Here is a 221,127-nt window from a genome sequence, read left to right on the forward strand (position 1 = left end):
CCCCGCCGCTCGCCTCGAACACCACCAGCCGGCCCTCCCGCCTCGCCATCCTCGCGAAGGAGCGAAGGACCTTGGGCTCGGTGGCCAGACGGGCCGGTCCGGTCTGCGGATGATGCACGTCGATCCACCGCTTCGAGACGTCGACGCCGATGCNCTCTTCTGTCATGATCTTCTCCTGTCCCTGTCGGTGCGGGGTCTGGTCACGCAGCCCCAAGCAACTGTTCAGGTTGACGATCCAAAGGCGGACGGCTCCCGCGCCGGCTCGCGGGCTCCAANCCCTGGGACCTCACGGGATGCCGTCCGCCACCAGCACATTGACATGATTTCGTTAGACAGGGACCTCCAACCATCGCGAGCGCGCGTTCCCGCGAGGCCCCGGGTCAGGCCCGGGGCGGGTGGCGCCAAGCGCAATGGAAAGGCGTCGGCTGCCCCGGGGGCGGCCAGACGCTGCCCAGCCGCCTGCGTGGCTCAGTCGGGCGGGTTTCGTCGCGGCCGGTCGCGCCCGCGACCCGCGTCCCGGGCTTGACCCGGGACCTCGCTCCACTAGGCGACCAAGCCCCTATCGAGCGAGGCCCCGGCTCAGGGCCGGGGCGACCCGATTCGATCCTTAGGCAACCGCTTCCGCCACCATCTCCCGCACCATCGGGATCACCTTCGTCCCGTACAGCTCGATGCAGCGCAGGTTCGCCTCGTGCGGCAGGGTGCCGTGGCTGTACTTCATGTCGAACCGCTGCGCCCCCAGAGTTGTCACCGTCGCCGCGATCTTCTTCGCGACCGTCTCGGGCGAGCCGACGTGCAGCGCACCGTGGGTCACCTCGCGCTCGAACTGCTCGCGGCTCATCGGCGACCAGCCGCGCTCGCGGCCGATGCGGTTCATCATGTCGCGGAAGTGCGGCCACACGACGTCCTTCGCCGCCTCGTCGGTATCGGCGACGAAGCCGGGGGAGTGCACGCCGAGCGGCTTCGCCGCCTGCCCGGTCTGCTCCCACGCCTCGCGGTACAGTTGCGCGAAGGGGCGGAACCGCGAGGGCGCGCCGCCGATGATCGCCAGCATCACCGGCAGGTCGTGCGCCACGGCGCGGACCACCGATTCGGGGCTGCCGCCGACGCCGATCCAGACCGGCAGGCCGGACTCCGGCAGGCGCGGGAAGACCGACTGGTTCTTGAGCGGCGCACGCGTGGTGCCCTGCCAGCTCACCTTCTTTTCCCGCAGGAGGCGGACGAAGAGGTCCAGCTTCTCCACGAACAGCTGCTCGTAGTCGGAGAGGTCGTAGCCGAACAACGGAAAGCTCTCGGTGAACGATCCGCGGCCCAGGATCACCTCGGCCCGCCCCTCGGAGAGCGCCGCGACCGTCGAGAACCGCTGGAACACGCGGACCGGGTCGTCGGAGGACAGCACCGTGACGGCGGAGCCGAGGCGGATGCGCGAGGTTCGCACCGCCAGCGCCGCCAGCATCGTCTCGGGCGTCGAGACGGCGAAGTCGGCGCGGTGATGCTCGCCCACGCCGAAGAAGTCGGCGCCGGTCTGGTCGGCGAGGATGCCCTCGGCCAGCACGTTGCGCAGCACCTGGTCGTCGGGCAGGGCGCGGCCGTCGGCGCCGTGGGTCACGTCGCCGAAGGTGTCGAGGCCGAGTTCGAGTCGGGTCGGGTGCAGGGTGTCGGGCATCGCGGGGTCTCCGTCTGGATGCCCCTAGCTAGGCGCGCCGGACGCCCCGGCCTAGCCCCCGCCGCGCACAGTCGCGGTGCGCGGCGGGACGGCAACGGTCAGGCGCTGGCCTGCTGCGAGGCCAGGAGGTCGTCCAGCGCCACGAACTGCTCGGGGAAGGCGCCGGTGCTGCCGTCCGTCAACGCGGCGTCGAGCGCCGCCTTCGACGGATAGAGGTCGTGCACGACGACCCGCGTCGCGCCGCCCGTCTCCTCGAAGGTCACCGTCGTGACCTGTCCGCCCTCGTCGCCCTCGGCGTTCGTCCAGACGAGACGCTGGCCCGGCACGACCTCGAGGTACTCGCCGAAGAACGCCATCGGCTGGTCGAAGTCGGGGTGGCCGAACTCGAACCGGTAGGTGCCGCCTTTCCGCACGTCCATCTCGCACGACAGGAACCGGATCCCGAACGAGGCGGGCGCCCACCAGCGCCGCATCAGCTCTGCCTTCGTCCAGGCCTCGTAGACGAGGCGGGCGGGGGCGTCGAAGGTGCGGGTCACGACCAGCTCTCGGTCGGAGGTGCGTTGGGTCGTCGTCTTGTCAGTCTCGGCCATCGGCCTTCTCCTGCTGCTTGAGATCCTCGATCACGTCGGCGAGTTCCTCGAACCGAGCCTCCCAGAGTCTCTGGTACCCGGCGAGCCACGCCGCCTCCTCCTCCAGCCCGCGCCCGCCGAGGCGGCAGGTCCGCACCCGTCCCACCTTCCGCGTCGACACAAGGCCCGCCTCCTCCAGCACCGCCACGTGCTTTTTGATGCCGGTCAGGGTCATGCCGAACCGGGCCGCAAGGTCGCTGACCGTGGCGTCGGCGCGGGAGAGCTGCTCCAGCACGCCGCGCCGGGTGGGGTCCGACAGGGCGGCGAAGGAGGCGTCGAGGCGGGAGGATGAATGCTGAACCATATGGTTCAGTGTCTAGCCTGCCGGAAGGTCATCCCGCAAGCACGATCTTCTCAGAGGGTCGCGGGGTCCCGCATGTCCGCCCGGGACAGCAGCTCCGGCATCCGGCACTCCGGCGTCACCGTCCCCGTCGTCGCCACGAGCGGCGTCGTGGGGTCGATGGAGCTGTCCGCGATCCACGCCCCGTCCAGGCAGACGTCCTGCGCGTAGTTGCCCGAGTTGAAGCCGAACCCCTCCGCGCCGCAATCGTCCACGTCGCCGTCGGCGTTCCAGCCCTGCGACGCGTCGCCCGGGAAGTTGCCGCCCGTCGGGAAGGTCAGCGTCGCCGGCACGAACCGCAGGTGCCACGTCGAGTCCGGCGCCCGCCCCTCGGCCGACCAGTGGCCGATGGGCGTGCCGTGCAGGTAGCCGGTGATCTCGAACGCGGTCACGTCCGCTTCCGTCACCATCGGCGCGACCATCAGCGCGTCGGGAAAGGCGATCCGCCCGGTCAGCGTGTAGCCCGACGCGCCCAGCCAGCAGAACTCGAACTCCGCCGCCCCGGCCGGCAGCGGCGCCAGCGCGAGGCAGAGGAGCGCGGCGCGGATCACCCCCGCGCTTTCGACATCAAGGGCGCGTTGTCGCAGGAGAGGGGATCGCGCGGCGCACCGTAGGTCAGCAGCGGCGTGTCCCAGGCGATGGTGCTGTCGGCGCGGAACACGCCATCGACGCAGACGTCCTGACCCGCGTTGCCGGCGTTGAAGCCGAAGCCGGGGTCGCCGCAATCGTCCACCATCCCGTTCGCGTTCCACGCCTGATACAGGCCGCTGTCGCCGCCGAGCAGGAAGCGCCCCTGCCGCGGCGCGTAGCTCAGCAGCCACGTCGTGTCGGCGGTGCGGTCCGACAGGTTCCAGGAGCCGAGGGGTTCGCCGTCGCGCCAGCCCTCGATCCGGAAGGCGGTCACGTCCGCCTCGGTCACGAGGTCGGCGGCGGCCAGCGAGTCGGGAAACGAGAACTCGCCCGTCATCGTGAACCCGCCCTCGCCACGCCAGCAGATGTACCGCGTCTCGGCGGCGGCGGGGGACGCCATCACCGCGAGGATGAGGAGAATCCGCGTCATCCGTTCACCCTCAGCACGTGGCCCGCGAGGTACAGCGAGCCGCAGATCAGGATGCGCGCCCGCGGATCCTCGGCCGTGAGCGTGTCGATCGCCGCCTCGACGCTGTCCGCGGTCTCGGCGCGGAAGCCGGCCTCCGTGGCGTGGCGGCAGGTTTCCTCCGCCGGGATCGTCGCCGCCTCGCCCGGGATCGACACCGCGATCAGGCGGTCCGCCACCTTCGCCATCGGCCGCAGGTAGCCGCCGATGTCCTTGGTGTTGAGCATCCCGCAGATGAGGTGCGTCGGCCGGTCCGACATCTGCGCCAGCGTCGCCGCCAGCACCTCGCCTGCCGCGGGGTTGTGGCCGCCGTCCAGCCACAGCTCGGCCGGGCGGGCGCGGTCGGCCAGCGCGCCTGCCCTGAGGTGCTGCATCCGCGCCGGCCACTCGGCCCGCGTCACCGCCGCCTCGCAGGCGGCGTCGTCCAGCCCGAGGTGCCGCAGCCCGGCCAGCGCGGCGCCGGCGTTGGTGATCTGGTGCGGCCCGGCGAGGACCGGCAGCGGCAGGTCCAGCAGGCCGCGTTCGTCCTGGAACACCAGCCGTCCGCGCTCCACGCCCACATGCCAGTGCTGCCCGTGGGCCAGCAGCGGCGCCCCCAGCCGCGCCGCCTTCGCCTCGATCACCTCCAGCGCCTCGTCGTGCTGCGGGCCGACGACGCAGGTCACGCCGCGCTTGAGGATGCCCGCCTTCTCGCCCGCGATCTCGCCCAGCGTCTCGCCCAGATACTGCTGGTGATCGAGGTCCACCGGCGTGATGACGGTCAGCGCCGGCCGGTCCACGACGTTGGTCGCATCCAGCCGCCCACCGAGGCCGACCTCCAAGAGGCACCAGTCGGCCGGCGTCTCGGCCATCGCCAGCAGCGCCGCGCAGGTGGTGATCTCGAAATAGGTGATCGGCTCGCCGCCGTTCGCCTCGTAGCAGCGGTCCAGCGCCTCGGTCAGCGCGGCCTCCGGGATCAGGTCGCCCGCGATCCGGATCCGCTCGTGGAACCGGGCGAGGTGGGGCGAGGTGTAGACGTGCACCCGTCCGCCCGCGGCCTCCAGCCCCGCCCGCATCATCGCGACGGTGGAGCCCTTGCCGTTGGTGCCTGCGACGTGGATCACCGGCGGCAGCCGCCGCTCGGGATGGTCCAGCCGCTCCAGCAGGCGCCACATCCGGTCGAGCGTCAGGTCGATGATCTTGGGGTGCAGCGTCATCATCCGCTGCAGGATCGCGTCCGAAGCCGTCCCGCTCATGCCGTCACCCGTGACCGGGCCAGCACCGCGGCCCCGAAGAGAAGATCCACCGACGCGCAGAAGGCCGGCCACCAGCCCGGCCCCGGCGGATCGGCCCGCAGCAGCGCGAGGTCGATCAGACCGTGCGCCACCAGCGCCCCGCCGAGGACGACGAGGCCGGCCCGCGACCCCCAGGCGGCGAGGGCCACGAAGATGACGAACAGGCCGAGATGCCGGCCGAGCGCGGCCCAGTCCCCCTCGGCGATGGCAAAGGCGGGATAGAACGCGGCGATGGCGACGACGGCCCAGGTCAGGCGGGTCCGCCGGCCGGGTCCGCGGGCGAGGGTCGAGAACAGCAGCGCCCCCACGACCAGCCCCGCGGCGACGGCGCCCGGCGACATGCCTCAGCCCTTGTCCGCGACCGCCTCGCCGTCCGCCGGCGTCCCCTGCGGCTCGGGCGTGGCGGGGGCCGGCAGGTCGGCGGCGACCGCGGGCGACTGCTTCAGCAGCATCCGCAGGATCGAGATCAGCTCGCCCCGCAGCTCCTTGCGGTGGGTCACCCGGTCCAGCATCCCGTGGTCCAGCAGGTACTCGGCGCGCTGGAACTCCTCGGGCAGCTTCTCGCGGATCGTCTGCTCGATCACCCGCGGGCCAGCGAAGCAGATCAGCGCCCCCGGCTCGGCGATCTGGACGTCGCCCAGCATCGCGTAGGACGCGGTGACGCCGCCGGTCGTGGGGTGCGTCAGGACCACGATGTAGGGCAGGCCCGCCTCCTTCACCATCTGCACGGCGACGGTGGTGCGCGGCATCTGCATCAGGCTGAGGATGCCCTCCTGCATCCGTGCGCCCCCGGCGGCGGAGAACAGGACCAGCGGCCGGCCCAGCGCCACCGCCCGCTCGGCCGCGGCGATGATCGCGTTGCCGACATACATCCCCATCGAGCCGGCCATGAACGAGAAGTCCTGCCCGGCCGCGACGATGGGCGTGCGCCCGATCTCGCCCTCGGCGACCAGCATCGCCTCGCGCTCGTCCGTGGTGCGGCGCGCCTCCTTGAGGCGGTCGGTGTACTTCTTGCTGTCGCGGAATTGCAGCGGATCGGCGATCGGCTCGGGCACCGCGACCTCGGTGAAGACGCCGCCGTCGAACAGCGCGGCGAAGCGCGCCCGGGGCGTGATCGCCATGTGGTGGCCGCAGTTGGTGCAGACGTTCAGGTTCTCCGCCAGCTCGCGGTGGAACAGCATGGTCTGGCACTTCTCGCACTTGGACCACAGGTTCTCGGGCACCTCGCGCCGGGCGAAGATCGACCCGATGCGGGGGCGGACGTAGTTGGTGATCCAGTTCATCGGGCGGGAGTCCCTCGGGCCGTGGCGTGGCCGTGGAGATAAGCCGCGGGACGCGCGAATGCAAACGGCGGCGCCCCTAGCGGCGCAGCGCGATCCGCCCCGACAGCCACAGGATCAGGACCGGCCATAGCGTGATCGCGAACGCGATCAGCAGGGCGAGCGGCGGCAGCCCGTACAGCAGGTCCGGCGGCCGCGCCGGCACCACGACGAGGGCGAGGCCCGACAGCGGCCCGCCCGTCTCGGCCACCAGTGACGCCATCAGCGCGTTGTTCAGGAAATGCAGCGCCCAAGCCGGCCCGATGGTCCCGGCCCGCGCGGTCAGGTCCGCGGCGGCGAGGCCGAAGACGAAGGTCCAGCCGACGTAGAACACCGCCGGCAGCCCCGGCTCGGCGTTGAACAGGTGAGAGGCCGCGAACAGGGCGCTCGGCGCGACCATCCAGACCAGCGGGCGGTCGGACAGGGCGCGCATCTGCTGCAGCAGGTAGCCGCGGTAGAACAGCTCCTCGACGCCGGTCTGCAGCACGAGGAGGGGCAGGGCGAGGCCCACGGCCCCCAGCCAGGGGAGGGGCGCCCGCAGCATCACCGCCTCGCCCATCGCGGCCGTTGTCGGCAGGACCAGCGCCAGCGCCATCGCCGGCAGCCCCACTGCCAGCGCCGCCCGCCCCTGCGCCAGCGCCAGCGGCGCCGGCCCGCACAGCGAGCCCAGCCCGCGCGCGTGCAGCCGCCGCAGCGCGACGGCCAGAACGCCGAGCGGGATCAGGAACAGCGCCAGCAGCCCCAGCGTGCCGCCGGCCCCGCCCGTCGCCCAGCCGGACGCGCCCAAGAGCACCCCGCCCGCGATATAGGTGCCCCAGACGGCGATCACGGTGACGGCGACCCGCCACGGATCGGTGCGCGGATGCGCGGGTTCGGAAAAGGCGCCCGCGGGGGCGTAGGGATCGGGGGACGTCATGGCGCACACAAAGCCTGCACGGCCTGCCGGGGCAAGGTGTGCGGCGCGCCACGGGCATGCCGGCCACGCCGCGCCGCCGGACCGTGTCCCCCGCGCCCCGCCGGACCTTGCCGCGACCGGGCCCGCTGGCTATCCCGAGGGGACTGACCTGACGGGAGGCGGGAGCATGAGCAGCAACCAGCGGTTCGACAAGGCGCGGCTGCCCAGCCGCCACGTGACCGAGGGGCCGGCCCGCGCGCCGCACCGGTCGTTCTTCTACGCGATGGGCCTCAGCGAGGACGAGATCAACGCCCCCTTCGTCGGCGTCGCCACCTGCTGGAACGAGGCCGCGCCCTGCAACATCTCGCTGAACCGGCAGGCGCAGGCGGCCAAGCTGGGGGTGAAGCGCGAGGGCGGCACCCCGCGCGAGTTCACGACGATCACCGTGACCGACGCGATCGCGATGGGCCACCACGGGATGCACGCCTCGCTCGCGTCGCGCGAGGCGATCGCCGACAGCGTCGAGCTGACGATGCGCGGCCATTGCTACGACGCGCTCGTCGGCCTCGCCGGCTGCGACAAGTCGCTGCCGGGGATGATGATGGCGATGGTGCGCCTCAACGTGCCGTCGGTGTTCCTGTACGGCGGCTCGATCCTGCCCGGCCGCGTCGCGCCGGGCGGCGGCGTGCCCGACGACTTCACCGACCGCGACCTCACCATCCAGGATCTGTTCGAGGCGGTCGGCCGGCACCAGGCCGGGACCATGCCCGACGCCGCCCTCGCCATCCTCGAGCGGCAGGCCTGCCCGTCGGCCGGCGCCTGCGGCGGCCAGTTCACCGCCAACACGATGGCCTGCGTGGCCGAGGCAATCGGCCTCGCCCTGCCGAATTCCTCCGGCGCGCCCGCGCCCTACCAGACCCGCGACCAGTATGCCGAGGAGTCGGGCGCCGCGGTCATGCGCCTGATCGAGAAGAACATCCGCGCCCGGGACATCGTCACCCGCAAGAGTCTGGAGAACGCCGCCCGCGTCGTCGCCTGCACCGGCGGCTCGACCAACGCCGGTCTGCACCTGCCGGCGATTGCCCACGAGGCGGGAATCGAGTTCGACCTGATGGACGTCTGCGACATCTTCCGCGACACGCCCTACTTCGTCAGCCTCAAGCCCGGCGGCGACTTCGTGGCGAAGGACCTGTACGACGTCGGCGGCGTGCCGGTGGTGATGAAGGAACTCCGCAAGGCCGGCCTCCTCCACGAGGACTGCGTCACCGCGACGGGCCGCTCCCTCGGCGAGGATCTCGACATGGTCACGCGCGAGGCGGACGGGCGGGTCATCCACCCCGTCGCGACCCCGCTGTCGCAGACCGGCGGCGTCGTCGGCCTGTCCGGCAACCTCGCCCCCGACGGCGCCATCGTGAAGGTCGCCGGGATGACTGAGGCAGAGCAGCGCTTCGTCGGCCCGGCACGGGTGTTCGAATGCGAGGAGGACGCGTTCGAGGCCGTGAAGGCCCGCGCCTACCGCGAGGGCGAGGTCATCGTGATCCGCAACGAGGGCCCCGCCGGCGGACCCGGCATGCGCGAGATGCTGGCGACGACCGCGGCCCTGTCGGGGCAGGGCGTCGGCAAGAAGGTCGCTCTCATCACCGACGGCCGGTTCTCGGGCGCGACCCGCGGCTTCTGTGTCGGCCATGTGGGCCCCGAGGCGGCCCACGGCGGGCCCATCGCGCTGATCCGCGACGGCGACGTCGTTACCATCGACGCCCGGACCGGCGAGCTGTCGGTCGACGTCGCGGACGAGGACATGGCGCAGCGGCGGGCCGACTGGGCCGGCCCGCGGCAGAACGAGTATGCGAGCGGGGCGCTTTGGAAATACGCCCGGCTCGTCGGCGGCGCACGGCAGGGCGCGGTCACCCATCCGGGCGCCGGGGCCGAGCGTCATGTCTACGTCGACCAGTAGGATCATCCTGGCGGCCGGCGCCGTCGCGGCGCTGGCGCTGTCGGGCTGCGGCGCCGTGCGGTCGCTGCCCTTCGCCGCCTCGGCCGGGCCGGGAGAGATCGCCCTCTACGGTGGTCGCCTTACAGTGGCGGGGGCGGAGGGCTACTGCCCGGACCGCGACGCGAGCCGTCCGGGCGAGGGCTTCGCCATCCTCGCGGCCTGCCCGCTGGTGGGCGGCGACGGGCCGATGCCGGCGACCGATGCCTTCGTCACCGTCCAGGCGGGCGCCCCCGGCAGCGCCGGCGTCGCCGGCAACGAGCCGGGCCTCGCGACGCTGCTGACCAGCCCCGAGGGGATCGCCCTCCTCTCCGCCAGCGGCAACCCGGACGCCGTGACGGTGACCGACGTGGAGCGGTCGGACGGCCTGGTCGCCGTGCGCTTCGCCGACGCGACGACGCGGCGGCCCGGCCTCGCGCCGACGGAGTGGCGCGCCTTCCTCGACCTGCAGGGCCGGCTCACCACCGTCAGCGTCAGGGGCTTCGACCGGGCGCCGCTGTCGCCCTCCGCCGGGGCCGCGCTGCTGCGCGAGACCGTCGCCGCGCTGCGCGCGGCCAACCCGGGTGCGGCCGGCGGGATGGACGCCGCCGCCGCGCCGCAGGTCGCCGTTTCCTTTTCGGATGCCGGCTGGCAGGAATAGGCGCAGGTGGCCGGACCGCCGGCCGGACCGCGATCAGGAGATTTGCAGCGAATGGCGCGCCGCGAACGGGGATATCTGGGGGCGTTCGTCGCGGCCGCCACGCTCCGCCGGTGGAGCCGCATCGCCCGGCGTGCCGAGACCGCGGACCTGTCGGATCTGCAGCGGCAGCGCGCCCGCGCCCGCGCCCTGAAGGCCCGCCTCGACGACGTGGTCGCGATCGCCGACTCGCGCCTCGCCCTGCCGCGCATCGGCTCCAGCGCCTTTCCGCGCCAGCCCGGCACCGACTGGTCCTGGCGACCCCGCCTCTGGCGCGGACCCTGGGGCCTGCGCGGAATGGCGGCGGCCGCAAGCGGCACCGCCATCGGCGACGGCGCGACCCTGTTCCACGATTGCAGCACGAGCGAACTGGCCCTGCGCCAGCTGCGCAACCGGCGCGAGGGGGATCTCGCCCCGTTCGCCCTGAAGATGGAGGTCTTCCGCTTCGACGGCTCGTTCCTGTCGCTGGTGCTGGAGCTGCCGCCCGCGGCCAGCGAGGGCCTGAAGCGCCGGCATCTCCTGCGAGTCGAGATGAGCGTCGAGGTCGAAAGATCGCTGAAGATCTTCCTGCGCCTGAACGTGAAGCACGGCCCCAACGTCGAGCAGCTGGTGCGCGAGCTGCCGCTGGGACAGGAGGAGACGTTCGTGGAATTCGACCTCGCCTACACCCGCCTCAACGAGAAGCGGACCGAGCGGATGTGGCTGGACCTGATCTTCGACGGGCCCGATATGAACCAGATCGTCCTGCGTGACGTGACCTTCGCCCGCTACCCGCGGGCCCAGCTGTGAGGGGCCGCCCATGTCCGCGACCACGCTGACAAGCACCCGCATCGTCGAAGGCGTCTGGGAAGGCGTCCTCACCCGCGTCGGCCAGGACGAGGGCGCCCCGGCCCTCGTCGTCAGCCACCTCGGCGAGGAGGTCGGCGGGCTCGAGGTGATCCCCGCCGGGCCGGGCGAATGGGCCCTGCGCCTGCCGATCCCGGCGCGCCTGATCTCGGACGGGGTGCAGACCTTCGTGATCCGCGAGGCGGACGGGGCGGGCGAGGTGCTGGAGAGTTTCGCCATCGTCGCCGGCGCGCCGCTGGCCGAGGATCTGCGGGCCGAGATCGACCTGCTGCGCGAAGAGCTCGACCTGCTGAAGCAGGCCTTCCGCCGGCACTGCGTCGAGACCGCCTGACGCCGTCCGGCGCTCGCGCTCCCGCGCATCGCCCCGCCCGCCGTCCCATCCGGGCGCTTTCGCCACCGGCCATTGGGGGCGGGTGCGACGGGTGCGCCTGTGCTGGGGAAGCGGTTCAGGGGCAGGTGTGCCCCTGAACGCGCCTCCTGTCAGCGTGATGCGATTCGGCGGAGCGGGCGCGGGCGGTCGCACCACCGCGCGCCGGTCAGGCCATGTACTGGCCGCCGTTCGCCGACAGGGTCGAGCCGGTGATGAACCCGGCCTGATCCGAGGCGAGGAACACTACCGCCCGCGCGATCTCGTCCGCCTCGCCGAGCCGGCCGACGGGAATCTGCGGCAGGATCACCTCGTTCATCACCTTCTCGGGGATGGTGCTCATCATCTCGGTGTTGATGTAGCCGGGGCAGATCGCGTTAACCGTGATCCCGGCACGCGCCCCCTCCTGCGCCAGCGCCTTGGTGAAGCCGATGTCGCCCGCCTTGGCCGCGGCGTAGTTGGCCTGCGCGAACTGGCCCTTCTGGCCGTTGATGGACGAGATGTTCACGACCCGGCCGAACTTGCGCTCGCGCATGCCGCCCCAGACGTTGTGGGTCATGTTGAACAGGCCCGAAAGATTGGTGTCGATCACCGCCGTCCAGTGGTCCGGCGTCATCTTGTGGAACGGCGCGTCCCGGGTGATGCCGGCGTTGTTCACCAGCACGTCGATCGGCCCGTTCTCGGCTTCGACCTGGCCCACGCCCTTGCGGCAATCGTCGTAGTTGGAGACGTCCCACTTGTACGTCTTGATCCCGGTCTCGGAGGTGAAGGCCTTCGCGGCCTCGTCGTTGCCGGCATAGGTCGCGGCGACGGCGTAGCCCTCTGCCTTCAGCGCCTTCGAGATGGCGGCGCCGATCCCGCGGCTCCCTCCGGTGACGAGTGCGACTCGGGGCATGATCTTCTCCTCCTACTGAAATCCGTTCTCTCTCAGGAACTGCCGGCCGTCCTCTTCCCCCGCCTCCCACGTCGCGCGGATCTTGCGCGGATCCGTGAAGTCGATCTTGTCGGCCGGCGTCTCCTCCCTCGGCTCAAGATAGAGCCGGCCGGGCTTTTCCTCCAAGCCATTGTAATGTCGGGTGAGAAGAATCAGCGTCCGGCCCTCGTCGGGGTCCGGCATCGGCGCCTGGTCGATCATCCCGCCGTCGATCACCGGGCGACCGTCCCAGGTCGGCGGGTCGAAGACCGGCGGAATGGCGGCTGCGGCGCAGATCAGGTCGACGAGCCGTCCCTCGCGCGCCGCCTGGTTGGCGTCGACGAGCGTGCGGCCGACGCCGAGGGTCTGGGCCCAGTCGAAATGCGGCCGGCCGCGGCGTGCAGTTCGGCTTCGTAGACGGCAGCGGCGAACGTGCCCGAGGCGCGGGGGTGGGTCTCCACCGGCGGACGACCGATCAGGATCTGCGCCGGCGGCCCGTCCGCCACCTGCCGCTGCGCCGCGGCGTCGAGGACCCGTGAGACCGCCTCGCGGTAGAGACGCTGGTGCGGCGTGATCCCGTCCGCCTCGGGCGTGTCCCAGGCGACGTTGCTGTCGGTGGTGTCGAAGAGGTCCGCCATCGCGTCCAGCATGTCCCGACCCCGCCGCGTGACAAACCCGGCGAGCGACATCGACCCGCCCGACACCCCGACGATGCGCGCGGGCCGCAGTCGATGACGTCCCGCACCACGTGCAGCCACCCGCCCTGCCAGAAGCAGCGGGTGCCGCCGCCCGACAGGACGAGCTGATCGAAGGACATCTCGTCGCGGTTCATCCCCACAGCGGCGGGACGCGCGGCCCCGCCCGCCCGGTCAGGGCCGCTCGAGGCACATGGCGACGCCCATGCCGCCGCCGATGCAGAGCGTCGCGAGGCCCTTCTTCGCGCCACGCCGCTTCATCTCGAACAACAGGGTGTTGAGGACGCGGGCGCCGGACGCGCCGATCGGGTGGCCGATGGCTATGGCGCCGCCGTTCACGTTCACGATCTCGGGGTCCCAGCCCATGTCCTTGTTCACCGCGCAGGCCTGCGCGGCGAAGGCCTCGTTCGCCTCGACGAGGTCGAGGTCGCCGACGCTCCAGCCCGCCTTCTCCAGCGCCTTGCGGCTGGCATGGATCGGGCCGACGCCCATGATCGCGGGGTCGAGGCCGGCGGTGGCGTAGCTGGCGATCCGCGCCAGCGGCTCGATCCCGCGGCGCTCGGCCTCCTCGGCCGACATCAGCAGCGCGCCGGCCGCGCCGTCGTTGATGCCGGAGGCGTTGCCGGCGGTGACGCTGCCGTCCCTGGCGAAGGCGGGGCGCAGTTTAGCCATGTTCTCGATCGTGGCGCCGTGGCGGATGTATTCGTCCTTGTCGACGACGGTGTCGCCCTTGCGGCCCTTGACCGTGAACGGGATCACCTCGTCGTCGAAGCGGCCGGCCTTCTGCGCCGCCTCGGCCTTGTTCTGGCTGGCGAGCGCGAACTCGTCCTGCTGATCGCGGGAGATCTGCCACTGCTCGGCCACGTTCTCGGCGGTCTGGCCCATGTGGTAGCCGTTGATGGCGTCCCACAGGCCGTCGCGGATCATCGTGTCGATGTAGGTGACGTCGCCCATCTTGTGCCCGGCGCGCAGGTGCGCGGCGTGTGGCGACAGGCTCATGCTCTCCTGCCCGCCGGCGGCGACGATGGCGGCGTCGCCCAGCATGATGTGCTGCGCGCCCAGCGCGACGGCGCGCAGGCCCGAGCCGCAGACCTGGTTGATGCCCCAGGCGGCGCTCTCCTTCGGCAGGCCGGCGTTGATGTGCGCCTGCCGGGCCGGGTTCTGGCCCTGGGCGGCGGTGAGGACCTGGCCGAGGATCGTTTCGGACACCTCGGACTTGTCGATGCCGGCGCGGGCGACGAGCGCCTCGAGCACGGCGGCGCCGAGGTCGTGGGCGGGCGTGCCGGCGAAGCTGCCGTTGAAGCTGCCCACGGCGGTGCGGGCGGCGGAGGCGATGACGACGTTGGTCATGGGGGTCCTCTCCGGGTCAGGGCGCGGGCCGGACATGGGCCCGCGGGCTCGGCCCCGGTTCTACGAAAGCCGCCGCGGGGGGGCAAACGGATTCCCCCGCGGCGGCGGTCAGGGGGAGAGGCGCGGCACGCCGACGTGGAAGCCCTGCAGGCAGTCGGCGGCTAGGTCCCTCGCGGCGTCGGCGGCGGCGACGCTCTCGATCCCCTGGACCACGGTGAACATCTCGAACTGGCGGGCGATCGACAGGAGCGCGGCGACGACGACCTGGTCGTCGGCCGAGGCGTCGAGGGTGCGGCCGAAGCGGCGGTCGACCTTCACCAGATCGAAGAGGAAGTCCTTCATGTGGGTGAGCGCGATCGCGCCCGCCCCGAAATCGTCGAGGGCGAAGGCCACGCCCTTCGGCTGCATCTCGGCCATGAAACGGACGGTGATCTCGGGCAGCAGCATCGCCGACGCCTCGGTCATCTCGAGGATGAGGCGGGGGGCGGCGTCGGCGTGGTCGGCGAGCCAGCGGTCCAGCACGCGCCGCCACGCGGCGTCTGCGAGCGAGCGGGCGGACATGTTGACCGACAGGCGCAGGCCGGGCCGGCGGGTCAGCAGGCGCAGCCCGGCGTCCAGGCTGGCGCAGTCGATCTCGCGCCCCAGCGCGCCGTCGGCGACGGTCGGCAGGAACTCCGCCGCGCGCAGGATGCGGCCGCCGTCGTCGAGCAGGCGGACCAGCCCCTCGTGAAAGGCGACGCGGCCGCCGTCCGCCGTGACGACCGGCTGCAGCGCGAGGCGCACGCGCCCCGCGGCGAGCGCGTCGCTGACGAGGGCCGGGACGTCCCGGTCGCGGCTGTCCATCGCGGCGGACAGCGGGTCGGGCGGGGGGTCGGGCGGCGGGTCCGCGAAGGTGGCGGGCAACTCGGTCGGCGTCATCGTCCCTCATCGGTCGCGCATCGGGCGGGACCATCGCGCGGGAGCCGCTAAGGTTGCGTCAACAGGGGGGATTTGCGACGAATCCGCATCGTTTGGCGAGGGAGGGGCGGATGGTCGGTCGGTGCGCCTGGGCGGGGGACGATCCGCTGTACGTTCAGTACCACGACACCGAATGGGGCGTGCCCGAGCGCGACGGCCGCGCGCTGTGGGAGAAGCTGATCCTCGACGGCTTCCAGGCCGGTCTCGCCTGGATCACCATCCTGCGCAAGCGCGACAACTTCCGCGCCGCCTTCGCCGGCTTCGACCCGGCGATCATCGCCGGCTGGGGCGAGGACGAGGTGACCCGCCTCCTCGCCGACCCCGGCATCGTCCGCCACCGCGGCAAGATCGAAGCGACGATCGGCAACGCGCGGGCATATCTCGACATCGAGGCGGCGGAGGGATTCGCGCCCTTCGTCTGGTCCTTCGTCGGCGGCGAGGTGTTGCAGACCGAGCGGGCGTCCCTTGCCGACGTGCCGGCGGAGACGTCGGAAAGCCGGGCCCTGTCGAAAGAGCTCAGGAAACGGGGGTTCCGGTTCTGCGGGCCGACGATCGTCTATGCGTGGATGCAGGCCTGCGGCCTCGTGAACGATCACGTCACGGGGTGCTTCCGCCACGACGAGGTGCGCCGGCTGGAGGTGTGAGGGCTCCGGCGGGAGGGCAGCGGATGGCCGCGGACAGCCGCGCCTGCCCTCTCGACGAGGCACTATCCATCTGCACCGCCGGGCGCTGATGTCGAGCGCCGTCGCTGGCGAAGCGGCTCGCCGGGGGGGGGCGGCCAGCCGCTGCCCGGGCGGCTTGCGCCGCTGTTCCGGGCGGAGCGGGGGGAATGTCGGGAGACGGCCTGAGCGCAGAATCGGACTGGCTTCTTAAGAGGAGTGGCCCCGGGTCGTGCCGGGGCGGCATGGGATCGGGGGCGGGCAAAGCGCCGGATAGCGAGCAGGAGGCTCGGCTACCAGCGGGTGAGGGCGTCCTCGTCGGCGTCCTTCGCCGCGACCCACTCCGCCCCGTCCGCCGTCACTTCCTTCTTCCAAAAGGGCGCGCGGCTCTTCAGCCAGTCCATCAGGAACTCCGCCGCAGCGAAGGCGTCGCCGCGGTGGGGCGCGGCGGTCAGGACCATCATGATCGTCTCGCCGGGCGCGAGCCGGCCGTGGCGGTGGATCACCCGCGCGGCGGTCAGGGAGAACCGCGCCATCGCGTCGTCGCGCATCGCGGCGATCGCCCGCTCGGTCATCCCGGGATAGTGCTCGATCTCCATGTGGGAGAGCCCGCCCGCCACGTCGCGCACCACGCCGGTGAAGCTGACGACGCCGCCCGCGCCCTCCGCCCCGGCGGTGAAGTCCTTGAGTTCCGCCCCCGCGTCGAAGGCCGCCTCGGTGACCAGGACGGACATCAGCCGCCCGTCATCGGCGGAAAGAACGCGACCTCGCGCACGCCGGCGAGGGGCGCGTCGAACGACGACAGCTCCTGGTCCAGCGCCACCCGCAGGGCGGAGGTGTCGGCGAAGGCGGCGGCGTAGCGATCCTCCCGCGCGCGCAGCTCGTCGACGAGGGCGGCGACGGTGGCGGCGGACGTCTCGACCCGCTCCTTCGGCAGGCCGATCCGCTCGCGCACCCAGGCGAAGTAGAGGACGTCGATCATTTCGGATCCTTCAGGTGCGGCAGCGACTTGCGGAAGTACTCCCATCCCGTGACCAGCGTCAGCCCGGCCGCGATCCACAGCAGCACGATGCCGACGAAGGTCGCCCAGCCGGCCGGCCCGTCCGACAGCCGCGCGAGGCCGCCGACGGTGGGTCCGCGCCCCCGCTCCAGGAAGTCGAGGCCGGTGCCGAGGAACAGGATGCCGATGGCGACCATCTGCGCCGTCGTCTTCCACTTCGCCAGCTTGGTCACCTTCAGCGTGCCGGCGGTGGCGCCCAGGAACTCGCGCAGGCCCGAGACGAACGTCTCGCGAAAGAAGATCAGCGTCGCGGGCAGCAGGATCCAGGGGTTCATCCCCGAGAGGCCCGTGATGACGAGCAGCGCGATCAGCACCATCGCCTTGTCGGCGATCGGGTCGAGCATCGCGCCGAACCGGCTCTCCTGCTTCCACAGGCGGGCGAGGTAGCCGTCGAACCAGTCGGTCGCGGCGGCGCCGATGAACAGCGCGAGCGCCAGCCAGTCGGCCCAGGGGCGGTTGAAGTACAGGAACATCACGGCCACGCCGGGCGCCGCGAGCAGGCGCAGGAGTGTCAGCGTGTTCGGGATGGTCCATGTCATGGCGACCGACATAAGGGGTTCGGCCGGCATGCGCCATATCGGGGGCGGACGCCGCCGGGCCGGCCGGAATCTCGCCCGCCGGGGTTGGCGGCGCCCGGCCGAGGGACTAACTGCTGCCGGACAATTTGCCGCAGGCCCCATTCTTCATGACAGACATCGTGACCGTCACCGACCTGGTGAAGCGCTACGACAACGGATTCGAGGCGCTCAAGGGCGTGAACCTCGGCATCCGCGAGGGCGAGATCCTCGCCCTTCTCGGCCCCAACGGCGCGGGCAAGACGACGCTGATCTCGGCCACCTGCGGCATCGTGCGGCCGACGTCGGGGACGATCACCGTCGGCGGGCACGACGTGGTCCGCGACGCGCGGGCGGCGCGCAAGCTGATCGGTCTGGTGCCGCAGGAGGTGGCGCTGGACGGATTCGAGACGGTAATGAACGTCTGCCGCTTCACCCGCGGCCTGTTCGGCAAGCCGCAGGACGACGCCTATATCGAGAGCGTGCTGACCCAGCTGTCGCTGTGGGACAAGCGCGACTCCAGGACGATGGCCCTCTCCGGCGGGATGAAGCGCCGGGTGCTGATCGCCAAGGCGCTGAGCCACCAGCCGCGCGTCCTGTTCCTCGACGAGCCGACCGCCGGCGTCGACGTCGAGCTGCGCAAGGGCATGTGGGAGACGGTGGCGCAGCTGAAGGCCGAGGGCGTCACGATCATCCTGACGACCCACTACATCGAGGAGGCCGAGGCGATCGCCGACCGCGTCGGCGTCATCGCGCGGGGCGAGATTCTTCTGGTCGAGGAGAAGGACCGCCTGATGAGCCAGATGGGCCGCAAGGAGCTGCGCATCACCCTGGCGCGTCCGGTGCAGACGGTGCCGGAGGCGCTGACGCGCTACGACCTCGAGATCGGGCCGGACGGCACGCTCGTCTACCGCTACGACGCGACCGGGCAGGCGACGGGGATCACGCAGCTCCTGTCGGAGCTCAAGGGCGTGGGCCTGACGATGACCGACCTGTCGACCCATCAGTCCAGTCTCGAGGAGATCTTCGTCGGCCTCGTCCACGACAAGGAGACCGAGGACCGGCAGGCGGAGGCCGCGCAATGAACCCGATCTCGATCTGGGCGATCTACGCGTTCGAGATGCGGCGCTTCTTCCGCACGTTCCTGCAGTCGATCGTCGCGCCGGTGATCTCGACCTCGCTCTATTTCGTGGTCTTCGGCTCCGCGATCGGCAGCCGGATCGACCAGGTCGAGGGGGTCGCCTACGGCGCCTTCATCGTGCCCGGGCTCATCATGCTGTCGGTGATGACGCAGGCCACGTCGAACGCCTCGTTTGCGATCTACTTCCCAAAGTTCGTCGGCACGATCTACGAGATCCTGTCTGCGCCGGTGAACTACCTGGAAATCGTCATCGGCTACGTCGGCGCGGCGGCGACGAAGTCGCTGTTCATCGGGACGGTGATCCTCGTCACCTCGTTCTTCTTCGTGGACATCACGATCCAGCACCCGGTCGCGATGGTGGCGTTCCTGATCCTGACCTGCCTGTCCTTCGCGCTGCTGGGCTTCATCATCGGCATCTGGGCCAAGAACTTCGAGCAGCTGAACCTGATTCCGCTGCTGATCATCACGCCGCTCGTGTTCCTCGGCGGGTCGTTCTACTCGGCCTCGATGCTGCCGCCGTTCTGGCAGGCGGTGACGCACTTCAACCCGGTCTTCTACCTGATCTCGGGCTTTCGCTGGGCGTTCTTCGGTCTGGCGGACGTGCCGGTGGGCGTGTCGCTGATGGCGATCGCGGTCTTTACCCTGATCTGCCTGACCGCGGTCTGGTGGATCTTCCGCACCGGCTGGCGGCTGAGGGAGTGAGCGCATGCTGAAGGGGATCGATCCGCTGCTGAACGCGGACGTGCTGTGGGCGCTGGGCGCGATGGGGCACGGCGATGCGATCGTGCTGGTGGACGCCAACTTCCCGGGCGAGTCGGTGGCGCGGGCGACGGTGTCCGGGCGGCTACTGAGGATCGACGCGGACGTGGACCGCGCGGTGCGGGCGGTGCTGTCGCTGATGCCGCTGGACGGGTTCGTGGAGGATTTCGCCGCGACGATGGCTCCGGTCGATGCCTCGATCGGCGTGCCGCCCGCGGTCGCCGCGATCCAGGCCGAGGTCGACCGCGCCGAAGGAGGCTCGCGCCCGGTCCCGACGGTGGAGCGGTTCGCGTTCTACGACCTCGCCAAGGGGGCCTTCGCGATCGTGCAGACGGCCGAGCGGCGGCTCTACGGCAACGTCATGCTCCGCAAGGGCGTGATCGGGCCGGAGGAGTAGGCGGCACCACTGGCGCGGCCTTTCCGGCAGCGGTGCCGGACCTCGGCCCGCCGGGCGCTCCATCTGCGCGAGGCCCCGGCTCGAGGCCGGGGCGGGTCTTCCCGACCACTGCATCACCCGTCCCGGCCCCGAGCCGGGACCCCGAGGGACCAGAGGGCTTCATCTGCGGGGGGCGACGAGCCTCCAGAGCGACTCGAGCCATTCGCCGCATCGCCCCCCGCCTTGTTCCCCCCGGCCCCGCCGCCTATGTCCGCTGTCATGACCTGGCGCCCCAACTTCCTGAAAAAGAAGCCCCTCGTCGCCGTGATCCGCCTGCAGGGGCAGATCGCGAACGCGTCGCGCGGGCTGGACGACCCCTCGATGGGGCCGATCATCGACAAGGCCTTCGCCAGGAAGCCGGTCGCGATCGCGCTGCAGATCAACTCGCCCGGCGGCTCGCCGGTGCAGTCCTCGCTGATCGCCGCCCGCATCCGCCGCCTCGCCGACGAGAAGCAGATCCCCGTCGTGGCGTTCTGCGAGGACGTGGCCGCCTCGGGCGGTTACTGGCTGGCCTGCGCGGCGGACGAGATCCTGATCGACCCCGGCTCCATCGTCGGCTCCATCGGCGTCATCAGCGCCGGATTCGGCCTGCAGGGCACGCTGGACAAGATCGGCGCCGAGCGGCGGGTCCACACCGCGGGCCGCTCCAAGAGCTTTCTCGACCCCTTCCGCCCCGAGAAGGAGGAGGACGTCGCCCGGCTGGAGCGCTGGCTGACGCGCCTGCACGCCGTCTTCATCGACTACGTGAAGGAGCGCCGCGGCGCGCGGCTGAAGGACGATCCCGACCTCTTCACTGGCGAGATCTGGATCGGGCAGGAGGCGGTGGACCAGGGCCTCGCCGACGGCATCGGCCACCTCGTGCCGGTGATGAAGGACCGGTACGGCACCGCCATCCGCTTCCGCCGCTTTGGCCCGCGCCGGTCGCTGTTCGCCCGCTTCGGCGCGCGGATCGTCGGCGACGCGCTGGGCGCGGTCGAGGATCGCGCCGCCTTCGCCCGGTTCGGCCTGTAACGTGATCGTCAAGGTCGTCCTCCTGTTCCTGGTCTTCATGGCGGTGCTCGCCATGTTCGGCCGGCTGCGCCTGCCGGGCCTGCCGCCGAAGCTCGGCGGCAAGTGCCCCGACTGCGGCCGCCCGCGCCTCGGCAAGGGGCCGTGCCCCTGCAAGGCGGGCCGCTGATGGCGTGGCTGTCGGTGGTCGCCGGCCTCGCGATCCTGGTGGTCGCGGGCGACACGCTGGTGAAGGGCGCGGTGAACCTCGCCCTGCGCCTCGGCATCCCCGCCCTGGTCGTCGGCCTGACCGTCGTCGCCTTCGGCACCTCGGCGCCGGAACTTCTGGTGTCGGTGCAGGCGGTGCTGGCCGACCAGCCGGGTATCGCGCTCGGCAACGTGGTCGGGTCCAACATCGCGAACGTTCTGCTGGTCCTCGGCCTGCCGGCGCTGATCCAGACGCTGCATGCCGGGCAGGGCGACACGCGGCGCAGCTACATCATCATGATGCTCGGCTCCGTGCTTTTCGCTGCCCTGCTGTTCACCGGGACGCTGACCATCTGGCACGGGCTCGTCCTCCTTGCCGGGCTCGCGGTGATGCTGTGGGACAGCTACCGCTCGGCGCGCGCGCACCGGAAGGGACGCGCGGCCGAGGCCGAGGCGGCGGAGGTCGAGGGGGCCGATCCGGGGATGCCCGGCTGGAGGATCGCCGCGTTCCTCGTGGTCGGCCTCGCCGGCCTGCCGTTCGGCGCCAATCTCCTCGTCGGCGGTGCGACCGAGATCGCGCGCACCTTCGGCCTGTCCGAGGCGGTGATCGGCCTGACGCTGGTGGCCATCGGCACCTCCCTGCCCGAGCTGGCCGCGACCACCGTCGCCGCCGTGCGGCGGCAGGCGGACGTGGCGATCGGGAACGTGATCGGGTCGAACGTGTTCAACCTTCTCGCCATCATCGGCATCTCGGCGCTGGTGCGCCCGATCGCCGTCCCGCGCGAGATGCTGGTCGTCGACATCTGGGTCATGCTGGGCGCGTCGGTCCTGCTCGCCCCGTTCGTGCTGTGGGGCCGCGACATCGGCCGCGGGGTCGGGATCGCGTTCTGCACGCTCTACGTCGCCTACGTGGCGGCGCTGGTGGCATTCAGCTGAGGAGGCGGCGATGACGGGACGGGCACTGGTGACCGGGGCGGGCGCGCGGCTGGGTCGGGCCATGGCCGAGTATCTCGGCGGCCGCGGCTACGACGTGGCGGTGCACTACGCGCATTCGGCGGACGGGGCGGAGGAGACGGCGGCGGCGATCCGCGCCGCGGGCGGCCGCGCCGCGACGCTGCAGGCGGACCTGCTGGACGAGACGCAGACCGAGGCGCTGGTCGGCCGTGCGGCCGAGGCGCTGGGCGGGCCGCTGACCCTGCTGATCAACAACGCCTCGATCTTCGAATACGACGAGATCGGCACCGCGACCCGGGACAGCTGGGACCGGCACATCGAATCGAACCTGCGCGCGCCCTTCGTCCTGATCCAGCGCTTCGCCGAGCAGGCGCCCGAGCCGGGCACCGACGGGAACGGCGAGACGGTGGCGAACGCGCTCGTCGTCAACATGCTGGACCAGCGGATCGAGAAGCTGACCCCGCTCTTCGCCAGCTACACGATCGCCAAGATGGGACTCTGGGCGCTGACGCGCACCGCGGCGATGGGCCTGGCGCCCAGGGTGCGGGTGAACGGCATCGGCCCCGGCCCCACGATCCGCGGCCACCGCCAGAGCGAGGAGCACTTCGCCAGACAGCGCGCCGCGACCGTCCTGCAGCGCGGCTCGAACCCCGAGGATATCGTGAGGGCGCTGGGATTCCTGATCGATTCTCCCGGCGTCAGCGGCGAGGCGCTGCTGGTGGACGGGGGACAACATCTTGGGTGGCGGACCCCGGACATCCAGGCGGCCACCTGACGCAACGGCAAAGTTGTGCACCGGACGGCCGGAGCGTCATGCGTCTGTCATAATTTGTTAAGAAATCCAGATGGTTGCCGGGGACGCAAAAATTTGTCCAGCCTTTACAGTGCGTTATGGGGATGACCAAAAAATGGGCAATCCGTTGAACCGTCACTGAATCAAGGGATTTTCGGCGCTGGCCGGATTTTCCCCCCGGACTTGTCCACAGGTTCGGTGGACAGCTTCAACCTTGAAGACCCCCAAGCCCTATTGCAGCCGACCGCCAGTATCGGGGATGCCTTTCCCATGTCCGACACCGCCACGCGCCAGACCGGCTATGCCCGGATCCGCTCGTATCTGAAGACGCTCGACGGCTCGCCCGGCGTCTACCGGATGCTCGATGCCGAGAGCCGGGTCCTCTATGTCGGCAAGGCCCGGAACCTCAAGGCGCGGGTGACCAGCTATTCCCGCCCGTCGCCGCAGCACAGCCCCCGGATCGCGCGGATGATCGCCGAGACGGCGTCGATGATGTTCCTCACGACGCGGACCGAGACCGAGGCCCTGCTGCTGGAGCAGAACCTCATCAAGCAGCTGAAGCCGCGGTTCAACGTGCTGCTGCGGGACGACAAGTCGTTCCCCAACATCCTGGTCAGCCGCGAGCACGCCTTCCCGCAGATCAAGCTGCATCGCGGGGCGAAGAAGGAGAAGGGCGACTATTACGGGCCGTTCGCCGGGGCGGGGTCGGTGCGGCGGACGCTGAACCAGCTGCAGAAGGCGTTCCTGCTGCGCAACTGCTCGGATTCGATGTTCGAGAGCCGGACCCGGCCGTGCCTGCTGTACCAGATCAAGCGCTGCAGCGCGCCCTGCGTCGGCTACGTGGACGAGGCGACCTACGACGCCGCCGTCGCGGACGCCGACCGCTTCCTGAAGGGCCAGTCGACGCAGGTTCAGGCGCAGCTGGCGACCGAGATGGAGCGGGCGGCCGAGGCGATGGAGTTCGAGCGCGCGGCGGCGCTGCGCGACCGGATCCGGGCGCTGACGCAGGTGCAGTCGGCGCAGGGGATCAATCCCAGGGGAGTGAGCGAGGCGGACGTGATCGCGCTCCACCTGGAGGGCGGGCAGGCCTGCGTGCAGGTCTTCTTCATCCGCGCCAACCAGAACTGGGGCAACCACGACTACTACCCCCGCCTCGGCGGCGAGGAGGACGCGGCCGAGATTATGGAGGCGTTCGTCGGCCAGTTCTATTCCGACCGCGAGCCGCCGCGCCTGCTGCTGCTGTCCCACGGCCTCGACGATGCCGACCTGATGGCGGCGGCGCTGGCCGAGAAGCGGGGCGGCAAGGTCGAGATCGCGGTGCCGCAGAAGGGCGAGAAGGCCGACCTGGTCGGCCATGCCGCCCGCAACGCCCGCGAGAGCCTCGCCCGCCGGATGAGCGAGAGCGCGGCGCAGGGCAAGCTGCTGGAGGGGCTGGCCGACGCCTTCGGGCTGGAGGCGCCGCCGCGGCGGATCGAGGTCTACGACAACAGCCACATCATGGGGACGAACGCCGTCGGCGCGATGATCGTCGCGGGGCCCGACGGGTTCGAGAAGGGCCAGTACCGCAAGTTCAACATCAAGGGCGAGGGCGTCGCGGGCGACGATTTCGGGATGATGACCGAGGTCCTGACCCGCCGCTTCGCGCGCCTCCTGAAGGAGGATCCCGACCGCGAGAGCCGGGCCTGGCCGGATCTGCTGCTGATCGACGGCGGCGCGCCGCAGGTGTCGGCGGTGCGGGCGGTGATGGAGGAGATGGGCGTCGAGGACATCGCCATGGTGGGCGTCGCCAAGGGAGTCGACCGCGACGCCGGCAAGGAGGAGTTCCACCGCCCCGGCCAGCGCCCCTTCGCGCTGCGCCACAACGACCCGGTCCTCTACTTCGTGCAGCGCCTGCGGGACGAGGCGCACCGCTTCGCCATCGGCACCCACCGCGCCAAGCGCGCCAAGGCGATCGGCGCGACGCCGCTGGACGACGTGCCGGGGGTGGGGGCGACGCGCAAGCGCGCGCTGCTGGCGCATTTCGGGTCGGCCAAGGCGGTGAGCCGCGCCAACCTCGCCGATCTCAAGGCGGTGGATGGCATCTCCGGCAGCCTCGCCGAGACGATCTACGCCTACTTCCACGAGAAGGGCTGACGCCGTCCGGCGCTCGCGCACGCCTGCGGCGGCGCATCGCCCCGCCCGCCGTCCCCGGCGGTGGGGCGCTCGTACCGATGACGCCGGGCTTGGGGAGACGGAGCCGCCTCTGCTTGGGAAGCGGTTCAGGGGCAGGTGTGCCCCTGAACGCGCCTCACCCAGCGTTCTGCGATTCGCCGGAGCGTCAAGGATACCCGGCTTCGCCGGCGCGCGTTCCGCGCGTCCTTGACCCTCCGCCGAATCGCGGCAGGGGCGCCTTTGCCTCAGTCGGCGGTCAGGGCGGCGATGACGGCGGCGGCCTCCGGAGCGGACCAGTCGGCCTCGCCCTGCAGGCGGGCGACCTCGTGTCCCTCCGCGTCGATCAGGATCGTCACCGGCAGGCCGAGGACGCCGAGGTCGCGGGCGAAGGCCTGGCGCGGGTCGGTGTGGAGCGGCAGGTTCTCCACCCCGATCTCGTCGAAGAAGGCGGCCATCCCCTCGGGGCTGTTGCGGCCCGTCGCCACGGTGAGAACCGTGAGGTCGTCGCCCGCCTCCTCGGCCAGCGCCTCGAGCGTCGGCATCTCCTCGCGGCAGGGGGCGCACCAGGTGGCCCAGAGGTTCAGGACCACCGGCGTGCCGGCGAAGTCGGCCAGCGTCGCCTCGCCGCCGTCCTGCAGCGTGAAGGGGGTGTCAGACGTCTCCATCGGCGCGTCATGGACCGTGAGCTTGCGCATGTCGCCTTCGAGCGGGACGTCCGCCAACTGCGCGGCCCCCGCGTTTGCAAGGGCCAGACCCCCCGTGTAGACAGCCGCGACCACGATCCTGCGCATGGGACCCCCTTCAATGACACGCTCTTCCGACGGCCCCTCCAACGCGATGTGGGGCGGGCGCTTCGCCGCCGGGCCCGACGCGATCATGGAGGCGATCAACGCCTCGATCGGGTTCGACCGGCGGCTGGCCCGGCAGGACATCGAGGGCAGCCGCGCCCATGCCGCGATGCTGGCGGCCACGGGCATCCTGACGGATAGCGACGCCGAGTCCATCCGGGAAGGGCTGCTCACCGTCTTGTCAGAGATCGAGGGCGGCGATTTCGCCTTCTCCACCGCGCTCGAGGACATCCACATGAACGTGGAGGCGCGCCTGACCGAGCTGATCGGAGAGCCGGCGCGGCGGCTGCATACGGGGCGGTCGCGGAACGACCAGGTGGCGCTGGATTTCCGGATGTGGGTGCGGGACCAGTGCGACGCGGCGGACGGGGCGCTGGCGGCGCTGCAGCGGGCGCTGCTGGCGCAGGCCGAGGCGGGGGCGGACTGGGTGATGCCCGGCTTCACCCACCTGCAGGTGGCGCAGCCGGTGACCTGGGGCCATCACATGCTGGCCTATGTCGAGATGCTGGCGCGGGACCGGGGGCGGTTCGCCGATGCCCGCCGGCGGATGAACGAGTGTCCCCTCGGCGCCGCGGCGCTGGCGGGGACGTCGTTCCCGATCGACCGGCACATGACGGCGCAGGCGCTGGGTTTCGACCGGCCGGCGGGCAACTCGCTGGATGCCGTGTCGGACCGGGACTTCGCGCTGGAGTTCCTGTCGGCGGCGGCGATCTGCGCGACGCACCTGTCGCGGCTGGCGGAGGAGCTGGTGATCTGGTCGACGGCGCAGTTCCGCTTCGTGCGGCTGTCGGACCGCTGGTCCACCGGCTCGTCCATCATGCCGCAGAAGCGCAACCCCGACGCGGCCGAGCTGTTGCGAGCCAAGATCGGGCGCATCCTCGGCTCGGCCATCGGGCTGTTCACGGTGATGAAGGGGCTGCCGCTGGCCTATTCCAAGGACATGCAGGAGGACAAGGAGCCGGTCTTCGACGCCGCCGACACGCTGATGCTGTCGCTGGCGGCGATGACCGGGATGGTCTCGGACATGGAGGCGCGGCCGGACGTCCTGCGCGCCGCGGCGGCGACCGGGTTCTCGACCGCGACGGATCTTGCCGACTGGCTGGTGCGGGAGCTCGGGCTGCCGTTCCGCGAGGCGCACCACGTGACGGGGGCGCTGGTGGCGATGGCGGAGGGGAAGGGCTGCGATCTGCCGGACCTCACCCTGCAGGACATGCAATCCGTCAATGGCGGGATCACGGAGGGCGTGTTCGACGTGCTGGGCGTGGACAATTCGGTCCGGTCGAGGACAAGCTTCGGTGGGACCGCGCCCGATCAGGTGCGCGCCCGCATCGCCCACTGGAAAGGGGTTCTCGGATGAGACCGCTCGTTCTTCTGTCGCTTCTCGCCCTCGCCGCCTGCGGCGCCGACGGCCCGCCGCAGGCGGCGCCGGACGTGCCGGCTGCGCCGCCGCAGTCCGGCGTGACCTTCAGCGGTCAGGTCACGATGGGCTACAGCAGCTGATGTCGCCGCTGCGGGCGGTCTATCTCGGCCTCGCCGTCTGGGGGGCGATCCATCCGATGTGGTGGTTCGTCGCCTACATGCGCGAAACGGGGACCGGCCTCGGCGGGCTGATCGACGCCTGGTACGCCAACGCCTCGACCACCGGTCTGACGTGGGACCTGACCATCGCGGCCATCGCGCTGACGGTGTGGGTTCTGGCCGAGACGTGGGTGCGCAGGAACTGGGAGGCGCTTCTGGCGATCCCGGCGACCTTCTGCATCGGCGTGTCCTGCGGTCTGCCGCTCTACCTGTTCCTGCGATCCCGGCCCGTCCGCTAGGGACCGTGCGCTAGCGCCTCCCGGTGAATCTGCTATGAGCGCGCCTCGGGGCCGGGACGCGAGGGAAACCGCCGTGGATCACTTTCTCTACCGGGACGGCGCCCTGCACGCCGAGGACGTGCCGCTGGCGGATATCGCCGCCACCGTCGGCACGCCGGTCTACGTCTATTCCACGGCCACCCTCCTGCGGCACTTCCGCCTATTCGACGAGGCGCTGGACGGGCTGCCGCACCTCGTCTGCTACGCGGTCAAGGCGGCGGGGAACGTCGCGATCCTGAAGACGCTCGCCGAGGCGGGGGCGGGGATGGATGTCGTGTCCGCCGGGGAATACCTGCGGGCGAAGGCGGCAGGCGTGCCGGGGGAGCGGATCGTCTTCTCCGGCGTCGGCAAGACGCGGGACGAGATGCGGATCGTGCTGGAGGGCGGGATCCGGCAGGTGAACGTCGAGAGCGAGCCCGAGATGCGGGCGCTGAGCGAGGTCGCCGCGGCGATGGGCGTCACGGTGCCGGTGACGGTGCGGGTGAACCCGGACGTGGACGCGAAGACGCATGCGAAGATCGCGACGGGCAAGAGCGAGAACAAGTTCGGCATCCCCATCGCCCGGGCCCGCGAGGTCTACGCCGAGGTCGCCCGCCTGCCGGGCCTTAAGGCCATCGGCATCGACGTGCATATCGGCAGCCAGCTGACAGACCTCGCGCCGTTCGAGCAGGCGTATCGCAAGGTCGCCGAGCTGACCGAGACGCTGCGCGCCGACGGCCACGGGATCGAGCGGCTGGACCTCGGCGGGGGGCTTGGGATCCCGTACGAGCGGTCGAACAGCGCGCCGCCGCTGCCGGTGGAATACGGGGCGCTCATCAAGCGTACCGTCGGCCACCTCGGCTGCGAGGTCGAGATCGAGCCGGGGCGACTGATCGCGGGCAACGCCGGCCTTCTGCTGGCGCGGGTGACGTACCTCAAGGAGGGCGAGGGGCGGCGCTTCGCGATCCTCGACGCGGCGATGAACGACCTGATCCGCCCGGCGATGTACGACGCCTGGCACGACATCGTGCCGGTGATCGAGCCGGAGGCGGGGGCCGAGACGACGCCCTGGGACGTGGTGGGGCCGGTCTGCGAGACCGGCGACACCTTCGCGCGCGGGCGCGATCTGCCGCCGCTGGCCGAGGGCGACCTCGTCGCCTTCCGCTCCGCCGGGGCCTACGGGGCGGCGATGGCGTCGGAGTACAACGGCCGGCCGCTGGTGCCCGAGGTCCTCGTGAAGGGGGATCACTTTGCGGTCATACGCGCGCGCCCGACCTATGAAGAGATGATCGCGCGGGATAGCATTCCGCAATGGCTCTGAGCCCCCGCGCGGGGAGGAGAGACGAGCAGGGAACTGGCCGCTGACCGACCGGACCGAGATTCCGACAGAGGCGCTGGCGCATCTGCGCTGGCCGATCCGCCTGACCCGTGTGGGTATGGCGGCCGAACGGGCGTTGCGCGCCTTCTGGCCCGCGCTGGCGATCCTGATGGCCGCCCTCTCGCCGCTGATGTTCGGCTGGCAGGACGAGCTGCCGATGGAGGCCGTCTGGACCTTCGCCGTGCTGACCGTGCTCGGCTTCGCCATCGCGGTCGGCTGGGGCGCCCGGCGGTTCCGCTGGCCGTCGTGGGACGCGGCGGTCGGGCGGGTGGACGCCAGCCTGCCGGGCCGCCCGATCTCGGCCATCGCGGACCAGCAGGCGTCGGGCGTCACGGACTCCGCCTCGGTCGCCGTCTGGCAGGCGCACCAGCGCCGCATGGCCGAGCGGACGCGCACCGCCCGGGCTGTGCAGCCCGACATGAACATCGCCTCGCGCGATCCCTACGGCCTGCGCTACATCGCGCTCATCTTCTTCGTGACCGGCCTTCTGTTCGGCTCGCTCTGGCGGGTCGGGACGGTGGGCGAGGTCGTGGCCGGCGGCGGCGGGCAGCAGCTCGCCACCGGGCCGGTGTGGGAGGGCTGGATCGAGCCGCCGGCCTATACCGGCAAGCCGTCGCTGTACCTCGCCGACATTCCGCCGGGGCCGCTGTCGGTGCCGGAGGGGTCGGCCGTGACGCTGCGCCTCTACGGCGACGTCGGCGCGCTGACGGTGGCCGAGACGGTGTCCGGCCGGACCGAGGATGTCGGCGCCGCGTCCGAGGCGCAGCAGAGCTTCGTCGTGACGCAGGACGGCAGGCTGGCGATCGAGGGCGAGGGCGGCGCCGAGTGGCAGATCCGCGTGCTCGCCGATCAGCCGCCGGAGGTGGAGCTGTCGGGCCCGGTCGAGGTCGAGGCGACGGGCGAGATGGCGCAGCCGTTCCGCGCGTCCGACGATTACGCCGTCGTCACCGGCCGCGCGGTGATCGCGCTGGACCCCGAACAGGCCGACCGCCGCCACGGCCTCGCCATCGACCCCGAGGCGCGTGAGCCGCTGGTGATCGACCTGCCGATGCCGTTCACCGGCGACGCGGCGGAGTTCGAGGAGCGGCTGATCGACGACTTCTCGCAGCATCCGTTCGCGAACCTGCCGGTCACGATGACGCTGACCGTCGCCGACGATGTCGGGCAGGAGGGCGCGACCGAGCCGGTGGAGATGATCCTGCCGGGCCGGCGCTTCTTCCAGCCGATCGCGCGGGCGGTGATCGAGCAGCGGCGCGACCTGCTCTGGAACCGCGAGAACGCGGAACGGGTGACGCAGATCCTGCGGGCCGTGGCTTACGAGCCCGAGGGCTTCTTCCCGAACGAGACGACGTACCTGCGGCTCAACTTCACCATCCGCCAGCTGGCGGCCGCGACCGAGGACGGCGCGACGCTGTCCGACGAGACCAGGGACGAGGTGGCGCAGGCGCTTTGGGATCTGGCGATCCAGCTGGAGGAAGGTACCCTCGCCGACGCGCGCGAGCGGCTGGCCCGGGCGCAGGAGCGGCTGGAAGAGGCGATGCGCAACGGCGCGTCGGACGAGGAGATCGCCGAGCTCATGCAGGAGCTGCGCGAGGCGATGAACGACTACATGCGGATGCTGGCCGAGAACGCCCCCGAGGGCGAGAACCAGACCGATCAGCCCGACATGTCCGAGAACTCGATGGAGATCACGCAGGACGAGCTGCAGGCCCTGATGGACCGTATCCAGGAGCTGATGGAAGAGGGCCGCATGGCCGAGGCCATGGAGCTGATGGAGCAGCTGAACCAGCTGATGGAGAACCTGCAGGTCACCCAGGGCGAGGGGCAGGGCGGCCCCGGCCAGCAGTCGATGGAGGACCTGTCCGAGACGCTGCGCGACCAGCAGGAGCTGTCGGACGAGGCGTTCCGCGACCTGCAGGACCAGTTCAACGGCCGCGACCCGCAGCAGGGGCAGGACGGCCAGCCCGGCCAGCCGCAGCCCGGCCAGTCCCCGGGCCAGGCCGAGCAGCAGGGCCAGCAGGGACAAGGCCAGTCGCCGGGCGACCAGCCGAACAGCCAGCAGGGCCAGCAGGACGGCCAAGGGGCCGGCGGCGAGGGCAGCCTCGCCGACCGCCAGCAGGCGCTGCGGGACGAGCTGAACCGCCAGCGCGGCAACCTGCCCTCGCTCGACGGCGAGGCGGCGGACCAGGCGGGCGACGCGCTCGACCGGGCCGAGGGCGCGATGGACGAGGCCGAGGAGGCGCTGCGGAGCGACGACCTCGCCGGCGCCATCGACCGCCAGGGCGAGGCGATGGACGCGCTCCGCGAGGGCATGCGCGCGCTGGGCGAGGCGCTGGCCGAGAACCGGATGCAGGAGCCGGGGCAGGGCATGCAGCAGGGCAACGCCGACGGCCGGCTGGAGCCGTCGCGCCGCGACCCGCTCGGCCGCGAGTTCGGCAACCAGGGCCAGATGGGCACCGAGGAGAACCTGCTGCAGGGGCAGGACGTCTACCGCCGCGCCGAGGAGCTGCTGCAGGAACTCCGCCGCCGCGCGGGCGAGCAGGAGCGCCCGGATCAGGAACTGCAGTACCTCAAGCGGCTGCTGGAGCGGTTCTAGGCGCCGGCGCCCGTGCCGCCTCGGCCGGCATGAGGCGGCGGCCCGCACCCCGGCCCGCGCCCGCGATCCGACCCGCCGCCATGATGGGCCGACGGCCGCGAAGTCAGAGCGCCGCCCCCGTCAGTAATCGTGCACATGCTCCAGCGTCAGGTCGCTGCCGTCCATCGCGCGCAGCCGGTCCAGCAGGTCGCCCACCGGTACGAGAAACAGGTGGCGGTAGTCGTCGCGGCCCTGCCGGGCAAAGCTGTAGAGGGCCCCGTCCTCGGCCGCGCGGGGCGAGATCGCGGTGAACAGGATCTCGTCGTTGCCGGCGATCTCGACCATGTCGGCACCCTCGGCGGCGAGGCGCTGGAGAAGCCGGGTGTAGGCGCGGTAGCGGTCGGTCTCGACCAGCACGCCGCCCTGCGGCACGGGGCCGATCACGTCGATCCCCTCGATCGCCGCCAGTTCGTCCTGCCTCAGCCCGTCCACGACCGACCGCAAGCGCAGCGCATCCGGCCCGACGCCGGCCGCGGCCCGCGCGATGACCTGCGCGTAGGCGCCCTTCGCGGCGTATTCGAGACCGAGGGCGAAGGCCCGCTCCTGGTCGCGGGCCTCGTCGGAGGCGAGGCGCCGCAGCTCCTCGCGGTCGGCGGCGAAGTCCCAGCGATACCACGGCACCTGCTGCAGGAACCCGGCATATGCCGCCGCCTGCTCGGCCGAGACCTCGTCGAGAAGGGCCCGCTCAGGCCCGCGGATCCAGGTGAAGAGGCGGCCCGCCGTCTCCTCGTAGGCGGCCTTGGCCAGCAGCTCGGCGGTGAAGCTGACACCGATCGTGTAGATCGTCAGCTTGGTGTCCGTCGTCACCGGCCCCATCCGCATCGCCTCGGCCTGGAGCGGGCAGAGCGCGGTCCAGAAGCCGGCGATGGCGCGCAGAAAGCCGAACTCGTGCGGGTCGCCATCGGCGATGACGGCGGCGTAGTCGTCGTAGGCGTGGACGATGTGCCATTCGGGATAGGTCAGCAGCGTCCGGCTCTCGGGGCGTTGCCACCCTTCGTCCGCGATGATCGGCTGGCGGTCGTCGGGGGCGATGTCGCCCCGGCAGGTCGCCTCCGTCCAGGCCACGGGGGCGAGCAGCAGCAGGACCAGGACGAGGAGCGCCCCGACGAGCCGCAGGAGGAGGCGCCCCAGCCGCCTCATCTTGGCCGCGCCAGCCCGATCAGCAGGGCCACGAGGCCCAGAAGGATGTGCGGCGTGTTGGCGTAGATCTTGAACATGAGATCGTAGTCCTGCACCCCCCAGCGCCAGATCCCGAGGTCGAGGAACCCGACGCCGGTCCAGAGGCCGAGCAACCCGTCGGCGAGGTAGAGCGCGCCGAAGACCGTGAGGAAGATGCGGGAGGCACGGACGGACGTCAGCGCCGCGACCAGCGCCCAGAGGGCGGAGCCGACGTGCAGCAGGTCGTCGAACGGATCCAGCGCGAAGATCCCGAAGCACAGGCCGTTCTCGTCGATGATGCCCGGAATCGGCAGGTAGTTCAGCGACGCGACGAGGCCGATGACGACGAAGTAGACGAAGGCCGTGACGCGGTGCAGGCCCCATCCCTGCCGGGCCGGAAAGGTCGTGCTCATAGCTTGCTCACGTAATTGTCCCAGAAGACGGACCGAAGGCGCAGGTCCGGGTCGATCCCGCGCTTGGCGGCCGCGAACTCCTCCGCCCGCGGATAGCCGCGGCGCATCTGGTCCAGCGTCGCGTGCGGACGGTACGGCAGGTAGTAGGTGCCGCCGAGGTCGAGGGTGCGGTCGATCAGCGCCTGCGTCATCCGCGCCATGTCGGCCTCGCCGCGGGCGGTCATCTCCTGGCTGAACAGCATCACCGCGGCGATCCGGGGTCCGGGCGCGTAGGCGAGGACCGAAACGGGGTCCGTGTCCACGTAGCGCAGCGTGATGTTCAGCAGTTCCTGGTAGGAGGCCGGGATCGCCTTTCGGCACGCCTGCACGAAGTCAGGGTAGGCCTCCAGCGGCACGAAATACTCGTGCAGGATGTCGGTGCGGGCGGGGTCGCGGTCGTCCAGCGTGAGGACGGGCTCGTTGATGAGCGAATTGCGCGTCACCTCGCCGCCGCCGATCATCGGCCCGATCCGCGTCTCGAAACCCCAGCGCGCGCCCTTCCAGCCCTCGTGGCCCAGCTGTGCGCGGAAGATGTCGCGCGCCCGGCGCGACAGCCAGCCGGAGCCGGAGGCGGGGGGGAGGTCGGCCTGGTCGGCAGCGGGGCGGTAGGCGATGAAGAAGCCGTCCTGAAAGAAGTCCTCGCGGCCGACGGACAGGCGGCCGTAGGCCATGCTCACCTCCGGGTCGGCGACCGCCTCGGAGAAGGCGGCCGCGATCTCGGTGCCGGGGAGGCGCACGTACTCGGGCGTGAGGCGGAGGTTCGGGACGATCTCGACCTCCATGTCGACGATCAGGCCGATCAGCCCGTAGCCGCCCATCGCGAGGGCGAAGAGATCCGGGTTCTCCTCCCGGCTCGCGGTGACGAGGTCGCCCGACGGCATCACCATGCGGACCGAACGGACGGTGGAGCCCATCGGCCCGTGCGGCACCGGCCAGCCGTGGGCGTTCACGCTGAAGGTCGCGGCGACGCCGAAATCGTTGTTCGACTGCATCACCTTGGGCGAGTGGCCGAGCGGGTCGAGCGCGGCGATCACCTCCGACCAGCGGGCGCCGGCATGGACGCGCATCGCGCTGCCGTCCTCCGCCACCGCGACCGTGCCGTTCGCCAGCGTCAGCGCCTGCCCCTCCGGCGGGATCGCATGGCCGCCCATGGAGTGCCGGGCCGCGCCGACATTCACCGGCGGGCCGTCAGCGAGGCGGGCGCGGAACGCCTCGGCCAGCTGCTCGCCGGCGGTATCGAGGGCCTCGTGGCTGGCGACAGGGGTGGGGGACAGCAGGCTGGCGTCGTTCAGCATCCCATCGGGCGTGCCGTCCGGCAGGAGCGGGTTGCCGGCGAGCGACGGCAGGCCGGGCGACAGCGCCCGGGCGGCGCCGTAGCCGAGCGCGGCCCCGCCGCCCAGCAGCAGCGCGCGTCGCGTGGTTCTCATCATGGCCGTCTCCTGCCCGTGCCTCTCCGCCGCGCCATTCTACGGTGCGCGTGCGGGGGTGTAGGTCGGGATTACCCCACTCCGACGTTACGGCATAGTGGCTTGCGGCGGGGGAGGGGCGCTGCCCCTCTTGGCCTGACGGCCAATTCACCCCGGAGGTATTTGGGGCAAGATAGGAGCCTGAAAGAAGGGTTCTGGTCCCGGCGTCGCGCCCGGGGCCGCCGCCGGACGACCGGACCTGCGCGGTCAGGACCGGGGGGCAGCGGCGCGGCGGAGACGGTCGTTGATGGCGCGGCCGAGGCCGCGGTCGGGGATGGGGGAGACGGCGATGCGCTCCGCGCCCATCGCGTCGAGGGCGTGGAGATGGGCGAAGAGGGTCGCCGCGGCCTCGCGTAGGTCGCCGGAGGGGGACAGGTTGAGCTCGGCGCCCGGAGCGTCGCCGAAGCCGAGGAGGGTCTCGCCGGGCTCCGCCTGCGCCGCGTTCAGTCGGACGGTGCCGGCGGGGGCGTAGTGCGAGGCGAGCTGGCCGGGGGCGACGGGCTGCGCCCGGCTGAGGTCGGGGGCGTCGAGCGGGTGGCCGAGGGCCTGCTCGATCGTCTCGGCGGGCAGGCCTCCGGCGCGCAGCAGGCGCGGGCGGTCGAGGCAGGCGACGATGGTCGATTCGACGCCGACGCCGCAGGGTCCGCCGTCGAGGACGGCGTCGATGCGGTCGCCGAGGCCGGCGAGGACGTGCTGTGCCGTGGTCGGGCTGACGCGGCCGGACGGGTTGGCGGAGGGCGCGGCGACGGGGACGCCGGAGCGGGAGAGGAGCGCGCGGGCGAGCGGGTGCTCGGGGGCGCGGACGGCGAGGCTGTCGAGGCCGGCGGTCACCAGCGGCGAGATGGCGGCGCCCGGCTTCAGCGGCAGGACGAGGGTGAGGGGGCCGGGCCAGAACGCCTCGGCCAGGCGGCGGGCGTCGGGGGGGAGGTCGCAGAGCGTTTCGGCCGCGGCGAGGTCGGGGAGGTGCACGATCAGCGGGTTGAAGCGCGGGCGGCCCTTCGCCTCGAAGATGCCGGCGACCGCCGCGCCGTCGTCTGCGCGGGCGCCGAGGCCGTAGACCGTCTCGGTCGGGAAGGCGACGAGGCGGCCCTGCCGCAGCAGGTCCGCCGCGCGGGTCAGGCCGGTCTCGTCGGCAGTCAGCAGGGCGGCGCGGGTCATGACGTGGCGTTCCGGTTGCCTCGGGTCGGGGGCGGGGGACAGGCTCTGGCGCGACGGCCGCGGCCCGTATTGCGGGGTCGTGGATAGCCTCACAGACGGAGCCCCGCCATGCCCTATGCCGCGCCCGTGTCCGAGATCCGCTTCCTCCTCGACCATGTCGCCGGATTCCCAACCGTGTCGGCGACCGACCGCTTCGCCGAGGCGAGCGGCGAGACGGTCGAGGCGATCCTGACGGAGGCGGGCAAGCTGTGCGACGAGGTGCTGGCGCCTTTGCAGCGCAAGGGCGATACCGACCCGGCCCGGCTGGAGAACGGCGTGGTGCGCACGCCTGAAGGCTTCGGCGACGGGTTCCGGGCGATCGCCGAGGGCGGCTGGATCGGCCTCGCGGCGCCGGAGCGGTATGGCGGGATGGCGCTGCCGCAGACGCTGGCCGTCGCGGTGAACGACATGATGTCGGGCGCGTGCCTCGCGCTGGAGCTGAACCCGCTGATGAGTCAGGGGCAGATCGAGGCGCTGGAACATCACGCCTCCGACGAGATGAAGGCGCTCTATATCCCGAAGCTGATCTCGGGCGAATGGTGCGGGACGATGAACCTGACCGAGCCGCAGGCGGGCTCGGACGTCGGCGCGCTCGCCACCCGGGCCGAGCCGAACGGCGACGGGACCTACGCGGTCACCGGGCAGAAGATCTACATCACCTGGGCGGACAACGACTTTTCCGCGAACGTCTGCCATCTGGTGCTGGCGCGGCTGCCGGACGCCGTGCCGGGGACCAAGGGGATCAGCCTCTTCATGGTGCCGAAGTTCCTCCCCGAGGCGGACGGCTCGCCGGGGGCGCGCAATGCGCTGCGCGTCGTCAGCCTGGAGCACAAGCTGGGCCTGCACGGCTCGCCCACTGCGGTCATGTCCTACGAGGGCGCGACCGGCTGGCTGGTGGGGGAACCCAACGGCGGCATGGCGGCAATGTTCACGATGATGAACAACGCCCGCCTCGGAGTCGGCGTGCAGGGCATCGGCGTGGCCGAGGCGGCGACGCAGGCGGCGCTGGCCTACGCGATGGAGCGGCGGCAGGGCCGCGTCGGCGGGTCCGGCACCATCGTGGAGCATGCCGACGTGCGGCGGATGCTGGCGACGATGCGGGCCGAGACGTTCGCGGCGCGGGCCATCGCGCTGATGTGCGGCGTCGCGATCGACCTGCACACCGCGACGGGCGAGGCGCAGCATGCGGCGCGGGCGGCGTTCCTGACGCCCATCGCCAAGGCCTTCGGCACCGAGACCGGGATCGACGTGGCGAATCTCGGCGTGCAGGTCCATGGCGGCATGGGCTTCATCGAGGAGACCGGGGCGGCGCAGTTCCTGCGGGACGTGCGGGTGACGGCGATCTACGAGGGGACGAACGGGATCCAGGCGCTCGACCTCGTGGGGCGCAAGCTGGCGGACGGCGGCGAGGCGGCGCTGCGGCTGCTGGACGAGGTGGAGGCCGGGGCCGAGGCGGCCAAGGCGGACGGCCTGACCGAGCTGGCCGAGGCGGTCTGGGACGCGGCCGAGACGCTGCGCGAGACCACCGAGTGGCTGGTGGCCCAGCCGCCGGCGGAGCGGGGCGCGGCCGCGGTCCCCTACCTCAAGGCGTTCGCGCGGGTGCTGGGCGGGCACGCCCACCTCGCCGCGGCGCGGGCCGGGGACGCGCGGCGCCAGCGGCTGGCGGCGTTCTACATCGCGCGTCTGCTGCCGGAGCATGCGGGCCTCCTGCGCCACGTCCGGGCCGGGGCCGAGGCGCTGATGGCGATCACCGCCGACGACCTGGCGGCATGACGGTCCTGTCCCGCAATGCCTGACGACGGGGCGAGCGCGATCCGGACCCCGTGGGCGGAGGGTCCCGAGGAGGGCCGCGCCATCGAGGTGGCCGACGGCGTCCTGTGGCTGCGCCTGCCGGTGTGGGCGCCGCTGAACCACGTCAACGTCTACGCGCTGGAGGACGGCGACGGCTGGGCGCTGGTCGACGCGGGCCTCGCGACCGAGGCGGGCCGCGCGGCGTGGGCGGCGCTGCTGGCCGGGCCGCTTCAGGGGCGCCCGGTGACGCGGATGCTGGTGACGCACAGCCACCCCGATCATGTGGGGATGGCGGGCGCGTTCGCGCGGGACGGGGCGGAGCTACTGACATCGCGCACAGCGTTCCTGATGTCGCGGATGCTGACCCTCGACGTGCAGGAGCGGCCGTCGGAGGCGGCGCTGGGCTTCTACCGCCGCTCGGGCATGGACCCCGAGCTGCTGGCGCGGCGGATGGGCGAGCGGCCGATGAACTTCGCCGACATGGTGGAGCTGCTGCCGCCGACCTACACGCGGCTGGCCGAGGGCGACGCGCTGAGCCTCGGCGGGCGGACGTGGGACGTGCGGATGGGCGACGGGCACGCGCCCGAGCACGTGACGCTGTGGGCGCGGGACGAGGCGCTGGTGATCGGCGGCGACCAGCTGCTGCCGACGATCAGCCCCAACCTCGGCGTGCACCCGACCGAGCCGGAGGCGGACCCGGTCGCCGACTTCCTGCAGGCGAACGCCCGGCTCGCGGTCCATGCGACGGACGAGCAGCTGATCCTGCCCGGCCACCGCCTGCCCTATCGCGGCCTGCCGATCCGGCTGGAGCAGCTGCGGCTCAACCACGAGGGCGCGCTGCGGCGGCTGGAGGCGCACCTCGCCGAACCGCGCCGGGGCGGCGAGTGCTTTCCTGCGCTGTTCCGGCGCGAGATCGGGGCCGGCGAATACGGCCTCGCGCTGGCCGAGACGATCGGGCATCTCAATCACCTGACGCAGACGGGCCGCGCCCGGCGCTGGCTGGGCGAGGACGGCGCCTATCGCTGGCGGGCGGCTGGACGCGGGGGCGGGGCAGGCTAGGCTCCGCGCCATGCAGGACCCGTCGCCCCACGACCAGATCGCGACCGCCGCCGAGGCGGAGGAGAACGACCGCCTGCCGCGGCTCCACGAGGTCCACGCCGACCCGAACCGGGCGCCGGCCGACGAGGCGACCCTGCCGGCCGCTCTGAAGAAACCGGGCCGCAAGAGCCCCGCCCGCTGGGCCTACGAGCGGCTGATCCTCTACATCCAGAACTTCGAGAAGCAGCTGGATGGCGATCAGGAGGCCGCGATGGGCTTTACCGGCGGCGATGCCGGCGTGATCCGGATCGAGGGCCTCGGCTACTTCGATCCCGACATCGTGACCTTCTACGGCAGCGATCCCGCGGGCGCCCGGACCCAGGTGATCCAGCACGTCAGCCAGCTGAACGTCCTGCTGCGCGCCATGCCGAAGGTGGTGGCCGACGAGGCGCCGCAGCGGATCGGCTTCCGCCTGGCCCGCGACCTGGAGTCGCCGGTCGAGGATGCCGACGAGGCGTGACACCGCCGGAGCGATGCGCTAATCGGACTGCCGATCGACAGGGCAAGGGCAGGGCCATGGCTGAGCAGCACCACGAACACGGCACGATGGACATCACCGTCCAGGAGAAGACGTTCAATGGCTTCATGACCGCGGTGACGCGGACCGCGATCGTCATCGTCGTGCTGCTGATCCTGCTCGCGCTGGTCAACGCCTGATCCGCCTGTGCTGATCTCGCGCCGCGCCTTCGCGCTGGGGCTGCCGGCGCTGCTGGGCGGCTGCGGCGGGGCCCAGTCCGTCTGGGCCCCGGACGACGCGATCCAGCGCGCCGCCTACCGCCATGACGGACCGCCGATGGTGACGCTGTTCACCATGAAGAACGCCGAGAGCGACAACGGCGCCCATACCGGCCTGATGATCAACGCCAGCCAGCGGGTGATCTTCGACCCCGCCGGCACCTTCGGCCACCCGACCATCCCCGAGCGGAACGACCTGCACTACGGCATCACGCCCGCGCTGGAGGAGTTCTACGTCACCTACCACGCGCGGGTCAGCTACTACGTCGTGCGCCAGGACGCGCCGGTGACGCTGGCCCAGGCCGAGGCGGCGTTCGCGCAGGCCCGGGTCGAGGGGCCGGTGCCCAAGGCCGCCTGCACGATGGCGACGGCGCGGGTGCTGCGGGCGATGCCGGGGTGGGAGGACATCTCGGTCACGCTGTTCCCCGACAACCTCGCCCGGCAGTTCGCCCGCAAGCCGGGCGTGACGGAGCGCGAGGTCCGCGAGGACGACAGCGCCGACAAGGACGAGGCGCAGGCGGCCTTCGAGGCGGCGCTGCAGGCGGGGGAATAGGGGCGGTCCCGTTCGACAGGACAACCCGCCCGGGCCTGACCCGGGTCCCCGATCGTTCCGGTAATGCGTCTGCTTCAGAATGGCATGACGGTTGCGCCGGCCTCAACGGAGGGCAGCGGATGGCCGCGGACAGCCGCTCCGACGGCGCTGATCCGCGCTTTATCCCTCCGCACCGCACGACCTGACCGTCGCGCACCAGCCTCACCGAAGCGGCTGGCCGGGGGGCGGCCATCCGCTGCCCGGGCCGCTTGCGCGGCTGAGTCCGGGCGGGGGAAGGAGCCGGACCTTTTAGCAGAAGGTTCCGCCCCGGCCCTGAGCCGGGGCCCCGATCGGCCAAAGGCGCGAGGTCCCGGGTCAGGCCCGGGACGGGTCGCGGCAGCCGCCTCCCTCACCCCAGCCAGTACTCCACCGCCAGCACGCCGTAGAGCGTGACCGCCCCCGCGACGATGGCGAGCAGCGCCTCGCGCCGCCACAGGCCGACGAGAAGCGCGACGAGGGCGGCGAGGATGCGGGCGGCGTCGGGCTGGCCGCCGGTGGCGGCGGGCCAGACGACGAGCGGCGCGACGAGGCCGGGCAGCACGCCGACGCCGGTGTAGCGCAGCAGCCGCAGCACCACCGGCGGCAGCGGCCGGTCGCCGATCAGGCCGAGGAACGACAGCCGGATCAGGTAGGTCCCGATCCCGAGCGCGACGATGACGGTCCAGATCGTCGCTTGGCTCATGCCGGAACCCTCCGCCGTTCGACCCACGTCTCGACCGCCGCGCCCACCGCCATGGCCGGCAGCGCCGCGACGAGCAGACCGAGGCTGTAGGGCAGCCCCGCCAGCAGGAGCGTCAGTGCGACCGACGTGACCGCCGCCGCGACGTGGGCGACGCTCCGCAGTATCGGGCCGATGATCGCGAGGAAGCAGATCGGAAGCGCGAAGTCGAGCGCCAGCCACTCGGGGATCTGCGCGCCGATCAGGGCGCCGACGATGGTGAGCGCGTACCAGGTGGGAAAGACCGGCGCGGCGGCCCCGAAGAAGTAGGCGACCCGCGCCGGCACGCTCCAGTCCGGGTCCCGCTCGAACCGTGCCATCGACAGGGCGTAGGTCTGATCCACGTTGCAGTAGGCGATCAGCGCCCTTTGCCAGAACGGCGCGCGGCCCAGCCAAGGCACCAGCGCCGCCGAGTACATCGCCATGCGCAGGTTCACGGCGAGCGCCGCGACGATGGCGATCAGCGTCGGCGCGTCGTCGGCCAGCAGCGACAGCGCGGTGAACTGCGCGGCGCCGGCGACGACGACGACGGACATGGCCAGCGTCTCGTAGACGCGCAGACCCGCCTCGGTGGCCACGACGCCGAACAGCAGGGCGAACGGGCCGACGACGGCGAGGAACGGGAGCGCGTCCCGCGCGCCCCGCCAGAAGGCGGTTTTCGTGTTGGTGGCTGACATCGCGTCGTCCTAGTCTCGCGCGGTCGGAGAGGCAATCGGACATCGGATGGCGCAGCAGCGGACAGGGAACGGACGGCGGCTGCCGGCGATGATCCTCGCCGGCGGCGGGGCGAGGCGCATGGGCGGCGGCGACAAGGGGCTGGTCCTCCTGGGGGAACGGCCGCTTCTGGCGCACGTGGTCGACCGGCTGGCGCCGCAGGCGGGACCGCTGGCCCTGAATGCGGGCGGCGATCCGGCGCGGTTCGCGGCGTTCGGCCTTCCCGTGGTGCCGGACCCGGTCGACGGGCAGCCCGGGCCGCTCGCCGGCATCCTCGCGGCGCTGGAGTGGGCCGCCGGGCTGGACGCGCCGGCAGTGGTGACGGTGCCGACGGACGCGCCGTTCCTGCCGGCGGACCTTGTGGATCGGTTGTCCGCCGGGCCGGGCCCGGCGGTGGCGGCGAGCGGGGGCCGAGTGCACGGCACGGTCGGGCTGTGGCCGGTCGCGCTGGCACCGGCGCTGCGGGCCGCGCTCGCCGGCGGGACACGCCGCGTGATGGACTGGGCGGAGCGGACCGGCGCGCGCGAGGTGGCGTTCGCGGGCACGGAGCCCGACCCGTTCGCGAACCTCAACACCCCCGAGGACGTCCGCGCCGCCGCGGCCTGGCTGGCCCAAGATGCAGATCGCTAGGGGCTTCGCCGACTCCGAGCGGTCGCAGGTCGCCGCGCTCTACTGGGACGCGTTCGGCGGCAAGCTCGGGCGGGCGCTGGGCCCGCGCGGCAAGGCGCTCGCCTTCCTGGGCCGGGCGCTCGACCCCGCCCACGCCTTCGTCGCGCGGTCGGCCGAGGGCGAGGTGCTGGGCGTCGCCGGCTTCCGCACCGCCGAAGGCGCGCTGGTGGCGGGGCAGACCTCCGACATGATGGCCGCCTACGGGGCGCTTGGCGCGCTGTGGCGGATGGCGGTCCTGGGCATGGTCGCGCGGGACGTGGACAACGCGCGCTTCCTGCTCGACGGGCTGGCGGTCCGGCAGGACGCGCGCGGCCGCGGCGTCGGCTCGCGCCTGCTGGAGGCGGTGGCGGCCGAGGCGGTGCGGCGCGGCTACCGCGAGGTGCGGCTCGACGTGATCGAGGGCAACCCGCGGGCGCGGGCGCTGTACGAGCGGCGGGGCTTCCACGCGGTCGAGGACCAGCCGATCGGGCCGGTGCGGCACCTGTTCGGCTTCTCGGCGGCGACGGTGATGGTCCGGCGGCTGGGGTAGGCGGGGCGACGGAGGGCCGCGACTGTCCCCCGCGAAGGCGCGAAGGACCTTCGGCCCGGTGGCCGGCGGGGCCGGTCTGCGGGTGATGCCCGTAGATCCACCGCTTCGAGACATCGACGCCGATGCCTCCTCTGCCATGAACTGTCCCTGTCGGTGCGGGGTCCGGCTACGCAGCCCCATGCAACTGTTCAGGCTGACGATCCGAAGGCGGACGGGCCTCGACGGCACTGGCGGAACGTAGTCAACGAGATCTCCGGAATGGGCGGGCCCGACGCCGTTGGCGCGACGGCCCGGGCCTACCTCCCCAGATAGGCCTTCAGCGCCGGCGGCGGATCCGCCATCACCTCCGCCGTGGCGAGCGGACCGCTCACCCGCCCGTCCGCCACGATCATCGTCCGCTCCGCCACCCGCAGCGCGTCCTGCGGATCGTGGCTCACCATCAGGATCAGCCGCCCGTCCGCGGCCAGCTCGCCCGCGACCAGATCCAGCATCTCGTCCTTCAGCGCGGGCCCCAGCGCGGCGAACGGTTCGTCCAGCAGGATCAGGGGGCGGCCCGACAGCAGCACGCGCGCCAGCGCGGCGCGGCTCTGCTGGCCGCCGGACAGCTGCCCGGGCCGGTCGTCGCCGCGACCGGCGAGGCCGACGAGGGAGAGGACGGTGTCCACTCGCCCGGCCTGCTCCGCCGACAGGCGCAGGCGGGGGCCGAGGGCGAGGCCGACATTCTGCGCGACGGTCAGGTGCGGGAAGAGGTTGCCGTCCTGGAACAGGATCGAGACCGGCCGCTCGCCCGGCGGCAGGCCGGCGAGATCGCGTCCGTCCCACCGCACGGTGCCGGCTTCGGGCGCGAGGAACCCGGCGATGGCGGAGAGAAGGGTCGACTTGCCGCCGCCCGACGGGCCGACGATCGCGACGATGCCCCCCGGGGGAACCTCGGCGTCGGCCGCCAGCGCGAACCCGCCCTGCCGCAGGCGCAGCGCCTCAAGCGTCAGCACCGACTCGGCCTCCCCTGTCGAAGATCCAGAACAGCGCCAGCGTCAGGGCCAGCAGCAGGAGGCCGGCGCCGGCCGCCGCCTCCATCCGGTAGGCGCCCATCAGGCGGTACATGGCGAGCGGCAGCGTCTCCTGCCGCTCGCCGGCGAACAGGGCGATGACGCCGAGGTCCCCCATCGACAAAGCCGCGGCGAGGCCGGCGGCGAAGCCGAGCGGGCGGCGCAGGCGCGGCAGGAGGACGAGGCGGAGGCGTGGCCAGCCGGTCAGGCCGAGGGAGGTGGCGAGCCGGCCGTGCGCCGCCTCGGCCGACGCGACGGCGGGGACGAGAGCTGCGGTGGCGAAGGGCACGGACATCAGCGCGTTGACGAGGACGGTCACCGGCAGCGCCACGTCGAGGGGCGAGACGACGGGCCGGACGATCAGGAACAGGCCAGTGCCGAGGACCAGCGCCGAGACCGCGAGCGGCAGCGTGCCCGCGACCGTCGCCAGCCGCCCGCCGCGCAGGGCGAGCGCAAGCGCCAGCGCCACGGTCAGCGCGGCGGAGACCAGTGCCACGGCCAGAGAGCGCAGCGCCGCGGCCCAGATCGACGGCGGCAGGTCCGCGAGGCCCGGAGCGCCGCGGGCGACGACCATCGCCAATGGCGCCAGCAGGAACAGCGCGGCCGCGCCGATGACGCCGGCGTCCACCGCCCGCCACAGCGGCCCGCGCGCGTCCCACCGCTGCACCCGCCGGTCGAGGCCGCCGCCGAAGGCCGACGGCAGCGCGATCTTCAGCGCCAGCAGCGTGCCGGCGAGGCAGAGCGCCACCTGCACCAGCGCCAGCGCCGCCGCCCGCCCGGGCGCGAAGTCGAAGCGCAGCGCCTGGTAGATCGCCAGCTCCACCGTCGTCGCCCGCGGCCCGCCGCCCAGGGTCAGGGCGACGGCGAAGGACGTCAGGCACAGGAGGAAGATCAGGAGCAGCGTGCCGGGGACGACGGCCCGCAGCATCGGCGCCTCCAGCAGCCGCCCGACGGGGGCGTTCAGGCTCGCGGCGAGGCGGAATCGTTCGGCCGGGATCGCCAGCCACCCCTGAAGAATCAGGCGCGTGGCGAGCGGCAGGTTGAAGAAGACGTGGGCGAGGACGACGCCCCGGAAGCCGTAGATCGAGACCGGATCGACGCCCGCCAGTCCGAGGGCGGAGTTGAGGATCCCGCCGCGGCCGAAGACGGCGAGGAGGCCGAGGACGGCGACGATCACCGGCAGCAGGAACGGCGCGCCGAGGAGCGTCACCAGCGCGGCGCGGCCGGGAAAGCGCCGCCGCGCGAGCGCGCGGGCGACGGGAACGGCGAGGAGGACCGACAGACCGGCCGAGACGGCGGCCTGCGTCACGGTGAAGCGCAGCGCCGCCCAGTCCGCCGGGCCGGGCGCGAACCCGCCCCCGGCCCGCAACGCCACCGCGGCGAGCGGGCCGAGGACGAGGCCCGCGACCAGCGCCGCGGCGACGGCGCCAGGGACGCGGGGCGGGCCCGGCAGCCTCAGCGGCTGAGCGCGGTGCGCCACGTCTCGAGCGCCGGATCGCGGACCGCCTGCGCCTCCTGCGGCGGCAGGAGGAGCGCGGCGTCCGCCGGCAGCGGTTCGGCGAAGCCCTCGGGCAGGCCGTCCGACGGGGTGGCGACCGGGAACATCCAGTTGGTCGTCGGGATCGCCGACTGCGCGGCGTCGGTGGTCATGAAGGCGAGGAAGTCGCGGGCGAGGTCGGGTTGATCGGTCCCGGCGACGATGCCGGCCACCTCGATCTGCATGTAATGGCCCTCGTCGAAGGTCCAGGCGACCTTGCCGTCGTCCTCCTCGGCGATGACGTGGTAGGACGGCGAGGTCGTGTAGGACAGGACCGCGTCGGCCTCGCCCTCGAGGAACAGGTTGTAGGCCTCGGTCCAGCCCGGCGTCACCGTGACGATGTTGTCCGCCAGCCCCTCCCAGATCGCGCCGGCCTCGTCGCCGTAGGCCGCCTCGACCCAGAGCAGCAGGCCCAGGCCGGGGGTGGAGGAGCGCGGGTCCTCGATCACGATGGACAGGTCGCTGTCCGCGAGCTCGCGGAAGGTGGCGGGCGCCTCGGTGCCGGCGTCCGCGACGAAGGCGAAGTAGCCCCAGTCGAACGGAACGAAGAGCGGGTCGTCCCAGGCGACGGGCAGCAGGTCCATCTCGGGCGACAGGCCGTGCGGCGCGAAGAGGCCGGTATCCGCGGCCGCCGCGGTCAGCGCGGTATCGAGGCCGAGGATCACGTCGGCCTCGGTCGACGGGCCTTCCAGCTGGAGCCGGGACAACAGCGCGGCGCCGTCGCCGGCGGCGACGAAGCGCAGGTCGCAGCCGCACTCCGCCTCGAAGGCGGCCTCCACGATCGGGCCGGGGCCCCATTCGGTGTCGAAGCTGTCGTAGGTGTAGACCACCAGCTCGGGCGTCTGCGCGAGGGCGGGCGCGGCGAGAAGGGCAAGCGGCAGGGCGAGAAATCGTCTCATGTGAGGTCCTTTCCTCATTCGGCCGCGCAGGCGGGCGGCATGAGAGGACCTCACGACCTTCCCTCCGCCGGTGCGAGCCGGTTCAGGTTCGACGGGTTCGCGCTGGCGCGCATCTCAGCCTCCCGCCGATCCGGAGGCACCCCGAGGTGGGGAGGAAGGTAATCGACGGGGCGGCGGGTGCAAGGGGGACGCGGTGCGGCGCTCGCGCGCGCCTTCGGCGCGGCATCGCCCCGCCCGCCGTCCCCGGCGGAGGGCGCGATCGCCGAGGACGTCTTGCGGCGGGGAGAGGTCGGGACCGCTGCTGGGGAAGCGGTTCAGGGGCAGGTGTGCCCTGAACGCGCCCCGTCCAGGGTGGTGCGATTCGCCGGAGCGTCAAGGATACCCGGCTGCGCCGGCGCGCTTCGCGCGTCCTTGACCCTCCGCCGAATCGCGGCAGGGGCGCTTACGCCGCCTGGCGCGCCGAGCCCTTGGACGGACGGCGCGGGCGCGACCGGCGGGGCGGGCGCGACGGGCGGGCCTTCGGCTCGGGCTTCGCCGGGGCGAAACGTGCGCCCGAGGCGACGGGGATCGAGGTGCCCATCGCCTTCTCGATGGCGACGAGTTCGCCCATCTCGTCCGGGGTGCAGAAGGCGATCGCGGCGCCGTCTGCGCCGGCGCGGGCGGTGCGGCCGATCCGGTGGACGTAGTTCTCGGGCACGTTCGGCAGGTCGTAGTTGTAGACGTGCTTCACGTCGGGGATGTCGATGCCCCGCGCCGCGACGTCGGTCGCGACCAGCACCCGCACCTGCCCGCCCTTGAAGCCCTCGATCGCGCGGTTGCGCTGGCCCTGGCTCTTGTTGCCGTGGATCGCGGCGACCGCGAAGCCGGCGTTCATCAGCTGCTTGGCCAGCTTCTCGGACCCGTGCTTGGTGCGGCCGAAGACGATGGCGCGCTCGGCCCGGTGGGCGTCGAGGAGGTCGATGAGGCGCTCGGTCTTGTCCGCGCGCTCCACGAAGTGGACCGATTGGCGGATCCGGTCGACGGCGGTGCCGGGGGGCGCCACCTCGACCCGGACCGGGTCGGTGAGGAAGTCCTTCGCCAGCTCGGCCATCTGCTTGGGCATCGTTGCCGAGAACAGCATCGTCTGGCGCTGGTCGGGAAGGCGCGCGGCGATCTTGCGCAGGGCGTGGATGAAGCCGAGGTCGAGCATCTGGTCGGCCTCGTCCAGCACCAGGAACCGGGTATCGGTCAGGTGCAGGGCGCGGCGGTCCATCAGGTCGATGAGGCGGCCGGGCGTCGCGACGAGGATGTCGGCGCCGCGGGCCAGCCGATGCGACTGGGCGTTGATCGAGGCGCCGCCGGTGACGACCTGGGTGCGCAGGCGCGCGCCCTCGCACAGCGGCTTCAGCGCGTCGGCGATCTGCGCGGCGAGCTCGCGCGTGGGCGCGAGGATGAGCGAGCGGGCGGCGCCGGCGGCGGGCCGCTCGGGCGCGGCGGTGAGGGCGGCGATCAGCGGCAGGCCGAAGGCGGCGGTCTTGCCGGTGCCGGTCTGGGCGAGGCCGATGACGTCGCGGCCCTTCATCGCCGGCGGGATCGCCTGGGCCTGGATCGGGGTCGGGTCGGTGATGCCGGCCGTCTTGAGGCGGGCGACGAGGTCGGCGTCGAGGCCGAGGTCGGTGAAGGAGGTCAAACGTGTCCTTTCGGGCGCCCGGGACGAGCGCCGTCGTGCAGTGTCCGCGCATCGGCGGACGGGTGAGGCGAAGCCGCACGGACCCTGTCCCGGCATTCGGGGAGGGGCGGCTTCAGAACCCTTGCGTGATCTTGGGAACCGATGGTCCCGTCGTCTCGTGTCGACCTCTGTTCGGGCCGGACTGCTCACGCGGCAGGAGACGCGGGGTTGAGGGGCAGCTATAGGCCCGGCCCCTCCGGGTCAAGGGGGGCGGGCGCCGGCCGGCCGGAGTGCGGCGCGATTGCCTCGCGTGGGCGGTTGGGATAGGCCGAACCCGCCTGCGCGAGAGGGGATCGCCCATGTCCTTCAACACTTTCGGCCACCTGTTTCGGGTCACCACCTGGGGCGAGAGCCACGGGCCGGCGCTGGGCGCGACGGTGGACGGGTGCCCGCCGGGCATCGCGCTGACGGAAGACGACATCCAGCCGTGGCTGGACCGGCGGCGGCCGGGGCAGAACAGGCACACGACCCAGCGGCAGGAGCCGGACGCGGTGCGCATCCTTTCGGGCACGTTCGAGGGACGGACGACCGGCACGCCGATCCAGCTGACGATCGAGAACACGGACCAGCGGTCGAAGGATTACGGCGAGATCGCGCGGACCTTCCGCCCCGGCCACGCCGACATCACCTACCACCAGAAGTACGGCCTGCGGGACTATCGCGGCGGCGGCCGGTCCTCGGCGCGCGAGACGGCGGCGCGGGTCGCGGCGGGCGGCGTGGCGCGGGCGGCGCTGGCCGCGCTGGCGCCGCAGGTCGAGATCCGCGCCTACATGATCCAGATGGGGCTGAAGACCATCGACCGGATGCGCTTCGATTGGAACGCGATCGCGCAGAACGACTTCTGGTGCCCCGACCCCGGCGTGGTGGCGGAGTGGGCGGACTACCTGCAGGCGGTGCGCAAGGACCAGAACTCGGTCGGCGCCACGGTCGAGGTGGTCGCGCGCGGCGTGCCCGCCGGGCTCGGCGCGCCGGTCTACGGCAAGCTCGATTCCGACCTGGCGGCGGCGATGATGTCGATCAACGCGGTGAAGGGGGTCGAGATCGGCGAGGGGATGGCGGCGGCGGCGCTGACGGGCCGGGACAATGCGGACGAGATCGTCATGGGCGCGGACGGGCCGGAATACCTGACGAACCACGCGGGCGGCGTCCTCGGCGGCATCTCCACCGGGCAGGACGTGGTGGTGCGGTTCGCGGTGAAGCCGACCTCGTCGATCCTGACGCCTCGGCGGTCGATCGACATCGCGGGCCAGCCGGTCGACGTGGTGACGAAGGGGCGGCACGATCCGTGCGTCGGGATCCGGGCCGTGCCGGTGGCCGAGGCGATGATGGCCTGCGTGATCCTCGATCATCTCCTGCTCGACCGGGGACAGACCGGCGGGGTGCGCGGCGCCATCGGCTGACGCCGCGCCCGGCGCTCAGATCGGCGCCATCGGCCCCGGCGCCATCTCCTCGTCCCCGTCCTCCTCGATCGGCACGCCGGTGACGTAGCCTCCGAGCGCGCCGTCCCAGCGCAAAAGCTCCCACGGCAGGGGATCGTGGCTCTCGCCGAGGCCCATGAAGCCGCCGTGGCCGATCACCGCGGCGGTGATGCGGTAGTTCACCAGCTCGAAGATCAGCTCGTCGATCTGGCCCAGGCGCTCGCCCTCGGCGCCGAAGACCGGGGCGCCGATCACGTCGGCGGTGGTGACGGGTTCGTCCATCATGACCTCTCGGCGGTGGCGTCGTCCGCGGAACGCGCCGGGGCGGGGCCGGAGTTCCCTCGGCCGGCGGAGAGTTGCGCGATGTAGTCGCGCAACAGGGGCACCCGCCGCGGGCGGAAGCTCTCGTCCGTCTCGCGCACCGCCGCGACGCGGGGCAGGCGGAACATGCGGAAATCCTGCCGCAGGCAGCACCAGGCGAGCAGCATCAGCGTGTAATCCAGATACACGATCTGCAGCGGCCAGATCCGCCGCGTCGTCGCCCGCCCCCCGGCGTCGCGGTAGTCGATGTCGAGAGCGCGCTCCTCCCAGCAGGCCTCGCGGAACGGGGCGAGGTCGAAGCGCGGCTGTTCGGGCCGGGAATGGCGGTAGACCATGAGCGCGGTCGTCGCGGCCTGCCGCCGCTGGCGGTCGGGCAGGCGGGCGATCAGCTTGGACATCGCCTGCTCGGCCGCCTCGGCCAGCTCGGCGTCGCCGGTCGCCCGCACCTCGCCGAGGCCGAGGAGCAGCGCCTCCAGCTCCAGCCGGTCGAAGCTCTGCGGCGGCAGCGCCGGATCCTCGGTGAGCGTGTAGCCATAGCCTGCCTCGCCGTCGATCAGCGCCCCCGAGGCGCGGAGCGTGGCGATGTCGCGGTAGATTGTCCGCTCGCTCACCCCCGTCGCCTCGGCGAGGCGCGAGGCGAGGACGGGCGGGCGCATCCGGCGCAGATGCTGCATCAGGGTCAGCAGGCGGTCGGCGCGGGACAAGGGGCGGCTCCTGACGGAAACTGGCAGCGCGGTCACGCTAGCAGAGCGGCGAAGCCATCCAAGGAGAAACCCGATGCTGACCTTCTACCACGCCCCCCGCTCGCGCTCGACGCGGATCCGCAACCTGATGATCGAGCTCGGGATCGTGGACGAGGTGACGACGCGCCTCGTGCAGATCCGGCGCAACGACGGCTCGGGCGGCGCGGACCCGGCGAACCCGCACCTCGACGGCAAGGTGCCGCTGCTGGACCACGACGGCGTGCAGATCTGGGAATCGACGGCGATCATGCTGTACCTGACCGACCTCTTTCCCGAGGCCGGCCTCGGCGTCCCGCAGGGGGACCGACTCCGCGGCCGCTACCTGTCGTGGCTCGCCTGGTACGGCGACGTGCTGGAGCCGGTGCTGGTCCATGCGATGACCGGCCTGTCCCACCCCGCGCTCGACGCCACCTTCCGCGGCAAGGCCGAGGCGCTGGCGCGCCTCGAGTGGGGTCTGTCGGACGGGCCCTGGCTGATGGGGGATCGCTACACCGCCGCCGACATCGTCTGCGCGTCGGCCTTCACCTGGGGGCCGGACATGATGCCGGACAGCCCCGTCCTGCGCGGCTGGATCGAGCGCTGCACCGCGCGGCCGGGCTACGTCCGCGCGGCCCAGATGGACGAGGCGGACGTCGCCCGCGCCTGACGCGGCCCGTCCGGGGGGGCCGAGCACCGCGGGCGCCCGGTGCCGGACGGCGCGCCGGCCCCCGCTCCCTGCGAGGTCGGCGACCCGGTTCCCGATCCTCGGCGCCGGGTTGCAAGGCCCCGAGGACGCTTCACGTGGCCGCCCCCAGCGCTCCCGCGCGCCATGCCTCCTTCGCAAGCCCGAAAAGACGCAGCTGCCCGGCCGCCACCAGGCGCTCCGGTCGGCCCCTGCCGCGCAACCTGCCTCCTTCGCATGTCTGCAAATACGCCTGCGACCGGCCGCCACGGGCGCGCGGGTCCGGCCCTTTCCGCAGCGGGGCGGCTCCGCTAGACCACGGGGGGCAGTCCGCCGAAGAGGGCCACGAAGATGTTCCGACAGTCCCACCTCCTCGGGATCGAGCCGCTCGCCCCGGCCGAGATCACCGCGCTCCTCGACCTCGCCGACACCTATGCCGAGAAGGCCCGCGCCGGCCGCGCGAGGGGCGACGACCTTGCCGGGCTCACCCAGATCAACATGTTCTTCGAGGCGTCCACCCGCACCCAGGCCAGCTTCGAGCTGGCGGGCAAGCGGCTGGGGGCGGACGTCATGTCGATGGCGATGGGCGCCTCCTCGGTGAAGAAGGGCGAGACGCTGATCGACACCGCGCTGACGCTGAACGCGATGCGGCCCGACCTTCTGGTCGTGCGGCATCCGCACTCCGGCGCCGTCGACCTGCTGGCGCAGAAGGTCCATGACTGCGCCGTCCTCAACGCCGGCGACGGGCGGCACGAGCATCCGACGCAGGCCCTGCTCGACGCGCTGACGATCCGCCGCCGCAAGGGCCGCCTGCACCGCCTGTCGGTCGCGATCTGCGGCGACATCGCCCACAGCCGCGTCGCCCGCTCCAACATCCTGCTCCTCGGCAAGATGGAGAACCGGGTCCGCCTCGTCGGCCCGCCGACCCTGATCCCGACCGGCGCCGCCGACCTCGGCGTCGAGGTGTACGAGGACATGGTCGAGGGGCTGCGGGACGTGGACGTGGTGATGATGCTGCGGCTCCAGAAGGAGCGGATGGACGGCGGCTTCATCCCGTCCGAGAGGGAATACTACCACCGCTACGGCCTCGACGCGGCCAAGCTCGCCCATGCGGCCGAGGACGCGATCGTCATGCATCCGGGGCCGATGAACCGGGGCGTCGAGATCGACGGCACCCTCGCCGACGACATCCATCGCAGCGTGATCCAGACCCAGGTCGAGATGGGCGTCGCCGTGCGGATGGCCGCGATGGACCTGCTCGCGCGGAACCTTCGGGCAGCCCGGGGCGTCAGGGCTGCGGAGGCCGTGCAATGACCGACATGACGATACCGGCGAACGAGCGCGGCGCGGTCCGCGTCTTCGCCGTCGATCTGCCGCCCGAGGCGGCGAAGGAGTTCGCGGGCGGCGCACCGGGGACGGTCGCGCAGGCGCTCGGCACCAGCGAACTGGGCGCGCGCCATGTCGAGGTGTTCGACGTCGCCGACCTCAAGGGGGTCGGGCTGGCGTCGTATCTGGAGCAGGGACTGGGCGTCGCGCCGGGCGAGCTGGACGGCGACCGGGCGCGGCTGGACGCCGTGACCGGGACGGTGGCGATCGTCCTGTCGGGCGCGTTCGACGGCGAGCGGCGCTCGCTCGCGGTCTCGTCGCCGCTGCGCTGGCTGGGGACGTGGCACGAGGCCGACGCCGAGACGCCCGAGATCGCGCTGTCGAGCGCGTCGGCCGAGGGGGCCGCCCCCATCGGCGAGGCGGGCGCGCCGGTCGGCGCGTCGCCGGGGTCGCGCGGGCTGATCCTGGTGGTCCTCGCGCTGGTCGTGCTGGCGATCCTCATCTGGATACTTGTGGCCTGATCCCCGCGGGTTGACCGGAGGGGGCCGACCGGGAACAGTGTTGGGCATTGCAGTGCCCGACATTGACACGGACCCTTTTCACATGACCGACAGCACGGGCGACCCGCCCCGTATGGAGGAGCCGCGCGAGGAGACGCCCGCCGGCTGGGAGGACATCCTCGCCCCCGGAGAGCGCATCCTGTGGCAGGGCCGCCCCGCCGGCGGCATCGTCTGGTCCGACCTCGTCTCGGTGCAGACGGTCTTCGGACTGTTCTTCACCGGGTTCGCGGTGTTCTGGACATCGATGGCGTCGGGAATGGGCGTCCCCCGCAACGCCCCGGGCATCTTCAACCTGTTTCCGCTGTTCGGCCTGCTGTTCGTCGGGATCGGCCTCTACCAGGTCGTCGGCCGGCTGTTCTGGGACGCCTTCGCGCGTAACCGCACCCACTACACCCTGACCGACCGGGCGGCCTATATCGCCACCGACCTGCCCGGCAAACGGTCGCTCGAGACGCACCGCCTGAGCGGCGACGTCCCGCCCCGGCTGGAGGACGGCGACTTCGGCACCGTCTGGTTCGGAGAGAAGACGCACCACCGCCCCGGAGGCTGGCGCGGCGGCAAGTATCGTCGCGCCCGCACCTGGAGCACGCCCGTCGGATTCCGCCGCATCCCGGACGCCCGCCGCGTGTTCGGCCTCGTCCGGCAGGCGTCCGCGGACGGCGATGACCCGCGCCGAGGCGCGCGCTGACGCTGCCGCGCGCCTTGCCTTCGGCCCGCCGCCCGCGCTAACCCGCGCTCGGGGCCTCCGAGGGGCAGGGCATGGCCGAGACCGTCTTCACCAACGCGCGCCTGATCGACCCCGAGGCTGGGGAGGAGCGGCGCGGCGCGCTGCTCGTCCGGGACGGCGCCATCGCCGCCGTCGGCGATGTGGCGATCCCCGAGGGCGCGACCGTGATCGACTGCCGCGGCGCCTGCCTGGCCCCCGGCATCGTCGATCTCGGCGTGCAGGTCGGCGAACCCGGCGCGCGCCACAAGGAAAGCTTCCGCTCCGCGGGCCGCGCCGCTGCCGCCGGGGGCGTGACCACCATCGTCACCCGCGCCGACACCGGCCCGCCCATCGACACCCCCGAGACGCTGGAGTTCATCCGCCGCCGCGCCGCCGAGGACGCGCCGGTGAACGTCCTGCCGATGGCCGCCCTGACCAAGGGCCGCGCCGGGGCCGAGATGACCGAGATCGGGTTCCTCAAGGATGCCGGCGCCGTCGCCTTCTCGGACGGCTTCCGCGTGGTCGAGAACACCCGCGTCCTGTCCCGCGCCCTGACCTACGCCCGCTCCTGCCGGGCGCTCGTGGTCAGCCACGTGCAGGATCCGGGCCTGTCCCACGGCGCCGTCACGACCGCGGGCAAGTTCGCCTCGCTCAAGGGCCTGCCGGCGGTCACGCCGATGGCCGAGCGGATGGCGCTGGACCGCGACATCGCGCTGATCGAGATGACGGGCGCCGCCTGCCACTTCGACCAGATCACCACCGCCCGCGCCCTGCCGGCGCTGGAGCGGGCCAAGCGGAACGGTCTCGACGTCTCCGCCGGCGTCAGCGTCCACCACCTGACGCTGAACGAGTTCGACGTCGGCGACTATCGCACCTTCTTCAAGCTGACCCCGCCGCTGCGGTCCGAGGACGACCGCATGGCGGTGGTGGAGGCCGTTGCCTCGGGGCTCATCGACGTCATCGGCTCGTTCCACACGCCTCAGGACGAGGAGAGCAAGCGCCTGCCGTTCGAGGCCGCCGCCTCCGGCGCGGTCGGCCTGCAGACGCTGCTGCCCGCCGCGCTCCGCCTCGTCCATTCCGGGGCGCTGGGCCTGCCGACGCTGTTCCGCGCCCTGTCGCTGAACCCCGCCCGCCGCCTCGGCCTGCCCTGCGGGCGGCTGGCCGAGGGGGCGCCGGCCGACCTCGTCCTGTTCGACCCGGACAAGCCCTTCGTCCTCGACCGCTTCACGCTGAAGTCGAAATCGCTGAACACGCCGTTCGACGGTGCCCGGATGCAGGGCGTCGTCCTCGGCACCTGGGTCGCGGGCCGCCGCGTGACGGAGGACTGAGATGCCCGAGATCGTCAGCCCGCCCTCCGTCCTCCTCCTCTGGCTGGTGCTCGGCTACGCCTTGGGCTCCATCCCCTTCGGCATCGTAGTCGCCCGCGCGATGGGCCTCGGCGACCTGCGCAAGGTCGGCTCGGGCAACATCGGCGCGACCAACGTCCTGCGGACGGGCAACAAGACGGCCGCGTTGCTGACGCTGCTGCTGGACGCCGGCAAGGGTGCGGCGATCGTCCTCGTCGCCCGCGCGCTCGCGGGCGAGGATGCGGGCCAGGTCGCGGGCGTCGCCGCGTTCCTCGGCCACTGCTTCCCGGTCTGGCTGCGGTTCAAGGGCGGCAAGGGGGTGGCGACGTTCCTCGGCATCCTCCTCGCCGCCGCCTGGCCGCTCGGCCTCGCCGCCTGCGCGACGTGGCTCGCCCTCGCGCTGGCGTTGCGGATCTCGTCGCTGTCGGCGCTGGCGGCGGCGGCGCTGTCGCCGCTCTGGGCCTGGCTCCTCGGCGTGCCGGAGGTGATCGCCCTGTGCCTCGCGCTGACCGTGCTGATCTTCGTCCGGCATGCGTCCAACATCCGCCGGCTGATGGACGGGACCGAGCCGCGGATCGGCAAGCGGTAGCACATTCGCCCGAATTTGCAGGATGATCGGCGAAGCTTCGCCGCTTCGCCTGCCTCCGGAGCCCCTTCGGGACGCCGCCGTTGCCCGATCCCCGCCCCTGCGGCAGATTCGGGGGGAGGCAGACCGGAGGGCAGAATGAACAAGATCGGCATCGGTGCCGCGGCCTTGGCCGTGGCCGCGGCAGGCGCCCGGGCGCAAGGGATCCCGGACGGGATCGAGGGCGTGGCGGCGGAGATCCTGCAGGAGGCGGCGGGCTACTGCGCGGCCGAGACGGACGGCGGCGCTCTCGACATCAGGGACCCGGGCGGCGTCACCTTCACCGACCTCGACGGGGACGGGGGGACCGGCGCGGACGGATCGCCCGACGACGTCGTGATCGATTTCAACAACATCTACTGCGACCGGGCCGGCAGCCTGTGGCACGGCACCGGCGGCGCGCCGATCCACCTGATCCTCGACGGCGAGACGTCGGAGAGCTGGACCGCCCATTCGTGGGAGGTGGAGCGGATGGGGCCGGACTATCCGGCCGTCGTCCTCCTCGCCCGGCACGGGTCGGCCTGCGACGGCGCGGGCGCCGCGCCCTGCGTGCAGGCCATCGTCGCCGAGGGCGGCCGGTTCTGGACCCCCGAGGCCCCGCAGGAGGTGGCCGAGCGGATCACGGCGCTGGAGGAGGCCGAGCGCCAGATGGGCGCGATCCTCGACTCGCTGCGCTCGGGCGGCGACCGGACGAGCGAGCTGATCGACCTGCGCGTGGCGCTGGACAGCGCCGAGACGGCGGCGGCCGAGGCCACCGATCGCCTCGCCGCGGCCGAGCGGGCGCAGGCGCGGGCCGAGGCGCGGGCGACCGCGCTGGGCGGCCAGGTGGCGGGGCTGCGCGAGCAGCTGCAGGCGCTGGAGGGCCTCGCCGACAGCGTCGCCGCGGAGGACGGCGACGTCTCCGGCGCGATGGATGACCTGCGGGAAGAGCTGCAGGCGGCGTTGGCGCGGGCCGAGGAGGCCGAGGCGCGGGCCGCATCGCTCGAGGCGGCGGCCGGCGGGGCGGCGGAAGAGGCCGATCTCGACGCCGCCCGGGCCGCCTTCGTCGCCGAGCTGTCGGACCGGCTGGCGGGCGAGGGCGTCGAGGCGGTCGGCGACCGTTTCGCCATCGCCTCCGGCCAGCTGTTCCAGGAGGGCGGCGCGACCCTGTCCGCCAGCGGCGAGGCGGCGCTGGACGAGGTGGCGACGGCCCTGCGCACCGCGACCGACGACGTCGGCGAGTGGACGCTGCGGGTGGACGGGCACACCGACGACGTGCCGGTCTCGGACGACAATCCCTTCGGCTCGAACTGGGCGCTCAGCCAAGCGCGGGCGCTGTCGGTGGTTCAGTACCTGTCCGACGAGGCCGGCATCCCGCCCGACCGTCTGGCCGCCAACGGCTACGGCCAGTACCGGCCGCTGGTCGTGCCGGAGAACGCGGACGCCCGGGCGCGCAACCGGCGGATCGAGCTGGTGCTGATGCGGCGGTAGGGGGCGCGCCGATACACAACCCGCCCCGGCCTCGAGCCGGGGCCCCGAGGGGCGGAGCGGATCGGCCTCCCGCGCGAGGTTCCCGGGTCAGGCCCGGGACGGGTCTTCCAGAGGGTGTGGCATCCCGGCATTCCGAACCCGCCCCGGCCTTGAGCCGGCGCAACCGGCGGATCGAGCTGGTGTTGATGCGGCGGTAGCGGGGCGCGCCGATAGACAGCCCGCTACGGCCTCGAGCCGGGGCCCCGAGGGGCGGAGCGGATCGGCCTCCCGCGCGAGGTCCCGGGTCAGGCCCGGGACGGGTCTTCCAGAGGGTGTGGCATCTCGGCATTCCGAACCCGCCCCGGCCTCGAGCCGGGGCGCAACCGGCGGATCGAGCTTGTGTCGATGCGGCGGTAGCGGGGCGCGCCGATAGACAGTCCGCCCCGGCCTCGAGCCGGGGCCCCGAGGGGCGGAGCGGATCGGCCTCCCGCGCGAGGTCCCGGATCAGGCCCGGGACTGGTTCTCCAGAGGGTGTGCCATCCCGGCTCTCCGAACCCGCCCCGGCCTTGAGCCGGGGCCTCGCCGTTCTAGGCCGGGCGCGTCTGCGTCGAGGTCCCGGGTCAAGCCCGGAACGGGTCTTCCCTCCCGAGCGGCCCGCCAGAAGCCGCACCCGTAAGATGGGCTGCAACCCATCAAGTCCTCAATACGCGAACTCGTCGTAGATCGGCGCGAGCGATCCGCCCCAGGCGCCGTGGTACCGCTCCAGCAGCTCGTCGGCCGGCACCCGCCCCGACTCCACGCTCTCCTTCAGCGCGTCGAGGAAGTGCGTCTCGTCCGGCACCATGCCGCCCGCCGACGGCCGCGCGCGCGCCTTCAGGCCGGCGTCGGCGATCGCGACCACCTCGCGCGAGAGGTCGTGCATCGAGACGCCGTTCACCACCGCGTCCAGCCCCTGCCGCGCCGCCGCGACCCGCAGCCCCTCGCGCGTCTCGGCGGTCCAGCCCTTCGCGAGATCCCACGCCGCGTCCAGCGCGGTCTGGTCGTAGAGCAGCCCGACCCAGAGGGCGGGCAGCGCGCAAAGCCGCCGCCACGGGCCGCCGTCGGCGCCGCGCATCTCGATGAAACGCTTGATCCGCGCCTCGGGGAAGACCGTCGTCAGGTGGTCGGCCCAGTCCGACAGCGTCGGCTTCTCGCCCGGCAGCGCCGGCAGTTCGCCCTTCAGGAAGTCGCGGAACGACTGGCCGAGGGCGTCGATGTACGTCCCGTCGCGGTAGACGAAATACATGGGTACATCCAGAACCCACTCCGCCCACCGCTCGAACCCCATCCCTTCGTCAAAAACCCACGGAAGCATCCCCGTCCTGTCGGCGTCGAGGTTCTGCCAGATGTGGCCGCGCCAGGACTTCATGCCGTTGGGCCGCCCCTCCCAGAAGGGGGAGTTCGCGAACAGGGCCGTCGCCACCGGCTGCAGCGCCAGCGCGACGCGCAGCTTCTGCACCATGTCGGCCTCGGAGCCGAAATCGAGGTTCACCTGAACCGTGCAGGTCCGTCGCATCATCGCGGTGCCGAGCGTGCCGACACTCTTCATGTAGCCGTCCATCAGGGCATAGCGGCCCTTCGGCATCAGCGGCATCTCGTCGTGGGACCAGTCCGGCGCGGCGCCGAGGCCGATGAAGCCGACGCCGATCTCGTCCGCGACCGACTTCACCTCCAGCAGGTGCTGGTTCACCTCGTCGCAGGTCTGGTGGATCGTCTCCAGCGGGGCGCCCGACAGTTCCAGCTGGCCGCCCGGCTCGAGGCTGACGTTGGCGCCGTCCTTCTGCAGGCCGATCAGCTTGCCGCCTTCCTCCACCGGCTGCCAGCCGAAGCGGTCGCGGAGGCCCGACAGGACGGCATGGATCGACCGTTCGCCGGCGTAGGGCAGGGGGCGGTGGCTGTCGGTGCAGAAGCCGAACTTCTCGTGCTCGGTCCCGATGCGCCACTGGTCCTTCGGCTTGCAGCCTTCGGCGAGGTATTCGGCCAGCTGCTCGTGCCGCTCGATCGGGCCGCCGCCGGACTGGGGGATGGACATCGGGTCGGGCCTCGTCTGGCGATCGGTCGGGCGCACAGGTGGCGCGGGCGGGCGCGGCTGTCAATGCCGCGGGGCGGGGAGGATCCGGGGGCGGCGCCAGACGGTCTCGCGCCCGCCGCCGGTCTTCTGCAGCGCCTCGACGAGCCGGCCGGAGGGCAGGCCGGGCAGGGCGGTGAAGGCTTCGAACAGGCCGTCGGCCCCCTCCGCGTCCACGGGGATCGCCAGCGGCGGGCCGCCCGGGCCGGTCAGCCACCAGTGCGCAGGACGCGAGTCGCGGTCGAGGTCGAGTCGCTCGAGGTCGCCGAGATCGGCCGATCCGCCGCCGAGCGGGCCGAAGTAGGTGACCCGCGCCTCGTCCACCTCCACCACGCCGAGGCCGCCGCCGCCGCGCCGGAAGCGGACGGCGCGCAGCGCCGCGAGCCCCGCGGCGACGGACAGCGCCGCGAGCGCCCACCCCAGCCAGCGGAGCGGGCCCAGCGCGGTCAGCCCCCACCACAGGCCGATCGCCGCGAACAGCGCCGCCACCAGCGGCTCGCGCCAGCGCCACATCGCGGCGCGGACCTCGGGGCGGAGGAAGTCAGACATGCTGCGGCCCGTCGAACAGCAGGAGGGTGAAGCTGCCGACGGGGCGGAAGCCGACCGCCTCGTAGGCGCGCACCGCCGCCGCGCCCGAGGCGAAGAGCGTCGCGCCGGTCACGCCCCTCTCGCGCGCCGCGAGAAGGTCCAGCGCCACCGCCCGCCGCGCATGGCCGCAGCCGCGCAGGTCGGGCGGGGTGTAGACGCCGCCCAGTTGCACCATCCGCGGCGCGCGCGCGTTCACGCCGGTCATGGCGAGCGGGGTGGTGCCGTCCATCAGGACGCGGTGGGTGTCCTCGCGCGTCGCCCTTGCCCACCAGGCGTCGACGTTGTCGTGCACCAGGTGTTCGGGCGTCTGCAGCGCAACGCGGTGGTAATCCGCCATCCAGCCCCGCAGCACCTCCTCCGGCGCCTCCGTCATCGGCCGCAGGACGCCCGGCCCGTCCGGCACGATCAGGTCGGCGAGGGCGAGCGAGAGGTGCACCTCGTCGTGGTCCAGCGTCCGCGGCGCGTCCGCGAGGGAGAATACCGACTCCAGCGCGCGGACCTGCGCGGTGGGGCCGAGGATGCCGGTCGGCGGGCGGATGTCGGCGGCGACGGCGGCACCCGGGTCGTCGAGGACCGGCAGCAGGACGCCGTGCGCGGTCTGGCCGAGGAGGCACGCGAGGGGCTCGCCCTCCAGCCAGAACGTCATCGCGAAGGGGTGGTCCTCGCCGAGGCCGTGATCGAGGAGGTTGCCGAGCGGGAACATCGCGCTGTCCATCCGCCCTTCGAGGTAGGCGACGATGGCCGGCACGTCCGCCGCCTCCGCCCGCCTCACCGCCAGTCCCCGAGCGCGGCCTGCCACAGCGTCAGCGCCGCCACCGCCGCCGTGTCGGCCCGCAGGATACGGGGGCCGAGGGCGACGGGATGCGCCCCCTCCATGCCCTGCAACCGGGTTCGCTCGGCGTCCGAGAAGCCGCCCTCCGGCCCGATCAGGATCGCCCAGGGGCCGGGCGCGTCCGGCAGGGCGGGGGGCGTGCCGGCGAGGCCCTCGTCGCAGAACATCAGGCGCCGGTCGGGCCAGCGGTCCAGGAGGGTGGAGAGCCTCGCCAGCTCCGCCACCTCGGGCACGACCGTCGCGCCGCACTGCTCGGCCGCCTCGATGGCGTGGATCTGCAGGCGGTCGGTGCGGACGCGTTCGGAATTGGTGAAGTCGGTCTGGACCGGGACGATCCGGGCCGCCCCCATCTCCACCGCCTTCTCGACGATGAAGTCGGTGCGCGCCTTCTTGATCGGCGCGAACATCAGCCACAGGTCCGGCGGCGGCCGCAGCGGCGCAGTCTGCTCCGACACGGCGAGCACCCCGCCCCGCTTGCCCGCCTCGGCCACCTCGGCGACCCACTCGCCGTCGCGGCCGTTGAACAGCCGCAGGCCCGCGCCGACGCCCAGGCGCATGACGCCGAACAGGTAGTGCGCCTGCTCCCGCGACAGCGGGACGGTTGAACCCGCCCCGAGCGGCTGGTCTACGTAGAGGCGGATATCGGAAGCCATGGGGCGGACCATATGGCCGGCAATCAGGGCACGCCAGAGGCCCACCGGGGAGCGGTGGCGGACGCGGTGAGCGGCAACTGGGTCGACCGCCTCGCCCCCGCGGCGACGCGGCCCTACCTGCGCCTGTCCCGCGCCGACCGGCCGATCGGGACGTGGCTGCTGCTGCTGCCCTGCTGGTGGGGGCTGCTGCTGGCAATCCTCGCCACCGGGACGGCGGGCTGGGGCGACGCGTGGATCGCGCTCGGCTGCGCGATCGGCGCGTTCCTGATGCGGGGCGCGGGCTGCACCTGGAACGACATCACCGACCGCGACATCGACGGCTCGGTCGCGCGGACCCGCTCGCGGCCGATCCCGTCGGGACAGGTCAGCGTGCGGGGCGCGCTGGTCTGGATGGTCGCGCAGAGCCTGATCGCCTTCGCGATCCTGCTGACCTTCTCGCCCGCGGCCATCGCGCTCGGCATTGCCGCGCTGCTGCCGGTCGCGGTCTATCCCTTCGCCAAGCGGTTCACCTGGTGGCCGCAGGTGTTCCTGGGGCTCGCCTTCAACTGGGGCGCGCTGCTGGCCTGGGCGGCGCATGCCGGCGGCCTGTCGGCGGCGCCGGTCGTCCTGTACCTGGCCGGGATCGCGTGGACGCTGTTCTACGACACGATCTACGCCCATCAGGACGCCGAGGACGACGCGCTTATCGGCGTGAAATCGACAGCCCGCCTGTTCGGATCGGACAGTCCGCGGTGGCTGCGGCGATTCCTCGTGGCGTCGGTCCTTTTGATGGGTCTGGCGGTGATCCTCGCCGGCGTCGGCGGATCGCCGCTGGCGCTGGCCATCGCGCTCGGCGCGCCCTGGGGGTTCGGGTGGCACATGACATGGCAGCTTGCCCGCTTCGACGCGGAGGATGGCCCGACCCTGCTGCGGCTGTTCCGGTCGAATCGCGATGCCGGTCTCCTCGCCGTGATGTTCCTCGGCGTCGCCTGCCTGCTCTGATTGCAAGTCCCGGCCCCGCACCTTAGAGAACCCGCGTTGCAAGAGAGACACGGGGACGAGCCGAAAGATGCGGATTTCCTCTCTGGCCATTGCCATCGGAGCGTTCGTCCTCGCCGCCATCCTCGCCGGCGTCGCCGCCCGCACCATCGCCATGACGGTGGAGGAGGCGTCGCTCCGCGGCGTGCAGGAGGCGCTGATCGACGGCGGCCACGAATGGGCCAGCGTGCAGGCGGACGGCCTGCAGGTCATCCTCGAGGGCGAGGCCCCGTCCGAGGCGGTGCGCTTCCGCGCCATGTCGATCGCCGGCGGCGTGGTGGATGCCAGCCGGGTCATCGACGCGATGCGCGTGAAGCCGAGCGAGCAGATCGCCGCGCCCGAGTTCAAGGTCGAGATCCTGCGCCACGAGGCCGGCCTGTCCCTCATCGGCCTGATCCCCGCCGACACCGACCGCGACCGGCTGACCGCGCGCCTGTCGGAAGTGGCTGACGACGCCGAGATCTCGGACTTTCTCGAGATGGCCGACTATCCGCCGCCGCCGACCTGGCGGGGCGCCATGGATTTCGCCGTGCGCGCGCTGGAGCTGCTGCCGCAGGCCAAGATCTCGGTCACGGCCGAGCGGGTCACGGTGCTGGCCCTCGCCGCCAGCGAGGCCGAGAAGCGGCGGCTGGAGACGACGCTCAGCCGCGCCGCGCCGGAGGGGGTGCGGATCACGCTCGACATCGCGGCGCCGCGGCAGGTGGTGACGCCGTTCACCGTGCGCTTCTCCCTCGACGCCGACGGGGCGCGGCTGGAGGCGTGCTCGGCCGACACCGACGTGGGGCAGCGGCAGATCCTGCAGGCCGCCGTGGCGGCGGGGGCCGAGGGGCCGCTCGCCTGCCCGCTGGCGCTGGGCACGCCGTCGCAGACCTGGGGCGAGGCCTCCGCGATGGCGATCTCCGCCGTGGCCGAGTTGGGCGGCGGCACCGTCACCCTGTCCGACGCCGACGTCCGTCTCGTCGCGGCCGAGGGGACCGATCGGGACCTCTTCGACCAGGTGGCCGGGCGGCTGGAGAACGCGCTGCCCGACCTCTTCGCGCTCGACGCGGTGCTGCCCGAGACGCTCGAGGCGCCGCCGGAGGGCGCCCCCGAGTTCACCGCCACCCTGTCGGACGAGGGGGCGGTCCAGGTCCGCGGGCGGGTGCCCGACGACCTCGTGAACGGCATGATCGACAATTTCGCCCGCGCCCGGTTCGGGGCCGAGAACGTGACGATGGCCACCCGCGTGACCGAGGGGCTTCCGCAGGGCTGGTCGGTGCGCGTCCTCTCGGCGCTCGAGGCGCTGTCGATGCTGTCGAACGGGTCCGTGCAGGTCGGGCCCGACAGCCTGGAGGTGCGCGGCAACACCGGCAACGCCCAGGCGTCCGCCGAGATCTCGCGCCTGCTGCTGGAGAAGCTGGGCGAGGACGCGGATTTCGACCTCGACATCTCCTACCAGGAATCGCTGGACCCGATCGTCGGCCTGCCGACGCCCGAGGAGTGCATCCGCCGCATCGGCATCGTCACCCAACAGCGGCGCGTCCTGTTCGATCCGGGCTCGGCCACGCTGACGCGCGAGTCCGAGCAGGTGATCGACGACATCGCCGAGATCCTGCGCCAGTGCATGGACCTGCCGCTCGAGATCGCCGGCTACACCGACAGCCAGGGCAGCGAGGGCGGCAACCTGCGGCTCAGCCAGAACCGGGCGGACGCGGTGCTGACCGCGCTGCGCACGCGCCGGGTGCCGGTGGGCACGTTCACCGCCCAGGGCTATGGCGAAGTCGACCCGATTGCCGATAATGCGACCGAGGAAGGCCGCGAGGCGAACCGGCGGATCGAGTTCCGGGTGCTGCCGGCGGCCGGCGAAGAGGTGGCCGCCGACGGGGCGGAGGACGCCGAGGCCGACGTCGAGGGCGAGAATGCGGAGCCGTCCGAAGAGACGGCGGACGACGCGGCCGAATAGGACGGCCGAGCAAGGGGCAGGCGGGCAACATGAACCGGATGGAATTTATCTTCGCGACGGCGGTCATCCTGTTCGTCGCCTTCTGCCTCGGCTGGTTCGCCGGCTGGCTCGTCAACCGCTTCACCCGCGTGACCAAGGCCGAGATCGGCGAGCTCGACCGCATGGCGCAGGCCCTGCACGAGGCCGAGGAGACCCGCGACCAGGCGATCACCTACCTGCAGCAGCGCGAGGCCGAGATGACCACCCAGCTCAGCCAGACCGAGGCCGAGCTGCGTGCCGCCATGGACGGTCTGCGCGACGCCCGGCGCGAGGCCGAGGAGCTGCGCGCCTACATCGAGCGGCAGAACGCCTGAGGGGCCGTCCCTTTCTCCGACTTCAGTATCGCCCCGCCCGGAACAGCCGCGCCAGCGGCCCGGGCAGCGTCTGGCCGCCCCCCGGCCAGACGCTTCCTCGCCACCTGGACGACGATCGAAGTCATGCGGGGGCGGCGGGATAAATCGCTCCCACCGCCGCGTCGGAGCGTCTGCCCGCGGCCAGACGCTGCCCTCCCGTCTTCCCTGCGCAGTTCGGAGCGTCGGGGTCCCGGGGTCGGGCCCGGGACGGGTGTGACTTCGGACCCGACCGTTTCGTACGTCCCCGCCCGGCAAGGGGCAGCGTCTGGCCGCCCCCCGACCAGACACTTCCACGCCGCCTGGAAGACGATAGATGTCGTGGGGGGGCGGCGGGATGAAGTGCATTCACCGCCGCGTTGGAGCGTCTGACCGCGCCCAGACGCTGCCCTTCCGTCTCAGGCAGTCGAACCGGATCCGTCTGCGGCCCCCGCTCATCGCCCGCAAGCAGACCCCTACACCTCGAACGTCGCCAGCACCGGCACGTGGTCGGAGGGTTGCTCCCACCCACGCACGTCCTTGAGCACGCGGCTGGAATGCGCCGCCCCCGCGATGTCCGGCGTCGCCCAGAGGTGGTCGAGGCGGCGGCCCTTGTCGGCGGCGCGCCAGTCGGGCGCGCGGTAGGACCACCAGGAATAGAGCCTGCCCTCGGGGATGTGCGCCCGTGTCACGTCGACCCAGGCCCCGGCCTCCTGCGCCTCGCCGAGATGAGCCACCTCGACCGGGGTGTGCGAGACGACGCGCAGCAGTTGCCTGTGGCTCCACACGTCGTCCTCGCGCGGGGCGACGTTCAGGTCGCCGACGAGGATCGACCGCCGCGGCGGTTCGGCGCGGAAGGCGTCGCGCATGTCGGTGAGGTAGTCGAGCTTCTGTCCGAACTTGAGGTTCACCTCGCGGTCCGGCACGTCGCCGCCGGCGGGGACGTAGAAGTTGTGGATCACCACCCCGTTCTCCAGCCGCCCCGCGATGTGCCTCGCATGGCCGAGGCCGGCATGATCCAGCGCGGAGACCTCCTCGATCGGCAGGCGGGACAGGATGGCGACGCCGTTGTAGCTCTTCTGCCCGCGGCCCAGCATCCAGCGATAGCCGAGCGCACGGAAGCGGTCGTGGGGGATCTTCTCGAACGGGGACTTGCACTCCTGCAGGCACAGGACGTCCGGCGCCGCCTCGCGCAGCAGCCGCTCGACGAGGGGCGCGCGCAGGCGGACCGAGTTGATGTTCCAGGTGGCGAGGGTGAAGGGCATCGGCGGGTCCGTTGGTGGCGTCCGGCCCTTCTGGTCGGACGGCGGCCGGCCCGCAACCCGGTCCCCGGAACGACGACGGCCCCGCCGGGGGCGGGGCCGCGACATCGGTGGCCGGACGATCAGGGCGTGATCGTATAGGTGTCGATGGCGCAGATGTTCACCACGTCGGTGACCACGTTGCCGTTCGAGAACTCCATCCGGAAGTCGTAGTTGCAGTCCACCACATTGCGGATGCGCATCGAGTAGTTCTGCCCGTTGCCGAGGACGCGGCTGCCCAGCAGTTCGTTCTCCCACGAATTGTTCGACTGGGCGGACGCCCAGAAGTTGACGAGCGTCATGCCCGACCGGTTGCGGACGGTGATGTCCTGGGTCGACTGCGCGACGGCGGTCGTCGCTGTCAGAGCGGCGAGCGCGAGGGCGGGGACGAATTTGCGAAACGAATACACGTCGGTTTCCTCCTAATGATCACCACAGGCCGCCAGCACGGCCTGCGTTCTGGCGGAACGGTAAGCCGACCGGCGAATATCCGCCAAGTGATTTGTTGACGCGAGGGGAGCCAAGAGGGGGAAAGGTCCGGAAATCCGGACCGTTCGGCCGTCCGACAGGCGGGCCGTATACGAGAAGACCCCGGGCCGGCGCCGGCCCGGGGTCCTACGAGGGAATGAATGACGTGACCCCGTCATCAAGGGCTTCGGCCATCAAACGCGTTCCCCATGCGCGGGTTCCACAGGGGTGGAGGAATCTTCGCAGGCCGTCCGCGACCACTCCGCCACCCGCGCCAGACCGGCCTGCAGCACGTCCCCGGCGCAGCCGCAGCCGATGCGGACCGTTCCCTCCACGCCGAAGGCCGACCCCGGCGTGAAGAGGACCGAGGCCTCGGTCGCGAGCCGTTCGCAGAGCCGCGCGGAGGACAGCGGAAGATCGTACCGCAGGAGCGCGGTCGTCCCCGCGGCGGGCGCCGTCCAGGACCAGCCCGGCGTCGCCGCGACCCACTCCGCGACCCGCGCCACGTTGGCGGCCAGCAGATCCCGCCCGTGTCCGAGGATCGCCGGCGCCGCCTCCAGCGCCACCGCCGCGAGCAGGTCGTCGATCCGGCCGACGCTGATCGTCGTGTAGTCCCGGTGGATCTCGACCCGTCGCAGCACCTCCTCCGGCGCGACGATCCAGCCGACCCGCAGGCCGGCGAGGGCGAACGCCTTGGACATCCCGCTGGTGGAGATACCCTTTTCATAGAGGTCGGCGACCGAGGGCGTGCTGTCCGGCGCGAGCCCCCGGTAGACCTCGTCGCACAGGAGCCAGGCGCCGGCTACTCGGGCGATCTCCACCACCGCGCGCAACTCCTCCGCCGGGAGAAGGGCGCCGGTGGGATTGTTGGGGTTGGTCAGCGCCACCAGCCGGGTGCCGGGCGTCACCGCCTCCGCCAGCCGCTCCATGTCGAGCCGCCAGCCTGACGCTTCGTCCAGCTCCACCCGTACGAGGTCGGCGCCGAGGCTCTCGGGGATCGACGTGTGCTGCTGGTAGCTCGGCACCACCGACACGACGCGATCCCCGACACCCACGAGCGCCTGGTAGACCAGGTGGTTCGCGCCGATGGTCCCGTGCGCGACCATGACGTTCGCCGGCGACTGCCGCGCATGCAGGGCCGCGATCGCTGTCCGCAGGCGCAGCGAGCCGGGGATCTCGCCGTAGCCGAGCCAGAGCTCCCGCACCTCGTCCATCGCGTCGGGGGCACCGGCCAGCGCCAGCATCTCGCCCACCGTCAGCGAGTGGATGCAGGTCTCGGCGAGGTTCAGCGACACCCGCGTCTCCCATTCGTTCATCCACTGCTCGACGGCGAAGGGGGCGATGTGCATGGGAACTCTCCGGCGGCGGGACTGTCCCGCCAGCGGACCCTGACCGGTCCGGCCGCGCATGTCACGCCGCCGGCAAAAGAAAACCCGGGCACGACGGCCCGGGCAAGTCCAACAGGGAGGATGGTGACGTGACCCGGTCACCGGCGGGCTTCGGAGGGCGGAACGCCGCTCGGGGCGATCCGGTTTCATCCGCGTCAGGCGACCAGCCGGTATCCGCCGGATTCGGTCACCAGCAGGCGCGCGTTCGAGGGATCGGGCTCGATCTTCTGGCGCAGCCGGTAGATGTGCGTCTCCAGCGTGTGGGTGGTGACGCCGGCATTGTAGCCCCAGACCTCGTGCAGCAGCACGTCCCGCGGCACCACGCCCTCGGCCGAGCGGTAGAGGAACTTCAGGATGTTCGTCTCCTTCTCGGTCAGGCGCACCTTCTTCTCGTCCTCGGTGACCAGCAGCTTCTGCGCCGGGCGGAAGGAATAGGGCCCGAGCTGGAAGATCGCGTCCTCGGACTGCTCGTGCGTCCGCAGCTGGGCGCGGATCCGGGCCAGCAGGACGGGAAACTTGAACGGCTTGGTCACGTAGTCGTTCGCGCCGGCGTCGAGGCCGAGGATGGTGTCGCTGTCGCTGTCGTGGCCGGTCAGGATGATGACCGGGCACTTCACGCCCTGCTTGCGCATCAGGCGGCACAGCTCGCGCCCGTCGGTGTCGGGCAGGCCGACGTCGAGGATGACGAGGTCGAACAGCCCCGCCTTCACCTTGGTCATCGCGTCCGCGCCGTCGGTGGCCTCGAACACGTCGAAATCCTCGGTCATCACGAGCTGCTCGGACAGCGCCTCGCGCAGGTCGTCGTCGTCGTCGACGAGCAGGATCTTCTTGAGTTGTGCCATCACCGCTCTCCAGGTTTTCCGGGTCCTCCGCCCCCTTTCCGGGGTCCGGGGTTCCGCTCATGTGTGTAACAGGTACGTGTAGGGGAAGTTCCCCGTCACACGGCTCACGCAGAGGTGTCGCTGCGTGCGGAAATGTTTCAATCGCGGTGCTTTGCGCCTACATGAGCGGACCGCCAGCGAGAGAGCCGCGATGAGCCTCGTTCCCAGCCTGCCAGAGCGCCTGTCCCGAGCGCGGTCCGACCTGCGGATGGGGCTGCCCGTCATCCTGGTGGGCGAGGGCGGCGCCGCGCTGGCCGCCGCGGCCGAGACGCTGGGCGCGGAGCGGCTGGCCGATCTGCGCGCGCTGGGGGCGCCGGTGCTCGCCATCACCCGCCGGCGGGCCGACACGCTGCGGGCGCGGGCGTACTCCGCCCACGTGGCGCGGGTGGTGCTGCCGGACGCGGCGGACGTGGGCTGGATCCGGGCGGTCGCCGATCCCGCCGACGACCTGAAGGTACCGCTGAAGGGCCCGCTGGAGACCGGGCGGGGCGGCGACGAGTCGCTGGCCCGCACCGCCGTCGCGCTGGCCAAGTCGGCGCGCCTCCTGCCGGCGATGGTGCTGGTACCGCTCGCCGACGGGACCGTGCTGTCGGAGCATACGGGACTCACGCGCCTGCCCGCCGCCGCGGTCGATGCGCTGATGGGCGACGTGCCGGACGTGGCCGAGGCGATCGCGGCGAGGCTGCCGGTCGAGGCGTCCGAGCGGGCGCGGCTGCGCGTCTTCCGTCCCGGCGACGGCGGGGAAGAGCATTACGCGGTCGAGATCGGCCGCCCCTCGCGCGACCGGCCGGTGCTGGCGCGGCTGCATTCGGCCTGCTTCACCGGCGACGTGCTCGGCTCGCTGAAATGCGATTGCGGCCCGCAGCTGCGTGCCGCGCTGGCGCAGATGGGGGCGGAGGGGGAGGGGGTGCTGCTCTACCTCAACCAGGAGGGGCGGGGGATCGGGCTGGCGAACAAGATGCGGGCCTACTCGCTGCAGGACCAGGGGTTCGACACGGTGGAGGCGAACCACCGCCTCGGCTTCGAGGACGACGAGCGCGACTTCCGCATCGGGGCCGAGATGCTGCGCGGCATGGGCTTTGCGCGCGTGCGCCTTTTGACCAACAACCCGGCGAAGGTGGAGCGGCTGTCCGCCTGCGGCATCGAGGTGGTGGAGCGGGTGCCGCTGAAGGTCGGCGAGACCCGGTTCAACCACCACTACCTCGCGACCAAGGCGAAGAAGTCGGGGCATCTGCTGTAGGGGGCCTGCGCGGAGGGCGAGCCGGGCAACGCGACGACGCGACGGAAATGGCGTCGCGCGGTCGCTCCGGCAGACCGATGAGGCGAGGGCGCGCCGTCGCCTCCATCCCCACCCGTCGCGGGCCTGAACCCGGGACCCCGATCCATCGGTCCCTCGGTCTCGTCGAGGCCCCGGGTCAGGCCCGGGGCGGGCATTCCCACCGGCTCCGCTGCGCTTCCCGCAAGCCGTCGACGGGACACCCGCCTACGGCACCACCACCGCCTTGCCCCGCACCTCGCCCCGCCCGACCCGGCCGAGCAGGTCGGCCACGCCGTCAAGTCCGACCGTCCCGGCGACGACCGGCTGCAGGATGCCCGCCACCGCCATCGCGGCGACGCCCTCCGTCACCTCGCGCCCCGCCCGCACCGCCAGGACGCGGACGCCGCGCCGCCACAGTCTGCCGACCGCGAGAGGCAGCAGCGTCCGCACCGGGCCGCCGACCGCGCGGTAGGTGCCGCCCGGAGCCAGCGCCCGCGCCACGACCGACCCCGGCCGCGTCGCCACCATGTCGAGGATCAGGTCCCAGCGCCGCCCCGTCGCGGCCCAGTCGACCGCGCGGTAGTCCAGCACCTCGTCCGCGCCGATCCCGCGCAGCCAGTCCAGCTTTGCCGCGCTGTCCACCGCCGTCACGTGCGCCCCGGCCGCCCGGGCGATCTGGACCGCCAGCGTCCCCGACCCGCCGCCCGCGCCGTTGATCAGCACCCGCGTACCTGGCCCCACGCCCGCCATGCCCTGCACCGCGATCGCGCCGGGCTGCGGCAGGGCCGCCGCCGTCACATCGTCCAGCGCGTCCGGCACCGGCGCGAAGGCGGCCGCCGGCCCGCAGGCGACCTCGGCGAAGCCGCCCTTCGTCGTCACCACGTCGCCCATCACCCGCTGGCCGAGCGCGAAGCCTTCGACCGCCTCGCCGAGGCCGATCACCTCGCCCACGACGTCCGAGCCGAGGATCTTGCGCCGCGGCCGCCGGAGGCCGCCGAGGCGGGCATAGGCCGGGCGGCCGGTCAGCCCCTCCCAGTCCGACAGGTTCGCGCCGCAGGCCAGGACGCGCAGCTGCACTTCCCCCCGGCGCGGCTCGGGCGTGGGGACGTCGGCCAGCCGCAGCATGTCGGGGCCGCCGTAGATGTCCTGCAGGATCGCCTTCATGGCTTGAACTCTGGCCGTCTCTCTGGACCTTGTCACCGGATGAAAACCTCACCCGCCGACCTCGTCCTGACGCCGACCGGCCTGCGCGCCGGAGAGCGGCGCCTGCCCTGCACGATCGGGCGGGGCGGGTTGCGCGATGCCTCCACCAAGCGCGAGGGCGACGGCGCGACGCCGCGGGGGGTGCACCGGATCGTGGGGATGCTCTACCGGTCCGACAGGATTCCCCGTCCCGCGCCGTGGGCCGTTCCGATCGGTCCCGCGGACCTGTGGTCCGACGACGTCGCCGATCCCGACTACAATCACCGCGTCCGGGCGCCGCACCCCTTCTCGCACGAAAGGCTGCGGCGGGCGGATCCGATGTACGACCTGGTGCTGGTGACGGACTGGAACTGGCCGGAGGCCGTGGCGGGCAAGGGCTCGGCGATCTTCGTCCACCAGTGGCGGCGGCCGGGGTGGCCGACGGCGGGTTGCGTCGCGCTCTCGCGGCCGGACCTGCAGTGGCTGGCGGCGCGGATCCGGCCCGGCGCCCGCCTGATCGTCCGCTGATCCGTGGGCGCCTAGCCCGTCACCCGCTCGCCGAAGATCGCCGACCCGACGCGGACATGGGTCGCGCCGTGGGCGATCGCCTCCTCGAAGTCGCCGCTCATCCCCATCGACAGGCCCTCGAGCCCGTGCTCCGCGGCCATCCGCGCCAGCAGCGCGAAGTGCGGCCCCGGCGGCTGGTCCACCGGAGGAATGCACATCAGCCCGACGAGGGGGAGGGACAGCCGCCGCGCCTCGCCGATCAGCGCGGGCGCGTCCGAAACCGAAACCCCGGCCTTCTGGGATTCGTCCCCGGTGTTCACCTGCACGAAGAGGTCGGGGCAGGCCCCCGTCTCGTCCGCGATCCGCGCCAGCGTCGCGGCCAGCTTCGACCGGTTCAGCGTGTGAATCGCGTCGAACAGCGCCATCGCCGTGCGCGCCTTGTTCGTCTGCAGGGGGCCGATCAGGTGGACCTCCACCGGTCCGAACCTGTCGCGGAAGGCGGCCCACTTGCCCTCGGCCTCTTGCACCCGGTTCTCGCCGAAAAGGCGATGCCCTTCCTCCAGCACGGCGGCCACCCGCGCCTCCGGCTGGACCTTGGACACGGCGATCAGGCGCACCGAGGCGGGGTCCCGCCCGGCCCGTTCGGCCGCCTGCGCCACGCGGTCCGCGATCTCCGTCAGCCCCATGCCAAGCCCCCGTCATGTCTCGCAAATCGAGACCTAGCCCGGCGCGGCGGCGGTGTCATCCCGGCCGTCGCTGCCGGATATGTGTCCCTCGTGCATCATTTCCGGGGCGCGGTCCCGCGCACGGGGCAAAGCTCTTGATGTGTGCCGGTCCGAGGGAGCATAGCCATCGTCAATGCTAGTTGGACTGGCATTCTCGGGAATGCAAAACACGAGGGAATATCCATGAAGAGCATCCTCCTCGCTTCTGCCTCGATCGTCGCCTTCGCCGGCGCCGCCGCGGCCGAAGTGACCTTCGAAGGCTCCGCCACCGTCGGCTACCAGGACACGGACAGCCCGGCGAAGGCCGACGACGACTACGGCTTCTACTGGGACGCGACCCTGTCGACCACGTTCTCGATGGAGCTGGACAACGGCGTCACCGCCGCCGCGACCTTCGACATCGACGTCGCCGATGACGACACTTCCATCGACCTCGAGTCGGCCGGCTACCTCTTCAGCCTGACCGCCGACATGGGCGCGATGTACTTCGGCGAGACCGCCTTCGCGGCCGAGACCTACTGGTCGCCGGTCGGCGATATGGAGCAGGACGGCTTCTCCGAGGCCGACGGCGAGACCGTGCTCCGCGGCGAAGTGATGTTCGGCGGCGTGACCGCCGGCGCGTCCTACGTCGTGGCCGATGCCGGCAACGACATGGTCGAGGACAGCTCGGACCAGATCGTGGACCAGCTCTCGGTCGGTGCGACCGGCGAGTTCGCCGGCTTCACCTTCGCGGTGGCCTACCAGGAAGAGTCGGACTTCGCTGACGACGCCGACGAGGACGCCGTTAGCGGCCTCTACGACCCGGTCGACGAGAACGGCGACTTCAACCCGGACGAAGTCTTCGGTGTTCGCGTCGGCGCGACCTTCGCCGGTGCCGACATCGCGCTGGGCTACGCCCAGAACATGACCGACGACGCCAGCTCGCTGGGCGTCCAGGCCTCGTACCCGATCGGCCCGATCACGGCGACCGCGTACTACGTCCTGGAAGAGATCGACGGTGTCGACGACGTCGAGGACAACTACGGTCTGACCGTCGCCTACGCGTCCGGCCCGATCGCCGCGACCGCCGACTACGACTACGACCAGGGGACCAACAAGTTCAACGTTGATGGCTCCTACGACATCGGCAACGGCGTGATGGTCGTCGCCGGTCTCGAGTACCAGACCGACCCCGACAAGGGCACCGACTACTACGCCGGTGTGGTTGTCGACCTCGGCTCGGGCGCCGAAGTCCTCGCCGCCTACGCTGAAGACGGCGATGACGACGATGCGGATCAGGAGATCGGCACGTACGAGCTGGAAGACGGCATCACCGTCGAGGCCTCGTTCACCTTCTGATCGACCCGATCGGAACGAACACGCGGGAGCGGCCCTTCGGGGCCGCTCTTTGCGTTTGCGGCCAAGGGGATGGCGCGCCTGCGGCGGCGGGCTTCCCGGCTTGTGACCGCGCCTCCCGTCCGCTAGCATCCGGCCACGACGACGCCAGGGCCCTGGGGAGGGGCGAGACGTGACCCGCACCAGCCGATCCCTGACCCGTACCGCGGCGATTGCCGCCCTCGCGCTGGGCCTGACCGCGTGCGGCTTCACCCCGTTCGGATCGCTCGCCCCCGACGTCCAGCCGGCCGTCCGCCAGCCGGCCCGCGCCGCCGGCGCCGAAAGCGTGGCGGTGAACCGCTACCTCTGGACCGCGGCGCTCGACACGCTGTCGTTCCTGCCGATCCAGTCGGTCGACCCGTTCACCGGCGTCATCGTCACCGGCTACGGCACGCCGCCCGGCGGCTCCACCGCCTACCGGGCGACCGTGCACATCAGCGACCCGGCGCTCGACGCCCGCGCGCTGAACGTGGCCCTCGCCACCCGGTCCGGCCCCGTCCCGGTCGAGACGCAGCGCGCGGTCGAGGACGCGATCCTGTCCCGGGCGCGCGAGTTGCGGATCCGCGACGGCGGTCTCTGACGCTTCTGGAATCCACTGCCCGAACGGGGTAGGTCCAGCCTCGACGCCCTGAGGGGCAAGCCGAAGGTATGCCGATGTCGCGCTATTCGCCGTCCGAGATCGAACCGAAATGGCAGGCCGCCTGGGACGCGGCCGGCACCTTCCGCGCGGAGCGGGACGAGAGCCGGCCGAAGTACTACGTCCTCGAGATGTTCCCCTACCCGTCGGGGCGCATCCACATCGGCCACGTCCGCAACTACACGATGGGCGACGTCATCGCGCGCTACAAGAAGGCGCGCGGCTTCAACGTCCTGCACCCGATGGGCTGGGACGCCTTCGGCATGCCGGCGGAGAACGCGGCGATGGCCTCGGGCGGGCATCCGCAGGACTGGACGTACAAAAACATCGCCGAGATGAAGGCGCAGATGAAGCCGCTCGGCTGGTCGCTGGACTGGTCGCGCGAGCTGGCGACCTGCGATCCGGAGTACTACGGCCAGCAGCAGGCGCTGTTCATCGACATGCTGGAGAAGGGCCTCGTCTACCGCAAGAACGCGGTGGTGAACTGGGATCCGGTCGACATGACCGTGCTCGCGAACGAGCAGGTCATCGACGGCAAGGGCTGGCGCTCGGGCGCCGAGGTGGAACGGCGCGAGCTGACCCAGTGGTTCTTCCGCATCTCCGACTACTCGGAGGAGCTGCTGGCCGCCCTCGACCGGCTCGACAACTGGCCCGCCAAGGTCAAGCTGATGCAGGCCAACTGGATCGGCCGGTCGCGCGGACTGCAGTTCGCGTTCGGGATGACCGAGGCGCACGGCAACTTCGACCGGATCGAGGTCTACACCACCCGCCCCGACACGCTGATGGGCGCGTCCTTCGTCGCCGTCTCGCCCGACCACCCGCTCGCCCGCCAGCTGGAGCGGGAGAGGGCGGACGTCGCCGCCTACTGCGCCGAGGCGCGCAAGGGCGGCACGACCGAGGAGGCGCTGGAGACGGCCGAGAAGACCGGCTTCGACACAGGCCTGACCGTCCGCCACCCGTTCGACACCGGATGGGAGCTGCCGGTCTGGATCGCCAACTTCATCCTGATGGATTACGGCACCGGCGCCATCTTCGGCTGCCCGGCGCACGACCAGCGCGACCTGGACTTCGCGCGGAAGTACGGCCTGCCCGTCGCCTCGACCTTCGAGCCGGCGGAGGTCACGGGCGACTACGCGGCGCCGGAAGAGGGGGCGGCCGCCTATGTTCCGCCGAAGGACCAGCCGGTGCGCTACGTCCGGCTGATCGCGGGCGATGAGGTCCAGACGGGCGCCGACGGGGTTGAGGCCGCCATCGCCTTCTGCGAGGCGAACGGCGTCGGCCGCGGCGTGACGAAGTACCGCCTGCGGGACTGGGGGCTGTCGCGCCAGCGCTTCTGGGGCTGCCCGATCCCGGTGATCCACTGCGAGGCATGCGGCGTCGTGCCGGAGGCGAAGGAGAACCTGCCGGTCGAGCTCCCCTATGACGTCTCCTTCGGTATTCCGGGCAACCCGCTGGACCGTCATCCGACCTGGCGGAACGTCAAATGCCCACGTTGCGGCGGCGACGCACAGCGCGAGACCGACACGATGGACACGTTCGTCGATTCGTCCTGGTACTTCGCCCGCTTCACCGCGCCGAATGCCGACACGCCGACGGTGGCCGAGGATGCCGGCTACTGGATGAACGTCGACCAGTATATCGGCGGGATCGAGCACGCGATCCTGCACCTGCTCTATTCCCGCTTCTTCGCCCGCGCGATGCACCAGACCGGCCACCTGCCGGAGAGCGCGATTGAACCGTTCGACGCGCTGTTCACGCAAGGCATGGTCACGCACGCGATCTTCCGGACCGAGGACGCGGCCGGCCGCGCCGTCTATCACTTCCCCGAGGACGTGGAGCTGCGGGACGGTGGGGCGTTCCTGAAGGACGGCACGGCGGTCGAGATCATCCCCTCGGCCAAGATGTCGAAGTCCAAGAAGAACGTCGTCGACCCCGACGACATCGTTCGCGACTACGGCGCCGACACCGCCCGCTGGTTCGTCCTGTCCGACAGCCCGCCGGAGCGGGACGTCGAATGGACCGCCGCAGGCGCCGACGCCGCGCAGAAGCACCTGGCGCGCGTCTGGCGCGTAGCGCTGGACGCGGCCGAGGCGGAGGAGGGGCAGGGGCCGGGCGACGCGGATCTGCGGCGGACGCTGCACCGGGCGATCCACGACGTGACGATGGGGCTGGAAAGCTTCGGCTTCAACGCCGCCATCGCCAAGCTGTACGCGCTGACGACCGCCCTGCAGAAGTCCGACGCCGGCGGCACGGCCCGCCGCGAGGCGGCCGGCGTGCTGGCGCAGCTCATGGCGCCCTTCACGCCGCACCTGGCGGAGGAGGTGTGGGCGGCGCTGGGCCGGGACGGCCTGATCGCCGACGCGCCCTGGCCCGAGGCCGATCCCGCGCTGCTGACCGACGACAGCGTCACCCTGCCGATCCAGGTGAACGGCAAGCGCCGGTCCGAGGTGACGGTGCCCAAGGACATGGGGAAGGGCGAGATCGAGGCGCTCGTCATGGCGGACGAGGCCGTGCAGAGGGCGCTCGCCGGCCAGCCGGTCAAGAAGCTGATCGTCGTCCCCGGGCGCATCGTCAATGTGGTGGCCTGAGGGCGCCACGCGGCGCGGCGCGGTGCTCGCGCTGCTGGCGCTGGGCGCCTGCGGCTTCACCCCCGTCTACGCCCCCGGCGGCCCGGGCGAGGTGCTGCGCGGCCAGGTGGCCTACGCCACGCCTGCCACGCCCGCCGGCTACCGCCTGCGGGCGCGGCTGGAGGATCGTCTGGGACGGAACGAGGGGGCGCCGCTGGGCCTGACGGTGACGCTGGAGATCGCGGACGAGGCGACGGCCATCGGCGCCGACGGGGCACAGACGCGGTTCACCCTGCTCGGCCGCGCGCCGTGGCGCCTCGAGTCGCGGCCCGATGGCGCGGTGATCGCCGAGGGCGTCGCCGACGCCTTCACCGCCTATTCCGCCACCGGCTCCACCGTCGCGACCGAGGCGGCGGCGCGGGACGCCCGCGACCGGCTGGCCGTCATCCTCGCCGACCAGATCGTCACCCGGCTGCTGGCCCTGTCGCCCGATCTGGCCGCGCGATGAAGCTGTCCGGCCGCGACGTCGCGGGGTTCTTCCGGGCGCCGCCGTCGCCCCTGCCGGCGGTGCTGATCCACGGCGAGGACGCGATGCGCGTCGCGCTGAAGCGGCAGGAGCTGATTCTCAAGCTGATCGGCCCGGAGGGCGAGGGCGAGATGCGCCTCGCCCGGATCCCTGCCGCCGACCTGCGCAAGGATGGCGCGGCCCTCGACGCCGCGATGCGGGCGCAGGGCTTCTTTCCGGGGGCGCGCGTCGTCTTCGTCGAGGAGGCGACCGATGGCCTGGCCGAGACGATCGGCGCCGCCCTGGCGGACTGGCGCGAGGGCGACGCGACCGTGGTCGTGACGGCGGGCCAGCTTTCGGCGAAGTCGGCCCTGCGCAAGATGTTCGAGAGCGACCGGCGCGCCGTGGCCATCGCGCTCTACGACGATCCGCCGTCGGAGGGCGAGGTGATGGACCTGTGCGCGTCCACGGGCCTCGCCCCGCCGGACGGCGACGGGCGCGCCGCGCTGATGGCGCTGTCCCGGGACCTGTCGCCGGGCGATTTCCGCCAGACGGTGGAGAAGCTGGGCCTGTACCTGCACGGCGAGGGGCGCGGTCCCACGGCGGCGGATGTGGCGGTGATGGCCCCGCAGTCCCACGAGGCCGACCTCGACGACCTGATCGCCGCCGTCGCCGACGGCGGCCGCGAGCGAATCGCCGAGGTGCTGCGCCGGCTCTATGCGCAGGGGGTGCAGCCCGTCGGCCTGTGCATCGCGGCGCAGCGCCATTTCAGGCGGCTGCACGCCGCGGCGTCGGACCCGGGCGGCCCTGCGCAGGGCGCCGGTCGCCTGCGTCCTCCGGTCTTCGGCCCGCGCCGCGATCGCCTGGTCCGGCAGGCGGAGGCCTGGGGCCGGCCCGCGCTGGAACGGGCGCTCGACGTGCTGGTGGAGACGGACCTCGCGCTGCGCTCGGCCGGCCAGACGGCCCCGGCGGCGGCGCTGACGGAACGGGCGCTGATCCGGCTCGCCATGATGGCGAAGGGGCGCGGCTGAAAGATCGGCCTCGTGCCGCCGAATCAAAATGCCGTCCCGCCGGATGGCAGGACGGCATCGGAGCGATCGAGGATCGCGGTAATCTTAGGACGCGTCGTCTTCGTCGTCGCTGTCGTCACCCGAAACGGCCAGCGCCACCAGACCGGCGACGAGGACGGCGGGAATCACCCAGCCGGGGAGCGAGCCGCGGGGGGCAGCGGGCTCGACGATCTGGACCGGCGCGACCGGAGTCTCGACGATCTCGTCGGCGAAGCCGCCGGCGAAGGACGCGGTGGCCATGGGGATCGCGACGAGCGCGGCGACGAGGGTCTTGGCGAGGGGCATGGAAACTCTCCTGTATGAGTGCCAGTCGGCACAATACCGGGCTATTGGGCCAGTTCAAACCCGTTGACCGGTGATGGCTGAAAATTGCCGAGGCGCTGCGGCCACGGCTCACTGAATCAGAATGCGGCGGAGTCTTCGTCATCGTCGCTGTCGTCGCCGGACACGGCGAGAGCGACGAGGCCGGCCACGAGGACGGCCGGGATCACCCAGCCCGGCAGGGAACCGCGGGGGGCGACGGGTTCGACGATCTGGACGGGGGCTTCGACGATCTCGTCGGCGAAACCGCCGGCGAGGGCAGCCCCGGCCGGCAGGGTGGCGAGGGCGGTGGCGATCGCCAGCTTTCTGAACGGCATGGGCTGTCTCCTTGGTTCATGCTGTGGGACGAGCCTATTGCGCTCACCCCACGTTTCAAGGCGTCAGTCGGGATTCGTTGCGAGTAAAGCGCCGCCGATGCCGCGGCCGCAGCGGGAAAGGGCAATTCCCGCACGACAAAAAAACCGGCGGCCATGGGCCGCCGGTTCCGGATCGACGCGAAGCGTCGATCGACGATCAGTCTTCTTCGTCGTCCGAGTCGTCGCCCGAGACGGCCAGGGCCACCAGGCCGGCCACCAGAACGGCGGGGATCACCCAGCCGGGGAGCGAGCCGCGGGGGGCGGTCGGCTCGACCACAACCACCGGAGCTTCGACGATCTCGTCGGCGAAGCCGCCGGCGAAGGCGGTGGAAGCGGCGAAGGTCGTGGCGACCGTGGCGGCGAGGAGGGTCTTGGTGAGGCGCATGTCTCTACTCCAGTTGATAACAAAGCGTTGAGTTCGCTATATCGCCAGTCCTAGGGTCCATCAAGCGTGTCCCCTAGTGGAAACAGCGGCCTACGCGATTCACAGTCGGTTGCTGCGCAAATATGCAACAGTCTGCGTAACGAACTGGCGGGAGGCCACGATGTCGCCCCGATCGTCCAGCCAGTAGAGATTTTCGAACTGGACGAAGGCGTTACGGCAGCTCTCGACGAATTTCCGAGCGACGACCGTGCGCACGCCCAGGTCGACCTCCTCGCGCCCGTCGGCGGAAACGGTGCAGTCGTAGCGCTGCTGCTCGATCTGATCGAGGCCGTCGAGCGTGTCGTGGATGCGGACCGCCGTGCCGCCGCCCGCCCGCAGGGCGCTGCGCACATCGGCGACGTAGGCGCCCATCAGGTCCTCGGTCAGGCCCCGCGTGCCGACCAGGAACCCGTCGCGAAAGGCCGCGTCGAAGCCGTACTGGCTTTCCAGCGTCAGGTCGCCGCCGTTGTTCTGGATGATTCGGGCGAGGCCGGGGCTGGTGAAGGTCGGCAGCCACATCAGCTGGAACGCGGCCGGTGCGGCGGCGAGATCGGTCGCGGCGAAGCCGGGCGGCTGCGCCGTCTGCTCGGCGCCGCCGCCGAGGCCGGGGATGATGCCCGACAGGCTGCCGAGCAGGCCGGTGGGGCCGCCGCCGGGCCCGCCGGACGACGAGTCGCCGGTGGCGCATCCCGACAGAAGACCGACGCCGAGCGCGGCCACGAGGGCGGTGAGCGTGCGTGCCATCGTCATCTCCAGAACCGGCCCCAGGTATCCTCCAGCCCCGACAGGCGCGCGTCGCGGACGGTGTCGTAGAGCCGCCCGTCCACGCCGAGTCGGGCGCCGCCGTCGCGGGTCAGCGACGCGAGGCTGTTCGAGGCGGTGGTCCGCGTCGGCGTGCCGAGGAACCAGTCGAAGGGGATCGTGACCCGGATCCCCTTGTCGAACGACCCTTCGCCGTAATCCTCGAACGAGACGTCGGTCAGGGTCGCGTAGGCCCCGACGCTCCACCCGTTCTCGAACTCGCGGTCCACCGCGACCGTCGCGCCCCAGTCCCCGGCAAGGTAGCGGCCCACGTCGAGCTGGCCGTGGAAGCCGTTCTGGAAGTCGTAGTAGGCCGAGACGTGGCCGGTGACGACGTCGTAGTCCTGGAACCCGAAGAGCTGATCGAAGTCGCGCTGCCGGACGTAGTTCACCTCGGCGCCGAGGGCGTAGTTCGCGTCGACCGGCGCCCAGAGGACCTCGGTCGAGATGCCGCCGTACATCGATTCGAGGTATCCGACGGTGACCCGGCTGTAGAGGTTCCGCGCCGGCCGGCCGTAATAGGCCAGCGTCAGGTGCTGGATCCCGGGGTTGCCCTCGCGGATGTAGTCCGCGGCGTCGGTGCGCACCGGGTACAGGACCGGCTCGTCCCGCTCGGGGTCGTTGTCGTCGGTCGGCGTGACCCGGTACCGGACCGCGCCGGACAGGACGAGGTTCGGCGTGATCTCGTAGCTCGCCCGCGCCTCGATGCCGGCCACCACCTCGGCCGGGCCGTCGAAGATCACGAAGTTCAGGTAGGGGCGCACGCCCCAGTCGAACCGGTCCTCGCGCGGCACCGGCGTCAGCGGCGGCAGGCCGCCGGCGTCTCCGATCCGCGCGCGGTCGAGGATCTCCTGCGCGCCGCCGGCGGTGTTCTCGAGCTGCTCGAGATCGGTCCGGCTGAACGTGTTGGACGAGATCGGGATGCCGCGCTGTGACGGCTCCAGCACGAATGTCCCGAAGTCCGCCGGCAGCAGCGTCGTCAGCACCCGCGCGGCGCGGCCCATCGCCTGCGCCTCGGACCGGTAGCGCGTGTTGGTATAGCGCACCCGCGCCGTGCCGCCGCTGAGGTCGATGCCGTCGAGGATCAGGCCCTCGGTGGCGAGTCCGCGGCGGATTCGGTCGGTCAGCGTGGCGACCGGAAGGGTCGCGCGGTCCCAGGACCGGGCGATGTCCGGATCGGCGCCGCGCACCGCGACCGGGACCGGCGCGGGGTCGAGCCCGCCGCCGAAGGGCCGCATCGCGGGGTCGAGAAGGACGGTGCCCCAGATCGCGATGTCGGAGCCGTGCATGTAGGCCGCGCCCAGCTGAACCCCATCGATCGGGCGGTACGCCAGCCCGATGTTGAAGGGAGAGTTCACCTCGACGATGCCGAGGTCGGTCTCCTGTTCGTAGGCGTCGGAGGAATACTCCGCCTTGATCGTCAGCGCGTCCGTGGCGGCGTACTCGATGCCGCCGAAGACGGCGACGTCGCCGCGGAAGAACTGGTCGAATTCCACCTCGCCGCCGCTGCCGAAGTCGCGCTCCGGCCGCTCGCCGAAGGGCATGCCGAGGGAGTCTGCGGTCGCGAGGCGCCCCCAGCCCAGGCCGGCCGTGACCCGGAACGAATCGCCCAGCGTCTTGGTCGCGACGATGTATTCGCCGCTGAACGTGCCGGTGCCGAGGAAGTCCTGCAGGCCGACCGCGACGGCGGGGACGTACTCGCCCTCGTCGAGGATCTGGTAGCGCAGGTCGAAGCTGCGGTCGTAGTAGAACTCGTCCTCGTCGATCAGCGGATTCCCCGGGAGCGAGTAGCCCTGCAGTCCCGAGTACCGGAACGTCCCCGACAGGCGCGGGGTGATCTGGAAGGTGAAGTTGCCGCGGATCTGACCGGAGAAGCCGCCGACGGTGGCGGTGATCTGCCCGTCCGGCGCACTCAGCGCCGTGGGCATGTCGATCAGGCCGACCTGGCCGTACATGTTGTAGCTGAGCCCGCGTTCCTGCGCCGTCGCCGGCAGGGCGGCGAGCAGCGCGAGGCAGCTGCCGCCAAGGGCGGAGCGGAGGCGGATCGGGGAAGGCGGGCGGCAGGCCATGCGCAAAGGTCTCCGTGTGTGTCCCGGGACCTTCCTAGCCGCTTGGCCGGACAGTGGAAAGCGCTGGTCGGGGGGGGCAGCGATCCATCGCCGGTGGCCGTGTGGCGTGGGACTCACCCACAAGGCGCAGCGCCGCCCGCGCGGGCGGCGGCCGCACGTCCTGCGGCGCGCCCGGTGGCGAGGCTCGCGGTGATGAGCCAGCCGCCGGTCGGCGCCTCCCAGTCCAGCATCTCGCCCGCGGCGAAGGTGCCCGGCCGGTCCTTCAGCTCCAGCCCGTGAAGAGCCTCGAACGAGAGGCCGCCGGCGGTCGAGATCGCCTCGTCCAGAGGCCGGGGACCGGCATGGCGGACCGGCAGCGCCTTGAGGAGAGGCGCGAGGTCGCCCGGCAGCGGCCGGCCGAACTCGTTCAGCAGCGAGATTCGCGCCGGATCGAGGCCGAGGTTGCGGCGCAGGCGGTTGGACAGGCTCTGCCGTGCCGGTGCGCTGGCGAGGCGGGCGCGGATCTCGCCGGAACTCAGGTCCGGCAGCAGATCGAGACGGAGCTCCGCCCCCTCCCGCACTGACCGGCCGATCGCGTAGATGCCGCCGCCCTCAAGTCCCCGCTCCGAGATCACGAACTCGCCGCGGCTGGTCGTGGCGCCCGCGTGCAGCGCCGCGCCCTTCACCGGCGTACCGAAGAGCGGCGACATGTGCGGCGACCAGTCCACCCGCAGGCCGACGTTCGCAGGCGCGAAGGGCGTCACGCCCGTCCCGATCCAGCCCGCCCACGCCCCGTCCGATCCCAGCCGCCGCCAGCTGGCGCCGCCGCAGGCGAGGACGGTCGCGTCCGGCCGTTCGGTCCGCGGCCCGTCGGGCGTGTCGAAGCGCAGGCCGCCCCCGTCCCACCCCGTCCACCGCCAGCGCGTCCGCAGCGCGACGCCGAGGCCGTCCAGCCGCCGCAGCCAGGCCCGCAGCAGCGGCGAGGCCTTCATCGCGACCGGGAAGACGCGCCCGGTGGAGCCGGTGAACACCTCCTGCCCCAGTCCCCGCGCCCACGCGGCCACCTCGGCGGGCCCGAATTCGGCGACGGCCGCGGCCACGGCCGGAGGCAGGCCGGGACCGAACCCGTCCAGGAAGTCCGGCAGCGGGCGGTCCATCGTCAGGTTCAGGCCCGACTTGCCCGCCATCAGCAGCTTGCGGGCGGGGGAGGGCATCGCCTCGGCGACCGTCACGGCCAGGCCGGCGCGGGCCATCTCCTCGGCGGCCATGAGGCCCGCCGGGCCGGCGCCGACGACCAGCGCGGTCCTTGCCGCGCCGGACGGGCGGCTCACATCCTGCCCCGATGGATCCATCCGACCCGATCTGCCCCCTGTGCCTGCGCCCGATCCCGCCTGGCGTGCCGCAGAGCGTCCACCACCTGGTGCCGCGCCTCAAGGGCGGCGCGAAGGGGCCGACGGTCCTGATGCACCAGATCTGCCACAAGGAGATCCACGCCACCCTGACCGAGGCGGAACTCGCCCGCGACTACAGCACGCCAGAGGCGCTGCGCGCCCATCCGCGCCTCGCGACCTTCGCCGCGTGGGTGGCCAAGCGGCCTCCCTCGTTCACGTCGAAGGTGCCGGGCGCGCGGCGACGGCGCTGAACGGCGGGCGGTCAGAGCCGCGCCTTGATCGCCTCGGCGAGGCCGGGGCGCGAATCGATGGCCGGGGCGATCCAGTTCCGCGCCGCCGCCACCACGTCGCCGTCGGCCCGGCGGTCGACGAGGCCCCAGGTGAGCGCGTCGTCCAGCTCCACCCGCTCTCCGAGGAGGAGCATCCGACGCGCCCGCGCCGGACCGACCAGCGCGGCCAGCCGCGGGGGATCGGCCGGCTGGGGCAGGTAGCCGGCGCCGATGACGGGGTAGAAGAGGCGGGTGCCGAGCACCGCGATCCGCAGGTCGCAGGCCAGCACCATGCCGAGAGCGCCGCCCGCCACCGTGCCGTTCAGCGCCGCCACCGAAACGCCGGAAAAGGCCGCCACCGCGTCCGACAGGGCGTCCCAGAGCGGGTCGGTCGGCAGCCCGGTGTCCGCCTCGGCGAGGTCCATCCCGGCGCTGAACACGCGCCCCGCGCCGGTCAGGATCAGGCCGCGTGCGCCGGCTTCCGCCGCCCCGGTCACGCCGACGCGCAGCTCTTCCAGCATCGCTTTCGTGAGCGCGTTGGCCTTGTCCGGCCGGTCGAGCGTCAGCGTCCAGACCGCGCCGTCGCGGTCCGTGCGGATCGTCACGCCACGCCCACGCGGCTGCGGATCGCCGGATCGCGGAGCGAGACCTCCTGGCCGACGAACTCGTCCGCGTCGGCACCGCACATCCAGACCAGCGCCTCGGCCGGCCATTCGGGGGGGATGTGGTCGTCCCAGTTCAGCTGGCTGACCGGGTTGATGCCGCTGCGCTTGATCTCGCGCTGCATCTCGGTCGCGACCGTGCCCGGCGACAGGCCCATCGCACGGATGCCGCGGCCGCGATATTCGAGGTCGAGGCACGAGGTCAGCATCGCCGCGCCGGCTTTGGACGCGCAATAGTGCGACCACGCCTCCACCGGGTTGTGCGCCGCCCCGGACGAGACGGTGAGGATCGTGCCGCCGCCCTGCGCCAGCATCGGCCGCAGCGCCGCGCGCATCCCGTGGAACACGCCCTTGAGGTTGACGTCGATGACCCGGCTCCACTCCTCGGGATCCACATCGGCCATGTGGGCGATCGGCTCGATCGCGCCGGCATTGCCCACGAGCACGTCAAGCCGCCCCCAGGTGCCGACGACGGCGTCGACCGCCGCCGCGACCTCCCAGTAGCGGGCGACGTCGCAGGGCACGGCCAGCGCCTGCTCGCCGATCTCGGCCGCCAGCTGTCCGAGGGAATCGGCGCTGCGGGCGGTCAGCGCGACCCGCGCTCCGCCGGCCGCGAAGGCCCGCGCCGCCGCCGCGCCGATGCCGCGGCTCGCTCCGGTGATCAGGACGACCTTGCCTTCGACGCTCATGGCTGCACCTCTCGTTCTTTCGTCGGCCCCGACATAGAACCGCCGCTCCGGACGGTCCAGTTTTCCCGACCTTGACCATGCCCTGCCGCCGTCCGAGAGTCGGAGCGGATTTCGACAGGGAAGGGTATTACCGTGAAAGCCAGCAGAATTCTTGGCACCACCGTGTCGGCCGCCGCTCTGGCCTGGGCCGGTGCCGCCGCCGCCGACGTCACCGCCGAGCAGGTGTGGGAGATGTGGCAGACCAACCTCGACATGTACGGCGAGGGGATGGTCACCTACGACGAGCCGACGATGTCGGGCGGGTCGCTGACCGTGCCCAATCTCGCCATCGCCATGAGCACGCCCGACAGCTCCATCGAGGCGCCGATGGGCGACCTCGTCTTCACCGAGAACGGCGACGGGACCGTCGACGTCGCGTTCCCCGAAGAGTTCACGATGACCTTCAGCCCGGGTCCGGCCATCACCGAGACCGACCGGGCCGTGGTCGCCGTGCGCGTCGGCGACAGCACCCTCACGGTCAGCGGCACGCCCGAGGAGATGACCTTCGACATCTCCGCCCCGCGCTACGAGATCGAGCTGGAGGAGGTGATCGTCGAGGGCCAGCCGATGCAGGCCGAGGCCCTGCTGGGGTTCACGAACACCACCGGCACCTACACCATGCGCGAGGGAGATCTGCGCGAGGTCGACTACGACCTGTCGATGGACAATGTCGACATCCTGATCGACGCCACCGCGCCCGAGGGCGAGGAAGGCGCGTTCTTCCTGTCCGGCCAGTTCTCCGACCTCGCGTTCGACGCCAGCGTGGCGATCCCGCCCGACATGGACATGAACGCCCCGCCGGAAGAGATGGCGATGGTGTTCCAGCAGGGTCTGGCGATGTCCGGCGGCTACAGCTTCGGCTCGGGCACCTACATGTTCAACTTCTCGGACGGCATGGAGAGCGGGGAAGGCACCGCCTCGGTCGGGTCGGGCGAGCTGACCGCCAGCTTCGACGCCAGCGCGCTGTCCTACAACACCCGCGTCACCGACCTGGCGCTGAACATCTCGTCCTCCGAGCTGCCGTTCCCGATCGAGCTGTCGGCGGCGGAGTACGGCCTCGGCCTGTCGATGCCCCTCGAGTCGACCGACGAGCCGGCGGACTTCTCGGCGTCGGTCAACCTGACGGACGTCACGGTCAACGACATGATCTGGTCGATGATCGACCCGTCGGGGCAGCTGCCGCATGACCCCGCGACGATCGTGATCGGCCTGTCGGGCACCGCCAGGCTGCTGTTCGACGTCCTCGACCCGGCGCAGGCCGAGCAGATGGCGACGGCGGACATGCCGGCCGAGCTGCACTCCCTCACGCTCGACGAGCTGAACGTCTCGCTCGTCGGGGCGCAGCTGACCGGCGGCGGGTCGTTCACGTTCGACAATTCGGATATGACGACCTTCCCGGGCATGCCGCGCCCGCAGGGCGAGCTGGGGATCAGCCTGACCGGCGGCAACGGCCTGCTGGACACGCTGGTCGAGATGGGCCTGGTGCCGCAGGACGCGGCGATGCAGGGCCGGATGATGATGGGCATGTTCGCCACCGTGACCGGCGACGACCAGCTCGAGACCACGGTCGAGGTGAACGACCAGGGCCACCTGATCGTCAACGGCCAGCGCCTGCAGTAAGGCGGCGCGGCCGACAGGCCGCCCGAGCGAGGGTTTGGGACGCCCCCCACCGGCAACGGCGGGGGCGTTCTTTTTCTTGAGGAGAGCCGCCCCATCTTTGCGGCGCGAAACGCCCCGGGGCCCCTGCCCGGAATCAGCCGCGCAAGCGGCCCGGGCAGCGTCTGGCCGCCCCCGGCCAGACGCTTCCGTGCCACCTGCGAGACGATAGAGGTCGTCCGGGGGTGGCGGGATCAACCGCCTCTACCGCGGCGTCGGAGCGTCTGACTGCGGCCGGACGCTGCCCTCCGTCACGACCTCGGGTTGCGAACGTCGTCCCCTGCCCCTGACGCCCCGCCCTCACTCCGCCTCGCGCATCTCCGCGAACGTCTTCTTCGCGATCGCGATGGCGTGGTTCGCTCGCGGCACGCCCGCATAGATCGCGACGTGCAGCAGCAGCTCCATCACGTCCTCCTCGCTCGCGCCGGTGCGCGCCGTCGCACGCACATGCATCGCGAACTCGCCGTCCAGCCCCAGCGCCGCGAGGATGGCGAGCGTCAGCATCGACCGCTCGCGCAGGGGCAGCGTGTCGCGCGCCCAGACCCGCGCCCAGGCGCTTTCCGTGATCAGCTCCTGGAACGGCACGTCGAAATCCGTCTTGTTCGCCTCGGCGCGGTCCACGTGCGCGTCGCCCAGAACCGTCCTGCGGATCGCCATGCCGCGGTCGTAGCTCTCGCCCATCTCTCGATCTCCCTGATGACCGACCCGCCCTAGCACCTCCCCCCGCCACGGGGAACGGCGGCGCCCTTGCGGGGCCGCGCGGGCCGGACTACCTGCGACGGACCCCCGCCGGACCGGAGTCCCGATGCCCCACGACCTGCCCGCCCTCGCCGACGCGCTCCTTTCCGCGGCCCGCCATGCCGGGGCCGACGCCGCCGACGCCCTCGCGGTCAAAAGCACCTCGCTGCAGATCGGCGTCCGCGCCGGGGCGCTGGAAGAGGCGGAACGGTCCGAAGGGGTCGAGCTGGGCCTGCGGGTCCTGATCGGCCGGCGGCAGGCCTGCGTCTCCTCGTCGGACGCCCGTCCCGACACGCTGTCGCGGATGGCCGAGCGCGCCGTCGCGATGGCCCGCGAGGCGCCCGAGGATCCCCATGCCGGCCTCGCCGATCCCGGCCAGCTCGCCACCGACCTCGACGCCTCGCGGCTGGAACTGGCGGACCCCGCGGCCGAGCCCGACCCCGCCGCTCTGGAGGACGCCGCGCGCGAGGCCGAGGCGGCCGCGCTGGCAACTCCCGGCGTGACGCAGGTCCAGTCCGCCGGCGCCGCCTACGGCCGCACCTCCGTCCATCTCGCCGCCAGCAACGGCTTCGCCGGCGGCTACGACCGCACCGACAACGCGCTGTCCTGCGTCGCCATCTCCGGCACCGGCACGAAGATGGAGCGGGACTACGACCACGATTCGCGCGTCTTCGCCGCCGACCTGCGCGGCGCAGCCGAGATCGGCCGCATCGCGGGCGAGCGGGCCGCCGAACGGCAGGGCGCCCGGCGCCCGAAGACCGGCCGCTACCCCGTCCTCTACGACGAGCGCATCGCCTCGTCCCTGATCGGCCACCTCGTGCAGGCGATCAACGGCACCGCCGTCGCCCGCGGCGCGTCCTTCCTGCGCGGCGCGCTGGGCGAGGCGGTGCTGCCGGACGGCCTGTCGCTGATCGAGGAGCCGCACCGCCCCCGCATCCGCGGCTCGCGCCTGTTCGACGCCGAGGGGCTGCCGACCGCCCGCCGCGCGCTGGTCGAGGACGGCATCCTGCAGGGCTGGACCCTCGACCTCGCCACCGCCCGAAAGCTGGGGATGGAGAGCACGGCCAACGCCGTCCGCGGCCCCGGCGGCCCCCCCTCGCCCTCCGCCGGCAACCTGACTCTGACGCAAGGGACCGCCAGCCGCGCCGACCTGATCGCGCAGATGGGCACCGGCCTCGTCGTCACCTCGATGATCGGCGCCACGATCAATCCCAATACCGGAGACTATTCCCGCGGCGCCTCCGGCTTCTGGATCGAGAACGGCGAGGTCGCCTACCCGGTGAGCGAGATCACCGTCGCCGGCAACCTGCGCGACATGCTGCGCCGGATCGTGCCCGCGAACGACGCCCGCGGCTGGCTCGGCCGCGTCGTGCCCTCGCTGCTGGTCGACGGGATGACCCTTGCCGGCGACTGACCTCGATCTTCTGGTCGAGGCGGCGACGGGCGCGGGCGAGATTGCTCTGGCGATCCGCGCGCGCGGCTACCGCACCTGGCACAAGGGCGACGAGGGGCCGGCGACCGACGCCGATCTTGCCTCCGACGCGCACCTCAGGGACCGGCTGATCGGGGCCCGTCCGGACTACGGCTGGCTCTCGGAAGAGACCGAGGACGGGCCGGAGCGCCTGTCGCGCGAGCGGGTGTTCATCGTCGACCCGATCGACGGCACCCGCGCATTCATGGAAGGCAGCCGCGACTGGGGGGTCTCCGTCGCCGTCGCCGAGGCCGGGCGGATCGTCGCCGCCGCCGTCGCGATGCCCGCCCGCGGGACGCTCTATGCCGCGGCCGCGGGGCAGGGCGCGACCCGCGACGGCGCGCCGATCCGCGCCAGCGGGGCGGCGGACATGGCCGAGGCCGAGGTCCTGTGCGCGAAGCCGACCCTCGCCGGACAACTGTGGCGCGGCGGAGCGCCGCCGCCGTTCCGCCGCGCCTTCCGCTCGTCGCTGGCGTTCCGCCTATGCCTCGTCGCCGAGGGCCGGTACGACGCGATGCTGACGCTGCGACCGACGTGGGAATGGGACGTGGCGGCCGGCGCGCTGATCGTGACCGAGGCGGGCGGATCGGCGACGGACCGCGCCGGACTGCCGCTGCGCTTCAACGGGGCGGTGCCGCGCCTGCCGGGCATCGTCGCCGGTGGCGGCGTGCAGGCCGCGCTGGTCGAAGCATTGATGTGAGAGGAGATGCCCCGGCGCCGCCCGCTGGGTGGGGGCTGATGTTCGGACGGCGCCGGGTGAAGCCTTGCAGCTACAGGGACCTTGATCCCCGACCGCCGCGGCGGGAGGATGATCCGAACGCGGCGCTTTCGCGACATTGTCCGCGAGACGCGGACGATCCGCCGGCGGCGGGCCGGGATAAGGAGCGAAAATGAGAACAGTCGTGATCTCCGGCGCCGCCCGCACGCCGATGGGCGGCTTCCAGGGCGCCCTGGCGCCGCTCTCCGCGCCCGAACTCGGCGGATCGGCGATTCGCGCCGCCCTCGACGGGGCGGGTGTCGGGACGGTTGACGAAGTCCTGATGGGCTGCGTCCTGCCCGCCGGGCAGGGGCAGGCCCCGGCGCGGCAGGCGGGCTTCCACGCCGGCCTCGGCGAGGAGGTCCCCGCCACCACGCTGAACAAGATGTGCGGCTCGGGCATGAAGGCGGCGATGATGGCCTTCGACCAGATCGCCCTCGGCCACGCCGGCACGATGGTCGCCGGCGGCATGGAGAGCATGACCAACGCCCCCTACCTGCTGCCCAAGATGCGAGGTGGCGCCCGGATCGGCCACGGCCAGGTGCAGGATTCGATGTTCCTCGACGGGCTGGAGGACGCCTACGAGCCCGGCCGCCTCATGGGTACCTTTGCCGAGGACTGCGCCGAGCGCTTCCAGTTCACCCGCGCCGCCCAGGACGAGTACGCGCTCGCCAGCCTCGAGAACGCCCGGCGCGCCCAGCGCGACGGCGGCTTCGCAACCGAGATCGCGCCGGTCACCGTCCCGGGACGCGGCGGAGACACCGAGGTCGCCGAGGACGAGCAGCCCGGCAAGGCGCGCCCGGAGAAGATCCCGCATCTGAAACCCGCGTTCCGGCAGGGCGGCACCGTCACCGCCGCCAACTCCTCCTCGATCTCCGACGGCGCCGCCGCCCTCGTCCTCGCGGCCGAGCAGGTGGCGAAGGCGACCGACATGCCGGTCCGCGCGCGCATCCTCGGCCACGCCTCCCACGCGCAGGCGCCCGGCTGGTTCACCACCGCCCCGGTCCCCGCCGCGCAGAAGCTGCTCAAGCGGCTCGGCTGGACGGTGGACGACGTCGACCTCTGGGAGGTGAACGAGGCCTTCGCCGTCGTTCCCATGGCCTTCATGCACGAGATGGGCCTCCCGAGGGACCGCCTCAACGTCAACGGCGGCGCCTGCGCCCTCGGCCACCCGATCGGCGCCAGCGGCGCCCGCATCCTCGTCACGCTGCTCCACACGCTCGAGGCCCGCGACCTCAGACGCGGCGTCGCCGCCATCTGCATCGGCGGCGGCGAGGGCACCGCCATCGCGATAGAGCGCCCCTGACCCTGCTCCTATCTTGCTCAAAATACCTCCACGGGGGTCCGGGGGTGTGAAACCCCCGGTCCGCCCTCACAGGCCGGAACCGACGATGCACGCAGACTACCCCGACCTCCACCAGCGCCTCACCGCCCTCGCGACGGACGAAACCGACGAGATCGCCCTCATGGCCACCGTCGCCTGCGAGCTCCATCACGCCGACGACCGCTTCGACTGGACCGGCTTCTACCGCGTCACCGCCCCCGGGCTCCTCAAGATCGGCCCCTACCAGGGCGGCCACGGCTGCCTGACGATTCCGTTCGACAAGGGCGTCTGCGGCGCCGCCGCCCGCACCGGCGACGTGCAGATCGTCCCCGACGTGGAGGCGTTCCCCGGCCACATCGCCTGCTCCTCCTCCACCCGGTCCGAGATCGTCCTCCCCGTCCGCGACGCCGCGGGCCGCCTCCTCGGCGTTCTCGACATCGACAGCGACCGCCCGGACGCCTTCACGCAAGAGGACGCCGACGGCCTGTCCGCAATCCTGACAGCTGTCTTCGCCCGATGATCCGCGGCTCGTGCCTCTGCGGCGGCGTCTCGTTCGAGGTCGCGGATCCGCGCCCCTCGGTCACCTTCTGCCACTGCTCGCTCTGCCGCGCGTGGAGCGGCCACTACTGGGCCTCCACCCGCGCCGAGGCCGCCGACGTCCGCTTCACCGCCGACGAGACCCTGCGCTGGTACGCCTCTTCCGACATCGCCGAGCGCGGCTTCTGCGACCGCTGCGGCGCCAGCCTGTTCTTCCGTCCCGACGGCGCCGGCCATATCGGCATCGCCGCCGGCGCGCTGGAGACGCCGACGGGCCTGACTCCGGGCAAGCACATCTTCACCGCGGACAAAGGCGATTACTACGACCTGCCCGCCGATGCGCCCCACATCCCCGATTGAGGCCACGGGCCCGGGCGGGGTCGCCGGCCGCTGCCTCTGCGGCGCCTTCGCTTTCACCCACGCCGCCCCGGTCGGGGCGATCACCGCCTGCCACTGCACCCAGTGCCGCCAGCTCTCCGGCCACTACGCCGCCAGCTCCGACGCCGACGAGGGCCGCCTCGCCTGGACCGCCACCGGCGGCCTCGGCACATGGGCCGGCCCCGCCGGCTCCACCCGCGGCTTCTGCCGCACCTGAGGCGCGTCGCTGTGGTTCCGCGACGCCGCCGGCACCCTCTCGATCGAGGCCGGTCAGCTCGTCGCACCGACGGGAGGCTGCCTGACGGAGCACATCTTCACCGGCGACGCGGGCGACTACTACGACCCGGCCTGACCTGCTAGACGCGGCCCCCATGCACGACGTCTACGCCCCGCCCGACACGCCGCTCGCGGTCCTGCACGAGGATCACGAGGTGCTGCTGGTGGACAAGCCTGCCGGCCTCCTCTCCGTCCCCGGCAAGGGCGAACATCTCGCCGACTGCCTGCTGACCCGCGTGCAGGCCGCGTTCCCCACCGCGCTCCTCGTCCACCGGCTGGACCGCGACACCTCCGGCGTCATGGTCTTCGCCCTGACCCCCCACGCCCAGCGCCACCTCGGCCTGCAGTTCGAGAAGCGCCAGACGAAGAAGACCTACGTCGCCCGCCTCTGGGGCGAGATGACGGACAAGACCGGCACCGTAAACCTGCCGCTGATCGTCGACTGGCCGAACCGCCCCCGCCAGAAGGTCGACCATCAGGAGGGCCGCGAGGCGGTCACCGACTGGCGCGTCCTGCGCACCGGCGACGGCGAGACGCGCGTCCGCCTGATGCCCCGCACCGGCCGCTCGCACCAGCTGCGCGTCCACATGGCCGAGATCGGCCACCCGATCCTCGGCGACCCGTTCTACAGCGCCGGCCCGGCCCGCGACTTCCCCCGTCTGATGCTCCATTCCGAGACGCTGCAGTTCCGCCATCCCGACGGCGGCAAGGGCGTCCGCTTCACGGCGAGGGCGCCGTTCTAGATGACCACGAACCTTGACCCGCCCCGCCCCCGCGCTCGATAGCGATACCGGACCACCAGGAGGAGCCCCCATGCCGACCGACCTGCCCACCCGCGATTTCGGCCGCACCGGCCTGAAGATCACCCCCGTCGGCTTCGGCGCCTGGGCCATCGGCGGCAACATGTGGGGCCCGCAGGACGACGGCGAGTCCGTCGCCGCGATCCGCCACGCGGTCGAGGCGGGCGTGAACTGGATCGACACCGCCGCCGTCTACGGCAACGGCCACTCCGAGGAGGTCGTCGCCAAGGCCCTCGACGGCATGGCGGACGCCGACCGGCCCTACGTCTTCACCAAGGGCGGCATCGTCCGCGACGCCGAGGGCAAGAACCCCCGCCGCGTCTCCGCCGACCTCGCGCAGCAATGCGAGGACTCCCTCCGCCGGCTGAAGGTCGACGTGATCGACCTCTACCAGGTGCACTGGCCCGCCGACGACATCCCGCTGGAGGAGTACTGGGCCACCGCCCTGCGGCTGAAGGAGCAGGGCAAGGTCGCCCATGTCGGCCTGTCGAACCACGACGCGGCGCAGCTGGAGACGGCCGAGGCGATGGGCCATGTCGAGACGCTTCAGCCGCCCTTCTCGATGATCCGCCGCGAGACGGCGGAGTCGATCCTGCCCTGGTGCGCCGCCCACGACACGGGCGTCATCTGCTATTCGCCGATGCAGTCGGGCCTCCTGTCCGGCCGGTTCAGCCGCGCGCGGGCCGAGGGGCTGGACGCGAACGACTGGCGCCGGGCCAACCCCGAATTCTCCGGCGACAAGCTGGAGGCGAACCTCGCGCTCGCCGACGCGCTGCGCCCTGTGGCCGAGCGGCACGGCGTCACGCCCGGCGCCGTCGCCATCGCCTGGACGCTGGACTGGCCGGGCCTGACCGCCGCCATCGTCGGCGCCCGCTCGCCGTCGCAGGTGGACGGATGGATGCCGGCGGCGACCCTTCAGCTGACGGACGAGGACCGCGACACCCTGTCCCGCGCGATCCAGTCGACCGGCGCGGGCAGCGGCCCGGTCCGGGCCTGACGCCCGCGCGCCCGCGCAGAAAAACCGGCCCTACGCCCCTTTGGCGGTTCACCCGGCCGCGCGGTCATGGTTGTCTCCACTCCGGGCCGGCGGTTCCGCCGGGAGGTTCAACGGGGAGTGGACGAATGAAGGGACTGTACGTGGCGGCCGCGCTGGCCGCTCTGGCCACCGGCGCGGCGGCCGAGGTGAAGGTCGGGATGATCACGACGCTGTCGGGCGGCGGCGCCGGCCTCGGCATCGACGTGCGCGACGGCTTCCTGCTGGCGCTGGAGCAGTCGGGCCGCGACGACATCGAGGTGATCGTCGAGGACGACGCGCAGGCGCCCGACACCGCGGTGCAGCTCGCCGACCGGATGATCCAGTCCGACCGCGTGCAGGTGCTGACCGGGATCGTCTGGTCGAACCTCGCGATGGCCGTGGTGCCGTCGGCGGTCAACCAGGGCATCTTCTACCTCTCGCCCAATGCCGGGCCGTCGCAGCTGGCCGGCGCCAACTGTCACGAGAACTACTTCAACGTCGCCTGGCAGAACGACAACCTGCACGAGGCGGCGGGCGCCTGGGCGAACCAGACCGGCTACGCCAACAGCTTCATCCTCGCGCCGAACTACCCGGCGGGGCAGGACGCGCTGACCGGCTACAAGCGCTTCTACGAGGGCGAGCTGGCGGGCGAGATCTACACCGAGCTCGGCCAGACCGACTACGCCGCCGAGATCGCGCAGATCCGCGCGAGCGGCGCCGACAGCGTGTTCTTCTTCCTGCCCGGCGGCATGGGAATCAGCTTCCTCAAGCAGTACGCCGATTCGGGCGTCGACATTCCGGTGATCGGCCCGGCCTTCTCGTTCGACCAGGGCATCCTGCAGGCGGTCGGCGACGCGGCGCTCGGCGTGGTCAACACCTCGCAATGGTCCAAGGATATCGACAACCCCACCAACGCCGCTTTCGTCGAAAGCTTCCAGGCCGAGTACGGGCGCCTGCCCTCGCTCTACGCCTCGCAGGGCTTCGACACCGCCAACCTGCTGATCTCGGCGCTCGAGGTCGCGGACCCGTCCGAGGACCCGGACGCCTTCCGCGCCGCGCTCGAGGCGGCGGACTTCGACAGCACGCGCGGTGACTTCGAGTTCGGCCCGAACCATCACCCGATCCAGGACATCTACGCCCGCGAGGTGGTGCAGGAAGGCGACGTCTTCACCAATCGCATCATCGGCGTGGCGCTGGAGGATCGCGGCGACGCCTACGCCGAAGAGTGCGCCATGTGAGACGGCCGGGCGGCGCGCCGGCACAAGCGCGCCGCCCCCCTCTCACCGAGCCATAAATATCCCGCGGGGGTCCGGGGGCGCGAAGCCCCCGGCGCTCTCCGCTCGGACGGACGGCCGGAACGATGTCCCTGATCCTCATCCTCGAACAGGTGCTCAACGGCCTGCAGGCCGGCGTGATGCTGTTCCTGATGGCGGCGGGCCTGACACTGATCTTCGGCGTCATGGGCCTGATCAACCTCGCCCACGGCTCGCTCTACATGGTCGGCGCCTTCGCGGCGGCCGGCGTCGCGGCGGCGACGGGGTCGTTCCTGCTGGCGCTGGTGGCGGCGCTGGTCGCGGCGGCGGCGGCGGGCGTGGTGGTCGAGACCGTCGTCATGCGCCGGCTTTACGCCCGCGACCACCTCGACCAGGTTCTCGCCACCTTCGCGCTGATCCTGATCTTTTCCGAACTCACCCGCTGGGCCTTCGGCTCGTTCCCGCTGTACCTCAATCCGCCGGACTGGCTGTCGGGGCCGGTGACGCTGCCCGGCGGCATCCGCTACCCCGTCTACCGGCTGGCGCTGATCGGCATCGGCCTCGCCGTCGGCCTCGGCCTCTGGGCGCTGACCCGGCGCACCCGGCTCGGCATCCGCATCCGTGCGGGCGAGAACGACCGCGAGATGATCGCCGCCCTCGGCGTCGATATCGGCCGGCTCTACACGCTGGTCTTCGCCCTCGGCGCCGCGCTCGCGGGCCTTGCCGGGGCGCTGGTCGGTGCGATCCAGTCGGTGCAGGTCGGGATGGGAGAGCCGGTGCTGATCCTCGCCTTCGTCGTCATCGTGATCGGCGGCATCGGCTCCATCCGCGGCGCGTTCGTCGGGGCGCTGCTGGTCGGCCTGACCGACACCCTCGGCGGCATCTTCCTGCCCGAGCTGTTCAAGCTGGTCACCGATCCCGCCACCGCCACCCAAGCGGGCGCGTCGCTGTCCTCGATGTCGATCTACATCCTGATGAGCCTCGTCCTGATCTGGCGTCCCACCGGCCTGTTCGGGGCGAAGGCGTGAGCGAGCGCTGGGTCACGCTGGCCGCCCTGGCGGCCCTGCTGGCGCTGCCGCTCTGGGCGCTGGCGGCGGACGAGCCCTTCACCATCACCCTCGCCACCCGCGCCGCGATCCTCGCGCTCGCCGCGACGGGGCTCAACATCGCGCTCGGCACCGGCGGCCTCGTCAGTCTCGGCCACGCGGCCTTCTTCGGGATCGGCGGCTACGCGATGGGCATCCTCGCCAGCCACGCGCAGACCTTCGCGCCGTTGTCCCTCGGCCCGTGGGAGGTGCCGGGCACGCAGTCCATGCCGGTGATCTGGCTGGTGGCGATCGCCGCCTCGGCCCTCGCCGCGCTCGCCATCGGAGCGCTGTCGCTGCGGACGGCGGGCGTCTACTTCATCATGATCACGCTCGCCTTCGGGCAGATGTTCTTCTACTTCGCCACCTCCTGGCGAGCCTATGGCGGCGAGGACGGGCTGTCGATCTGGGTGCGGAACGGCTTTCCCGGGCTCAATACGCTGGTGCCGATCCAGTTCTTCGGCCTGTGCTTCGCCGTCCTCCTCCTCGCCATGCTGCTGCACGGGCGGCTGATCCGCGCCCCCTTCGGCCTCGCCCTCGACGCCGCGCGGCAGGCGCCGGCGCGCGTGCTGGCGGTGGGCCTCAGCCCCTACCGCCTGCAGCTGGCGGCGTTCGTGCTGTCGGGGGCGATCACCGGCCTCGCCGGCGCGCTCTACGCCGACCTCAACCGTTTCGTCAGTCCCGCGATGCTGTCCTGGCAGATGTCGGGAGAGCTGATCGTTCTCGTCATCCTCGGCGGCGTCGGCCGTCTCGCCGGGCCGCTGATCGGCGCAGGCCTGTTCGTGGCGCTGGAGCACTGGCTGGGCGGCGCGACCGAATACTGGCACGCCTGGCTGGGGGCGATCCTGCTCGCCATCGTGCTGTTCGCGCGGGGCGGGATCGTCGGGCTGCTGACCGGGCAGGGGGATCGCCGTGGCTGAGCCGGTGCTGTCCGTCCGCGGCCTGACCAAGCGCTTCGGCGCGTTGGTGGCGAGCGAGGACGTCTCGCTGGACCTGGCGCCGGGAGAGATCCACGCGGTGATCGGCCCGAACGGCGCGGGCAAGTCGACGCTGATCGGACAGGTCTGCGGGACGATCCCGCCGGACGCCGGGACAGTGCGGCTGGCGGGGCGGGACGTGACCGCGGACGGGGCGGCGGCCCGCGCGCGCGCCGGGCTGGCGCGGACGTTCCAGGTTTCGGCGCTGGCGATGGAGCAGACGGTGCTGCAGAACGCCGTCCTCGGCGCCATCGGCGCCGCCGGCCGGCCGTGGCGCCTGTGGCGGCCGGCGCTGTCCGACCGTGACGCGGTGGCGACCGCCGAGGCGGCGTTGACGCGGGTCGGCCTGTCGGACCACGCCGCGTCGCGGGTCGCCGACCTCAGCCACGGCCAGCGGCGGCAGCTGGAGGTCGCGGTCGCGCTGACGCTGGCGCCGAAGGCCTTCGTGATGGACGAGCCGATGGCCGGCCTCGGCGCCGACGGCTCGCGGGGCATGACTGCGCTGCTCGCGGACTTGAAGCACGAGGCGCCGATCCTGCTGGTGGAGCACGACATGGACGCCGTCTTCGCCCTCGCCGACCGGATCAGCGTGCTGGTACAGGGCCGCGTCATCGCGACCGGGACGGTGGCCGAGATCCGGGCGAACGCGGAGGTCCGCGCGGCCTACCTGGGGGAAGACGCGTGAGCCTCCTGACGGTCGAGAACTTGACCGCTCACTATGGTCCCGCTCAGGCGCTGTTCGGCGTCGATCTCACCGTCGACGAAGGCGAGGCGGTCGCGCTGATGGGCCGCAACGGCATGGGCAAGTCCACGACGGTCAAGGCGATCTGCCGGATGATCGGCTCGGAGGGCCGGCTGACCTTCGACGGGCAGGATCTGCACCGCCTGCCCAGCCACCGCGCCGCCCGCGCCGGCATCGGCCTCGTCCCCGAGGGCCGGCGCTGCTTCCGCGACCTCACCGTTACCGAGAACCTCCTCGCCGCCGCCCGCCGCGGCCCGTGGGACCTGCCCCGGATCGAGGCGCTGTTCCCCCGCCTCGCCGAGCGGCGGCGGCAAAGGGCGGCGTCGCTTTCGGGGGGAGAGCAGCAGATGCTGGCGATCGGCCGGGCGCTCGCGACGAATCCCCGCCTGCTGATCCTCGACGAGGCGACCGAAGGGCTGGCGCCGCTGGTCCGGCAGGAGATCCGCGCCGCGATCCGGCAGGTGCGGGACGGCGGCATGGCCATCCTCATCATTGACAAGTCGCCGCGGGAGCTGGCGGAGGTGGCCACCCGCGCGGTGATCCTGGCGCGGGGCCGGACCGCCTGGTCCGGCCCCTTCGCCGAGCTGACGCCCGACCGCGCCGAGGCGCTGGTCGGGGTCTGAGGCCCTATTCCGGCAGGGCGTAGGCGATCACGGAATCGCCGACCGGCGTCTCCATGAAGTGGTGCCCCATCGCGGTGACGAGGACGTACTGCCGCCCGTTCACCTCGTAGGCGATGGGGTTCGCCTGACCGCCGGCGGGCAGGACGTCGCTCCACAGCGTCTCGCCGGTCTCGATGTCGATGGCGCGGAACAGGTTGTCCGTCGCCGCGGCGATGAAGATGAGGCCGCCGGCCGTGACCACAGACCCGCCGTTGTTCGGCGTGCCGATGTTCAGCGGCAGATAGGACGGGATGCCGAACGGGCCGTTGCGCCGCGCGGTGCCGAGGGGCCGGTCCCAGACCGTCTCGCCGGTCTCGAGGTCGATGGCCCGGATGCCGCCGTAGGGCGGGGCGACGCAGGGCATGCCCGTCACCGGGTTCCGCCAGCCGGCGTTGACGTTGATCCCGTAGGGCGCGCCCACCTGCGGATCGGCCGCGCCCTCGGGGCCGGTGCCACGCTCGTCCTGTTCGTAGATCGGCACGCCCTCGACCTCTTCCCGGGGGACGAGGCGGTTGTAGTTCGGGATGTCGTTGTAGTTCGCGACGATGATCCCGCGCTCGGTATCCACGGCGACGGAGCCCCAGTCCGAGCCGCCGTTGTAGCCGGGATACTGGATCCACGGCGCGTCCGACGAGGGCGGCGTGAAGTAGCCCTGGTAATTGGCGCGGTGGAACTGGATGCGGCACCACAGCTGGTCGAGCGGGGTGGCACCCCAGGCGTCCTTCGGCTCCAGCGGCTCCATCCGCAGCGTGTGCCACTCGGAGTAGGGCTGGGTCTCGGAGATGTAATCCGGCTCGATCTCGCCCTGCGGCAGGTCGGTCAGCTCGCCCACCGGGGTCAGCGGCTCGCCCGTCGCGCGGTCGAGGATGTAGATGTCGCCCTGCTTGGACGGCAGCAGGATCGCCGGCGTGCCCTGCCAGTCGAGTAGTGTCGCCTGGCTGCCGAGGTCGTAGTCCCAGACGTCGTTGATGACGGTCTGGAAGTGCCACACCTCCTCGCCCGTCGTCGCGTCGAGCGCGACGAGGGAGGTCGCGAACTCGTTCTCGGCCTCGGAGCGGTTGGAGCCGTAATAGTCCACCGCCGAGTTGCCCATCGGCAGGTAGACGTAGCCCAGCTCCTCGTCGGCCGTCGCGGTGGTCCACATGTTGGGCGTGCCGCGGGTGTAGACCTCGCCCTCGGGCGGGCCGTTTCGGTTCTCTTCCGGCGCGGCGAGGTCCCAGGCCCAGGCCAGTTCGCCGGTGCGGGCGTCGAAGCCGCGGATGACGCCGGAGGGCGAATCCTCGGCCTGGCCGTCCTTGACCTGCGCTCCGGTCACGACGACGCCGCGGACCACGACGGGCGGCGCGGTGACGGCGTACCAGCCGGGCACCCGCTCTCCGATGTCCTGCCACAGATCGACGGTGCCGTTCTCGCCGAAGGACTCGCACGGCGAGCCGTCGGCGATGTCGACCGCGACGATCTTGGCGTCGAGCGTCCCCTGGATCACCCGCGTCGCGCAGGGCTCGTCCTCGGCCGCCTCGGGATCGGTCCAGACCGCCACGCCGCGGCAGGTCGCGCCGTAGGGGATCGCCTCGTTCGGCACGCCGGGATCGAAGCGCCAGTTCTCGTCGCCGGTGGCGGCATCGACCGAGATGAGGATGTTCATCGCCGAGCACATCAGCAGGTCGTCGCCGATCTTCAGCGGCGTCACCTCGGGCGAGTAGGTGCCTTCGGCCGTGCCCTCGGGCAGGTCGCCGGTATGGTACTCGAATACCCGCTCGAGCTGGGACACGTTCTGGGGCGTGATCTGGTCGAGCGGGGTGTAGCGCGTGGCGTCGGTGTCGCCGCCCCAGAACGGCCAGTCGGCGCCGACCTCGGGCTGCGGCTGGGGCGCTCGGGCCGCGGCGACCTCGGCCGGGACCTCGTCGCCCTCGGCCGGGGCTCCGGCGTCCCCGGTGTCGGCTCCGATGTCGGTGTCGGTCTCCGTCGCCGGATCAGCCGCCTCGGCATCCGGGGCCGCGTCGGTGGCGGGCAGCGTGTCGGGGGCGGGCTCGTCCTGCGCGAGAAGCGGGCCGGCCGCCGTGAGCGCGGCGACGAGCGCGAGCGAGTAGGGAGTTCGGGGCATGGTGCGTCTCCGTGTCGTCACCGGCCGCGCCGGTACAGGGCGGGCAGGCAGAGAAGGACGAGAATCAGGATGAGCGTCGGCGCGAGGAGGCGCGGGACCTGCATCCACCAGTCGTCGCCGACCTCCCACCAGGCCCAAGCGACGGTGCCCAGCCAGGTCACGAGGTAGACCCAGACCGCGGCCATGTGCTGCCGCGTGAGCAGGAGGCCCGTGGCGATCAGGCCGATGCCGGCGAGGGCGTAGTACCACGACCCCCCCAGCACGATGAGCCAGACGCCGCCGGCGAGGAGAAGGAGGCCGAGCAGCACGCAGACCCAGCCGAGGATCGTCACCGCCCAGTTCCGATGGCGTGGAACGGTGGTGGTTGAATGGGCGACCATGAGGCGCCTCCGTCATGTCGTTGAAATTCGCGGAGGCGCGGCGCACCGGCCCCTCGCAGGCTAAACGAGGCTCGGGGGTGAGCCGTTCCTTGCCGGTTCCTTGCGCATCGACCAGCGCCGGTCACATCCGCGTATGCTGGTCGAACAGGATCCAGACCGTGCCGCCAACCATCAGCGCGACGATGAGGGCCGTGAACAGGATGAGCTGCAGGTCGTCGCGGTGCGAGCGGGCGAGGTCGATATGCAGGAAGAACCGGAAATGCGCGGCGATCTGGACGATCGCGAGCGTGCACAGGACGACCAGCGCCGTTCCGCCCGAGACGTAGCCGGACCCGACGAGCCCGAAAGCCGCCAGCGTCAGCGCCAGCGTGGCCACGGCGCCGCGGATGTACTGCCGCCGCTCCGCCGCCTCGCCGACATCCTCGCTGCGGGGAAGGTCGTGGTCGTCGCTCATGGCGCCAGTCCCGACAGGAAGACGAAGGAGAAGATCGCTACCCACACCACGTCGAGGAGGTGCCAGTAGATCGCCAGCCGCATCAGCCGCAGCTTCACCGCGCCGTCCAGCCCGAAGATCGCCAGCTGCGCCGCCATGACCAGCATCCAGAGCAGCCCCGCGGCGACGTGCACGAAATGTGTCCCGGTCAGCAGGTAGAAGATCGACAGGAAGCCCGAGACCTGCGGCGTCGCGCCATGCTCGGTCACCATGCGCGCCCAGTCCCGCGCCTCGAGGCCGAGGAACAGCGCACCGAGGACGAACGTCGCGCCGAGCCACAGCGACAGTGCGCGGCGGTCGTCGTCGTACTTCAGCGCCAGCGCCGCCATGCCGAAGGTGAAGCTCGACGCCAGCAGCGCGAGCGTCTGCCAGAGGGTGCTCTTGAGGTCGAAGATCTCCACCGGGGCGGGACCGCCCGCGATTCCGTGGACGGACATCGCCGCATAGGTGGCGAAAAGGACCGCGAACAGCGCGAGGTCGCTCATCATCAGGACCCAGAAGCCGAAGACCGTCTCCTCGGCGGCGTCGTGGACGGGCGAGTCGGTCGTGCCGAGATTCAGGCCGGGGTGACGGACGTCGCTCACAGCGGCTCCTCCGCGAGGCCGCGGTTCTCGGGGGTCAGTTCGTCCCGGCGGTGGACCGGCGTCGCGGCGGCGACATCGGCCAGCCAGGCGCGGTGGGCAGCCTCCACCTCGGCGGCGGGGATCGTCCGCTCGGTGTCCCGGACGAAGGACCGGCCGATGACGACGGCCCAGACTCCGGCGAAGGCGAGGGCGGCGGTGGCCCAGGCCTGCCAGACCATCGCGAACGCCGCCAGGCCGGCCAGCGCGCCGATCACCACGGGCACCGCGCTGTTCCGCGGCATCTCGATGTCCTCGTACGTTTCCTGCCGGCGGTACGCCTCGCCCTGCGCCTTCAGCGCCGTGAAGGCGTCCACGTCCTCGACCTTCGGCTCGCCCGCGAAGTTGAACTCGAACGCCGGCGCCGGCCCCAGCCATTCCAGCGAGCGGCCGTCCCACGGATCGCCCGCCGGTACGGCGAGCGCGTCGCGGCGGCGGACCGACACGACGATCTGCACCACCAGCGCGGCGAACCCGGCCAGGATCAGCACCGCCCCCGCCTCCGCCGCCCACAGCCACGGCCGGAACAACGGGTCCGAGAAGTAGGCCGTCCGGCGCATGCCCCCCATCATCCCCATCGCGTAGAGCGGCATGAAGGCCAGCAGGAACCCCGGCGCCATCAACCAGAACACCGCCCGGCCCCACCCCTCGTGGAGGCGGAAGCCGAACGCCTTGGGAAACCAGAGGTGGATCGCAGCCAGCATCGCGAACAGCGTCCCGGGGATCAGCATGTTGTGGAAGTGCGCCACGAGGAACAGCGAGTTGTGGACGCCGTAGTCGACCGTCGGGTTCGCCAGCAGGACCCCGGTCACGCCGCCCAGCAGGAACGTCACGAGGAAGTAGTTCGCGAACAGCATCGGCACCCGCAGCCGCACCCGCCCGAACATCATCGTCAGCAGCCAGTCATAGACCTTCACCCCCGTCGGCACGCCGATCAGCATCGTCGCGATGCCGAAGGCGGCGTTCACGTTCGCCGACTGGCCCATGGTGAAGAAGTGGTGCAGCCAGACCGTGAAGGACAGGACCGCGATCGCCATCGTGGCGTAGACGAGGCTGAGATAGCCGAACAGGCGCTTGCCGGAGAAAGTCGAGAACACCTCGGACCAGACGCCGAAGGCCGGCAGGATCAGGATGTAGACCTCCGGATGGCCGAACAGCCAGAACAGGTTGGCGAAGTTCATCATGTCGCCGCCCGATCCGACGGTGAAGAAGTGAAAGCCGGCATGCCGGTCCAGCCACAGCATCAGGGTCGCCAGCGTCAGCGGGGCCATCGCGAAGATCATCAGGATCGAGGTGCACAGCACCGTCCAGCAGAAGAGCGGCATCCGGAACAGGTGCATCCCCTGCACCCGCCGCTTGTAGAGGGTGACGGCGAAGTTCATCCCCGTCAGCGTCGAGCCGATCGACGACAGCGTCAGCGCCCAGATCCAGTAGTCCGGCCCCTCGCCCGGACTGATGTCGGCGCCGGTATAGGGGGGATACCCGCTCCACCCGCCGGTCGAGAAGTGGCCGAGGACGAGCGACACCATCACCAGGCCCGCCGCCGCCGCGGTCAGCATCAGCGAGATCGCATTCAGCAGCGGAAAGCTGACGTCCCGCGCGCCGATCTGCAGCGGCATGACGAAGTTCATGATCCCGGTCAGCAACGGCATCGCCACGAGGAAGATCATGATCGTGCCGTGCGTGCTGAACAGCTCGGCGAAGTGGTCCGGCGCCACGAGGCCGGCATCGAGGGCGGCCGTCGCCTGATGGGCGCGCATCACGTTCGCCTCGGCCACCGCGCGGGCGAACATGACCAGCGCGAGCGCGACGTACATGATCCCGATCTTCTTGTGGTCGAGGCTGGTCAGCCAGTCGCGCCACAGGGGCCGCCACCAGCCCCTGACGGTCAGGAGGATGAGGGTGGCGACGACGCCGAGGACAAGCAGTCCGGCCGCCGCGGCGGCGATGGCGTTGTTCAGGTCGGGCGTGCGCCAGAACTCGACGAAGGTGACGTCGTCCCAGCGCAGCGTCCCGAGGAACAGTCCGATCATCGGTGGGCCCCGTGGGACGACGGGGCGGCGATGCGGGCGAAAAGGTCCGCGTCTGCCGCGAGATAAGCTTCCGCGCCGTCTCCCATGGCGATGCGCTGCAGCACGTCCGGGGGCAGGGGCCCGGCACCGTCACGGGTCGCCTCGATGCGGGCGTGCCAGTTAGTCTCCGGCAGCGCCTCGGTCTCGAACCGCTCTTCGGGGAAGAGGGGACCGCTGTATTGCGTGTTCAGCCCGGCATAGGTGCCGGGGGCGAAGGCGGCGAGGTTCAGCTCGGTCGTCATGCCGGGCATCGCGTAGATCTGGCCTGCGAGGCGGGGGACCATGACGCTGCGCAGCACGTCGACGCTGGTCAGCTTCAGTCGCGCCGTCCGGTCCGCGTCGAGGAGGAGGCGGTCGACGGTGACGATGCCCTCGTCCGGATAGAGGAACAGGAAATGTCCTTCGGCGGCGATCGCCTGCACCTCCAGCGGGTCGGGACCGAGGGGGCGGTAGGGATCCAGCGACAGGGTCGCGTGCCAGAGGTTCCAGGCGAGGAAACCCACCACCACGACGGGGACCGACCAGATCGCCACCTCCGCCAGCGGGCTGGCGCCCCAGTCCCGGCGATAGCGTCCGCCGCCGCCGTTCAGCCGGTAGCGCCACAGGATGAGCGGCAGGCCGATCAGCAGCGGCACGGTGACGACCGCCATCCACCACAGGATGGAGACGAAATGCGCGCGCTGCGCCTCGGCCACCGGGCCGGCGGCCCAGAGGAACCCCTGCTCCTGCGCGGCGGCTGGAGCCCCGACGGCGAAGAAGAGGAGACAGGTCGGGAGGATTCGGTCCGGGGTCACTCGGGCATGCGCGGTCCTGAGGGGGCCGACCCCCGGGGCCGGCTTGCCCAGAGCCTACGAACCTGCGTGGTCACGGGTTCCGTCCGCCATGCCGCGCAGGACGTCCTCGACGCCCGCGATCCCGCGCGGCCGCCAGCCGAAGGCCCGGATCCGGTCCGTCGCCATGGCGCTCACGGTCGCGGGGTCGCCCGGTGGCGGAAGCAGGCCGTCGCGGTGAGCAATGCGGGCGTAGGCCGAGAGGAGGTCGCGGCGGTCGAGAACGATGTCCGAGACGTTCAGAAGCGGCGGTGGGTCGGGCAGCGTCAGCGCCAGCGCGACGGCTGCGGCGAGGTCGGCCTCGTGCACCTCGGTCGCGACGCGGGGGCCCACGGTCTCGCCCCGGCCGAAGGCGTCGAGGAGGGGCCGCCACTTGTGCGCCGTGCCCGGCCGCTCGGGTCCGTAGACGCCGGTCGCGCGGAGGGAGACGCCGCCGGGGCGCCGGGTCAGCGCGTCCTCGGCCGCCGCCTTTACTTGGCCGTACAGCGTGTCGGGGCGGGGCGTCATCTCCTCGGTCAGGAGGGTGCCGGGAGGATACGCGCCGTAGACCGCGCGGGTGGACAAGAGGACGATCCGGGGCACGTCGGCGGCGGCTTCGAACAGGTCCAGCGTTCCGCCGAGGTTTAGGCGCAGGAAGCCCTCCGGGTCGTCGCCCTCGCCCCCGCGATACCGGCCGGGCAGGTGCGCCAGCGCGAGGTGCACCAGCGCGTCGGCACGGGCGAGGGCGGACGCGGCGGGATGTCTGCCGGCAGCCTCTTCGCAGAACCGTCCCGCGAGGTCCCACTCCGCGAACGCCGCCCCCGCCACCGGCCTTCGCCCCAGCGCCGTCACCTCGTGCCCGTCCGCCAGCAGCCGCTCCAGCACCGCCGGCCCGACCGAGCCGGTCGCCCCGGTCAGTGCGACCCTCACGCGCGCCACGGCGACGGCAGGTCTGCGAGCGCGGGCACGTCGCCGTCCCCGGCATGGGCCCGCCACAGCGCGATCAGCGGCGCCAGCGCCCCGGCCTTCGCATGCTTCGCCTGCCAGGGCTTCTCGTACTGGAAGTGCAGGACGCGGATCGACGGCCAGTGCCAGAGGTCGGGGAGGTTCAGCCAGACGTACTGCAGCATGTTGCAGGTCACCGGCAGCCCGTGCCAGCCGGGGAAGTACTCCTGCAGGAACGTCTGGTCGGTCCGCCGCCAGAACGCGCCCGGCACGTCCAGCCGCGCCAGCATGTCGCGGAACGTCGCCGCGTCCGGCCGCGCGGTGAAGACGCCGGAATTCAGCCGGTGAAAGTCGGCGAGGCTCTCGTAGACGTTTGGCGCGGCGCAGAATTCGGGGTAGTCCAGCAGGCTGTCGATCGGCTGCAGCACCAGCGTGTCGGCGTCGAGGAAGACGACCCGCTCGTAGTCCAGCTGCCACAGCCGCAGCTTGACGAAATTGTCGAGCGGGGTGTGGAACGCCGGCTTCTCGCCCCTGGTGAAGGGCGCGGCGCCGTGGAGGCGGCCCTTGGCGTGGGCCGCCGCGAACTCCGCCGAGACGGGGAGGAGGTCGGTCTGCACCAGCCGCGCGCCCAGCGCGGCGAGCGGCGCCAGAGCGTCCGCCGACGTCCCGCCGGTATGCATCACCACGATGTCCGCCGCCGTGCCCGTCCGCCGCAGCGAGCGGACCAGCGCGCCCGCCCCAGTGGCGAAATCGTCGTTGGTGACCAGCGTGACGAAGGCGGCGCGCGACGCCGCCGGCCGGTCCGCCGCCAGCACCATCAGGACACCGACCGCAGGCCCTTGCGCTCGGGGTCGCGCTCCACCGCGCGGGCGAGGTCGCGGGTCCAGGCCGACACCGCCGGCACGCGGGAACGGTCGATCCGGTGGGCGTACTTCTTCGCCACCTCGACCACCTCGGACAGCAGGCCGTCCTCCAGCGTCGTCGGGTTCAGCCCCAGCGCCAGGAACTGGTCGTTCTTGACGATCAGGTCGTTCTCGGCCGCCTCCTTCCGCGGGTTCGGCAGCATCGCGACCTTTGCCCCGCTCAGCCGCGCCACCATCTCGGCGAGGTCGCGGACGCGGTGCGTCTCGGTCATCTGGTTGAAGATGCGCACCCGCTCGCCCGCCTTCGGCGCGTCGCCGAGCGCCAGCTCGATGCAGCGCACCGAATCCTGGATGTGGATGAAGGCCCGCGTCTGCCCGCCGGTGCCGTGCACGGTCAGCGGGTAGCCGATGGCCGCCTGGATGAGGAAGCGGTTGAGGACGGTGCCGTAGTCGCCGTCATAGTCGAAGCGGTTGATCAGCTGCTCGTGCCGGCGGGTCTGCTCGGTATGGGTGCCCCAGACGATGCCCTGGTGCAGGTCGGTGATCCGCAGGCCGTCGTTCTGGGCGTAGAACTGGAAGAGGATCTGATCGAGGCTCTTGGTCATGTGGTAGACCGAGCCGGGTCGCGTCGGATACAGGATCTCCTGCTCCTTCTTCCCGCTCGGGGTGTCGATCTCGACGTCGAGATACCCCTCCGGGATCGGCGCTCCGACCGACGAATAGCCGTAGACGCCCATCGTCCCGAGGTGGACGAGGTGCGCGTCGATCCCCGTCTCCACCAGCGCGGCGAGCAGGTTGTGCGTGGCGCGGACGTTGTTGTCGACGGTGTAGACCTTATGGCGGTCGGTCTTCATCGAATAGGGCGCCGCCCGCTGCTCGGCGAAGTGGACGATGGCGTCGGGCTTGTGCTCGGCCAGCCAGCCCTTCAGCCGCTCGTACTCGGTGGCGAGGTTCAGCAGGTGGAAGTGCAGCCGGCGGCCCGTCTCCTGGTGCCAGATGCGGCAGCGCTCCTGGATCGAATCCATCGGGGTCAGGGACTGCACCCCCAGCTCGGTGTCGATCCAGCGGCGGCTGAGATTGTCCACGATGTGGACCTCGTGGCCCTGGTCGCTGAGGTGCAGGGTGGTGGGCCAGCCGACGAAGCCGTCGCCGCCGAGGATCGCGATCTTCATGGGTCTTCCTTCGCTCCGTGCCGCCTACGGGACGGCCTTTGCCGCAGCCACGTATCACGAATGCGACGTCGGTCACTGCCCTTATCGCCCGCCGGGCCGGCGGGAAGCTGCCGTGATCGATGCAACGGAGGGCGGTCGGGCGCTGCCCTTTGGGTCCTGGCGGACCCTTGAGTCCGGGCGGGTCAGAAAAAAGTTTGCGCCGCCTGTCCGATCCCGCGACGCTCGTTCGTCGTGTGGGTATCGGGGCCGATGGTCGGTGCCCGCACCCAAGGTGGAGAGAGACGATGCGGATCATGGTGATCGTGAAGGCGGACGAAGAGAGCGAAGCCGGCAAGATGCCGAGCCAGGGCGTGCTGGAGAAGATGCTGGCCTACAATACCGAGCTGGTGGAGGCCGGGATCATGGTCGACGGTGACGGCCTCAAGGCGTCGTCCGCCGGCAAGCGGATCACCTTCGACGGCAAGGAGCGGACCGTCACCGACGGCCCCTTCGCCGAGATCCGCGAGCTGGTTTCGGGCTACTGGATCTGGGAGGTGCGGGACATGGACGAGGCGGTCGAGTGGGCCCGCCGCGCGCCCTTCGTCGACGGCCAGCTGGAGCTGCGGCCGTTCAACCGGCCCGAGGATTTCGGCGAGGCCTTCACGCCCGAGATGCAGGCGGCGGAGGAGGAGTTGCGCGCCCGCTCCAGGGGCTGACTTGGCGGCGGGCGGGCCGGGGGGCATGATCGGGCGATATGCCCGCATCGGCCCCTCACCTGCCCACCCACCGCGCCGTCGAGACCGTGTTCCGGATCGAGCGGACGCGGCTCATCGCCGGCCTCGCCGCGCGGACCCGCGACGTCGCGCTCGCCGAGGACCTGGCGCAGGAGGCGCTGATCGTCGCGCTGGACGACTGGCCCCGGCGGGGGATCCCCGACAATCCCGGCGCCTGGCTGATGGCAACGGCCAAGCGGCGGGCGGTGGACCTCTTCCGCCGTTGCCGGATGCAGGATCGCAAGCACGCCGAGATCGCGGCGGAGGGCGAGGAGGGCGCAGCGCCGGACATGGCGGCGTGGCTCGACGACGACATCGGCGACGAGGTGCTGGCGCTGGTCTTCACCGCCTGCCACCCGGTCCTGTCGCCCGAGGCGCGCGCGGCGCTGACCCTGCGCCTCGTTGCCGGCCTGACGGTGGCCGAGATTGCCCGCGCGTACCTGTCCGCCGAAGCCGCCATCGCCCGCCGCATCACGCGTGCCAAGGCCGCCATCGCAGAGGCGCGCGTGCCGTTCGAGGTGCCGCGCGGAGCCGAGCGGCGGGCGCGGCTCTCTTCGGTCCTAGAGGTGGTCTACCTCATCTTCAACGAGGGCTACGCCGCCACCGCCGGCGACGCCCCCGTCCGGCGCGAGCTCGCGGCCGAGGCGCAGCGGCTCGGTCGCCTGCTGGCGCAGCGCCTGCCGGACGAGGCGGAGGTCTGGGGGCTGCTCGCGCTGATGGAGCTGCAGGCCTCGCGCCTGCCGGCGCGGGTGGGCGCGGACGGCGTGCCGGTGCCGCTGCCCGATCAGTTGAGCGCGCGCTGGGACCGGCTGATGCTGCGCCGCGGGCTGGTCGCGCTGGAGCGGGCGGAGACCCTCGGCGGCGCTGGCGGCGACTATGCCCTGCAGGCGCGGATCGCGGCCTGCCATGCCGCCACGCTGACCGGCCGGCCGACCGACTGGCGGCGGATCGCGGCGCTCTACGACGACCTGATCGAGGTGCGGAAGACGCCGGTGGTCGCCCTCGCCCGTGCCATCGCCTGGTCGATGGCCGAGGGACCCGAGGAGGGGCTGGTCCACCTGACGGACATCGAGGAAGCCGGCGTCCTGCCCGGTTACGCTCCGCTGCACGCGGCCTTCGGCGACTGCCACTTCCGCGCCGGCCGCCCGGACGCGGCGCGTGCGGCCTTTACCCGCGCCGCCACGCTGTCCGCCAACGCGGCCGAGCGGGCGTTCCTGCTCCGCCGCGCCGCCGCCTGCGACGGGGCCTGAGCCGTCACTCCCCGCGCGGCACGATGCTGATCCCGCCGCTGACCTCCAGCACCGCGAAGTCGATCTGGTCGAGCCGGGCGAGGCCCTGGCCGACCCGCGCCGCCTCCAGCACGTCCTCCAGCGAAACGCGTGCGCGGTGCATCGCCTCCCAGTCCGGCTCGCCCTTCGCGATCAGCACCGTCGGCACGCCATCGATGAACCGGGCGAGCCAGTCGGCGCGCCGCTTGAGGAACGTCAGCAAGATGTCCATCGTGAACAGCGTCACGATCAGCACCGCCGCGTTGGTGACCGAGAAGTCGTCGCCGAGCAGCGCCTGCTGCGTCGTCTCGGCCACGATCAGCAGCAGCACGAAGTCGAACGGGGTCGTCTGCGCGAGCGTGCGCCGCCCCGACAGGCGCACCACGATCAGGAGCACCAGGTAGACGGCGACTCCGCGAAAGACACTTTCCATCGGGCCTTCCTTCTAGGGCAGGACCAGCGTCCAGACCTCGGCGTCCGCAGCGCCGACGCCGAGACGGTAACGCGGCAGCCCGGGACTGCGGGGGCGGATCGAGAAACTGATCTCCGCTCCGGCCCCGGCGTCGAATTCCAGCACCAGAAGGCCGCCGCGTGAGGTCTCGCGATTCGGTCGCGGCGTCACAGTCTCGATGCTGAAGGCGTCGAGGAACGCGGGCTCCAGCGTTACCACGTACGCGTCCGCCTCGGTGGTGAAGCGCACGTCCATCCGGTCCGCCGCCTGCCAGCGGGCCAGTCGGGGCATCTCCACCTCGGCGGCGCCGACGGTGAGCGTCCGGTCGGCGGCCCATCCGCCGGCCCCGGTGAAGCCGAGCAGCGCCGCCGCGACGAAAATGCCGAAGCCCACCCAAAGTCCCCGCTCCAGCCGCCAGTGCAGGCGCTGGACGTCGCGATGCTCGTCGAGCTGGAGGCCGTCGCCGCGGATCGGGATCGCGGTCGCGGGGTCCTTGTGGTCGCCTTGCAATTCTCTCGCCTCAGCGCCTGTCCAACGGCCCCAACGCCCGGCGCCCGACTGCGGTTCCCGCTGCCCGCTACAGGTACCCCGGCAGCCACAGCACCATCGCCGGGAATGCGATCATGATCGCCACGACCACCAGGTCCGAGACGAAGAACGGCACCACGCCCCGGAAGACCTGCAGCGTCGTCACGTATTTCGACGCCACGTTGCGTATGACGAACACGTTCATGCCCAGCGGCGGCGTGATCATCCCGATCTCCAGCAGCTTCACCACCAGCACGCCGAACCAGACCAGGCTGATCCCCTGGTCGCGCAACACCGGCAGGAAGACGGGAAGCGTCACGAGGAGCGCCCCGAACGGCTCCATGAAGGTGCCGAGGATCAGGTAGACGACCACCACAATCAGCATCAGCTGCACGTAGCCGAGGTCGGCGTCCGCGACCCAGGAGTTGATGTAGGCGGACAGGCCCGACAGCCCGAGGAAGCGGGTGAACATCGTCGCGCCGATGCCGATCAGGAACAGCGAGCCGGTCGTCACGACGGTCTCCAGCAGCGACTGCTGGATCACCAGGCGCCCCAGCCGCCCGGTCACCGCCGCGATGAGGATCGTCCCCAGCGCGCCCACCGCGCCGGCCTCGGTGGCCGAGAAGAACTCGGCGAACAGCCCGCCGAAGACCAGGACGATGAGGACGAGGATCGGCACCACGTTCAGCACCGCCCGCCGCGTGCCGCCGTCCATCGGCACCGGCGCGTGCGACGGGATCAGGTCGGGCCGCAGCTTGCAGATGGCGATCACGACCGCGCAGTAGGCGAGCGCGGTCAGCAGGCCCACGGTGATGCCGCCGGCGAAGACGGCGGTGATCGAGGTCTCGGCGAAGACGCCGTAGAGGATCATCAGGATCGACGGCGGGATCAGCGCGCCGATGGTGCCGCCCGCGGCGATGCAGCCCGCGGCGAGGGAGGGGCGGTAGCCGGCGTTCACCATCTCGGGGATGGCGATCCGGCCCATCGCGGCGGCGCAGGCGAGCGACGAGCCCGACACCGCGGCGAAGCCCGAGCAGGCGAAGATCGACGACACGGCGAGGCCGCCGGGCAGCTTGCGCAGCACCAGCTTGGCCGCCTCGAACAGGCCGCCGGTGAGGCCCGCATGGTAGGCGACGAAGCCCATCAGCAGGAACATCGGCACCGCCGACAGCGTCCAGGACGCGACGAAGTCGTAGGGCGTGCTGGCGATGATCCCGACGGCGGGCGAGACGCCGATCAGGCTGACCACGCCGCCGAAGCTGACGGCGATCAGAGCCATCGCGACCGGCACCCGCAGCACGAGGAGGAGCAGCAGGATCGCCACCCCGACCATTCCGGTGGCGATGCTCATGCCGTGCGGCCCTTATGTCCTGCGCCCCTGCGCATCGTGTCCGCCAGCCGCACCGCCACGGCGAGCGTGGCGAGGGCGAAGCCGACGGTCGGGAAGATGTAGCTGGGCCAGGTCGCGTACGGCGTCTGCCCCAGCTCGATCATCGTGCCGCGGCGCCAGTTCGACATCATCGAGCCCCAGGTGGCGTAGGTCAGCGCGGCGTAGATCACCGTCGTGACCGCGGCGACGATGAGGTCGGACACCCAGCGCACGCCGGGGGACAGGAAGCCGTCCACCAGCTCCACCGAGATCATCTCGCCGCGCAGCTCGATCCAGGCGAGCGGCAGGAAGGCGAGGGGGACCATGTAGTAGCGTGCGACGGTGGCGTTGGTGATGTCGAACGAGACGCGGAACAGGTTCCGCGACACCACGTCGACGCAGATGTGCACCATCATCACCACCACCGCGATCGCCCCGATCAGGGCGAGGATGCGCGAGATGTGCGAGGTGACCCGGACGGCGAGGTCCATGATCTGTCAGGCTCCAGTCGGCCGGGGAGGGGGGCCGGCCCGGCGTCGTGCCGGGCCGGCGGGTCTCAGGTCAGAGGCCGTACGTCGACAGGTCGACGTTGCTCCAGATCCGCTCCCAGGCGACGTCGGCCAGCGCCTCGGGGTCCTCGCCCGTCTCGGCGACGATGGCGGTCCACTCGTCCACCAGCGTCACGAAGTCGGCGAGATCCGGGCCGGCGGCGGCGATCTGCGCCTCGCGGTCCGCCTGCGCGAACTCCTCGACCGCGGCGAGAAGCTCGTCCGACGCCTCGGTCACGACGATGTCGCTGTCGGCCACAGCGGTCCGCGCCTCTTCCGGCAGCTGGAACGCCCAGCGGTCGGTGAAGGCGAGGTTGGCGCGGTTGGCGGCGCGCAGCACCTGCTCGCGCTGCTCGACGGTCAGGCCCTCCCACGTCGCGTTGGCGAAGGTGAAGTTCGACGTCGCGTGGTAGGTGCCGATCGGCATCGTGTTGAAGTGCGTCGCCACGTCGATCAGCCGGTAGGACAGCATGTCGACGATCGACGCCATGGAGCCGTCGATGGTGCCCTGGCTCATCGCCTCGAACTGGTCGCCGACGGCCATCGGCACGCCGGAGGCGCCGAAGTTCTCGGCCCAGCGCGAGTAGGGCGCGCCGCCCGAGCGCAGGCGCAGGCCCTGCAGGTCGTCCGCCGATTCCACCGGGACGGTGGTGATCAGGCCGTAGACGTCGGACGAGCCGGCGCCGAGGAACACGCCGCCGAACGCCGCGAACTCCTCCTGGCAGGGCTGGCAGTTCACCACCCATTCGGTGAAGGCGAGGCCCATCGCGTAGGGGTCGCGGCCGAGAAGGGCGAGGTCTCCGGCGCCGCCGGTGATCGGGAAGTCGGCCGCGAAGTAGAGCGGCAGCGAGTTGCCGACGTCGGCGAGGCCGGAGGTCAGCGCGTCGCCCATCTGCGGCAGCGCGACGACCTCGGGCCCGAGGATCGTGGTGCCGATGGAACCGCCGGACTCCTCGGCCAGGAACTCGGCGAAGTGCTCGTACATGTAGTAGGCCGGGTGCGCCGGCGGCGCGGCGGGCGCGAGGCGCAGGTCCTGCGCCGCGGCCGGGGCCGCCGCGAGAACGGCCAGCCCGAGGGCCAGCCCCTTGGTCGTCAGATAGGTCATGATCGCTCCTCCCTGGTTGTCATGACGTCTTCAGATCTTCAGCAGCCGCCTCGCATTCTCCTTCATGATCAGCGGCTTCACCTCGTCGCGGATGCCGATCTTGTCGAAATCGGCGATCCAGCGGTCGGGCGTGATGGCGGGCCAGTCCGAGCCGAACAGCATCTTCTTCTTCAGGATGGTGTTCGCGTACTGGACGAAGAGCGGCGGAAAGTACTTGGGCGACCAGCCGGACATGTCGACGTAGACGTTCGGCTTGTGCTGGGCGACGGCGAGGCCCTCCTCGGTCCACGGGAACGAGGGGTGGGCGAGGATGATCGGCATGTCCGGGAAGTCGACCGCCACGTCGTCGACGTGGATCGGGTTGCTGAACTTCAGCCGCATCCCCATCCCGCCGCGCATGCCCGAGCCGACGCCGGTCTGGCCGGTGTGGAACAGGGCGACGGCCCCCTCCTCGGAGATCGCCTCGTAGATCGGGTAGGCCATCCGGTCGTTCGGGTAGAAGCCCTGCATCGTGGGGTGGAACTTGAACCCCTTCACGCCGAACTCGCGCACCAGCCGCCGCGCCTCGCGCGCGCCGGCGCGGCCCTTGGCCGGGTCGATCGAGGCGAAGGGGATCAGGATGTCGTCGTTCTCGGCGGCGATCTGCGCGACTTCCTCGTTCGAGTAGCGGCGAAAGCCGGTCTCGCGCTCGGCGTCGACGGGGAAGATCACGGCGGCGATCCTGCGCTCGCGGTAGTATTCGGCGGTCTGCTGGACCGACGGCAGCATCCCCTCGCGGCCGGCGGGGTTCTTGAAGTAGGCGGCCATGCCGGCCTGGAACTCGTCGTAGCCGTCGTCGCGGTGGCCCTGGCAGGGCTCCTCGGCGTGGGTGTGGATGTCGATGGCGACGATGTCGTCGAGATTCATCTCGGACCCTCCGGGTCGGGCATGCCGAGATAGGCGCGCAGGAGGCGCCGCAGCTCGGCGTGGTCGGCGTCGCTCAGGCCCCGGCCCGCGACCGCCTCGTGGGCGAGGAACGGGCCGCGCAGAGTCTCCACATGGCAGGCGCCGGCCTCGGTCAGGCGCAGTTCGACCGCGCGGCGGTCGTCGGGGGGCACGCGGCGCTCGATCCAGCCCTTCTCCTCCAGCGCGCGGACCATCTTGGTCATGTGCGCGCGCTTGATGACGAGGGCGCGGGCGAGCGTGCCCTGCCGGATTCCCGGATTCTCGGCCAGCAGCATCAGCACCGACATCTCGCCGGGGCGGACGTCCATCTCGGCGAGGTCGTCGTAGAAATGGCCGAACGCCACCAGCTGCGACAGCCGCAGCAGCAGGCCCAGCGAATCGGCGAGCGGCCCGTAGCGGACCTCTCCGTCGTCGAGGCCGGGCGGCGGCGCGGTGTCGGCCGCGTCACGCATCCTTCGGCGCCTCGACCTTGCCGGCCCGTTTCTCGAGGAAGGCGCGCAGCCGCGCCTCGGCCTCGGGCGTCGCGGTGGTCAGCGCGGACATGATCGACTCGACGAACAGGCCGTCCTCGGACGACATGTCGCGGATGCGGGGCAGCGCGTTCAGCACCGCGTAGTTCGACATCTCGGCGTTCTCGGCCATCCGCTCGGCCAGCGCGACCGCCTTGTCCAGCGCCTCGCCCTCGCCGGTGACGTAGTTGACGCCGCCCCAGCGCTCCATCTCGGCGGCGCCGACCGTGCGGCCGGTCAGCATCATGTCCGCCATCCGGTGCGCGCCGATCAGCCGGGCGATGCGGACCGAGCCGCCGCCGCCGACGAAGATGCCGCGCTGGCCCTCGGGCAGGCCGAAGAAGGCGCCGCTCTCGGCCACGCGGATCTGCGCCGCGGCGGCGAGCTCGAACCCGCCGCCGACCACGGCGCCCTGCATCGCGGCGACGAAGGGGATGGCCCCGCGCTCGATCAGGTCGAACGAGCGGTGCCAGGTGCGGCTGCCCTTCACCGCCTCGATCAACGGCTTCTCCACATGCTCGGCGAGGTCGAGGCCGGCGCAGAAATGCGGGCCCCGGCCGGTCAGCACCGCGGCCTTCGCCTCGGAGCTCGCCCGCACCACGGCCTCGGTCAGCGCGGCGACGACGCGGTCGGAAATGGCGTTGCGTTTCTCGGGCCGATCGAGCCCAATGATCGCGACCTGTCCGCGCAGCTCGTAGGTGACGAGGCCGCTGCTGGCGGGCTGATCCATACGCTTCCCCTCCCGGCCGCGGGTGCGGCCGCCGTTTGTTTCCGAGTAGACAATTTTTTCGCGGCGAGTCAATCTCCCCGCGCCGCCGGCGGAGGAGGAGCCATGACCGAGCGCGACAGCGATCCCCTGTTCTGGACCCCCGACCTGCGCGTCGAGACCCGCCCCGACGGCGTGATGCTGGTGTCCACCGGCACCCCGCTCGCCGACTATCCGCGCAGCATGAACGTCCGCCTCATGGAATGGGCCGAGGCCGCGCCCGACCGCGTCTGGCTGGCCGAGCGCGACGGCGAGGACGGCTGGCGGCGCGTGACCTACGCCGAGGCGGCCCGCGCCGTGCGCGGAATCGGCGCGGCGCTGGTCGAGCGGGGCCTGTCCCCCGAGCGGCCGCTGCTGATCCTGTCCGGCAACTCCGTCGCGCACGCGCTGATGGCGATGGGGGCGCAGCATGTGGGCGTGCCCTCCGCCGCCATCGCGCCGGCCTACGCCCTGGCCGAAGACCTCGGCAAGCTGCGCTCGGTGGTGGAGCAGCTGACGCCGGGCATGGTCTTTGCCGAGGAGGCGGCGCCGTTCCTGCGCGCGGTGGACGCCGAGCTGCCGGGCATCCCGATGGTCACCGTCCGCGGCGACGCCCCGGGACGCGAGCGCATCGCGTTCGACGCCCTCGCCGCGACCGAGCCAACGGACGCGATGGAACAGGCTCACGCCGCGACCGGCCCCGACACGGTGGCGAAGTTCCTCTTCACCTCGGGCACCACGGGCCGGCCCAAGGCGGTGATCCAGACCCAGAAGATGATCTGCGCCAACCAGCAGACGATCCGCCAGTGCTGGCCCTTCCTGCGCGAGCCGCCGGTGGTGATCGACTGGGCGCCCTGGAACCACACGGCCAGCGGCAACAAGGTCTTCTACATGGTGCTGAACAACGGCGGCACCTACCACATCGACGACGGCCGCCCGACGCCCAGGGACATCGGGAAAACGGTCCGCAACCTGCGCGAGGTGGCGCCGACCTGGTACTTCAACGTGCCCATCGGCTACCAGATGCTGCTCGACACGATGGAGGCGGACGCCGAGCTGCGGCACACCTTCTTCTCGCGGCTGAAGATGCTGTTCTACGCCGGCGCGGGCATGAGCCAGCCGATCTGGGACCGCCTGACGAAGATGGCCGAGGACGAGGTGGAGGGCGGCGTGCTCCTCGCCACCGGCCTCGGCTCCACCGAGACGGCGCCGTTCGCGCTGATCTGCACGACGCGGCAGGAGCGGTCGGGCAACGTGGGCATCCCCGCCGACGGGGTGACGCTGAAACTGGTGCCGGCGGGCGACCGGTGGGAGGCGCGGCTCGCCGGCCCCGGTATCACGCCCGGCTACTGGCGCGACCCCGAGCTGACGGCCGAGGCGTTCGACGAGGAAGGCTTCTACAAGCTGGGCGACGCGCTGAGCTTCCACTCCGAGGGCCGGCCCGAGGACGGCTTCCACTTCGCCGGCCGGCTGGCCGAGAACTTCAAGCTGGCGACCGGCACTTGGGTCGCGGTGGGCGAGCTGCGGGCGAAGCTGTGCAACGAACTGGGCGGCCTCGCCTCGGACGCGGTGATCGCGGGCGAGGGGCGGGAGGCGCTGGGCGCGCTGGTGGTGCCGGACTGGTCCAAGGTCCGCGGGGCGGCGGAGGACACGTCGGCGGAGGGCGCCGCGCTGCTGACCGACCCCGGCGTGAAGGCGGCGGTGGCGGCCCGGCTGGCGGCGCACGCGAAGGCCGCCACCGGCTCCGCCAGCCGGGTCACGCGGGTGATGCTGCTGGCCGAGCCGCTGTCGTTCGAGGCGGGCGAGGTGACGGACAAGGGCTCGGTCAACCAGCGCGCGGTGCTGCGCAACCGGCAGGATCTGGTGGACGCGCTGTGGTCCGACGACGACCCGCGGGTGATCCGGGCGGAGGACGCGGCATGAGGCTGGACGGCGCGCACGTCGCCGTCACCGGCGGCGCCTCCGGCCTCGGCGCCGCGACGGCGCGGCTGCTGGCGGAGGAGGGGGCGAAGGTCTCGATCCTCGACCGGAACGGCGACGCGGCGGCCGAGGTGGCGGCGGAGCTGGGCGGACATTCCGCGGCGGTCGACGTCACCGACGAGGCTGCGGGTGCGGCGCTGGAGGCGGCGATCGACGCGCTCGGCCCCCTCCGCGGCCTGGTGAACTGCGCCGGAATCGGCACCGCCGCCCGGATCGCCGGCCGCGACGGGCCCATGCCGCTCGCCGACTTCGAGCGGGTGATACGCGTCAACCTGATCGGCACCTTCAACATGATGCGCCTCGCCGCCGACAGGATGACCCGGAACGAGCCGGTGGAGGGCGAGCGCGGGACCATCGTCAGCACCGCCTCGGTCGCCGCCTTCGACGGGCAGGTCGGGCAGGCCGCCTACGCCGCGGCCAAGGGCGGCATCGTCTCGCTCGCGCTGCCCGCGGCGCGCGAGCTGGCGCGCTTCGGCATCCGCGTGAACACCGTCGCGCCCGGCATCTTCGAGACGCCGCTCCTCGGCGAGCTGCCCGAGGCTGTGCGCGAGGGCATCGCCGCCTCGATCCCGTTCCCCGCCCGCCTCGGCGCGCCTGCCGAGTTCGCCGAGGCGGTGCGCTTCTGCCTGACGAACGCCTACCTCAACGCCGAGGTGATCCGCCTCGACGGGGGCGTGCGCCTGCCGCCGAAATGAGCGCCGACCTCGTCGCCGCGATCCTGGCCGGCACGCCGGGCTGGGGGGCGGCCTCCGGCGGGTTCGACGAGGCGGACGTCCGGCAGGTGCTCGACGAGGCCGGGCGGCTCGCGGACGAGGTGCTGGCGCCGCTCGCGGCGGTCGCGGACCGCGAGGGCTGCCGGCTGGTGGACGGACGGGTGCGCCTGCCGGAAGGGTCGGGAGATGCCTGGCGGGCGCTGGCGGAGGGCGGCTGGATAGCGCCGGACCTGCCGGAAGAGCTGGGCGGGATCGGCCTGCCGCTGCCGCTGACGGTGGCGGCAGGGCTGCTGCTGGAAGGCGCGGCGATGCCGTTCCTGATGGGCGTCGGCGCGACGCGGGCGGCGGCGCACATGCTGGCGGCCGAGGCGCCGGACCTCGCCGCCGACTGGGCGCCCGCGCTGGCGGCGGGAGAGCGGGCGGCGACGATCTGCATCTCCGAGCCGGACGCCGGGTCCGACGTCGGCCGCATCCGGACACGGGCGGTGTCCGAGGGAAACGGCTGGCGCGTCACCGGGACGAAATGCTGGATCAGCTTCGGCGACCACGACCTGACGCCCGTGATCGGCCACATGATGCTCGCCCGTACCGGCCCGGCCGAGGCGGGGACACGCGGGCTGTCGCTGTTCCTCGTGCCCTCCGCGGTGGACGGCGCGCCGAACGGCGTCACGGTCGAACGGATCGAGGAGAAGATGGGCCTCCACGGCTCGCCCACCTGCGTCCTGCGGTTCGAGGGCGCGGCGGCGACGCTGATCGGCGAGGAGGGACGCGGCCTGCCCGCCCTCTTCACGATGATCGAGCTGATGCGCCTGCAGACCGGCACGCAAGGGGCCGGTGTCGCGCTGCGCGCCGCCGCGCTGGCCCGCCGCTACGCCGCCGAGCGGCGGCAGGGCGGGCGGCCGGACGCCGCGCCGCCGCCGATCACGGAGCATCCTGACGTGGCCCGGCAATGCGCCGAGATCGGCGTCCGCGCCGTGCTCGCCACCGCGCTGACGCTGGAGGCCGCGGCGACGCTCGCCGCCGCCCGCGCGGGGGACGCGGCCGCGCAGGCCGAGGCGTCGGTCCTGCTGCCGCTCGCCAAGACCTTCGGCGGCGAGCTGGCGTCCGAGGCGGCGTCGGGCGCGGTGCAGGTGCTGGGCGGCGCCGGCTACACGCGCGAGTGGCCGGCGGAGCGGTGGCTGCGCGACGTGCGGATCCTGACGATCTACGAGGGGACGACGGGCATGCAGGCGCAGGACCTGCTGCTGCGCCGGCTGGTCCGCGAGGAGGGGCGGGGGATCGCGTCTCTCCTCGGGCGGCTCCGTGCGGAGGCGGCAGGGTGGGGGAGCGGATCGCCGCTCCTCGACCGCCTCGACGCGCTGTCGGACGATCTGCGGGCCCGCCCGCCGGCCGCGCTCGCCGCCGTCGCGGACGGCTACCTCCGGGCCTTCTGGGCGGCGCTGTCGGACCACCTCGCCGCCCGCCTCGCCGCCACCTGCCCGCCCGCCGCCGCGGCGGGACGCTGGTGGCGCGCGACCTCCGCCGCCCGGTTCGACCTCGCGCTGGCGGAGATCGCGCGCGGGGTCGGCTGACGGGCGGACGGCGGGCCGGCAACCTTCGCACCGGTTCGGCTTCCTCGGCAGGCCTCAGTGAACGCGGCCGCTGCGCGACCGCGCGTCAGTCGATCGTCCGCCCCGGATCTTAGGTGGGGGCACTCCGTGCCGAGTCGGTTCGACCAGACCCACCACGAGCCACCCGTCCTCGCCCGTCCGGGCGGCTGGACAGCGCCCGGACGATCTGACCCTATCGGCCCCCGTGGCGCAGCGCAGGAAGGGGCGATGTCGGACCGGCTGAAGATCGCGCTCCTCCTCGCGCCGGCGCTGCTGCTGGTGGGCGGGCTGTTCTTCGGCGGGCTGGCGGTCGGTGTCGTGCGCTCGCTCGGCGTCTCGCCGGCGCTCGGCGGCGCGGGACCGACCCTCGCAGCCTATCGCACCCTGCTCGCCGACCCGGAGTTCCTGCGCAGCCTCGCCCTCAGCCTCCACATCTCCGTCATCTCCACGGCGCTCGCGGCCATCATCGGCGTCGCCGCCGCCCTCCTCCTGCGGCGGACCTTCGTCGGGCGGGGCGTCGCGACGGTGCTGTTCCAGCTGAACCTGACCGTGCCGCACCTCGTCGGCGCGATCGGTATCCTGTACCTGCTGTCGCAGTCCGGCCTCGTCGCGCGGGCGGCGCACGGCGCGGGCCTAATCGGCGGGCCGGCCGACTTTCCGCCGCTGACCCACGACCGCTGGGCCATCGGCATCATCCTCGTCTACGTCTGGAAGGAGGTGCCGTTCATCGGCATCGTCGCGCTCGCCCAGATGCAGGCGCTGGGCGAGGACTGGGAGAGCGTCGCCCGCGGCCTCGGCGCCTCGCGCTGGCAGGCGCTGCGCCACGTCCTGCTGCCGCTGATCCTGCCCGGCGTGCTGGCGGCGAGCGTGATCGTCTTCGCCTTCACATTCGGCGCCTACGAGATCCCGGCGCTGCTGGGGCAGAGCTACCCGGCGGCGCTGCCGGTCCTGGCGTGGCGGCGCTTCACCGACCCCGACCTCGCCGCCCGGCCCGAGGCGATGGCGACGGCGCTGGTGATCGCGCTGCTGTCGGCGGCGATGATCTGGGCCTACGTGCGGCTCGTCCGCCGCGGCGTGCGGGCGTAGATGGAGCGCAGCCCGCCGCTCCTGCGCTCGGTCCGCGTGCTGTCGGGCATCCTGCTGATCGTCTGGCTGGTGCTGCCGCTGGTGCCGCTCGTCGTCTGGTCGCTCGCCCGGGGCTGGCGCTATCCCGACCTCCTGCCGGACGCGTGGACCCTGCGGGCCTGGGACTACGCCCTGTCGGCGCAGTCGGGCGTGCTGCCGGCGCTGTGGACGACGCTGGTCGTGGCCGTCTGCGCGACGGCGCTCGCGGTCCTCGTCGGCGTTCCGGCCGGGCGGGCGCTGGGCCTGCACGCCTTCCGCGGCAAGGCGCTGGTCGAGATCGCGATCCTGGCGCCGGTGATCGTGCCGGGCATCGCGGCTTCGTTCGGGTTGCACGCGGTGTTCCTGTCGCTCGGCCTCACGAACGGCATCGCGGGGGTGATCCTCGTCCACCTGATCCCGACGGTGCCCTACATGACCCTCGTCATGGCGGGCGGGTTCGCGAATTTCGATCCGGGCTTCGAGGCGCAGGCGCGCAGCCTCGGCGCCTCGCGCTGGCAGACGTTCCGGCACGTCACGCTGCCTGCGATCCGGCCCGGGCTGATCGTCGGCGCGTTGTTCGCCTTTCTGGTGTCGTGGAGCCAGTACCTCCTCACCCTCGTCATCGGCGGCGGGCGGGTCGTGACGCTGCCGATCCTCCTCTTCAACTTCGCCTCGGCGGGCCGGAACGACCTGACCGGGGCGATCGCGGTCCTGTACGTCCTGCCGGGCGTGGTCGTGCTGATCCTGACGGCGCGGCACCTGTCGGGCCGCTCGGCGGCGCTGGTGGCGGGGCTCGGCCGGTGACGCGGGTCACGCTGGACGCGCTGACGGCGGTCTATCCCGGCGCCGCCGCGCCGGCGGTCGACGGGCTGACGCTGGAGGTGGCGGAGGGAGAGCTGGTCGCCCTTCTCGGCCCGTCGGGCTGCGGCAAGACGACGGCGCTGAAGATGGTTGCGGGGCTGCTGGCGCCGACCTCGGGCGATGTCGCCTTCGGAGGGCGGTCGGTGCTGGAGGTGCCGCCGGAGCGCCGGGGCGCGGTGCTGGTGATGCAGGGCGGGCTGCTGTTTCCCTACATGTCGGTCGCGGACAATGTCGGCTTCGGCCTGCGGATGCGCGGCCGGCCGCGGGACGAGATCCGGCGCCGCGCGGCCGACATGCTGGAGCGGGTGCGCCTGCCGGGCCTCGCCGACCGCAGGCCGGCCGAGCTGTCGGGCGGCCAGCAGCAACGGGTCGCGCTGGCGCGGGCGCTGGTGGTGGGGCCGAAGGTGCTGCTGCTGGACGAGCCGCTGTCGTCGCTGGACGCCCACCTGCGCGGCGAGATGCGCGACCTGATCCGCGAGCTGCAACAGGAGCTGGGGATCACGACGATCATGGTCACCCACGACCAGGAGGAGGCGGCGATCCTTGCCGACCGGGTGGCGCTGATCCTGCAGGGGCGGCTGCAGCAGGTGGACGCGCCGCGGGCCATGTACGACCGGCCGGCGACCGAGGCGGCGGCGCGGTTCTTCGGCGGGCGCAACTTCGTGCCGGGCACGGCGGAGGGCGGGCGGTTCCTGTCGGCGCTCGGCCCGCTCGTCCTGCCGGAGGGCGCGCGCGACGGTCCCGGTCTCCTGACGATCCGGCCCGAAGCGATTCGCCCCGGGGCGGGGCCCGAGAACACGCTCGCCGTCCGCGTCACCGGCCGCGCCTTCCTCGGCACGGCGACGCGCCTGACGCTCGCCGCCGGAGACGTGACGCTCGAGGCGGTGCTGCCGCCGGACACCGCGGACGCTTTTGCGCCCGGCGGGGCGGCGGAGGTGCACCTGCCGCGCTGCGCCCTGTGGGTGCTGCCGCCGGCCTGACGCGACGCGACATGTCGCGAACGGACGCCGGTGTCGCCGCGGGCGCAGCGGCGGCGCGGGCGGCGCGGTAGGGGCGGGCACCGATCCTCCGGACGCCTTTCCCATGTTCGAACGCCGCATCCCCGAATGGCTGCGCCACGCGCCGGCGCCGTCGGTGCGCGGCTTCGCCACGCTCGCCGGGTTCGAGGCGGTGGCGCGCGGCATCCTGATCTCGGTCTTTCCGGTCGCGATGTACGACGCCTTCGGCGACGCCGGCACCGTCAGCCTGATCTACTTCCTCGTCGGCCTCGTCTCGCTGGCCGCCGGCCTGCTGGTCCCGTTCCTGAACCGCTTCGTGCCGCGGCGCATCCTCTATGCCGCCGGCGCCTCGTCCTTCGTCCTCGGCTCGCTGATCGCCATCAACGGCGCTCCGGCGGCGATCGTCCTCGGGCTGGCCCTGATCTCCACCGCGACGGTGGTCTGCTTCGTCTGCTTCAACGCCTACGTCCTCGACTACATCGCGCGGATCGAGCTCGGCCGGTCCGAGACGCTGCGCATGTTCTACTCGGCCCTCGGCTGGACGCTGGGGCCGGTCGTGGGCGTGTCGCTGTGGTCGTGGTGGCGGCCGGCGCCGTTCGCGATCGCGGCGATCGCCTCGGCCGCGATGCTGCTGGCGTTCCTCTGGATGCGGCTCGGCAACGGCAGGCTGATCACCCGCGCGCGGCGGCCGGTGACGAACCCGCTCGCCTATCTGGGGCGGTTCCTGCGGCAGCCGCGGCTGGTCGCCGGCTGGCTCTTCGCGGTGATCCGATCCTGCGGCTGGTGGGTCTACGTCGTCTACCTGCCGATCTTCGCGGTGGAGAGCGGCCTCGGCGACCAGCTGGGCGGGCGGCTGCTGTCGGTGACGAACGCGGGGCTCTTCCTGGCGCCGCTGATGATGCGGTGGATCCAGGCCCATTCGGTGCGCCACGGGGTGCGGACGGGGTTCCTGACCGCGGCGCTGCTGTTCCTCGGCGCGGGCCTCGCGGGCGGGCTGCCGTGGGTCGCGGTCGCGCTCCTCTTCGTGGCGAGCTTCTTCCTGATCCTTCTCGACATCTGCGGCGGGCTGCCGTTCCTGATGGCGGTCAAGCCGTCCGAGCGGACCGAGATGTCGGCGATCTACTCGTCCTACCGCGACGTGTCGGGCATCGCGACGCCGGGCGCGGCCTGGGCGATCCTGCTGCTCGTCCCCGTTCCGGGCGTGTTCGTGGCAGCGGGCGCGGCATGCCTGATCGCGTGGGGCATCGCCGAGCGTCTCCACCCGCGCCTGGGCGCGCGGCGGATCGCGCCGGCGGCGGTGCCGCCGGGACCGGCGGCCACCTAGCCCGATTCGCGCTCCACCAGCGTGCACTCGATCTTGATCTGGTCGAGGTCGGTCAGCCCGCCCGCCCGGTCCAGCAGCATCTGCACGGCCGTCGCCCCCATCTCGTAATGCGGCAGCAGGAACGTCGTCAGCGGCGGGCGCATGAACTGCGCGATCTCGCGGTCGTCGAAGCCGACCACCGCGATGTCCTGCGGGATCCGCAGGCCCAGCTCCTTGAGCGCGTCGTAGCAGCCGAGGGCCATCACGTCGTTGGCGCAGAAGATCCCGTCGGGCGGATCCTCCAGCGCCATCATCGCCATCGTGCCCTCGTAGCCCGCTGTCGGCTCCCAGTTGCCGGGCCAGACCAGGGCGGGGTCGAAGGCGATGTCCGCGCTCGACAGCGCCTGGCGGTAGCCGCGCAGGCGGTCGCGGCTGGCGTCGATGCCGGACTGGCCGTTGATGAGGCCGACCCGCCGGCGCCCGGCGGCGATCAGGCGCTGCGTCGCCGCCCGCCCGCCGAGGAGGTCGCCGGGCAGGACCGACGGCAGGCGCCGGCGGGTGTCGTAGCAGTTCACGAGGACCGAGGGCACGTCGAACAGCAGCTTCGGCGGATCGACCCGGCGGGTCAGCGTGGTGCCGAAGATCAGCCCGTGCAGCGGCAGCCGCGTCAGCGGCTCGTACACGCTGTCCTCTCGGTCGTCCTCGCCCTGGCGTGAGACCAGCGTCATCGTCACGCCGTACTCCAGGGCCTTCTCGCGCGCCCCGTCGAAGGCGAGCGGCATCCAGGGGTCGGTCGACAGCTCGTCCGCGATGAAGCCGATGAGCTTCTCGGCGACCGGCTGGCGGGCGGCGGGGCGGCGGGTCAGGCGGTAGCCCACCGCTTCGGCCGCGGCGCGCACCCGGCTCTTGGTCGCGTCGCTGAGACGCGCGCCGGGGCTGCCGTTCAGCACGAGGGAGACGGTGGCCTGCGACACCCCCGCCCTGGCGGCGACGTCCATCATCGTCGGTTTCGCTGGCTTCCCCGCGTCGTCCAGAGCCGCCTCCTGTGCCTTCACATGTCAGTTGCGCATGTGACGGACCCGATCGAACCCCACGGCGACAACGATGAAGGTGCCGATAAACATGCCCTGCCAGAAGGTCGAGATCCCCAAAAGGATCAGCGAGTTCCGAATCACCTCGATCAGCAGCGCGCCGACCACGGCGCCCGTCGCCGTGCCCTCGCCGCCGGCGAGGTTGGCGCCGCCGATCACGGCCGCCGCGATCACCGTCAGCTCCATCGCCTGGCCGAGGTTGGTGGTCACCGACCCCAGCCAGCCGGCCATCAGGATACCCGCGATCCCGGCGGTGAAGGCCGAGAACATGTAGATCGTCACCTTCAGCCGCTTCACCGGGATCCCGGTCAGCGTCGCCGCCTGCTCGTTCCCGCCGATCGCGAACAGGTACTGGCCCCAGCGCGTCCAGCGGAAGACGAAGCCGGTGACCAGCGTCAGCGCGATCAGGGCGTACAGGGGATGCGGCAGGCCGAGGGTGGATCCGCCGCCGATCCAGAGGAGCAGGTCGTGATCCGGCCCGAACTCCCAGATCATCTTGTTGTTTGACAGGACCATCGCGGCGGACCGTGCGGCCGACAGCATGCCCAGCGTCACCACGAAGGCGGGCATCCCGGCATAGGCGATGAGCGTTCCGTTGATCGCGCCCACCGCCAGCGCGACCAGAAGCGCGCAGATCGCCGACAGCCAGAACGAGTTGCCCGATTCCATCATCGTCGAGATCACCATCGCCGACAGGACGACGACCGATCCGACCGACAGGTCGATCCCGCCGCTCGCGATCACGGCCGTCATGCCGATGGCGATGATCGCGACGAACGCGAAGTTGCGGCTGACGTTGAAGAGGTTGCGCTCGGTCGCGAAGGTGTCGGTCATCAGCGTCAGCGCGAGGCAGGCGAGGACCGCCGCGGCGAACACCCAGAAGATCTGGTGGCTCATCATCCGCGAGAGGGTCCCGCGATGCTGGATCTGGTCGATGGCCTGGTCGAGTGTGCTGGTCATGCGTTCCTCCCTCAGGCCGCTTCGATGGCGCCGGTGATGAGGCCCGTGACCTCCTCCGGCGAAGAGTGCGCCGCCGGCTTGGCGGTCACGAGGCTGCCGCGGCGCAGGACGGCGATCTTGTCGGCGACGGCGAACACGTCCGGCATCCGGTGGCTGATGAGGACCACGCTGATCCCCTGGTCCCGGAGGCGCCGAATCAGGTCCAGCACCTCGGCCACCTGCCGGACCGAGATCGCGGCCGTCGGCTCGTCCATCAGGACGATCTTCGGCTTGGACAGCAGCGTCCGGGCGATGGCGACCGCCTGCCGCTGCCCGCCCGACATCTTGCGGACGAGGTCGCGGGGCCGCGTCTCGGACTTCAGCTGACGGAACAGGCCGGCCGAGGTGCGGTGCATCTCGGCGTAGTCGATCACCTTGATCGGCCCCACCCGCCGCGTCGCCTCGCGCCCGAGGAAGACGTTCGACGCCGCCGTCAGGTTGTCGCACAAGGCGAGGTCCTGGTAGACGACCTCGATCCCCGCGCGCTGGGCGTCGACGGGGCGGTGGAACTCCACCGGCCGGTCGTCCATCCGCATCTCGCCGCGGGTCGGTCTGAAGTTGCCGGCGATCACCTTCACCAGCGTCGACTTGCCGGCGCCGTTGTCTCCCATCAGCCCCAGAACCTCTCCCGCCGCGATGTCGAGCGAGACGTTCTCGAGCGCGTGGATCGCGCCGAAGCTCTTCGTGATGCCCTTCAGGCTCAGTCTGGACATGGTCCTCCCCCGTCGTGTCCTGCGACGCCGTCGCTGCCCGTCTCACCGTGGCGGCGACGCCTCCTCCGGGGCAATCATTACTTGACCGAGCAATATTAGCAAATATTATCACCACATCCCGAAGGAGGATCGGGACCGGCGGCGCCGAGACCATGGCGTGCGCCACCCGGAGGGGGAAACAGGCGGATCGGGGAGCAGGAGGGCGCACCGGGCGACAGACCCGGGCGCATGGACCGAAGGCGGGGACGGGCGGGCGACAGGCCGGCGCGCCCCGGACAGACAGACGACATGGGAGGAGTCTGACGTGAAATCCACTACCGTACTGATGGCCGCGACGGCCGGGGCCGCGCTCTGGGCCGGCGGCGCGATGGCGCAGGACGCCAACACGCTGGCGATCGTGGTCAAGGGCCTCGATAACCCGTTCTTCGAGCAGATCAACCTCGGCTGCCAGCAGTGGCTCGAGGAGAATGCCGACAGCGAATATACCTGCCTCTACACCGGCCCGGCCTCGTCGGCCGACGAGGCGGGCGAGGTGCAGATCGTCGACGACCTGCTGACCGCCGGCGTCGCCGCGATCGCGATCTCGCCGTCGAACGCGCCCGCGATGGCGAACCGGATCCGCGAGATCGCGCCCGACATCCCGGTGATGACCATCGACGCCGACTTCCTCGAGCAGGATCGCGACCTGCGCGCGACCTACCTCGGCACCGACAACTACCTGATGGGCGTCGAGATGGCCGAAGAGGCGATGGCGCTGAAGCCCGATGGCGGCACGGTCTGCCTGCAGCTCGGCAACGTGGCGGCGGACAACATCAACGCCCGCGCCCAGGGCTTCCGCGACACCGCGGGCGGCGAGGAGGGGATCGACCGCCTCACCGGCCAGGGCGGCTGGACCGAGATCGAGGGCTGCCCGGTCTTCACAAACGACCAGGCGGATCTTGCCAACCAGCAGATGTCGGACGTGTTCACCGCGAACCCGGACCTCGACGCATTCATCCTCGTCGGCGGCTGGGCGCAGTTCGCGCCGCAGGCCTACGCGCAGGTGACCGACCAGGTGATGGACAAGCTCGAATCGAACGAGCTCATCATCATCGCCGGCGACACGCTGCCGCCGCAGACCCAGGCGTTCCGCGAGGGCCGCAGCCACGCCCAGGTGGGTCAGCGCCCGTTCGAGATGGGCCTGCGCGCGCCGGACGTGATGATCCAGCTGATTAACGGCGAGACGGTCGAGGATCCGCTCTACACCGGCCTCGACGTCTGCAACGCCGACGATCCCGGCTTCTGCGCGGACAACTGACGAGCCAGCGGCGCGCCGGGGAGGAGCCGGCGCGCCGCGCATCGTGACAGGCCGCGGGGGCGGCCACGGGAGGACCGACATGAAACTCTGGATGACCGCGGCTTCGGCCGCGCTGATGGCGCTCGCCTCGACGGCCGGCGCGCAGGACAGGCCGCAGCTCGCCTTCGTGGTGAACGCCGCGTCCGACTTCTGGAAGCTGGCCGAGGCGGGCGTGAACGCCGCGCAGGCCGAGCTGCCGGACTACGAGGTGCAGTTCCGCTATCCCGCGCAGGGCACCGCGGCGCTGCAGAACGCGCTGATGGACGACCTCGTCGCCGCGGGGACCGACGCGATCATGATCAGCTCGGTCGATCCGGCCACCTCGACCGACGCGTTCAACCGCATCGCCGGGCAGATCCCGCTCTTCACCACCGACAGCGACGCGCCGGACAGCGACCGCATCGCCTATCTCGGCTCGTCCAACACCGACGCCGGCGTGCAGGCGGGCGAGATGGCGGCGGCCGCGATGCCGGACGGCGGCACCTGCATGGGCTTCGTCGGGTTCCTCGGCGCGGACAACGCCCGCGAGCGGATCGAAGGCTTCCGGCAGGCGGTCGAGGGGACGGGGGTCGAGCTGGTGGACGTCCGCGGCGACGACGTGGACTTCGCGCGCGCCCGGTCGAACGTGGACGACGTGCTGGCCGCGAACCCCGAGGTCGACTGCATGGTCGGCTTCTACTCCTACAACACGCCCAAGATCTACGAGGCGCTGCAGGCCGCCGGCCGGCTGGGCGAGATCACGGTCATCGGCTTCGACGAGGATCCGATCACGCTGGGCGGCGTCCGCGAGGGGACCATCGCCGGCACCGTGGTGCAGGACCCCTACCAGTGGGGCTACCAGGGGATGCACCTGATGGCCTCGTACATCGAGGGCGACAGCTCGGAGATTCCGGAGGACGGCCTCATCATCGTGCCGACGAAGGTCATCGACCAGGAGAACGTCGACGCGTTCGAGGCCGAACTTCGCGAGCGGATCGGCGGCTAGGCGGCGTCTCCCTCCGCCACCGGCGGGGACGGCACGGGCGCGACTGGCCGCGTCCGTGCCGTCTCGCCTGTGACGGGGACAGAGCGGGGAGGGCACATGCTGGACCATCCGGGCGGCGGCCGGATCGACCTTGCCCTGCGCGGCATCACCAAGGTCTATCCCGGCGTCGTGGCGCTGAAGGACGTCTCGCTGGACATCCACGGCGGCGAGGTCGTCGGCGTGATCGGCGAGAACGGCGCCGGCAAGTCGACGCTGATGAAGGTGCTGGGCGGCGCCATCGCCCCCGACGGCGGCCGGATCGAGATCGACGGCCACAGCCGCGCGGCGCTGACGCCCGCGGCGGCCGCGGCGCACGGCATCGCCTTCGTCCACCAGGAGCTCAACACCTTCGGCAACCTTGACGTGGCCGGCAACGTCCTGCTGGGACGCGAGCGGACGCGGGGGCCCTTCCGCACCCTCGACCGCCGGGCGATGGCCGACGAGGTGCGTCCGATCCTGACCCGCCTCGGCGCCCGCTTCGCGGCCGAGGACAGCGCCGGGCGGCTGACGCTCGCCGACCAGCAGCTGCTGGAGATCGCGCGGGCGCTGTCGATGCGCACCCGGCTGGTGATCTTCGACGAGCCGACCTCGTCGCTGACGCTGGGCGAGACGCGGCGCCTGCTGACGGTGATCCGGCAGCTGCGCGACGAGGGCGTCGCGATCCTGTTCATCAGCCACCGCCTCGCCGAGGTGGAGGAGATCGCCGACCGCGTGACCGTCCTGCGCGACGGGCGCAACGCGGGCGACCTGGCGCGGGACGAGATCGACAAGGACCGGATGGTCCGGATGATGATCGGCCGCGACCTGACGCGCGGTCGCGGACATGCGCCGCGGACCGCCGGCGCGCCGCTGCTGGAACTGCAGGGCGTGCGGACCGCCGCGTTTCCGGACGTGCCCGTCGACCTGACCGTGCGCGGCGGCGAGATCCTCGGCCTCGCCGGCCTCGTAGGCGCGGGCCGGACCGACCTCGCCCTCGCCTGTTTCGGGGTGGAGCCGCGGATCGGCGGCGAGGTGACGGTGGCCGGACGGCCGCTCGCCTCCGGGTCGGTCGCGGAGGCGATCGAGGCGGGGCTCTGCCTCGTCCCCGAGGACCGCAAGGCGCACGGCCTCGTCCTCGACTTCGCGATCACCCAGAACATCGCGCTGCCGAACCTCGCCCGCCTCGCCCGCCGCGGCGCCGTCGACCGCCGGGCCGAGACCGCGCTGGCCGAGGATGCGCGCACGCGCCTTTCGATCAAGACCGCCGCCCTCGGCCGGGCGGTGGCCGAGCTGTCGGGCGGCAACCAGCAGAAGGTCGTCCTCGCCAAATGGCTGGCGATGGACCCCAGGGTGGTCATCTTCGACGAACCGACGCGCGGCATCGACGTCGGCGCCAAGGCCGAGGTCTATGCCGCGATGCGCCGCCTCGCCGACGCGGGCGTCGCGATCCTGATGATCTCGAGCGACATGGAAGAGGTGATCGGCGTGTCCGACCGCGTGGCCGTGATGGCCCGGGGCCGGATCGCCGGGGTGCTGGAACGGGACGCGCTGGAGGAGGAGGCGATCCTCCGCCTCGCCGTGGCCTGAGGAGGGACGGATGCACAAGAAGGATCTCGGGCTGCTGGCGCTGGTCCTCGTCGTGGGGGCGGTGGTCGCGGCGATCAACCCGCGCTTCCTGTCGCCGATCAACCTCGCCAACACGGCGAACCTGATCGGCCTGTTCGGCCTGTTCTCCATCGCCGAGGCGTTCGTGATCGTCACCGGCGGGATCGAGCTGTCGGTCGGCTCGGTCATCGCGCTGCTGGGCGTGATCTTCGTCGACCTCATCGTGACCCACGACGTGCCGTGGCCGATCGCGCTGGCGATCTGCCTCGTCCTCGGGGCGGTGTTCGGGCTGATCCACGGCTGGCTCGTCACCCGGCTGAAGCTGCAGCCGTTCGTGGTCACGCTGTGCGGCCTGCTGATCTATCGCGGCGTCGCCCGGTTCTACACCGCCGACGGCACCGCCGGGTTCGGCTTCGGCGACAGCTTTCCGATGCTGGAATGGCTGGTCTCGGGGCGGACGGGGGGTGTGCCGCACTCCATCGTCGCGTTCGGAGTGATCGCGGTAATCTCCTGGTACGTGCTGCACCGGACGGTGTTCGGCCGCCACCTCTTCGCGGTCGGCAAGAACGAGGAGGCGGCCCGCTACGCCGGCATCGACACCCGCCGGGTGATCGTCGCGGCCTACGTGATCTGCCTCGTCCTCACCGCGCTGTCGGCGGTGTTCTTCGCCATGTACACGCGCTCGATCCAGCCCTCGAGCCACGGCAACTTCTACGAGCTCTACGGCATCGCCGCGGCGGTGCTGGGCGGGTTCTCCCTGCGGGGCGGCGAGGGGTCGATCGTCGGCGTCTGCCTCGGCGTGGTGCTGCTGCAGATGCTGCAGAACCTGGTGAACCTGCTCGGCATCCCGTCGTCGCTGAACTTCGCCGTGATGGGCAGCGTGATCCTGATCGGGGTCATCGCCGACAGCCAGTTCGCCCGCTACCGCGCCGCCAAGCGGCAGGCCCTCGCCCTCGCCGCGCTGGAGCGGGGCGGCGATGCGGCGGAGCCGGCGCCGCGCTAGCCCCGCTTGCCAGTCGCCCGGCGCCGCGTAGGATCGCCGCCCGGGAGGACACCTTCGATGACGATGCTGCGCCTGGCCCTCGCCGGCCTCACCCTCGCCGGGGCGGCGGCGGCCGAGATCGCCGGCCTGCCGGCGCCGGTCACCGACGCCGCCTACCGCCCGGTCCGCGAGGACGAGGCGCGGCTGGGGCAGCTCCTGTTCTACGATCCGATCCTGTCGGGCGGCCGCGAGGTCGCCTGCGCCACCTGCCACCACCCCGCCTTCGGCACGTCGGACGGCCTGTCGCTGGGGATCGGGGACGGCGGGATCGGGCTGGGACCCGAGCGGGTGGCCGACCCGGACAACCCGCCGGAGGAGCGGGTGCCGCGGAACGCGCAGAGCCTGTGGAACCTCGGTGCGCTGGAATACGTGGCGATGTTCCACGATGGCCGGATCGAGGCGGACGCCAGCCGCCCCGGCGGCCTGCGCACCCCGATCGGCGGCGACATGGCGACCGGCTTCGCCTCGATCCTGTCGGCGCAGAGCATGTTCCCGGTCGTCTCGCCGGACGAGATGGCGGGGCACTATTCCGAGAACGAGATCGCGCAGGCGGTGCGCCGCGGCGTCGTGACCGGGCCGGACGGCGCCTGGGCGCTGATCTCGGCCCGCGTGGCGGCGGTGCCGGAATACGCGCGGCTGTTCGCGGAGGTCTATCCCGACCGCGGCGGCGAGATCGCCTTCACCGACATCTCGAACGCGCTCGCGGCCTTCATCGAGTTCGAGTTCCGGTCGGACACGGCGCCCTTCGACGCGTACCTGCGCGGCGAGGCGGACCTGCCGGCGGAGGCGGTGGCGGGTCTGGAACTGTTCTACGGCGAGACCGGCTGCGCGTCCTGCCATGCGGGCCCATTCCAGACAGACCACGGCTTCCACGCGATGGGCGCGCCGCAGATCGGGCCGGGCAAGCACGCGCGGTTCGAGAGCGACCACCGCGACGAGGGCCGGGCCGAGGTGACGGGCGACCCGGCGGACCGCTACGCCTTCCGCACGCCGAGCTTGCGCAACGTGACGCTGACCGCGCCCTACGGGCACGCCGGGGCGCACCGGACGCTGGACGGGTTCCTCGCGTCCCATGGCCGGCCGGGCGCATGGGACCGGGCGGAGGCGGTGCTGCCGGCGCTGGCGGTGGAGGACTGGCTGGCGCTGGACGATCCGGCGGAAGGGGCGGCCATCGCCTCGGCCTCCGTCGCGGGGCCCGAACTGTCGGAGGCGGAGATCGCGGCGCTGGTGGCCTTCCTCGGGACGCTGACGGACCCGGTGGCGGAGGCGGGACGGCTCGGCATCCCGGCGGAGGTGCCCTCCGGCCTGACGGTGCCCATGCCCTGACCGGGGACCGCCCTGCGGGCGGGTTCGGGGGCGCTGCCCCCGTCCGCGCCTTCGCGCGGACTCCCCCGGGATATTTGTGGCTCGGTGTGAGGGGCAGGGGCGGTGCTTTTTGGTTCGGTCGCGCGGGCGGGTGCCGGGGACCTTGGCGCTCCGGGGGTCCAGCGCCTTTTCGGGTGCCGTCGCGCGGGCGGCGACCGGCGCTGGAGTATTTGTCTGCAAGATAGGAGCAGGGGTTGGCTCGCCCGCCGGACCCAGAAGCGCTCCGGCGATGCGGGGGCGGGCCTTTCGGCCCGAGGCGCGCGTCAGGGGTCGCGCGCGAGGTGGAGGACGGCGTCGCCGGCGGCCTCGGTCTCCGTCCGCGTACCGTCCGGCCAGTCGATGGTCACGCGCGCCTCCGTCGCGGGTCCGAGGCCGAAATGGAGAGGCAAGGCCTCGCCTCCCGCGTGACCGCCGCCGACGGTCACCTCCTGGACCTGGCGGCCGGCCTCCGTCTCCACCGTCACCACGGCGCCGACGGCGCGGGCGTTGCCGCCGGGCTGGGAGAGATCGACGGCGAGCCAGTGGCCGGTGCGCTCGGTGACGTTGCGGTACAGCTCCATAGGCGCGCGGCGGTTCACGACGACGAGGTCGAGGTCGCCGTCGCCGTCGAGGTCGGCGAGGGCGGCGCCGCGGCTGCGGGCGACGCTGGCGACGCCCGCCTCCAGCGCGGCCTGGACGAAGGTGCCGTCGGGGCGCTGCATCAGCAGGTCGTTCGGATCCTCCATCGCGTTCGTCGCCATCTGATCGACGTTGCCCTTGGCGATGAAGAGGTCGGGCCGGCCGTCGAGGTCGACGTCGCCGAACTCGGCGTGCCAGCCGGTGGAGGGGCGGCCGTCGTCGCCGAAATACGGGCGCTGGGCGGCGGTGCCCATCTCGTAGGACGCGTTCGCGTAGGTGCCGTCGGGCTGGGCGATCTGCAGCAGCTGGTCACCCATCGAGGTCAGCATCACCTCGGCCAGGCCGTCGCCGTCGAGGTCGCGGCTGGCGATGCCCATGCCCCACAGCATCGGGCCGTCCCAGCCGTCCGCCTGCGTCAGGAAACGCCGCTCGCCGATGTCCCACATCTGCTCGTGTCCCTCGCGCACGTAGTAGTGGCGGTCGTTCGACAGGCGCAGGGTCGGGCGGCCGCGGGCGTCGCGGGCGGCGAGGATGGAGAGGGCGCAGAAGCCGGGGGTCAGCGGCTCGGCCGCGTAGCCGTCGGCGGACGGGCGCAGGATGGCGTTGTCGTCGCAGGTGCCGAACGGGCCTTCGGGGTCGGCGCGGTCGACGTAGTTCCCGACGGCGAGGACGGGGCGGCCGTCCTCCTCCCACCAGGCGGTGAAGGCGGTGGACCAGGCGTCGTCGGTGGGCAGGCCGAAGGAAGCGGTCGCGTCCTCGAACGCGCAGCCGGGGCCGCCCTTCAGCACCACGTTCGCGCCGACGCGCAGGACGAACAGGTCGAGCCATCCGTCGGCGTCGAGGTCGAGGGGGTAGAGGCCGGTCGTCTCCGATATCTCGGGGAACGGCGCGGCCGAGAAGGCCATTTCGCCGTCGTTGTGCAGCAGGATCGCGGGCGCGGTGCCGCCGGCGGCGGCGATCTCGGGCTGGCCGTCGGCGTCGCAGTCGAAGACGGCCACCCCGCCGCCGACGAAATGCTCCCACCCGCCGGAATAGTCGTGCGGGGGCAGGGTTCCGGACAGGTCCTCGAACCGCGGCTGGGCGGTCGCGGGCAGGGCCGCGACAAGGGCGAGGGTGAGAAACGGACGCATCGGGCAACAGCCTTCCTGGGACGGCGCGGCGCACAGTGCCGCGGGCCGGGCGCGGCGCGCAAGAGGCCTTGGAGTCGGGCGTCGGGGTGCGATCAAGCCTCTTGGCGTTAGCGCTCACGATGCTAAGACTCCCCCGCGGGCGACAGCCCGACCCCGCCCGCAGAGGCGGGGGGAGGAAGACCCAGGGAGAACCACATGCTTCGCAGAACATTCCTGGCCGCCGCTCTCGCGACGGTCAGCACCACCACCCTCGTCGCGGCCCAGGACGGCCTGACCGTCGGCGTCAGCTGGTCCAACTTCCAGGAAGAGCGCTGGAAGACGGACGAGGCGGCGATCGTCGAGGCGCTCGAGGCGGCCGGCGCGACCTACGTGTCGACCGACGCGCAGTCCTCGGCCTCCAAGCAGCTGAGCGACATCGAGAGCCTGATCGCCCAGGGCGTCGACGCCCTCATCATCCTCGCCCAGGACAGCCAGGCCATCGGCCCGGCGATCGACGCCGCCGCCGCCGAGGGCATCCCGGTGGTCGGCTACGACCGCCTGATCGAGGACCCGCGCGCCTTCTACCTGACCTTCGACAACGTCGAGGTCGGCCGGATGCAGGCCCGCGCCGTGCTCGAGGCCGCGCCGGAAGGCAACTACGTGATGATCAAGGGCTCGCCCACCGACCCGAACGCGGACTTCCTCCGCGGCGGGCAACAGGAAGTGCTGCAGGAGGCGATCGACAGCGGCGCCATCACCATCGTGGGCGAGGCCTACACCGACGGCTGGCTGCCGGCGAACGCCCAGCGGAACATGGAGCAGATCCTGACCGCTCAGGACAACGCCGTGGACGCGGTCGTCGCCTCGAACGACGGCACCGCGGGCGGCGTCGTCGCCGCGCTGACCGCGCAGGGCATGGAAGGCATCCCGGTCTCGGGCCAGGACGGCGACCACGCCGCGCTGAACCGCGTCGCGATGGGCACCCAGACCGTCAGCGTCTGGAAGGACGCCCGCGAACTCGGCCGGCGCGCCGGCGAGATCGCGGTGGAGCTGGCCGGCGGCACCGAAATGTCCGCCATCGAAGGCGCAGAGGAGTGGACGTCGCCCGGCGGCACCACGCTGTGGGCGCAGTTCCTGGCGCCGATTCCGGTCACGGCCGAGAACCTGACCACCGTCACCGACGCCGGCTGGATCGACGTCGAGACGCTGTGCCAGGGCGTCACCGACGGCCCGGCGCCCTGCAATCAGTAAGGGCGGGCGCTCCGCGCGCTTGACAAGACGGGGCGGGGCAGCCGAAAGGCTGCCCCGTTCATCCACCGGGGGAGGGGCAGGGACATGACGGATACATCGACCGAAGACGCCGCGACCCGCCCGGCACCGCCGCCCGGCGCGCCGCGCCGCGGCTTCTTCCAGAGCCTCGAGATCGACGTCCGTCTCCTCGGCATGATCGCCGCGTTCGTCCTGATCGCGCTGGCCTTCAACTACTCGACCGGCGGGCGCTTCCTGACGCCGCGCAACGTGTTCAACCTGACGATCCAGACGGTCAGCGTCGCCATCATGGCGACCGGCATGGTCTTCGTGATCGTCACCCGCCACATCGACCTCGCCGTCGGCGCCCTTCTCGCCACCTGCTCCGCCGTGATGGCGATGATGCAGACGCGCTGGGCGCTGGAGCTGTTCGACCTGTCGCTGGGCGACCCGATGCTGGCCTGGATCGCGATCGCCGCGGGCGTCGTGGTCGGCGGCGTGATCGGCGCCTTCCAGGGCTGGCTGATCGGATACCTCACCATTCCCGCCTTCATCGTGACGCTGGGCGGCCTGCTGATCTGGCGCAACGTCGGCTGGTACCTGACGAACGGCCAGACCATCGGCCCGCTGAACGACACGTTCCAGCTGTTCGGCGGCATCAACGGCACCCTCGGCGTGACGTGGAGCTGGGTCGTCGGCCTGATCGCCGCCGCCCTGACGCTGCTGATCCTGTGGAACGCGCGCCGGACCAAGGTCGCCCACGGCTTTCCGGTGAAGCCGATGTGGGCCGAGGCCGTCGTCGCCGGCCTGATCGTCGTCGGCATCCTCGGTCTCGTGGCGATGCTGAACGCCTACGAGGTGCCCGAGCGGGTGCTGGAGCGGGATTTCGCGGCTCGCGGCCTCGAGGTGCCGGAGGGGTACACCGCCGGCTACGGGCTGCCCTACTCGGTCCTGCTGCTGATCGCGGTGGCCATCGTGATGACGGTGGTCGCGCAGCGCACGCGCCTCGGGCGCTACATCTTCGCCACCGGCGGCAACCCCGACGCGGCCGAGCTGTCGGGGATCAACACCCGCCTGCTGACCGTGAAGGTCTTCGCGATCATGGGTGTCCTCGTCGCGCTCGCCGCCGTGGTGGCGTCGGCCCGCCTGACCAACCACACCAACGACATCGGCACGCTGGACGAGCTGCGGGTGATCGCCGCGGCGGTCATCGGCGGCACCGCGCTGTCGGGCGGGATCGGCACCATCTACGGTGCCATCCTAGGCGCGCTCATCATGCAGTCGCTGCAATCGGGGATGGCGATGGTCGGCGTCGACGCGCCGTTCCAGAACATCGTCGTCGGCGCGGTCCTCGTGAACGCCGTGATGATCGACATCGCCTACCGGACCGAAGCGATCCGCTTCCTCGCCGGCCTCGTCATCGTGGCCGAGGTGACGCTGATCCTGTGGGCCTTCTACACGCCGATCTGGGCGCTGCTGTTCCTGGGGATCGCGGGCGGCGCGCTCGTCCTTGCCCGCATGCGGAGGATCGTCTGATGGCTACCCCCCTCGTCGACATGCGCAACATCTCGATCGCGTTCGGCGGCGTGCAGGCTGTGGACGACGTCTCGCTGGACCTGCACGCGGGCGAGGTGGTGGGCCTGCTGGGCCACAACGGCGCCGGCAAGTCGACGCTGATCAAGTGCCTGTCGGGCGCATACCGGCCGGATTCGGGCGAGATCTGGATCGACGGCAAGAAGGCCGACATCGCCAGCCCGCGGGACGCCCGGCACTACAACATCGAGACGATCTACCAGACGCTCGCGCTCGCCGATAACCTCGACGCGCCGTCGAACCTGTTCCTGGGGCGGGAGATCACCAACGCCTTCGGGCTGGTGGACGATGCCCGGATGGAGGCGGAGACGCGCAAGATCATGTCGCGCCTCAACCCCAACTTCAAGAAGATCAACGAGCCGGTCAGCGCCCTGTCGGGCGGCCAGCGCCAGTCCGTCGCCATCGCGCGGGCCGTCTATTTCAACGCCCGCATCCTCATCATGGACGAGCCCACGGCCGCCCTCGGCGTGCACGAGTCCAAGATGGTCGCCGACCTGATCCAGGAGCTGAAGGCGCAGGGCCTCGGCATCTTCCTCATCAGTCACGACACGCGCGAGATGATGGAGCTGTGCGACCGCGTGGCGGTGATGAAGAACGGCCAGCTGGTGGCCGCCGCGAAGGTCGAGGACGTGACCGAGGACGACATCCTGTCGATGATCATCCTCGGCAAGAAGCCGGACCACCTCGCGGCCTGAGGCCGGCCTTCTGCTTCCATACCTTGACAGGCGATATCTATCGCCTCTCATGGTGGCGAACGGGAGGAGGAGGAAACGATGGCCGAAATCGTCTTGGACCGGGTCAGCAAGAGCTTCGGCTCGGTCTCGGTGATCGACAACGTCTCGCTGGAGGTCGCGGAGCGGGAGTTCGTGGTCTTCCTCGGCCCCTCCGGCTCGGGCAAGTCGACGCTGCTGCGGATGATCGCCGGGCTCGAGAGCATCGATTCGGGCACGCTCACCATCGGCGGCAAGAGGTGCGAGCATCTGCCGCCCGGCCAGCGCGGCGTGGCGATGGTGTTCCAGAACTACGCCCTCTACCCGCACATGTCGGTGCGCGAGAACATGGCCTTCGGCCTGCGCAACGTCGGCATCGAGCGGGGCGAGATCGACCGCCGCGTCGCCGAGGCGGGCCGCGTGCTGGAGATGGAGGAGCTGCTGGACCGCAAGCCGGCGCAGCTGTCCGGGGGCCAGCGCCAGCGGGTCGCCATCGGCCGCGCCATCGTGAAGGAGCCGCAGGCGTTCCTGTTCGACGAGCCGCTGTCGAACCTCGACGCTGCGCTGCGGGTCCGGACGCGGGTGGAGCTGGCGCGGCTGCACCAGCGGATCGCCGCGACGATGATCTACGTCACCCACGACCAGACCGAGGCGATGACCCTCGCCGACCGGATCGTCGTGCTGAACGACCGCCGGATCGAGCAGGTCGGCCGGCCGATGGACGTCTACAACCGCCCCGCCTCGCGCTTCGTCGCCGGCTTCGTCGGCTCGCCGGGGATGAACATCCTGCCGGCGATGATCGAGGAGGGCGGGGTGAAGCTGGCGGACGGCGGCCGGCTGGCCGTGCCGCACGGGTCGGCGCCGCGCAGCATCTCGGAGTTCGGCATCCGGCCCGAGGCGGTGGAGGTCGTGTCGCCCGAAGGGGCGGATGTCGTCGCCGAGGCCGAGGTGGTGGAGCGTCTGGGAGAGCGGACGCTGGTCTACTGCCGGCTGGAGGGCGGCGGTCGGCTGATCGCGCAGACCGGCGGCGACACCGAGCTGCGGGCCGGCGACCGGGTCGGCCTGCGGTTCGACACGATCGGCGCGCACGTGTTCGACACGGAAGGGCGGGCGTTCCACTTGGGCGAGGCGGCGTAGGCGGCACGGGCGATGTAGGGTGGGTGAAACCCACCAAGCGGACGCCCGCGGTGGGTTTCACCCATCCTACAAGCCGCGGAGCCGCTGATTTCCCTTATCGAGACGGTGGGAGCTACTCCCGCCCGGAATCAGCCGCGCAAGCGGCCCGGGCAGCGTCTGGCCGCCCCCCGGCCAGACGCTTCCTCGCCACCTGCGCGACGAAAGAGGTCGTGCGGGAGCCGCACCATAAAGCGCTGACCATCGCCGTCGGAGCGTCTGCCCGCGGCCAGACGCCGCCCTCCGTCGCGTGGGTGATCCGGGAGCCGGGTCGGTCTGGGCCCCCGGCTTGCGCCGAGGGCGTTCGGCGCTGAGGACGCTCCACTGGAGCGTCCTCCGGGCGCGCCTCACCCCTTGATGCCCGCCGACAGCGTGATCGCCTGCGTCACCCGGCGCTGGAACAGCAGGTAGGCCAGCGCGACCGGCAGGCCGGCCAGCACCGCCGCCGACATCTGCCGGGCGTAGTAGACGCCGAACGCGTCGTTCACCTGCGTGATGCCGACGGTGATCGTCATCTCCTCGGTCCGGGTCACGGCGAGGAAGGGCCACAGGAACGCGTTCCAGGCCCAGATGAAGGTGACGATGCACAGCGCGGTCGTCACGCCCCAGTTCATCGGGATGTAGACCCGTGTCAGGATCTGCCACTCGCTGGCATTGTCCATCACCGCCGCCTCGCGGAAGTCCCGCGGCACCTGGTCGAAGAACTGCTTGTAGACGATGATCACGACGGGGTGGATCAGCTGGGGCAGGATGATCCCGGCCCAGGTGTTGAGAAGGCCCATCCCGGCGATCAGCGTGAAGTGGTTGATGATGAGGACCTGCGTCGGGACCATGAAGCTCGCCAGGATCAGCCACCACAGCGGCCGGCGTCCCGGAAACCGCAGCTGGCTGATCGCGTAGCCGCACAGCAGCGACGACGATACCGTCAGCACCATCACCCCGATCGCCGTGGCGATGGAATTGAGGTACCAGCGGCCGATCTGCGTCTCGAACAGCGCGAAGACGTAGTGCTGGAAGGTCAGCGTGTCGGGCCACAGCTCGACGTAGGGGCGCACCACCTCGTTCTCGGGCTTCAGGGACGAGATGATGCCCCAGTAGATCGGGAACGCCCAGATGATCGCGGCGACCACCGTGAGCACGGTGACGATCGCCCCCGCGACGTTGAGGCGGCGGACGGTGGTCGGGCTGGACAGCCTCTCGGCCACGGCGGTCATCGGCTTCTCCCCGACAGGCGCGTGAGCTGGAAGTTCAGCACCGACACGACGACGACGATGACGAACAGCACCACGGCGATGGCGGCGGCGCGGCCGCCCTGGTCGCTTTGAAAGGCGCGCTGGAAGATGTAGTAGACGAGGACGAGGTTGTCGTTCACGCGCCCGCCGGTCGAGAACAGGTAGACCTGGTCGAATATCTTCAGCTGCGAGATCAGCTGGATCGTCAGCACCAGCGCCGTCACCGGCCACAGCAGCGGCCAGGTGATCCGCGCGAAGGTCGTCCAGCGGCCCGAACTGTCCAGCTCCGCCGCCTCGTAGATCTCGTCCGGGATGGCGCGCAGGCCCGCGAGGAACAGCAGGACCGAGAAGCCGCAGGTCCACCAGATCGTCACGAAGGCGACGGCGGGCATGAACCATGTGGTGGTCTTGAAGACCGGGATGCGGTCGAGGCCGACGGCGTCGAAGAGGTACATCGCGATGCCGAACTGGAAGTTCAGCGTCCAGTCCCAGATCAGGTAGACGACCGAGACGGGCAGGATGTAGGGCAGGAAGAACAGCGCCAGGATCGCTGCCTGCAGCCTTCCCTTGAGCCGGTTGATCCCCAGCGCGATCGCCAGCGCGACCAGCGTGCCCGGGACGACGGTGAGCAGGACGAAGTAGGCGGTGTTCCAGAAGGCCGTGCCGAAGCGGCGGTCACCCGGAAGACGGGTGTAGTTCTCGAGCCCCACCCAGTCGCCCTCGCCGATCAGGCGGGCGTCGGTGAAGCTGAGCATGAACATGCGGATCGTCGGGTAGACGAAGATCAGTCCGTAGATGACGAGAAAGGGCAGGATCAGCGCGAACGCGATGAGCCATTCCCTGTGGCGGGCGTTCGACATGCGGCTCCTCCCTCGGGTCGGTGCAGGCCCCCGAAAGGGCCTGCACCAGGCGTATCACATGTCGTTCAGCTCGTAGACGATCTCGTCCACCGCTTCGGCCGGGTCCATCTCGCCGTTCAGCGTCGGGACGAAGTAGGTGGCCATGACGTCGAAGATCGGCCCGGCGACGCCGGCGAGCGGGGTCTTGGGGTCGAAGATCATGTTTTCGGTGAGCGACGAGTAGGTCGCGTTCGGCTCCATCGACTGGTAGTCGGCGCTCTCGGTCACCGGGCCGTAGGCCGGGATGTGGCCGGCGGTCGCCCAGAACAGCGAGTTCTGCGCCATCCAGCCCATCACCTCGAGGACGGCCGCCCGCTTCTCGGGGGTCATCTCGGAGCCCTGGTTCGCCGGGATCGCGAAGGCGTGGCTGTCGGCGTAGGTCGCCGCATGGTCGAAGATCACCGGCAGCTCGACGGCGCCCCACTCGAACAGGTTGCCCTGCTCCTGCAGGTCGGTCATCGTCGGGACCTCCCACACGCCGTTGATCATCATCGCCGCCTCGCCCGAGGTGAACAGCGCGACCGTCGCCGGGTAGTCGGTGTAGGTCGACTGCAGGCCCTCGTTCGTCCACTCCTGCAGGACGGACAGGGCGTTCGTCAGCTTCTCGGCGTTGTCGCCGGCGAGGAACTCGCCGTCGGTCATCAGCTCGCCGTCCTGCTGCGCCATCAGCGAATAGATGGTGCGGAACATGAAGTTGCCGTCGGCGGTGACCGAGGCGAGCGGGAACTGCACGCCCGCCTCCTTCAGCTGCATCAGCGTGTCGGTGAACGCCTCGCGGCTGTCGAGGCCGACAGGCAGTCCGTCCTCGGTCAGGAGGCCGTTCGCCTCGAGGATGTCCTTGTTGTAGTACAGGACGATCGGGTGGGTATCGAACGGCAGCGCATACTGCTGGCCGTCCACCGTCACCGCGTCCCAGGTCGCCGGCGCGTAGTCGGCCTCGGACACGCCCATCGCCTCGAAGTCCTCGGCGGTCAGCGGCTGCAGCACGCCCTGGTCCACGGCCAGCGGGATGCGGCTGGCGTGGTAGGTCATGATGTCGGGCGCCTCGCCGACGGCGACCGAGGTCTGGACCTTGGAATAGAACGGCACGCCCCATTCCAGGGTCGTGGCGTCGATCGTGATCTCGCCCTCGTGCGCCGCGTTGAAGTCGTCGATCAGCTGCTTCATCCGCACGCCGTCGCCGCCGCTCAGGAAATCCCACCAGATCACGGTTTCCTGCGCCTGGACGGAGCCTGCCATGATCGACAGGGCCGCCAGCGCGGCGGCGCCGTAGGTCAGTTGCTTGGTCATTCTCTTCCTCCCTCGAGCCTTCGGCGGCGGGGTCGCCGCCCGTGCTCCTGCCAAAATCGTATCGCGATGGCTGATTCGCGCAACGTGGTTTTCGATACGTACCCGAACCCGTGATATGCTCGTCAGAGCTGCACCCGGATCATCGAGTAGGAATGGGGCGGCAGGGTCAGCGCCAGCTTGCCGCCGTCGAGCGTCGCGCCATCGCCCTTCCGCGGCGCGACGTTGTCCGGATTGTCCTCGGTGTTCGTCGCCTGCAGGTCGTCGTGCTTGATCAGCGTGTGCTCCACCGACTTGGCCGCGCCGAACCCGTCGAGGGCGAGGTCGACCTCCATCGCCTCCGCCCCGCTCTTGTTCACGGCGAAGAAGGTGAGCGTGCCGCCATCCGCGTCGTGCACCCCGGCGATGTCGAGGCAGGGCACGCCAGAGGCGGCGTCCGCGTCGTAGGTCGGCCCGTCCACCGACAGTCGCAGCGCGGTGCCGCGGCCGTGGTGCGAGGCGAACTTGAACGGCCAGAAGATCGTCTGCCGCCAGGCGCCGCCGCCGGTCCGCGTCATGATCGGCGCGATCACGTTCACCAGCTGCGCGATGCAGGCGATGCGGACCCGATCGGCCCGCCGGATGAAGGTGTTGAGGATGGAGCCCACCATCAGCACGTCCTCGAAGTTGTAGACGTCCTCGAGGATCGGCGGGGCGAAGCGCCATTCGGTCCCGTGCAGGTAGCTGAGATCCTGCTTGCGGGTGTGGTACCAGACGTTCCACTCGTCGAAGCTGATCGTGACGTCCTTCTTCGACCGCTTCTTCGCCTTCACGAAGTCGATCGTGCCCGACACGGTGTCGATGTAGCGGCCGAGCTTCTCCGAGAGCGCGAGGAAGTTGTTCGCGTTCTTCTCGTAGTTCTCGAAGTACATGTGCAGCGAGATGTGGTCGACGTTGTCGTACGTCGCCTCCAGCACCGTACGCTCCCACTCGGGGTAGGTGGGCATGTCGCTGTGGGACGAGCCGCAGACGATCAGCTCGAGCGAGCGGTCGAAGGCGCGCAGCGCCTTGGCGGTCTCGTTGGCGAGGTGGCCGTATTCGGTGGCGGACTTGTGGCCGACCTGCCAGGGGCCGTCCATCTCGTTGCCCAGGCACCACATCTTGACGTTCCACGGGTCGGCACGGCCGTTCTTCTTGCGGAGATCCGACCAGTACGATCCGCCGGGATGGTTCACGTACTCGACGAAGGCCCGCGCCTCGTCCAGCCCGCGGGAGCCGAGGTTCAGCGCCAGCATCATGTCGATGCCGGCCTTGTCGGCCCAGTCGGCATATTCGTGGATGCCGACATGGTTCGGCTCCACCGTGTGCCAGGCGAGGTCGAGGCGGGACGGACGCTCGTCCTTCGGCCCGATCCCGTCCTCCCAGTTGTAGGCCGATACGAAGTTGCCGCCCGGGTAGCGGCAGACCGGGGTGTCCAGCTCCTTGACCAGCTCCAGCACGTCGCCGCGCATGCCGTTGTCGTCGGCGGTGGGATGGTCCGGCTCGTAGATGCCGCCGTAGACCGCGCGGCCCAGATGTTCGAGGAAGGAGCCGTAGAGCCGGGGGTCGATATCGGCGACGGCATAGCGTTCGTGCGCGGTGACGCGGGCTTTCATTCTGATCCTCCCTCGCCGGATCGGGGAGGTGTCTATCCCGACTTCCGGTCCTTATCCGTTGTGAGGATATGATAGCGTCGAGTCGGCGTCCGCCGTCAAGGGCGCCGACGCCTCGCCCACCAGTTTCAGCCCGATGTCGCAATCGTGGTTGCCGAAGCCCCGGCCGAAGAGGTTGAGGCCGCCGGGGTGGTCCGCGTCCTCGCGGATGCCGAGGCGGACGCGCACCGAGCGGTGCACCTCGAGGTCCAGATCCTCGGCCCGCACGTCGGAAATCCGGTCGTCGCCGATGAACGTCCCCTCGGGCGTCACGCGCCACGTCGTCAGCAGGCCGTACTGCGAGCCGCGCAGCTTCCACCAGGCGGGGGTGTAGGTGCCGCGCGTGTCGCCGAAATCGCCGGGCGAGGTCCAGGTGCCGACCTCTATTCCGTTGATCCACAGGGTGATGTCCGACGGCCAGTTCTCGGACGTGCCCGGCACCTCCGAGCTCAGCTCGGCGGTCAGCGCCAGTTCGCGGACGAGGCTGCCGCGGGTCTTGAGGTTGTTGGGGAACTGGTACTCCACGAACCCGCGGGTGAACCACAGAAGGCCGGCGCGCATCCGGTCGGGTTCGAGGAACGTGTCCGGCACGTCGAGATCGCCGATCACGCCCGAGGGCGCGCACAGGCCGCAGGGCGCGCTGACCTCGGCGCGGGAATACAGGCCGATCGGCATCGACACCTCGACCGCGTCCTCGGCCAGACGGGGTGCGGCGGCGCGGAAGCTGAGAAGCAGGTCGGTGAAGGTGGAGCGGCAGATCTTCTGGTTGCCCTTGCGCGCCTTCTGCGCCCGCGTCTCGACGAGGCCCGCCTCCTCCAGCGTCTGCACGTTCGACGATACGGTCGATTGCGGGAGGCCAAGCTCGGCGGCCAGTTCGTTCACGTTGCGGGGGCCGTCGGATTCGAGGTGGCGCAGGATGCGCAGCCTGATCTCGCTGGCCAGCGCCCGCAGCACGTCGATCCGCTCCAGCGGATCCACCACCTCGAAATTGCGCTGCATCCCGGACCTCCGTGTCGGAGACGATCTGTATCATGAAAGGCGGTACGGAAAAGTCCCACGAGCGGTCGAGGATTTCGGCGAGCGCGCCGCCCGCTGATCGTCGACCGGCCTCGCCCCTGCGCGGGCGCCGGACTAGCCGCCCAGGGCGGCCCGCATCGACGGTTCGGGGAAGCATGTGGGCGCCAGCCCCGCGCTCTCCTGCCAGCGCCCGATGGAGCGGCGGGTGCGGAACCCGGCGAGGCCGTCCGCGCCGCCGACGTCGTAGCCGAGGTTCTCCAGCCCGCGCTGGATCGCCGCGACGTCCGATCGCAGCATGCCGCCGACCTCCTGCCATCGGCCGGTGAAGTCCCCCATGCCGTACTGGATGCGGTCGCCGACATGTCCGACGAACAGGGCGTAGAGATCGCTCTCGTTGTAGTCCTTCAGGACGTAGAAATTGGGCGTGACGACGAAGGCCGGCCCGTGCCGTCCGGCGGGCATCAGGAGATAACCCTCGAGATCCGCCTCGCCTTCCGGGAACGCGGCGCCGGAGACGCGGGCGATCCCCATCGCCGCCCAGTCGCGGATCGGCCGGCCCTGGTCCGGCCCTTCCAGCGCGCAGGAGACGGACGCCGGCACCGTCACCTCGAATCCCCAGTCGCGGCCGCGCTGCCAGCCGTGGTGGGCGAGGTAGCCGGCGATCGAGGCGATCGTGTCCGCCTCGGATCCCCAGATGTCGGCGCGCCCGTCACCGTCGCCGTCCGCCGCGTGACCCAGGAAGCTGGACGGCATGAACTGCGGCTGCCCCATCGCCCCGGCCCAGCTGGAGCGCATGGCGCCGGGCGGCGCGTGCCCGGCCTCGGCGATCCGCAGCGCCGCGATCAGCTCGGCCGCGAAAAAGTCGGGGCGGCGGCCCATGAAGCCGCGGGTGGCGAGGACGCGGAACACGTCGTGCGGGATCGCGGCGGCGCCGTACCCGCTCTCGCGGCCCCAGATGGCGAGGATGATGCGCCCCGGCACGCCGGTGGCCCGCTCCGCCGCCGCCAGCGCGGCGGCGTGGCGCTGCGCCATCTGCCGCCCGACCGACGTCGCCCCGTCGAGCGCCGCGCGCGAGAAGTAGCGGCCGGGCTGCCCGAACTCCGCCTGGCTCTGCCGCTGCGGCACGTCGGGGGCGCCCGGCGGGGCGAGGTCCGGCAGCTCCCAGTCGAGCGTCACGTTGCCGAGGGCCGCGTCGAAGGTTCCGCGCGAGACGCCGGCCGCCGCGGCTTCCGGCCAGATGCTGTCCTCGATCCACGCCCGGAATGCCCTCTCGGTCGCCGCGCGGTCCTGCGCGGTGACGGGCGCGGCGAACAGCATGAGGCAGGCGAGGAGGAGGCGGAGCAGCATCGAGGGCGACCTTTCTGGGACAGCCCGACGCTAGCAGCCCCGGCCCCGGAGTGGAAAGCGCCGCCGGCCCGGTCCGGCGGGCACGTGCCGGCGGGTCAGGCCGTGACCTGTTCGCGCAGGATCGAGGCGGTGAGCGACAGCATCAGGTAGATCCCAGCGAAGACGAGGAACGACAGCAGCGTGTTCTCGAAGGCGCGCGGATAGGTCGCCTCGTCCGGCGCCACCGGCTCCACCCCCAGCGACAGGTAGCGGACCTGGCGGTTCGCCTCGACGCGCGCCGTCTCCATCTGGGTCAGCGCCTGCTGCACGAGGAGGGTCTGGAAGGTGTAGTTCTCTTCCGCCAGCCGCAGCTCGGTGTTCTTGGCCGCCAGCGACGCCTCGCCCGACGAGGCCTCGGTCATCTGTTGGCGCAGGTTGGCGATCAGCGTCTCGATGCTGTCGATCTGGTTCTGCAGGCTCTCGACCTGGGCCTGCTGCGGGCGGGCGACCGACAGCCGCTCCTGCAGGGACAGCATGAGCTGCTGGCGTTCGGTCTCGAGCGCGCTGATCTGCTGCGTCCGGGCCGCGGTCTCGCCCACAGGGTCGATCTGCTGCACCTCCTCCTGGATCGCCAGCCATTCGGCCAGGGCGTCGGCGCGCCGCGCCTCGGCGGCCTCGTAGCTGCTCAGGGCGCCGGCCATCTGGTCCTCGCGCAGGCGCTGGGTCAGCTGGTCGACCTGCTCCTCGGCATAGCCGATCAGCGCCTCGGACCATTGCTGCGACAGGGCCGGATCGGGGGCGATCACCTCCATCTTCACGATGCCCTCGGTGGGGTCGTAGCTGATGCGGACGTGATCCTGATAGACGTCGTAGGCGGCTTCGGTCGTGGCGTCCGCCGGCAGCCGCTGCAGCGGGTCGATGTCGGGCGCCGAGAAGGCGCTCGCGAACCCCTCTTCCTGGTTCAGCCGCACGAGGGCGGCGCGGGAGGTCAGGTAGGACTGGACGGTGATCGAATCCTGCTGCGTCGCCATCGACGTGCCCTGGAACAGACCGCCCAGGCCGGCGGCGCCCGCGGGTTCGGCCTGCTGGATGACGAACTCGCTGACCGTGGCGTACATCGGCGTCGCCATGCGGTAGAAGTACCAGCCGGCAAGGAGCGTCGGCAGCAGCACGAACATCGACAGCCGCACGATCAGCAGGCCCGTCCGCCGCCGGCGGCGGCGGGCGAGGTCACGCTGGATCTTCATGATCTCGCTGGCCCGCCGCTCCGCCGGGCTGACACGCTCGGTCGAGGGAAGATTCCGCGGCGTCTGCGGCACGGTCTGCGGCAGGTGGACGTCGCCGCCCGGGGTCGCGGCATCGCTGCCGGCTTTCGGGGCGACGACCAGCTCGAACACGTTCGAGCGCGAGAACGGATCGACGCCGATCTGCCGCAGCTGGCGGACCGCGTCGAAGTCGGAGGTGACCTCCAGGCCCTGCTTCGCCGCCGCGCGTCGGGCCATGCGGAGCTGCCGGCCGGTCAGACCTTCCTGGCGGATCGCCTCGAGGTCGTCCGCCGGCAGCGTGTCGCGCGTGGGGGCGGGCGGCTCGACCGGGGCGGCGGCCGGCGCGGCAGCCCCGCGGGCGCTGGCCCCGGCAGACATGGCGTCGGCCTGGGTCTCCGGGACCTGAGGGTGGGCCTGCAGTCGCAACGGCTCGGCCGCTGCCGCTGCCGCTGCCGGGGCGGGGCGCCGGACCGGCGCCTCTCCGGCCAGCAGGGAAGAGCTGCGCCGGATGCGGAATTTCCGGACCTTAGGCTTCGTAGTCATACAGCTCTTTCGCTTCTTCGAGTGTCTCGAACATGTGCAGATGGCCGTCCCGCAGGACCGCCGCCGATTTCGCGAACCGCTCCAGCACCGCGGCCTGGTGCGAGACGATCACCACGGTCGTCGTCTCCAGTCGCTCGCGCAGGATCTCACCCGCCTTGCGGTTGAACTCGGCATCGGTCGTGGACGGCATCCCCTCGTCGATCAGATACATGTCGAAGTCGAGCGACAGCATCAGCGAGAAGGTGAAGCGCGAGCGCATCCCCTGGCTGTAGGTGCCGAGCGGCATGTCGAAATATTCCTCGATGCCGCACAGCCAGCGGCAGAAGCTTTCGACATAGTCCGGATCCAGCCCGTACAGGCGTGCCACGTAACGCGCGTTCTCGCGACCGGTGTGGCGCTTGACCACCCCGCCCATGAAGCCGAGCGGGAAAGAGATGCGGCAGCCCCGCACGATCCGCCCCTCGTCCGGCTTCTCGAGGCCGGCCATCATGTTGATGAGGGTCGTCTTGCCGGTGCCGTTCGGCGCCAGAATCCCCAGGGACTGGCCGAGGGGGACCCGGAACGACACGCGGTCGAGGATCACCTTGCGGCTCTGACCCGTCCAGAAGGACTTGCTGACGTCCAAGAACTCGAGCATCGCTCCGACCTGCTGCCCGGGTTTACCATAACGGCCCCCGGCGTCGTCATCACGCCTCGTCTAGTGCCGGATTGGGGCGAGATGCTGTCGAGATTGTCGCCCGCTTTGGGATAATTTCGGGGCAGGGACCGGTCGGTCCCCGCCTCAGGGCTGCTTCTGGACCCGGGTGACCTTGCCTGCGATCAGCGAGACGATCGCCGCGGCAAAGCTGAAGAGCGCGCCCATTTTGGCTGCATCCTGCACCGGCACGTCGCCCAGCATCGTCGAGGCCGGGAAGGCCACCGACGCGATGAACAGCGACACGGTGAAGCCGATCGCCGCGACGCAGCCGATGACGAACAGGTCGACGGTCCGCATCCCGGCCGGCAGGCCGAGCCGCATCGGCCCCGCGGCGAGCCAGCCGAACAGCAGGATGCCGAAAGGCTTGCCGATTAGCAGGCCGGCCAGCACCAGCCAGGTCGGCGATCCGATGGACGAGAATTCCACGCCGGCGTTGCAGAGGCCGAAGAAGAACAGGACCACCTCGACCGGGTGCTTCAGCAGGTGCTCGATGTGGTTCAGCAGGTCGGTCAGGTACTGCTCGGCCTCGGCGAAGAAGCCAAAGGCGCGGTCGGCGTGGGGGATCGTCGGCACGATCGGCAGCAGGCCGAGGGCCGGGTGGATGCCCGCCTCCTGGAAGCCGTACCAGGAGAGGCACCCGGCGATCAGGTAGGGCCACCAGCTCAGCCTGTCGCGCACGAAGGTCGAGTTCGGCCGCAGTTCCTTGTGCCGGTCGAGCCGGCGCGGAAGCCAGTTGAACAGGACGAACACCGCCACCGCCGCCCCCAGCGACAGCAGCAGCCATTCCGGCGCCAGCTCTCCCGACGGATAGAAGACGGCGAGGATGATGAGGCCGGCCGCGTCGTCGGCGATGGCCAGCAGCAGCAGGAACCGCACCGCGGGGTGGCCGGCGCCGAAGACGAGGCGGCCGACCAGGTAGCTGAAGGCGATGTCGGTGGCCGTCGGGATCGCCCAGCCGCGCGCGACCGCGTCGTAGGTCTCGGATCCCAGGATGGCGGCGAGGCCGAGATAGACGGCGATCGGGCCGAACATGCCGCCCGCGGTCGCCACCAAGGGCGTCGCCGCCTTCTTGCCGCGCAGCGAGCCCTGCTCGAGGATGATCGCCTCCCACACTTCCTTGGCGGCGATGGCGAAGAAGAACGCCATCAGCACGTCGTTCACGAGGTAGTGGAGCGTGAGTGTCCGGTACTCGACCTGCCCTGCCGCATCGAGGTGGGCGTGGCCGATGAAGAAGTGGTCGACGATCACCATCTCGACGAAATGGTGATACGCCTCGGGATTGATGTTGGCCCAGACCAGCGCGATCAGGGCGCCGAAGATCAGCAGCAGCGAGTAGTTCGTGAGGAAGTTCCAGACCCGGTACATGCTGACCACCCCTTCTCGCGCCGTATCGCCGTCCGGGGGGAGATACCGAATGGGTCCCGCTGCCGCAAGCGAGCGCACCGGCACGGCGCCGTGAGCGACGTCCGGGACGAGATCGCGGCCTGCCGGCTGTGCAGGGACCGCTTCGCCGCGACCGCGACGGGTCACGCGCCGCGACCGGTCGTGTGGTTCGCGCCCGGCGCGCGGCTGCTGATCGCCAGCCAGGCGCCGGGGCTGCGCGTCCACGAGGCGGGCAAGCCGTTCTGGGACCGCTCGGGCACGCGCCTGCGGCAGTGGCTTGGCCTTTCGGAGGCCGAGTTCTACGACCGCTCGAAGACCGCCATCGTGCCGATGGCCTTCTGCTTTCCCGGCTACGACCGCGCCGGCAGCGACCTGCCGCCGCCGCCGATCTGCGCCGCGACGTGGCGCGACCGGGCGCTGGCGCTGCTGCCGGAGGTGCGGCTGACGGTGCTGATCGGCGGCGCGGCGATGCGCTGGCACACCGGCTCGAAGGCGCCGGTGACGCAGCAGGTCGCGGGCTGGCGCGACCACTGGCCCGACGTCCTGCCCTTGCCGCACCCGTCCTGGCGCAATACCGGATGGCTCAAGCGCAACCCGTGGTTCGAGGACGAGGTGCTGCCGGTGGTGCGCGCCCGCGTCCGGGAGGTGATGGATGGCTGAGACGACCCCCCTCGACCGGGCGATCGCCGTTATGGCGGCGAAGGGCACCGACGCCGCGCGCCTGTCCTTCTACGGTGTCCTCGCCGACACCGAGCTGATGCTGCTGCTGGACGCCGAGCCGACCGACGACGCCATCGCGCCCCGCCTGCAGGAGACGGACGCGGGAACCTGCGTCGTCGCCTTCGACCTGGAGGAGCGGCTGGCCGACTTCGCCGGCGGCGACGCACAGACCGCGCGGCTGCCGGGGCGGGTGCTGGCGGCACTGGCGGCGGAGCAGGGGATGGGCATCGCGCTGAACCCCGGTGGCGCGCCGACGTCTCACATCGTCCCGCCCGACGCGGTGCGCTGGCTGGCCGAGACGCTGTCGGAAGAGCCCGAGGAGGCGCCGGAGCGCCCGGTCGAGGCGCTGAAGCCGAGCCTGCCGCCCGAGGCGCTGGAGGCGCTCGGCAGGGCTCTGTCCCGCGCCCCGGGCCTCGCCGCCTACGCGCTGCTGACGCGGGTCCGCTACCACGGCGGGCGCGAGGGGCACCTGCTCACGGTGATCGATCCCCGGCCGGGATCCGAGGACGCGCTGGTGCGGGCGGTTTCCGAGGCGCTGACCTTCTCGGGCGCGGGCGAGGCGGCGGCGACCGACGTCACCTTCCTTGCCGGCGACAGCCCGGCGGCGGCGCGGCTCGCGAAGGTCGCGTTGCGCCTCGACGTGCCGGAGGCGCCCGCGACCCGGCCGGCGCCCGCCCCGCCGGGCAGCGACCCGGACAAGCCGCCGCGCCTGCGCTAGTAGCCGGCGCTCCGGTCCACGACGTGCAGCAGCGGCTCGCCCGCCTCGGCGCGGCGGACGTTCTCGGCGATGACGCGGCTCGCGCTGGCAGGCCGAGTCTCCGACGCCACGTGGGGCGTCACGGTCACGCGTGGGTGACTCCAATACGGATGGTCCTGCGGCAGCGGCTCCACCCGGAACGTGTCGAGCGTGGCGTGCCCCACCTGCCCGGTCTCCAGCGCCGCCAGCAGCGCGTCGTCGTCCACCAGCCCGCCGCGGCCGGGGTTGATGACGACCGCGCCGTCGGCGAGCCGACCGAGCGCGGGGCCGTCCAGGACGCACTCGGTGTCGGCGGTCAGCGGCAGCAGCAGCACCACGATCTCCGCCCCGTCCAGCGCCGTCGCCAGGCCGTCGTCGGCCGAGTGGCAGCGGATGCCGTCGATCTCCTTTGGCGAGCGGCTCCACCCCGACACGGCGAAGCCGAGCCCTGCGAGGGCGCGGCCGCACGCGGTGCCGAGCGCGCCGAGGCCCAGGATCGTGACCTTCCGGTCCGCCGCCAGCGGCGGCGGGACCGGCCGCCACTCGTGGTCCGGATTGACGATGTGCGCGTCCATCCCGAGGTGGTGGCGCAGGACGTGGCCGGTCACGTACTCGACCATTCCCGCCGTCAGCCCCTCGTCCACCATGCGCGTCAGCGGGATCTCCCGCGGCACGTCGTCGGCGATTCCCTCGATCCCGGCCCAGAGGCTGAGGACGGCCTTCAGCCGACCGCAGCGGGAGAGGTCGAGGCGGTCTTCGGCGGGGGCATAGACGATGTAGTCGGCCTCCTCCGGCGGGAGATCGGTCGAGAGGCGGGCGTCGACGCCAGCGGCGGCGAGGGCGTCCGGGAGGACGGTTCGGTAGTCCGCCCAGCGGTGCGGGGCGCTGTGGAAGAGGATGTTCAGGCTCATGGAGCCCGGTTACCGGGGGCGCGAACGAATTTCGAGAAATTCGTTCTGCGTCAGACGAAAATTCGCCGAATTTTCTTCGCGCCCCGGCCTCAGCGCGGCTTGTGCACGTGCGCGCTCTGCACCAGCCCGAACGCCAGCAGCAGCACCAGCATCGACGAGCCGCCCCACGACACCAGCGGCAGCGGCACGCCGACGACCGGCGCGAGGCCCATCACCATGCCCATGTTCACCGCGAAGTACAGGAACAGCGTCATCGCGACCCCGTGCGTCAGCAGCGCCGAGAACCGGTCGCGGTTGGTCAGGGCGGACGCCACGCAGAAGAAGATGATCCCGGCATACAGCATCAGCAGGGCGAACGCGCCGACGAAGCCGAACTCCTCGGCCAGCGTGGTGAAGATGAAGTCGGTATGCTTTTCGGGCAGGAAGTTCAGCCGGCTCTGCGTGCCCTGCATGAAGCCACGCCCGGTCCAGCCGCCCGACCCCAGCGCGATCTTCGCCTGGGTGATGTGATACCCGGCGCCCAATGGATCGTTCGCCGGGTCGAGGAAGGTGTCGATCCGCCGGTACTGGTAATCCTTCAGCAGCTGCCACGGCGTGCCCCGGCTCTCGATCACCGCCATCACGGTGCCGATTCCGGCGGCGATCACCGTCGCGAAGTACAGCCAGTGCACGCCGGCGAGGAACATCACGGTCCCGCCCCCCGCGACCAGCAGGATCGCGGTCCCCAGATCCGGCTGCGCCAGGGTCAGCAGCGTCGGCATGCCGATGAAGAACAGCGGCACCATGACCCAGAACGGATGGCTCGCCTTGTTGACGGGCAGCCAGTCGTAATAGGCGGCGAGGAACATCACGAGGCCGATCTTCATCAGCTCGGACGGCTGCAGCCGCACGATGCCGAGGTCGATCCAGCGCTGGGCGCCCATGCCGGTCTCGCCCACGAACTCCGTCGCGATCAGCAGGACCAGCGAGACGAGGTAGGCCAGCGCCGCCATGTTGCGCCAGAACCAGATCGGCACCATCGCGACCACGAACATCGCCGCCATGCCGAGGGCGAAGCGCTTCATCTGCGGCTCCATCCACGGCTGGGCGCTGCCGCCGGCCACGGAATAGAGCATCAGGAAGCCGAAGCCCGCCACGGCGGTCAGCAGCAGGATGACGGGCCAGTTCAGGTAGAACAGCTTGCGCGGGCCCGCGGGCACGTACTTGGCGTGGTACGTCAGGTAGGACATCAGGCGCGGTCCGCGGCCGGCGCGCCGGCCGGCACGTAGGCGCGGATCCTCTCCTGCATCGCCTCGGCCGACGCGCGCTCCGAGCTGGGATAAGCGTCGAGCGGCGGCTCGCCCTCGTACAGCGCCTGCAGCGTCACGTCCCGCCCGATGGGGGAGGCGGCGCCGCCGCCGCTGCCATGTTCGACCACCACGGCGACGGCGAATCGCGGGTTCTCGTAGGGCGCGTAGTTCACCCACAGCCCGTGGTCCCGACGCTCCCACGGCAGGTCGGCGTTCGAGATGACGCCGCGGGCCCGCTCCTCGGCGGTGATCCGGCGGACCTGGCTGGTGCCGGTCTTGCCGGCCATCTTCATCCCGTCGGCGACGATCCGGCTGCGGTAGGCGGTGCCGCGCTGGTGGTTCACCACGTCGTACATCGAGGCGCGGATGCGGCGCAGGAAGTTCTCGTTCACGCCCATCGACTCGCCCCGCCCGGTCGGCGTCTCGATCCCGTCGACGGTATGGACGAGGCGGGGGCTCACCGTCCGCCCGGTGGCGAGGCGCGAGGCCATGACGGCAAGTTGCAGCGGCGAGGTCAGGACATAGCCCTGCCCGATGGAGGCGTTGATCGAATCGCCGATCCGCCATTCCTCGCCGCGGACCGTGCGCTTCCATTCCTTGTCGGGGATGTTACCGGCGTTGACGGCCGACATCGGCACGTCGTGCCGCTCGCCCAGGCCGAAGCGGCGGGCCATCGCGGCGATCGCGTCGATCCCGGCGCGCTGCGCCAGGTCGTAATAGTAGCAGTCGCAGGACTGCTTGAGCGATTCGTGCAGGTTGATGTTGCCGTGCCCGCCCGAGCGCCAGCAGTGGAACCGCGTCCCCGCCACCTCGGTGAAGCCGGGGCAGTAGACCGTCTCCTCGGCGTCGATCACCCCCGCCTCGAGCGCGGCGAGCGCGGTCATCATCTTGAAAGTGGAGCCGGGCGGATAGACCCCCTGCACCGTCTTGGAGGCGAGCGGGCGGTAGATGTCCTCGTTCAGGCCGGTCCAGGCGTCGACGCTGATGCCGCGCACGAAGAGGTTCGGGTCGAACGACGGGGCCGAGGCGATGGCCTTGAGATCCCCCGTCTCGGTGTCCATCACCACGACGCTGGCACTCTCGCCCGCGAGCCGCGCCTCGACGTAGGCCTGCAGGCGGGAATCGATGGTCAGCTGGATGTCGGCGCCGGCCTCGCCCTCGATCCGGTCCAGCTCCCGCATGACGCGGCCGACGGCGTTCACCTCGATCCGGCGGGTGCCGGCCTTGCCGCGCAGGCTCTCCTCCAGCTTGGCCTCGACGCCGGTCTTGCCGATCTGGAACTTGGGGATCTGAAGCAGCGGATCGGGATCCTCGATCTGGTCGAGGTCGTAATCGGACACCGGGCCGACATAGCCGACCACGTGCGCGGTGTCGGCGCCGCGCGGGTAGTAGCGCGACATACCGACGTCCGCGACGACGCCGGGCAGCGCGGGAGCGTTCACCGTGACCCGGCTGATATCCTCCCAGCTGACGCGGTCGGCGATGGTGACGGGCACGAACGGCGAGCGGCGCTCCAGCTCTTCCTTGGCGTGCTCGATCGTCTCGTCGTCGAGGTCCACCAGCTCGCGCAGCTTGGCCAGCGTCGCGTGCACGTCGCCGGCATCCTCGCGCACCATGACGATGCGGTAGTTCTGCTCGTTCACGGCAAGCGGCACGCCGTTCACGTCGAAGATGTTGCCGCGGGCCGGCGGGATCAGGCGGATGTTGACCCGGTTCTCCTCGGCCAGCAGGCGGAACTCGTCGGCGTGCTCGACCTGCATCGACTGCATCCGCCAGCCGAGGGCGGCGACGATGGCGGTCTGCGCGCCGCCGACGACGAAGGCGCGGCGGCCGATGCGGCGGGCCGAGGCCTCGGTATCGCGGGGCGGTCGTCTCACAGGCGGTGTCCCAGGGCATCGACGGCGCCGGGCGCGCGTCGGGTGAGTCCGAAGGCGACATACGCGAAACCGACGACCAGCGGGTATGACAGGATGGTGAGGCCCATCTCGATCATGGTCAGCGCCATCGGCGCCTGCGGCATCATCAGCGCGGCGAGCGTCAGGCGCACGCCGAAGGTCAGGCCCACGATCGCCAGCGACACCGTCGCCCATTCCAGCGGGAACGGCATGGTGCGGAAGCCGGCGTGACGCCGGCGCAGCGCCTCGGTCGCGATCACCACGGCCGCGGCCATCAGGCCGGGCGGGCGGTGGAACAGCAGATCCGTCAGCAGGAACAGCGCGGCGACGAGGAGGACCGGCACATGCTCGGGCCGGCGCACCGTCCAGGCCATCGTCGCGGCGAGCAGCAGGTCGGGGGGCGCCCAGCCGCGCGGCAGCGTGTCGAGCGGCAGCAGGCGCAGGAACACGAGGCCGAGCGCGATGCCGGTGAAGGCGAGCCGCCCCATCCAGCGGCGGGTGGCGGGGGTGCCCTCAGCCATCGGTCCGCTCCGCCACTTCCTCGCTGCCGGGCGGCGGCAGCAGGGCCTCGGCCTCGGGCAGGACGAGGCCGCCGGGGTCGACGATCTCTTCCCGCGGCTGGCTGCGCAGCACGCGCAGGAACTCCAGCCGGCCGTAATCCGCGGCGAGGCGCACACGGTGCCGGCCGTCGTTCCCCAGCGCCACCTGCCCGACGAGGAGGTCGGCGGGGAACACGCCCCCGTCGCCGGTCGAGACGACGCGGTCGCCGGGGCGGATCTGGTCGAGGTCCTCGAGGAAGTCGAGGACGGGGTAGATCGTGTTGTCGCCGGCGAGGATCGCGCGCTGGCCGGACGGCTGGATCACCACCGGGATGCGGCTGGACGTGTCGGTCAGCAGGATCACCCGGGAGGTCTGCTCGCCCACGCCGCTGATCCGGCCGACGAGGCCGATTCCGTCCATCGCCGGCCAGCCGTCGGTGACGCCGTCCCGCTCGCCCACGTTCAGCAGAACCGACTGCCGGAAGGGCGACCCCGAATCGGCCATCACGACGCCGGTGATGTAGGTCAGCTGCGGGTCCAGCCGGACGTGGTTGAGGTCGAGGAGGCGGGCATTCTCCTGCTCCAGCTGCAGGGCAGCCTCGCGCCAGGCGCGCATCTGCTGCAGCTCGCGCCGCAGTTGCTGGTTCTGCTCGTGGATGCGCTGGTAGCTGCGGAAGTCCGAGACGAGGTGGATCACCCCTGTCACCGGCGCCATCGCCCAGTCCATCGGCGGCACGACCTGGTCGATCACCATCGCGCGCACCCGCTCCACCCGCGGGCTGTCGATGCGCCAGAACAGGAAGATCGCGACGAGCACGACGACAAGCACCCCGACCAGCAGTCGCCGGATCGGGCGGACGTAGTCTTCGCCTGTCCTGTCCTTCGCCATGGGGCTATCCGTCCCCGAAAGGTCAGCTCTCGTAGTCTATAACGTGCCGGAGCTGCTTTTCATATTCCAGCGCCTTGCCCGTGCCGAGCGCGACGCAGTTGAGGCTCTCGTCGGCCACGCTGATCGCGAGGCCGGTCTGTTCGCGCAGCGCGAGGTCGAGCTGGCCGAGAAGCGCGCCGCCGCCGGTCAGCATCACGCCGCGGTCGACGATGTCGGCGGCGAGATCGGGCGGCGTCGCCTCGAGCGCGGTCATCACCGCCTCGCAGATCTGCTGCACCGGTTCGGCCAGCGCCTCGGCCACCTGCGCCTGGGAGATCTCGGTCTCCTTCGGCACGCCGTTGAGGAGGTCGCGGCCGCGGATGTGCATCGACTGGCCGCGGCCGTCGTCGGGCATCCGGGCGGTGCCGATGGCGGTCTTGACCCGTTCTGCCGTGGCCTCGCCGACCAGCAGGTTGTGCTGGCGCCGCAGGTAGCTGACGATCGCCTCGTCCATCCGGTCGCCGCCGACCCGCACGCTGCGGGCGTAGACGATGTCGCCGAGGGACAGCACCGCGACCTCGGTCGTGCCGCCGCCGATGTCGACGACCATGTTGCCGGTTGGATCGGTGATCGGCATGCCGGATCCAATGGCGGCGGCGATCGGCTCGGCGATCAGGCCGGCGCGGCGGGCGCCGGCGGAGAGGACGGACTGCCGGATCGCGCGCTTCTCCACCGGGGTGGCGCCGTGCGGGACGCAGACGATGATCTTCGGCTTCGAGAAGGTCGAGCGGCGCGCGACCTTGCGGATGAAGTACTTGATCATCTCCTCGGCCACGTCGAAGTCGGCGATCACGCCTTCGCGCATCGGGCGGATCGCCTCGATGCTGCCGGGCGTGCGGCCCAGCATCAGCTTGGCGTCCTCGCCGACGGCGAGCACCTTCTTCTGGCCATCCTTGACGTGGTAGGCCACCACGCTCGGCTCGGACAGGACGATGCCCCGGCCCTTGACGTAGACCAGCGTGTTAGCCGTCCCCAGGTCGATCGCCATGTCGGACGAGAACAGGCCAGAGAAAATCGACATGTCGTGCGGTCCCCGCGGTCCCCAGAACTTCCGAGCGCGCCATTGGACGCGCGGCCGACTCGGGTGGGAGTGCGGCAGAGCGGGGTTATACGGGGAGCACCCGGCGGGCGAAAGGGCAGCCCTGGCGGGTAGCGCAAATTCGCCGGGAGGCGCGGGAGGCGCGGGGGGCCACGGCGCCGGGTGGCTGCTGCGGCAAGGGTCGCAGGTCCGGGACGCACGGGCACCGGGCAGGGCCGGTCGGGCGCCGGGGCGCTATCCGTCGCCGGCCGCTCCACCGGCCGCGACAAGGTCCCGATCCGCGCCGCGCCCTGCGGCCCCGGGACGTTCGGGCGGATCGGCGCCCGCCGGCGTCCGAAGCCCGCTGATCCGGAAGGTCGCCCCGTTGCCGGGCTCGCCCTCGGCGCGGATCGTCCAGCCATGACGCTCCACGATGGTGCGGACGTTGGCGAGGCCGATCCCGCTTCCCTCGATCTCCGAATCGGACTGGAGGCGGACGAAGGGCGCGAAGAGGCGACCGGCCTCTTCCTGCGCGAAGCCGCGGCCGTTGTCGGCGATCTCCAGCGTCCGGCCGTTGTCGCGGCGGGCGATGGTGACGACCGGCGGGCGACCGGGCTGCGCGTATTTCACCGCGTTGCCGATCAGGTTCTCCAGCGACTGACGTAGCAGGACCGGCGCCGCAGCCACGTGGCCGAGCGGTCCGTCGCGGCGAAGCGTCGCGCCCGCGGCGGCGAAGGCAGGGCCGAATTCCATCTCGATCTCGTCCATCAGCGCGTCGAGGTCGACCGGGACCGGGTCCACCGCCTCGGTGCCCGCGCGGGCATGGTCGAGCAGGCTTGCGATCAGCTTCTCCAGACGCTGAGCGCTGGACCGGGCCCGCCCGACGAGGTCGAGGGCGGGCTGCGGCAGGTCGGGCCCGAAATCCTCGGTCAGGAACTGCAGCAGCAGTTCGATGTTCCGCAGCGGCTGGCGCAGGTCGTGGGCGGCGACGGAGGCGAACCGCTCCAGCGCGGCGTGACTGTCCTCGATCTGCCGGCGCAGCTGCCGTTCGCGCGCGGCGGCGGCGGTGGAGTCCGACAGCTGCCTGCGCAGGGCGGAAAAGGCCCTGTCGGTGCGGGAGGGCGGGCCGATGGTGAGCAGGAACGGCGCACCCGCGTCTCTCGACGCGCCGACCTCGACTCGGAGGGGCGGCAGGTCCGGCCGCAGCCTCAGCGCGATGGAGCCGCCGGACGCCGCCGCCCGGATGTCGGCGGCGAGATCGCGGTCGGGCGTTCCGAGGCTGTCGGCGAGGGTATGGCCGGGCCGGACCGAGCGACCGTAGAGCCGTGCGAGGACATCGGCGGCGACCGGATTGACCGCCAAGACCTCACCCTTGCGCGAGACGAGGAGGGCGCCATACGGTAGCGTCTCGATCGGCGGGGCCGATCGGGGGAGCGGTCCGTCGTCGTCCTCAGCCGAAATACTCACGCCCCTCTCCCGTCGGTCCGCGGCCGTCGAGGTGGATCACCACGCGGCATCCCTGCGCGCCTTTCGCGATCGTCTCTTCGAGGAGGACGTGAGCGTAGCCGAGGTTGTCCGCGGCGATGCGTCCGAACACGTTGGACGTCATCATGCACAGCGACGGCTTGCCGTCGGCCGCCCGGCCAAAGGGGCAGCGGTCGTTCACGAGCACGATCCGGTCGTCCGCCAGGCTCTCGACTCGGAAGCCGCCCTCGATCCGGCGCTTGAGGTCGACGAGGGCCGCGGCCACCTCCGCGACGTTCAGGCGGTCCTTGCCGGCGGCCGCGCGGTAGTCGGCGTTCATGGCGGCGGCGGTCCGGTGGCCGACGAGGGCGATGAACCCCTCGGCGAGATCGATCCCGACGTTCGTCTCGAGCACCTCTGCCAGGTCCGTCAGCATGGATTCGAAGAACCGCTCGCGGTCACGGTCGACATCCATGGACTCGAACCGGCGATCGAGCAGGTGAGGGTCGGCAGTCACATCATCCTCCGCATCGTTGCCCAGTTCCGGCCCACAAGACGATATAATCCTCTAGGATGCCTTAATGGGGCACCGACCGGGGGCGGGGCGCTTGGCCGCTTGTCCGCCGGGGCCCAGAACAACTGCGGAACGACAGCGGGAGCGGAACCGCGAGCATGGACACGGACGGGCGGACCGGAGACGGATCGCGGCTTGCCGCGCTCGACCTCGCGCGGCTCGTGTTCGCGGTCGTCGTGGTCCTCGCGCACGGCCGGCTGTTCGAGGATGTGAGCACCCCCCTCTTCGCGGCCTTCGTGAACGGGCCGTCACGCGTGGTGGTGCCGTTCTTCCTCATCGTCAGTGGCTACTTCTTCGAGAGCGGCACGCGGCGAGGGCTGCGGCCGTGGATCGGCGGCATCGTCCGGCTCTACCTGGTGTGGAGCGCGATCTACCTCCCCCTCGCCGTGCTGATCGAGCCGATGCCGCCGGACAAGACGCTGTTCTACCTCGTCACCGGATACGCGCACCTGTGGTTCCTGCCCGCCCTCGCCGGGGGCGGCGCCGTCCTGTGGCTGGTGCGGGGCTGGCGGACGTGGCGCCTGTTCGTCCTGGCGCTGGCGGCGGTGCTGACCGGGGCGACGGTGCAGTACCTGCTGAACTACGTGGTCGGCACCGCGGACCTTCCGCACCGCAACGCATGGATCGCGCTGTCGCGGAACTTCCTGTTCCTGGGCTTCCCCTACTTGGCGTTCGGCTACCTCCTGCGGCGCCGGCCGGTGGCGTCGGGGCCCTGGCTGTGGCCGGCGCTCGCGGCGGCCTGCCTCGTCATCGCGGCCGAGACGTGGGTCAACTACCGCGCGCTCGGCCTCGGCGGGTTCTTCGACATCACCCTCGGCGCGATCGTGACGACGCCGCTCCTGCTGATCGCGCTGCTGCGCTGGAGGGGCGCCCCGGGGGCCGCATGGATGGCGCCGCTGTCGGCGGCGCTGTACCTGGTCCACCCTCTGGTCCTGTATCCGCTGTTCGAGTTCGCGCACCTGCCGCCGCGGATCGTCGCGCCGCTGACGCTCGCGCTGTCGCTTCCGCTGGCCTGCGGGCTGGTCTGGGCGGGGCGCTCGCTGCGGATCAGGCGATACGCCCGGCGGACGACCTGACGCCGGCCGCGGCGCGGACCCTGCCGCGCCGCGGAGCGGACATCAGCCGACGTCCTTGTAGCTGACTTCCTTGCGGTCCGCGCCCGGCGCGACCTTGCCCGCGCGGTGCAGCATCCGATTCAGCGCGTTGATGTAGGCGCGGGTCGAGGCGACGACGGTGTCGGTGTCCGCCGACTGGCCGGTCGCGATCCGCCCCTCGTCCTCCAGCCGGACGGTCACGGTCGCCTGCGCGTCCGTCCCTTCGGTCACGGCGTGGACCTGGTACAGCTGCAGCCGCCCGCCATGCGGAAAGGCCGACTTCACCGCGTTGAAGGCGGAATCGACCGGGCCGTCGCCCTTCGACGTCACCGTCTGCTCGGCGCCGTCGATCTCGATCACCATCTCGGCCTCGGCCGGGCCGCCGGTGCCGCAGACGACGCGCAGCGAGACCAGCTTGAGCCGGTCGTCCACCGCCTCGTTCTGCCGGACCAGCGCGATCAGGTCCTCGTCGTAGACCTCCTTCTTGCGGTCGGCGAGGTCCTTGAACCGGACGAACACGTCGTTCAGCTGGTTGTCGGCCAGCTCGAACCCCAGCTCCTTGAGCTTGGAGCGCAGGGCGGCGCGGCCGGAATGCTTGCCCATCACCAGCGAGGTGGCGGAGAGGCCGACATCCTCGGGGCGCATGATCTCGAACGTCTCGGCGTTCTTCAGCATGCCGTCCTGGTGGATGCCGCTTTCGTGGGCGAAGGCGTTCTTGCCGACGATCGCCTTGTTGAACTGCACCGGAAAGCCGCTGACCGTGGCGACCCGGCGCGAGATGTTCATCAGCTTCGTCGTGTCGATGCCGGTCGACCACGGCATGATGTCGTGGCGCACCTTCAGCGCCATCACCACCTCTTCCAGCGCGGTGTTGCCGGCCCGCTCGCCAAGGCCGTTGATCGTGCACTCGATCTGCCGCGCTCCCCCCGCGACGGCGGCGAGGCTGTTCGCCGTCGCCATGCCGAGGTCGTTGTGGCAGTGGGTGGCGAAGATCACGTCCTCCGCCCCGGGCACCTCGGCGATCAGGCGGCGGATCAGGTCCGCGCTCTCCACCGGGGCGGTGTATCCCACCGTGTCGGGGATGTTGATCGTGGTCGCGCCGGCCTTGATGGCGATCTCGACGACGCGCCTGAGGTAGTCCCATTCGGTCCGCGTCGCGTCCATCGGCGACCATTGCACGTTGTCGCAGAGGTTGCGGGCGTGGGTGACGGTCTCGTGGATCCGCTCGGCCATCTCGTCCTGGGTCAGGTTCGGGATCGCGCGGTGCAGCGGCGAGGTGCCGATGAAGGTGTGGATGCGGGGGGCCTTGGCGTGCTTCACCGCCTCCCAGCAGCGGTCGATGTCCTTGAGGTTCGCGCGGGCCAGGCCGCAGATCACGGCGTTCCGCGACTGCTTCGCGATCTCGCTCACCGCGCGGAAGTCGCCCTCCGAGGCGATGGGAAAGCCCGCCTCGATGATGTCGACGCCCATCTCGTCCAGCATCGAGGCGATCTCGAGCTTTTCCTCGTGGGTCATGGTGGCGCCGGGGCTCTGCTCGCCGTCGCGCAGGGTCGTGTCGAAGATGAACACGCGGTTGTCGGTCATGTCATGCATCCTTGTCTTCTGTCCTAGCTGTCCGGCGCTGACACCCCTCTGAGCGGTCGCGCCGACAGGCACGCTCAGAGGCGGCTAAGGAGAAGAAGCAGGCCGAGCGGACGGGCGGCGCGGGGATCGCGCGGGCCAAGGATATGGGTCCGGCTCGTCATGGGCGGGGATCATAGGGGCGCCGGCGCGAAAGAAAAGGGCGAATTGACCGGGCGGCACAGGGGTCTAGCTCGCCCGGCATGGATGGGAAACGAGCGATCATCACGGGGGCCGGGGGCGGCATCGGCGGCGCCCTGGCCGAGGACATGACGGCCCGGGGCTGGCAGGTGCTGGGCCTGGACCTGAACGCGGATGGGCTGGGGCGGCTGCAGGGCGGGGCGATGACCCGCGTCTGCGACGTGACCGACGAGGACGCGGTGGCCGAGGCGGTGGCGGCGACCGGCTGGGACGGGCTGGATCTGCTGGTCTCCAACGCCGGGATCGCGCGGCCCTACAACACGCCCATCGAGCAGCTGACGCTGGCCGAGTGGCGGCGGCTGACCGACAGCCACCTCCTCGGCGCGTTCCTTTTGGTTCGCGCCTGCGCACCGCTCCTGCGGGCGCGGCGGGGGTCCATCGTGCTCATGTCCTCGGTCCGCGCGTTGCAGTCCGAGCCGGATAGCGAGGCCTACGCGACCGCCAAGGCCGGACTGACGGGGATGGCGCACGCTCTGGCGATGAGCCTCGGCCCGGAGGTGCGGACCAATGCCGTCGCGCCGGGCTGGATCAGCCATGACCCGGACGGCGTGCGCGACATCGACAACACGCAGCATCCGGTCGGCCGGGTCGGGCGGTTCGACGACATCGTCGGCACCGTGCGCTGGCTGACGGAGGCGGAGTTCGTGACCGGGCAGACCATCGTGGTCGACGGCGGCATGGGTCGCAAGATGATCTACGAGGAATGAGCCGGGCGCTGGTGATCGGCGCCTCCGGCGGCATCGGTGCGGCTCTCGCGGACGCGCTGGAGGCGGGGGGCGACGACGTGGTGCGGCTGTCGCGGTCAGCCGACGGGCTGGACGTGACCGATGGCGATAGCGTGGCGCGCGTGCTGGGCGAAGTGGAGGGGCCGTTCGACCTGATCCTGCTCGCGACCGGCATCCTCGCGCCCGAAGGGGCGGAGCCGGAGAAGGCGCTGGCGCGGATCGACGGACCCACGATGGCGCAGGTGATGGCGGTGAACGCCATTGGACCGGCGCTGGTGCTCGCGCAGGTGCCGCGCCTGCTGGACCGGGACGGGGCGGGCAAGGTCGGCGTCATCACCGCCCGTGTCGGCTCCATCGGCGACAACCGGCTCGGCGGCTGGCACTCCTACCGGGCGTCGAAGGCGGCGGCGAACATGATCGTCCGGGGCGCGGCGGTGGAGCTGGGACGCACCCACAACCGCGTCACCTGCGTCGCGCTGCATCCTGGCACCGTCGCGACGCGCTTCACGGCAGACTATCCGGGCCACCGCAAGGTCGGCCCGGACGAGGCGGCGGCGAACCTCATCGCCGTCATGGACCGACTGGAACCGGAGCAGACCGGCGGCTTCTTCGACTACGCTGGGGAGCCGATCCCGTGGTGAGGCTGGTGCTGGTGCTGGGCGACCAGCTGACGGAAGACATCCACGCTCTCCGCGAGGCGGACAAGTCCACCGACGTCGTCGTCATGGCCGAGGTGATGGACGAGGCGACCTACGTCCCGCACCACCCGCGCAAGATCGCCTTCCTCTTCGCCGCCATGCGCAAGTTCGCCGCCCGACTGGAGGGTGACGGCTGGACCGTCGCCTACACGAAGCTCACCGACAACGACAATTCCGGCTCCATCCCCGGCGAGCTGATGCGCCGCGCCGAGGAGCACGGCGCAGGCGAGGTCCTCGCCACCGAGCCGGGCGAGTTCCGCCTGATCGCCGCGCTGGAGGAATGCCCCGTCCCCGTCCACCAGTTCGGCGACGACCGCTTCCTGTGCAGCCACGCCGAGTTCGAGGATTGGGCGAAGGGCCGCAAGTCGCTGCGGATGGAGTACTTCTACCGTCAGATGCGCGAGCGGACGGGCCTGCTGATGCAGGACGGCAAGCCCGCCGGCGGGGCGTGGAACTACGACAAGGAGAACCGCAAGCCGCCGCCCGACGCCGTCGGCTTCGGCGGGCCGATGCGGTTCACGCCCGACGAGACGGTGCAGGAGGTGCTGGACCTCGTCGCCGACCGCTTCGGCGACCATTTCGGCGAGATCGGCGACTTCTGGTTCGCCACCGACACCGGACAGGCCCGGCGCGCGCTGGCGCACTGGGTGACGCACGGGCTGCCCCGCTTCGGCGACTTCCAGGACGCGATGAAGGAGGGCGAGCCGTTCCTCTGGCACTCCATCCTGTCGCTCTACATGAATGCTGGCCTCCTCGACCCGCGCGAGGCCTGCGCGGCGGTGGAAGAGGCGTGGAAGGCGGGCGACGCGCCGCTGAACTGCGCCGAGGGGTTCATCCGGCAGATCATCGGCTGGCGCGAGTACATCCGTGGCATCTACTTCCTGCAGGGGCCGGACTACGCGACACGCAACATCCTGCGCCACACCCGCGACCTGCCGCCGCTCTACTGGGGTGCGGAAACGCGCATGGCCTGCGTCGGGGCGGCGATCGCCCAGACCCGGGACGAGGGCTACGCCCACCACATCCAGCGGCTGATGATCACCGGCAACTTCGCGCTGCTGATCGGCGCGGAGCCCAGCCAGGTGCAGGACTGGTACATGGCGTCCTACGTGGACGCCTACGAATGGGTAATGACCGCCAACGTCATCGGCATGAGCCAGTTCGCCGACGGCGGGCTCGTGGCGAGCAAGCCCTACGTCTCGTCCGGGTCGTACATCGACCGGATGAGCGATTACTGCGCCGGCTGCGACTATGACGTGAAGGAGCGGACGGGGGAGGGGGCCTGCCCCTTCAACCCGCTCTACTGGCACTTCCTGAACCGGCACCGCGACCGGTTCGAGGGCAACCACCGGATGGGGCGGCTCTACTCCAACTGGGACCGGATGGACGAGGAGCGCCGCACGGCGATCCTGAAGGCCGGGGACGAGGTGCTGGACCGGCTCGACAGGGGCGAGACGGTCTGAGGCCCGGACGGGCCGGCGGTCAGTCGGCCGGCGCCTCTTCCGTTTCGCCCTCGACCGCGCCGTCAGTCGCCGTCGCATCGGTCGAAGCCGCCTCAGCGTCATCCGCCGACGGAGCGACCGGCGTCGCGTCGGCGGTCAGCGCGCCGTCCTGCCATTCGCCTTCCTCGACCTCGCCGGTGGCGTAGCGCATGGTGCCCTGACCCTGCCGGCGGCCGTTCTCGAAGTTGCCCTCGTAGACGTCGCCGTTGGCGTAGGTCGCGACGCCCTCGCCCGAGATCTCGCCCTCGACCCACGACCCTTCGTAGACGAAGCCGTCGGGCATCGTGATGGTGCCCTGCCCGTGCCGCTGGCCGTTCTCGAAGCCGCCGCGGTAGACCGTGCCGTCCGCGTAGGTCGCCACGCCCTGGCCCGAGCGCTGCCCTTCCACCCACTCGCCCTCGTAGGTGTAGCCGTCGGCGTAGGTCATCTTGCCGGTGCCGTGGTTGCGGCCGTTCTGGAACTGGCCCTCGTAGACGAGGCCGTTGGGATAGGTCGCGACGCCCGCGCCCTCGATCACGCCGGCCACCCACTCGCCCTCGTAGGTGGAGCCGTCGGGATAGGTGATCCTGCCGGTTCCGCTCGCGAGGTCGTCCTCGAACTGGCCGACATAGACCGAGCCGTCGGGATAGGTGACCTCGCCGCGGCCCTCGATCTTGCCCTCGCTCCACTCGCCGACATAGCGGTAGCCGTCGGCGCCGACGAAGGTGCCCTGGCCGTGGCGCAGGTCGTTCTGGAAGCCGCCGCGATAGACGTCGCCGTTGGCGTAGGTGACCGTGCCCTCGCCGTCGCGCTGCCCGGCGACGAGGTCGCCCTCGTAGATGTCGCCGTTGGGCTGGATCAGCCGGCCCTCGCCCTCGATCTGACCGTCGAGCCACTCGCCCTCGTAGATCAGGCCGTCGGGCATGGTGAGCTTGCCGGTGCCCTCGCGCTCTCCCGCGACGAGTTCGCCCTCGTAGACCGCGCCGTCGGGGTAGGTGATGGTGCCCGTCCCCTCCTTGACGCCATTCACCCACGGCCCTTCGTAGACGTAGCCGTCGGGCGAGGTCATGGTGCCGACGCCGTGGTGCATCGCGTTGCGGAACTCGCCCTCGTAGCGGACGCCGTTGGCGTAGACCGCGACGCCCTGGCCGGTGATCCGGCCGTCGGTCCACTCGCCCTCGTAGGTGCCGCCGTCGGCGAAGGTGATCGTGCCGATCCCCTGGGGCTTGCCGGCTGCGAACTCGCCCTCGTAGACCGAGTCGTTGGGATAGGTCGCCGTGCCCTGGCCGCGGATCTCGCCCTCGAACCACTCGCCGGTGTATTCGTAGCCGTTCGGCAGGCGGTAGGTGCCCTGGCCGTGCTGCCGGCCGTTCAGGAACTGGCCCTCGTAGACCCCGCCGTCGTCGTACTGCTTGGTGGTGACCGTCTGCGCCGACGCCGGGGCGGCGCACAGCGCCGCCAGTCCGGCCGCCAGCACCAGTGCCCGTCCGCTCGCCCTCATGCGCATCCGCTGCCCCCTCGGACCCTTGTTTTCGTTGTCCGGCCGAGACTATCCGCGGCGCCACAGGCTGACAACACCGCGCGCCGCGGCGGCACGGTCACGAGCGCGACAGCGCCTTTTCCCCGGCGGTCCGTCTGCTATGTCGGGCGCGAGGAAAGGGCCGCCGATGACCGACACGTTCCGCCTGACGCTGGCGCAGCTGAACCCCACGGTCGGCGACCTCGCCGGCAACGCCGCGAAGGCGAGGGCGGCGTGGGAGGAGGGCCGCGCCGCCGGCAGCGACCTCGTCGCGCTGCCCGAGATGTTCGTGACGGGCTACCAGACGCAGGACCTGGTGCTGAAGCCGGCCTTCGTCGCGGCGGCGGTGGATACGCTGGACCGGCTGGCGGCCGAGACGGCGGACGGACCGCCCATCGCCATCGGCGGACCCTACCCGACGCCGGACGGCAAGCTGCACAACACCTACCACCTGCTGTCGGGCGGCAAGGTGGCGGCGCGGACGCACAAGTTCTTCCTGCCCAACTTCAACGTCTTCGACGAGGTGCGCCTGTTCAGCCGCGACCGGATGCAGGGGCCGGTGGACGTGGGCGGCGTGCGCCTCGGCATGCCGGTCTGCGAGGACATCTGGTATCCCGACGTGGCCGAGGCGATGGCCGAGAGCGGGGCCGAGATCTTCGTCGTGCCGAACGGCAGCCCCTATTTCCGCGACAAGTTCGACGTGCGCCTCAACGTCGCCACCGCCCGCGTGGTCGAGACCGGCCTGCCGCTGGTCTACCTCAACACCGTCGGCGCACAGGACGACCAGGTCTTCGACGGCGGCTCGTTCGTGCTGAACCCCGGGGGCCGGATGGCGGTGAAGCTGCCGCTGTTCGAGGAGGCGGTGGCGCACGTGGACTTCGACCGGACGGAGGCGGGCTGGCGGGCGCGGGCAGGCGACGTCGCGCTGGCGCCGGACGCGTGGGAGCAGGACTACCACGTCATGGTCCTCGCCCTGGCGGACTACCTGCGCAAGACCGGGTTCAGAAAGGTGCTCCTCGGCCTGTCCGGCGGCATCGACTCCGCGCTCGTCGCCGCCATTGCGGCCGACGCGATCGGGCCGCAGAACGTGCGCTGCGTGATGCTGCCGTCGGAATATACCTCGGCCCACAGCCTGGAGGACGCGGCCGCCGTTGCCCGGGCGCTGGGCTGCCGGCTGGACGAGGTGCCGATCACCGGCCCCCGCGCCGCCGTGACCGAGGCGCTGGCGCCGCTGTTCGAGGGGACGGAGCCCGATACCGCCGAGGAGAACGTCCAGTCCCGCCTGCGCGGCCTCCTCCTCATGGCGCTGTCGAACAAGTTCGGCGAGATGCTGCTGACCACCGGCAACAAGTCCGAGGTGGCGGTCGGCTACGCCACGATCTACGGCGACATGGCCGGCGGCTACAATCCGGTCAAGGATCTGTACAAGACGCGGGTCTTCCAGACCTGCCGCTGGCGGAACGCCAACCACCGGGACTGGATGAGAGGGCCGCCGGGCGAGGTGATCCCGGTCCGGGTCATCGACAAGCCGCCGTCGGCCGAGCTGCGGGCGGATCAGAAGGACGAGGATTCGCTGCCGCCCTATCCGGTGCTGGACGCGATCCTCGAGGGGCTGGTCGATCGCGAGGAGAGCGTCGCCGACATCGTCGCCCGCGGCCACGACCGCGAGACGGTGAAGAAGGTCGAGCACCTCCTCTACCTGTCGGAATACAAGCGCTTCCAGTCCGCCCCCGGCGCCCGCCTCACGCAGAGCGCCTTCTGGCTCGACCGGCGCTATCCGATCGTGAACCGCTGGCGCGATCCGTCCTGACGACGGACGACGCTCGGCCTGCGGCCATCGCCCCGCCCGCCGTCCCCTGCCGGGGCGCCCCTGTCCCGACGGGGCGCCGGACGGGGAGGTCATGCCGGGATATTTATGGCTCGGTGAGAGGGGCAGGGGGTGCGCCCGGGCCGCAGGCCGATGGATCGCGACGCGGGGGGGCTGAGGCACTGACGATGGAGCCGTCCCGGCGGGGCTGGGGACCGGCTGCGCGCGTCAGGCCCACTCGGCGGGAAACGGGCGTGTGTCGAAGGGATCGCGCTCCGGCGCGGGCAGGGCGGCGAGGTCTTCCTCGAATTCGTCGCCGGCGCGGAGTATCCGCGGGCTCTCCTGCCCCGGCGGGTAGGCGCCGACGACGGCGAAGTCGGCGCTGCCTCTCTCGCGCTTGTGGCCGAAGCCGGCGGGCAGGATCAGCCCGTCGCCGGGGCCGATCTCCAGCGTCTCGCCCTCCGGTCCGCCGAGGCGCAGCGTGGCGCGGCCGGCGACGCAGAGCAGCGCCTCGTGCGCGTCGGGGTGGAAGTGGTGATAGTCGAAGACGGTATAGAGCCAGTCGCCGCCCCAGCCGTTCCGGCGGACCAGAGCGCGAGCGCCGTCCGCGCCGATGTCGGCGGGGGCGACGCCGGGCAGAATGAGTGCCGGCCAGCGCGGGTGGTTCGGAACGCCGCCGTTCGGCGGCACGTGGAGGGGGCGGACGTCGGCCATGATGTCGCACCTAGTCCGGCACAGGCGGGAAGCGACCTCGCCGTCGCATTCGGACGCGCGGCGGCAGGCGGCAGCCCGCAGAGCGGCGCGATCATGATCCATGTCCATACCCTCCCCGACGCGCTCACTCCGGCCGAGTGCGACCGCCTCCTCGCCCTCGTCCGCGCCGCGCCCGCGCGGGAGGCCGCGCTCGTCGGGCAGACCCGCGATCCCGGCCAGCGCCGGGCCGAGCTGGTCTGGACCGACGAGGTGCCGGAGGCGCACTGGGTGATGGACCGGCTGATCGCGCTGGTGCGGAGCGCGAACCGGGACGCCTACGGCTTCGACCTCACCGACTTCTCCGAGAGTCCGCAGGTCGCCCGCTACGGCGCCGAGCGGCAGGGCCACTTCGCCTGGCACGCCGACATCGGCGACGGGCCGCTGGCGCGGCGGCGCAAGCTGACGCTGGTCGTGCAGCTGTCTGAGCCGGCGGACTACGAGGGCGGGCGGCTGGAGGTCTGGCCGTCGGGCCATCCGCTGACCGCCGAGACCGCCCGCGGCGCGGCGACGCTGTTCCCCAGCTATCTGCTGCACCGGGTAACGCCGGTCACCGCGGGAGAGCGTTTCTCGCTGACGACCTGGGCGCACGGACCGCGCTTTCGCTGAAACGTCCCGGAGCTGTCACGGACGCGGGGCGAGGATTGACCCATCGTCCAGGACCGACGCCGATACGCGCCGCTGGTCTGCCCGGTCCTTGCCTCTGTCGACGGCCGGGCCGAGACGGGCGTCGCTCCCGGCGGTCGGACCGTCGCGTCGTTCGGGCGGTGGTGGAGTTCCAGGGCGAGGGACGCGCGCCTGACACCAGGACTGCCGGGCGGTGATGGGCGCGCTATGTGACCCCGTCCCGGGCCCGACCCGGGGCTTCGATCCGATCGGGGCCCCGGCTCGGGGGCCGGGGCAGGTCTTCCTACAGTTCGGTCACGGCGCACTCGCTCAGCAGCCGGTCGAAGTCGGCGCGGCTGCACAGCTGGGTGCCGGGACTCATCACCGCGGCCGAGGCGGCGCAGGCGCCGTGGGCGAGGGCGACGTCCAGCCCCTCGCCGTTGGCCAGCGCCAGCGTGAAGGCGCCGACGAAGCTGTCGCCGGCGCCGACCTTGCTGACCACGTCGACCTTCGCCGCCGCGACGTGCAGCAGCCGCCCCTCGGTCGCGAGGACCGAGCCGTCGGCGTCGCGGGCGACGACCACCACCTCGGCGGCGCCGCGGCCGACGAGGGTGTGGGCGAAGAGAGCGGAGTCCTTGCGGTTCGGCAGGGGCCGGCGGGCCAGCTCCTCGGCCTCGTGGCTGTCCATCCGCAGGACGCGGGGCGGCACCTCCTGACCGGCGGCGAGGTGGGCCAGCGTCGGGCCGGACGTGTCGAGGACGATCTTCACGTCGGTGCCGGCGAAGTCCTGGCAGATCTTCGCGTAGAGGTCGGGTGCGGCGCCGGACGGGCCGGAGCCGGACAGGACGAGGTAGCCGTCCTTGGGCGCGGCCGCCTTGATCGCCTCGCGCGCGGCGGCGAGGTCGCCGCGGGTCCATTCCGGACCCGGCAGCATGAAGCGGAACTGGTCGTGGCTGGACAGGTCGGTGACGGCGAGGCTCTGCCGCGTCTCGCCCGGCGCCTCGTGGATTACCGGCTCCAGCCCGAACTCGTGCAGCAGCTTGAGCAGCGCCTGCCCGGTATCGCCGCCGAGCGCGACGAAGCAGCGCGAGCGGCCGCCGAGAAGATGGATCGCCCGCGCCACGTTCAGGCCGCCGCCGCCGGGGTCGAGGTCGGGGGGCGAGCAGCGCAGCTTCACGTTCGGCTGGACGTGCGTGACCGACGTGGCGAGGTCGAGCGCCGGGTTCAGCGTCACGGTCAGGATGTCGTGCATGGCGGGCCTCCCCGGGTTGGCGGTGGGGCCGCACGATGCACGGGGGCGCGGCGGATGCAAGCGTTAGCGCAAACGGCGAGGGGCTGACCGGGCGATGCGGGGCGGATGTCGCGGTAGGATGGGGCATGGACCCATCGTCCCGGTTCCGCCCCTCGCCGACGCTTCGGGCAGAGGGCCCCGCCCGGAACAGCCGCGCCAGCAGCCCGGGCAGCGTCCGGCCGCCCCCCGGCCAGACGCTTCCTCGCCACCTGCGAGACGAAAGACGTCGTGCGGGGCCGCGCCATAAAGCACCGACCATCATCGTCGGCGCGTCTGACCGCGGCCAGCCGCTGCCCTCCTGTCGAAACTCCCCGACAAGGGATGGCTCGCCCGATCCCGCAGCGGTGGGTTTCACCCACCCTACGTGCCTAGCTCCACCACTCGTCGATTGCCGCGATGTCGTCGTCGGACCAGCCGAAATGGTGCGCGAACTCGTGGACGGTCACGTGGGCCACCAGCTCGGCGATGGTCACGTTTCCACGCTCGGCCCATTCGTCGAGGATCGGGCGCCGGAACAGCCAGACGGTGTCCGGCCCCATCGGCTGGTCGAATGACGACTTCTCGGTCAGCGGCACGCCCTCGTAGAGGCCGGTCAGGTCGAACGGCTCCATCTCCATCTCGGCCAGCGTGTCGTCGTCGGCGAACTCCGCGACACGGATCGCCACCTGCTGCGCCCGGCCGCGGAAGGCGTGGGGCAGCTTCGCGACGACCTCGTGGGCGAGGGTCTCGATCTCGTCGCAGCTGGGGGCGGTGTGGTCCATGGGCCGCTCATATGGACATTCGCGGGGGCATGTGAAAGAGGCCGTGACCGATCAGGAGGCCGCCCATGACCGTCACCCGCTTCGCCCCGTCGCCGACCGGCTGGCTGCATATCGGCAACCTGCGCGCGGCCCTCTTCAACTTCGCCATCGCCCGCCAGGCCGGCGGCACCTTCATCCTGCGGATCGACGACACCGACGCCGAGCGCTCGAAGGAGGAGTACGTGGACGGCGTCCGCGAGGATCTGCGCTGGCTGGGCCTGACCTGGGACCGGGAGGAGCGGCAGTCGGCGCGGATGGACCGCTACGCCGCGGCCAAGCAGCGGCTGATCGACATGGGCCGGCTCTACGAGTGCTTCGAGACGCCGACCGAGCTGGATCTGAAGCGCAAGAAGCAGCTGAACATGGGCCGCCCGCCGGTCTACGACCGCGCCGCGCTGGCGCTGTCGGAGGACGAGAAGGACCGGCTGCGCGCCGAGCGGGGCGCCTCGCACTGGCGCTTCAAGCTGGATCTGGAGCGGATCGAGTGGGAGGACGGCATCCTCGGCCCGATCTCCATCGACGCGGCGAGCGTGTCGGACCCGGTGCTGATCAAGGATTCGGGGCAGGTCCTCTACACCTTCGCCTCCGTCGTCGACGACGTGGAGATGGGCGTGACCGACATCGTCCGCGGCTCGGACCACGTGACGAACACGGCGACGCAGATCCAGATCATCCGCGCGCTCGGCGGCGACGTGCCGCGCTTCGCGCACCATTCGCTGCTGACCGGGCCCGACGGCGAGGGCCTGTCCAAGCGCCTCGGCTCGCTCGCCCTGCGCGACCTGCGGGCGAAGGGGGTGGAGCCGATGGCGGTGCTGTCGCTGATGGCGCGGCTTGGCTCGTCCCAGCCGGTGGAGCTGCGGGGGTCGGTGGACGAGGTGGTCGAGGGCTTCGACATCGGCACCTTCGGGTCCGCGCCGACGAAGTTCGACCCCGCCGACCTGGGCCCGCTCACCGCGCGGGTGCTGGCCTCGCGGCCGTACGAGGCGGTCGCGGACGAGGTGCGCGCGGCCGGGGTGCCGGACGATCTGGCGCCCCGCTTCTGGGACGTGGTGCGCGAGAACATCGCCTCGATGGCGGAGCTGGCGGACTGGTGGCAGGTGGTCTCGGGCGGCGCTGCGGCGGACGTGCCCGAGGAGGACCGTGCGTTCGTGGTGGAGGCGCTGGCGCTGCTGGGCGAGCCGCCCTACGGGCCGGAGACGTGGGGCACCTGGACGTCGGCCGTGAAGGACGCCTCCGGGCGCAAGGGCAAGCAGCTCTTCATGCCGCTGCGCCTCGCGGTAACCGGCCGGGCGCGGGGGCCGGAGATGGCGGAGCTGATGCCGCTCATGCAGGTGAAGCCAAAGGCCTGAGACCATCCCGCCCCGGCCTTGAGCCGGGGCCTCGACCAGCCGGGCCCACCCCCTCGTCGGGGCCCCGGGTCAGGCCCGGGGCGGGCCTTCTGACATGCTCCGAGAGGGCGGCGGCTGGCCGCGGACAGACGCTGCCCGGGCCGCTTCGCGGCTGCTTCCGGGGGGCGCAATGTTTAACTGTCGTGCAGTCCGAAGGCCGGCGCTCAAGGGCGGTAGGGTGGGTGAAACCCACCGACCGGGCCGCCGCGGTGGGTTTCACCCACCCTACGCCACGCCCGCCAGATGCCGGTCCACTTCCGCCCGCTCCTCCGCCGTCAGTACCTGCGCCCGCGGATACACCGGCGCTGCCCGGTCGTCCCGGATCGGCCCCCACCCCTCCGTCGTCGCGAAGAACGCGGCCAACCCGTCCGTTCCGTACACACGAAGGAACCCCTGCGCCACCGCGTCGAGGTAGCTTAGAAGGATCGGCGCCGCCTCGGACGCCGGCTGGATCAGCCCCTCGCTGACACGGTAGACGGCGCAGGGGGCGACCGGCCCGTCGTGGGCGACGGCGTGGGTCACGTCGTGGCGGGCGTAGGCGCGCTCGCGCTCGTCCAGCAGCGCCCAGTCGGCGCCGGGGACCTGCGCGACGACGCCGTCGATGGTGACGTCCGGTGCCGGGTCGACCGACAGGAACGCGACCTCGCGCAGGGAGGTCCGCCGCCACACCCGCCGCCAGCCGGTCAGCCGCGCCGGGCGCGGGTCGCGGTAGCCGTGGGTGGCGAGGTTCACGAGGCTGCCGTAGCCGAAGAACAGCGGGTCGGGGCCGTGGGACGGGTCGCTCATTCCCGGGCGCGTAGCACCCCCGCCGGCCGGGCGGCAAGCGGGCGCAGCGCGAACAGCAGCCCCGCCGCCAGCGACGCCAGCACGCCCCCCGCGACGATGGCCAGCGCGTTCGGCCAGACCACCTGGAAGTCGCTCTCCATCACGAAGACCGACACCGCCCAGCCGCCCGCTATCCCCGCCGCCAGCGCCACCGTGCCGGCGGCGAGCCCCAGCAGCGCGGCCCGGAGGGCGAAGCTGAGGAGGATGCGCCCCCGCGTCGCGCCCAGCGTCTTGAGCACCGCGCTCTCGTAGGTCCGCACCCGCTCTCCCGCCAGCGCGGCGCCGATCAGCACCATGAACCCGGTCAGCAGCGTCGCCGCCGCGCCCCAGCGGGTGGCCGAGGCGATGCCGCCGACGAGGCGCGCCACCTCGTCCACCACGTCGCGGATGCGGATCGCGGTGATGTTGGGATAGGCGTCCGCAAGGTCGCGCAGGATGGCCGTCTCGGCCTCTTCCTCGGCATAGACGGTGGCGATCCAGGTGTGCGGCGCGCCCTGCAGGGCCGAGGGGTTCATCGACATCACGAAGGCGATGCCGGCGCTCTGGAAATCCACGTCGCGGAAGTTGGCGATGGTCCCGGTGATCTCGCGCCCCAGCACGTTCACGCCGATCGTGTCGCCGATCTGCAGGCCGATCTCCTCGGCCTCGGCGGCGGAGAAGCTGATGAGCGGCGGGCCGTCGTAGTCCGCCGGCCACCACTCGCCGGTGAGCGAGCGCGTCCCCTCGGGCGGCTCGGCCGAATAGGTCAGGCCGCGGTCGCCCTGGACGACCCAGTGGTCCGTCACCTCGGAGGCGGGGCGGCCGTTGATGGTCGAAATGATGCCGCGCAGCATCGGCGCGGCGTCGACGTTGCTCACCGCCGGGTCGTCGTCCAGCCGGGCGCGGAAGCCGTCGATCTGGTCCGGCTGGATGTCGACGAAGAAGTAGGACGGCGCCCGCTCGGGCAGCTCGCCCTGGATCGCGCGGCGCAGGTTGCCGTCGATCTGACCCACCGCGGCGAGGACGGCGAGGCCGAGGCCGAGGGACAGGACCACCGGCACGGCCTCGTCTCCACGCCCGATCGCGCCGAGGGCGAGGCGCAGCGCCGGCCGGCCGCGCGCGGCGCGGGTGCCGAGGCGGGCGAGGAGTCGCGCGACGATGGCGGCGAGGGCGAGGAGCGCGAGCGCCCCGGCGATGCCGCCCGCGGTCCAGAGCGTCAGACGGACGGTGCCGGTCAGCAGGCTGGCGGCGCCGAGCAGGATCGCGATCAGGACCAGCGTCGCCAGCGCCCACGGCCAGCGCGGCCACGTCGTCTTGGCCCCCGGCGCATCGCGGAACAGGGCGGCGGCGCGGATGTCCAGCGTCCGCGACAGCGGCCACAGGGTGAAGATCGCGGCGGCGAGCGCCCCGTAGAGCGCCGCCTCGGCCAGCGGCGCGGGGTAGAGGCGGAACTCGGCGGGGATCGGCAGCCGCGCCTCGATCAGCGGCGCGAGGGCCAGCGGGATGCCGGCGCCGAGGATCAGGCCCGCCACGATGCCGAGCAGCGTCAGGGCCGCGATCTCGGCGCTGTAGGTCAGCAGGATCGTCCGCCCGGTCGCGCCCAGCGTCTTCAGCGTCGCGATGGCGCCGGTCTTGCCGGCGATGTAGGCGCGCACGGCGGAGGAGACGCCGACGCCGCCGACGGCGAGGCCCGACAGGCCGATCAGGATCAGGAAGCTGCCGAGCCGGTCGACGAACGCCTCCATCCCGCCCGCGCCGCGCCGGGCGTCCCGCCAGCGCAGGCCGCTGCCCTCGAACCGCGCCTCGGCCTCCTCCTCCAGCGCGCCGAGGTCCGCCTCCGGCGGCAGGTCGAGGCGGTAGGCGGTGTCGAACAGGGTCCCCTCCGTGATGAGGCCCGAGCCGTCGAGGCTGGCCCGCCGCAGGATCGTCTTCGGCGCGAGGCCGAAACCGCCGGCGGCGTTGTCGGGGTAGCGGTCGAGGATGGCGGTGAGGGTCAGATCCCGGGTGCCGAGCCGGAACGTCTCGCCGGGCGTCAGGCCCAGCCGGTCGGCCAGCACCCGCTCCATCACCGCGCCGCCGTCCGCCAGCGCCTCGTCCAGCGGCAGGCGCGGGTCCAGCTCCAGCGCGCCGAGGAGGGGATAGGCGGCGTCGACCGCCTTCACCTCGGTCAGCGCCCGGTCCTCGCCGACGGTGGCGAGGGAGCGGAACTCGACGGTTTCGGAGACGCGGGTGGCGACGTCCTCCATCCAGGCGCGTTCGTCGTCGGTGGCGAAGCGGTAGGTGAAGGTGATCTCGGCGTCTCCGCCCAGAAGCGTCGCCCCTTCGCGCGCGAGGCCGGCGCCGATGGCGGAGCGGACGGTGCCGACGGCCGCGATGGCCGCGACGCCGAGGGCGAGGCAGAGGAGGAAGATGCGGAAGCCCGCGAGGCCGCCGCGCAGGTCCCGCGCGGCGAGGCGGAGGGGGAGCGGCGGGGTCATGGGCGAGCGGTCCGCGGTGCGCCGGGTGCGAGGGCGGAGGGGGGTGTCGGTCCGTGATCCCGCCCCGGGCCTGACCCCGGCCCCCGATGCGGGGGGCGCTCGCCGAGGGTTTGATCGAGGGGGGTCACGTTGACCCGTCGAGGTCCCGGCTCAAGGCCGGGACGGGTGGGGCCAGGGGTACCGCAATGCCGAACCCGCCCCGGGCCTGGCCCGGGGCCTCGATCTACAGGGCGCATCCTAAACATGGGGCGCACGTCTGCCCCCCGTGGCCGCGGCTCGAAGCCGGGGCCAGTTGCTCCGGTGAGCGCCGTCACTCCGCCGCCTCCGCCCGGTCGCCTGGCTCGATCCGGCCGGCTCAAGGCCGTGACGGGTGGGGCCAAGGGTACCGCAATGCCGAACCCGCCCCGGGCCTGACCCGGGGCCTCGATCCACAGGGCGCATCCTAAACATGGGGCGCACGTCTGCCCCCCGAGGTCCAGACTTGAGGCCGGGGCCGGTTGCTCCGGTTTGCGCCGTCACTCCGCCGCCTCCGCCCGATCCCCAGGCTCGATCCGGCCGTCCCGCAGGCGCACCACGCGGTTGCAGCGCGTCGCCAGGCGCTCGTCGTGGGTGACGAGGACCAGCGTCGCGCCGTGGCGGTCGCGCAGGTCGAAGAGAAGGTCGGCGATGGCGCGTCCCGTCGCGGCGTCGAGGTTGCCCGTCGGCTCGTCCGCCAGCAGCAGCCGCGGCCGCGGCGCGGCGGCGCGGGCGAGCGCCACGCGCTGCTGCTCGCCCCCCGACAGCTGCGCCGGGTAATGGTCCGCCCGGTCCGCCATCCCGACCGACCGCAGCTCGGCCGCGGCGCGGTCCCAGGCGTCGCGCGCGCCGGCCAGTTCCAGCGGCGTCGCCACGTTCTCGAGAGCGGTCATCGTCGGGATCAGGTGGAAGGACTGGAACACCACCCCCATATTGTCCCGGCGGAACCGCGCCAGCGCGTCCTCGTCCAGCGCCGTCAGGTCGTACCCCATGGCTGCGACGCGGCCGCCGGTGGCGCGCTCCAGCCCGCCCAGGATCATGAGGAGCGACGACTTGCCCGACCCGCTAGGACCGACCAGCCCCACACTCTCGCCCAGCCCGACCGACAGGTCGATCCCGTGCAGGATCTCCACCGGGCCGGCGTTGCCGTCCAGCGTCAGGCGGACGTCGGCGAGCGACAGGACGGGATCGGGCAAGGGGCGGGCTCCTTCCGGGCGCGGTCCTGTCCGATATGGACCGGGCGCCGGGCTCCGCAAGCTCGCTCTCGGCCTGTTCATCCTGTTTCCCGGCGGCGCCATCGCCGAGACCGTGGTCGCCGCGCTGGGAGACAGCCTGACCGCGGGCTACGGCCTGCCGACGGAGGAGGGGTTCGTGCCGACGCTGCAGGCGTGGCTCGACGAGGCGGGCGCCGACGTGCGGCTGGTCAACGCCGGCGTCTCGGGCGACACGACGGCCGGCGGCCTGTCCCGCGTGGACTGGACCCTGACCGACGACGTGGACGCGCTGATCGTGGAGCTGGGCGGCAACGACATGCTCCGCGGCCTCGATCCCGCCGCGGCGCGGGAGAACATCGCCGGCATTCTCGACGCGGCGACGGCGGCGGGGGTCGACATCCTCCTCGTCGGGCTGGCCGCGCCGGGCAATTACGGGCCGGACTACAAGGCGGAGTTCGACGCGATCTGGCCCGAACTGTCCGAGGAGTACGGCACGCTCCTCTACCCCGACTTCTTCGCCGGGATCTCGGAGGGCGACAGGGCGGGCGCCGCGGCGCGATGGCTGCAATCGGACGGCATCCATCCCAACGCAGCAGGGGTGGAGCGGATCGTGGATGCGATCGGCCCCGTCGTTCTCGACCTCGTGCGCGGGGACTGACACGGCCCGGCCGGCTGGTCCTGACCCGGCCGGCGGCCGAGGTGGCGGCCCTCGCAGGCCGGGGCGCGGCGCCGGAGCAGAAGCCGCTCTTCGACATTCAGCCCGGTCAGCCGGTCCTGACGCTGACGCCCGGCGATCTGGGGGGCTGGCTGGAGGGGAGCGAGGCGGAGGCGGCGGCGCTGATGTGGCCGGTCTCGGGCGGGACGCTGCGGGTGGAGCCGGCGGAGGGGGTGGACCGGAGGGGCCTTAGGCGGTGTTTGAACGCGGTCCGCGAGGCGGCGCCCGTCCAAGTCGGTCCAACCCGTCCCGGGCCTGACCCGGGACCTCGGCCAATCAGCCGATGACCTTCGCGCCGCGGGGCCCCGGGTCAGGCCCGGGGCGAGATCCCTGGGGCTCCAGGGGCGCGCTCGGTTCGAGGCTGTCCCCAGGAGCTGGCCAGCCGAGAGCGTCGCCCGCCGCCCCCGTCCCTCACAGATACCCGTTCTCGAACCGCACCAATTCTTCGTAGCTGAAGACCGGCCGCAGCGGCCCGTCGTCCGCGGCGCGGTAGTTCGGATCCTGCGGCAGGCAGCCGCGGCCGCACAGCTGGCGCACCGTCATCGTGTCGGTGTCGACGTACCACAGCCGCCCGCCGGGGGTGGAGATGTAACCGTCGACGTCCAGCGACGCGTCCGACCGCATGTCCTGGCTGGTCGGAAACTCCGAGGCGTAGAGCGGGCTGTAGGTGGAATGGGTGTGGAACGAGGCCAGCACGGTCATCCCGGGGGGAATCGCCGGCAGGGCGCAGCCCGCCTCGACCCCGGCCGAGTACGGCGTGCGCATGTAGTTGCCGTTCGGATCGAGGCCGATGTAGCCGCAATATTCCCGGTTCTCGCGGAACGAGACGAGCTGGATTTCCCGCAGGATGCCGGTGACGAAGGCCCGCTCGGGGCCCGACCCGGTCGCCTCGGCCACCGGCGGGCGCGCACGGGGCGCCATGGCGGCCATGCGCGGCGCCACCGTGCCCGCCAGCGACATGTCCTGAGCCGACCCACGCGGCGTGTTCGCCGGGCCGGGCCGCGGTCCTATGGCGATCGTCGGAACGCCTGCTCCGCCCGTCGGCGCGGGGCCGCAGGCCGACAGGGCGCCCAGAGACAGCAGCAACAGCGCCGCGGCGCCCCGAAGACGACGCGGCGCCACGGATGTCAGGCCAGCGCCAGGTTGATCGCCGATTCGCGGCCGTCGCGGCCGCTCTCGATGTCGAACGTGACCTTCTGGTTGTCGCGCAGGCCGGTCAGGCCCGATCGTTCGACCGCGGAGATGTGGACGAACACGTCCTTGCTGCCGCCGTCGGGCGCGATGAAACCGTAGCCCTTGGTGGCGTTGAACCATTTCACGGTGCCGGTGGCCATCGTGAACCTTCTCCTCGTCTCGTATCTTCCGCTCGCGTAATTGCAGCGGGCCGGCTGTCGTCAGTGCTGATCGAAGACTGGGCCGGGGTCGGAGACAGCAGTCGATAGATAACGGCGCGTCCCCGACTATCGGCCGGGTTGCGAACCAGATCAAGCCTCGACCGCGGAGGGCGGGGCCGGTCGGCGCCGATCGGCGTTCGGCGCGCCCGAATCTCGGCCGGATAGCGCTGCGGCCCGGCACTGGTCGGATGATGGGGATGCGTGTGCTGCGACGCAGCGAACGGCTGCCTGGCTTCAGGCGCAGGAGTCGAAGGTGGTCGGTGCTTGGGAGCGCCTTCGCGGACCGATCAGGCTGCCTCGGCCTGCCGTCGGTCGACGGGCTGCGGACGCGCGGCGCGGGGGATCATCAGCAGGCCGGCCGACAGCGGGCCGGACAGGACCCAGATCGCGATCGCGGCAAGGAGCGGGACGTCCAGCAAGAGCCAACTGGCCGCTCCGCCGGCAAACCCGGCGATGCTTGCGATGAGGACGACGATCACGCCCATTCCGACTCTCCCGACTTGTCCGCCCGCCCAGATGGCAGGGTGATTCTGGCCCGATTAAGGCGAACGCGTGGAGCGGACCGGGCCTGTACGATGAGTTCCTATGCGGTCTCCTGCACTGAATTATTAACACCGCGCGCGCCAAAATCAACCTCTGGTTGTTTTCAGGGCATTCCGTAGGTCAGATCCCGCCGCCGTACGCTCCCCTCCGGGCCCCCGCCTTCGAGGATGGCGATCTGCCCGTACGTGGCCGGCGGCAGGCCCGGTGCCCCCAGTTCGGCCCACAGCGCCGCGAGGTTGCGCTGGTTGCCGACCCAGACCGCCGCGCCCTCCGGCCCCGAGGCCGCGACGAGCGCGCCGGGCAGGTCGAATCCGCGATAGACCACCGGCGTCAGCCCGCGATCGGCGGCGAGGGCGGCGGCCGTGTCGCGGTTGCGCTGGCGATCGGGGATCAGGATGGCCGAGATGGGTTCCCCCGCCAGAGCCTCTGGCAATGCCGCGGCCCGCGCGCGCTCCGCCGGCGTGAGCGCGTCCGCCCAGCCGTCGCGGTCGGCGTGGCGCAGGACGATGATCGTCCAGGCCCGGTCCGGCGGCGCCGCCGGCGCGCACGCGGCCACGAGCAGTCCCGCCGCCAGCCCCAGCCACGTCCGCCTGTCCATGCGCCGCCTCCCTCGTCCCCCTGCCGTAAGGTTAGGCGCCGCCGTTCCCTTCGGTCCAGTCCCGCAGCACCTCCTCCGTCTGCTGGCCGCAGGTCGGCGGGGCGTGGCGGTAGGTCACGGGGGTGGCGGAGAACTTCACCGGGTTGCCGATCAGCCGCACCTCGCCCGTCGCGGCGAGCGGATGGGCCATCGTGACCAGCATCTCTCGCGCCGCCACCTGGTCCGACGCGAAGACGTCGGCGAGGTCGTGGATCGGTCCGCCCGGCACGCCCGCCGCCTCCATCCGCGCAAGCAGGTCGTCCCGCGCGATGCCCTTCAGCAGCCCCTCCAGGAGCGGCACCAGCGCGTCGCGGTTGCGCACCCGGTCGGCGTTCGCCGCGAAGCGTGCATCGTCCGAAAGGCCCGGCGCGCCGATCAGCGCGGCGAAGCGGCGGAACTGCGCGTCGTTGCCCGCGGCGACGATCACGTGGCCGTCCGAAACCTCGAACACCTGATAGGGCACGATGTTGGGGTGGGCGTTGCCATGCCGCTGGGGCACCCGGCCGGACGTGAGGTAGTTGGTGCCCTGGTTGATCAGCCAGGCGATCTGCGTGTCGACGAGGCCGATGTCGATGTGCTGCCCCTCGCCGGTCCGGTCGCGGTGGCGCAGCGCGGCGAGGATGGCGCTCGCCGCGTACATGCCGCACATCACGTCGGCGACCGCGACGCCGACCTTCGTCGGCTCTCCGCCCTCGGGACCGGTCAGCGACATGATCCCGCCGTAGCCCTGCGCCATCAGGTCGTAGCCCGGCTTGGCCGCGTTCGGCCCGGTCTGGCCGTAGCCGGTGATCGAGCAGTAGATCAGGGAGGGGTGATCGCCCTTCAGGTCGTCCCAGGACAGGCCGTAGCGGGCGAGGCCGCCGACCTTGAAGTTCTCGATCAGGACGTCCGCCCGCGCCGCCAGCCGCCGCACCTCGGCCGCGCCCTCCGGCGTCGCGATGTCGAGCGCGACACTGCGCTTGTTGCGGTTGGCGGACAGATAGTAGGCGCTCTCGCTCGTCGGCCCGTCCGGTCCCTCGACGTAGGGCGGTCCCCAGGCGCGGGTGTCGTCGCCCGCCCCCGGCTTCTCGACCTTCACCACGTCGGCGCCGAAATCGCCGAGGAGCTGCGTGCAGGTCGGCCCGGCGAGGATGCGACTGAGGTCGAGCACCCTGATCCCGTCGAGCGGTCCCGTCGTGCGTGTCATGTCCGCTCCCTGCCGGATCGCGCGCATCCTGCGCGGGGGGCCACCTGCGCGCAATCGCGGATCCGGCGCGGCTGCCCGGTGGTGGCGGATCGGGTCCGGCCCTGCCGGGCCGGACCCGCCGGGGCGCTGCCCCGGACCCCGGGATATTTATGGCTCGATGAGAGGGAGGGCGGGGGCACGCCGTCCGTCAGGCGTGGATCGCGCCGTCGCCGAGGGCGAGGGCGGCCTCGCGCACCGCCTCGGACCAGGTCGGGTGGGCGTGGCAGGTGCGGGCGATGTCCTCGGCCGCGGCGCCGAACTCCATCGCGACGCAGACCTCGTGGATGAGGTCGCCGGCGCCGGGGCCGATGATGTGGCAGCCGAGGACGCGATCGGTCTCCTTGTCGGCGAGGATCTTGACGAAGCCGTCGCCGGCGAAGACCGCCTTGGCCCGCGCGTTGCCCATGAAGGGGAACTTGCCGACCCGGTAGGCGCGGCCGGCCTCCTTCAGCTGCTCCTCGGTTGCGCCGACGGCGGCGACCTCGGGGTGGGTGTAGATGACCGAGGGGATCACCTCGTAGTTCACGTGGCCCTTCTGGCCGGCGAGGATCTCGGCGATGGCGACGCCCTCGTCCTCGGCCTTGTGGGCCAGCATGGGGCCGGGGATCGCGTCGCCGATGGCGTAGATGCCCTTTGCGCTGGTGGCGTAGTGCGCGTCGACCTTGATCTGACCGCGCTCCGTCAGCTCCACCCCCAGCTCCGTCAGGCCCAGCCCGTCATGGAACGGCTTGCGGCCGGTGGAGACCAGCACCGCGTCCGCCTCGAGCGTCTGCTCGCTGTCGTCCTTGCGGTTCTTCCAGGTGACGCTTGCGCGGCCGTCCTTCGCGGTGGCCGACTGAACCGCGGCACCGAGGATGAATTCCAGCCCCTGCTTCTTGAGGATGCGCTGGAAGGTGCGGCCGACCTCGGCGTCCATGCCCGGCGTGATGTGGTCGAGATATTCGACCACGGTCACCTTCGACCCCAGGCGGGCGTAGACCGATCCCAGCTCCAGCCCGATGACGCCGGCGCCGATCACGACCATCTCCTTCGGGATCGCCTTGAGCGTGAGCGCCCCGGTGGATGTGACGATCGTCTCCTCGTCCACCTCGACGCCCTTCAGCGCCGTCGGCTCGGAGCCCGTCGCGATGACGATGTTCTTCGCCTCGTGCACGTCGTCGCCGACCTTGACCTTGCCGGCCTCGGGGATCGACCCCCAGCCCTTCAGCCAGTCGATCTTGTTCTTCTTGAACAGGAACTCGATGCCGGACGTGTTCATGCCGATCGTCTCGTCCTTGTAGGCGAGCATCTTCGGCCAGTCGATCCTGGGCGCATCGACCTCGACACCCATCCTGGCGAAGTTCTCCTCCGCCTCGTGGACCATGTGGCTGGCGTGGAGCAGGGCCTTCGACGGGATGCAGCCGATGTTGAGGCAGGTGCCGCCCAGCGTCTCGCGCCCCTCGACGCAGGCGACCTTGAGGCCCAGCTGGGCCGCCTTGATCGCGCAGACATAGCCGCCGGGGCCGGAGCCGATCACGATGAGGTCGTAGGAGGCCATGTTCAACGTTCCTTTCGTCGCCGGGCGTCCATCGGGGATAGCCGCCCGGCCGCTTGGGTCAAGTCAGAAGGGCGATCAGCAGCATCGCCACGGTGGCGAGCCAGCCGACGGCCCAGATCAGCGAGCGCCAGGGCCGCAGGCCCAGCCAGTAGGCGGGGACATAGAGGATGCGGGCGCCGAGGTAGGTCCAGGCGAGGACCGCGGTCAGGCCGCTGGTCTTGTCGCCGAGGACGAGGACGACGACCGCGAGGGTGAACAGGATCAGCCCCTCGAAATGGTTGTTCAGCGCCCGGAACAGCCGGCCTGTCCGGTCGCTCACCTGATCCTCCAGCCGCCCGCCGAGGCGCGAGGGATCGCGCGCGCTCATCGTCTTGCCGGGGCCGAGCTCGAGGTTGGCGGGGACGGACATGAGCACGTACTGCACGACCTGCAGCAGGCCGGCGAGCGTCAGGACGTGGAGTTCGGGGATCATGGGGCGAAGGCTCCGAGGTTCCCGTCCCGGGCCCGACCCGGGACCTCGACCTTGCGGGCATGTCGTTCCAGGCCCCGGCTCGAGGCCGGGGCGGGTCTTGCGAGAATGCGAGCCGCGTCCCGGGCCTGACCCGGGACCTCGATCGTTGGGAAGTGTCGTTCGAGGCCCCGGCTCAGGGCCGGGGCGGGTCTTGCGAGAATGCGGGCCGCGTCCCGGGCCTGACCCGGGACCTCGGCCGTCCGGGCGCGCCGCGCGGGGCCCCGGCTCAGGGCCGGGGCGGGTCTTGCGAGAATGCGGGCCGCGTCCCGGGCCTGACCCGGGACCTCGACCGTCCGGGCGCGCCGCCCGAGGCCCCGGCTCAGGGCCGGGGCGGGGAGGTCCTGGCCCCTCACGCCGTCCTCAGGAAGTCGGCCCGCAGCGCCGCGCCGAAGCCGGACTGCTTGGCCACCCAGGCGTCGGCCTTGCTCCGGTCGTTCACCTCGAACAGCGCCACCACGGCGTCCGGCGTGTCCACGTCGCGCCACATCTGCAGCAGCGTCAGGCCGGCGTGCATCCGGTCCTCGGCGTCGCCGTCGAAGCGCGGTTTCCACTCGTCCCACGAGACGGTGTCGAAGCGGCAGATCATCTGCATGGGTCGTCTCCCGACTGGGTCGCCGTCCGGGTCGGTCCGGGCGGGCGGTGGGGTTCCCCCACCCTACAGGCGACCTGCGCCCGGCGGACGGATTTTCAAGCCGTCCGCCGGAGGCAAGACCCGCAGGATGGGCTTTCGCCCCGTCGTTCAGAGGTCCATCAGCAACCGCCGCGGATCCTCCAGCGCCTCCTTCACGCGGACGAGGAACGTCACCGCCCCCTTGCCGTCCACGATCCGGTGGTCATAGCTGAGGGCGAGGTACATCATCGGGCGGATGACGATCTCGCCGTTCACGACCATCGGCCGCTCCTGGATCTTGTGCATGCCGAGGATGCCGGACTGCGGCGGGTTCAGGATCGGCGAGGACATGAGCGAGCCGTAGACGCCGCCGTTCGAGATGGTGAAGGTGCCGCCCTGCATGTCGGCCATCGACAGCTTGCCGTCGCGGGCCTTCACGCCCAGCTCGGCGATCGTCTTCTCGATCTCGGCGAAGCTCATCGTGTCGGCGTTCTTCACCACCGGAACGACGAGGCCGGTGGGCGTGCCGACGGCGATGCCCATGTGGACGTAGTTCTTGTAGACGACGTCGGTGCCGTCGATCTCGGCGTTGACGTCGGGCACCTCCTTCAGCGCGTGGCAGCAGGCCTTGGTGAAGAAGGACATGAAGCCGAGCTTCACCTTATGCTTCTTCTCGAACAGGTCCTTGTACTCGGACCGCAGGCCCATGACCGCCGACATGTCCACCTCGTTGTAGGTGGTCAGCATCGCGGCGGTGTTCTGCGCCTCCTTCAGGCGGCGGGCGATGGTCTGGCGCAGGCGCGTCATCTTGACCCGCTCCTCGCGATCCGCGTCCTCGGCGGCGACCGGCGCGCGCGGCGCCTGCTTGGGCGCCTCGGCCTTCTTCGGCTCGGACAGCGCCTTCAGCACGTCTTCCTTCATCACGCGGCCGTCCTTGCCGGTGCCCTTCACCTCGTCCGAGGACAGGCCCGCCTCCGCCATCCGCTTCTTGGCGGAGGGAGCGTCCTGCGGATCGCGCGGCCGCACGTCGGCGGAGCCGGCGTCGGTCTGGACCTCCTCCTGCGGGGTCTCGCCTTTCGGCCGGTCCTGGTCGATCGACTCCTCGGCCCTGGCGTCCTTCGGCTCCTGCGGGGCGGTCTTGGCCGGCGCGTCGCCCTCGGCGATCTGCGCCAGCAGGGCGTCGACGCCGACCGTCTCGCCCTCCTGCGCGACGATCTCGCTCAGCGTGCCGGCCGCGGGCGACGGGACCTCGACCGTGACCTTGTCGGTCTCCAGCTCGCACAGCATCTCGTCCACGGCGACGGCGTCGCCGGGCTTCTTGAACCAGGTCGCGACGGTGGCCTCGGTGACGCTCTCGCCCAGGGTGGGAACGCGGACTTCGGTACTCATCATCAGTTTCCTTCGATTCCGAGCGCGTCGCGGACGAGCGCTTCCTGTTGGGCCTTGTGCTGGCTGGCGAGGCCGGTGGCGGGCGAGGCCGAGGCGGCCCGGCCGACATAGGCCGGGCGGGTGACGCGGGCGTCGATGCGGGTCAGCACCCACTCGATGTTGGGCTCCACGAAGGTCCAGGCGCCCTGGTTCTTGGGTTCTTCCTGGCACCAGACCATCTCGGCGCCCTTGAACCTCTCCAGCTCCTTCACCAGCGACAGGGCCGGGAAGGGATAGAACTGCTCCAGCCGCAGGAGGTAGACGTCGTCGAGTCCCATATCGTCGCGCTTTTCCAGCAGGTCGTAATAGACCTTGCCCGAGCACATGACGACGCGGCGGATCCTGTCGTCCGCCTGCAGGGTCAGGTCCGAGTGGCCCTTCTGCGCGTCGTCCCAGAGGACGCGGTGGAAGCTGGACCCTTCGGTGAAGTCGTCCGCGTCCGAGATCGCCAGCTTGTGCCGCAGCAGCGACTTCGGCGTCATCAGGATCAGCGGCTTGCGGAAGGTGCGGTGCAGCTGCCGGCGCAGGATGTGGAAGTAGTTCGCGGGCGTGGTGCAGTTGGCGACGATCCAGTTGTCGCTGCCGCACATCGTCAGGAACCGCTCCAGCCGGGCCGAGGAATGCTCGGGCCCCTGGCCCTCGTAGCCGTGGGGCAAGAGGCACACGAGGCCGGACATCCGCAGCCACTTGGACTCGCCCGACGAGACGAACTGGTCGAACATGATCTGCGCGCCGTTGGCGAAGTCGCCGAACTGCGCCTCCCACAGGGTGAGCGCGTTCGGCTCGGCCAGCGAGTAGCCGTACTCGAACCCGAGGACCGCGTATTCCGACAGGGCGCTGTCGATCACCTCGTAGCGGGCCTGGCCCTCGCGGATGTGGTTCAGCGGGTAGTAGCGGTCCTCGGTCTTCTGGTCGACGAAGGCCGAATGCCGCTGGCTGAACGTGCCGCGGCTGGAATCCTGTCCGGCGAGGCGGACGGGATAGCCCTCGAGCATGAGCGAGCCGAACGCCATCGCCTCGGCCGTGGCCCAATCGAAGCCGGCGCCCTTGTCGAACATCTCGCGCTTGGCGTCGAGGAGGCGGCCGACGGTCCGGTGCAGCTCGAACCCCTCGGGCACGGTGGTCAGCGCCCGGCCCAGGTCGGCGAGCGTGTCCTTCGAGATCGCGGTGGTGCCGCGCTGGTAGCGCTCGTCCTCGCGGTCGAGGTGCGACCAGCGGCCGTCCAGCCAGTCGGCCTTGTTCGGCTTGTAGGTCTTGCCGGCCTCGAACTCGTCGTTCAGCCGCGACTGGAACGCGGCCTTCATGTCCTCGATCTCGCCCTCGGGGATCAGGCCGTCCTTCACCAGCCGCTCGGTGTAGAGCGACAGGGTCGTCTTGTGGCCCTTGATCCGCTGGTACATGACCGGGTTGGTGAACAGAGGCTCGNCGCCCTCGTTGTGGCCGAAGCGGCGGTAGCAGAACATGTCGATGACGACGTCCTTGCCGAACTTCTGCCGGAACTCGGTCGCGACGCGGGCGGCGTGGACTACCGCCTCGGGGTCGTCGCCGTTCACGTGGAAGATCGGCGCCTCGACCATCAGCGCGATGTCGGTGGGGTAGGGGGACGAGCGCGAGAAGTGCGGCGAGGTGGTGAAGCCGATCTGGTTGTTCACCACGATGTGGATCGTCCCGCCGGTGCGGTGGCCGCGGATCTGGCTCAGCTGGAAGCATTCGGCCACGACGCCCTGCCCGGCGAAGGCGGCGTCGCCGTGCAGCAGGATCGACAGCACGCGGGTGCGCTCGGCGTCGCTCTTCTGGTCCTGCTTGGCGCGGACCTTGCCGAGCACGACGGGGTTCACCGCCTCGAGGTGGGAGGGGTTCGCGGTCAGCGACAGGTGCACCTTGTTGCCGTCGAACTCGCGGTCGGACGAGGCGCCGAGGTGATACTTCACGTCGCCCGAGCCGTCGACGTCCTCGGGCTTGAAGCTGCCGCCCTGGAACTCGTTGAAGATCGCGCGGTACGGCTTCTGCATGACGTTGGCGAGGACGGAGAGGCGGCCCCGGTGGGGCATGCCGATGACGATCTCCTCGACGCCGAGGGAGCCGCCGCGCTTGATGATCTGCTCCATCGCCGGGATCAGCGCCTCGCCGCCGTCGAGGCCGAAGCGCTTGGTGCCCATGTACTTGACGTGCAGGAACTTCTCGAAGCCCTCGGCCTCGACCAGCTTGTTCAGGATCGCCTTGCGGCCGTTCTGGGTGAAGCTGATCTCCTTGCCGTAGCCCTCGATCCGCTCCTTCAGCCAGGCGGCCTGCTCGGGATTCGAGATGTGCATGTACTGCAGCGCGAAGGTGCCGCAATAGGTGCGCTTCACGAGGTCGAGTATCTGCCGCATCGTCGCGACCTCGAGCCCGAGGACGTTGTCGATGAAGATCGGCCGGTCCATGTCCTTTTCGGTGAACCCGTAGGATTGGGGGTCGAGCTCGGGGTGGGGAGTGTCGTCGCGCATCCCCAGGGGGTCGAGGTCGGCGATCAGGTGGCCGCGGATCCGGTAGGCGCGGATGATCATCAGCGCCCGCAGGGAATCGAGCACGGCGGCGCGGATCTGCGCCTCGGTCAGCTCGACGCCCGCCGCCTTCGCCTTGCCGGCGATCTTCTCGGCCGCGGCGGCGCCGTCGGTCGCCCACTGCCCGTCCAGAGCGGCTGTCAGCTCGTCGCTCGGCATCGGCGGCCAGTCCATCCGCCCCCAGGACGGCCCGTGCGCCTCGGCCTTGGCGTCGGCGCCGGCGTCGCCCAGCTGCGCGAAGAAGTCCTGCCACGCCTCGTCCACCGAGGTCGGATTGTCGGCGTACTTCGCGTACAGCCGCTCGATGTAGTCGGCGTTCGTCCCCTGCAGGAAGCTGGAGGCGTGGAAGACGTCGTTGGAGGACTGGTCGGTCATGGGGTCACCTCTGGGGGTTGGACCGGGAAAGGGGGAAGGGCGAAGGCGGCCAGGGTGGCGAGGCGGGTTCGGGCGCCGCCGCTGCGTCGCCTGCTCTCTCTCGCCCCCTGCGCCCGTCCCCGCTCCTGCGCTGTGCAGATAGGCGCGCGGGCCGCGGGAGGGCAGCCCCCGCTCTCGCAGGGGTGATGGCCGGACCGGCAGGGGCGTGGCGGTCGGTCATCACCGGACCGGGGGCGGGCCGTATTCGTTCGTCTCCGGCTGGCCGGGCCTGACCAGCCAGAACAGGAAGACGACCGCGATGATCAGGCCGACGATGCCGAGGAGGCCGCCGAAGGCGAGCGCGCCGAAGCCGGGCATCTGCATCGGCATCCCCGTCTCGGGGTCCATCGGCATCTCGGTGCGCGGGCCGATCAGCCGGACGATCAGGTTGTAGATCGAGGGGATGAGGAAGTACCAGCCGGGCTTGCCGATGTCCTGCATCCGCCGCCAGCCGACCGCCAGCGTCGGCAGGAACAGCGCCAGCGCGTAGATCACCGGCAGGACCGGCACGAACGACACGATGATCGCGCCGATGACGTAGGCGAGAACCCACCACCAGAATTCGGACCTCGGGGCGCGGCCCGAGAAGTCCATGTATTTCTGCATGACGACGGTGCGGATGCTGTCCTGGAATGTCATTGGCTTCTGTCTCTGTGGGGAATGGGTAGACTTGAAATGCGGGGTTGCGCGGCCCGCCCGGCAGCCGTCTGAAATACGATGCGGTCGGGGCGGGCCATCGCGGCATCAGCCCTTGTCGATGGCTTCGAGGACGGCCTCGCCCAGCGTGGCGGGGCTGTCGGCGACGACGATGCCGGCGGACTTCATCGCCTCGATCTTGCTCTCGGCGTCGCCCTTGCCGCCCGACACGATGGCGCCGGCGTGGCCCATCCGCCGGCCCGGGGGCGCGGTGCGGCCGGCGATGAAGCCGGCGACGGGCTTCCAGCGGCCCTTCTTCTTCTGGTCGGCCAGGAACTCGGCCGCCTCCTCCTCGGCGCTGCCGCCGATCTCGCCGATCATGATGATCGACTGCGTCTCGTCGTCGTCCAGGAACATGTCGAGCACGTCGATATGCTCCGTCCCCTTGATCGGGTCGCCGCCGATGCCGACGGCGGTGGACTGGCCGAGGCCGCTGTCGGTCGTCTGCTTCACCGCCTCGTAGGTCAGCGTGCCGGAGCGGCTGACCACGCCGACGGAGCCGCGCTTGTGGATGTGGCCGGGCATGATGCCGATCTTGCAGGCGTCGGGCGTGATCACGCCGGGGCAGTTCGGCCCGATCAGGCGGCTGGCGGTGCCCTCCAGCGCGCGCTTGACCTTCATCATGTCCAGAACCGGGATCCCTTCGGTGATGCAGACGATCAGCGGCATCCCGGCGTCGATCGCCTCGAGGATGGAATCGGCGGCGAACGGCGGCGGGACGTAGATCACCGACGCCTCGGCGCCGGTCTTCGCCATCGCCTCGTGCACCGAGTTGAAGACCGGCAGGCCCAGATGCTCCTGCCCGCCCTTCCCGGGGGTGACACCGCCGACCATCTGCGTGCCGTAGGCGATGGCCTGCTCCGAGTGGAAGGTCCCCTGCGAGCCGGTGAAGCCCTGACAGATGACCCTGGTGTGCTTGTCGATGAGAATGGCCATGTGTCGCCTTTCGTTTTTCGGTGCGGGCGCCGCTGGCTCCCGTGTCCGGTTCAGTCCGCGGTCTGCCGCGACAGGGTGAGGATCGCCACGCGCTGGTCGACCACGAGGTTCAGGGTGGCGGCGGGCGGGAAGCCGGGGGTCGCCCAGACCCGCGCGACGCCGGTGCCCGTCGCACCGCCGTAGGCCGTGGTCTCCTCGCCGAGGAGCTCGGCGACGACGGCCTCGGTCGCTTCGGTCATGCCTTCGGGATCGGGCGCGCCGTCGCCGAACACGGTCAGCGTGCAGGACGCCATCGCGCCGCCGTCCAGCGCGGTGCGGACGGCGTTTACCACCGCGACGCCGTCCAGCGCCTCGCCGCTGGCGAAGGTCAGGGCCCCGTCCTCGGTCGCGCCGGCCCCGCCGTTGCCCGAGGTCAGCCCCTCGAGCGCGAGGCGCGGCATCGCCGCGTCGAGGTCGCCGCAGACCTCGATCATCGCGGCGGCGATCTCGTCCGGGGACTGCGCCAGCGCGGGCGCGGCCAGAAGGGCGAGGCAGATCGGGGCGGCGCGGCGCATCGGCATGTCGAGGCTAGCGCGGCTCGTCGAACGGGCAGGGCCGCCCGTCCGGGGTGATGCCGCCAGTGCAGACCGCCGGGTTCAGGTCGGTCGGCGCGGGCTGGACGATCGGGGCGGTCGTCGGGTTGGCGTAGGGGCTCTGGTAGCCGCCGACATTCGCCGACGCCGGAAGCGGCGCGGTCTGCGCGCCCGGGTCGGGGACGGGCACGCCGATCGGCGTGCAGGCGGCGGCGAGGATCAGCAGGGGGGCGAGGCGCAGCATGGCGATCATCCTTTCACCGCTTTCACGATCTTCTGGGCGCCGTCCTTGAGGTCGTCGGCGGCGATGACGTTCAGGCCGGAGTTCGCGATGATCTCCTTGCCCTTCTCGACGTTCGTGCCTTCCAGCCGGACGACCAGCGGAACCTTCAGACCGACTTCCTTCACCGCGGCGATCACGCCCTCGGCGATGACGTCGCAACGCATGATGCCGCCGAAGATGTTGACGAGGATGCCCTTCACGTTCGGATCGGAGGTGATGATCTTGAACGCCTCGGTCACCTTCTCCTTGGTGGCGCCGCCGCCGACGTCGAGGAAGTTGGCGGGCTCCGCCCCGTACAGCTTGATGATGTCCATCGTCGCCATGGCGAGGCCGGCGCCGTTGACCATGCAGCCGATCTCGCCGTCGAGGGCGATGTAGTTGAGGTCGTACTTCGACGCCGCCAGCTCCTTCGGGTCCTCCTCGGTCTCGTCCCGCAGGCTGGCGATGTCGGGATGGCGGTAGATCGCGTTGCCGTCGAAGCCCATCTTGGCGTCGAGGCATTTCAGATCGCCCTTGTCGGTCACGATCAGCGGGTTGATCTCCAGCATCTCCATGTCCTTGTCGACGAACAGGCGATACAGGGTCTCCATCAGCTTGACGCACTGCTTGGCCTGGCTCCCGGTGAGGCCGAGGGCAAAGGCGATGCGGCGGCCGTGGTAGGGCTGGTAGCCGGTGGCCGGATCGACGCTGAAGGACAGGATCTTGTCGGGGGTCGAGGCGGCGACCTCCTCGATGTCCATGCCGCCCTCGGTCGAGGCGACGTAGGAGATGCGGGAGGTCCCACGGTCCACCAGCAGCGCCAGGTACAGCTCGCGCTCGATGTCCGAACCGTCCTCGATGTAGATGCGGTTCACCTGCTTGCCGGCGGCGCCGGTCTGCTTGGTGACGAGGGTGCGGCCGAGCATGCGCTTCGCCTCGGTCGCGGCCTCCTCGACCGACTTGGCGAGGCGGACGCCGCCCTTGTCGCCGGCGTCGGCCTCCTTGAACGACCCCTTGCCGCGGCCGCCGGCGTGGATCTGCGCCTTGACCACCCAGAGCGGGCCGTCGAGCTCGCCCGCCGCCGTCTTGGCCTCTTCGGCGCGCAGGACGGCGCGGCCGTCGGACACCGGTGCGCCGTAGTCGCGCAGGAGGGCCTTGGCCTGGTACTCGTGGATGTTCATCGCTGTCCCTTCCTCGTCCGCCTCGGGCCGTGCCCCCGCTCAAATCACAGGGCAGGGGTTGAGAAAACGCCAATATGCGCTGGCGAGCGCATATTCCGACATTTGTGATCACACCTTTCCGAGGTGTGATCACACGCGGACGGACCGTTAGCGCGCACAGCGAATCAGTTCAGGACAAGCGCGTAGAGCAGCGCATCGCCGCCCATCATCCTCGAGAACAGCATGAGGTTGTCGGCTCCCGCCCGCGGCCCCTCGTCCATGTAGGGCACCAGCGAGACACCGTGGACGAGGCCCGCGAGGTCGAGTGACGGCGGCTCCTCGAAGACCCGCGCGAGGTTGATCCCCGCGCCCTCGCCGAGGCGCCAGAAGGGAAGCAGCAGTTCACCGGTCAGCACCCGCTCGGCGTCGGACAGGACGGCGAGCCAGAGCGTACCGGTTTCGGGCGGAAACCGAAGGCCGGTGGCCGAGGTCTGCGCCTTGTTCGGAATCCATTCGGCGTCGTCGTCGGTCTCGCGCGCCACCCGCCGCCAGAAGGTGCGGTTGTCGGCGACGACCTGCAGGAAATGGCCATGCGCCGCCCGGGAATGCGCGGCGTCCGGCACCCCGTCGAGGGCCATGAGCGCCATCGCGGCGAGGTCGATCCAGGCGGCCTCGTTGGCCGAGCCCATGCCGCTCCACGATGGCGGCTGGCCGCCCAGCCCGTCCATCGACTCGGACGCGTCGTTGATCGCGCCGATCGCCTCGGCCGGTCCGATGGCGAGGACGACCTCGCCGACCCCGGCAAGAAGATGCGCGTAGGCCGACAGCCACGCGGCATCGGCGGTGTCGAACCGGATCGTCGTCGCCGCGATCTGCGGGTCGAGTGCGGCGCCCGCGAGGTCGAGCAGGCCCTCGCCGTCGCTGCGGGCGCCGTCCATGTCGATGTCGAACCACAGATCGCCAAGGGCCACGGACACGCCGACAGCATCGGCATCGCCGATCGTCAACAGGACGTCCGAGGCCGCCTGCATGTCGGTGACGATGTCGGCGAACAGGACCTCCACCGCGTCCGGTGTGAACGGCTCGGGCGCCGGGTTCGCGCCCATCGGCACGCGCAGGACCGGGAGGCCGGACATGACGGCGAGGCCGTCGTGCAGCCCGACGCGGTAGCGCAGCTGGAACGCCCGCTCGATCCCGCGCAGGAACCGAACGCCGCCGAGGGCGAAGCGCTCGTCCGGCGTGGGGTCGGCGATGGCGGAAAGATCGCTCTCGGCGGCGGCGAGGCTGCGGCCGCCGAGGACGGAGGCGAAATCGATGTCCGCCACCGCAGGGCCGGCCGCGAGGGCGGCCGTCAGGGTCAGGGCTGTTCTCATCTCGCTCCTCCGGGGCGCACAGGGCCGTCGGGGGAGTGTCGCGGGCCGCGGACGGCCCGCCAAGTCAGGAATACCCGCTCAGGCGAGGCTCTCGTCGATGCCCTTGCAGGCCTCCACGAGGCCTTTCACGGCATCGACCGACTTGTCGAACATCGCCTGCTCGTCCTTGTCGAGCTTGATGTCGATGACCTTCTCGATGCCGCCGGCGCCGATCACGGTCGGTACGCCGACATACATGCCCTTCAGGCCGTAGGCGCCCTCGACATACGCCGCGCAGGGCAGGACGCGCTTCTGGTCCTTGAGGTACGCCTCGGCCATCTCGATCGCAGACGTGGCCGGCGCGTAGTAGGCGCTCCCGGTCTTCAGCAGGCCGACGATCTCAGCGCCGCCGTCGCGGGTGCGCTGCACGATCGCGTCCAGACGCTCCTGGCTGGTCCAGCCCATCGAGACGAGGTCGGGCAGCGGAATGCCGGCGACGGTGGAGTAGCGGGCGAGCGGGACCATCGTGTCGCCGTGGCCGCCGAGGACGAAGGCGGTGACGTCCTTCATCGAGACGCCGAACTCCAGCGACAGGAAGTGCCGGAAGCGGGCGCTGTCGAGCACGCCGGCCATGCCGCAGACCTTCTCGTGCGGCAGGCCCGAGAATTCGCGCAGCGCCCAGACCATCGCGTCGAGGGGGTTGGTGATGCAGATGACGAAGGCGTCAGGGGCGTTCTTCGCGATGCCCTCGCCGACCGACTTCATGACCTTGAGGTTGATGCCGAGGAGGTCGTCCCGGCTCATCCCCGGCTTGCGGGGCACGCCGGCAGTGACGATGCAGACGTCGGCGCCGGCGATCGCGGAATAATCGTTCGCGCCCTCGAGGGTCGCGTCGAAGCCTTCGGACGGGCCGGACTCGGCGATGTCCAGCGCCTTGCCCTGGGGCGTGCCCTCGGCGATGTCGAAGAGGACGACGTCCCCCAGCTCCTTGATAGCGGCGAGGTGGGCGAGCGTGCCGCCGATCTGACCGGCACCGATGAGGGCGATCTTGGGTCTGGCCATGACGATGGGTCCTTGCTGACTTCCATGAGGTCCGAACGCGTGCCTGCCTAATCCCGCCGGGCGATGCTGGCAAGGCCGCCGCAGCGCGGCATCCGGACAAGAAAACGCCGCCTCCGGCGGGCGGAGGCGGCGCGGGACGGTCGAGCCGGACGCGGATCAGCCTTCGAAGGCGCTCATGCCTTCCAGCTCTTCGCGGCTGGCGTTGACCCTCACCTCGAGGGCGCCCGAGGCATCCTCGCGGTAGATTTCGAGGTCGTCGAAGTTCATCGCGACCGGCTTCTCGCCGATCCCGAGGAAGCCGCCGACGTCGATCACGGCCTGAACCACCTGGCCCTGGTCGTCGAGGATCAGCGAGCTGATCTCGCCGACCCACTCCTCATCGGTGGACGAGCGGACGGTGGCCCCGTCGAGCTCCTCGGCGGTGAGATCCGTGACGGGGACCAGCTGGAAGCCTTCCGGCGCCGCAAGTTCCGCCGAGTCGGCGGCAACGGCGGCGTCGGCCGCGGCCGTTTCGGTCGGGTCCATCGTCTCTTCGGTCATGGCCTCGTCGCCTTCGGCCGTTTCGGTCGCGGCGCCTTCCTCGGCGGTCGCGGCCTCGGCGTCGGCGGCAGCGGTCTCGGCGTCGGCGGCCTCCTCGGTCATGGCCTCGTCACCTTCGGCCATCTCGGCTTCGGCGCCTTCCTCGGCGGTCGCCTCGGTTTCGGTGGCCGCCATTTCGGTCTCGGCGGTCTCCTCTGTCATGGCCTCGTCGCCTTCGGCCATTTCCGTGTCGGTCTCCTCGGCGGTCGCCTCGGTGTCGGTGGCCGCCATGTCGGTCTCGGCGGTCTCCTCGGTCATGGCCTCTTCACCTTCGACCATCTCCGTCTCGACGGCCCCCTCGGTCGCCATCTCCTCGTCGGTCGCCGCCGTGTCGGTCGCGGCCTCTTCGACCGCGGCATCGGCGCCGGCGTCAGCGCCGTCGACCTCGGACGCCTCGCCGATGTCGTTGTCCAGCTCCTCGTATTCGAAGGCCGGCGCGTTCTCGAGCGCCTCCTGGCTCATGTTCACGACGAGGAAGCGGCTGCCGTCGTCGTCGAACGTGGTGGTCAGGTCGTCCATCGAGATCGCGACATCCTTCTCGCCGATGCCGAGGAAGCCGCCGACGCCGACGATCACCGCCTGCACCGAGCCGCCCTCGGACACGACGAAGTCGTTGATCTCGCCGATGTCGTTCCAGTTCTCGTACACGTCGGCGAACTGGGTGTCCGCGGTCAGCTCCTGCTCGGTCGTGTAGAGGCGCGAGCCCAGCAGGTTGGAAGCGTAGAAGTCGCCCTGCTGGACGTCGTAGGTCATGGCGCCTTCGGTCGAGGCGTCCTGGGCGACGGCGGCGCTGCCCATCAGCGCGCCGATGGCCACGGTGGCAAGGAGGTTTTTCATGGAATCTCTCCGGACTTGATCTGCGCGGATCAGCGGTCGGGAAAGACCCGTCCACGCTGGCGCTTCTGACCGCGCTAACCCCAGCCAAACCCAGTGAGTTCCTGAAATATCTTTGCCTTCGCGGCGGGAACCGGCCGACCTGCCGCCGCGTAAGAGAAATCACGCCGGCGGGTCGGTGTTGGGAAGATCCTCGGCAAGGTGCTGGTAGGCCTCTCCGGCGGCGACGAGGCAGGTCGGGCCGCCCGGGATCGTGACGGTGATGGTCCACGTGCCGGTCTCGGCGGAGGCGAAGATCTCGACCACCGCATTGTTCGAGCCGAGGCCGATGGACTGACGGCTCTCGCCGTAGACGGCGGCGAGCCGCTCGACCACGCGGTCGTGTGGGCCGCAGACGCGCTGCTGCGCGTGGAGCGGGCTGGCCAGGGCGGCGGCCCCGAGGCCGAGGGACAAGGCGAAGGCGGTGCGGATCATGACATGTCCTTTGCGAAGGGGCGCAGGTGGCGCGCCGCGTGGGAGGATCGGGCCGCGTCCCCGTCGATAGCGCGACCTCGGGACCGACCCTCGCACGATGGGCCCGAAAACGCGGTTAACCGTCCGGCCGACCGGCCCACCGGCACGCGCAACACGGCCAGATGTCTGTTGAAGCCTTGCCCGCGCAGGGGGCAGGGTGCGCCGACACCGCTCCGAACCCGCGAATCGACGCATGGCCCGCCCCTACCGCTCCGCCCTCTACATTCCCGCCTCGCGCGAGCGGGCGCTGGACAAGGCCCGCGGCCTGTCCTGCGATGCGATCCTCTTCGATCTGGAGGACGCCGTCGCGCCGGAGGAGAAGGTGCGGGCCCGCGAGACGCTGGCCGCCGCGCTGGCCTCCGGGGGATACGGCGCGCGGGCGCGGCTGGTCCGCATCAACGGGCTGGACACCGAGTGGGGGGAAGACGACCTCCGCGCGGCCGCGGGGCTGGCATGCGACGGTGTACTGGTGCCCAAGGTGGACGGGCCGGCGACGCTGGACCGGGTCGCGGCGCTGGTCCCCGACCTGCCGCTCTGGGCGATGATGGAGACGCCGGCCGGCATCCTGAACGCCGCCGCGATCTGCGCCCATCCCCGCCTCGCGGGCATCGTCATGGGCACCAACGACCTCGCCAAGGACCTGCGCACCCGCCCCGGCCACCGGCGCGAGCCGCTGCTGCACGCCCTGTCCGCCTGCCTGCTGGCGGCGCGGGCGCACGGGCGGGTCGCGATCGACGGCGTCTACAACGCCTTCCGCGACGCCGAGGGGCTGGAGGCGGAGTGCGCGCAGGGCCGCGACCTCGGCTTCGACGGCAAGTCGCTGATCCATCCCGACCAGATCGCCCTCGCCAATGCCGCCTTCGCCCCGACCGGGGCCGAGATCGACCTCGCCCGCCGGCAGATCGCCGCCTTCGACGAGGCATCGGCCGCGGGACAGGGCGTCGCCGTCGTCGACGGGCGCATCGTCGAGAACCTTCACGTCGCCACCGCCCGCGAGACGCTTTCCCGGGCCGAGGCCATCGCCGCACTGGAGACGACATGATCTGGCTGATCCTCGGGCTGCTGCTGTGGTCGCTGCCCCACATGTTCAAGCGGCTGGCGCCGGAGGCGCGCGCCCGCCTCGGCGACCGGGCCAGGGGCGGGGTCGCGCTGGTGCTGGTCCTGTCCATCGTGCTGATGGTGATCGGCTACCGGACGGCCGACGGGCCGGTCTGGTGGGGCCGCTCGCCCGCGACGACCGGCATCAACAACCTTCTGGTGCTGATCGCCGTCTACCTCTTCGCCGCCTCCGGCTTGAAGACCCGGATCACCCGCAGCCTGCGCCACCCGCAGCTGACCGCGGTGTCGCTCTGGGCCGTCGCGCACCTGCTGGTGAACGGCGACCTGCCGTCGTTCGTGCTGTTCGGCGGCCTGCTGGTCTGGGCGCTGGCCGAGATGGCCCTCATCAACCGGGCGGAGCCGGCCTGGACCCCGCCGCCGCCCGCCCCCCGGGCCAAGGAGATTCGCGCGATCGTCGGGACCGTCATCGTCTATGCCGTGATCGCCGGCATCCACACCCTCCTCGGCTACAACCCGTTCGGATGATCCCATGAAGGCCTACCGCTTCCTCACCGCCGACGACACGTCGGCCTTCTGCCACAAGGTGACCGAGGCCCTGTCGAAGGGCTGGGAGCTGTACGGCGACCCGCAATACGCCTTCGACCAGGTCGGCGGGGTGATGCGCTGCGGGCAGGCCGTGACGAAGGAGGTCGAGGGCGAGTACTCGCCCGAGGTGAAGCTGGGATCGCTTTGACGAGCGGTGCCAAGACCGGAGGCGGCCGGTTCTTCGAGGACTACCGCGTCGGCGAGACCATCCGCCACGCGGTGCCGCGGACCCTGACCGTCGGCGAGCGGGCGCTGTACCACGCGCTCTATCCCGCCCGGCACGCGCTGCATTCCTCCGACTCCTTCGCCCGCGCCTGCGGACTGGCGGCCGCGCCGCTCGACGACCTGATCGTCTTCCACACCGTCTTCGGCAAGAGCGTCCCCGACATCTCGCTGAACGCCGTCGCCAACCTCGGCTATGCCGAGGGGCGCTGGCTGTCGCCGGTCTGGCCGGGCGAGACGATCACCGCCGAGAGCGAGGTGATCGGCCTGCGGCAGCTGTCCAGCGGCAAGGCCGGCATCGTCTGGGTGCGGACGCGGGGCTTCGCGGACGGGCGGCCGTGCCTGTCCTACGTGCGCTGGGTCATGGTCCGCCGCCGCGCGCCGGGCGAGGCGCCGGAGGCCGTGGTGCCCGAGCTGGCGGAGGCGGTGGCCGCGAGCGATCTCGTGGTGCCGGAGGGGCTGGACTTCGGCGGGTACGACTTCGCGCTGGCCGGAGAGCCGCACCGCCTGTCCGACTACGCCGTCGGCGAGATCATCGACCATGTCGACGGCGTCACCGTCGAGGAGGCCGAACACATGATGGCGACCCGCCTGTGGCAGAACACCGCCCGGGTGCATTTCGACGCCACCGCGCGCGAGGACGGCCGGCGGCTCATCTACGGCGGTCACGTCATCAGCCTGGCCCGGGCGCTGTCGTTCAACGGTCTCGCCAATGCGCAGACGATCGTCGCGCTGAACGGCGGGGCGCACGCCAATCCCTGCTTCGCCGGCGACACCGTCCGGGCCTGGTCCGAGGTGCTGGACCGCGCCAACCTCGGCAATGACATCGGGGCGCTGCGCCTGCGGCTGGTGGCGACGCGCGGCGCGGCGGGGCAGCTGCGGGACGACGCCGGGGCCTATCGGCCGGACGTCCTCCTCGATCTGGACTGCTGGGCGCTGATCCCGGCCTGATCCACCGGGATTTGTGATCACGCCTCGGCGGCGCGTGATCACGAGCCGTCGATTTTAGCGCCATCAGTCGGAATTGGCTCTATCTCCTGCCGTGACACCGCCGCCGAGATGGGGCAGAAACGGCCCCGACCTCGGCGGCCTCACCGCCGGACGCATAGGAAGGGGACGCCATGGCCGACGTGAACCGCGGCAACCGCCCGCTCTCTCCGTTCATGATCGGGCCGTACTACCGGCCGCAATGGACGTCGATGACCTCGATCTTCACGCGGATCACCGGCAACGGCCTGATCGTCGCGGCCGCGCTGACCGTCTGGTGGTTTCTCGCCGCCGCCGCCGGACCGGACGCCTACCGCGTCGCCAACGGCGTGATCACAAGCTGGTTCGGCGACATCGTGATGACCCTGTCCGTCGCGGCGCTTTGGTACCATACGCTCGCCGGCATCCGTCACCTGATATGGGACACCGGCCGCATGCTCGAGGTCGGGCGGGCCGAGAGGCTCGGACAGGCCGCCGTGGCCGGTGCCGTGATCCTGACGATCCTCACCGTCCTGATCGTCTGAGGAGGCGAGACATGCCCTACATGACCGACCGCAAGCGCGCCGTGGGCCTCGGCTCCTCCAAGTCGGGGACCGAGCATCACTGGTCGATGACCCTGTCCTCGGTCGGCCTGCTGATCCTGGTGCCGCTGTTCGTCTTCACCTTCGGCCCGGCCCTCGGCCTGCCCTACGAGGAGATGGTCCTCTACTACAGCCGGCCGTTCCCGGCGCTGGTGGCGGGGCTGACCTTCGTCGTCGGCTTCCACCATTTCCGCGGCGGGGCCGAGATCATGCTGGAGGACTACGTCGGCGGCTTCGCCCGCAAGGCCTCGCTCGCGATCCTCGCCTGCCTGTCCTACGGGCTGATGGCGGCGGGGCTGTTCGCCGTGCTCCGGCTCGCCCTGTGAGGCTGGGCGTCCTCCTGTCGGCGCTGGCGACCGGCGCCGTGGCGCAGGGGATGGCGCCGATCGCCGACCTGGTGCAGGCCGACGGCCCGGTGCCCGCCTACACCCGCTGCGCCGGCTTCCTCGCCGCCCTGCAGGAGCGCGGGTCCGAGGCGGAGTTCGGGCCCGACGCCTGGGCGAACATCGCGGCCGGCCGCGAGGACCTCGAGGCCGCGGCGCTGATCCTTTCGGCCGAGGCGGGTGACATCGCCGACGTGCTGCAGGACATCTACCTGGCGATCGGCGAGACGCGCGACGCCTACTTGGCCCGCTTCGAGACGAACTTCGACGAGAGCGGAGAGATCATCGCGGGCGACCCGCAGCTGGAAGAGGACCTGGGCGTCTGCGCCGGGCTCGCCGAACGCGCGAAGGAAGGAACGAACTGATGGCCGCCTACGAGTACGAGACCCATCAATACGACGTCGTCGTCGTCGGCGCTGGCGGGGCCGGTCTGCGCGCGACCCTCGGCATGGCCGAGCAGGGACTGCGCACTGCCTGCATCACCAAGGTCTTCCCGACCCGCTCGCACACGGTGGCCGCGCAGGGCGGCATCGCCGCCTCGCTCTCCAACATGGGCCCCGACCACTGGCAGTGGCACATGTACGACACGGTGAAGGGCTCGGACTGGCTGGGCGACACCGACGCGATGGAATACCTCGCCCGCGAGGCGCCCGCCGCGGTGTACGAGTTGGAACATTACGGCGTCCCCTTCTCCCGGACCGAGGAGGGGCGCATCTACCAGCGGCCCTTCGGCGGCCACACGACCGAGTTCGGGGAGGGTCCGCCGGTGCAGCGCACCTGCGCCGCCGCCGACCGGACCGGCCACGCGATCCTGCACACGCTGTACGGCCAGAGCCTGAAGCAGAAGGCCGAGTTCTACATCGAGTATTTCGCCATCGACCTGCTGATGGCCGAGGACGGCACCTGCGAGGGCGTGCTCGCGTGGAAGCTGGACGACGGCACGATGCACGTCTTCGCTGCCAAGATGGTGGTGCTGGCGACCGGCGGCTACGGCCGCGCCTATTTCAGCGCGACGTCCGCCCATACCTGCACCGGCGATGGCAACGGCATGATCGCCCGCGCTGGCCTGCCCCTGCAGGACATGGAGTTCGTGCAGTTCCACCCGACCGGCATCTACGGCGCCGGGTGCCTCATCACCGAAGGCGCGCGGGGCGAGGGCGGCTACCTCACCAACTCCGAGGGCGAGCGGTTCATGGAACGCTACGCCCCCACCTACAAGGACCTCGCCAGCCGCGACGTCGTCAGCCGCTGCATGACGATGGAGATCCGCGAGGGGCGCGGCGTCGGCAACGACAAGGACCACATCCACCTGCACCTCAACCACCTGCCGCCCGAGACCCTGAACGAGCGGCTGCCCGGGATCAGCGAAAGCGCCCGCATCTTCGCCGGCGTCGACGTCACGAAGGAGCCGATCCCGGTGTTGCCGACGGTGCATTACAACATGGGCGGCATCCCGACGAACTACTGGGGCGAAGTGCTGAACCCCACGGACGACAGCCCCGACGCCGTCGCCCCCGGCCTGATGGCGGTGGGCGAGGCCGGCTGCGCCAGCGTCCACGGCGCCAACCGCCTCGGCTCAAACTCTCTCATCGACCTTGTCGTCTTCGGCCGGGCCGCGGCGATCCGCGCCGGTCAGGTGGTGGACCGCTCCCGCGCGATTCCGACACCGCCCAGGGCCGCGATCGACAAGGCGCTGGAGCGGTTCGACACGCTGCGCCACGCCGACGGCGGCACGCCGACGGCCGAGCTGCGGCTGGAGATGCAGAAGGTGATGCAGTCCGACGCCGCCGTCTTCCGCACCGACAAGACGCTGGCGGAGGGGGTCCAGAAGATGACCGCCGTCGCCGGGAAGATGGCCGACATCAAGGTCACCGACCGCTCTCTCGTCTGGAACAGCGACCTGATGGAGACGCTGGAACTGACGAACCTGATGCCCAACGCGCTCGCCACCGTGGTCGCAGCCGAGGCCCGCAAGGAAAGCCGCGGCGCCCACGCGCACGAGGACTGGCCGGACCGCAACGACGAGGAGTGGCGCAAGCACTCGCTCGCCTGGATCGACGGCGCCGAGGTGCGGCTGGATTACCGGCCCGTCCACCTCGACCCGCTGACGAATGCGGAGGAGGGGGGGATCGACCTCAAGAAGATCGCGCCGAAGGCGCGGGTCTACTGATGGACGGGCGGCGGCGCATCCGGGGGGCGGCTGATATCGCCTGTCAGAGCCGCGCCGGCCTATCCTGCGGGCCTGAAGCCGCGCCTGCCGCGCGGCCGGTCCGGAGTGTTCCCGTCATGCGTGTCCTGTTCGCCGCCCTTCCCGCCGCCCTGCTGCTCACCGCCTGCGCCCCGCGCGTCTGGTCCCCCGAGGAGGCCGCGCAGGAGTGCGAGCAGCGCGCCCGCGCCGCGCAGGGGCCGACCGGCGCCGTCACGCTCGGCTACAACTCGAACTCCGGCCCCTATACCGGCGTCGCGGTCGGCGTGTCGGGCGACTACCTGACCGGCCGCGACCCGCTCGACGTCTACCGCGACTGCGTGGTGCGGCGGACCGGGGCCGAACCCTACAGACCGCCGCGCCTGCGATGACCGACGACGCCGCGATGAAGGACCGGATCGAGGCCGAGGTGAAGCGCCAGGTGCAGCGCTTCCGCCAGTCGGCGCGCGGCATCACTCCGCGCGAATGCCCGATCTGCGGCTGGTTCGGCACCTTCACCGCCTTCGGCGATCCGCCCCGCTTCGACGCGCGCTGCGCCAAGTGCCAGTCGCTGGAGCGGCATCGCCTGTTCCGCCTGTACGCCGACCGCAATCGCCCGTTCGAGCCGCACCACGTCGTGCTGCACTTCGCGCCGGAGAAGCAGCTCGGCCCCTACATCAAGGACCTCGTCGCGAGATACGAGACGGCGGACCTCAGCGAGCGGCGCCGCGTCACGCATCGCGTGAACATCGAGAGGACGGGCCTGCCGTCGGAGGAGTACGACCGCATCGTCTGCAACCACGTCCTCGAGCACGTGGACGACCGCCGCGCCCTGTCCGAGATCTTCCGGATGCTGAAGCCCGGCGGCATCGCCTTCCTGATGACCCCGGTCTGCGAGGGGTGGGCGCGCACCTACGAGGACCCGGACGTGACCGAGGCGTCCGACCGGCGCGTCCATTTCGGCCAGAACGACCACGTCCGCTATTACGGTCGCGACCTGCGCGACCGGATCCGCGCCGCCGGCTTCGACCTGGCCGAGTACACGGCCGTCGAACCCGACGTCCTCACCTATGGCCTGATGCGGGGCGAGACCCTGTTCATCGGCACCAAACCGCTCTGACGGAGGCACCCCATGGCCGAATTCCGACTGCCCAAGAACAGCCGCATCACCGTCGGCAAGACCTGGCCCCGGCCCGAGGGCGCGACCAACGTCCGCAAGTTCCGGGTCTACCGCTGGAATCCCGACGACGGGAAGGCGCCGCGGGTCGACACCTATTTCGTCGATCTCGACACCTGCGGGCCGATGATCCTGGACGCCCTCATCAAGATCAAGAACGAGATCGATCCGACCCTGACCTTCCGCCGGTCCTGCCGCGAGGGGATCTGCGGCTCGTGCGCGATGATGATCGACGGGATCAACACGCTGGCCTGCATCTACGGCATCGATGAGGTGAAGGGCGACGTGACGATCTACCCGCTGCCGCACATGCCGGTGGTCAAGGACCTGATCCCCGACCTCACCCACTTCTACGCGCAGCATGCCAGCATCATGCCGTGGCTCGAGACCAAGACGAACGCCCCGGCCAAGGAATGGCGGCAATCGATCGAGGACCGCAAGAAGCTGGACGGCCTCTACGAGTGCGTCATGTGCGCCTCGTGCTCCACCGCGTGCCCGTCCTACTGGTGGAACGGCGACCGCTATCTCGGCCCCGCCGCGCTGCTGCACGCCTACCGCTGGATCATCGACAGCCGGGACGAGGCGACGGGCGAGCGGCTGGACGATCTGGAGGATCCGTTCAAGCTGTATCGCTGCCACACGATCATGAACTGCGCCAAGACCTGCCCCAAGGGCCTCAATCCCGCCAAGGCGATCCAGAACATCAAGAAGATGCTGGTCGATCGGATGGTCTGACGGGCGGGTGGCCGAGGAAAGCGAAGAGAGGGCGGAGCCGTCGCTCGCCTACCGCTCGCCGGACGAGTTGCAGGAGGTGCTGCGCGGGCTCGGTCAGCGGCTGCACTACCTCAACCGCGTCGCCATCGGCGAGAGCGGGTTCGCCTGGCACCTCGCCGAGGCGATCGTCGCCGTCGGCCGGCTGGTGCCGCTGCTGGACGACGCCGAAACGCGCCGTGCCTTCGGCGACGGCTGGACGAAGGGCGCCGTCCCTCGCGAGGCGCAGGTCGACCACCTCCTCGCGCTCCTGCGTAGGGAACTGTCCTAGACGGCCCGGCCCGCCTGTCTGTAGGTCGGTGCGTTCGGGCAGAAAACCTCCGCCTCGGAGGCGGTCATTCCGGCCGGATCGGCGAAGGCGGCATGGCAGCGGGCGGTCTGCCCGCAACCGGCGCAGGTGAGGCCGACCTCCCGCTGCATCCGAGGATCGTCCGCGAGCGCGCGTCCGGCGCCGAAGAGGTCCGCGACCCAGTGCATCCGCGCGATCTGCTCCTCCGGCATCCGCGCGAGGTGCATGAGGTCGGCGCGGCCGAGCGACAGGTCCGTCATCTCGCCCATCGTCAGCGCGGCGATCTCCGCCTCGACCCGGCGCTGGTCGCGCCAGGCCTCATGGAGCTTCGACATCGTGGTCATCTCTGGTACCTCCCGGGGGCTGTTTTCCCTACGGTAGGTCGCCATGCCCGCTCCGCGCATTGATCCGGATCAAGTCCCTGCAGACGCCGAGGCCCGCCGCGCGGCCGCGCCGGTCCTCGTCTACCCGCCGCAGACGCTGCCGGCGCCCGACCTCGCCCTCTACGTCCGGGCGCGGGGCGGGGCGCGGAGGACGGCGCAGGTCGTCGTGCCGCCGCGGGACGCGCGGGCGGTCGAGGTGCCGGCGGGGTCGGTGCTGCGGATCGAGTGCCGGGAAGGTAGCCAGGTCGGCGACCTCAACCTCTTCCGCGCGGGCGACCTGTCCGAGCGGTTCTTCTCGGGCAAGACCCGCGCGCTGCACGGCACGCATGTCAGCGTGGGCGACCGGCTGTGGTCCTGCCTTCCGTACCTGCGGCCGATGGCGACGATCCTCGCCGATTCGCTCGCCTGGTATGGCCGCGACGCCGACGGCGGCGGCGTCCACGACGTGATCGGCACGCGCTGCGATCCCTACACGCAGCGGCTGCTCGGCGGGACGGACTACCATCATTGCTGCCACTCCAACCTGACGCGGGCTCTTGTCGCCGCGACCGGCCTGCCGGTGGCCGAGGCGGAGGCGCACGTGCACGACGTGCTCAACGTCTTCATGTGCACCGGCTTCACCGCGGACGAGGGGCGTTACTTCATGAAGGCCTCGCCCGCCCGCGCCGGCGATTTTGTGGAGCTGTTCGCCGAGATCGACCTGCTGGCGCTGCTGAGCACGTGCCCCGGCGGCGATTGCGGGTCCGGCCACTCGTCGGACGAAGCGGTCTGCCATCCGCTGGTGATGGAGGTGTGGGAGCCGGAGGGGGGCGCTCTGGACGGCTGGGCGCCGCCGGAACCGTCGGGGTACGACCGGGGTCACGGAATAGGGTAGGGCAGCAGGACGAACGGCCCGCACTCCCACAACCCGTCCCGGGCTTGCCCCGGGACCTCGACCAGCCATGCGCTCCGTCCCCGCGAGGCCCCGGGTCAGGCCCGGGGCGGGTCGTCTCGCCTTCAGGGCCGCGCGCCCACCCTCCCACCGGGCACATCCCGCCTCCCCCAGCGTCAGCCGCCGTGCTAGCGTCCCCGCGACACCCTGCCGCACGCGAGCCTCCCATGCCCACGACCCTGATGATCGGCACCACCAAGGGCCTGTTCCTCCTCGACAGCGACGACCGCGAAACGTGGTCCGTCCGCGGCCCGCTCTGCGACGGCTGGCCGATCAACCACGCGGCCGGCGATCCAGAGACGGGCCACATGTGGGCGGGCGGCGGCGGCGAGTGGAGCGGGGCCGGGATCTTCCGCTCCACCGACAACGGCGAGACGTGGCAGCTGGCCAAGCTGACCAAGGGCACGATGGACGACTGGGCCGCGAACGATCCCGACTTCGCGCAGATGATCGGATGGCCGCCGGAGCCGCCGCCCTTCGGCGAGGAGTTCAGCCAGGTCTGGTCGCTGCACTTCGCCCACGGCGCCGTCCTGGCCGGGACCAAGCCGGCGAGCCTGCTGACCAGCCGCGACGGCGGCGCGACGTGGGAGAGGATCGACGGCCTCACCGACCACCCCTCGCGCCCGGACTGGAACGGCGGCGCGGCGGGTCTCGTCCTGCACACCATCGTCACCGACCCGGACGACCCGCGGAAGACGTGGGTCGCGATCTCCGCCGCCGGAATCTTCGCCACCGAGGACGGCGGCGCGACGTGGGAGCGGCGCAACCGCCTGTCGAACGAGGAGGAGCACGCGCACCACGACCACCCCGCCGCGCCCCGCCACGGCGAGACCGGGCACTGCGTGCACAACATGATGCGCGCCCCCGGCGGGTCGGGCGACCTCCTCTACCAGCAGAACCACCACGGCGTGTTCCGCAGCCGTGACGGCGGACGCAGCTGGGACGACGTCACCGAAGGGCTGCCCTCGACCTTCGGCTTCCCGATCCGGGTGCATCCGCGCGACCCGGACACGATCTGGACCCTGCCGCTGAACGGCGACATGGCCGGCCGCTTCCCGCCGGACGCGGCTTGCGCCGTCTGGCGGTCGCGCGACGGTGGCGACACGTGGGAGGCGCAGCGGAACGGCCTGCCGCAGCAGAACTGCTTCTTCACCGTCCTGCGGCAGGCGATGGCGGGCGACACGGCCACGCCCGCGGGCATCTATTTCGGCACCAACTCCGGCTCGATCTTCGCGACCGCGGACGAGGGGGAGAGCTGGACGGAGATCGCGCGCCACCTGCCCACGATCCTGTCGGTCGAGGTGCTGGAGCGCGCCTGACCGCTCAGGCGAACGCGGCCTTCAGCGCGATCTCGACCATGTCGCCGAAGGACCGCTCGCGGCCCGCGGCCGGCAGCGCCTCGTGCGTCTGCAGGTGGTCCGAGACGGTGAGCACGGCGAGCGCGCGCACCCGGTAGCGGGCGGCGAGGGTATAGAGCTCCGCCGCCTCCATTTCGACGCCCAGGACGCCGTGGCGGGTCATCTCGGCCTCGATGTCGGGCCGCTCGTCGTAGAAGGTGTCGGACGAATAGATACCGCCCACATGCACGCCCGCCGCGATGCCGGCCGCGGCATCGTGCGCGGCGCGGAGCAGGCCGTAATCGGCGCAGGGCGCGAAGTTCAGCCCGCGGAAGATGCCGCGCGAGGGCGAGCCGTAGGTGGAGGCGGTCATCGCGAGGATCAGGTCGCGGATCTTCACCTGCGGCTGCATCCCGCCGCACGATCCGATGCGGATCAGCGTCTTCGCCCCATAGTCGCGGATCAGCTCATTCGCGTAGATGGACAGCGACGGCATGCCCATGCCGGAGCCCTGGATGGTCACGGGGTGTCCGTTCCAGGTGCCGGTGAAGCCGAGCATGCCGCGCACCTCGTTCACGAGACGCGCGCCCGTCAGGTAGGTCTCCGCGGCCCAGCGGGCGCGGTAGGGATCGCCGGGCATCAGCACCGTCTCGGCGATGTCGCCTTCGGCCGCCCCGATATGCGTGGTCATTCCGGCGATCCCCGGTGCGTCAGATTTCGAAATCCGAAAGCGGCCGTCCGGCGCTTTCGGCGTCGACGATCCATTTCGGACGCCGGCCCTTGCCGGTCCAGGTCTGCGAGGGGTCGGCGGGATTGCGGTATTTCGGCGCGCCTTTCGTTCCCGATTTCCGGGAGCGGGCAGTTGACGCATTGGTCAGGTCGGCGAGCGAATAGCCGTGTTCCGCCGCGGCCTTTTCGGCGGCGGCCAGCGCGGCCTTCTTCTCGCGGTCGGCCAGGGTCGAAAGCGCCCGGTCGACATCCTTGCGAAGCGACTCCAGCTCCTTGCGGTTCATATTGTCGAGGTCGACGGCCATGATGTGTCATTCTCCGAATCAGTTCAATTTCGATTAGCCCCAATCCTGCCGCGGGGGCAATTGAAATCTAAACTTTAGAAGAGCGAAAATCAGCCGGTTGCAACCGCAAGAGGGCTATTCCGCCGCGAGGGAGTCCTGCCCGGCAAGTTCGACCAGGTCGGCCATGATGCGGTTCAATTCGAAATCCTTGGGGGTGTAGACCTGGGCAATTCCCATTGCCATCAAGGCGGTGGCATCGGCGTCGGGGATGATCCCGCCGACCACGACCGGGACGTCCGCAAGTCCCGCCTCGCGCATGCGGCGCATCACCTCGTCCACCAGCGGCAGGTGAGAACCGGAGAGGATCGACAGGCCGAGGACGTGGGGCCGGTCCTCCAGCGCCGCCGCGACGATCACCTCGGGCGTCAGGCGGATGCCCTCGTAGCGGAAGGCCATGCCGCAGTCGCGGGCACGGGCGGCGATCTGTTCGGCGCCGTTGGAATGGCCGTCGAGGCCGGGCTTGCCGATCAGCACCGTCAGCCGCCGGCCGAGGCGGGCGCTGACCGCGTCGACCCGGGCCCGAAGCTCGTCCAGCCCCTCGGTCCGGTTCGACGGGCTTGCCGAGACGCCGGTCGGCGCACGGTACTCGCCGAAGACGGCGCGGATCACGCCGGCCCATTCGCCCGTGGTGACGCCGGCCTTCGCGCAGGCGATGGAGGCGGGCATGAGGTTCTCATCCGTGCCCGCCACGCGGCGCAGTTCGGCCAGTGCCGCCTCCACCTCTGCGTCGTCCCGGTCGCGTCGCCACGCCTCCAGCCGCGCGACCTGATCGGCCTCGGCCGCCGGATCGGACGCCATCGCCCGGTCCCCGCCCGCCGTCAGTGGCGACGGCTCGCCGTCCTGCCAGCGGTTCACGCCGACGACGACCGTCTCGCCCCTCTCGATCGCGGCGAGGCGCGCCGCGTTCGACTCGACGAGGCGCGCCTTCATGTGGCCGATGGCCTCCACCGCGCCGCCCATCGCGTCGATCTGCTCCAGCTCGGCCCGCGCCGCCGCCTTCAATTCCGCGACCTTGCGTTCCACCGCCGGGTTGTTCTCGAACAGGTCGTCGTACTCCAGAAGATCGGTCTCATAGGCGAGGATCTGCTGCATCCGCAGTGACCATTGCTGGTCCCACGGTCGCGGCAGGCCCAGCGCCTCGTTCCAGGCCGGCAGCTGCACGGCGCGGGCGCGCGCTGTCTTCGACAGCGTCACGGCCAAGGTTTCGAGAAGAATCCGGTAGACGTTGTTCTCGGGCTGCTGCTCGGTCAGGCCGAGCGAATTGACCTGCACGCCGTAGCGGAAGCGGCGGTATTTCGGGTCCTCCACCCCGTAGCGCGTCTCGCATATTTCGTCCCACAGCTCGACGAACGCCCGCATCTTGCACATCTCGGTCACGAACCGGATGCCGGCATTCACGAAGAAGGAAATGCGCCCGACCATCTCGGGAAAGTTCTCTTTTGTAACCTTTTTCCGCAGATCGTCGAGAACGGCGATCGCCGTGGCGAGCGCGAAGGCGAGTTCCTCTTGCGGCGTCGCTCCCGCCTCCTGCAGGTGGTAGGAGCAGACGTTCATCGGATTCCATTTCGGCAGATGCGCGCGCGTATAGGCGGCGACATCCGTGATCATCCGGAGCGACGGGGCGGGCGGGCAGATGTAGGTGCCGCGGCTGAGATATTCCTTGACGATGTCGTTCTGCACCGTCCCCTGCAGCGCCCCGACGTCGGCCCCCTGTTCCTCGGCCAGCGCGATGTAGAGCGCGAGGAGCCAGGGCGCCGTCGCGTTGATCGTCATGGACGTGTTCATCCGGCCAAGGGGTATGCCCTCGAATAGCGCGCGCATGTCGCCGAGGTGGCAGACCGGGACGCCGACCTTGCCGACCTCGCCCCGGGCGAGGACATGATCGCTGTCGTAGCCGGTCTGGGTCGGCAGGTCGAAGGCGACGCTGAGGCCGGTCTGCCCCCTGGCGAGGTTGCCGCGGTAGAGGGCGTTCGAGGCGGCGGCGGTCGAGTGGCCGGCATAGGTCCGGAACAGCCAGGGGCGGTCTCTCTCTGTCATCTGCCAGCCTCCGAGCCCGCAATAAAATTTCATTACAGGACAAGTAAAGGACATATTATGGCCGTGTCAATTCGCTGCGGTGCGGCGCAGGACATGAAAGAGGCCCCGCACGATGGCGGGGCCCCAAGACTTGCAGAAGGTGCCGTCAGTCCGACGGCAGGCCCGACAGCCACTCCAGGATCGCGTCCGCGCTCGCCTCGGGCTGCTCGAAGATCGCGGCGTGGGCGGCATCGTCGATGATCGCGATCTCGCCCTGGGGCAGCGCCTCGACCATCGCCTCGCTCACCGCGACGGGGTACAGCGAATCCTCGCGGCCGACGAGCACCAGCACGGGGATGTCCATCCCGGCCAGCGTCGGCGTGCTGTCGGGGCGGTCGCGCAGGACGACCGCGCCGCCGACCGCGCCGATGTCGCTGGCCTGCTGCATCACGGCGCTCAGGTACGCTGCCTGCTCGGGCGCCGTGACGGTGCGGGTCTCGCCGGTCAGCATGTCGGGGATCAGCACCGGCCCGATGGACGCGACCGCCGGCATGTCGCCGTTCGCGTCTCCGCCCTCGGGCTCCATCCCAAGCTCCGCCTCGGCCGTCGTGACGGGCGCCATGTCCTCGGCGCTCACGTCCGCTTCCTCGACGGCCATCTCGTCTGCGGTGTCGTCCGCCATCCGGTCGCCGGCTGCCGCGGCTTCTTCGTCCACCGCCTCCTGGATCGGGGTGTCGCCGCCGATGCTCTCGCCGTCGACGCCGGTCTCCTCGGGGACGGACAGGTCGTTGCCCGCGCCGTCGTCCTGCCACGCCCCGAAGTCCTCGGCGCTGTTGGCGGCGAGCGCGTCGATGGCGCCGTTCCAGATGCCGGCCTCGATCTCGTTCGCCGGATTGGGGTTGGTGTCGATCAGGATCGCCGCGTCGAAGACGTCCGGGTTCTGCCGGTACATCTCGAACAGGATCGGCCCGCCCATCGACATGCCGCCGATCACGGCGCTGTCGATGCCAAGCTCATCCAGCACCGACAGCGCGTCCTCGGCGTAGGTGGCGACGTCGCCCACCACCTCGGGTGCGGTGGAGTTGCCATAGCCGCGGTGATCGATCGTGACGACGCGGTACTCGTCGTCCAGCCGGTCGCGGACACGCTCGAACAGGGCGCCCGAGAGCGGGTAGCCGTGCAGCAGGTAGAGGACCTCGCCCTCGCCGGACTCGCTGACGAAGATGTCGGCCCCGTTCACGCTGAGCGTCTGACCCTCGCGGGCGGCGGGGGCGGGCAGGCCGAGCGCCTCGGCGGCGTCCTGGGCGAAGGCGGGGGCGGCGAGGACCGGGGTCAGGGCGGTCGCGGCCAGAAGGGGCAGGCGGGTCATCGGGGAATCTCCTCACTCGTCTATCCGTCGCCAACCCGCCGCCCGGCCGCCTGTTCCAAGCCTCTGGGCGCGGCCCGGCGGCTCTGGCAAGGTGCGGCCGATGTTCCGGCCCGTCGAAATCCCCCTCTGGCTGCTGATCCTGATCCTGCTGTTCGCGGCGGTCACCTTCGCGTCGCACTTCCTGTTCCCGTCCGTGCGCTGGTTCCTGCGCCGCCGGGCGGAGCGACTGGTGGCGCGGCTGAATACGCGCCTCCGCCGCCCGATCGAGCCGTTCCGCCTCGCCCGTCGCCACGACATGATCCAGCGGCTCAGCTACGACCCCGCGGTCGTCGAGGCGGTGGTGGAGTATGCCCGGCGCGAAGGCGTACGCGAGGACGTCGCCTTCGAGAAGGCGCAGGACTACGCGCGCGAGATCGTGCCCTCGTTCAGCGCCACCGCCTACTTCACCTTCGGCACCCGGATCGCGCGGTGGCTGTCGACGTCGCTGTACCGGATGCGGACGGGGGCGTTCGACCGCGACGACTTCGACATGATCGACCCGGACGCGACGGTGATCTTCGTCATCAGCCACCGGTCCAACATGGACTACGTCCTGGTGACCTACCTCGCCAGCCGGGCCTCCGCGCTCAGCTACGCGGTGGGGGAGTGGGCGCGGGTCTGGCCGCTGTCGGCGATCATCCGGGCGATGGGCGCCTACTTCATCCGCCGCGGCTCGCGCGGGGCGCTCTACCGGCGGGTGCTGGCGCGCTACGTCCAGATGGCGACGGACGGCGGCGTGACGCAGGCGATCTTTCCCGAGGGCGGCCTCAGCCTCGACGGGCGGATCGCGGCGCCGCGGCTGGGGCTCATCAGCTATATCGCCGACGGGCAGGAGACGCGGGGGCGGGACGTCGTCTTCGTGCCGGTCGCGCTGAACTACGACAGGGTTCTGGAGGACACGATCCTGATCGCGGCCGGCCTGTCCGGGCGGCGCCGATTCCGGCCGCCGATCTTCAAGGCGCTGTGGGGCCTCGGTGCCTATCTCCTGCGGTTCGTGACCTTCCGCACGCGGCCCTACGGCGCCGCCGCCGTCGGCTTCGGCGCACCGCTGTCCCTGACCGCCTTCCGGGCCGCGGACCCGGAGGCCGGGGTGGAGGCGCTGGCGAACGAGCTGATGGACCGGGTCCGCAGCGCGGTGCCGGTCCTGCCCGTTCCGCTGGTCGCGCGGGCCGTCCTTGGCGGCGCGGTGGGGACCGAGGCGATCGAGGCGAAGGTCGCCGCCGCCATGGCGCAACTCGACGGGAGCGGCGTCAGCCTGCCGCGCCGCGACCCCGCGCAGGTGACCGAGGACGCGATGCGCATCCTGCGCGACCGCCGGCTGATGACCCGCCACGGCCGCATCGGGCGCCGCAAGGGGGCCGAGGACGTGCTGCGGTTCTACGCTGCCTCGATCGCCCACCACTTTCCCGAAGAGGAGGGGTCTTCTGCGGTGCGGCAGACATAAGATTGCACGTGGAGGCCTCTTAGGGTTGCTTTATTGCGCGACAGATCCTATCTCTGTCCATGAGCCGCAGGATTCTGCGCCGCAGAATCGCCCGATCAGAGATGGAGCGACCAGCATGGCCCTCGACCGGACCGCCGAACCGACGGACGACACCCGCGCGATCAAGGACCTCTACGCTGTCGGCGAGCTGCCTCCGCTCGGCCACGTGCCGGCGCGGATGCATGCCTGGGCGATCCGGCGCGATCGCCACGGCGAACCGGAGCAGGCGTTCCAGCTGGAGGTGGTGGACACGCCGATCCCGGCCAGCGACGAGGTCCTCGTGATGGTGATGGCCGCCGGCGTGAACTACAACGGCGTCTGGGCTGGTCTCGGCTTGCCGATCTCCCCCTTCGACGTGCACGGCGCCGACTTCCACATCGCCGGCAGCGACGCCTCCGGCATCGTCTGGGCGGTCGGCGACAAGGTGAAGCGCTGGCGCGTCGGCGACGAGGTCGTCATCCACTGCAACCAGGACGACGGCGACGACGAGCATTGCAACGGGGGCGACCCGATGTTCTCGCCCTCCCAGCGCATCTGGGGCTACGAAACACCCGACGGCTCCTTCGCGCAGTTCACCTGCGTGCAGTCGCAGCAGCTGATGCCCCGCCCCCGGCACCTGAGCTGGGAGGAGTCGGCCTGCTACACGCTGACGCTCGCCACCGCCTACCGGATGCTGTTCGGCCACCACCCGCACGAGCTCAAGCCCGGGCAGAACGTGCTGGTCTGGGGCGCGTCCGGCGGCCTCGGCTCCTACGCGATCCAGCTCATCAACACCGCGGGCGCCAATGCGATCGGCGTCATCAGCGACGAGAGCAAGCGGCAGTTCGTGATGGACCTCGGCGCCAAGGGAGTCATCAACAGGGGCGACTTCGCCTGCTGGGGCCAGATGCCGACGGTGAACACGCCGGAGTACAAGGCGTGGTTCGCCGAGGTGCGAAAGTTCGGCAAGGCGATCTGGGACGTCACGGGGATGGGCAACAACGTCGACATGGTGTTCGAGCATCCGGGCGAGGCGACGTTCCCGGTCTCGACCTTCGTGGTGAAGCGGGGCGGCATGGTCGTCATCTGCGCCGGCACGACGGGCTACAACCTGACGCTCGACGCCCGATACCTGTGGATGCACCAGAAGAGGGTGCAGGGCAGCCACTTCGCGAACCTCAAGCAGGCGTCGGCGGCGAACCGGCTGATGGTGGAGCGGCGGCTCGATCCCTGCATGTCCGAGGTGTTCGGCTGGGACCAGATCCCGCAGGCGCATACGAAGATGCGCAGGAACGAGCACAAGCCGGGCAACATGGCGGTGCTGGTGCAGGCGCCACGGACGGGCCTGCGGACGTGGGAGGACACGCTGGCCGAGAGCCGCTGAGAGCGGCGGGCGAGGAAAATTCGGCGAATTTCCCTCTGCCGCAGATGGAAATTCGTCGAATTTCCGTCGCGCGTGGGCTCGTTTTCAGCCCCGCCCGACGTACGGCATGCCCGTCGCCATGATCGTCTGGAACAGCACGTTCGCCGACAGGGGCAGCTCCGCCATCGCCAGCACCGCGTCCGCCACGTGGGCCACGTCCATCGTGTGCGGCGCCGGCTCGCCCGCGGCCTCGGCCCGGCGAGCCTGCGCCTCGACCATCTCGGTCGCGGCGTTGCCGATGTCGATCTGCCCGCAGGCGATGTTTAGCGGCCGACCGTCCAGCGCGATCTGGCGCGTCAGGCCGGTGATCGCGTGCTTGGTCACCGTATACGTCACCGCCTTCTCCCGCGGCATGTAGGCCGAGATGGAGCCGTTGTTGACGATCCGCCCGCCGCCCTGCGCCCGCATCCGGGCGAACGCGGCGCGGGCGCACAGGAACATGCCGGTCAGGTTGACCGCCACGACCTCGTTCCAGGTCTCCACCGGCGTCTCGTCGATCAGCGCCGGCGGGGCGAACATGCCGGCGTTGTTGAAGAGAACGTCGATCTGCCCGAACGCCTCGAACGCCGCCTCCACCGCGTCCGCATCCGTCACGTCGCAGGGCAAGGGCACCGCCGCCTCGCGGCCGGCCGCGATCTCCTCCAGCCGGTCCGCGCGCCGCGCCAGCAGGCCGACGCGCCAGCCGGCGTCCAGGCAGCGCTCCGCGACCGCCCGGCCGATGCCGGAGGACGCGCCGGTGACGAGGATGCTCTTCATTCTTCGCTCTCCAGGGCGAGGGGGGACGCGGCGGCGCCGAGATCCTCGACGCCCAGCGGCTCGGCCGGGCGGCCGAGGCGGTTGCGGGTGACCCAGCGCAGCTCGCGCTCGGCCCGGGTGATCGCGACGTAGGCGAGGCGCTTCCACAGCGGCTGTCCTGCCTCGACCCGGCCCATCCGGGCGGCGGCGTAGAGGTCGGGGGCGAACACCTGCACCGTGTCCCACTGCGAGCCCTGCGCCTTGTGAATCGTCACCGCCGCGCCGTGCAGGAACACCGCGCCCATGTGGGCGGCGAAGGGGATGAACGGCTCTTCCTCGCCCTCCTTCTCGATCTTGACGATCGAGGCGACGGAGATCTGCGGCTCGGGCGCGCCGACGAGGTGCAGGCGGCTGAAGCCGGGCCGCCGACCGGGTCCGAGGTAGATCGCCTGCGCGCCCTTGATCAGGCCGCGGGCCTCGAGGTCGATCCGCTTCTTGCGGTGCTTCAGCGGCAGCTCGATCCCGTCGCAGATCAGCGGCTCGCCCGGCAGCAGCTCGGTCAGCGGCGCGTCGAAGGCGGCGCGGAAGGCGTGGATCAGCCGGATGCGGGTGGCGTTGCGCCAGACGAGGACCGGCGAGCGCGCCATCAGCCCGGCCTCGACGCGCGGCGCCATCACCACGCGCTCGTCCCGCTGCGCGGCCTCCTCCACCATCCGCTCGAAGCGGTAGAAGTCGACGCTGTCGTCGGCCAGCGCGTGGGCGAGGTCCAGGATAGGGCTGTCGCCCTCCTGCCGGTGGACGCGGGTGAGGGTCAGGCGGCGCTTCTCGGGCAGGGTCTCGAACACCATGCCGTCGCCGCCGGACTGCACGGGCGGCAGCTGCGCGGGATCGCCGAACAGGACGAGGGTGGGGAAGATCTCCTTCAGGTCGTCCAGCGCCCGCCCGTCCAGCATCGAGCTTTCATCCACGAAGCCGATGTCGAGCGGATCCTCCCGCCGCTTCCAGCCGGTGATGAAGTCCGACCCCCGCAGCCCCGCGGCGGCGAGCGCGGCGGGGACCGAGCCGTGGGTGCGGAACGCCTCCATCGCGCGGTCGAGCTGGACGTCGGTCATCGCCTCGGTCTCGGGGCGGTCGCCCTCGCCGTTCAGCCAGGCGGCGACCTTCTCGAATTCGGGATCGTAGACCGGCGTGTAGAGGATGCGGTGGATCGTCGTCGCCGGGACGCCGCGATTGCGCAGGACGCTCGCGGCCTTGTTCGTGGGCGCCAGGATCGACAGGGTGCGCTGGCCCTGCTTGCGCTTGCCGTCCCAGTCGCCCGAGACGATGCGCACCCCCGCCTCCTTCAGCGCGCCGGTCAGCTGCGCCAGCAGCATCGTCTTGCCCGATCCGGCCTTGCCGACGATCGCGAGGACGGTGGCCTTGTCCGCCTCCGGCGCGGTGACGAGGCCGTCGTCGAGGTCGACGCCCGCGCCGCGCATGGCCTCGGCGAGCCGGTCCCACGCTTCGGCCTGGTCGTCGGAGAATACGGGGGCGGGCAGGGCGGCGGACATGGGCCGGACCCTAGCCCCGCCGGGCGCGAGGGGGAAGGCGGGCCGTCGCAGTCACGCCCGGGCGAAGGGGCAGGGCGGGGCCGCGCGTCCCGCGCACTCCGTCAACGCGCGGAGGCGCTGGCGCCGTCGGGATCGCCCGGCCCCGGCCAGTCCCCCTCGGCCGCGCGGGCAGCGGTGCCGGTGAGGATCAGGCCCAGCGCGATGGCACGGGCCACCGCATGCACGGTATTGACGGCGCCCAGCTTGAAGCGGGCGCTTTCGACGTAGGCCCGCAGCGTATGCTCCGAGATCGACAGCATCTCGGCCACCTGCCCGCGGCTGTATCCCATGGAGAGAAAGGTCAGGGTGTCCAGCTCGCGCGGGGACAGGGTCCGAAGGGGTTCGGGCCACCGCACCGCGGCGAGGTCGAGCGCCT

223 protein-coding genes, 1 pseudogene and 1 riboswitch (1 of these 225 only partly in view) are annotated in these 221,127 nt (G+C 71.4%); of the genes and pseudogenes, 102 read left to right on the top strand and 122 right to left on the bottom strand.

The window, feature by feature from the left end; all coding sequences use genetic code 11:
* Positions 1-607: 607 nt before the first annotated feature.
* The 9 genes from A37W_RS0115955 to A37W_RS22225 all read right to left on the bottom strand — a co-directional run bounded on the left by A37W_RS0115955 (position 608) and on the right by A37W_RS22225 (position 7,240).
* Positions 608-1,666 carry an LLM class flavin-dependent oxidoreductase gene (locus tag A37W_RS0115955; protein WP_018304040.1) on the bottom strand — a complete coding sequence of 353 codons (1,059 nt, stop codon included), beginning with the start codon at positions 1,664-1,666 and terminating at the stop codon, positions 608-610.
* Positions 1,667-1,764: 98 nt separating this feature from the next.
* Positions 1,765-2,256: an SRPBCC family protein gene (locus tag A37W_RS0115960; RefSeq protein ID WP_018304041.1), complete on the bottom strand. Its 492-nt coding sequence runs from the start codon at positions 2,254-2,256 to the stop codon at positions 1,765-1,767.
* The gene (locus A37W_RS0115965; RefSeq protein WP_018304042.1) at positions 2,243-2,599 is read right to left on the bottom strand and encodes an ArsR/SmtB family transcription factor; all 357 of its coding nucleotides are present in this window, start codon (positions 2,597-2,599) and stop codon (positions 2,243-2,245) included. Before A37W_RS0115965 ends, A37W_RS0115960 begins: the two co-directional genes overlap by 14 nt.
* A gap of 50 nt (positions 2,600-2,649) precedes the next feature.
* A complete protein-coding gene (locus tag A37W_RS0115970) occupies positions 2,650-3,186 on the bottom strand; it encodes a hypothetical protein (RefSeq protein WP_018304043.1) in 537 nt (178 codons plus the stop codon).
* Positions 3,183-3,695, bottom strand: coding sequence for a hypothetical protein (locus A37W_RS0115975; protein WP_018304044.1), 513 nt, complete (start codon positions 3,693-3,695; stop codon positions 3,183-3,185). The genes A37W_RS0115970 and A37W_RS0115975 overlap by 4 nt, the downstream gene beginning before the upstream one ends.
* Positions 3,692-4,966 (bottom strand): bifunctional folylpolyglutamate synthase/dihydrofolate synthase, encoded by a 1,275-nt coding sequence (locus tag A37W_RS0115980; protein WP_018304045.1) that lies wholly within the window; start codon positions 4,964-4,966, stop codon positions 3,692-3,694. The genes A37W_RS0115975 and A37W_RS0115980 overlap by 4 nt, the downstream gene beginning before the upstream one ends.
* Complete coding sequence (locus A37W_RS22220; protein ID WP_018304046.1) at positions 4,963-5,346, bottom strand: hypothetical protein; 384 nt, start codon at positions 5,344-5,346, stop codon at positions 4,963-4,965. The genes A37W_RS0115980 and A37W_RS22220 overlap by 4 nt, the downstream gene beginning before the upstream one ends.
* A gap of 3 nt (positions 5,347-5,349) precedes the next feature.
* Positions 5,350-6,288 (bottom strand): acetyl-CoA carboxylase, carboxyltransferase subunit beta, encoded by a 939-nt coding sequence (gene accD, locus A37W_RS0115990; RefSeq protein WP_018304047.1) that lies wholly within the window; start codon positions 6,286-6,288, stop codon positions 5,350-5,352.
* A 76-nt stretch (positions 6,289-6,364) separates the two neighbouring features.
* The gene (locus A37W_RS22225; protein ID WP_018304048.1) at positions 6,365-7,240 is read right to left on the bottom strand and encodes a CPBP family intramembrane glutamic endopeptidase; all 876 of its coding nucleotides are present in this window, start codon (positions 7,238-7,240) and stop codon (positions 6,365-6,367) included.
* Between the two features lie 166 nt (positions 7,241-7,406).
* On the opposite strand from A37W_RS22225, the gene ilvD reads away from it, so the two are divergent.
* From ilvD to A37W_RS0116015, 4 genes are read left to right on the top strand one after another with little or no spacing between them, the layout of a single operon-like run.
* Positions 7,407-9,173, top strand: coding sequence for a dihydroxy-acid dehydratase (gene ilvD, locus A37W_RS0116000; RefSeq protein ID WP_018304049.1), 1,767 nt, complete (start codon positions 7,407-7,409; stop codon positions 9,171-9,173).
* A complete protein-coding gene (locus A37W_RS22230; protein ID WP_018304050.1) occupies positions 9,154-9,849 on the top strand; it encodes a hypothetical protein in 696 nt (231 codons plus the stop codon). The genes ilvD and A37W_RS22230 overlap by 20 nt, the downstream gene beginning before the upstream one ends.
* Positions 9,850-9,900: 51 nt before the next feature.
* A complete protein-coding gene (locus A37W_RS0116010; protein WP_018304051.1) occupies positions 9,901-10,674 on the top strand; it encodes a DUF6478 family protein in 774 nt (257 codons plus the stop codon).
* 10 nt (positions 10,675-10,684) lie between these two features.
* Positions 10,685-11,062 carry a hypothetical protein gene (locus tag A37W_RS0116015; RefSeq protein ID WP_018304052.1) on the top strand — a complete coding sequence of 126 codons (378 nt, stop codon included), beginning with the start codon at positions 10,685-10,687 and terminating at the stop codon, positions 11,060-11,062.
* 205 nt (positions 11,063-11,267) lie between these two features.
* Here the strand turns inward: A37W_RS0116015 and phbB are convergent, their stop codons facing one another.
* The 5 genes and pseudogenes from phbB to A37W_RS0116035 form a co-directional block, all read right to left on the bottom strand.
* Positions 11,268-11,993, bottom strand: a complete 726-nt coding sequence (gene phbB / locus A37W_RS0116020; RefSeq protein ID WP_018304053.1) for an acetoacetyl-CoA reductase — start codon at positions 11,991-11,993, stop codon at positions 11,268-11,270.
* A 12-nt stretch (positions 11,994-12,005) separates the two neighbouring features.
* Positions 12,006-12,233 carry a hypothetical protein gene (locus tag A37W_RS24410; RefSeq protein ID WP_229665979.1) on the bottom strand — a complete coding sequence of 76 codons (228 nt, stop codon included), beginning with the start codon at positions 12,231-12,233 and terminating at the stop codon, positions 12,006-12,008.
* A gap of 39 nt (positions 12,234-12,272) precedes the next feature.
* Positions 12,273-12,818 (bottom strand): annotated as a pseudogene (locus A37W_RS24675) (hypothetical protein); the annotation flags it as partial.
* Positions 12,819-12,880: 62 nt separating this feature from the next.
* Complete coding sequence (locus A37W_RS0116030) at positions 12,881-14,056, bottom strand: acetyl-CoA C-acetyltransferase (RefSeq protein WP_018304054.1); 1,176 nt, start codon at positions 14,054-14,056, stop codon at positions 12,881-12,883.
* 108 nt (positions 14,057-14,164) lie between these two features.
* On the bottom strand, positions 14,165-14,974 hold the full coding sequence (locus A37W_RS0116035) for an EAL domain-containing protein (protein ID WP_018304055.1): 810 nt from the start codon (positions 14,972-14,974) through the stop codon (positions 14,165-14,167).
* A 110-nt stretch (positions 14,975-15,084) separates the two neighbouring features.
* On the opposite strand from A37W_RS0116035, the gene A37W_RS0116040 reads away from it, so the two are divergent.
* Positions 15,085-15,657 (top strand): DNA-3-methyladenine glycosylase I, encoded by a 573-nt coding sequence (locus A37W_RS0116040; RefSeq protein WP_018304056.1) that lies wholly within the window; start codon positions 15,085-15,087, stop codon positions 15,655-15,657.
* A gap of 308 nt (positions 15,658-15,965) precedes the next feature.
* On the opposite strand, the gene A37W_RS0116045 is transcribed toward A37W_RS0116040, so the two are convergent.
* Genes A37W_RS0116045 through pgsA form a run of 3 tightly spaced genes read right to left on the bottom strand, consistent with a single transcriptional unit; the run spans position 15,966 to position 17,271 of the window.
* Positions 15,966-16,406: a molybdenum cofactor biosynthesis protein MoaE gene (locus A37W_RS0116045; protein WP_018304057.1), complete on the bottom strand. Its 441-nt coding sequence runs from the start codon at positions 16,404-16,406 to the stop codon at positions 15,966-15,968.
* A complete protein-coding gene (gene moaD / locus A37W_RS0116050; RefSeq protein ID WP_018304058.1) occupies positions 16,406-16,654 on the bottom strand; it encodes a molybdopterin converting factor subunit 1 in 249 nt (82 codons plus the stop codon). Before moaD ends, A37W_RS0116045 begins: the two co-directional genes overlap by 1 nt.
* On the bottom strand, positions 16,651-17,271 hold the full coding sequence (gene pgsA / locus A37W_RS0116055) for a CDP-diacylglycerol--glycerol-3-phosphate 3-phosphatidyltransferase (protein WP_026198552.1): 621 nt from the start codon (positions 17,269-17,271) through the stop codon (positions 16,651-16,653). Before pgsA ends, moaD begins: the two co-directional genes overlap by 4 nt.
* Before the next feature lie 146 nt (positions 17,272-17,417).
* Here pgsA and A37W_RS0116060 point away from each other — a divergent pair, with 146 nt between their 5' ends.
* The 8 genes from A37W_RS0116060 to uvrC all read left to right on the top strand — a co-directional run bounded on the left by A37W_RS0116060 (position 17,418) and on the right by uvrC (position 24,696).
* The gene (locus A37W_RS0116060; protein WP_018304060.1) at positions 17,418-18,371 is read left to right on the top strand and encodes an ABC transporter ATP-binding protein; all 954 of its coding nucleotides are present in this window, start codon (positions 17,418-17,420) and stop codon (positions 18,369-18,371) included.
* On the top strand, positions 18,368-19,129 hold the full coding sequence (locus A37W_RS0116065; protein WP_018304061.1) for an ABC transporter permease: 762 nt from the start codon (positions 18,368-18,370) through the stop codon (positions 19,127-19,129). Before A37W_RS0116060 ends, A37W_RS0116065 begins: the two co-directional genes overlap by 4 nt.
* Positions 19,130-19,133: 4 nt before the next feature.
* The gene (locus A37W_RS0116070; RefSeq protein WP_018304062.1) at positions 19,134-19,583 is read left to right on the top strand and encodes an RbsD/FucU family protein; all 450 of its coding nucleotides are present in this window, start codon (positions 19,134-19,136) and stop codon (positions 19,581-19,583) included.
* Between the two features lie 258 nt (positions 19,584-19,841).
* On the top strand, positions 19,842-20,633 hold the full coding sequence (locus tag A37W_RS0116075) for a S49 family peptidase (protein WP_026198553.1): 792 nt from the start codon (positions 19,842-19,844) through the stop codon (positions 20,631-20,633).
* 1 nt (position 20,634) lies between these two features.
* Complete coding sequence (locus A37W_RS23875; RefSeq protein ID WP_018304064.1) at positions 20,635-20,799, top strand: hypothetical protein; 165 nt, start codon at positions 20,635-20,637, stop codon at positions 20,797-20,799.
* Positions 20,799-21,752 (top strand): calcium/sodium antiporter, encoded by a 954-nt coding sequence (locus tag A37W_RS0116085; RefSeq protein ID WP_018304065.1) that lies wholly within the window; start codon positions 20,799-20,801, stop codon positions 21,750-21,752. Before A37W_RS23875 ends, A37W_RS0116085 begins: the two co-directional genes overlap by 1 nt.
* A 10-nt stretch (positions 21,753-21,762) precedes the next feature.
* Positions 21,763-22,545, top strand: coding sequence for an SDR family oxidoreductase (locus A37W_RS0116090; RefSeq protein WP_018304066.1), 783 nt, complete (start codon positions 21,763-21,765; stop codon positions 22,543-22,545).
* A gap of 288 nt (positions 22,546-22,833) precedes the next feature.
* Positions 22,834-24,696 (top strand): excinuclease ABC subunit UvrC, encoded by a 1,863-nt coding sequence (uvrC, locus tag A37W_RS0116095; RefSeq protein WP_018304067.1) that lies wholly within the window; start codon positions 22,834-22,836, stop codon positions 24,694-24,696.
* A 263-nt stretch (positions 24,697-24,959) separates the two neighbouring features.
* Here the strand turns inward: uvrC and A37W_RS0116100 are convergent, their stop codons facing one another.
* Positions 24,960-25,505, bottom strand: coding sequence for a TlpA disulfide reductase family protein (locus A37W_RS0116100; protein WP_018304068.1), 546 nt, complete (start codon positions 25,503-25,505; stop codon positions 24,960-24,962).
* Between the two features lie 13 nt (positions 25,506-25,518).
* Here A37W_RS0116100 and argH point away from each other — a divergent pair, with 13 nt between their 5' ends.
* The 5 genes from argH (at position 25,519) to A37W_RS0116125 (ending at position 31,371) form a co-directional block, all read left to right on the top strand.
* Positions 25,519-26,919 carry an argininosuccinate lyase gene (gene argH / locus A37W_RS0116105; protein ID WP_026198554.1) on the top strand — a complete coding sequence of 467 codons (1,401 nt, stop codon included), beginning with the start codon at positions 25,519-25,521 and terminating at the stop codon, positions 26,917-26,919.
* The gene (locus A37W_RS23880; protein WP_018304070.1) at positions 26,916-27,062 is read left to right on the top strand and encodes a hypothetical protein; all 147 of its coding nucleotides are present in this window, start codon (positions 26,916-26,918) and stop codon (positions 27,060-27,062) included. The genes argH and A37W_RS23880 overlap by 4 nt, the downstream gene beginning before the upstream one ends.
* Positions 27,062-27,379, top strand: a complete 318-nt coding sequence (locus A37W_RS0116115; protein WP_018304071.1) for a DUF2834 domain-containing protein — start codon at positions 27,062-27,064, stop codon at positions 27,377-27,379. Before A37W_RS23880 ends, A37W_RS0116115 begins: the two co-directional genes overlap by 1 nt.
* Before the next feature lie 73 nt (positions 27,380-27,452).
* Entirely contained in the window at positions 27,453-28,718 is a 1,266-nt protein-coding gene (lysA, locus tag A37W_RS0116120; RefSeq protein ID WP_018304072.1) for a diaminopimelate decarboxylase, read from the top strand.
* Between the two features lie 73 nt (positions 28,719-28,791).
* Positions 28,792-31,371: a TIGR02302 family protein gene (locus A37W_RS0116125; RefSeq protein WP_026198555.1), complete on the top strand. Its 2,580-nt coding sequence runs from the start codon at positions 28,792-28,794 to the stop codon at positions 31,369-31,371.
* A gap of 120 nt (positions 31,372-31,491) precedes the next feature.
* Here the strand turns inward: A37W_RS0116125 and A37W_RS0116130 are convergent, their stop codons facing one another.
* From A37W_RS0116130 to A37W_RS0116145, 4 genes are all read right to left on the bottom strand, one after another.
* On the bottom strand, positions 31,492-32,550 hold the full coding sequence (locus A37W_RS0116130) for a hypothetical protein (protein ID WP_018304074.1): 1,059 nt from the start codon (positions 32,548-32,550) through the stop codon (positions 31,492-31,494).
* Entirely contained in the window at positions 32,547-32,981 is a 435-nt protein-coding gene (locus A37W_RS0116135) for a hypothetical protein (protein WP_018304075.1), read from the bottom strand. The genes A37W_RS0116130 and A37W_RS0116135 overlap by 4 nt, the downstream gene beginning before the upstream one ends.
* Positions 32,978-34,447: an FAD-binding oxidoreductase gene (locus A37W_RS0116140; RefSeq protein ID WP_229665977.1), complete on the bottom strand. Its 1,470-nt coding sequence runs from the start codon at positions 34,445-34,447 to the stop codon at positions 32,978-32,980. The genes A37W_RS0116135 and A37W_RS0116140 overlap by 4 nt, the downstream gene beginning before the upstream one ends.
* 246 nt (positions 34,448-34,693) lie before the next feature.
* The gene (locus A37W_RS0116145; RefSeq protein ID WP_018304077.1) at positions 34,694-35,644 is read right to left on the bottom strand and encodes an L-threonylcarbamoyladenylate synthase; all 951 of its coding nucleotides are present in this window, start codon (positions 35,642-35,644) and stop codon (positions 34,694-34,696) included.
* A gap of 108 nt (positions 35,645-35,752) precedes the next feature.
* Here A37W_RS0116145 and A37W_RS0116150 point away from each other — a divergent pair, with 108 nt between their 5' ends.
* The 5 genes from A37W_RS0116150 to A37W_RS0116170 are packed head-to-tail and all read left to right on the top strand — an operon-like array spanning position 35,753 to position 39,860.
* Positions 35,753-37,456, top strand: coding sequence for an acyl-CoA dehydrogenase (locus A37W_RS0116150; protein WP_018304078.1), 1,704 nt, complete (start codon positions 35,753-35,755; stop codon positions 37,454-37,456).
* Positions 37,457-37,471: 15 nt separating this feature from the next.
* Positions 37,472-38,533 carry an MBL fold metallo-hydrolase gene (locus tag A37W_RS0116155; protein ID WP_018304079.1) on the top strand — a complete coding sequence of 354 codons (1,062 nt, stop codon included), beginning with the start codon at positions 37,472-37,474 and terminating at the stop codon, positions 38,531-38,533.
* A gap of 10 nt (positions 38,534-38,543) precedes the next feature.
* Positions 38,544-39,032 (top strand): DUF6173 family protein, encoded by a 489-nt coding sequence (locus tag A37W_RS0116160; protein WP_018304080.1) that lies wholly within the window; start codon positions 38,544-38,546, stop codon positions 39,030-39,032.
* A gap of 56 nt (positions 39,033-39,088) precedes the next feature.
* On the top strand, positions 39,089-39,229 hold the full coding sequence (locus A37W_RS0116165) for an aa3-type cytochrome c oxidase subunit IV (protein ID WP_018304081.1): 141 nt from the start codon (positions 39,089-39,091) through the stop codon (positions 39,227-39,229).
* Between the two features lie 7 nt (positions 39,230-39,236).
* The gene (locus tag A37W_RS0116170; RefSeq protein ID WP_018304082.1) at positions 39,237-39,860 is read left to right on the top strand and encodes a hypothetical protein; all 624 of its coding nucleotides are present in this window, start codon (positions 39,237-39,239) and stop codon (positions 39,858-39,860) included.
* A gap of 388 nt (positions 39,861-40,248) precedes the next feature.
* On the opposite strand, the gene A37W_RS0116175 is transcribed toward A37W_RS0116170, so the two are convergent.
* Both A37W_RS0116175 and A37W_RS0116180 read right to left on the bottom strand, forming a co-directional pair.
* Positions 40,249-40,581, bottom strand: coding sequence for an AzlD domain-containing protein (locus A37W_RS0116175; protein ID WP_018304083.1), 333 nt, complete (start codon positions 40,579-40,581; stop codon positions 40,249-40,251).
* On the bottom strand, positions 40,578-41,294 hold the full coding sequence (locus A37W_RS0116180) for an AzlC family ABC transporter permease (RefSeq protein ID WP_018304084.1): 717 nt from the start codon (positions 41,292-41,294) through the stop codon (positions 40,578-40,580). Before A37W_RS0116180 ends, A37W_RS0116175 begins: the two co-directional genes overlap by 4 nt.
* 46 nt (positions 41,295-41,340) lie before the next feature.
* Here A37W_RS0116180 and mobA point away from each other — a divergent pair, with 46 nt between their 5' ends.
* Together mobA and A37W_RS0116190 are read left to right on the top strand one after the other, a co-directional pair.
* A complete protein-coding gene (gene mobA, locus A37W_RS0116185) occupies positions 41,341-41,961 on the top strand; it encodes a molybdenum cofactor guanylyltransferase MobA (RefSeq protein ID WP_156169151.1) in 621 nt (206 codons plus the stop codon).
* On the top strand, positions 41,948-42,529 hold the full coding sequence (locus A37W_RS0116190; protein WP_018304086.1) for a GNAT family N-acetyltransferase: 582 nt from the start codon (positions 41,948-41,950) through the stop codon (positions 42,527-42,529). The genes mobA and A37W_RS0116190 overlap by 14 nt, the downstream gene beginning before the upstream one ends.
* 296 nt (positions 42,530-42,825) lie before the next feature.
* On the opposite strand, the gene A37W_RS0116195 is transcribed toward A37W_RS0116190, so the two are convergent.
* From A37W_RS0116195 to A37W_RS0116210, 4 genes are all read right to left on the bottom strand, one after another.
* On the bottom strand, positions 42,826-43,521 hold the full coding sequence (locus tag A37W_RS0116195; RefSeq protein WP_018304087.1) for a thiamine ABC transporter ATP-binding protein: 696 nt from the start codon (positions 43,519-43,521) through the stop codon (positions 42,826-42,828).
* Positions 43,508-45,058, bottom strand: a complete 1,551-nt coding sequence (locus A37W_RS0116200; RefSeq protein ID WP_018304088.1) for an ABC transporter permease family protein — start codon at positions 45,056-45,058, stop codon at positions 43,508-43,510. The genes A37W_RS0116195 and A37W_RS0116200 overlap by 14 nt, the downstream gene beginning before the upstream one ends.
* Positions 45,034-46,014, bottom strand: coding sequence for a thiamine ABC transporter substrate binding subunit (gene thiB, locus A37W_RS0116205; protein ID WP_018304089.1), 981 nt, complete (start codon positions 46,012-46,014; stop codon positions 45,034-45,036). Before thiB ends, A37W_RS0116200 begins: the two co-directional genes overlap by 25 nt.
* Positions 46,015-46,056: 42 nt before the next feature.
* Positions 46,057-46,168: riboswitch (TPP riboswitch) on the bottom strand.
* A gap of 288 nt (positions 46,169-46,456) precedes the next feature.
* Positions 46,457-47,683 (bottom strand): DEAD/DEAH box helicase, encoded by a 1,227-nt coding sequence (locus A37W_RS0116210; protein ID WP_018304090.1) that lies wholly within the window; start codon positions 47,681-47,683, stop codon positions 46,457-46,459.
* Positions 47,684-48,021: 338 nt separating this feature from the next.
* Between A37W_RS0116210 and aroC the strand changes: the two genes are divergently transcribed.
* Complete coding sequence (gene aroC / locus A37W_RS0116215) at positions 48,022-49,122, top strand: chorismate synthase (RefSeq protein WP_018304091.1); 1,101 nt, start codon at positions 48,022-48,024, stop codon at positions 49,120-49,122.
* A gap of 15 nt (positions 49,123-49,137) precedes the next feature.
* On the opposite strand, the gene A37W_RS22240 is transcribed toward aroC, so the two are convergent.
* Both A37W_RS22240 and A37W_RS0116225 read right to left on the bottom strand, forming a co-directional pair.
* Positions 49,138-49,422, bottom strand: a complete 285-nt coding sequence (locus A37W_RS22240) for a PRC-barrel domain-containing protein (protein ID WP_018304092.1) — start codon at positions 49,420-49,422, stop codon at positions 49,138-49,140.
* Positions 49,422-50,165 carry a helix-turn-helix transcriptional regulator gene (locus tag A37W_RS0116225; RefSeq protein WP_018304093.1) on the bottom strand — a complete coding sequence of 248 codons (744 nt, stop codon included), beginning with the start codon at positions 50,163-50,165 and terminating at the stop codon, positions 49,422-49,424. The genes A37W_RS22240 and A37W_RS0116225 overlap by 1 nt, the downstream gene beginning before the upstream one ends.
* 73 nt (positions 50,166-50,238) lie before the next feature.
* Between A37W_RS0116225 and A37W_RS0116230 the strand changes: the two genes are divergently transcribed.
* From A37W_RS0116230 to A37W_RS22955, 7 genes are all read left to right on the top strand, one after another.
* Positions 50,239-50,850 carry a glutathione S-transferase family protein gene (locus A37W_RS0116230; RefSeq protein WP_018304094.1) on the top strand — a complete coding sequence of 204 codons (612 nt, stop codon included), beginning with the start codon at positions 50,239-50,241 and terminating at the stop codon, positions 50,848-50,850.
* A gap of 366 nt (positions 50,851-51,216) precedes the next feature.
* Complete coding sequence (locus tag A37W_RS0116235; protein WP_018304095.1) at positions 51,217-52,179, top strand: aspartate carbamoyltransferase catalytic subunit; 963 nt, start codon at positions 51,217-51,219, stop codon at positions 52,177-52,179.
* On the top strand, positions 52,176-52,712 hold the full coding sequence (locus A37W_RS0116240) for a hypothetical protein (protein WP_018304096.1): 537 nt from the start codon (positions 52,176-52,178) through the stop codon (positions 52,710-52,712). Before A37W_RS0116235 ends, A37W_RS0116240 begins: the two co-directional genes overlap by 4 nt.
* An 82-nt stretch (positions 52,713-52,794) precedes the next feature.
* Positions 52,795-53,439, top strand: a complete 645-nt coding sequence (locus A37W_RS22245; protein ID WP_018304097.1) for a hypothetical protein — start codon at positions 52,795-52,797, stop codon at positions 53,437-53,439.
* Between the two features lie 71 nt (positions 53,440-53,510).
* Positions 53,511-54,785: a dihydroorotase gene (gene pyrC, locus A37W_RS0116250; RefSeq protein ID WP_018304098.1), complete on the top strand. Its 1,275-nt coding sequence runs from the start codon at positions 53,511-53,513 to the stop codon at positions 54,783-54,785.
* A gap of 1 nt (position 54,786) precedes the next feature.
* Positions 54,787-55,392: a glycerol-3-phosphate 1-O-acyltransferase PlsY gene (plsY, locus tag A37W_RS0116255; RefSeq protein WP_018304099.1), complete on the top strand. Its 606-nt coding sequence runs from the start codon at positions 54,787-54,789 to the stop codon at positions 55,390-55,392.
* A gap of 135 nt (positions 55,393-55,527) precedes the next feature.
* Positions 55,528-56,898, top strand: a complete 1,371-nt coding sequence (locus A37W_RS22955) for an OmpA family protein (protein WP_018304100.1) — start codon at positions 55,528-55,530, stop codon at positions 56,896-56,898.
* A 679-nt stretch (positions 56,899-57,577) separates the two neighbouring features.
* On the opposite strand, the gene A37W_RS0116265 is transcribed toward A37W_RS22955, so the two are convergent.
* From A37W_RS0116265 to A37W_RS0116280, 4 genes are read right to left on the bottom strand one after another with little or no spacing between them, the layout of a single operon-like run.
* Entirely contained in the window at positions 57,578-58,948 is a 1,371-nt protein-coding gene (locus A37W_RS0116265; protein ID WP_018304101.1) for a glutamate--cysteine ligase, read from the bottom strand.
* 60 nt (positions 58,949-59,008) lie between these two features.
* Positions 59,009-59,533, bottom strand: coding sequence for a hypothetical protein (locus A37W_RS0116270; protein WP_018304102.1), 525 nt, complete (start codon positions 59,531-59,533; stop codon positions 59,009-59,011).
* Positions 59,526-60,344: a GNAT family N-acetyltransferase gene (locus A37W_RS0116275; RefSeq protein ID WP_018304103.1), complete on the bottom strand. Its 819-nt coding sequence runs from the start codon at positions 60,342-60,344 to the stop codon at positions 59,526-59,528. The genes A37W_RS0116270 and A37W_RS0116275 overlap by 8 nt, the downstream gene beginning before the upstream one ends.
* Positions 60,341-61,057 carry a 16S rRNA (uracil(1498)-N(3))-methyltransferase gene (locus A37W_RS0116280; RefSeq protein ID WP_026198558.1) on the bottom strand — a complete coding sequence of 239 codons (717 nt, stop codon included), beginning with the start codon at positions 61,055-61,057 and terminating at the stop codon, positions 60,341-60,343. Before A37W_RS0116280 ends, A37W_RS0116275 begins: the two co-directional genes overlap by 4 nt.
* Before the next feature lie 12 nt (positions 61,058-61,069).
* Here A37W_RS0116280 and ubiA point away from each other — a divergent pair, with 12 nt between their 5' ends.
* The 3 genes from ubiA to A37W_RS0116295 all read left to right on the top strand — a co-directional run bounded on the left by ubiA (position 61,070) and on the right by A37W_RS0116295 (position 64,369).
* A complete protein-coding gene (gene ubiA, locus A37W_RS0116285) occupies positions 61,070-62,038 on the top strand; it encodes a 4-hydroxybenzoate octaprenyltransferase (RefSeq protein ID WP_018304105.1) in 969 nt (322 codons plus the stop codon).
* A 67-nt stretch (positions 62,039-62,105) separates the two neighbouring features.
* Entirely contained in the window at positions 62,106-64,016 is a 1,911-nt protein-coding gene (locus A37W_RS0116290; RefSeq protein ID WP_018304106.1) for an OmpA family protein, read from the top strand.
* 29 nt (positions 64,017-64,045) lie between these two features.
* Complete coding sequence (locus A37W_RS0116295) at positions 64,046-64,369, top strand: hypothetical protein (protein WP_018304107.1); 324 nt, start codon at positions 64,046-64,048, stop codon at positions 64,367-64,369.
* 491 nt (positions 64,370-64,860) lie between these two features.
* On the opposite strand, the gene A37W_RS0116300 is transcribed toward A37W_RS0116295, so the two are convergent.
* From A37W_RS0116300 to A37W_RS0116315, 4 genes are all read right to left on the bottom strand, one after another.
* The gene (locus A37W_RS0116300; RefSeq protein WP_018304108.1) at positions 64,861-65,649 is read right to left on the bottom strand and encodes an exodeoxyribonuclease III; all 789 of its coding nucleotides are present in this window, start codon (positions 65,647-65,649) and stop codon (positions 64,861-64,863) included.
* Positions 65,650-65,768: 119 nt separating this feature from the next.
* A complete protein-coding gene (locus A37W_RS0116305; protein ID WP_018304109.1) occupies positions 65,769-66,095 on the bottom strand; it encodes a hypothetical protein in 327 nt (108 codons plus the stop codon).
* A 252-nt stretch (positions 66,096-66,347) separates the two neighbouring features.
* Positions 66,348-67,502 (bottom strand): aminotransferase class I/II-fold pyridoxal phosphate-dependent enzyme, encoded by a 1,155-nt coding sequence (locus tag A37W_RS0116310; RefSeq protein ID WP_018304110.1) that lies wholly within the window; start codon positions 67,500-67,502, stop codon positions 66,348-66,350.
* A gap of 194 nt (positions 67,503-67,696) precedes the next feature.
* Positions 67,697-68,383, bottom strand: coding sequence for a response regulator transcription factor (locus A37W_RS0116315; RefSeq protein WP_018304111.1), 687 nt, complete (start codon positions 68,381-68,383; stop codon positions 67,697-67,699).
* 190 nt (positions 68,384-68,573) lie between these two features.
* On the opposite strand from A37W_RS0116315, the gene ribA reads away from it, so the two are divergent.
* The gene (ribA, locus tag A37W_RS0116320) at positions 68,574-69,662 is read left to right on the top strand and encodes a GTP cyclohydrolase II (RefSeq protein ID WP_018304112.1); all 1,089 of its coding nucleotides are present in this window, start codon (positions 68,574-68,576) and stop codon (positions 69,660-69,662) included.
* A gap of 243 nt (positions 69,663-69,905) precedes the next feature.
* Here the strand turns inward: ribA and A37W_RS0116325 are convergent, their stop codons facing one another.
* Entirely contained in the window at positions 69,906-70,844 is a 939-nt protein-coding gene (locus A37W_RS0116325) for a quinone oxidoreductase family protein (RefSeq protein ID WP_018304113.1), read from the bottom strand.
* Between the two features lie 39 nt (positions 70,845-70,883).
* Between A37W_RS0116325 and A37W_RS0116330 the strand changes: the two genes are divergently transcribed.
* Positions 70,884-71,390: a L,D-transpeptidase family protein gene (locus tag A37W_RS0116330; RefSeq protein ID WP_018304114.1), complete on the top strand. Its 507-nt coding sequence runs from the start codon at positions 70,884-70,886 to the stop codon at positions 71,388-71,390.
* Positions 71,391-71,401: 11 nt separating this feature from the next.
* Here A37W_RS0116330 and A37W_RS0116335 read toward each other — a convergent pair whose 3' ends face one another.
* Positions 71,402-72,055 carry a YggS family pyridoxal phosphate-dependent enzyme gene (locus tag A37W_RS0116335; protein WP_018304115.1) on the bottom strand — a complete coding sequence of 218 codons (654 nt, stop codon included), beginning with the start codon at positions 72,053-72,055 and terminating at the stop codon, positions 71,402-71,404.
* A 222-nt stretch (positions 72,056-72,277) separates the two neighbouring features.
* Here A37W_RS0116335 and A37W_RS0116340 point away from each other — a divergent pair, with 222 nt between their 5' ends.
* The 5 genes from A37W_RS0116340 (at position 72,278) to holA (ending at position 78,208) form a co-directional block, all read left to right on the top strand.
* The gene (locus tag A37W_RS0116340) at positions 72,278-73,432 is read left to right on the top strand and encodes a porin (protein ID WP_018304116.1); all 1,155 of its coding nucleotides are present in this window, start codon (positions 72,278-72,280) and stop codon (positions 73,430-73,432) included.
* A gap of 169 nt (positions 73,433-73,601) precedes the next feature.
* Positions 73,602-74,048 carry a DUF3576 domain-containing protein gene (locus A37W_RS0116345; RefSeq protein ID WP_018304117.1) on the top strand — a complete coding sequence of 149 codons (447 nt, stop codon included), beginning with the start codon at positions 73,602-73,604 and terminating at the stop codon, positions 74,046-74,048.
* A gap of 74 nt (positions 74,049-74,122) precedes the next feature.
* Positions 74,123-76,693 carry a leucine--tRNA ligase gene (gene leuS / locus A37W_RS0116350; RefSeq protein ID WP_026198559.1) on the top strand — a complete coding sequence of 857 codons (2,571 nt, stop codon included), beginning with the start codon at positions 74,123-74,125 and terminating at the stop codon, positions 76,691-76,693.
* The gene (lptE, locus tag A37W_RS0116355; RefSeq protein WP_018304119.1) at positions 76,680-77,180 is read left to right on the top strand and encodes an LPS assembly lipoprotein LptE; all 501 of its coding nucleotides are present in this window, start codon (positions 76,680-76,682) and stop codon (positions 77,178-77,180) included. The genes leuS and lptE overlap by 14 nt, the downstream gene beginning before the upstream one ends.
* Positions 77,177-78,208: a DNA polymerase III subunit delta gene (gene holA / locus A37W_RS0116360; protein ID WP_018304120.1), complete on the top strand. Its 1,032-nt coding sequence runs from the start codon at positions 77,177-77,179 to the stop codon at positions 78,206-78,208. Before lptE ends, holA begins: the two co-directional genes overlap by 4 nt.
* An 84-nt stretch (positions 78,209-78,292) precedes the next feature.
* Here holA and A37W_RS0116365 read toward each other — a convergent pair whose 3' ends face one another.
* The 6 genes from A37W_RS0116365 to A37W_RS0116390 all read right to left on the bottom strand — a co-directional run bounded on the left by A37W_RS0116365 (position 78,293) and on the right by A37W_RS0116390 (position 83,528).
* A complete protein-coding gene (locus A37W_RS0116365) occupies positions 78,293-78,532 on the bottom strand; it encodes a hypothetical protein (protein WP_018304121.1) in 240 nt (79 codons plus the stop codon).
* A gap of 116 nt (positions 78,533-78,648) precedes the next feature.
* The gene (locus A37W_RS0116370; RefSeq protein ID WP_018304122.1) at positions 78,649-78,885 is read right to left on the bottom strand and encodes a hypothetical protein; all 237 of its coding nucleotides are present in this window, start codon (positions 78,883-78,885) and stop codon (positions 78,649-78,651) included.
* Positions 78,886-79,081: 196 nt separating this feature from the next.
* Positions 79,082-79,309 carry a hypothetical protein gene (locus A37W_RS0116375; RefSeq protein WP_018304123.1) on the bottom strand — a complete coding sequence of 76 codons (228 nt, stop codon included), beginning with the start codon at positions 79,307-79,309 and terminating at the stop codon, positions 79,082-79,084.
* A 99-nt stretch (positions 79,310-79,408) separates the two neighbouring features.
* Positions 79,409-80,092: a YjbF family lipoprotein gene (locus A37W_RS0116380; RefSeq protein WP_040754192.1), complete on the bottom strand. Its 684-nt coding sequence runs from the start codon at positions 80,090-80,092 to the stop codon at positions 79,409-79,411.
* 2 nt (positions 80,093-80,094) lie between these two features.
* Positions 80,095-82,218 carry a YjbH domain-containing protein gene (locus A37W_RS0116385; RefSeq protein ID WP_018304125.1) on the bottom strand — a complete coding sequence of 708 codons (2,124 nt, stop codon included), beginning with the start codon at positions 82,216-82,218 and terminating at the stop codon, positions 80,095-80,097.
* A gap of 113 nt (positions 82,219-82,331) precedes the next feature.
* Positions 82,332-83,528, bottom strand: coding sequence for a TIGR03862 family flavoprotein (locus tag A37W_RS0116390; RefSeq protein ID WP_018304126.1), 1,197 nt, complete (start codon positions 83,526-83,528; stop codon positions 82,332-82,334).
* An 11-nt stretch (positions 83,529-83,539) separates the two neighbouring features.
* On the opposite strand from A37W_RS0116390, the gene A37W_RS0116395 reads away from it, so the two are divergent.
* On the top strand, positions 83,540-83,839 hold the full coding sequence (locus A37W_RS0116395) for an HNH endonuclease family protein (RefSeq protein WP_018304127.1): 300 nt from the start codon (positions 83,540-83,542) through the stop codon (positions 83,837-83,839).
* Between the two features lie 11 nt (positions 83,840-83,850).
* Here the strand turns inward: A37W_RS0116395 and A37W_RS0116400 are convergent, their stop codons facing one another.
* Together A37W_RS0116400 and A37W_RS0116405 are read right to left on the bottom strand one after the other, a co-directional pair.
* Positions 83,851-84,462, bottom strand: coding sequence for an enoyl-CoA hydratase/isomerase family protein (locus tag A37W_RS0116400; RefSeq protein WP_018304128.1), 612 nt, complete (start codon positions 84,460-84,462; stop codon positions 83,851-83,853).
* On the bottom strand, positions 84,459-85,208 hold the full coding sequence (locus A37W_RS0116405) for an SDR family oxidoreductase (RefSeq protein ID WP_018304129.1): 750 nt from the start codon (positions 85,206-85,208) through the stop codon (positions 84,459-84,461). The genes A37W_RS0116400 and A37W_RS0116405 overlap by 4 nt, the downstream gene beginning before the upstream one ends.
* A gap of 132 nt (positions 85,209-85,340) precedes the next feature.
* Between A37W_RS0116405 and A37W_RS0116410 the strand changes: the two genes are divergently transcribed.
* Positions 85,341-86,867: a DUF2125 domain-containing protein gene (locus A37W_RS0116410; RefSeq protein WP_156169155.1), complete on the top strand. Its 1,527-nt coding sequence runs from the start codon at positions 85,341-85,343 to the stop codon at positions 86,865-86,867.
* 336 nt (positions 86,868-87,203) lie between these two features.
* On the opposite strand, the gene pcaC is transcribed toward A37W_RS0116410, so the two are convergent.
* Entirely contained in the window at positions 87,204-87,584 is a 381-nt protein-coding gene (pcaC, locus tag A37W_RS0116415; RefSeq protein WP_018304131.1) for a 4-carboxymuconolactone decarboxylase, read from the bottom strand.
* A gap of 124 nt (positions 87,585-87,708) precedes the next feature.
* On the opposite strand from pcaC, the gene A37W_RS0116420 reads away from it, so the two are divergent.
* The 13 genes from A37W_RS0116420 (at position 87,709) to A37W_RS0116480 (ending at position 98,879) form a co-directional block, all read left to right on the top strand.
* A complete protein-coding gene (locus A37W_RS0116420; protein WP_018304132.1) occupies positions 87,709-89,055 on the top strand; it encodes a TldD/PmbA family protein in 1,347 nt (448 codons plus the stop codon).
* Positions 89,042-89,812, top strand: a complete 771-nt coding sequence (locus A37W_RS0116425) for a 3'(2'),5'-bisphosphate nucleotidase CysQ (protein WP_018304133.1) — start codon at positions 89,042-89,044, stop codon at positions 89,810-89,812. Before A37W_RS0116420 ends, A37W_RS0116425 begins: the two co-directional genes overlap by 14 nt.
* A gap of 190 nt (positions 89,813-90,002) precedes the next feature.
* Positions 90,003-91,175, top strand: coding sequence for a thiolase family protein (locus A37W_RS0116430; RefSeq protein WP_026198562.1), 1,173 nt, complete (start codon positions 90,003-90,005; stop codon positions 91,173-91,175).
* Between the two features lie 85 nt (positions 91,176-91,260).
* Entirely contained in the window at positions 91,261-91,713 is a 453-nt protein-coding gene (locus A37W_RS0116435; protein ID WP_018304135.1) for a GAF domain-containing protein, read from the top strand.
* Positions 91,710-92,090 carry a GFA family protein gene (locus tag A37W_RS0116440; protein ID WP_018304136.1) on the top strand — a complete coding sequence of 127 codons (381 nt, stop codon included), beginning with the start codon at positions 91,710-91,712 and terminating at the stop codon, positions 92,088-92,090. The genes A37W_RS0116435 and A37W_RS0116440 overlap by 4 nt, the downstream gene beginning before the upstream one ends.
* Positions 92,068-92,325 (top strand): GFA family protein, encoded by a 258-nt coding sequence (locus A37W_RS22960; protein ID WP_018304137.1) that lies wholly within the window; start codon positions 92,068-92,070, stop codon positions 92,323-92,325. Before A37W_RS0116440 ends, A37W_RS22960 begins: the two co-directional genes overlap by 23 nt.
* A 154-nt stretch (positions 92,326-92,479) precedes the next feature.
* Positions 92,480-93,127: an RluA family pseudouridine synthase gene (locus A37W_RS0116450; RefSeq protein WP_018304138.1), complete on the top strand. Its 648-nt coding sequence runs from the start codon at positions 92,480-92,482 to the stop codon at positions 93,125-93,127.
* A gap of 70 nt (positions 93,128-93,197) precedes the next feature.
* A complete protein-coding gene (locus A37W_RS0116455) occupies positions 93,198-94,181 on the top strand; it encodes an aldo/keto reductase (RefSeq protein ID WP_018304139.1) in 984 nt (327 codons plus the stop codon).
* Positions 94,182-94,306: 125 nt separating this feature from the next.
* Positions 94,307-95,437 (top strand): ABC transporter substrate-binding protein, encoded by a 1,131-nt coding sequence (locus tag A37W_RS0116460; protein ID WP_018304140.1) that lies wholly within the window; start codon positions 94,307-94,309, stop codon positions 95,435-95,437.
* 122 nt (positions 95,438-95,559) lie between these two features.
* Positions 95,560-96,480 carry a branched-chain amino acid ABC transporter permease gene (locus A37W_RS0116465; protein WP_018304141.1) on the top strand — a complete coding sequence of 307 codons (921 nt, stop codon included), beginning with the start codon at positions 95,560-95,562 and terminating at the stop codon, positions 96,478-96,480.
* On the top strand, positions 96,477-97,457 hold the full coding sequence (locus A37W_RS0116470) for a branched-chain amino acid ABC transporter permease (RefSeq protein ID WP_018304142.1): 981 nt from the start codon (positions 96,477-96,479) through the stop codon (positions 97,455-97,457). The genes A37W_RS0116465 and A37W_RS0116470 overlap by 4 nt, the downstream gene beginning before the upstream one ends.
* On the top strand, positions 97,450-98,199 hold the full coding sequence (locus A37W_RS0116475; protein ID WP_018304143.1) for an ABC transporter ATP-binding protein: 750 nt from the start codon (positions 97,450-97,452) through the stop codon (positions 98,197-98,199). Before A37W_RS0116470 ends, A37W_RS0116475 begins: the two co-directional genes overlap by 8 nt.
* Positions 98,196-98,879 carry an ABC transporter ATP-binding protein gene (locus tag A37W_RS0116480; protein ID WP_018304144.1) on the top strand — a complete coding sequence of 228 codons (684 nt, stop codon included), beginning with the start codon at positions 98,196-98,198 and terminating at the stop codon, positions 98,877-98,879. The genes A37W_RS0116475 and A37W_RS0116480 overlap by 4 nt, the downstream gene beginning before the upstream one ends.
* Positions 98,880-98,883: 4 nt before the next feature.
* Here the strand turns inward: A37W_RS0116480 and A37W_RS0116485 are convergent, their stop codons facing one another.
* The 9 genes from A37W_RS0116485 to A37W_RS0116525 form a co-directional block, all read right to left on the bottom strand.
* A complete protein-coding gene (locus A37W_RS0116485; protein WP_018304145.1) occupies positions 98,884-101,022 on the bottom strand; it encodes a pyrroloquinoline quinone-dependent dehydrogenase in 2,139 nt (712 codons plus the stop codon).
* A 17-nt stretch (positions 101,023-101,039) separates the two neighbouring features.
* On the bottom strand, positions 101,040-101,402 hold the full coding sequence (locus tag A37W_RS0116490; protein WP_018304146.1) for a hypothetical protein: 363 nt from the start codon (positions 101,400-101,402) through the stop codon (positions 101,040-101,042).
* 121 nt (positions 101,403-101,523) lie between these two features.
* Positions 101,524-101,856 carry a cytochrome o ubiquinol oxidase subunit IV gene (gene cyoD, locus A37W_RS0116495; protein WP_018304147.1) on the bottom strand — a complete coding sequence of 111 codons (333 nt, stop codon included), beginning with the start codon at positions 101,854-101,856 and terminating at the stop codon, positions 101,524-101,526.
* The gene (locus A37W_RS24420; protein WP_018304148.1) at positions 101,853-102,479 is read right to left on the bottom strand and encodes a cytochrome c oxidase subunit 3; all 627 of its coding nucleotides are present in this window, start codon (positions 102,477-102,479) and stop codon (positions 101,853-101,855) included. The genes cyoD and A37W_RS24420 overlap by 4 nt, the downstream gene beginning before the upstream one ends.
* Complete coding sequence (locus tag A37W_RS24425) at positions 102,476-104,548, bottom strand: cbb3-type cytochrome c oxidase subunit I (RefSeq protein ID WP_018304149.1); 2,073 nt, start codon at positions 104,546-104,548, stop codon at positions 102,476-102,478. Before A37W_RS24425 ends, A37W_RS24420 begins: the two co-directional genes overlap by 4 nt.
* The gene (locus A37W_RS24160) at positions 104,545-105,381 is read right to left on the bottom strand and encodes a cytochrome c oxidase subunit II (protein WP_018304150.1); all 837 of its coding nucleotides are present in this window, start codon (positions 105,379-105,381) and stop codon (positions 104,545-104,547) included. The genes A37W_RS24425 and A37W_RS24160 overlap by 4 nt, the downstream gene beginning before the upstream one ends.
* Before the next feature lie 54 nt (positions 105,382-105,435).
* A complete protein-coding gene (locus tag A37W_RS0116515; protein ID WP_026198563.1) occupies positions 105,436-106,326 on the bottom strand; it encodes an NAD-dependent epimerase/dehydratase family protein in 891 nt (296 codons plus the stop codon).
* Positions 106,323-107,159 carry a glycosyltransferase gene (locus A37W_RS0116520; RefSeq protein WP_018304152.1) on the bottom strand — a complete coding sequence of 279 codons (837 nt, stop codon included), beginning with the start codon at positions 107,157-107,159 and terminating at the stop codon, positions 106,323-106,325. The genes A37W_RS0116515 and A37W_RS0116520 overlap by 4 nt, the downstream gene beginning before the upstream one ends.
* Complete coding sequence (locus A37W_RS0116525; RefSeq protein ID WP_018304153.1) at positions 107,159-108,376, bottom strand: NAD-dependent epimerase/dehydratase family protein; 1,218 nt, start codon at positions 108,374-108,376, stop codon at positions 107,159-107,161. The genes A37W_RS0116520 and A37W_RS0116525 overlap by 1 nt, the downstream gene beginning before the upstream one ends.
* A 284-nt stretch (positions 108,377-108,660) precedes the next feature.
* Between A37W_RS0116525 and A37W_RS0116530 the strand changes: the two genes are divergently transcribed.
* The gene (locus A37W_RS0116530) at positions 108,661-109,071 is read left to right on the top strand and encodes a YciI family protein (protein WP_018304154.1); all 411 of its coding nucleotides are present in this window, start codon (positions 108,661-108,663) and stop codon (positions 109,069-109,071) included.
* Positions 109,072-109,109: 38 nt separating this feature from the next.
* A complete protein-coding gene (locus A37W_RS0116535; RefSeq protein WP_018304155.1) occupies positions 109,110-110,378 on the top strand; it encodes an RNA polymerase sigma factor in 1,269 nt (422 codons plus the stop codon).
* Between the two features lie 4 nt (positions 110,379-110,382).
* Here the strand turns inward: A37W_RS0116535 and A37W_RS0116540 are convergent, their stop codons facing one another.
* The 8 genes from A37W_RS0116540 to A37W_RS0116575 form a co-directional block, all read right to left on the bottom strand.
* Positions 110,383-110,829, bottom strand: coding sequence for a DUF421 domain-containing protein (locus A37W_RS0116540; protein WP_018304156.1), 447 nt, complete (start codon positions 110,827-110,829; stop codon positions 110,383-110,385).
* 12 nt (positions 110,830-110,841) lie between these two features.
* Positions 110,842-111,357, bottom strand: coding sequence for a hypothetical protein (locus A37W_RS22965; RefSeq protein WP_018304157.1), 516 nt, complete (start codon positions 111,355-111,357; stop codon positions 110,842-110,844).
* A 67-nt stretch (positions 111,358-111,424) separates the two neighbouring features.
* Positions 111,425-112,726, bottom strand: a complete 1,302-nt coding sequence (locus A37W_RS0116550) for a TRAP transporter large permease (RefSeq protein WP_018304158.1) — start codon at positions 112,724-112,726, stop codon at positions 111,425-111,427.
* A complete protein-coding gene (locus A37W_RS22275) occupies positions 112,723-113,235 on the bottom strand; it encodes a TRAP transporter small permease (RefSeq protein ID WP_018304159.1) in 513 nt (170 codons plus the stop codon). Before A37W_RS22275 ends, A37W_RS0116550 begins: the two co-directional genes overlap by 4 nt.
* A gap of 70 nt (positions 113,236-113,305) precedes the next feature.
* Positions 113,306-114,397 (bottom strand): TRAP transporter substrate-binding protein DctP, encoded by a 1,092-nt coding sequence (gene dctP, locus A37W_RS0116560; protein ID WP_018304160.1) that lies wholly within the window; start codon positions 114,395-114,397, stop codon positions 113,306-113,308.
* A gap of 30 nt (positions 114,398-114,427) precedes the next feature.
* Positions 114,428-115,303 carry a 4-hydroxyphenyl-beta-ketoacyl-CoA hydrolase gene (locus A37W_RS0116565; protein ID WP_018304161.1) on the bottom strand — a complete coding sequence of 292 codons (876 nt, stop codon included), beginning with the start codon at positions 115,301-115,303 and terminating at the stop codon, positions 114,428-114,430.
* Positions 115,300-115,794 carry a MarR family winged helix-turn-helix transcriptional regulator gene (locus A37W_RS0116570; protein WP_018304162.1) on the bottom strand — a complete coding sequence of 165 codons (495 nt, stop codon included), beginning with the start codon at positions 115,792-115,794 and terminating at the stop codon, positions 115,300-115,302. Before A37W_RS0116570 ends, A37W_RS0116565 begins: the two co-directional genes overlap by 4 nt.
* Entirely contained in the window at positions 115,787-116,581 is a 795-nt protein-coding gene (locus tag A37W_RS0116575) for a crotonase/enoyl-CoA hydratase family protein (RefSeq protein ID WP_018304163.1), read from the bottom strand. Before A37W_RS0116575 ends, A37W_RS0116570 begins: the two co-directional genes overlap by 8 nt.
* 102 nt (positions 116,582-116,683) lie before the next feature.
* Here A37W_RS0116575 and A37W_RS0116580 point away from each other — a divergent pair, with 102 nt between their 5' ends.
* The 7 genes from A37W_RS0116580 (at position 116,684) to A37W_RS0116610 (ending at position 125,165) form a co-directional block, all read left to right on the top strand.
* Entirely contained in the window at positions 116,684-118,519 is a 1,836-nt protein-coding gene (locus tag A37W_RS0116580; protein WP_018304164.1) for a feruloyl-CoA synthase, read from the top strand.
* Positions 118,516-119,271 (top strand): SDR family NAD(P)-dependent oxidoreductase, encoded by a 756-nt coding sequence (locus A37W_RS0116585; RefSeq protein ID WP_018304165.1) that lies wholly within the window; start codon positions 118,516-118,518, stop codon positions 119,269-119,271. Before A37W_RS0116580 ends, A37W_RS0116585 begins: the two co-directional genes overlap by 4 nt.
* Positions 119,268-120,860 carry an acyl-CoA dehydrogenase family protein gene (locus A37W_RS0116590; RefSeq protein ID WP_018304166.1) on the top strand — a complete coding sequence of 531 codons (1,593 nt, stop codon included), beginning with the start codon at positions 119,268-119,270 and terminating at the stop codon, positions 120,858-120,860. Before A37W_RS0116585 ends, A37W_RS0116590 begins: the two co-directional genes overlap by 4 nt.
* 246 nt (positions 120,861-121,106) lie before the next feature.
* Positions 121,107-121,964, top strand: a complete 858-nt coding sequence (locus A37W_RS0116595) for an ABC transporter permease (protein WP_018304167.1) — start codon at positions 121,107-121,109, stop codon at positions 121,962-121,964.
* Positions 121,965-122,786, top strand: coding sequence for an ABC transporter permease (locus A37W_RS0116600; protein WP_018304168.1), 822 nt, complete (start codon positions 121,965-121,967; stop codon positions 122,784-122,786).
* A complete protein-coding gene (locus tag A37W_RS0116605) occupies positions 122,783-123,823 on the top strand; it encodes an ABC transporter ATP-binding protein (RefSeq protein WP_018304169.1) in 1,041 nt (346 codons plus the stop codon). Before A37W_RS0116600 ends, A37W_RS0116605 begins: the two co-directional genes overlap by 4 nt.
* A 103-nt stretch (positions 123,824-123,926) precedes the next feature.
* On the top strand, positions 123,927-125,165 hold the full coding sequence (locus tag A37W_RS0116610; RefSeq protein ID WP_018304170.1) for an MFS transporter: 1,239 nt from the start codon (positions 123,927-123,929) through the stop codon (positions 125,163-125,165).
* On the opposite strand, the gene A37W_RS0116615 is transcribed toward A37W_RS0116610, so the two are convergent.
* Genes A37W_RS0116615 through A37W_RS0116625 form a run of 3 tightly spaced genes read right to left on the bottom strand, consistent with a single transcriptional unit; the run spans position 125,162 to position 127,947 of the window.
* Positions 125,162-126,142 carry a LacI family DNA-binding transcriptional regulator gene (locus A37W_RS0116615; protein ID WP_211206653.1) on the bottom strand — a complete coding sequence of 327 codons (981 nt, stop codon included), beginning with the start codon at positions 126,140-126,142 and terminating at the stop codon, positions 125,162-125,164. The two genes, A37W_RS0116610 and A37W_RS0116615, sit on opposite strands and share 4 nt — an antisense overlap.
* Before the next feature lie 60 nt (positions 126,143-126,202).
* Positions 126,203-127,195: an ABC transporter permease gene (locus tag A37W_RS0116620; RefSeq protein WP_018304172.1), complete on the bottom strand. Its 993-nt coding sequence runs from the start codon at positions 127,193-127,195 to the stop codon at positions 126,203-126,205.
* A gap of 11 nt (positions 127,196-127,206) precedes the next feature.
* Positions 127,207-127,947: an ATP-binding cassette domain-containing protein gene (locus tag A37W_RS0116625; RefSeq protein ID WP_018304173.1), complete on the bottom strand. Its 741-nt coding sequence runs from the start codon at positions 127,945-127,947 to the stop codon at positions 127,207-127,209.
* Between the two features lie 304 nt (positions 127,948-128,251).
* Here A37W_RS0116625 and A37W_RS22280 point away from each other — a divergent pair, with 304 nt between their 5' ends.
* The 5 genes from A37W_RS22280 (at position 128,252) to A37W_RS0116650 (ending at position 134,259) form a co-directional block, all read left to right on the top strand.
* Entirely contained in the window at positions 128,252-129,244 is a 993-nt protein-coding gene (locus A37W_RS22280) for a substrate-binding domain-containing protein (RefSeq protein ID WP_211206654.1), read from the top strand.
* Positions 129,245-129,323: 79 nt separating this feature from the next.
* Positions 129,324-130,268, top strand: coding sequence for a sugar-binding protein (locus A37W_RS0116635; RefSeq protein WP_018304175.1), 945 nt, complete (start codon positions 129,324-129,326; stop codon positions 130,266-130,268).
* A 96-nt stretch (positions 130,269-130,364) separates the two neighbouring features.
* Positions 130,365-131,873, top strand: a complete 1,509-nt coding sequence (locus tag A37W_RS0116640; RefSeq protein ID WP_018304176.1) for a sugar ABC transporter ATP-binding protein — start codon at positions 130,365-130,367, stop codon at positions 131,871-131,873.
* Between the two features lie 10 nt (positions 131,874-131,883).
* The gene (locus A37W_RS0116645) at positions 131,884-132,894 is read left to right on the top strand and encodes an ABC transporter permease (protein WP_018304177.1); all 1,011 of its coding nucleotides are present in this window, start codon (positions 131,884-131,886) and stop codon (positions 132,892-132,894) included.
* A gap of 57 nt (positions 132,895-132,951) precedes the next feature.
* Positions 132,952-134,259 (top strand): cytochrome-c peroxidase, encoded by a 1,308-nt coding sequence (locus A37W_RS0116650; protein WP_018304178.1) that lies wholly within the window; start codon positions 132,952-132,954, stop codon positions 134,257-134,259.
* A gap of 302 nt (positions 134,260-134,561) precedes the next feature.
* Here the strand turns inward: A37W_RS0116650 and A37W_RS0116655 are convergent, their stop codons facing one another.
* The gene (locus A37W_RS0116655; protein WP_018304179.1) at positions 134,562-136,046 is read right to left on the bottom strand and encodes a CRTAC1 family protein; all 1,485 of its coding nucleotides are present in this window, start codon (positions 136,044-136,046) and stop codon (positions 134,562-134,564) included.
* A gap of 195 nt (positions 136,047-136,241) precedes the next feature.
* On the opposite strand from A37W_RS0116655, the gene xylF reads away from it, so the two are divergent.
* The 4 genes from xylF (at position 136,242) to A37W_RS0116675 (ending at position 140,713) form a co-directional block, all read left to right on the top strand.
* Entirely contained in the window at positions 136,242-137,276 is a 1,035-nt protein-coding gene (gene xylF, locus A37W_RS0116660; protein WP_018304180.1) for a D-xylose ABC transporter substrate-binding protein, read from the top strand.
* Positions 137,277-137,360: 84 nt separating this feature from the next.
* A complete protein-coding gene (locus tag A37W_RS0116665; RefSeq protein ID WP_018304181.1) occupies positions 137,361-138,809 on the top strand; it encodes a sugar ABC transporter permease in 1,449 nt (482 codons plus the stop codon).
* The gene (locus A37W_RS0116670; protein WP_018304182.1) at positions 138,809-139,561 is read left to right on the top strand and encodes an ATP-binding cassette domain-containing protein; all 753 of its coding nucleotides are present in this window, start codon (positions 138,809-138,811) and stop codon (positions 139,559-139,561) included. The genes A37W_RS0116665 and A37W_RS0116670 overlap by 1 nt, the downstream gene beginning before the upstream one ends.
* Before the next feature lie 78 nt (positions 139,562-139,639).
* Entirely contained in the window at positions 139,640-140,713 is a 1,074-nt protein-coding gene (locus A37W_RS0116675) for an ABC transporter ATP-binding protein (RefSeq protein ID WP_018304183.1), read from the top strand.
* 383 nt (positions 140,714-141,096) lie between these two features.
* Here A37W_RS0116675 and A37W_RS0116680 read toward each other — a convergent pair whose 3' ends face one another.
* The 9 genes from A37W_RS0116680 to A37W_RS0116720 form a co-directional block, all read right to left on the bottom strand.
* Complete coding sequence (locus A37W_RS0116680; RefSeq protein WP_018304184.1) at positions 141,097-141,963, bottom strand: carbohydrate ABC transporter permease; 867 nt, start codon at positions 141,961-141,963, stop codon at positions 141,097-141,099.
* Positions 141,960-142,841 (bottom strand): carbohydrate ABC transporter permease, encoded by an 882-nt coding sequence (locus A37W_RS0116685; RefSeq protein WP_018304185.1) that lies wholly within the window; start codon positions 142,839-142,841, stop codon positions 141,960-141,962. Before A37W_RS0116685 ends, A37W_RS0116680 begins: the two co-directional genes overlap by 4 nt.
* 54 nt (positions 142,842-142,895) lie before the next feature.
* Complete coding sequence (locus A37W_RS0116690) at positions 142,896-144,170, bottom strand: extracellular solute-binding protein (RefSeq protein WP_018304186.1); 1,275 nt, start codon at positions 144,168-144,170, stop codon at positions 142,896-142,898.
* Positions 144,171-144,292: 122 nt separating this feature from the next.
* The gene (gene arfA, locus A37W_RS0116695) at positions 144,293-145,801 is read right to left on the bottom strand and encodes an arabinosylfuranosidase ArfA (RefSeq protein WP_018304187.1); all 1,509 of its coding nucleotides are present in this window, start codon (positions 145,799-145,801) and stop codon (positions 144,293-144,295) included.
* 51 nt (positions 145,802-145,852) lie between these two features.
* Positions 145,853-146,836: an ArsR/SmtB family transcription factor gene (locus A37W_RS0116700; protein ID WP_018304188.1), complete on the bottom strand. Its 984-nt coding sequence runs from the start codon at positions 146,834-146,836 to the stop codon at positions 145,853-145,855.
* A 132-nt stretch (positions 146,837-146,968) separates the two neighbouring features.
* On the bottom strand, positions 146,969-148,201 hold the full coding sequence (locus tag A37W_RS0116705; RefSeq protein WP_018304189.1) for a lytic murein transglycosylase: 1,233 nt from the start codon (positions 148,199-148,201) through the stop codon (positions 146,969-146,971).
* Positions 148,202-148,296: 95 nt separating this feature from the next.
* A complete protein-coding gene (locus A37W_RS0116710; protein WP_018304190.1) occupies positions 148,297-149,823 on the bottom strand; it encodes a KpsE/RkpR family capsule polysaccharide export protein in 1,527 nt (508 codons plus the stop codon).
* A 148-nt stretch (positions 149,824-149,971) separates the two neighbouring features.
* Positions 149,972-150,625 (bottom strand): ABC transporter ATP-binding protein, encoded by a 654-nt coding sequence (locus tag A37W_RS0116715; RefSeq protein ID WP_018304191.1) that lies wholly within the window; start codon positions 150,623-150,625, stop codon positions 149,972-149,974.
* Between the two features lie 144 nt (positions 150,626-150,769).
* Entirely contained in the window at positions 150,770-152,050 is a 1,281-nt protein-coding gene (locus tag A37W_RS0116720) for a Na+/H+ antiporter NhaA (protein WP_018304192.1), read from the bottom strand.
* A 90-nt stretch (positions 152,051-152,140) separates the two neighbouring features.
* Between A37W_RS0116720 and A37W_RS0116725 the strand changes: the two genes are divergently transcribed.
* Together A37W_RS0116725 and A37W_RS0116730 are read left to right on the top strand one after the other, a co-directional pair.
* Entirely contained in the window at positions 152,141-152,728 is a 588-nt protein-coding gene (locus A37W_RS0116725) for a uracil-DNA glycosylase family protein (RefSeq protein WP_018304193.1), read from the top strand.
* Complete coding sequence (locus tag A37W_RS0116730) at positions 152,721-153,506, top strand: SseB family protein (RefSeq protein ID WP_018304194.1); 786 nt, start codon at positions 152,721-152,723, stop codon at positions 153,504-153,506. The genes A37W_RS0116725 and A37W_RS0116730 overlap by 8 nt, the downstream gene beginning before the upstream one ends.
* Here A37W_RS0116730 and A37W_RS0116735 read toward each other — a convergent pair.
* From A37W_RS0116735 to A37W_RS0116770, 8 genes are all read right to left on the bottom strand, one after another.
* Positions 153,503-154,435, bottom strand: a complete 933-nt coding sequence (locus A37W_RS0116735) for a 2-hydroxyacid dehydrogenase (RefSeq protein WP_018304195.1) — start codon at positions 154,433-154,435, stop codon at positions 153,503-153,505. The genes A37W_RS0116730 and A37W_RS0116735 overlap by 4 nt on opposite strands.
* Before the next feature lie 89 nt (positions 154,436-154,524).
* Positions 154,525-155,664, bottom strand: coding sequence for a rod shape-determining protein RodA (gene rodA, locus A37W_RS0116740; RefSeq protein ID WP_018304196.1), 1,140 nt, complete (start codon positions 155,662-155,664; stop codon positions 154,525-154,527).
* Positions 155,664-157,601: a penicillin-binding protein 2 gene (mrdA, locus tag A37W_RS0116745; protein WP_018304197.1), complete on the bottom strand. Its 1,938-nt coding sequence runs from the start codon at positions 157,599-157,601 to the stop codon at positions 155,664-155,666. Before mrdA ends, rodA begins: the two co-directional genes overlap by 1 nt.
* Positions 157,598-158,140, bottom strand: coding sequence for a hypothetical protein (locus tag A37W_RS0116750; protein WP_018304198.1), 543 nt, complete (start codon positions 158,138-158,140; stop codon positions 157,598-157,600). Before A37W_RS0116750 ends, mrdA begins: the two co-directional genes overlap by 4 nt.
* A complete protein-coding gene (gene mreC, locus A37W_RS0116755; RefSeq protein ID WP_018304199.1) occupies positions 158,133-159,047 on the bottom strand; it encodes a rod shape-determining protein MreC in 915 nt (304 codons plus the stop codon). Before mreC ends, A37W_RS0116750 begins: the two co-directional genes overlap by 8 nt.
* Before the next feature lie 22 nt (positions 159,048-159,069).
* Positions 159,070-160,107, bottom strand: coding sequence for a rod shape-determining protein (locus A37W_RS0116760; RefSeq protein WP_018304200.1), 1,038 nt, complete (start codon positions 160,105-160,107; stop codon positions 159,070-159,072).
* A 252-nt stretch (positions 160,108-160,359) separates the two neighbouring features.
* Positions 160,360-161,571: a sensor histidine kinase gene (locus tag A37W_RS22970; RefSeq protein ID WP_086017008.1), complete on the bottom strand. Its 1,212-nt coding sequence runs from the start codon at positions 161,569-161,571 to the stop codon at positions 160,360-160,362.
* Complete coding sequence (locus tag A37W_RS0116770) at positions 161,555-162,043, bottom strand: methanogen output domain 1-containing protein (RefSeq protein ID WP_047772199.1); 489 nt, start codon at positions 162,041-162,043, stop codon at positions 161,555-161,557. Before A37W_RS0116770 ends, A37W_RS22970 begins: the two co-directional genes overlap by 17 nt.
* A gap of 197 nt (positions 162,044-162,240) precedes the next feature.
* Here A37W_RS0116770 and A37W_RS0116775 point away from each other — a divergent pair, with 197 nt between their 5' ends.
* A complete protein-coding gene (locus A37W_RS0116775; protein ID WP_018304203.1) occupies positions 162,241-163,218 on the top strand; it encodes an acyltransferase family protein in 978 nt (325 codons plus the stop codon).
* A gap of 42 nt (positions 163,219-163,260) precedes the next feature.
* Here the strand turns inward: A37W_RS0116775 and A37W_RS0116780 are convergent, their stop codons facing one another.
* Positions 163,261-164,820, bottom strand: coding sequence for a 2-isopropylmalate synthase (locus A37W_RS0116780; protein ID WP_018304204.1), 1,560 nt, complete (start codon positions 164,818-164,820; stop codon positions 163,261-163,263).
* Between the two features lie 239 nt (positions 164,821-165,059).
* On the opposite strand from A37W_RS0116780, the gene A37W_RS0116785 reads away from it, so the two are divergent.
* The 3 genes from A37W_RS0116785 to A37W_RS0116795 are packed head-to-tail and all read left to right on the top strand — an operon-like array spanning position 165,060 to position 167,943.
* On the top strand, positions 165,060-165,764 hold the full coding sequence (locus tag A37W_RS0116785) for an SDR family oxidoreductase (protein ID WP_018304205.1): 705 nt from the start codon (positions 165,060-165,062) through the stop codon (positions 165,762-165,764).
* On the top strand, positions 165,761-166,423 hold the full coding sequence (locus A37W_RS0116790; protein WP_018304206.1) for an SDR family NAD(P)-dependent oxidoreductase: 663 nt from the start codon (positions 165,761-165,763) through the stop codon (positions 166,421-166,423). The genes A37W_RS0116785 and A37W_RS0116790 overlap by 4 nt, the downstream gene beginning before the upstream one ends.
* Positions 166,417-167,943 carry a cryptochrome/photolyase family protein gene (locus tag A37W_RS0116795; RefSeq protein WP_018304207.1) on the top strand — a complete coding sequence of 509 codons (1,527 nt, stop codon included), beginning with the start codon at positions 166,417-166,419 and terminating at the stop codon, positions 167,941-167,943. Before A37W_RS0116790 ends, A37W_RS0116795 begins: the two co-directional genes overlap by 7 nt.
* Before the next feature lie 19 nt (positions 167,944-167,962).
* Here A37W_RS0116795 and A37W_RS0116800 read toward each other — a convergent pair whose 3' ends face one another.
* Positions 167,963-169,462, bottom strand: coding sequence for an MORN repeat-containing protein (locus A37W_RS0116800; RefSeq protein ID WP_026198568.1), 1,500 nt, complete (start codon positions 169,460-169,462; stop codon positions 167,963-167,965).
* A gap of 166 nt (positions 169,463-169,628) precedes the next feature.
* Between A37W_RS0116800 and A37W_RS0116805 the strand changes: the two genes are divergently transcribed.
* Positions 169,629-171,290 (top strand): NAD+ synthase, encoded by a 1,662-nt coding sequence (locus A37W_RS0116805; RefSeq protein ID WP_018304209.1) that lies wholly within the window; start codon positions 169,629-169,631, stop codon positions 171,288-171,290.
* Between the two features lie 225 nt (positions 171,291-171,515).
* Here A37W_RS0116805 and A37W_RS0116810 read toward each other — a convergent pair whose 3' ends face one another.
* Positions 171,516-172,001: a cupin domain-containing protein gene (locus tag A37W_RS0116810; RefSeq protein WP_018304210.1), complete on the bottom strand. Its 486-nt coding sequence runs from the start codon at positions 171,999-172,001 to the stop codon at positions 171,516-171,518.
* A gap of 93 nt (positions 172,002-172,094) precedes the next feature.
* On the opposite strand from A37W_RS0116810, the gene A37W_RS0116815 reads away from it, so the two are divergent.
* Positions 172,095-172,646, top strand: a complete 552-nt coding sequence (locus A37W_RS0116815) for a 2OG-Fe(II) oxygenase (RefSeq protein ID WP_018304211.1) — start codon at positions 172,095-172,097, stop codon at positions 172,644-172,646.
* A gap of 301 nt (positions 172,647-172,947) precedes the next feature.
* Here the strand turns inward: A37W_RS0116815 and A37W_RS0116820 are convergent, their stop codons facing one another.
* Positions 172,948-173,895 carry a 1-phosphofructokinase family hexose kinase gene (locus A37W_RS0116820; RefSeq protein WP_018304212.1) on the bottom strand — a complete coding sequence of 316 codons (948 nt, stop codon included), beginning with the start codon at positions 173,893-173,895 and terminating at the stop codon, positions 172,948-172,950.
* Positions 173,896-174,302: 407 nt separating this feature from the next.
* Positions 174,303-174,695, bottom strand: a complete 393-nt coding sequence (locus A37W_RS0116825) for a metallopeptidase family protein (RefSeq protein WP_018304213.1) — start codon at positions 174,693-174,695, stop codon at positions 174,303-174,305.
* A 65-nt stretch (positions 174,696-174,760) separates the two neighbouring features.
* Here A37W_RS0116825 and gltX point away from each other — a divergent pair, with 65 nt between their 5' ends.
* Positions 174,761-176,083: a glutamate--tRNA ligase gene (gltX, locus tag A37W_RS0116830; RefSeq protein ID WP_018304214.1), complete on the top strand. Its 1,323-nt coding sequence runs from the start codon at positions 174,761-174,763 to the stop codon at positions 176,081-176,083.
* A gap of 264 nt (positions 176,084-176,347) precedes the next feature.
* Here the strand turns inward: gltX and A37W_RS0116835 are convergent, their stop codons facing one another.
* From A37W_RS0116835 to A37W_RS0116845, 3 genes are all read right to left on the bottom strand, one after another.
* Entirely contained in the window at positions 176,348-176,908 is a 561-nt protein-coding gene (locus A37W_RS0116835; RefSeq protein ID WP_018304215.1) for a gamma-glutamylcyclotransferase family protein, read from the bottom strand.
* The gene (locus A37W_RS0116840) at positions 176,905-179,403 is read right to left on the bottom strand and encodes an ABC transporter permease (RefSeq protein ID WP_018304216.1); all 2,499 of its coding nucleotides are present in this window, start codon (positions 179,401-179,403) and stop codon (positions 176,905-176,907) included. The genes A37W_RS0116835 and A37W_RS0116840 overlap by 4 nt, the downstream gene beginning before the upstream one ends.
* Positions 179,404-179,918: 515 nt before the next feature.
* Positions 179,919-180,614 carry an ABC transporter ATP-binding protein gene (locus A37W_RS0116845; protein ID WP_018304217.1) on the bottom strand — a complete coding sequence of 232 codons (696 nt, stop codon included), beginning with the start codon at positions 180,612-180,614 and terminating at the stop codon, positions 179,919-179,921.
* A gap of 112 nt (positions 180,615-180,726) precedes the next feature.
* On the opposite strand from A37W_RS0116845, the gene A37W_RS0116850 reads away from it, so the two are divergent.
* Positions 180,727-181,290 carry an arylesterase gene (locus A37W_RS0116850; RefSeq protein WP_254656018.1) on the top strand — a complete coding sequence of 188 codons (564 nt, stop codon included), beginning with the start codon at positions 180,727-180,729 and terminating at the stop codon, positions 181,288-181,290.
* Positions 181,291-181,758: 468 nt separating this feature from the next.
* On the opposite strand, the gene A37W_RS22290 is transcribed toward A37W_RS0116850, so the two are convergent.
* From A37W_RS22290 to A37W_RS0116950, 19 genes are all read right to left on the bottom strand, one after another.
* Complete coding sequence (locus A37W_RS22290) at positions 181,759-182,307, bottom strand: DUF4329 domain-containing protein (protein ID WP_018304220.1); 549 nt, start codon at positions 182,305-182,307, stop codon at positions 181,759-181,761.
* Between the two features lie 167 nt (positions 182,308-182,474).
* The gene (locus tag A37W_RS0116865) at positions 182,475-182,681 is read right to left on the bottom strand and encodes a cold-shock protein (protein ID WP_018304221.1); all 207 of its coding nucleotides are present in this window, start codon (positions 182,679-182,681) and stop codon (positions 182,475-182,477) included.
* Positions 182,682-183,028: 347 nt separating this feature from the next.
* Positions 183,029-183,226 (bottom strand): hypothetical protein, encoded by a 198-nt coding sequence (locus A37W_RS0116870; protein ID WP_018304222.1) that lies wholly within the window; start codon positions 183,224-183,226, stop codon positions 183,029-183,031.
* A 161-nt stretch (positions 183,227-183,387) separates the two neighbouring features.
* Positions 183,388-183,882 (bottom strand): histidine phosphatase family protein, encoded by a 495-nt coding sequence (locus tag A37W_RS22295; RefSeq protein ID WP_018304223.1) that lies wholly within the window; start codon positions 183,880-183,882, stop codon positions 183,388-183,390.
* Positions 183,883-183,913: 31 nt separating this feature from the next.
* Complete coding sequence (locus A37W_RS0116880) at positions 183,914-185,107, bottom strand: CaiB/BaiF CoA transferase family protein (protein ID WP_040754249.1); 1,194 nt, start codon at positions 185,105-185,107, stop codon at positions 183,914-183,916.
* 187 nt (positions 185,108-185,294) lie between these two features.
* On the bottom strand, positions 185,295-186,683 hold the full coding sequence (lpdA, locus tag A37W_RS0116885; protein WP_018304225.1) for a dihydrolipoyl dehydrogenase: 1,389 nt from the start codon (positions 186,681-186,683) through the stop codon (positions 185,295-185,297).
* A 58-nt stretch (positions 186,684-186,741) separates the two neighbouring features.
* Positions 186,742-187,155 carry an MAPEG family protein gene (locus tag A37W_RS0116890; RefSeq protein ID WP_018304226.1) on the bottom strand — a complete coding sequence of 138 codons (414 nt, stop codon included), beginning with the start codon at positions 187,153-187,155 and terminating at the stop codon, positions 186,742-186,744.
* A 388-nt stretch (positions 187,156-187,543) separates the two neighbouring features.
* A complete protein-coding gene (locus A37W_RS0116895; protein ID WP_018304227.1) occupies positions 187,544-187,786 on the bottom strand; it encodes a DUF3303 family protein in 243 nt (80 codons plus the stop codon).
* A gap of 147 nt (positions 187,787-187,933) precedes the next feature.
* The gene (gene odhB, locus A37W_RS0116900) at positions 187,934-189,193 is read right to left on the bottom strand and encodes a 2-oxoglutarate dehydrogenase complex dihydrolipoyllysine-residue succinyltransferase (RefSeq protein ID WP_026198569.1); all 1,260 of its coding nucleotides are present in this window, start codon (positions 189,191-189,193) and stop codon (positions 187,934-187,936) included.
* A 2-nt stretch (positions 189,194-189,195) separates the two neighbouring features.
* Positions 189,196-192,150, bottom strand: coding sequence for a 2-oxoglutarate dehydrogenase E1 component (locus A37W_RS0116905; protein WP_018304229.1), 2,955 nt, complete (start codon positions 192,148-192,150; stop codon positions 189,196-189,198).
* Positions 192,151-192,369: 219 nt separating this feature from the next.
* Positions 192,370-192,828, bottom strand: a complete 459-nt coding sequence (locus A37W_RS22975; RefSeq protein ID WP_018304230.1) for a DUF805 domain-containing protein — start codon at positions 192,826-192,828, stop codon at positions 192,370-192,372.
* Positions 192,829-192,933: 105 nt separating this feature from the next.
* Positions 192,934-193,821 carry a succinate--CoA ligase subunit alpha gene (gene sucD / locus A37W_RS0116915; protein ID WP_018304231.1) on the bottom strand — a complete coding sequence of 296 codons (888 nt, stop codon included), beginning with the start codon at positions 193,819-193,821 and terminating at the stop codon, positions 192,934-192,936.
* A 50-nt stretch (positions 193,822-193,871) separates the two neighbouring features.
* Positions 193,872-194,375, bottom strand: coding sequence for a hypothetical protein (locus A37W_RS0116920; RefSeq protein ID WP_157236503.1), 504 nt, complete (start codon positions 194,373-194,375; stop codon positions 193,872-193,874).
* A 13-nt stretch (positions 194,376-194,388) separates the two neighbouring features.
* The gene (locus A37W_RS0116925) at positions 194,389-194,637 is read right to left on the bottom strand and encodes a hypothetical protein (protein ID WP_156169157.1); all 249 of its coding nucleotides are present in this window, start codon (positions 194,635-194,637) and stop codon (positions 194,389-194,391) included.
* 5 nt (positions 194,638-194,642) lie between these two features.
* Positions 194,643-195,836 carry an ADP-forming succinate--CoA ligase subunit beta gene (gene sucC / locus A37W_RS0116930; RefSeq protein WP_018304234.1) on the bottom strand — a complete coding sequence of 398 codons (1,194 nt, stop codon included), beginning with the start codon at positions 195,834-195,836 and terminating at the stop codon, positions 194,643-194,645.
* Between the two features lie 164 nt (positions 195,837-196,000).
* The gene (locus tag A37W_RS0116935; protein ID WP_018304235.1) at positions 196,001-197,188 is read right to left on the bottom strand and encodes a hypothetical protein; all 1,188 of its coding nucleotides are present in this window, start codon (positions 197,186-197,188) and stop codon (positions 196,001-196,003) included.
* 78 nt (positions 197,189-197,266) lie between these two features.
* On the bottom strand, positions 197,267-198,229 hold the full coding sequence (gene mdh / locus A37W_RS0116940) for a malate dehydrogenase (protein WP_018304236.1): 963 nt from the start codon (positions 198,227-198,229) through the stop codon (positions 197,267-197,269).
* Positions 198,230-198,385: 156 nt separating this feature from the next.
* Positions 198,386-199,645 carry a PRC-barrel domain-containing protein gene (locus A37W_RS22980; protein WP_018304237.1) on the bottom strand — a complete coding sequence of 420 codons (1,260 nt, stop codon included), beginning with the start codon at positions 199,643-199,645 and terminating at the stop codon, positions 198,386-198,388.
* A gap of 159 nt (positions 199,646-199,804) precedes the next feature.
* Positions 199,805-200,116 (bottom strand): hypothetical protein, encoded by a 312-nt coding sequence (locus tag A37W_RS0116950; protein ID WP_018304238.1) that lies wholly within the window; start codon positions 200,114-200,116, stop codon positions 199,805-199,807.
* 232 nt (positions 200,117-200,348) lie between these two features.
* Here A37W_RS0116950 and A37W_RS0116955 point away from each other — a divergent pair, with 232 nt between their 5' ends.
* From A37W_RS0116955 to A37W_RS0117015, 12 genes are all read left to right on the top strand, one after another.
* Complete coding sequence (locus A37W_RS0116955) at positions 200,349-201,197, top strand: HpcH/HpaI aldolase/citrate lyase family protein (RefSeq protein WP_018304239.1); 849 nt, start codon at positions 200,349-200,351, stop codon at positions 201,195-201,197.
* The gene (locus A37W_RS0116960) at positions 201,194-201,739 is read left to right on the top strand and encodes an NnrU family protein (protein ID WP_018304240.1); all 546 of its coding nucleotides are present in this window, start codon (positions 201,194-201,196) and stop codon (positions 201,737-201,739) included. The genes A37W_RS0116955 and A37W_RS0116960 overlap by 4 nt, the downstream gene beginning before the upstream one ends.
* A 4-nt stretch (positions 201,740-201,743) precedes the next feature.
* The gene (locus tag A37W_RS0116965; RefSeq protein ID WP_018304241.1) at positions 201,744-201,947 is read left to right on the top strand and encodes a DUF1737 domain-containing protein; all 204 of its coding nucleotides are present in this window, start codon (positions 201,744-201,746) and stop codon (positions 201,945-201,947) included.
* Complete coding sequence (locus A37W_RS0116970) at positions 201,944-202,972, top strand: MaoC family dehydratase (RefSeq protein WP_018304242.1); 1,029 nt, start codon at positions 201,944-201,946, stop codon at positions 202,970-202,972. Before A37W_RS0116965 ends, A37W_RS0116970 begins: the two co-directional genes overlap by 4 nt.
* A gap of 170 nt (positions 202,973-203,142) precedes the next feature.
* On the top strand, positions 203,143-203,532 hold the full coding sequence (gene sdhC, locus A37W_RS0116975; RefSeq protein ID WP_018304243.1) for a succinate dehydrogenase, cytochrome b556 subunit: 390 nt from the start codon (positions 203,143-203,145) through the stop codon (positions 203,530-203,532).
* Between the two features lie 11 nt (positions 203,533-203,543).
* A complete protein-coding gene (locus A37W_RS0116980; protein WP_018304244.1) occupies positions 203,544-203,915 on the top strand; it encodes a succinate dehydrogenase, hydrophobic membrane anchor protein in 372 nt (123 codons plus the stop codon).
* Entirely contained in the window at positions 203,912-204,337 is a 426-nt protein-coding gene (locus tag A37W_RS0116985) for a hypothetical protein (RefSeq protein ID WP_018304245.1), read from the top strand. The genes A37W_RS0116980 and A37W_RS0116985 overlap by 4 nt, the downstream gene beginning before the upstream one ends.
* Entirely contained in the window at positions 204,337-206,142 is a 1,806-nt protein-coding gene (sdhA, locus tag A37W_RS0116990) for a succinate dehydrogenase flavoprotein subunit (RefSeq protein ID WP_018304246.1), read from the top strand. Before A37W_RS0116985 ends, sdhA begins: the two co-directional genes overlap by 1 nt.
* A gap of 116 nt (positions 206,143-206,258) precedes the next feature.
* On the top strand, positions 206,259-206,549 hold the full coding sequence (locus tag A37W_RS0116995) for a hypothetical protein (RefSeq protein ID WP_018304247.1): 291 nt from the start codon (positions 206,259-206,261) through the stop codon (positions 206,547-206,549).
* Entirely contained in the window at positions 206,546-207,277 is a 732-nt protein-coding gene (locus A37W_RS22310; RefSeq protein ID WP_018304248.1) for a class I SAM-dependent methyltransferase, read from the top strand. The genes A37W_RS0116995 and A37W_RS22310 overlap by 4 nt, the downstream gene beginning before the upstream one ends.
* A 12-nt stretch (positions 207,278-207,289) precedes the next feature.
* Positions 207,290-208,069, top strand: coding sequence for a succinate dehydrogenase iron-sulfur subunit (locus tag A37W_RS0117005; protein WP_018304249.1), 780 nt, complete (start codon positions 207,290-207,292; stop codon positions 208,067-208,069).
* Positions 208,070-208,076: 7 nt separating this feature from the next.
* Positions 208,077-208,376, top strand: coding sequence for a hypothetical protein (locus A37W_RS0117015; protein WP_018304250.1), 300 nt, complete (start codon positions 208,077-208,079; stop codon positions 208,374-208,376).
* Here the strand turns inward: A37W_RS0117015 and A37W_RS0117020 are convergent.
* Entirely contained in the window at positions 208,373-208,729 is a 357-nt protein-coding gene (locus tag A37W_RS0117020; protein WP_156169159.1) for a hypothetical protein, read from the bottom strand. The genes A37W_RS0117015 and A37W_RS0117020 overlap by 4 nt on opposite strands.
* A 52-nt stretch (positions 208,730-208,781) precedes the next feature.
* On the opposite strand from A37W_RS0117020, the gene A37W_RS0117025 reads away from it, so the two are divergent.
* Together A37W_RS0117025 and A37W_RS0117030 are read left to right on the top strand one after the other, a co-directional pair.
* On the top strand, positions 208,782-209,651 hold the full coding sequence (locus A37W_RS0117025) for an urea carboxylase-associated family protein (protein WP_018304252.1): 870 nt from the start codon (positions 208,782-208,784) through the stop codon (positions 209,649-209,651).
* Between the two features lie 224 nt (positions 209,652-209,875).
* Entirely contained in the window at positions 209,876-211,027 is a 1,152-nt protein-coding gene (locus A37W_RS0117030; RefSeq protein ID WP_018304253.1) for an exo-alpha-sialidase, read from the top strand.
* 4 nt (positions 211,028-211,031) lie between these two features.
* On the opposite strand, the gene deoD is transcribed toward A37W_RS0117030, so the two are convergent.
* From deoD to A37W_RS22985, 4 genes are all read right to left on the bottom strand, one after another.
* Entirely contained in the window at positions 211,032-211,736 is a 705-nt protein-coding gene (gene deoD / locus A37W_RS0117035) for a purine-nucleoside phosphorylase (RefSeq protein ID WP_018304254.1), read from the bottom strand.
* A gap of 19 nt (positions 211,737-211,755) precedes the next feature.
* Positions 211,756-212,079, bottom strand: coding sequence for an H-NS histone family protein (locus tag A37W_RS0117040; RefSeq protein ID WP_018304255.1), 324 nt, complete (start codon positions 212,077-212,079; stop codon positions 211,756-211,758).
* A gap of 114 nt (positions 212,080-212,193) precedes the next feature.
* Positions 212,194-214,155: a methylmalonyl-CoA mutase family protein gene (locus A37W_RS0117045; protein WP_018304256.1), complete on the bottom strand. Its 1,962-nt coding sequence runs from the start codon at positions 214,153-214,155 to the stop codon at positions 212,194-212,196.
* A gap of 145 nt (positions 214,156-214,300) precedes the next feature.
* Positions 214,301-215,503 (bottom strand): alpha/beta fold hydrolase, encoded by a 1,203-nt coding sequence (locus tag A37W_RS22985; protein WP_018304257.1) that lies wholly within the window; start codon positions 215,501-215,503, stop codon positions 214,301-214,303.
* A gap of 100 nt (positions 215,504-215,603) precedes the next feature.
* Between A37W_RS22985 and A37W_RS0117055 the strand changes: the two genes are divergently transcribed.
* Positions 215,604-216,986, top strand: a complete 1,383-nt coding sequence (locus tag A37W_RS0117055) for a 1-acyl-sn-glycerol-3-phosphate acyltransferase (RefSeq protein ID WP_018304258.1) — start codon at positions 215,604-215,606, stop codon at positions 216,984-216,986.
* A 115-nt stretch (positions 216,987-217,101) separates the two neighbouring features.
* Positions 217,102-218,388 (top strand): crotonyl-CoA carboxylase/reductase, encoded by a 1,287-nt coding sequence (ccrA, locus tag A37W_RS0117060; protein WP_018304259.1) that lies wholly within the window; start codon positions 217,102-217,104, stop codon positions 218,386-218,388.
* Positions 218,389-218,472: 84 nt separating this feature from the next.
* Here ccrA and A37W_RS0117065 read toward each other — a convergent pair whose 3' ends face one another.
* From A37W_RS0117065 to A37W_RS22320, 3 genes are all read right to left on the bottom strand, one after another.
* Complete coding sequence (locus tag A37W_RS0117065; RefSeq protein ID WP_018304260.1) at positions 218,473-219,183, bottom strand: SDR family oxidoreductase; 711 nt, start codon at positions 219,181-219,183, stop codon at positions 218,473-218,475.
* Entirely contained in the window at positions 219,180-220,712 is a 1,533-nt protein-coding gene (locus A37W_RS0117070; protein WP_018304261.1) for an ATP-dependent DNA helicase, read from the bottom strand. Before A37W_RS0117070 ends, A37W_RS0117065 begins: the two co-directional genes overlap by 4 nt.
* A 101-nt stretch (positions 220,713-220,813) precedes the next feature.
* On the bottom strand, positions 220,814-221,127 hold the final stretch of the coding sequence (locus A37W_RS22320) for a helix-turn-helix transcriptional regulator (protein WP_047772142.1). 475 nt of this gene lie beyond the right edge of the window; 314 of the gene's 789 nt are visible here — the last part of the coding sequence; its start codon lies beyond the right edge, outside the window; its stop codon occupies positions 220,814-220,816.

Source organism: Wenxinia marina DSM 24838 (genome assembly GCF_000379485.1).
In the GTDB taxonomy this organism is placed as follows: domain Bacteria; phylum Pseudomonadota; class Alphaproteobacteria; order Rhodobacterales; family Rhodobacteraceae; genus Wenxinia; species Wenxinia marina.

Excerpts from the sequence above, each read along its gene's own strand:
- A37W_RS0115955 (WP_018304040.1), bottom strand. The coding sequence starts at position 1,666 with ATGCCCGACACCCTGCACCCGACCCGACTCGAACTCGGCCTCGACACC.
- A37W_RS0115960 (WP_018304041.1), bottom strand. The coding sequence starts at position 2,256 with ATGGCCGAGACTGACAAGACGACGACCCAACGCACCTCCGACCGAGAG.
- A37W_RS0115965 (WP_018304042.1), bottom strand. The coding sequence starts at position 2,599 with ATGGTTCAGCATTCATCCTCCCGCCTCGACGCCTCCTTCGCCGCCCTG.
- A37W_RS0115975 (WP_018304044.1), bottom strand. The coding sequence starts at position 3,695 with ATGACGCGGATTCTCCTCATCCTCGCGGTGATGGCGTCCCCCGCCGCC.
- A37W_RS0115980 (WP_018304045.1), bottom strand. The coding sequence starts at position 4,966 with ATGAGCGGGACGGCTTCGGACGCGATCCTGCAGCGGATGATGACGCTG.
- A37W_RS22220 (WP_018304046.1), bottom strand. The coding sequence starts at position 5,346 with ATGTCGCCGGGCGCCGTCGCCGCGGGGCTGGTCGTGGGGGCGCTGCTG.
- accD (WP_018304047.1), bottom strand. The coding sequence starts at position 6,288 with ATGAACTGGATCACCAACTACGTCCGCCCCCGCATCGGGTCGATCTTC.
- A37W_RS22225 (WP_018304048.1), bottom strand. The coding sequence starts at position 7,240 with ATGACGTCCCCCGATCCCTACGCCCCCGCGGGCGCCTTTTCCGAACCC.
- ilvD (WP_018304049.1), top strand. The coding sequence starts at position 7,407 with ATGAGCAGCAACCAGCGGTTCGACAAGGCGCGGCTGCCCAGCCGCCAC.
- A37W_RS22230 (WP_018304050.1), top strand. The coding sequence starts at position 9,154 with ATGTCTACGTCGACCAGTAGGATCATCCTGGCGGCCGGCGCCGTCGCG.
- A37W_RS0116010 (WP_018304051.1), top strand. The coding sequence starts at position 9,901 with ATGGCGCGCCGCGAACGGGGATATCTGGGGGCGTTCGTCGCGGCCGCC.
- A37W_RS0116015 (WP_018304052.1), top strand. The coding sequence starts at position 10,685 with ATGTCCGCGACCACGCTGACAAGCACCCGCATCGTCGAAGGCGTCTGG.
- phbB (WP_018304053.1), bottom strand. The coding sequence starts at position 11,993 with ATGCCCCGAGTCGCACTCGTCACCGGAGGGAGCCGCGGGATCGGCGCC.
- A37W_RS24410 (WP_229665979.1), bottom strand. The coding sequence starts at position 12,233 with ATGATCGACCAGGCGCCGATGCCGGACCCCGACGAGGGCCGGACGCTG.
- A37W_RS0116030 (WP_018304054.1), bottom strand. The coding sequence starts at position 14,056 with ATGACCAACGTCGTCATCGCCTCCGCCGCCCGCACCGCCGTGGGCAGC.
- A37W_RS0116035 (WP_018304055.1), bottom strand. The coding sequence starts at position 14,974 with ATGACGCCGACCGAGTTGCCCGCCACCTTCGCGGACCCGCCGCCCGAC.
- A37W_RS0116040 (WP_018304056.1), top strand. The coding sequence starts at position 15,085 with ATGGTCGGTCGGTGCGCCTGGGCGGGGGACGATCCGCTGTACGTTCAG.
- A37W_RS0116045 (WP_018304057.1), bottom strand. The coding sequence starts at position 16,406 with ATGTCCGTCCTGGTCACCGAGGCGGCCTTCGACGCGGGGGCGGAACTC.
- moaD (WP_018304058.1), bottom strand. The coding sequence starts at position 16,654 with ATGATCGACGTCCTCTACTTCGCCTGGGTGCGCGAGCGGATCGGCCTG.
- pgsA (WP_026198552.1), bottom strand. The coding sequence starts at position 17,271 with ATGACATGGACCATCCCGAACACGCTGACACTCCTGCGCCTGCTCGCG.
- A37W_RS0116060 (WP_018304060.1), top strand. The coding sequence starts at position 17,418 with ATGACAGACATCGTGACCGTCACCGACCTGGTGAAGCGCTACGACAAC.
- A37W_RS0116065 (WP_018304061.1), top strand. The coding sequence starts at position 18,368 with ATGAACCCGATCTCGATCTGGGCGATCTACGCGTTCGAGATGCGGCGC.
- A37W_RS0116070 (WP_018304062.1), top strand. The coding sequence starts at position 19,134 with ATGCTGAAGGGGATCGATCCGCTGCTGAACGCGGACGTGCTGTGGGCG.
- A37W_RS0116075 (WP_026198553.1), top strand. The coding sequence starts at position 19,842 with ATGACCTGGCGCCCCAACTTCCTGAAAAAGAAGCCCCTCGTCGCCGTG.
- A37W_RS0116085 (WP_018304065.1), top strand. The coding sequence starts at position 20,799 with ATGGCGTGGCTGTCGGTGGTCGCCGGCCTCGCGATCCTGGTGGTCGCG.
- A37W_RS0116090 (WP_018304066.1), top strand. The coding sequence starts at position 21,763 with ATGACGGGACGGGCACTGGTGACCGGGGCGGGCGCGCGGCTGGGTCGG.
- uvrC (WP_018304067.1), top strand. The coding sequence starts at position 22,834 with ATGTCCGACACCGCCACGCGCCAGACCGGCTATGCCCGGATCCGCTCG.
- A37W_RS0116100 (WP_018304068.1), bottom strand. The coding sequence starts at position 25,505 with ATGCGCAGGATCGTGGTCGCGGCTGTCTACACGGGGGGTCTGGCCCTT.
- argH (WP_026198554.1), top strand. The coding sequence starts at position 25,519 with ATGACACGCTCTTCCGACGGCCCCTCCAACGCGATGTGGGGCGGGCGC.
- A37W_RS23880 (WP_018304070.1), top strand. The coding sequence starts at position 26,916 with ATGAGACCGCTCGTTCTTCTGTCGCTTCTCGCCCTCGCCGCCTGCGGC.
- A37W_RS0116115 (WP_018304071.1), top strand. The coding sequence starts at position 27,062 with ATGTCGCCGCTGCGGGCGGTCTATCTCGGCCTCGCCGTCTGGGGGGCG.
- A37W_RS0116130 (WP_018304074.1), bottom strand. The coding sequence starts at position 32,550 with ATGAGGCGGCTGGGGCGCCTCCTCCTGCGGCTCGTCGGGGCGCTCCTC.
- A37W_RS0116135 (WP_018304075.1), bottom strand. The coding sequence starts at position 32,981 with ATGAGCACGACCTTTCCGGCCCGGCAGGGATGGGGCCTGCACCGCGTC.
- A37W_RS0116140 (WP_229665977.1), bottom strand. The coding sequence starts at position 34,447 with ATGAGAACCACGCGACGCGCGCTGCTGCTGGGCGGCGGGGCCGCGCTC.
- A37W_RS0116145 (WP_018304077.1), bottom strand. The coding sequence starts at position 35,644 with ATGACCCGCGCCGCCCTGCTGACTGCCGACGAGACCGGCCTGACCCGC.
- A37W_RS0116150 (WP_018304078.1), top strand. The coding sequence starts at position 35,753 with ATGCCCTATGCCGCGCCCGTGTCCGAGATCCGCTTCCTCCTCGACCAT.
- A37W_RS0116155 (WP_018304079.1), top strand. The coding sequence starts at position 37,472 with ATGCCTGACGACGGGGCGAGCGCGATCCGGACCCCGTGGGCGGAGGGT.
- A37W_RS0116160 (WP_018304080.1), top strand. The coding sequence starts at position 38,544 with ATGCAGGACCCGTCGCCCCACGACCAGATCGCGACCGCCGCCGAGGCG.
- A37W_RS0116165 (WP_018304081.1), top strand. The coding sequence starts at position 39,089 with ATGGCTGAGCAGCACCACGAACACGGCACGATGGACATCACCGTCCAG.
- A37W_RS0116175 (WP_018304083.1), bottom strand. The coding sequence starts at position 40,581 with ATGAGCCAAGCGACGATCTGGACCGTCATCGTCGCGCTCGGGATCGGG.
- A37W_RS0116180 (WP_018304084.1), bottom strand. The coding sequence starts at position 41,294 with ATGTCAGCCACCAACACGAAAACCGCCTTCTGGCGGGGCGCGCGGGAC.
- mobA (WP_156169151.1), top strand. The coding sequence starts at position 41,341 with ATGGCGCAGCAGCGGACAGGGAACGGACGGCGGCTGCCGGCGATGATC.
- A37W_RS0116190 (WP_018304086.1), top strand. The coding sequence starts at position 41,948 with ATGCAGATCGCTAGGGGCTTCGCCGACTCCGAGCGGTCGCAGGTCGCC.
- thiB (WP_018304089.1), bottom strand. The coding sequence starts at position 46,014 with ATGAGACGATTTCTCGCCCTGCCGCTTGCCCTTCTCGCCGCGCCCGCC.
- aroC (WP_018304091.1), top strand. The coding sequence starts at position 48,022 with ATGTCCTTCAACACTTTCGGCCACCTGTTTCGGGTCACCACCTGGGGC.
- A37W_RS22240 (WP_018304092.1), bottom strand. The coding sequence starts at position 49,422 with ATGGACGAACCCGTCACCACCGCCGACGTGATCGGCGCCCCGGTCTTC.
- A37W_RS0116230 (WP_018304094.1), top strand. The coding sequence starts at position 50,239 with ATGCTGACCTTCTACCACGCCCCCCGCTCGCGCTCGACGCGGATCCGC.
- A37W_RS0116235 (WP_018304095.1), top strand. The coding sequence starts at position 51,217 with ATGTTCCGACAGTCCCACCTCCTCGGGATCGAGCCGCTCGCCCCGGCC.
- A37W_RS0116240 (WP_018304096.1), top strand. The coding sequence starts at position 52,176 with ATGACCGACATGACGATACCGGCGAACGAGCGCGGCGCGGTCCGCGTC.
- A37W_RS22245 (WP_018304097.1), top strand. The coding sequence starts at position 52,795 with ATGACCGACAGCACGGGCGACCCGCCCCGTATGGAGGAGCCGCGCGAG.
- pyrC (WP_018304098.1), top strand. The coding sequence starts at position 53,511 with ATGGCCGAGACCGTCTTCACCAACGCGCGCCTGATCGACCCCGAGGCT.
- plsY (WP_018304099.1), top strand. The coding sequence starts at position 54,787 with ATGCCCGAGATCGTCAGCCCGCCCTCCGTCCTCCTCCTCTGGCTGGTG.
- A37W_RS22955 (WP_018304100.1), top strand. The coding sequence starts at position 55,528 with ATGAACAAGATCGGCATCGGTGCCGCGGCCTTGGCCGTGGCCGCGGCA.
- A37W_RS0116265 (WP_018304101.1), bottom strand. The coding sequence starts at position 58,948 with ATGTCCATCCCCCAGTCCGGCGGCGGCCCGATCGAGCGGCACGAGCAG.
- A37W_RS0116270 (WP_018304102.1), bottom strand. The coding sequence starts at position 59,533 with ATGTCTGACTTCCTCCGCCCCGAGGTCCGCGCCGCGATGTGGCGCTGG.
- A37W_RS0116280 (WP_026198558.1), bottom strand. The coding sequence starts at position 61,057 with ATGGCTTCCGATATCCGCCTCTACGTAGACCAGCCGCTCGGGGCGGGT.
- ubiA (WP_018304105.1), top strand. The coding sequence starts at position 61,070 with ATGGCCGGCAATCAGGGCACGCCAGAGGCCCACCGGGGAGCGGTGGCG.
- A37W_RS0116290 (WP_018304106.1), top strand. The coding sequence starts at position 62,106 with ATGCGGATTTCCTCTCTGGCCATTGCCATCGGAGCGTTCGTCCTCGCC.
- A37W_RS0116295 (WP_018304107.1), top strand. The coding sequence starts at position 64,046 with ATGAACCGGATGGAATTTATCTTCGCGACGGCGGTCATCCTGTTCGTC.
- A37W_RS0116300 (WP_018304108.1), bottom strand. The coding sequence starts at position 65,649 with ATGCCCTTCACCCTCGCCACCTGGAACATCAACTCGGTCCGCCTGCGC.
- A37W_RS0116310 (WP_018304110.1), bottom strand. The coding sequence starts at position 67,502 with ATGCACATCGCCCCCTTCGCCGTCGAGCAGTGGATGAACGAATGGGAG.
- A37W_RS0116315 (WP_018304111.1), bottom strand. The coding sequence starts at position 68,383 with ATGGCACAACTCAAGAAGATCCTGCTCGTCGACGACGACGACGACCTG.
- ribA (WP_018304112.1), top strand. The coding sequence starts at position 68,574 with ATGAGCCTCGTTCCCAGCCTGCCAGAGCGCCTGTCCCGAGCGCGGTCC.
- A37W_RS0116325 (WP_018304113.1), bottom strand. The coding sequence starts at position 70,844 with ATGAAGGCGATCCTGCAGGACATCTACGGCGGCCCCGACATGCTGCGG.
- A37W_RS0116330 (WP_018304114.1), top strand. The coding sequence starts at position 70,884 with ATGAAAACCTCACCCGCCGACCTCGTCCTGACGCCGACCGGCCTGCGC.
- A37W_RS0116335 (WP_018304115.1), bottom strand. The coding sequence starts at position 72,055 with ATGGGGCTGACGGAGATCGCGGACCGCGTGGCGCAGGCGGCCGAACGG.
- A37W_RS0116340 (WP_018304116.1), top strand. The coding sequence starts at position 72,278 with ATGAAGAGCATCCTCCTCGCTTCTGCCTCGATCGTCGCCTTCGCCGGC.
- leuS (WP_026198559.1), top strand. The coding sequence starts at position 74,123 with ATGTCGCGCTATTCGCCGTCCGAGATCGAACCGAAATGGCAGGCCGCC.
- lptE (WP_018304119.1), top strand. The coding sequence starts at position 76,680 with ATGTGGTGGCCTGAGGGCGCCACGCGGCGCGGCGCGGTGCTCGCGCTG.
- holA (WP_018304120.1), top strand. The coding sequence starts at position 77,177 with ATGAAGCTGTCCGGCCGCGACGTCGCGGGGTTCTTCCGGGCGCCGCCG.
- A37W_RS0116365 (WP_018304121.1), bottom strand. The coding sequence starts at position 78,532 with ATGCCCCTCGCCAAGACCCTCGTCGCCGCGCTCGTCGCGATCCCCATG.
- A37W_RS0116370 (WP_018304122.1), bottom strand. The coding sequence starts at position 78,885 with ATGCCGTTCAGAAAGCTGGCGATCGCCACCGCCCTCGCCACCCTGCCG.
- A37W_RS0116375 (WP_018304123.1), bottom strand. The coding sequence starts at position 79,309 with ATGCGCCTCACCAAGACCCTCCTCGCCGCCACGGTCGCCACGACCTTC.
- A37W_RS0116380 (WP_040754192.1), bottom strand. The coding sequence starts at position 80,092 with ATGGCACGCACGCTCACCGCCCTCGTGGCCGCGCTCGGCGTCGGTCTT.
- A37W_RS0116385 (WP_018304125.1), bottom strand. The coding sequence starts at position 82,218 with ATGGCCTGCCGCCCGCCTTCCCCGATCCGCCTCCGCTCCGCCCTTGGC.
- A37W_RS0116395 (WP_018304127.1), top strand. The coding sequence starts at position 83,540 with ATGGATCCATCCGACCCGATCTGCCCCCTGTGCCTGCGCCCGATCCCG.
- A37W_RS0116405 (WP_018304129.1), bottom strand. The coding sequence starts at position 85,208 with ATGAGCGTCGAAGGCAAGGTCGTCCTGATCACCGGAGCGAGCCGCGGC.
- pcaC (WP_018304131.1), bottom strand. The coding sequence starts at position 87,584 with ATGGGCGAGAGCTACGACCGCGGCATGGCGATCCGCAGGACGGTTCTG.
- A37W_RS0116420 (WP_018304132.1), top strand. The coding sequence starts at position 87,709 with ATGCCCCACGACCTGCCCGCCCTCGCCGACGCGCTCCTTTCCGCGGCC.
- A37W_RS0116430 (WP_026198562.1), top strand. The coding sequence starts at position 90,003 with ATGAGAACAGTCGTGATCTCCGGCGCCGCCCGCACGCCGATGGGCGGC.
- A37W_RS0116435 (WP_018304135.1), top strand. The coding sequence starts at position 91,261 with ATGCACGCAGACTACCCCGACCTCCACCAGCGCCTCACCGCCCTCGCG.
- A37W_RS0116440 (WP_018304136.1), top strand. The coding sequence starts at position 91,710 with ATGATCCGCGGCTCGTGCCTCTGCGGCGGCGTCTCGTTCGAGGTCGCG.
- A37W_RS22960 (WP_018304137.1), top strand. The coding sequence starts at position 92,068 with ATGCGCCCCACATCCCCGATTGAGGCCACGGGCCCGGGCGGGGTCGCC.
- A37W_RS0116450 (WP_018304138.1), top strand. The coding sequence starts at position 92,480 with ATGCACGACGTCTACGCCCCGCCCGACACGCCGCTCGCGGTCCTGCAC.
- A37W_RS0116455 (WP_018304139.1), top strand. The coding sequence starts at position 93,198 with ATGCCGACCGACCTGCCCACCCGCGATTTCGGCCGCACCGGCCTGAAG.
- A37W_RS0116460 (WP_018304140.1), top strand. The coding sequence starts at position 94,307 with ATGAAGGGACTGTACGTGGCGGCCGCGCTGGCCGCTCTGGCCACCGGC.
- A37W_RS0116465 (WP_018304141.1), top strand. The coding sequence starts at position 95,560 with ATGTCCCTGATCCTCATCCTCGAACAGGTGCTCAACGGCCTGCAGGCC.
- A37W_RS0116485 (WP_018304145.1), bottom strand. The coding sequence starts at position 101,022 with ATGCCCCGAACTCCCTACTCGCTCGCGCTCGTCGCCGCGCTCACGGCG.
- A37W_RS0116490 (WP_018304146.1), bottom strand. The coding sequence starts at position 101,402 with ATGGTCGCCCATTCAACCACCACCGTTCCACGCCATCGGAACTGGGCG.
- cyoD (WP_018304147.1), bottom strand. The coding sequence starts at position 101,856 with ATGAGCGACGACCACGACCTTCCCCGCAGCGAGGATGTCGGCGAGGCG.
- A37W_RS24425 (WP_018304149.1), bottom strand. The coding sequence starts at position 104,548 with ATGATCGGACTGTTCCTCGGGACGCTGCGCTGGGACGACGTCACCTTC.
- A37W_RS0116520 (WP_018304152.1), bottom strand. The coding sequence starts at position 107,159 with ATGGTGCTGGCGGCGGACCGGCCGGCGGCGTCGCGCGCCGCCTTCGTC.
- A37W_RS0116525 (WP_018304153.1), bottom strand. The coding sequence starts at position 108,376 with ATGAAGATCGCGATCCTCGGCGGCGACGGCTTCGTCGGCTGGCCCACC.
- A37W_RS0116530 (WP_018304154.1), top strand. The coding sequence starts at position 108,661 with ATGCGGATCATGGTGATCGTGAAGGCGGACGAAGAGAGCGAAGCCGGC.
- A37W_RS0116535 (WP_018304155.1), top strand. The coding sequence starts at position 109,110 with ATGCCCGCATCGGCCCCTCACCTGCCCACCCACCGCGCCGTCGAGACC.
- A37W_RS0116540 (WP_018304156.1), bottom strand. The coding sequence starts at position 110,829 with ATGGAAAGTGTCTTTCGCGGAGTCGCCGTCTACCTGGTGCTCCTGATC.
- A37W_RS0116550 (WP_018304158.1), bottom strand. The coding sequence starts at position 112,726 with ATGAGCATCGCCACCGGAATGGTCGGGGTGGCGATCCTGCTGCTCCTC.
- A37W_RS22275 (WP_018304159.1), bottom strand. The coding sequence starts at position 113,235 with ATGGACCTCGCCGTCCGGGTCACCTCGCACATCTCGCGCATCCTCGCC.
- dctP (WP_018304160.1), bottom strand. The coding sequence starts at position 114,397 with ATGACCTATCTGACGACCAAGGGGCTGGCCCTCGGGCTGGCCGTTCTC.
- A37W_RS0116565 (WP_018304161.1), bottom strand. The coding sequence starts at position 115,303 with ATGAATCTCGACGACATCGTCGCCATCGACATCCACACCCACGCCGAG.
- A37W_RS0116570 (WP_018304162.1), bottom strand. The coding sequence starts at position 115,794 with ATGCGTGACGCGGCCGACACCGCGCCGCCGCCCGGCCTCGACGACGGA.
- A37W_RS0116575 (WP_018304163.1), bottom strand. The coding sequence starts at position 116,581 with ATGGATCAGCCCGCCAGCAGCGGCCTCGTCACCTACGAGCTGCGCGGA.
- A37W_RS0116580 (WP_018304164.1), top strand. The coding sequence starts at position 116,684 with ATGACCGAGCGCGACAGCGATCCCCTGTTCTGGACCCCCGACCTGCGC.
- A37W_RS0116585 (WP_018304165.1), top strand. The coding sequence starts at position 118,516 with ATGAGGCTGGACGGCGCGCACGTCGCCGTCACCGGCGGCGCCTCCGGC.
- A37W_RS0116590 (WP_018304166.1), top strand. The coding sequence starts at position 119,268 with ATGAGCGCCGACCTCGTCGCCGCGATCCTGGCCGGCACGCCGGGCTGG.
- A37W_RS0116595 (WP_018304167.1), top strand. The coding sequence starts at position 121,107 with ATGTCGGACCGGCTGAAGATCGCGCTCCTCCTCGCGCCGGCGCTGCTG.
- A37W_RS0116600 (WP_018304168.1), top strand. The coding sequence starts at position 121,965 with ATGGAGCGCAGCCCGCCGCTCCTGCGCTCGGTCCGCGTGCTGTCGGGC.
- A37W_RS0116610 (WP_018304170.1), top strand. The coding sequence starts at position 123,927 with ATGTTCGAACGCCGCATCCCCGAATGGCTGCGCCACGCGCCGGCGCCG.
- A37W_RS0116615 (WP_211206653.1), bottom strand. The coding sequence starts at position 126,142 with ATGGACGTCGCCGCCAGGGCGGGGGTGTCGCAGGCCACCGTCTCCCTC.
- A37W_RS0116620 (WP_018304172.1), bottom strand. The coding sequence starts at position 127,195 with ATGACCAGCACACTCGACCAGGCCATCGACCAGATCCAGCATCGCGGG.
- A37W_RS0116625 (WP_018304173.1), bottom strand. The coding sequence starts at position 127,947 with ATGTCCAGACTGAGCCTGAAGGGCATCACGAAGAGCTTCGGCGCGATC.
- A37W_RS0116635 (WP_018304175.1), top strand. The coding sequence starts at position 129,324 with ATGAAACTCTGGATGACCGCGGCTTCGGCCGCGCTGATGGCGCTCGCC.
- A37W_RS0116640 (WP_018304176.1), top strand. The coding sequence starts at position 130,365 with ATGCTGGACCATCCGGGCGGCGGCCGGATCGACCTTGCCCTGCGCGGC.
- A37W_RS0116645 (WP_018304177.1), top strand. The coding sequence starts at position 131,884 with ATGCACAAGAAGGATCTCGGGCTGCTGGCGCTGGTCCTCGTCGTGGGG.
- A37W_RS0116650 (WP_018304178.1), top strand. The coding sequence starts at position 132,952 with ATGACGATGCTGCGCCTGGCCCTCGCCGGCCTCACCCTCGCCGGGGCG.
- A37W_RS0116655 (WP_018304179.1), bottom strand. The coding sequence starts at position 136,046 with ATGCGTCCGTTTCTCACCCTCGCCCTTGTCGCGGCCCTGCCCGCGACC.
- xylF (WP_018304180.1), top strand. The coding sequence starts at position 136,242 with ATGCTTCGCAGAACATTCCTGGCCGCCGCTCTCGCGACGGTCAGCACC.
- A37W_RS0116665 (WP_018304181.1), top strand. The coding sequence starts at position 137,361 with ATGACGGATACATCGACCGAAGACGCCGCGACCCGCCCGGCACCGCCG.
- A37W_RS0116670 (WP_018304182.1), top strand. The coding sequence starts at position 138,809 with ATGGCTACCCCCCTCGTCGACATGCGCAACATCTCGATCGCGTTCGGC.
- A37W_RS0116675 (WP_018304183.1), top strand. The coding sequence starts at position 139,640 with ATGGCCGAAATCGTCTTGGACCGGGTCAGCAAGAGCTTCGGCTCGGTC.
- A37W_RS0116680 (WP_018304184.1), bottom strand. The coding sequence starts at position 141,963 with ATGACCGCCGTGGCCGAGAGGCTGTCCAGCCCGACCACCGTCCGCCGC.
- A37W_RS0116685 (WP_018304185.1), bottom strand. The coding sequence starts at position 142,841 with ATGTCGAACGCCCGCCACAGGGAATGGCTCATCGCGTTCGCGCTGATC.
- A37W_RS0116690 (WP_018304186.1), bottom strand. The coding sequence starts at position 144,170 with ATGACCAAGCAACTGACCTACGGCGCCGCCGCGCTGGCGGCCCTGTCG.
- arfA (WP_018304187.1), bottom strand. The coding sequence starts at position 145,801 with ATGAAAGCCCGCGTCACCGCGCACGAACGCTATGCCGTCGCCGATATC.
- A37W_RS0116700 (WP_018304188.1), bottom strand. The coding sequence starts at position 146,836 with ATGCAGCGCAATTTCGAGGTGGTGGATCCGCTGGAGCGGATCGACGTG.
- A37W_RS0116705 (WP_018304189.1), bottom strand. The coding sequence starts at position 148,201 with ATGCTGCTCCGCCTCCTCCTCGCCTGCCTCATGCTGTTCGCCGCGCCC.
- A37W_RS0116710 (WP_018304190.1), bottom strand. The coding sequence starts at position 149,823 with ATGTCTGCCGGGGCCAGCGCCCGCGGGGCTGCCGCGCCGGCCGCCGCC.
- A37W_RS0116715 (WP_018304191.1), bottom strand. The coding sequence starts at position 150,625 with ATGCTCGAGTTCTTGGACGTCAGCAAGTCCTTCTGGACGGGTCAGAGC.
- A37W_RS0116720 (WP_018304192.1), bottom strand. The coding sequence starts at position 152,050 with ATGTACCGGGTCTGGAACTTCCTCACGAACTACTCGCTGCTGCTGATC.
- A37W_RS0116730 (WP_018304194.1), top strand. The coding sequence starts at position 152,721 with ATGGCTGAGACGACCCCCCTCGACCGGGCGATCGCCGTTATGGCGGCG.
- A37W_RS0116735 (WP_018304195.1), bottom strand. The coding sequence starts at position 154,435 with ATGAGCCTGAACATCCTCTTCCACAGCGCCCCGCACCGCTGGGCGGAC.
- rodA (WP_018304196.1), bottom strand. The coding sequence starts at position 155,664 with ATGTCCTACCTGACGTACCACGCCAAGTACGTGCCCGCGGGCCCGCGC.
- A37W_RS0116750 (WP_018304198.1), bottom strand. The coding sequence starts at position 158,140 with ATGGCTGAGGGCACCCCCGCCACCCGCCGCTGGATGGGGCGGCTCGCC.
- mreC (WP_018304199.1), bottom strand. The coding sequence starts at position 159,047 with ATGGCGAAGGACAGGACAGGCGAAGACTACGTCCGCCCGATCCGGCGA.
- A37W_RS0116760 (WP_018304200.1), bottom strand. The coding sequence starts at position 160,107 with ATGTCGATTTTCTCTGGCCTGTTCTCGTCCGACATGGCGATCGACCTG.
- A37W_RS0116770 (WP_047772199.1), bottom strand. The coding sequence starts at position 162,043 with ATGGATGTCGACCGTGACCGCGAGCGGTTCTTCGAATCCATGCTGACG.
- A37W_RS0116775 (WP_018304203.1), top strand. The coding sequence starts at position 162,241 with ATGGACACGGACGGGCGGACCGGAGACGGATCGCGGCTTGCCGCGCTC.
- A37W_RS0116780 (WP_018304204.1), bottom strand. The coding sequence starts at position 164,820 with ATGACCGACAACCGCGTGTTCATCTTCGACACGACCCTGCGCGACGGC.
- A37W_RS0116785 (WP_018304205.1), top strand. The coding sequence starts at position 165,060 with ATGGATGGGAAACGAGCGATCATCACGGGGGCCGGGGGCGGCATCGGC.
- A37W_RS0116790 (WP_018304206.1), top strand. The coding sequence starts at position 165,761 with ATGAGCCGGGCGCTGGTGATCGGCGCCTCCGGCGGCATCGGTGCGGCT.
- A37W_RS0116800 (WP_026198568.1), bottom strand. The coding sequence starts at position 169,462 with ATGAGGGCGAGCGGACGGGCACTGGTGCTGGCGGCCGGACTGGCGGCG.
- A37W_RS0116805 (WP_018304209.1), top strand. The coding sequence starts at position 169,629 with ATGACCGACACGTTCCGCCTGACGCTGGCGCAGCTGAACCCCACGGTC.
- A37W_RS0116810 (WP_018304210.1), bottom strand. The coding sequence starts at position 172,001 with ATGGCCGACGTCCGCCCCCTCCACGTGCCGCCGAACGGCGGCGTTCCG.
- A37W_RS0116815 (WP_018304211.1), top strand. The coding sequence starts at position 172,095 with ATGATCCATGTCCATACCCTCCCCGACGCGCTCACTCCGGCCGAGTGC.
- A37W_RS0116820 (WP_018304212.1), bottom strand. The coding sequence starts at position 173,895 with ATGCACGACATCCTGACCGTGACGCTGAACCCGGCGCTCGACCTCGCC.
- A37W_RS0116825 (WP_018304213.1), bottom strand. The coding sequence starts at position 174,695 with ATGGACCACACCGCCCCCAGCTGCGACGAGATCGAGACCCTCGCCCAC.
- gltX (WP_018304214.1), top strand. The coding sequence starts at position 174,761 with ATGACCGTCACCCGCTTCGCCCCGTCGCCGACCGGCTGGCTGCATATC.
- A37W_RS0116835 (WP_018304215.1), bottom strand. The coding sequence starts at position 176,908 with ATGAGCGACCCGTCCCACGGCCCCGACCCGCTGTTCTTCGGCTACGGC.
- A37W_RS0116840 (WP_018304216.1), bottom strand. The coding sequence starts at position 179,403 with ATGACCCCGCCGCTCCCCCTCCGCCTCGCCGCGCGGGACCTGCGCGGC.
- A37W_RS22290 (WP_018304220.1), bottom strand. The coding sequence starts at position 182,307 with ATGTCGCTGGCGGGCACGGTGGCGCCGCGCATGGCCGCCATGGCGCCC.
- A37W_RS0116865 (WP_018304221.1), bottom strand. The coding sequence starts at position 182,681 with ATGGCCACCGGCACCGTGAAATGGTTCAACGCCACCAAGGGCTACGGT.
- A37W_RS0116870 (WP_018304222.1), bottom strand. The coding sequence starts at position 183,226 with ATGGGCGTGATCGTCGTCCTCATCGCAAGCATCGCCGGGTTTGCCGGC.
- A37W_RS22295 (WP_018304223.1), bottom strand. The coding sequence starts at position 183,882 with ATGGACAGGCGGACGTGGCTGGGGCTGGCGGCGGGACTGCTCGTGGCC.
- A37W_RS0116880 (WP_040754249.1), bottom strand. The coding sequence starts at position 185,107 with ATGACACGCACGACGGGACCGCTCGACGGGATCAGGGTGCTCGACCTC.
- lpdA (WP_018304225.1), bottom strand. The coding sequence starts at position 186,683 with ATGGCCTCCTACGACCTCATCGTGATCGGCTCCGGCCCCGGCGGCTAT.
- A37W_RS0116890 (WP_018304226.1), bottom strand. The coding sequence starts at position 187,155 with ATGATCCCCGAACTCCACGTCCTGACGCTCGCCGGCCTGCTGCAGGTC.
- A37W_RS0116895 (WP_018304227.1), bottom strand. The coding sequence starts at position 187,786 with ATGCAGATGATCTGCCGCTTCGACACCGTCTCGTGGGACGAGTGGAAA.
- odhB (WP_026198569.1), bottom strand. The coding sequence starts at position 189,193 with ATGAGTACCGAAGTCCGCGTTCCCACCCTGGGCGAGAGCGTCACCGAG.
- A37W_RS22975 (WP_018304230.1), bottom strand. The coding sequence starts at position 192,828 with ATGACATTCCAGGACAGCATCCGCACCGTCGTCATGCAGAAATACATG.
- sucD (WP_018304231.1), bottom strand. The coding sequence starts at position 193,821 with ATGGCCATTCTCATCGACAAGCACACCAGGGTCATCTGTCAGGGCTTC.
- A37W_RS0116920 (WP_157236503.1), bottom strand. The coding sequence starts at position 194,375 with ATGCGCCGCGCCGCCCCGATCTGCCTCGCCCTTCTGGCCGCGCCCGCG.
- A37W_RS0116925 (WP_156169157.1), bottom strand. The coding sequence starts at position 194,637 with ATGCTGCGCCTCGCCCCCCTGCTGATCCTCGCCGCCGCCTGCACGCCG.
- sucC (WP_018304234.1), bottom strand. The coding sequence starts at position 195,836 with ATGAACATCCACGAGTACCAGGCCAAGGCCCTCCTGCGCGACTACGGC.
- A37W_RS0116935 (WP_018304235.1), bottom strand. The coding sequence starts at position 197,188 with ATGAGAACAGCCCTGACCCTGACGGCCGCCCTCGCGGCCGGCCCTGCG.
- mdh (WP_018304236.1), bottom strand. The coding sequence starts at position 198,229 with ATGGCCAGACCCAAGATCGCCCTCATCGGTGCCGGTCAGATCGGCGGC.
- A37W_RS22980 (WP_018304237.1), bottom strand. The coding sequence starts at position 199,645 with ATGAAAAACCTCCTTGCCACCGTGGCCATCGGCGCGCTGATGGGCAGC.
- A37W_RS0116950 (WP_018304238.1), bottom strand. The coding sequence starts at position 200,116 with ATGATCCGCACCGCCTTCGCCTTGTCCCTCGGCCTCGGGGCCGCCGCC.
- A37W_RS0116955 (WP_018304239.1), top strand. The coding sequence starts at position 200,349 with ATGGCCCGCCCCTACCGCTCCGCCCTCTACATTCCCGCCTCGCGCGAG.
- A37W_RS0116960 (WP_018304240.1), top strand. The coding sequence starts at position 201,194 with ATGATCTGGCTGATCCTCGGGCTGCTGCTGTGGTCGCTGCCCCACATG.
- A37W_RS0116965 (WP_018304241.1), top strand. The coding sequence starts at position 201,744 with ATGAAGGCCTACCGCTTCCTCACCGCCGACGACACGTCGGCCTTCTGC.
- sdhC (WP_018304243.1), top strand. The coding sequence starts at position 203,143 with ATGGCCGACGTGAACCGCGGCAACCGCCCGCTCTCTCCGTTCATGATC.
- A37W_RS0116980 (WP_018304244.1), top strand. The coding sequence starts at position 203,544 with ATGCCCTACATGACCGACCGCAAGCGCGCCGTGGGCCTCGGCTCCTCC.
- sdhA (WP_018304246.1), top strand. The coding sequence starts at position 204,337 with ATGGCCGCCTACGAGTACGAGACCCATCAATACGACGTCGTCGTCGTC.
- A37W_RS0116995 (WP_018304247.1), top strand. The coding sequence starts at position 206,259 with ATGCGTGTCCTGTTCGCCGCCCTTCCCGCCGCCCTGCTGCTCACCGCC.
- A37W_RS22310 (WP_018304248.1), top strand. The coding sequence starts at position 206,546 with ATGACCGACGACGCCGCGATGAAGGACCGGATCGAGGCCGAGGTGAAG.
- A37W_RS0117005 (WP_018304249.1), top strand. The coding sequence starts at position 207,290 with ATGGCCGAATTCCGACTGCCCAAGAACAGCCGCATCACCGTCGGCAAG.
- A37W_RS0117020 (WP_156169159.1), bottom strand. The coding sequence starts at position 208,729 with ATGTCGAAGCTCCATGAGGCCTGGCGCGACCAGCGCCGGGTCGAGGCG.
- A37W_RS0117025 (WP_018304252.1), top strand. The coding sequence starts at position 208,782 with ATGCCCGCTCCGCGCATTGATCCGGATCAAGTCCCTGCAGACGCCGAG.
- A37W_RS0117030 (WP_018304253.1), top strand. The coding sequence starts at position 209,876 with ATGCCCACGACCCTGATGATCGGCACCACCAAGGGCCTGTTCCTCCTC.
- deoD (WP_018304254.1), bottom strand. The coding sequence starts at position 211,736 with ATGACCACGCATATCGGGGCGGCCGAAGGCGACATCGCCGAGACGGTG.
- A37W_RS0117040 (WP_018304255.1), bottom strand. The coding sequence starts at position 212,079 with ATGGCCGTCGACCTCGACAATATGAACCGCAAGGAGCTGGAGTCGCTT.
- A37W_RS0117045 (WP_018304256.1), bottom strand. The coding sequence starts at position 214,155 with ATGACAGAGAGAGACCGCCCCTGGCTGTTCCGGACCTATGCCGGCCAC.
- A37W_RS22985 (WP_018304257.1), bottom strand. The coding sequence starts at position 215,503 with ATGACCCGCCTGCCCCTTCTGGCCGCGACCGCCCTGACCCCGGTCCTC.
- A37W_RS0117055 (WP_018304258.1), top strand. The coding sequence starts at position 215,604 with ATGTTCCGGCCCGTCGAAATCCCCCTCTGGCTGCTGATCCTGATCCTG.
- ccrA (WP_018304259.1), top strand. The coding sequence starts at position 217,102 with ATGGCCCTCGACCGGACCGCCGAACCGACGGACGACACCCGCGCGATC.
- A37W_RS0117065 (WP_018304260.1), bottom strand. The coding sequence starts at position 219,183 with ATGAAGAGCATCCTCGTCACCGGCGCGTCCTCCGGCATCGGCCGGGCG.
- A37W_RS0117070 (WP_018304261.1), bottom strand. The coding sequence starts at position 220,712 with ATGTCCGCCGCCCTGCCCGCCCCCGTATTCTCCGACGACCAGGCCGAA.